Annotated in this window: 203 protein-coding genes, 1 other RNA gene, 1 pseudogene and 2 riboswitches (2 of these 207 only partly in view); of the genes and pseudogenes, 106 read left to right on the top strand and 99 right to left on the bottom strand. The window is 71.3% G+C overall.

Annotation, left to right across the window (positions count from 1 at the left end):
• The 8 genes from ftsW to rsmH all read right to left on the bottom strand — a co-directional run.
• Nucleotides 1–792, bottom strand: the 5' portion of a protein-coding gene (ftsW, locus tag ACOKM3_RS29705; protein ID WP_426904083.1) for a putative lipid II flippase FtsW. Its footprint begins 537 nt before the window's first position; 792 of the gene's 1,329 nt are visible here — the first part of the coding sequence; it begins with the start codon at nt 790–792; its stop codon lies off the left edge, out of view.
• A 91-nt stretch (nt 793–883) separates the two neighbouring features.
• A complete protein-coding gene (gene murD / locus ACOKM3_RS29700) occupies nt 884–2,326 on the bottom strand; it encodes a UDP-N-acetylmuramoyl-L-alanine--D-glutamate ligase (RefSeq protein WP_426904082.1) in 1,443 nt (480 codons plus the stop codon).
• Nucleotides 2,308–3,381 (bottom strand): phospho-N-acetylmuramoyl-pentapeptide-transferase, encoded by a 1,074-nt coding sequence (gene mraY, locus ACOKM3_RS29695; RefSeq protein WP_266720569.1) that lies wholly within the window; start codon nt 3,379–3,381, stop codon nt 2,308–2,310. The genes murD and mraY overlap by 19 nt, the downstream gene beginning before the upstream one ends.
• Nucleotides 3,381–4,781: a UDP-N-acetylmuramoyl-tripeptide--D-alanyl-D-alanine ligase gene (locus ACOKM3_RS29690; protein ID WP_426904081.1), complete on the bottom strand. Its 1,401-nt coding sequence runs from the start codon at nt 4,779–4,781 to the stop codon at nt 3,381–3,383. The genes mraY and ACOKM3_RS29690 overlap by 1 nt, the downstream gene beginning before the upstream one ends.
• Before the next feature lie 4 nt (nt 4,782–4,785).
• Nucleotides 4,786–6,333 (bottom strand): UDP-N-acetylmuramoyl-L-alanyl-D-glutamate--2,6-diaminopimelate ligase, encoded by a 1,548-nt coding sequence (locus tag ACOKM3_RS29685; protein ID WP_426904080.1) that lies wholly within the window; start codon nt 6,331–6,333, stop codon nt 4,786–4,788.
• A gap of 190 nt (nt 6,334–6,523) precedes the next feature.
• Nucleotides 6,524–8,560 (bottom strand): peptidoglycan D,D-transpeptidase FtsI family protein, encoded by a 2,037-nt coding sequence (locus ACOKM3_RS29680; protein WP_426904079.1) that lies wholly within the window; start codon nt 8,558–8,560, stop codon nt 6,524–6,526.
• A 4-nt stretch (nt 8,561–8,564) separates the two neighbouring features.
• The gene (locus tag ACOKM3_RS29675; RefSeq protein ID WP_426904078.1) at nt 8,565–9,125 is read right to left on the bottom strand and encodes a cell division protein FtsL; all 561 of its coding nucleotides are present in this window, start codon (nt 9,123–9,125) and stop codon (nt 8,565–8,567) included.
• A 36-nt stretch (nt 9,126–9,161) separates the two neighbouring features.
• Nucleotides 9,162–10,118: a 16S rRNA (cytosine(1402)-N(4))-methyltransferase RsmH gene (rsmH, locus tag ACOKM3_RS29670; RefSeq protein WP_426904077.1), complete on the bottom strand. Its 957-nt coding sequence runs from the start codon at nt 10,116–10,118 to the stop codon at nt 9,162–9,164.
• A gap of 404 nt (nt 10,119–10,522) precedes the next feature.
• On the opposite strand from rsmH, the gene ACOKM3_RS29665 reads away from it, so the two are divergent.
• The 4 genes from ACOKM3_RS29665 (at nt 10,523) to ACOKM3_RS29650 (ending at nt 16,235) form a co-directional block, all read left to right on the top strand.
• Nucleotides 10,523–11,140 carry a beta-class carbonic anhydrase gene (locus ACOKM3_RS29665; protein WP_426904076.1) on the top strand — a complete coding sequence of 206 codons (618 nt, stop codon included), beginning with the start codon at nt 10,523–10,525 and terminating at the stop codon, nt 11,138–11,140.
• 225 nt (nt 11,141–11,365) lie between these two features.
• Nucleotides 11,366–12,409: an AAA family ATPase gene (locus tag ACOKM3_RS29660; RefSeq protein ID WP_426904075.1), complete on the top strand. Its 1,044-nt coding sequence runs from the start codon at nt 11,366–11,368 to the stop codon at nt 12,407–12,409.
• The gene (locus ACOKM3_RS29655; protein WP_426904074.1) at nt 12,409–13,830 is read left to right on the top strand and encodes a DUF58 domain-containing protein; all 1,422 of its coding nucleotides are present in this window, start codon (nt 12,409–12,411) and stop codon (nt 13,828–13,830) included. The genes ACOKM3_RS29660 and ACOKM3_RS29655 overlap by 1 nt, the downstream gene beginning before the upstream one ends.
• Nucleotides 13,827–16,235, top strand: a complete 2,409-nt coding sequence (locus tag ACOKM3_RS29650) for a transglutaminase TgpA family protein (RefSeq protein ID WP_426904073.1) — start codon at nt 13,827–13,829, stop codon at nt 16,233–16,235. The genes ACOKM3_RS29655 and ACOKM3_RS29650 overlap by 4 nt, the downstream gene beginning before the upstream one ends.
• A gap of 166 nt (nt 16,236–16,401) precedes the next feature.
• On the opposite strand, the gene ACOKM3_RS29645 is transcribed toward ACOKM3_RS29650, so the two are convergent.
• The 3 genes from ACOKM3_RS29645 to ACOKM3_RS29635 form a co-directional block, all read right to left on the bottom strand.
• Entirely contained in the window at nt 16,402–16,824 is a 423-nt protein-coding gene (locus ACOKM3_RS29645) for a DUF3040 domain-containing protein (protein WP_426904072.1), read from the bottom strand.
• 283 nt (nt 16,825–17,107) lie between these two features.
• Nucleotides 17,108–17,911: a methyltransferase gene (locus ACOKM3_RS29640; protein WP_426904071.1), complete on the bottom strand. Its 804-nt coding sequence runs from the start codon at nt 17,909–17,911 to the stop codon at nt 17,108–17,110.
• Between the two features lie 115 nt (nt 17,912–18,026).
• The gene (locus ACOKM3_RS29635) at nt 18,027–18,590 is read right to left on the bottom strand and encodes an SAV_6107 family HEPN domain-containing protein (protein ID WP_426904070.1); all 564 of its coding nucleotides are present in this window, start codon (nt 18,588–18,590) and stop codon (nt 18,027–18,029) included.
• Nucleotides 18,591–18,752: 162 nt separating this feature from the next.
• On the opposite strand from ACOKM3_RS29635, the gene ACOKM3_RS29630 reads away from it, so the two are divergent.
• The 4 genes from ACOKM3_RS29630 (at nt 18,753) to ACOKM3_RS29615 (ending at nt 24,439) form a co-directional block, all read left to right on the top strand.
• Nucleotides 18,753–19,571, top strand: a complete 819-nt coding sequence (locus ACOKM3_RS29630) for an ATP-binding cassette domain-containing protein (RefSeq protein WP_426904069.1) — start codon at nt 18,753–18,755, stop codon at nt 19,569–19,571.
• Nucleotides 19,543–21,627: a YhgE/Pip family protein gene (locus ACOKM3_RS29625; RefSeq protein ID WP_426904068.1), complete on the top strand. Its 2,085-nt coding sequence runs from the start codon at nt 19,543–19,545 to the stop codon at nt 21,625–21,627. Before ACOKM3_RS29630 ends, ACOKM3_RS29625 begins: the two co-directional genes overlap by 29 nt.
• Nucleotides 21,628–21,662: 35 nt before the next feature.
• Nucleotides 21,663–22,289 (top strand): TetR/AcrR family transcriptional regulator, encoded by a 627-nt coding sequence (locus ACOKM3_RS29620; RefSeq protein WP_426904067.1) that lies wholly within the window; start codon nt 21,663–21,665, stop codon nt 22,287–22,289.
• 653 nt (nt 22,290–22,942) lie between these two features.
• Complete coding sequence (locus ACOKM3_RS29615) at nt 22,943–24,439, top strand: phytoene desaturase family protein (RefSeq protein ID WP_426904066.1); 1,497 nt, start codon at nt 22,943–22,945, stop codon at nt 24,437–24,439.
• A gap of 131 nt (nt 24,440–24,570) precedes the next feature.
• On the opposite strand, the gene ACOKM3_RS29610 is transcribed toward ACOKM3_RS29615, so the two are convergent.
• The 6 genes from ACOKM3_RS29610 to ACOKM3_RS29585 all read right to left on the bottom strand — a co-directional run bounded on the left by ACOKM3_RS29610 (nt 24,571) and on the right by ACOKM3_RS29585 (nt 29,404).
• Nucleotides 24,571–25,455, bottom strand: a complete 885-nt coding sequence (locus ACOKM3_RS29610; RefSeq protein ID WP_426904065.1) for a hypothetical protein — start codon at nt 25,453–25,455, stop codon at nt 24,571–24,573.
• Between the two features lie 45 nt (nt 25,456–25,500).
• On the bottom strand, nt 25,501–26,421 hold the full coding sequence (metF, locus tag ACOKM3_RS29605; protein ID WP_422406825.1) for a methylenetetrahydrofolate reductase [NAD(P)H]: 921 nt from the start codon (nt 26,419–26,421) through the stop codon (nt 25,501–25,503).
• 94 nt (nt 26,422–26,515) lie between these two features.
• Entirely contained in the window at nt 26,516–27,166 is a 651-nt protein-coding gene (gene thiE / locus ACOKM3_RS29600; protein WP_426904064.1) for a thiamine phosphate synthase, read from the bottom strand.
• A gap of 79 nt (nt 27,167–27,245) precedes the next feature.
• On the bottom strand, nt 27,246–27,611 hold the full coding sequence (locus ACOKM3_RS29595; RefSeq protein WP_426904063.1) for an Rv2175c family DNA-binding protein: 366 nt from the start codon (nt 27,609–27,611) through the stop codon (nt 27,246–27,248).
• An 84-nt stretch (nt 27,612–27,695) separates the two neighbouring features.
• Nucleotides 27,696–28,868, bottom strand: a complete 1,173-nt coding sequence (locus tag ACOKM3_RS29590) for an NAD(P)/FAD-dependent oxidoreductase (protein ID WP_426906927.1) — start codon at nt 28,866–28,868, stop codon at nt 27,696–27,698.
• 188 nt (nt 28,869–29,056) lie between these two features.
• Nucleotides 29,057–29,404: a hypothetical protein gene (locus tag ACOKM3_RS29585; RefSeq protein ID WP_426904062.1), complete on the bottom strand. Its 348-nt coding sequence runs from the start codon at nt 29,402–29,404 to the stop codon at nt 29,057–29,059.
• Between the two features lie 52 nt (nt 29,405–29,456).
• A riboswitch (TPP riboswitch) is annotated at nt 29,457–29,570 on the top strand.
• On the opposite strand from ACOKM3_RS29585, the gene thiO reads away from it, so the two are divergent.
• The 6 genes from thiO (at nt 29,568) to ACOKM3_RS29555 (ending at nt 35,337) form a co-directional block, all read left to right on the top strand.
• A complete protein-coding gene (gene thiO / locus ACOKM3_RS29580) occupies nt 29,568–30,746 on the top strand; it encodes a glycine oxidase ThiO (RefSeq protein ID WP_426904061.1) in 1,179 nt (392 codons plus the stop codon). (Overlaps the previous riboswitch by 3 nt.)
• Complete coding sequence (thiS, locus tag ACOKM3_RS29575) at nt 30,743–30,943, top strand: sulfur carrier protein ThiS (RefSeq protein WP_426904060.1); 201 nt, start codon at nt 30,743–30,745, stop codon at nt 30,941–30,943. Before thiO ends, thiS begins: the two co-directional genes overlap by 4 nt.
• A gap of 7 nt (nt 30,944–30,950) precedes the next feature.
• Nucleotides 30,951–31,745: a thiazole synthase gene (locus ACOKM3_RS29570; RefSeq protein ID WP_426904059.1), complete on the top strand. Its 795-nt coding sequence runs from the start codon at nt 30,951–30,953 to the stop codon at nt 31,743–31,745.
• A 100-nt stretch (nt 31,746–31,845) separates the two neighbouring features.
• The gene (pknB, locus tag ACOKM3_RS29565; protein WP_426904058.1) at nt 31,846–33,798 is read left to right on the top strand and encodes a Stk1 family PASTA domain-containing Ser/Thr kinase; all 1,953 of its coding nucleotides are present in this window, start codon (nt 31,846–31,848) and stop codon (nt 33,796–33,798) included.
• 48 nt (nt 33,799–33,846) lie between these two features.
• Nucleotides 33,847–34,710 carry a deoxyribonuclease IV gene (locus ACOKM3_RS29560; protein WP_426904057.1) on the top strand — a complete coding sequence of 288 codons (864 nt, stop codon included), beginning with the start codon at nt 33,847–33,849 and terminating at the stop codon, nt 34,708–34,710.
• Nucleotides 34,711–34,836: 126 nt separating this feature from the next.
• Entirely contained in the window at nt 34,837–35,337 is a 501-nt protein-coding gene (locus ACOKM3_RS29555; RefSeq protein ID WP_426906926.1) for a DUF4396 domain-containing protein, read from the top strand.
• A 34-nt stretch (nt 35,338–35,371) separates the two neighbouring features.
• Here the strand turns inward: ACOKM3_RS29555 and ACOKM3_RS29550 are convergent, their stop codons facing one another.
• On the bottom strand, nt 35,372–36,004 hold the full coding sequence (locus tag ACOKM3_RS29550; RefSeq protein WP_426904056.1) for a sulfite oxidase-like oxidoreductase: 633 nt from the start codon (nt 36,002–36,004) through the stop codon (nt 35,372–35,374).
• Between the two features lie 175 nt (nt 36,005–36,179).
• Between ACOKM3_RS29550 and bfr the strand changes: the two genes are divergently transcribed.
• Nucleotides 36,180–36,659, top strand: a complete 480-nt coding sequence (gene bfr, locus ACOKM3_RS29545) for a bacterioferritin (protein WP_399234629.1) — start codon at nt 36,180–36,182, stop codon at nt 36,657–36,659.
• Nucleotides 36,660–36,674: 15 nt separating this feature from the next.
• On the opposite strand, the gene ACOKM3_RS29540 is transcribed toward bfr, so the two are convergent.
• Both ACOKM3_RS29540 and ACOKM3_RS29535 read right to left on the bottom strand, forming a co-directional pair.
• The gene (locus tag ACOKM3_RS29540) at nt 36,675–36,950 is read right to left on the bottom strand and encodes a (2Fe-2S)-binding protein (RefSeq protein WP_426904055.1); all 276 of its coding nucleotides are present in this window, start codon (nt 36,948–36,950) and stop codon (nt 36,675–36,677) included.
• A 158-nt stretch (nt 36,951–37,108) separates the two neighbouring features.
• Nucleotides 37,109–38,461, bottom strand: coding sequence for a class II 3-deoxy-7-phosphoheptulonate synthase (locus ACOKM3_RS29535; protein ID WP_426904054.1), 1,353 nt, complete (start codon nt 38,459–38,461; stop codon nt 37,109–37,111).
• Between the two features lie 109 nt (nt 38,462–38,570).
• On the opposite strand from ACOKM3_RS29535, the gene ACOKM3_RS29530 reads away from it, so the two are divergent.
• Nucleotides 38,571–38,630 carry a trp operon leader peptide gene (locus ACOKM3_RS29530; RefSeq protein ID WP_351338815.1) on the top strand — a complete coding sequence of 20 codons (60 nt, stop codon included), beginning with the start codon at nt 38,571–38,573 and terminating at the stop codon, nt 38,628–38,630.
• 122 nt (nt 38,631–38,752) lie between these two features.
• On the top strand, nt 38,753–40,642 hold the full coding sequence (locus tag ACOKM3_RS29525; protein WP_426904053.1) for an anthranilate synthase family protein: 1,890 nt from the start codon (nt 38,753–38,755) through the stop codon (nt 40,640–40,642).
• Here ACOKM3_RS29525 and ACOKM3_RS29520 read toward each other — a convergent pair.
• From ACOKM3_RS29520 to ACOKM3_RS29500, 5 genes are all read right to left on the bottom strand, one after another.
• Nucleotides 40,582–41,592, bottom strand: a complete 1,011-nt coding sequence (locus tag ACOKM3_RS29520; protein ID WP_426904052.1) for a 2-hydroxyacid dehydrogenase — start codon at nt 41,590–41,592, stop codon at nt 40,582–40,584. The two genes, ACOKM3_RS29525 and ACOKM3_RS29520, sit on opposite strands and share 61 nt — an antisense overlap.
• A 106-nt stretch (nt 41,593–41,698) precedes the next feature.
• Nucleotides 41,699–42,727, bottom strand: coding sequence for a 6-phosphofructokinase (locus ACOKM3_RS29515; protein WP_426904051.1), 1,029 nt, complete (start codon nt 42,725–42,727; stop codon nt 41,699–41,701).
• A 53-nt stretch (nt 42,728–42,780) separates the two neighbouring features.
• Complete coding sequence (locus tag ACOKM3_RS29510) at nt 42,781–43,461, bottom strand: response regulator (protein ID WP_426904050.1); 681 nt, start codon at nt 43,459–43,461, stop codon at nt 42,781–42,783.
• Between the two features lie 67 nt (nt 43,462–43,528).
• The gene (gene macS / locus ACOKM3_RS29505) at nt 43,529–44,743 is read right to left on the bottom strand and encodes a MacS family sensor histidine kinase (protein WP_426904049.1); all 1,215 of its coding nucleotides are present in this window, start codon (nt 44,741–44,743) and stop codon (nt 43,529–43,531) included.
• A 70-nt stretch (nt 44,744–44,813) separates the two neighbouring features.
• Nucleotides 44,814–45,563 (bottom strand): lysophospholipid acyltransferase family protein, encoded by a 750-nt coding sequence (locus ACOKM3_RS29500; protein WP_426906925.1) that lies wholly within the window; start codon nt 45,561–45,563, stop codon nt 44,814–44,816.
• Nucleotides 45,564–45,771: 208 nt separating this feature from the next.
• On the opposite strand from ACOKM3_RS29500, the gene ACOKM3_RS29495 reads away from it, so the two are divergent.
• Nucleotides 45,772–46,569, top strand: coding sequence for an alpha/beta hydrolase (locus ACOKM3_RS29495; RefSeq protein WP_426904048.1), 798 nt, complete (start codon nt 45,772–45,774; stop codon nt 46,567–46,569).
• Complete coding sequence (locus ACOKM3_RS29490) at nt 46,460–47,218, top strand: hypothetical protein (RefSeq protein WP_426904047.1); 759 nt, start codon at nt 46,460–46,462, stop codon at nt 47,216–47,218. Before ACOKM3_RS29495 ends, ACOKM3_RS29490 begins: the two co-directional genes overlap by 110 nt.
• Before the next feature lie 2 nt (nt 47,219–47,220).
• On the opposite strand, the gene ACOKM3_RS29485 is transcribed toward ACOKM3_RS29490, so the two are convergent.
• The 6 genes from ACOKM3_RS29485 to ACOKM3_RS29460 form a co-directional block, all read right to left on the bottom strand.
• Nucleotides 47,221–47,985: an endonuclease/exonuclease/phosphatase family protein gene (locus ACOKM3_RS29485; RefSeq protein ID WP_426904046.1), complete on the bottom strand. Its 765-nt coding sequence runs from the start codon at nt 47,983–47,985 to the stop codon at nt 47,221–47,223.
• A 71-nt stretch (nt 47,986–48,056) separates the two neighbouring features.
• Complete coding sequence (locus ACOKM3_RS29480; RefSeq protein ID WP_327663733.1) at nt 48,057–49,010, bottom strand: ROK family glucokinase; 954 nt, start codon at nt 49,008–49,010, stop codon at nt 48,057–48,059.
• A 66-nt stretch (nt 49,011–49,076) separates the two neighbouring features.
• Nucleotides 49,077–49,550, bottom strand: coding sequence for a DUF5304 domain-containing protein (locus ACOKM3_RS29475; RefSeq protein WP_426904045.1), 474 nt, complete (start codon nt 49,548–49,550; stop codon nt 49,077–49,079).
• Nucleotides 49,551–49,618: 68 nt separating this feature from the next.
• Nucleotides 49,619–50,719 carry an ArsA family ATPase gene (locus tag ACOKM3_RS29470; protein WP_426904044.1) on the bottom strand — a complete coding sequence of 367 codons (1,101 nt, stop codon included), beginning with the start codon at nt 50,717–50,719 and terminating at the stop codon, nt 49,619–49,621.
• Between the two features lie 113 nt (nt 50,720–50,832).
• Nucleotides 50,833–51,270 carry an SRPBCC family protein gene (locus ACOKM3_RS29465; protein WP_426904043.1) on the bottom strand — a complete coding sequence of 146 codons (438 nt, stop codon included), beginning with the start codon at nt 51,268–51,270 and terminating at the stop codon, nt 50,833–50,835.
• A gap of 91 nt (nt 51,271–51,361) precedes the next feature.
• Entirely contained in the window at nt 51,362–52,123 is a 762-nt protein-coding gene (locus ACOKM3_RS29460; RefSeq protein WP_266725529.1) for a metallophosphoesterase family protein, read from the bottom strand.
• 322 nt (nt 52,124–52,445) lie between these two features.
• On the opposite strand from ACOKM3_RS29460, the gene ACOKM3_RS29455 reads away from it, so the two are divergent.
• Nucleotides 52,446–54,242, top strand: coding sequence for an AMP-dependent synthetase/ligase (locus ACOKM3_RS29455; RefSeq protein WP_426904042.1), 1,797 nt, complete (start codon nt 52,446–52,448; stop codon nt 54,240–54,242).
• Nucleotides 54,243–54,401: 159 nt separating this feature from the next.
• Here the strand turns inward: ACOKM3_RS29455 and ACOKM3_RS29450 are convergent, their stop codons facing one another.
• The gene (locus ACOKM3_RS29450; protein ID WP_426904041.1) at nt 54,402–55,553 is read right to left on the bottom strand and encodes a glycosyltransferase family 4 protein; all 1,152 of its coding nucleotides are present in this window, start codon (nt 55,551–55,553) and stop codon (nt 54,402–54,404) included.
• Between the two features lie 92 nt (nt 55,554–55,645).
• Between ACOKM3_RS29450 and ACOKM3_RS29445 the strand changes: the two genes are divergently transcribed.
• Nucleotides 55,646–56,890, top strand: coding sequence for a glycosyltransferase 87 family protein (locus ACOKM3_RS29445; RefSeq protein WP_426904040.1), 1,245 nt, complete (start codon nt 55,646–55,648; stop codon nt 56,888–56,890).
• A gap of 14 nt (nt 56,891–56,904) precedes the next feature.
• On the opposite strand, the gene ACOKM3_RS29440 is transcribed toward ACOKM3_RS29445, so the two are convergent.
• From ACOKM3_RS29440 to ACOKM3_RS29420, 5 genes are all read right to left on the bottom strand, one after another.
• Nucleotides 56,905–58,116 (bottom strand): hypothetical protein, encoded by a 1,212-nt coding sequence (locus ACOKM3_RS29440; protein ID WP_426904039.1) that lies wholly within the window; start codon nt 58,114–58,116, stop codon nt 56,905–56,907.
• A gap of 234 nt (nt 58,117–58,350) precedes the next feature.
• Complete coding sequence (locus tag ACOKM3_RS29435; RefSeq protein ID WP_426904038.1) at nt 58,351–59,382, bottom strand: C40 family peptidase; 1,032 nt, start codon at nt 59,380–59,382, stop codon at nt 58,351–58,353.
• Between the two features lie 254 nt (nt 59,383–59,636).
• Nucleotides 59,637–60,662 (bottom strand): C40 family peptidase, encoded by a 1,026-nt coding sequence (locus ACOKM3_RS29430; protein WP_426904037.1) that lies wholly within the window; start codon nt 60,660–60,662, stop codon nt 59,637–59,639.
• Between the two features lie 301 nt (nt 60,663–60,963).
• A complete protein-coding gene (locus ACOKM3_RS29425) occupies nt 60,964–62,316 on the bottom strand; it encodes an NYN domain-containing protein (protein ID WP_426904036.1) in 1,353 nt (450 codons plus the stop codon).
• Nucleotides 62,317–62,348: 32 nt separating this feature from the next.
• Nucleotides 62,349–62,588, bottom strand: coding sequence for a hypothetical protein (locus ACOKM3_RS29420; protein WP_009309707.1), 240 nt, complete (start codon nt 62,586–62,588; stop codon nt 62,349–62,351).
• Nucleotides 62,589–62,700: 112 nt separating this feature from the next.
• On the opposite strand from ACOKM3_RS29420, the gene ACOKM3_RS29415 reads away from it, so the two are divergent.
• The 7 genes from ACOKM3_RS29415 (at nt 62,701) to ACOKM3_RS29385 (ending at nt 69,000) form a co-directional block, all read left to right on the top strand.
• Nucleotides 62,701–63,444, top strand: a complete 744-nt coding sequence (locus ACOKM3_RS29415; RefSeq protein ID WP_426904035.1) for a rhomboid family intramembrane serine protease — start codon at nt 62,701–62,703, stop codon at nt 63,442–63,444.
• Complete coding sequence (locus ACOKM3_RS29410; protein WP_266720470.1) at nt 63,441–63,722, top strand: Lrp/AsnC family transcriptional regulator; 282 nt, start codon at nt 63,441–63,443, stop codon at nt 63,720–63,722. The genes ACOKM3_RS29415 and ACOKM3_RS29410 overlap by 4 nt, the downstream gene beginning before the upstream one ends.
• 81 nt (nt 63,723–63,803) lie before the next feature.
• Nucleotides 63,804–64,133 (top strand): small secreted hydrophilic protein, encoded by a 330-nt coding sequence (locus tag ACOKM3_RS29405; RefSeq protein ID WP_426904034.1) that lies wholly within the window; start codon nt 63,804–63,806, stop codon nt 64,131–64,133.
• Nucleotides 64,054–65,601, top strand: coding sequence for a sensor histidine kinase (locus ACOKM3_RS29400; RefSeq protein ID WP_426904033.1), 1,548 nt, complete (start codon nt 64,054–64,056; stop codon nt 65,599–65,601). Before ACOKM3_RS29405 ends, ACOKM3_RS29400 begins: the two co-directional genes overlap by 80 nt.
• Nucleotides 65,598–66,260 (top strand): response regulator transcription factor, encoded by a 663-nt coding sequence (locus tag ACOKM3_RS29395; RefSeq protein WP_327663722.1) that lies wholly within the window; start codon nt 65,598–65,600, stop codon nt 66,258–66,260. The genes ACOKM3_RS29400 and ACOKM3_RS29395 overlap by 4 nt, the downstream gene beginning before the upstream one ends.
• 75 nt (nt 66,261–66,335) lie before the next feature.
• Nucleotides 66,336–67,748: an SLC13 family permease gene (locus ACOKM3_RS29390; protein WP_426904032.1), complete on the top strand. Its 1,413-nt coding sequence runs from the start codon at nt 66,336–66,338 to the stop codon at nt 67,746–67,748.
• A gap of 19 nt (nt 67,749–67,767) precedes the next feature.
• Nucleotides 67,768–69,000 carry a glycerate kinase family protein gene (locus tag ACOKM3_RS29385; RefSeq protein WP_426904031.1) on the top strand — a complete coding sequence of 411 codons (1,233 nt, stop codon included), beginning with the start codon at nt 67,768–67,770 and terminating at the stop codon, nt 68,998–69,000.
• Here ACOKM3_RS29385 and ACOKM3_RS29380 read toward each other — a convergent pair.
• The 6 genes from ACOKM3_RS29380 to ctaE all read right to left on the bottom strand — a co-directional run bounded on the left by ACOKM3_RS29380 (nt 68,952) and on the right by ctaE (nt 76,148).
• The gene (locus ACOKM3_RS29380) at nt 68,952–70,325 is read right to left on the bottom strand and encodes an aminotransferase class V-fold PLP-dependent enzyme (protein ID WP_426904030.1); all 1,374 of its coding nucleotides are present in this window, start codon (nt 70,323–70,325) and stop codon (nt 68,952–68,954) included. The genes ACOKM3_RS29385 and ACOKM3_RS29380 overlap by 49 nt on opposite strands.
• 202 nt (nt 70,326–70,527) lie before the next feature.
• Nucleotides 70,528–70,662, bottom strand: a riboswitch (SAM riboswitch).
• A gap of 87 nt (nt 70,663–70,749) precedes the next feature.
• Complete coding sequence (gene trpD / locus ACOKM3_RS29375; RefSeq protein ID WP_426904029.1) at nt 70,750–71,814, bottom strand: anthranilate phosphoribosyltransferase; 1,065 nt, start codon at nt 71,812–71,814, stop codon at nt 70,750–70,752.
• 133 nt (nt 71,815–71,947) lie between these two features.
• Complete coding sequence (qcrB, locus tag ACOKM3_RS29370) at nt 71,948–73,588, bottom strand: cytochrome bc1 complex cytochrome b subunit (RefSeq protein ID WP_426904028.1); 1,641 nt, start codon at nt 73,586–73,588, stop codon at nt 71,948–71,950.
• The gene (qcrA, locus tag ACOKM3_RS29365) at nt 73,585–74,640 is read right to left on the bottom strand and encodes a cytochrome bc1 complex Rieske iron-sulfur subunit (protein ID WP_426904027.1); all 1,056 of its coding nucleotides are present in this window, start codon (nt 74,638–74,640) and stop codon (nt 73,585–73,587) included. The genes qcrB and qcrA overlap by 4 nt, the downstream gene beginning before the upstream one ends.
• A complete protein-coding gene (gene qcrC / locus ACOKM3_RS29360) occupies nt 74,637–75,446 on the bottom strand; it encodes a cytochrome bc1 complex diheme cytochrome c subunit (protein WP_426904026.1) in 810 nt (269 codons plus the stop codon). The genes qcrA and qcrC overlap by 4 nt, the downstream gene beginning before the upstream one ends.
• An 81-nt stretch (nt 75,447–75,527) precedes the next feature.
• On the bottom strand, nt 75,528–76,148 hold the full coding sequence (gene ctaE / locus ACOKM3_RS29355; protein WP_326014682.1) for an aa3-type cytochrome oxidase subunit III: 621 nt from the start codon (nt 76,146–76,148) through the stop codon (nt 75,528–75,530).
• A gap of 186 nt (nt 76,149–76,334) precedes the next feature.
• Between ctaE and ACOKM3_RS29350 the strand changes: the two genes are divergently transcribed.
• Nucleotides 76,335–76,736, top strand: coding sequence for a DNA-binding transcriptional response regulator (locus ACOKM3_RS29350; RefSeq protein WP_327663715.1), 402 nt, complete (start codon nt 76,335–76,337; stop codon nt 76,734–76,736).
• Between the two features lie 94 nt (nt 76,737–76,830).
• On the opposite strand, the gene ACOKM3_RS29345 is transcribed toward ACOKM3_RS29350, so the two are convergent.
• From ACOKM3_RS29345 to ctaC, 4 genes are all read right to left on the bottom strand, one after another.
• On the bottom strand, nt 76,831–78,087 hold the full coding sequence (locus ACOKM3_RS29345; RefSeq protein WP_426904025.1) for a L,D-transpeptidase: 1,257 nt from the start codon (nt 78,085–78,087) through the stop codon (nt 76,831–76,833).
• Between the two features lie 144 nt (nt 78,088–78,231).
• On the bottom strand, nt 78,232–78,630 hold the full coding sequence (locus ACOKM3_RS29340) for a cytochrome c oxidase subunit 4 (RefSeq protein ID WP_266720452.1): 399 nt from the start codon (nt 78,628–78,630) through the stop codon (nt 78,232–78,234).
• Nucleotides 78,627–80,357: an aa3-type cytochrome oxidase subunit I gene (ctaD, locus tag ACOKM3_RS29335; protein WP_327663713.1), complete on the bottom strand. Its 1,731-nt coding sequence runs from the start codon at nt 80,355–80,357 to the stop codon at nt 78,627–78,629. The genes ACOKM3_RS29340 and ctaD overlap by 4 nt, the downstream gene beginning before the upstream one ends.
• Complete coding sequence (ctaC, locus tag ACOKM3_RS29330) at nt 80,354–81,313, bottom strand: aa3-type cytochrome oxidase subunit II (RefSeq protein ID WP_266720448.1); 960 nt, start codon at nt 81,311–81,313, stop codon at nt 80,354–80,356. Before ctaC ends, ctaD begins: the two co-directional genes overlap by 4 nt.
• A 521-nt stretch (nt 81,314–81,834) precedes the next feature.
• Between ctaC and ACOKM3_RS29325 the strand changes: the two genes are divergently transcribed.
• Nucleotides 81,835–83,214 carry a cysteine desulfurase/sulfurtransferase TusA family protein gene (locus ACOKM3_RS29325; RefSeq protein ID WP_426904024.1) on the top strand — a complete coding sequence of 460 codons (1,380 nt, stop codon included), beginning with the start codon at nt 81,835–81,837 and terminating at the stop codon, nt 83,212–83,214.
• A 102-nt stretch (nt 83,215–83,316) separates the two neighbouring features.
• Here the strand turns inward: ACOKM3_RS29325 and ACOKM3_RS29320 are convergent, their stop codons facing one another.
• Nucleotides 83,317–84,291 carry a carbohydrate kinase family protein gene (locus ACOKM3_RS29320; RefSeq protein WP_426904023.1) on the bottom strand — a complete coding sequence of 325 codons (975 nt, stop codon included), beginning with the start codon at nt 84,289–84,291 and terminating at the stop codon, nt 83,317–83,319.
• A 135-nt stretch (nt 84,292–84,426) separates the two neighbouring features.
• On the opposite strand from ACOKM3_RS29320, the gene ACOKM3_RS29315 reads away from it, so the two are divergent.
• Nucleotides 84,427–84,636 (top strand): hypothetical protein, encoded by a 210-nt coding sequence (locus ACOKM3_RS29315; protein WP_426904022.1) that lies wholly within the window; start codon nt 84,427–84,429, stop codon nt 84,634–84,636.
• Nucleotides 84,637–84,719: 83 nt separating this feature from the next.
• Nucleotides 84,720–86,267 (top strand): hypothetical protein, encoded by a 1,548-nt coding sequence (locus tag ACOKM3_RS29310; protein WP_426904021.1) that lies wholly within the window; start codon nt 84,720–84,722, stop codon nt 86,265–86,267.
• Nucleotides 86,268–86,360: 93 nt separating this feature from the next.
• Here ACOKM3_RS29310 and ACOKM3_RS29305 read toward each other — a convergent pair whose 3' ends face one another.
• A complete protein-coding gene (locus tag ACOKM3_RS29305; protein WP_111661853.1) occupies nt 86,361–86,717 on the bottom strand; it encodes a HesB/IscA family protein in 357 nt (118 codons plus the stop codon).
• A gap of 238 nt (nt 86,718–86,955) precedes the next feature.
• Between ACOKM3_RS29305 and nadA the strand changes: the two genes are divergently transcribed.
• Nucleotides 86,956–88,161 (top strand): quinolinate synthase NadA, encoded by a 1,206-nt coding sequence (gene nadA / locus ACOKM3_RS29300; protein WP_426904020.1) that lies wholly within the window; start codon nt 86,956–86,958, stop codon nt 88,159–88,161.
• A 120-nt stretch (nt 88,162–88,281) separates the two neighbouring features.
• Here the strand turns inward: nadA and ACOKM3_RS29295 are convergent, their stop codons facing one another.
• The 5 genes from ACOKM3_RS29295 to ACOKM3_RS29275 all read right to left on the bottom strand — a co-directional run bounded on the left by ACOKM3_RS29295 (nt 88,282) and on the right by ACOKM3_RS29275 (nt 94,740).
• Nucleotides 88,282–91,416 carry an efflux RND transporter permease subunit gene (locus tag ACOKM3_RS29295; RefSeq protein WP_426904019.1) on the bottom strand — a complete coding sequence of 1,045 codons (3,135 nt, stop codon included), beginning with the start codon at nt 91,414–91,416 and terminating at the stop codon, nt 88,282–88,284.
• Between the two features lie 176 nt (nt 91,417–91,592).
• Nucleotides 91,593–92,291, bottom strand: coding sequence for a response regulator (locus ACOKM3_RS29290; protein ID WP_426904018.1), 699 nt, complete (start codon nt 92,289–92,291; stop codon nt 91,593–91,595).
• The gene (locus tag ACOKM3_RS29285) at nt 92,288–93,562 is read right to left on the bottom strand and encodes a sensor histidine kinase (protein WP_426904017.1); all 1,275 of its coding nucleotides are present in this window, start codon (nt 93,560–93,562) and stop codon (nt 92,288–92,290) included. Before ACOKM3_RS29285 ends, ACOKM3_RS29290 begins: the two co-directional genes overlap by 4 nt.
• Before the next feature lie 46 nt (nt 93,563–93,608).
• Nucleotides 93,609–93,887, bottom strand: a complete 279-nt coding sequence (pspAA, locus tag ACOKM3_RS29280; protein ID WP_426904016.1) for a PspA-associated protein PspAA — start codon at nt 93,885–93,887, stop codon at nt 93,609–93,611.
• Nucleotides 93,888–93,939: 52 nt separating this feature from the next.
• Complete coding sequence (locus ACOKM3_RS29275; RefSeq protein WP_426904015.1) at nt 93,940–94,740, bottom strand: PspA/IM30 family protein; 801 nt, start codon at nt 94,738–94,740, stop codon at nt 93,940–93,942.
• A gap of 252 nt (nt 94,741–94,992) precedes the next feature.
• Between ACOKM3_RS29275 and ACOKM3_RS29270 the strand changes: the two genes are divergently transcribed.
• Both ACOKM3_RS29270 and ACOKM3_RS29265 read left to right on the top strand, forming a co-directional pair.
• The gene (locus ACOKM3_RS29270) at nt 94,993–95,589 is read left to right on the top strand and encodes a DUF3043 domain-containing protein (protein ID WP_426904014.1); all 597 of its coding nucleotides are present in this window, start codon (nt 94,993–94,995) and stop codon (nt 95,587–95,589) included.
• A gap of 92 nt (nt 95,590–95,681) precedes the next feature.
• Entirely contained in the window at nt 95,682–96,389 is a 708-nt protein-coding gene (locus ACOKM3_RS29265) for a class I SAM-dependent methyltransferase (protein ID WP_426906924.1), read from the top strand.
• A 192-nt stretch (nt 96,390–96,581) separates the two neighbouring features.
• On the opposite strand, the gene ACOKM3_RS29260 is transcribed toward ACOKM3_RS29265, so the two are convergent.
• Complete coding sequence (locus ACOKM3_RS29260; RefSeq protein ID WP_426904013.1) at nt 96,582–96,815, bottom strand: hypothetical protein; 234 nt, start codon at nt 96,813–96,815, stop codon at nt 96,582–96,584.
• Nucleotides 96,816–96,900: 85 nt separating this feature from the next.
• On the opposite strand from ACOKM3_RS29260, the gene ACOKM3_RS29255 reads away from it, so the two are divergent.
• Entirely contained in the window at nt 96,901–98,106 is a 1,206-nt protein-coding gene (locus ACOKM3_RS29255; RefSeq protein WP_426904012.1) for a bifunctional adenosylcobinamide kinase/adenosylcobinamide-phosphate guanylyltransferase, read from the top strand.
• A gap of 15 nt (nt 98,107–98,121) precedes the next feature.
• Here the strand turns inward: ACOKM3_RS29255 and ACOKM3_RS29250 are convergent, their stop codons facing one another.
• A complete protein-coding gene (locus tag ACOKM3_RS29250) occupies nt 98,122–99,195 on the bottom strand; it encodes a class I SAM-dependent methyltransferase (RefSeq protein ID WP_426904011.1) in 1,074 nt (357 codons plus the stop codon).
• 234 nt (nt 99,196–99,429) lie between these two features.
• On the opposite strand from ACOKM3_RS29250, the gene cobT reads away from it, so the two are divergent.
• The 10 genes from cobT (at nt 99,430) to ACOKM3_RS29200 (ending at nt 113,071) form a co-directional block, all read left to right on the top strand.
• A complete protein-coding gene (cobT, locus tag ACOKM3_RS29245) occupies nt 99,430–100,500 on the top strand; it encodes a nicotinate-nucleotide--dimethylbenzimidazole phosphoribosyltransferase (RefSeq protein WP_426904010.1) in 1,071 nt (356 codons plus the stop codon).
• 214 nt (nt 100,501–100,714) lie between these two features.
• A complete protein-coding gene (locus ACOKM3_RS29240) occupies nt 100,715–101,485 on the top strand; it encodes an adenosylcobinamide-GDP ribazoletransferase (RefSeq protein ID WP_426904009.1) in 771 nt (256 codons plus the stop codon).
• Nucleotides 101,486–101,617: 132 nt separating this feature from the next.
• The gene (locus ACOKM3_RS29235; protein ID WP_426904008.1) at nt 101,618–103,156 is read left to right on the top strand and encodes a leucyl aminopeptidase; all 1,539 of its coding nucleotides are present in this window, start codon (nt 101,618–101,620) and stop codon (nt 103,154–103,156) included.
• Between the two features lie 294 nt (nt 103,157–103,450).
• The gene (gene lpdA, locus ACOKM3_RS29230; RefSeq protein WP_426904007.1) at nt 103,451–104,839 is read left to right on the top strand and encodes a dihydrolipoyl dehydrogenase; all 1,389 of its coding nucleotides are present in this window, start codon (nt 103,451–103,453) and stop codon (nt 104,837–104,839) included.
• 97 nt (nt 104,840–104,936) lie between these two features.
• On the top strand, nt 104,937–106,712 hold the full coding sequence (sucB, locus tag ACOKM3_RS29225; RefSeq protein ID WP_426904006.1) for a 2-oxoglutarate dehydrogenase, E2 component, dihydrolipoamide succinyltransferase: 1,776 nt from the start codon (nt 104,937–104,939) through the stop codon (nt 106,710–106,712).
• Between the two features lie 243 nt (nt 106,713–106,955).
• On the top strand, nt 106,956–107,579 hold the full coding sequence (locus tag ACOKM3_RS29220; protein WP_426904005.1) for a GntR family transcriptional regulator: 624 nt from the start codon (nt 106,956–106,958) through the stop codon (nt 107,577–107,579).
• 235 nt (nt 107,580–107,814) lie between these two features.
• A complete protein-coding gene (gene aceE / locus ACOKM3_RS29215) occupies nt 107,815–110,517 on the top strand; it encodes a pyruvate dehydrogenase (acetyl-transferring), homodimeric type (protein ID WP_426904004.1) in 2,703 nt (900 codons plus the stop codon).
• A 72-nt stretch (nt 110,518–110,589) separates the two neighbouring features.
• Nucleotides 110,590–111,402: a VOC family protein gene (locus ACOKM3_RS29210; protein WP_426904003.1), complete on the top strand. Its 813-nt coding sequence runs from the start codon at nt 110,590–110,592 to the stop codon at nt 111,400–111,402.
• 39 nt (nt 111,403–111,441) lie between these two features.
• Nucleotides 111,442–112,434 carry a helix-turn-helix transcriptional regulator gene (locus ACOKM3_RS29205; protein ID WP_426904002.1) on the top strand — a complete coding sequence of 331 codons (993 nt, stop codon included), beginning with the start codon at nt 111,442–111,444 and terminating at the stop codon, nt 112,432–112,434.
• A gap of 121 nt (nt 112,435–112,555) precedes the next feature.
• Nucleotides 112,556–113,071, top strand: a complete 516-nt coding sequence (locus ACOKM3_RS29200; RefSeq protein ID WP_426906923.1) for a DUF4240 domain-containing protein — start codon at nt 112,556–112,558, stop codon at nt 113,069–113,071.
• Between the two features lie 523 nt (nt 113,072–113,594).
• Here ACOKM3_RS29200 and ACOKM3_RS29195 read toward each other — a convergent pair.
• Complete coding sequence (locus tag ACOKM3_RS29195) at nt 113,595–114,482, bottom strand: TIGR01777 family oxidoreductase (protein ID WP_426904001.1); 888 nt, start codon at nt 114,480–114,482, stop codon at nt 113,595–113,597.
• A gap of 33 nt (nt 114,483–114,515) precedes the next feature.
• On the opposite strand from ACOKM3_RS29195, the gene ACOKM3_RS29190 reads away from it, so the two are divergent.
• The 3 genes from ACOKM3_RS29190 to ACOKM3_RS29180 all read left to right on the top strand — a co-directional run bounded on the left by ACOKM3_RS29190 (nt 114,516) and on the right by ACOKM3_RS29180 (nt 117,622).
• Complete coding sequence (locus tag ACOKM3_RS29190; RefSeq protein ID WP_426904000.1) at nt 114,516–115,016, top strand: GNAT family N-acetyltransferase; 501 nt, start codon at nt 114,516–114,518, stop codon at nt 115,014–115,016.
• A gap of 93 nt (nt 115,017–115,109) precedes the next feature.
• Nucleotides 115,110–116,258, top strand: a complete 1,149-nt coding sequence (locus ACOKM3_RS29185; RefSeq protein WP_426903999.1) for a PP2C family protein-serine/threonine phosphatase — start codon at nt 115,110–115,112, stop codon at nt 116,256–116,258.
• Between the two features lie 17 nt (nt 116,259–116,275).
• The gene (locus ACOKM3_RS29180; protein WP_426903998.1) at nt 116,276–117,622 is read left to right on the top strand and encodes a hypothetical protein; all 1,347 of its coding nucleotides are present in this window, start codon (nt 116,276–116,278) and stop codon (nt 117,620–117,622) included.
• A 7-nt stretch (nt 117,623–117,629) separates the two neighbouring features.
• Here ACOKM3_RS29180 and ACOKM3_RS29175 read toward each other — a convergent pair whose 3' ends face one another.
• Nucleotides 117,630–118,463 carry a peptidoglycan recognition protein family protein gene (locus ACOKM3_RS29175; protein ID WP_426903997.1) on the bottom strand — a complete coding sequence of 278 codons (834 nt, stop codon included), beginning with the start codon at nt 118,461–118,463 and terminating at the stop codon, nt 117,630–117,632.
• Nucleotides 118,464–118,556: 93 nt separating this feature from the next.
• Between ACOKM3_RS29175 and ACOKM3_RS29170 the strand changes: the two genes are divergently transcribed.
• A complete protein-coding gene (locus tag ACOKM3_RS29170; protein WP_426903996.1) occupies nt 118,557–119,753 on the top strand; it encodes a MarP family serine protease in 1,197 nt (398 codons plus the stop codon).
• A gap of 25 nt (nt 119,754–119,778) precedes the next feature.
• Here the strand turns inward: ACOKM3_RS29170 and ACOKM3_RS29165 are convergent, their stop codons facing one another.
• Nucleotides 119,779–120,372 carry a cysteine hydrolase family protein gene (locus ACOKM3_RS29165; protein ID WP_426903995.1) on the bottom strand — a complete coding sequence of 198 codons (594 nt, stop codon included), beginning with the start codon at nt 120,370–120,372 and terminating at the stop codon, nt 119,779–119,781.
• A 97-nt stretch (nt 120,373–120,469) separates the two neighbouring features.
• Between ACOKM3_RS29165 and ACOKM3_RS29160 the strand changes: the two genes are divergently transcribed.
• The gene (locus tag ACOKM3_RS29160; RefSeq protein ID WP_426903994.1) at nt 120,470–121,468 is read left to right on the top strand and encodes a GlxA family transcriptional regulator; all 999 of its coding nucleotides are present in this window, start codon (nt 120,470–120,472) and stop codon (nt 121,466–121,468) included.
• On the opposite strand, the gene ACOKM3_RS29155 is transcribed toward ACOKM3_RS29160, so the two are convergent.
• Nucleotides 121,462–122,265, bottom strand: coding sequence for an SDR family NAD(P)-dependent oxidoreductase (locus tag ACOKM3_RS29155; protein ID WP_426903993.1), 804 nt, complete (start codon nt 122,263–122,265; stop codon nt 121,462–121,464). The genes ACOKM3_RS29160 and ACOKM3_RS29155 overlap by 7 nt on opposite strands.
• Before the next feature lie 120 nt (nt 122,266–122,385).
• Between ACOKM3_RS29155 and ACOKM3_RS29150 the strand changes: the two genes are divergently transcribed.
• Nucleotides 122,386–123,039 (top strand): TetR/AcrR family transcriptional regulator, encoded by a 654-nt coding sequence (locus tag ACOKM3_RS29150; protein WP_426903992.1) that lies wholly within the window; start codon nt 122,386–122,388, stop codon nt 123,037–123,039.
• A 267-nt stretch (nt 123,040–123,306) separates the two neighbouring features.
• Nucleotides 123,307–124,635 carry an FAD-dependent oxidoreductase gene (locus ACOKM3_RS29145; RefSeq protein WP_426903991.1) on the top strand — a complete coding sequence of 443 codons (1,329 nt, stop codon included), beginning with the start codon at nt 123,307–123,309 and terminating at the stop codon, nt 124,633–124,635.
• A 1,257-nt stretch (nt 124,636–125,892) separates the two neighbouring features.
• Here the strand turns inward: ACOKM3_RS29145 and ACOKM3_RS29140 are convergent.
• Nucleotides 125,893–127,356, bottom strand: coding sequence for a regulator (locus ACOKM3_RS29140; RefSeq protein WP_426903990.1), 1,464 nt, complete (start codon nt 127,354–127,356; stop codon nt 125,893–125,895).
• A 298-nt stretch (nt 127,357–127,654) separates the two neighbouring features.
• On the opposite strand from ACOKM3_RS29140, the gene lipB reads away from it, so the two are divergent.
• The 4 genes from lipB (at nt 127,655) to ACOKM3_RS29120 (ending at nt 130,806) form a co-directional block, all read left to right on the top strand.
• A complete protein-coding gene (lipB, locus tag ACOKM3_RS29135) occupies nt 127,655–128,458 on the top strand; it encodes a lipoyl(octanoyl) transferase LipB (RefSeq protein ID WP_426903989.1) in 804 nt (267 codons plus the stop codon).
• 178 nt (nt 128,459–128,636) lie between these two features.
• Nucleotides 128,637–129,602 (top strand): lipoyl synthase, encoded by a 966-nt coding sequence (lipA, locus tag ACOKM3_RS29130; protein WP_426903988.1) that lies wholly within the window; start codon nt 128,637–128,639, stop codon nt 129,600–129,602.
• 234 nt (nt 129,603–129,836) lie between these two features.
• Nucleotides 129,837–130,034 carry an SCO2195 family GlnR-regulated protein gene (locus ACOKM3_RS29125; protein ID WP_426903987.1) on the top strand — a complete coding sequence of 66 codons (198 nt, stop codon included), beginning with the start codon at nt 129,837–129,839 and terminating at the stop codon, nt 130,032–130,034.
• A gap of 58 nt (nt 130,035–130,092) precedes the next feature.
• The gene (locus tag ACOKM3_RS29120; protein ID WP_426903986.1) at nt 130,093–130,806 is read left to right on the top strand and encodes a DUF4191 domain-containing protein; all 714 of its coding nucleotides are present in this window, start codon (nt 130,093–130,095) and stop codon (nt 130,804–130,806) included.
• Between the two features lie 171 nt (nt 130,807–130,977).
• Here the strand turns inward: ACOKM3_RS29120 and ACOKM3_RS29115 are convergent, their stop codons facing one another.
• Nucleotides 130,978–131,445, bottom strand: a complete 468-nt coding sequence (locus ACOKM3_RS29115) for an RDD family protein (protein WP_426903985.1) — start codon at nt 131,443–131,445, stop codon at nt 130,978–130,980.
• Between the two features lie 199 nt (nt 131,446–131,644).
• Here ACOKM3_RS29115 and glnA point away from each other — a divergent pair, with 199 nt between their 5' ends.
• Nucleotides 131,645–133,054: a type I glutamate--ammonia ligase gene (gene glnA, locus ACOKM3_RS29110; protein WP_426903984.1), complete on the top strand. Its 1,410-nt coding sequence runs from the start codon at nt 131,645–131,647 to the stop codon at nt 133,052–133,054.
• 191 nt (nt 133,055–133,245) lie between these two features.
• Nucleotides 133,246–133,758 (top strand): DUF1269 domain-containing protein, encoded by a 513-nt coding sequence (locus ACOKM3_RS29105; protein ID WP_426903983.1) that lies wholly within the window; start codon nt 133,246–133,248, stop codon nt 133,756–133,758.
• Between the two features lie 7 nt (nt 133,759–133,765).
• Here ACOKM3_RS29105 and ACOKM3_RS29100 read toward each other — a convergent pair whose 3' ends face one another.
• The 6 genes from ACOKM3_RS29100 to ACOKM3_RS29075 are packed head-to-tail and all read right to left on the bottom strand — an operon-like array spanning nt 133,766 to nt 139,803.
• Nucleotides 133,766–134,494, bottom strand: a complete 729-nt coding sequence (locus ACOKM3_RS29100; RefSeq protein ID WP_426903982.1) for an ANTAR domain-containing response regulator — start codon at nt 134,492–134,494, stop codon at nt 133,766–133,768.
• Nucleotides 134,495–134,506: 12 nt separating this feature from the next.
• Nucleotides 134,507–135,355 (bottom strand): GAF and ANTAR domain-containing protein, encoded by an 849-nt coding sequence (locus ACOKM3_RS29095; RefSeq protein ID WP_426903981.1) that lies wholly within the window; start codon nt 135,353–135,355, stop codon nt 134,507–134,509.
• Nucleotides 135,356–135,382: 27 nt separating this feature from the next.
• Entirely contained in the window at nt 135,383–137,254 is a 1,872-nt protein-coding gene (locus ACOKM3_RS29090) for a CheR family methyltransferase (protein WP_426903980.1), read from the bottom strand.
• Nucleotides 137,255–137,262: 8 nt separating this feature from the next.
• Nucleotides 137,263–137,874, bottom strand: coding sequence for a chemotaxis protein CheB (locus ACOKM3_RS29085; RefSeq protein WP_426903979.1), 612 nt, complete (start codon nt 137,872–137,874; stop codon nt 137,263–137,265).
• A 58-nt stretch (nt 137,875–137,932) separates the two neighbouring features.
• Complete coding sequence (locus ACOKM3_RS29080) at nt 137,933–139,279, bottom strand: DUF2252 domain-containing protein (RefSeq protein ID WP_426903978.1); 1,347 nt, start codon at nt 139,277–139,279, stop codon at nt 137,933–137,935.
• A 17-nt stretch (nt 139,280–139,296) separates the two neighbouring features.
• Complete coding sequence (locus ACOKM3_RS29075; RefSeq protein WP_426903977.1) at nt 139,297–139,803, bottom strand: hypothetical protein; 507 nt, start codon at nt 139,801–139,803, stop codon at nt 139,297–139,299.
• Nucleotides 139,804–139,919: 116 nt separating this feature from the next.
• On the opposite strand from ACOKM3_RS29075, the gene ACOKM3_RS29070 reads away from it, so the two are divergent.
• Entirely contained in the window at nt 139,920–141,134 is a 1,215-nt protein-coding gene (locus ACOKM3_RS29070) for a winged helix DNA-binding domain-containing protein (RefSeq protein WP_426903976.1), read from the top strand.
• 79 nt (nt 141,135–141,213) lie between these two features.
• Here the strand turns inward: ACOKM3_RS29070 and ACOKM3_RS29065 are convergent, their stop codons facing one another.
• The gene (locus ACOKM3_RS29065) at nt 141,214–141,495 is read right to left on the bottom strand and encodes a hypothetical protein (protein WP_426903975.1); all 282 of its coding nucleotides are present in this window, start codon (nt 141,493–141,495) and stop codon (nt 141,214–141,216) included.
• Nucleotides 141,496–141,632: 137 nt separating this feature from the next.
• On the opposite strand from ACOKM3_RS29065, the gene ACOKM3_RS29060 reads away from it, so the two are divergent.
• The 5 genes from ACOKM3_RS29060 to ACOKM3_RS29040 all read left to right on the top strand — a co-directional run bounded on the left by ACOKM3_RS29060 (nt 141,633) and on the right by ACOKM3_RS29040 (nt 146,191).
• Complete coding sequence (locus ACOKM3_RS29060; RefSeq protein ID WP_327663669.1) at nt 141,633–141,995, top strand: arsenate reductase family protein; 363 nt, start codon at nt 141,633–141,635, stop codon at nt 141,993–141,995.
• A 94-nt stretch (nt 141,996–142,089) separates the two neighbouring features.
• A complete protein-coding gene (locus ACOKM3_RS29055; RefSeq protein ID WP_426903974.1) occupies nt 142,090–142,758 on the top strand; it encodes an RlpA-like double-psi beta-barrel domain-containing protein in 669 nt (222 codons plus the stop codon).
• Nucleotides 142,759–142,916: 158 nt separating this feature from the next.
• On the top strand, nt 142,917–143,948 hold the full coding sequence (gene glnII, locus ACOKM3_RS29050; protein ID WP_426903973.1) for a glutamine synthetase: 1,032 nt from the start codon (nt 142,917–142,919) through the stop codon (nt 143,946–143,948).
• 139 nt (nt 143,949–144,087) lie between these two features.
• Complete coding sequence (locus ACOKM3_RS29045) at nt 144,088–144,591, top strand: winged helix-turn-helix domain-containing protein (RefSeq protein ID WP_426903972.1); 504 nt, start codon at nt 144,088–144,090, stop codon at nt 144,589–144,591.
• Between the two features lie 55 nt (nt 144,592–144,646).
• Entirely contained in the window at nt 144,647–146,191 is a 1,545-nt protein-coding gene (locus ACOKM3_RS29040; protein WP_426903971.1) for a DUF1996 domain-containing protein, read from the top strand.
• A gap of 61 nt (nt 146,192–146,252) precedes the next feature.
• On the opposite strand, the gene ACOKM3_RS29035 is transcribed toward ACOKM3_RS29040, so the two are convergent.
• On the bottom strand, nt 146,253–146,687 hold the full coding sequence (locus tag ACOKM3_RS29035; RefSeq protein WP_426903970.1) for a hypothetical protein: 435 nt from the start codon (nt 146,685–146,687) through the stop codon (nt 146,253–146,255).
• A 72-nt stretch (nt 146,688–146,759) separates the two neighbouring features.
• Between ACOKM3_RS29035 and ACOKM3_RS29030 the strand changes: the two genes are divergently transcribed.
• The 6 genes from ACOKM3_RS29030 to ACOKM3_RS29005 all read left to right on the top strand — a co-directional run bounded on the left by ACOKM3_RS29030 (nt 146,760) and on the right by ACOKM3_RS29005 (nt 155,262).
• Nucleotides 146,760–149,888, top strand: a complete 3,129-nt coding sequence (locus ACOKM3_RS29030; protein ID WP_426903969.1) for an alpha-N-acetylglucosaminidase — start codon at nt 146,760–146,762, stop codon at nt 149,886–149,888.
• A gap of 54 nt (nt 149,889–149,942) precedes the next feature.
• A complete protein-coding gene (locus ACOKM3_RS29025) occupies nt 149,943–150,449 on the top strand; it encodes a tetratricopeptide repeat protein (protein WP_426903968.1) in 507 nt (168 codons plus the stop codon).
• Between the two features lie 68 nt (nt 150,450–150,517).
• Nucleotides 150,518–152,437 (top strand): hypothetical protein, encoded by a 1,920-nt coding sequence (locus ACOKM3_RS29020; RefSeq protein ID WP_426903967.1) that lies wholly within the window; start codon nt 150,518–150,520, stop codon nt 152,435–152,437.
• A gap of 73 nt (nt 152,438–152,510) precedes the next feature.
• Entirely contained in the window at nt 152,511–153,404 is an 894-nt protein-coding gene (locus tag ACOKM3_RS29015) for a metal-dependent hydrolase (RefSeq protein WP_426903966.1), read from the top strand.
• Nucleotides 153,401–154,480, top strand: a complete 1,080-nt coding sequence (locus tag ACOKM3_RS29010; protein WP_426903965.1) for a PDR/VanB family oxidoreductase — start codon at nt 153,401–153,403, stop codon at nt 154,478–154,480. The genes ACOKM3_RS29015 and ACOKM3_RS29010 overlap by 4 nt, the downstream gene beginning before the upstream one ends.
• 68 nt (nt 154,481–154,548) lie before the next feature.
• Nucleotides 154,549–155,262: a TetR/AcrR family transcriptional regulator gene (locus ACOKM3_RS29005; protein ID WP_426903964.1), complete on the top strand. Its 714-nt coding sequence runs from the start codon at nt 154,549–154,551 to the stop codon at nt 155,260–155,262.
• A gap of 1,559 nt (nt 155,263–156,821) precedes the next feature.
• On the opposite strand, the gene ACOKM3_RS29000 is transcribed toward ACOKM3_RS29005, so the two are convergent.
• Entirely contained in the window at nt 156,822–157,169 is a 348-nt protein-coding gene (locus ACOKM3_RS29000) for a 5-carboxymethyl-2-hydroxymuconate Delta-isomerase (protein ID WP_426903963.1), read from the bottom strand.
• Nucleotides 157,170–157,621: 452 nt separating this feature from the next.
• Complete coding sequence (locus ACOKM3_RS28995; RefSeq protein WP_426903962.1) at nt 157,622–159,238, bottom strand: SpoIIE family protein phosphatase; 1,617 nt, start codon at nt 159,236–159,238, stop codon at nt 157,622–157,624.
• Between the two features lie 326 nt (nt 159,239–159,564).
• Between ACOKM3_RS28995 and ACOKM3_RS28990 the strand changes: the two genes are divergently transcribed.
• Together ACOKM3_RS28990 and ACOKM3_RS28985 are read left to right on the top strand one after the other, a co-directional pair.
• Nucleotides 159,565–160,611, top strand: a complete 1,047-nt coding sequence (locus ACOKM3_RS28990) for a LacI family DNA-binding transcriptional regulator (RefSeq protein WP_426903961.1) — start codon at nt 159,565–159,567, stop codon at nt 160,609–160,611.
• A 75-nt stretch (nt 160,612–160,686) separates the two neighbouring features.
• The gene (locus ACOKM3_RS28985; protein ID WP_426903960.1) at nt 160,687–161,523 is read left to right on the top strand and encodes a phosphatase PAP2 family protein; all 837 of its coding nucleotides are present in this window, start codon (nt 160,687–160,689) and stop codon (nt 161,521–161,523) included.
• Nucleotides 161,524–161,563: 40 nt separating this feature from the next.
• Here the strand turns inward: ACOKM3_RS28985 and ACOKM3_RS28980 are convergent, their stop codons facing one another.
• Both ACOKM3_RS28980 and ACOKM3_RS28975 read right to left on the bottom strand, forming a co-directional pair.
• Nucleotides 161,564–163,138 carry an amidohydrolase gene (locus ACOKM3_RS28980; RefSeq protein ID WP_426903959.1) on the bottom strand — a complete coding sequence of 525 codons (1,575 nt, stop codon included), beginning with the start codon at nt 163,136–163,138 and terminating at the stop codon, nt 161,564–161,566.
• Between the two features lie 388 nt (nt 163,139–163,526).
• Nucleotides 163,527–164,990 (bottom strand): APC family permease, encoded by a 1,464-nt coding sequence (locus ACOKM3_RS28975; protein WP_426903958.1) that lies wholly within the window; start codon nt 164,988–164,990, stop codon nt 163,527–163,529.
• A gap of 140 nt (nt 164,991–165,130) precedes the next feature.
• Between ACOKM3_RS28975 and ACOKM3_RS28970 the strand changes: the two genes are divergently transcribed.
• Both ACOKM3_RS28970 and ACOKM3_RS28965 read left to right on the top strand, forming a co-directional pair.
• The gene (locus ACOKM3_RS28970; RefSeq protein WP_426903957.1) at nt 165,131–165,739 is read left to right on the top strand and encodes a TetR/AcrR family transcriptional regulator; all 609 of its coding nucleotides are present in this window, start codon (nt 165,131–165,133) and stop codon (nt 165,737–165,739) included.
• A gap of 136 nt (nt 165,740–165,875) precedes the next feature.
• Complete coding sequence (locus tag ACOKM3_RS28965; RefSeq protein WP_426903956.1) at nt 165,876–166,076, top strand: hypothetical protein; 201 nt, start codon at nt 165,876–165,878, stop codon at nt 166,074–166,076.
• Between the two features lie 87 nt (nt 166,077–166,163).
• On the opposite strand, the gene ACOKM3_RS28960 is transcribed toward ACOKM3_RS28965, so the two are convergent.
• A complete protein-coding gene (locus tag ACOKM3_RS28960) occupies nt 166,164–169,184 on the bottom strand; it encodes a bifunctional [glutamine synthetase] adenylyltransferase/[glutamine synthetase]-adenylyl-L-tyrosine phosphorylase (protein WP_426903955.1) in 3,021 nt (1,006 codons plus the stop codon).
• A gap of 131 nt (nt 169,185–169,315) precedes the next feature.
• On the opposite strand from ACOKM3_RS28960, the gene ACOKM3_RS28955 reads away from it, so the two are divergent.
• Together ACOKM3_RS28955 and ACOKM3_RS28950 are read left to right on the top strand one after the other, a co-directional pair.
• The gene (locus ACOKM3_RS28955; RefSeq protein WP_426903954.1) at nt 169,316–169,843 is read left to right on the top strand and encodes a pyridoxamine 5'-phosphate oxidase family protein; all 528 of its coding nucleotides are present in this window, start codon (nt 169,316–169,318) and stop codon (nt 169,841–169,843) included.
• Nucleotides 169,844–169,895: 52 nt separating this feature from the next.
• A complete protein-coding gene (locus tag ACOKM3_RS28950) occupies nt 169,896–170,312 on the top strand; it encodes a VOC family protein (protein ID WP_426903953.1) in 417 nt (138 codons plus the stop codon).
• A gap of 42 nt (nt 170,313–170,354) precedes the next feature.
• On the opposite strand, the gene ACOKM3_RS28945 is transcribed toward ACOKM3_RS28950, so the two are convergent.
• On the bottom strand, nt 170,355–171,716 hold the full coding sequence (locus ACOKM3_RS28945) for a glutamine synthetase family protein (RefSeq protein ID WP_403857271.1): 1,362 nt from the start codon (nt 171,714–171,716) through the stop codon (nt 170,355–170,357).
• Between the two features lie 402 nt (nt 171,717–172,118).
• On the opposite strand from ACOKM3_RS28945, the gene ACOKM3_RS28940 reads away from it, so the two are divergent.
• Nucleotides 172,119–174,050, top strand: coding sequence for a S53 family peptidase (locus tag ACOKM3_RS28940; protein WP_426903952.1), 1,932 nt, complete (start codon nt 172,119–172,121; stop codon nt 174,048–174,050).
• Between the two features lie 47 nt (nt 174,051–174,097).
• On the opposite strand, the gene ACOKM3_RS28935 is transcribed toward ACOKM3_RS28940, so the two are convergent.
• The gene (locus ACOKM3_RS28935; protein WP_426903951.1) at nt 174,098–175,570 is read right to left on the bottom strand and encodes an APC family permease; all 1,473 of its coding nucleotides are present in this window, start codon (nt 175,568–175,570) and stop codon (nt 174,098–174,100) included.
• 71 nt (nt 175,571–175,641) lie between these two features.
• On the opposite strand from ACOKM3_RS28935, the gene ACOKM3_RS28930 reads away from it, so the two are divergent.
• Both ACOKM3_RS28930 and ACOKM3_RS28925 read left to right on the top strand, forming a co-directional pair.
• Nucleotides 175,642–176,064: a DUF6153 family protein gene (locus ACOKM3_RS28930; RefSeq protein ID WP_426903950.1), complete on the top strand. Its 423-nt coding sequence runs from the start codon at nt 175,642–175,644 to the stop codon at nt 176,062–176,064.
• Nucleotides 176,065–176,122: 58 nt separating this feature from the next.
• The gene (locus tag ACOKM3_RS28925; protein ID WP_426903949.1) at nt 176,123–177,763 is read left to right on the top strand and encodes a multicopper oxidase family protein; all 1,641 of its coding nucleotides are present in this window, start codon (nt 176,123–176,125) and stop codon (nt 177,761–177,763) included.
• 61 nt (nt 177,764–177,824) lie between these two features.
• Here ACOKM3_RS28925 and ACOKM3_RS28920 read toward each other — a convergent pair whose 3' ends face one another.
• The 5 genes from ACOKM3_RS28920 to ACOKM3_RS28900 form a co-directional block, all read right to left on the bottom strand.
• Complete coding sequence (locus ACOKM3_RS28920; RefSeq protein WP_426903948.1) at nt 177,825–178,355, bottom strand: FxLYD domain-containing protein; 531 nt, start codon at nt 178,353–178,355, stop codon at nt 177,825–177,827.
• Nucleotides 178,356–178,465: 110 nt separating this feature from the next.
• Nucleotides 178,466–179,683 carry an MFS transporter gene (locus tag ACOKM3_RS28915; RefSeq protein ID WP_426903947.1) on the bottom strand — a complete coding sequence of 406 codons (1,218 nt, stop codon included), beginning with the start codon at nt 179,681–179,683 and terminating at the stop codon, nt 178,466–178,468.
• 143 nt (nt 179,684–179,826) lie between these two features.
• Nucleotides 179,827–180,849 (bottom strand): endonuclease/exonuclease/phosphatase family protein, encoded by a 1,023-nt coding sequence (locus ACOKM3_RS28910; protein ID WP_426903946.1) that lies wholly within the window; start codon nt 180,847–180,849, stop codon nt 179,827–179,829.
• A 208-nt stretch (nt 180,850–181,057) separates the two neighbouring features.
• Nucleotides 181,058–181,723 (bottom strand): TetR/AcrR family transcriptional regulator C-terminal ligand-binding domain-containing protein, encoded by a 666-nt coding sequence (locus tag ACOKM3_RS28905; protein ID WP_426903945.1) that lies wholly within the window; start codon nt 181,721–181,723, stop codon nt 181,058–181,060.
• 84 nt (nt 181,724–181,807) lie between these two features.
• Nucleotides 181,808–183,325, bottom strand: coding sequence for an MFS transporter (locus ACOKM3_RS28900; RefSeq protein WP_426906922.1), 1,518 nt, complete (start codon nt 183,323–183,325; stop codon nt 181,808–181,810).
• 391 nt (nt 183,326–183,716) lie between these two features.
• On the opposite strand from ACOKM3_RS28900, the gene panB reads away from it, so the two are divergent.
• The 3 genes from panB (at nt 183,717) to ACOKM3_RS28885 (ending at nt 188,260) form a co-directional block, all read left to right on the top strand.
• Entirely contained in the window at nt 183,717–184,640 is a 924-nt protein-coding gene (panB, locus tag ACOKM3_RS28895) for a 3-methyl-2-oxobutanoate hydroxymethyltransferase (RefSeq protein WP_426903944.1), read from the top strand.
• Between the two features lie 1,764 nt (nt 184,641–186,404).
• A complete protein-coding gene (locus ACOKM3_RS28890) occupies nt 186,405–187,427 on the top strand; it encodes an ATP-binding cassette domain-containing protein (RefSeq protein WP_426903943.1) in 1,023 nt (340 codons plus the stop codon).
• Nucleotides 187,424–188,260, top strand: a complete 837-nt coding sequence (locus ACOKM3_RS28885) for an ABC transporter permease (RefSeq protein ID WP_426903942.1) — start codon at nt 187,424–187,426, stop codon at nt 188,258–188,260. The genes ACOKM3_RS28890 and ACOKM3_RS28885 overlap by 4 nt, the downstream gene beginning before the upstream one ends.
• A gap of 47 nt (nt 188,261–188,307) precedes the next feature.
• Here ACOKM3_RS28885 and ACOKM3_RS28880 read toward each other — a convergent pair whose 3' ends face one another.
• Nucleotides 188,308–191,721, bottom strand: coding sequence for an AfsR/SARP family transcriptional regulator (locus ACOKM3_RS28880; RefSeq protein WP_426903941.1), 3,414 nt, complete (start codon nt 191,719–191,721; stop codon nt 188,308–188,310).
• Nucleotides 191,722–191,887: 166 nt separating this feature from the next.
• Here ACOKM3_RS28880 and ACOKM3_RS28875 point away from each other — a divergent pair, with 166 nt between their 5' ends.
• Nucleotides 191,888–192,688 (top strand): site-2 protease family protein, encoded by an 801-nt coding sequence (locus ACOKM3_RS28875; protein WP_426903940.1) that lies wholly within the window; start codon nt 191,888–191,890, stop codon nt 192,686–192,688.
• Here the strand turns inward: ACOKM3_RS28875 and ACOKM3_RS28870 are convergent.
• Both ACOKM3_RS28870 and npdG read right to left on the bottom strand, forming a co-directional pair.
• Nucleotides 192,678–192,866, bottom strand: a complete 189-nt coding sequence (locus ACOKM3_RS28870; RefSeq protein ID WP_426903939.1) for a hypothetical protein — start codon at nt 192,864–192,866, stop codon at nt 192,678–192,680. The two genes, ACOKM3_RS28875 and ACOKM3_RS28870, sit on opposite strands and share 11 nt — an antisense overlap.
• Nucleotides 192,867–192,956: 90 nt before the next feature.
• Complete coding sequence (gene npdG / locus ACOKM3_RS28865) at nt 192,957–193,688, bottom strand: NADPH-dependent F420 reductase (RefSeq protein ID WP_426903938.1); 732 nt, start codon at nt 193,686–193,688, stop codon at nt 192,957–192,959.
• 93 nt (nt 193,689–193,781) lie between these two features.
• Between npdG and ACOKM3_RS28860 the strand changes: the two genes are divergently transcribed.
• Nucleotides 193,782–194,393 (top strand): hypothetical protein, encoded by a 612-nt coding sequence (locus ACOKM3_RS28860; protein ID WP_426903937.1) that lies wholly within the window; start codon nt 193,782–193,784, stop codon nt 194,391–194,393.
• A gap of 147 nt (nt 194,394–194,540) precedes the next feature.
• Here ACOKM3_RS28860 and ACOKM3_RS28855 read toward each other — a convergent pair whose 3' ends face one another.
• Entirely contained in the window at nt 194,541–194,774 is a 234-nt protein-coding gene (locus ACOKM3_RS28855; RefSeq protein WP_426903936.1) for a hypothetical protein, read from the bottom strand.
• A 57-nt stretch (nt 194,775–194,831) separates the two neighbouring features.
• Between ACOKM3_RS28855 and map the strand changes: the two genes are divergently transcribed.
• Together map and ACOKM3_RS28845 are read left to right on the top strand one after the other, a co-directional pair.
• Nucleotides 194,832–195,704, top strand: a complete 873-nt coding sequence (gene map, locus ACOKM3_RS28850; protein WP_426903935.1) for a type I methionyl aminopeptidase — start codon at nt 194,832–194,834, stop codon at nt 195,702–195,704.
• Nucleotides 195,705–195,868: 164 nt separating this feature from the next.
• Nucleotides 195,869–196,519, top strand: a complete 651-nt coding sequence (locus ACOKM3_RS28845) for a biliverdin-producing heme oxygenase (RefSeq protein WP_426903934.1) — start codon at nt 195,869–195,871, stop codon at nt 196,517–196,519.
• Nucleotides 196,520–196,618: 99 nt separating this feature from the next.
• Here ACOKM3_RS28845 and ACOKM3_RS28840 read toward each other — a convergent pair whose 3' ends face one another.
• The gene (locus ACOKM3_RS28840; protein WP_426903933.1) at nt 196,619–197,275 is read right to left on the bottom strand and encodes a PhzF family phenazine biosynthesis protein; all 657 of its coding nucleotides are present in this window, start codon (nt 197,273–197,275) and stop codon (nt 196,619–196,621) included.
• A gap of 163 nt (nt 197,276–197,438) precedes the next feature.
• Between ACOKM3_RS28840 and efeO the strand changes: the two genes are divergently transcribed.
• Genes efeO through ACOKM3_RS28820 form a run of 4 tightly spaced genes read left to right on the top strand, consistent with a single transcriptional unit; the run spans nt 197,439 to nt 201,812 of the window.
• Nucleotides 197,439–198,584 (top strand): iron uptake system protein EfeO, encoded by a 1,146-nt coding sequence (efeO, locus tag ACOKM3_RS28835; protein ID WP_426903932.1) that lies wholly within the window; start codon nt 197,439–197,441, stop codon nt 198,582–198,584.
• A gap of 39 nt (nt 198,585–198,623) precedes the next feature.
• Nucleotides 198,624–199,931 (top strand): iron uptake transporter deferrochelatase/peroxidase subunit, encoded by a 1,308-nt coding sequence (efeB, locus tag ACOKM3_RS28830; protein WP_426903931.1) that lies wholly within the window; start codon nt 198,624–198,626, stop codon nt 199,929–199,931.
• Between the two features lie 6 nt (nt 199,932–199,937).
• A complete protein-coding gene (efeU, locus tag ACOKM3_RS28825) occupies nt 199,938–200,783 on the top strand; it encodes an iron uptake transporter permease EfeU (RefSeq protein ID WP_426903930.1) in 846 nt (281 codons plus the stop codon).
• A 48-nt stretch (nt 200,784–200,831) separates the two neighbouring features.
• Complete coding sequence (locus ACOKM3_RS28820; RefSeq protein ID WP_426903929.1) at nt 200,832–201,812, top strand: SCO2278 family lipoprotein; 981 nt, start codon at nt 200,832–200,834, stop codon at nt 201,810–201,812.
• Between the two features lie 21 nt (nt 201,813–201,833).
• Here the strand turns inward: ACOKM3_RS28820 and ACOKM3_RS28815 are convergent, their stop codons facing one another.
• Both ACOKM3_RS28815 and ACOKM3_RS28810 read right to left on the bottom strand, forming a co-directional pair.
• The gene (locus tag ACOKM3_RS28815) at nt 201,834–202,586 is read right to left on the bottom strand and encodes a bifunctional DNA primase/polymerase (protein WP_426903928.1); all 753 of its coding nucleotides are present in this window, start codon (nt 202,584–202,586) and stop codon (nt 201,834–201,836) included.
• A 139-nt stretch (nt 202,587–202,725) separates the two neighbouring features.
• Complete coding sequence (locus ACOKM3_RS28810) at nt 202,726–203,388, bottom strand: TetR/AcrR family transcriptional regulator (protein ID WP_426903927.1); 663 nt, start codon at nt 203,386–203,388, stop codon at nt 202,726–202,728.
• A 152-nt stretch (nt 203,389–203,540) separates the two neighbouring features.
• Between ACOKM3_RS28810 and ACOKM3_RS28805 the strand changes: the two genes are divergently transcribed.
• Together ACOKM3_RS28805 and ddaH are read left to right on the top strand one after the other, a co-directional pair.
• A complete protein-coding gene (locus ACOKM3_RS28805) occupies nt 203,541–203,726 on the top strand; it encodes a DUF6243 family protein (protein WP_426903926.1) in 186 nt (61 codons plus the stop codon).
• A gap of 61 nt (nt 203,727–203,787) precedes the next feature.
• Nucleotides 203,788–204,660 (top strand): dimethylargininase, encoded by an 873-nt coding sequence (gene ddaH / locus ACOKM3_RS28800; RefSeq protein WP_426903925.1) that lies wholly within the window; start codon nt 203,788–203,790, stop codon nt 204,658–204,660.
• A gap of 109 nt (nt 204,661–204,769) precedes the next feature.
• On the opposite strand, the gene ACOKM3_RS28795 is transcribed toward ddaH, so the two are convergent.
• From ACOKM3_RS28795 to ACOKM3_RS28785, 3 genes are read right to left on the bottom strand one after another with little or no spacing between them, the layout of a single operon-like run.
• Nucleotides 204,770–205,753 (bottom strand): small ribosomal subunit Rsm22 family protein, encoded by a 984-nt coding sequence (locus ACOKM3_RS28795; RefSeq protein WP_426903924.1) that lies wholly within the window; start codon nt 205,751–205,753, stop codon nt 204,770–204,772.
• A 42-nt stretch (nt 205,754–205,795) separates the two neighbouring features.
• Nucleotides 205,796–206,920, bottom strand: a complete 1,125-nt coding sequence (locus tag ACOKM3_RS28790; RefSeq protein ID WP_426906921.1) for a serine hydrolase domain-containing protein — start codon at nt 206,918–206,920, stop codon at nt 205,796–205,798.
• Nucleotides 206,917–208,239, bottom strand: coding sequence for a multidrug effflux MFS transporter (locus tag ACOKM3_RS28785; protein ID WP_426903923.1), 1,323 nt, complete (start codon nt 208,237–208,239; stop codon nt 206,917–206,919). Before ACOKM3_RS28785 ends, ACOKM3_RS28790 begins: the two co-directional genes overlap by 4 nt.
• Nucleotides 208,240–208,345: 106 nt before the next feature.
• Between ACOKM3_RS28785 and ACOKM3_RS28780 the strand changes: the two genes are divergently transcribed.
• Entirely contained in the window at nt 208,346–209,338 is a 993-nt protein-coding gene (locus tag ACOKM3_RS28780) for a Gfo/Idh/MocA family protein (protein ID WP_426903922.1), read from the top strand.
• 9 nt (nt 209,339–209,347) lie between these two features.
• On the opposite strand, the gene ACOKM3_RS28775 is transcribed toward ACOKM3_RS28780, so the two are convergent.
• Complete coding sequence (locus ACOKM3_RS28775) at nt 209,348–210,979, bottom strand: alkaline phosphatase D family protein (protein WP_426903921.1); 1,632 nt, start codon at nt 210,977–210,979, stop codon at nt 209,348–209,350.
• Between the two features lie 109 nt (nt 210,980–211,088).
• Here ACOKM3_RS28775 and ACOKM3_RS28770 point away from each other — a divergent pair, with 109 nt between their 5' ends.
• The 3 genes from ACOKM3_RS28770 to ACOKM3_RS28760 all read left to right on the top strand — a co-directional run bounded on the left by ACOKM3_RS28770 (nt 211,089) and on the right by ACOKM3_RS28760 (nt 212,886).
• Nucleotides 211,089–211,880, top strand: coding sequence for an SDR family oxidoreductase (locus ACOKM3_RS28770; protein ID WP_426903920.1), 792 nt, complete (start codon nt 211,089–211,091; stop codon nt 211,878–211,880).
• A 101-nt stretch (nt 211,881–211,981) separates the two neighbouring features.
• The gene (locus tag ACOKM3_RS28765; RefSeq protein ID WP_426903919.1) at nt 211,982–212,545 is read left to right on the top strand and encodes a DoxX family protein; all 564 of its coding nucleotides are present in this window, start codon (nt 211,982–211,984) and stop codon (nt 212,543–212,545) included.
• Nucleotides 212,546–212,556: 11 nt separating this feature from the next.
• Entirely contained in the window at nt 212,557–212,886 is a 330-nt protein-coding gene (locus ACOKM3_RS28760; RefSeq protein WP_426903918.1) for a MazG-like family protein, read from the top strand.
• A gap of 120 nt (nt 212,887–213,006) precedes the next feature.
• Here ACOKM3_RS28760 and ACOKM3_RS28755 read toward each other — a convergent pair whose 3' ends face one another.
• Complete coding sequence (locus ACOKM3_RS28755; protein WP_426903917.1) at nt 213,007–213,411, bottom strand: NUDIX hydrolase; 405 nt, start codon at nt 213,409–213,411, stop codon at nt 213,007–213,009.
• Between ACOKM3_RS28755 and ACOKM3_RS28750 the strand changes: the two are divergent.
• Both ACOKM3_RS28750 and ACOKM3_RS28745 read left to right on the top strand, forming a co-directional pair.
• Nucleotides 213,410–213,848: pseudogene (locus ACOKM3_RS28750) on the top strand (MOSC domain-containing protein). The gene ACOKM3_RS28755 and the pseudogene ACOKM3_RS28750 overlap by 2 nt on opposite strands.
• 56 nt (nt 213,849–213,904) lie before the next feature.
• A complete protein-coding gene (locus tag ACOKM3_RS28745; RefSeq protein ID WP_426903916.1) occupies nt 213,905–214,810 on the top strand; it encodes a glycosyltransferase family 2 protein in 906 nt (301 codons plus the stop codon).
• 28 nt (nt 214,811–214,838) lie between these two features.
• Here the strand turns inward: ACOKM3_RS28745 and ACOKM3_RS28740 are convergent, their stop codons facing one another.
• Together ACOKM3_RS28740 and ACOKM3_RS28735 are read right to left on the bottom strand one after the other, a co-directional pair.
• The gene (locus ACOKM3_RS28740) at nt 214,839–216,404 is read right to left on the bottom strand and encodes an HtaA domain-containing protein (protein WP_426903915.1); all 1,566 of its coding nucleotides are present in this window, start codon (nt 216,402–216,404) and stop codon (nt 214,839–214,841) included.
• A 38-nt stretch (nt 216,405–216,442) separates the two neighbouring features.
• The gene (locus ACOKM3_RS28735; RefSeq protein WP_426903914.1) at nt 216,443–217,816 is read right to left on the bottom strand and encodes an HtaA domain-containing protein; all 1,374 of its coding nucleotides are present in this window, start codon (nt 217,814–217,816) and stop codon (nt 216,443–216,445) included.
• A 133-nt stretch (nt 217,817–217,949) separates the two neighbouring features.
• On the opposite strand from ACOKM3_RS28735, the gene ACOKM3_RS28730 reads away from it, so the two are divergent.
• From ACOKM3_RS28730 to ACOKM3_RS28715, 4 genes are read left to right on the top strand one after another with little or no spacing between them, the layout of a single operon-like run.
• Nucleotides 217,950–219,011 carry a heme/hemin ABC transporter substrate-binding protein gene (locus tag ACOKM3_RS28730; protein WP_426903913.1) on the top strand — a complete coding sequence of 354 codons (1,062 nt, stop codon included), beginning with the start codon at nt 217,950–217,952 and terminating at the stop codon, nt 219,009–219,011.
• A 1-nt stretch (nt 219,012) separates the two neighbouring features.
• Complete coding sequence (locus ACOKM3_RS28725; RefSeq protein ID WP_426903912.1) at nt 219,013–220,107, top strand: FecCD family ABC transporter permease; 1,095 nt, start codon at nt 219,013–219,015, stop codon at nt 220,105–220,107.
• Nucleotides 220,104–220,946, top strand: coding sequence for a heme ABC transporter ATP-binding protein (locus tag ACOKM3_RS28720; protein WP_426903911.1), 843 nt, complete (start codon nt 220,104–220,106; stop codon nt 220,944–220,946). The genes ACOKM3_RS28725 and ACOKM3_RS28720 overlap by 4 nt, the downstream gene beginning before the upstream one ends.
• A 16-nt stretch (nt 220,947–220,962) precedes the next feature.
• Nucleotides 220,963–221,445: a hypothetical protein gene (locus tag ACOKM3_RS28715; RefSeq protein ID WP_426903910.1), complete on the top strand. Its 483-nt coding sequence runs from the start codon at nt 220,963–220,965 to the stop codon at nt 221,443–221,445.
• A 9-nt stretch (nt 221,446–221,454) separates the two neighbouring features.
• Here ACOKM3_RS28715 and ACOKM3_RS28710 read toward each other — a convergent pair whose 3' ends face one another.
• The gene (locus ACOKM3_RS28710; RefSeq protein ID WP_426903909.1) at nt 221,455–222,864 is read right to left on the bottom strand and encodes an MFS transporter; all 1,410 of its coding nucleotides are present in this window, start codon (nt 222,862–222,864) and stop codon (nt 221,455–221,457) included.
• A gap of 150 nt (nt 222,865–223,014) precedes the next feature.
• Here ACOKM3_RS28710 and ACOKM3_RS28705 point away from each other — a divergent pair, with 150 nt between their 5' ends.
• Entirely contained in the window at nt 223,015–223,779 is a 765-nt protein-coding gene (locus tag ACOKM3_RS28705; protein WP_426903908.1) for a hypothetical protein, read from the top strand.
• Between the two features lie 22 nt (nt 223,780–223,801).
• Here ACOKM3_RS28705 and rnpB read toward each other — a convergent pair.
• Nucleotides 223,802–224,210: RNase P RNA component class A (gene rnpB / locus ACOKM3_RS28700), an RNA gene on the bottom strand.
• Nucleotides 224,211–224,294: 84 nt separating this feature from the next.
• Between rnpB and ACOKM3_RS28695 the strand changes: the two genes are divergently transcribed.
• Both ACOKM3_RS28695 and ACOKM3_RS28690 read left to right on the top strand, forming a co-directional pair.
• On the top strand, nt 224,295–225,059 hold the full coding sequence (locus tag ACOKM3_RS28695; protein ID WP_426903907.1) for a MerR family transcriptional regulator: 765 nt from the start codon (nt 224,295–224,297) through the stop codon (nt 225,057–225,059).
• On the top strand, nt 225,056–225,667 hold the full coding sequence (locus ACOKM3_RS28690; RefSeq protein ID WP_426903906.1) for a hypothetical protein: 612 nt from the start codon (nt 225,056–225,058) through the stop codon (nt 225,665–225,667). Before ACOKM3_RS28695 ends, ACOKM3_RS28690 begins: the two co-directional genes overlap by 4 nt.
• Here ACOKM3_RS28690 and ACOKM3_RS28685 read toward each other — a convergent pair.
• Nucleotides 225,654–226,932: the 3' portion of an RNB domain-containing ribonuclease gene (locus tag ACOKM3_RS28685; protein ID WP_426903905.1), read on the bottom strand. Its footprint extends 164 nt past the window's final position; the window shows 1,279 of its 1,443 coding nt (coding positions 165–1,443); its start codon lies off the right edge, out of view — the gene reads right to left on this strand; it ends in the stop codon at nt 225,654–225,656. The genes ACOKM3_RS28690 and ACOKM3_RS28685 overlap by 14 nt on opposite strands.

Below are 226,932 nucleotides of genomic sequence, written 5' to 3'. Positions count from 1 at the left end.
CGCGTCCGCGCTGCCCAGGCAGGCGAGGCGCGCCATGCGGTTCGGGCTGGTCTTGATCAGGAGCAGGCCGATCACGGCGGCCACCGAGAGCACGCCCACGAAGAGCCGCGTCGGCGCCCCGGCCGTCCACAACAGGCCGAAAAGGATCGCGGTCAGCAGGATCGCGGTGCCCATGTCGCCGCCGAGCATGATCAGCCCGAGCAGCATGAAGGCCACCGGAACGAGCGGCACCAGCATGTGCTTCCACTGGGTGAGGAGGCGCTTGTCGTGTTTGCGCGCCAGCAGATCGGCGCCCCACAGGATCAGCGCCAGCTTCCCGAACTCGCTGGGCTGCAGCATGAAGGGGCCACCGAGCGAGATCCAGTTCTGGTTGCCGTTGATCGACACCCCTATCCCCGGCACCTGCACGAGGACCATGAGGAAGACGCTGACGGCGAGGATCGGATAGGCGAGCGCCCGGTGCAGCTTCACCGGCATCCGCATCGCGATCAGCAGCAGGACGCCGCCGATGACGGCCGCGACGAACTGCTTGCGGAAGAAGTACGAGCTGGACAGGCCCATCTGCAGGGCCGTGATCATCGAGGCCGAGTAGACCATGACCAGGCCGAGGACCGTGAGCAGCAGCGCGGCCCCGATGATCAGGTAGTACGCCGTGAGCGGCCGGTCCCAGGCGCGCTTGGCCTGGGCGTACAGGCGCTGTATCGGGTTGACCCGGGCCCGGTAGACCTTGCTGGTCCTCCGCGGCGGTGCGGCGGGGCGCCCGGTCGTGCGGGGAGGACTGCTACCGGCCATGACCGTCCCCCACCGATGAGCCGTACGTCTGCGCTGCCACGTTCCCCTCCCGAAGGGTGCCCGGCGTCACCGGGCGCCCTCTCGAGTCCCGTCAGCCGCTGGTGGCGCCCAGTTCGCGGACCGCTTCCGCGAACGCCTCGCCACGCTTGTTGTAGTTGGTGAACATGTCCATCGACGCGCAGGCCGGGGCCATCAGCACGGTGTCCCCTTCGCGGGCGAGCCGCGCGGCCTCCTGGACCGCCGCCGACATCGCCCCAGTGTCGGTCCGGTCGAGGTCGACGACCGGTACTTCCGGGGCGTGTCGCTGCAGGGCTTCCCGGATCAGGGCCCGGTCCGCGCCGATCAGGACGACGCCGCGCAGCCGCTTCGCCGCGCCCGTCACCAGCTCGTCGAAGGTCGCGCCCTTGGCGAGCCCGCCGGCGATCCACACGATGGACTCGTACGAGGCCAACGACGCCTGGGTGGCATGGGTGTTGGTCGCCTTGGAGTCGTCCACGTACGCGACGCCGTCCACGTCGGCGACGTGCTCGATGCGGTGGGCGTCGGGGCGGAAGTTCCGCAGCCCCTCGCGTACGGCCTGGGGCTCGACGCCGAAGGCGCGGGCGAGGGCCGCCGCGGCGAGCGCGTTGGCGATGTTGTGCGGGGCCGGCGGATTGACGTCCGCGACCTCGGCGAGTTCCTGGGCGTTCTTCTGCCGGTTCTCGACGAAGGCGCGGTCGACCAGGATGCCGTCCACGACGCCGAGTTCGGAGGGGCCCGGGGTGCCGAGGGTGAAGCCGATGGCGCGGCAGCCCTCCTCGACGTCGGCCTCTACGACGAGGTCCTCGGTCGCCTTGTCCGCGACGTTGTAGACGCAGGCGACCTGGTTGCCCTCGTAGATGCGGCCCTTGTCGGCGGCGTACGCCTCCATGGAGCCGTGCCAGTCGAGGTGGTCGGGCGCGAGGTTCAGGACGGCGCCGGAGTGGGCGCGCAGCGAGGGCGCCCAGTGCAACTGGTACGAGGAGAGCTCGACGGCGAACACGTCGTAGGCGTCGTCGCCTTCGAGTACGACGTCGATGATCGGCGTACCGATGTTGCCGACGGCGGCCGTGCGCAGGCCCGCCGCGTCCAGGATCGACGCGAGCATCTGCGTCGTCGTGGTCTTGCCGTTGGTGCCCGTGATCGCGAGCCAGGGCGCGGCGTTCGGGCCGCGCAGCCGCCAGGCGATCTCGACGTCGCCGACGACGTCGACGCCGGCCGCCGCGGCCTCCGCGAACAGCGGCGAGGAGGGCTTCCAGCCCGGCGAGGTGACGACGAGTTCGGTGCCCTCGGGCAGCGTCGTCGAGTCCCCGAGCTGTACGGAAATCCCCGCTTCTTTAAGAAGAGCGGCCTTTTCCCGGTGCCCCTCGCTGTCGCCACCGTCCACGACGGTCACCGACGCGCCGAAGCCGGCCAGGGCGCGGGCGGCGCTGATGCCGCTCACGCCGAGACCGGCGACGGTGATGTTCTTGCCGTGCCAGGTGTCCTGGGACGTGGTCACTTCTTGGCTGCCCATCCTGCGTAGAAGAGGCCGAGTCCGACGATCACGCACATGCCCTGGATGATCCAGAACCGGACCACGACAAGGACTTCGGACCACCCCTTGAGTTCGAAGTGGTGCTGGAGCGGCGCCATCTTGAAGACCCGCTTGCCGGTCATCTTGAAGGAGCCGACCTGGATCACGACGGACATGGTGATCAGGACGAACAGGCCGCCCAGGAGCGCGATCAGGAGCTCCGTGCGGGAGCAGATGGCGAGGCCCGCGAGGGCACCGCCGAGGGCCAGCGAGCCCGTGTCACCCATGAAGATCTTGGCGGGCGAGGTGTTCCACCACAGGAAGCCGAAACAGGCGCCCATCAAGGCCGATGCGACCACCGCCAGGTCGAGTGGGTCTCTGACCTCGAAACACGCACCTGGGTTGGTGAGGGTCTGCGCGTTGGCGCAGGACTCCTGGAACTGCCAGACGCCGATGAAGGTGTACGCGCCGAAGACCATCACGGAGGCGCCGGTGGCGAGGCCGTCGAGGCCGTCCGTCAGGTTCACGCCGTTCGACATCGCGAGGATCATGAACAGCGCCCAGACCACGAACAGGACCGGGCCGATCGACCAGCCGAAGTCCTCCACGAAGGAGAGCTTGGTGGATGCGGGCGTATTGCCGCGCACATCCGCGAACTGCAGGGAGATCACCGCGAAGGCGATACCGACGATCAGCTGTCCGGCCATCTTGGCCTTGGCTCTCAGGCCGAGCGAACGCCGCTTGACGATCTTGATGTAGTCGTCGAGGAAGCCGACGAGACCCATGCCCGCCATCAGGCCGAGCACGAGCAGACCCGACAGGGTCGGCGCGGCGCCGGTGATCAGCTTGCTGAGGAAGTACGCGATGAGGGTCGCCAGGATGAAGGCGATACCACCCATGGTCGGCGTGCCGCGCTTGCTGTGGTGCTCGCGCGGGCCGTCGTCACGGATGAACTGGCCGTAGCCCTTGCGCGCAAGGAGCTTGATCAGCAGCGGCGTTCCGGCGAGCGTCAGGAAGAGGCCGATGACGCCGGCGAACAGGATCTGCTTCATCATCAGGCATCAACCCCACCCTGCACGTCCGCGAGCAGCGCCTGTGCCACGCTCTCCAGGCCCACCGACCTGGATGCCTTCACGAGCACGACGTCTCCCGGGCGCAGCTCGCTGCGCAGCAGGTCGATCGCCGCCTGTGCGTCGGACACGTGCACCGACTCCTCACCCCACGAACCCTCGTTATAGGCGCCCAGTTGCATCCAGGACGCTTCCCTGCCCCCGACTGCAACGAGCTTGCTGACGTTGAGCCGGACGGCGAGCCGTCCGACGGCGTCGTGCTCGGTCAGCGACTCGTCGCCGAGCTCGGCCATCTGCCCGAGCACCGCCCACGTCCTGCGTCCCTTGCCCATGGCCACCAGCGCGCGCAGCGCCGCTCGCATGGACTCGGGGTTCGCGTTGTAGGCGTCGTTGACGATCGTGACGCCGTCCGAGCGCTCGGTGACCTCCATCCGCCAGCGGGACAGGTTGCCCGCCTCGGAGAGCGCGAGGGCGATCTCCTCCACGGACATGCCAAGGTCATGGGCGACGGCGGCCGCGGCGAGCGCGTTCGACACGTGGTGCTCACCGTACAGGCGCAAGGTCACGTCGCTGCACCCGGAGGGTGTGTGCAGGCTGAAGGCGGGCTGTCCGGTCTCCGTGAGCCGGACATTCTCGGCACGAATGTCGGCGCTGTCGGCCTCTCCGAAGAACAGCACCTTCGCCTTCGTGCGCGAGGCCATGGCGCGCACCAGCGGGTCGTCCGCGTTGAGGATCGCGGTGCCGTCGGCGGGGAGGGACTCCACCAGTTCGCCCTTGGCCACCGCGATCTGCTCGCGGCCGCCGAACTCGCCGATGTGCGCGGTCCCGACGTTCAGGACGACTCCGACCTTCGGGGGCGTAAGGCCCGTCAGGTACGTGATGTGGCCGATGCCGCGGGCGCCCATCTCCAGGACGAGGAACTGCGTCTCGTCGGTGGCGGTCAGCGCGGTCAGCGGCAGGCCGATCTCGTTGTTGAACGAGCCGGGCGTGAAGACCGTGTCGGCCTTGCGGCGCAGCACCTGGGCGATCAGGTCCTTGGTGCTGGTCTTGCCGGCCGAGCCGGTGAGGCCCACGAGGGTGGCGCCGAGGCGGGCGACCACGTGCCGGGCGAGCGCGCCGAGCGCCGCCTGGACGTCGTCGACGACGATGGCGGGGGCCCCGACCGGGCGCGACGCCAGCACGGCGACGGCTCCCTTGTCGACGACCTCGCGCGCGTAGTCGTGGCCGTCGACCCGCTCGCCCACGAATGCGGCGAACAGGCTTCCCGGCTCGACCTTGCGCGAGTCGATGACGACCGGCCCGGTGACCCGGACCTCCGGGTCCGGTATGTCGTACGTCTGCCCGCCGACGGCTGAGGCGATCTCGGCGAGGGAGAGGGCGATCACAACTTCATCCCTGGGTTTTCTGGTGGTCGACGGTGGCCGCGGCCGCCTCGATGGACGCGCGGAGCACCTGGCGGTCGTCGAACGGGCGGATCACACCGGCGATGTCCTGGCCCTGCTCGTGGCCCTTGCCCGCGATGAGCACCGTGTCGCCGGGCTCGGCGCGCGCCACGGCGGCGGCGATGGCGGCGGCCCGGTCCTCGAACACGGCGACGTCGCCCCGCTCGTGGGCCGGCACGTCGGCGGCGCCCGCGAGCATCGTGGCGAGGATCGCGAGGGGGTCCTCGGAGCGCGGGTTGTCGGAGGTGAGGATGGCCGTGTCGGCGAATCGCGCCGCGGCCGCGCCCATCGGCATCCGCTTGGTCCTGTCGCGGTCGCCGCCGCAGCCGAGCACGATGTGCAGCTTGTTCTCGGTGACCTTGCGCAGCGCCCGCAGGACGGACTCCACGGCGTCGGTCTTGTGCGCGTAGTCGACGACGGCGAGGTACTTCTGGCCGGCCTCCACGCGCTCCAGGCGGCCCGGCACGCCGGGTACGGCGGCGACGCCGTCGGCCGCGGTCTGCGGGTCGATCCCGGCGACGGCGAGGGTGACGATCGCCGCGAGGGTGTTCGCGACGTTGAAGGGGCCCGGCAGCGGCGCCTTGGCGCTGATCCGCTCGCCCTTGGGGCCGATGACCGTCAACGTCGAGCCCAGCTGGCCGACTTCGACGTCCTCGGCGCGCCAGTCGGCGTCCGGGTGGCCCTCGGCGGAGAAGGAGACGACCGGGACCTCGGACTCGTCGATGAGCCGGCGCCCGTACTCGTCGTCGTAGTTCACGACGCCCTGTTTGCTGCGGGCCCGCTTGAACAGCCGCGCCTTCGCCTGGAAGTAGTCCTCCATGTCGGAGTGGAACTCCATGTGCTCCGGGCTCAGGTTGTTGAAGACCGCCACGTCGAAGACGCAGCCGTCGACCCGGCCCAGCACGAGGGCGTGGCTGGAGACCTCCATGGCGACGGCATCGGTGCCGCGCTCGCGCATGACCGCGAACAGCGCCTGGAGATCGGTGGCTTCCGGAGTCGTGCGCTCGGACTTGATCCGCTCGTCGCCGATCCGCATCTCGACCGTGCCGATGAGGCCGGTGCTGCGGACCGTCCTGAGACCGCCCTCGATGAGGTACGCGGTGGTGGTCTTGCCCGAAGTACCGGTGATGCCGATCTGGAGCAGGTCCTTGCCGGGGTGGCCGTAGATCGTGGCCGCCAGCTCGCCCATCTTGCCGCGCGGGTTCTCCACGACGAGCGGCACCAGGCCGGCCTCGGAGACGCGCTCCCAGCCCGCCGGGTCGGTCAGCGCGGCGACGGCGCCGAGCGAGGCTGCCTGCGCGGCGAAGTCGGCGCCGTGCGCGCGGGCTCCGGGCAGCGCGGCGTACAGATCGCCCGGCCGCACCGCACGGGAGTCATGGGTGATGCCGGTGACCTCTGCTACGGCCTTGGGCGTCGAGACACCCAGTTGATCGGCGAGTTCCGCGAGGGGGGTGGCGGAGACCTCAGCCGGTCGCGGCGGCCCGGGGTATGTCACGGGTGCGCCCTTCTGGGTGGTTTGGGACTGATCAGCGTGTGGCACGGCGTGAGCGTACCGGGCCCACCCCCTGCCGGGCGAAGCGAGGGGCGTGGCGCGGGGCGGTTCCCCGGATCGGAGGTGATGGCAGTCACGGCGCCCTCACGGCTAGTAAGTGATCATGGTCACGGCCCGTACCGGCCGGAATGCGTCACGGCTCGAACGTCACGGGCAGCCGGGCCGGCTTGTTGCCCGTGGGCGGGGCCTGAAGCGTCTTCAGGGCGAACTCCATGACCTTCTTGTAGATCGGTCCGCAGATCTGGCCGCCGAAGTAGCCGCCCTTGGTGGCGTTCTGGATCGCGCAGTAGACCGTGACGCGCGGCTTGTCGGCGGGCGCGAAGCCGGCGAAGGACGACGTGTAGCCCTTGTAGCGGCCGGTGGCCGGATCCACACGGTTGGCCGTGCCCGTCTTGCCCGCGACGCGGTAGCCCGGGATGCGGGCCTTCGTACCCGTGCCCTCTTCGTCGTCGACCACGGACTCCAGCATCTGCGCGACGGTCTTCGCGGTCTTCTTGCTGACGACGCGGGTCTCCTTGGGCTTCGCCGCGGGCCTGAACCGCCCGTCGGGGCCCTTGGTGCCGCGGACGAGGCTCGGCTCGACCCGTACGCCGCCGTTGGCAATGGTCGAGTACACGGAGGCGGCCTGCATCGCGTTGATGGAGAAGCCCTGGCCGAACGGGATCGTGTACTGCTGCGAGGTCGACCACTTGTCGGCGGGCGCGAGGATGCCGGACGTCTCACCGGGGGTGCCGAGGCCGCTCTCCCTGCCGATGCCGAACTTGCGCAGGTACGAGTAGAGCTTCTTGTTGGCCGCCGGCTGCGTCTTGCCGAGCTGGCCCGTCGCCAGGATGGTGCCGATGTTGCTGGACTTGGCGAGCACGCCGTTGAGCGTGAGGTGCCAGGTCGGGTGGTCGACGTCGTCCTGGAAGAGCCGGTCGCCGCGGTGCAGCCGGTTGGGCACGGTGACATGGGTCCCGGGCGTGGCCGCGTTCTCCTCGAGGACGGCCGCCATCGACATGACCTTGGCGGTGGAGCCCGGCTCGTACGCGTCCTGGAGCGCGGCGTTGCCGAGGGCGGAGGCCTTCGCGTCCGCCAGGTCGTTCGGGTCGAAGCCGGGCGCGTTCGCCATGGCCAGGACCTCGCCGGTCTTGGTGTCCTGCACTATCACGTAGCCGCGGTCCGCCTTCGACTCCTTGACCTGCTCGTCGATGGCGTTCTGCGCGGCCCACTGGATGTCGCGGTCGATGGTCAGCTCGACGTCCGAGCCGGGGACCGCGGGCTGTTCGGTGCTGCCGGCGGTCGGCACCTGCTGGCCGCCGGACTGGGCGTAGCGGATCTTTCCGGCCTTGCCCGCGAGCTCCTTGTCGAGCTGCTGCTCCACACCGCCGCCGCCCTTGCCGTCGGCGTTGACCCAGCCGAGGACGCCCGCGGCGAGATCGCCGTTCGGGTAGACGCGCTTGCTGCTGGGGTCGGCGACCACGCCGGAGAGCACGCTCGCCTCGCGGCCCGCGGCGTTCGCCTTCTCGTTCAGCGTGGTCCTGAGGTCCTTGATCTGCTTCCAGACCTGCGGAGTCTGCCGCGCGGCGAGCCGCACGTACCGCGTGTTCTTCGTCTTCAGCTTCTTGGTCAGCTCGGCCGCGTCGACCCCGATGATCGGCGACAGGAGCGCCGCCGCCTGCTCCGGCGCGTCGCCGACCTTGGTGGCCTTCTTCGTGAAGAGCGTCGGGTCGGCGGTGATGTCGTACGCGTCCACGCTCGCGGCGAGCTCGACGCCGCTGCGGTCCGTGATGCCACCGCGCTCGGCGGCGATGGAATGGCTGACGTACCGGTTCAGCGAGGCCTTCGCCGCATACGCGCTGGCGTCGACGCCCTGCACCTGGAAGAGACGGACGACGAAGACCAGCAGGACCAGCGTGAGGCCCAGGCTCACCATGCGCAGGCGCGGCCGGGGGCTGCCCAGGCGGAGCCGGGAGGGCGCCTTCGGCTTCGGCGGGGCGGGGCGCGGGCGGCGGGCGGCCGGGCGCTGTGCCGGGCGGCCCTTCTGCCCGGACTTCGGCGCGGCCTTCGGGGCGGGCCTGGGCGCGGACTTGGACCCCGCCTTCGGCGTCGCCCGAGGCGCGGGCCGTCCGGTGCGCGGCGGGCGCGCGGGTCCTGGCACGCGGCGGCGCGGCGGTTCCCTGTCGGTCATGGCGTCACCTGCCGGTGCTCGAAGGGGAAGGCTCGACCGAGGAGTTCGGGCTCGCCGACTCGGACGGTGTGGCGGAAGGAGAGGTGCTGACCGACGGGGACGGGCTCGTGGAGGGCGAGGCACTCGCGCTCGCGGCCTCCGGCGCCTTCGTCGGCTCGACGCGGGGCGGGGCGGGCGGCCCGGCCGCCGGGCTCGGCCTGCCCTTGACGGTGCCGTTCGGCTCCAGGAACGCCGGGTCGCCACCGGGCACCATGCCGAGCCCGCGGGCGCGCCGCAGCAGTGCGTCGGGCGCCGAGTAGGAGTCGACGTCGCGCTGGAGTTCCTGCTCGTCGTCGGTGAGCTCGGTGGTCTGCTTCTTGAGCTTGGTGAGCTGGAACGAGCCCTCGTTGAGCGAGGAGTTCAGCATCAGGAGCGTGATCAGCCCGCCGCCGAGGAGCAGCACGACGAGGAGGACGAACGGGGTGCGTGCGGCCTGCGTGCCGCCGGACGGGCCGAGCGGGAGCAGCCGCGCAAGGCGGGCGGCCCTGCCGCGCAGCGAACCTTTCGAGCCACTGCTGGCGCTCATGACCACCCCTCCACGCGCGCGTACGTCACTCGGCCGTCACCCCTCGACATCCTCACGGATGCGCTGCGCACCCCGCAGCCGCGCCGGAGCGGCCCGGCGGTTCTCCGCGACCTCTTCCTCCGTAGGAAGTTCGGCGCCGCGCGTGAGCAGCGTGAGCCGGGGCTGGTACTGCTCGGGGACGACGGGCAGTCCGGCCGGCGCCGTATTGCTGGCTCCGGCCGCGAACACCTGCTTGACCAGGCGGTCCTCGAGCGAGTGGTACGACAGGACGGCGATCCGGCCGCCGACCGCGAGCGACTTCACGGCTCCCGGGATCGCCCGCTCCAGCACGCTCAGTTCGCCGTTGACCTCGATGCGCAGGGCCTGGAAGGTGCGCTTGGCCGGGTTGCCGCCGGTGCGCTTGGCGGCCTGCGGCAACGAGTCGCGGATCAGCTCGACGAGCCGGGCGCTGTTGCTGAACGGCTCCTTCTCGCGCTCGCGCACAATGGCCGAAACAATGCGCTTGGCCTGCTTCTCCTCGCCGTACTGGCGGAGAATCCGCACCAGTTCACCCGGCGGGTACGTGTTGAGCACCTCGGCGGCGCTCATGCCCGTCGTCTGGTCCATGCGCATGTCGAGCGGCGCGTCCTGCGCGTACGCGAAACCGCGGTCGGCCTCGTCGAGCTGCATGGAGGAGACGCCGAGGTCGAACAGGACGCCCTGCACCTTCGGGATGCCCAACCGGTCGAGGACCTCGGGCAGTTCGTCGTAGACGGCGTGCACAAGGGTGGCCCGGTCTCCGAAGGGCGCGAGCCGCTCGCCGGACAGCCGCAGCGCTTCCTTGTCACGGTCGAGCGCGACGAGGCGGCAGGACGGGAACGTGGAGAGCAGCGCCTCGCTGTGCCCGCCGAGGCCGAGCGTGCAGTCGACGACGACCGCCCCCGGCTGGGCGAGCGCCGGAGCCAACACGTCCAAGCAGCGTTGGAGCATGACCGGAACGTGTCGCTGGCTCAAGGGTCCCTCTCAGGTCCGGCGTGGAGGACGTACGCACTGCCGGGTCCCCGCCCGCTCGTGAAGGGGAAGTGGTCCGTCGGCGCCGGGGAAGTGACGCCGGCCGACCGGAGCGGGAGGAGGCCGAGCCGTACGTACGCGCCGCGCACGCGGGGAGCGTTCCGACAGGTGCCGGGGCGGCAGTGCCGGGATCTCCGTGTTGCATCGTTGCGTGGTTATCTGGGGTCGGCGTCACTTTAGTCCACGGTGCCCCCCGGTCAATCAACCGGTCGCCCGAGCCGACTGCGCGTCGCGGCCACCACACCCCGAAGCCGCGAATCAGGCGAATTCACCCGAGCGGCCGAGGCCGCACCTCTCTGTGGGCTCGCTGGTGTGCTCGTTTGTGGACTCGCTCACAACAAGGCTCAATGACGTTCTTTGTCCGCTCTCACAGCGGGCCCGGACCAGGCGTGACGGCTACCGTCATAGTCATGACGACTTCTGCTCACCTCCCCTCTGGAGCCCCCTCCGAAGGCGCCATACCCGCCGACGGCAGCGTGACCGACCGCCTCGTCGACGCGAACGGGCGGTACGCCGCCGCGTTCTCCGACCCCGGCATGGACGCGCGTCCGGTGTTGCAGGTCGCGATCGTCGCGTGCATGGACGCCCGCCTCGACCTGCACGCCGCCCTCGGCCTCGAACTCGGCGACTGCCACACGATCCGCAACGCGGGCGGCGTCGTCACGGACGACGTGATCCGCTCCCTCACCGTCAGCCAGCGCGCGCTCGGCACCCGCAGCGTGGTCCTCATCCACCACAGCGGCTGCGGCCTCGAAGGCCTGACCGAGGACTTCAGGACCGACCTGGAGATGGAGGTCGGCCAGCGCCCCACCTGGGCGGTCGAGGGCTTCCGCGATGTCGACCAGGACGTGCGCCAGTCCATCCAGAAGGTGCGCACCTCCCCGTTCCTGCTCCACACCGACGACGTGCGCGGCTTTGTCTTCGACGTGAAGACGGGCCTGCTGCGGGAGATCGAACCGGCCTGACGCCCCGCCAGGTCGCGGTCGACCTTCCTCCCAAAAGGCTCCAAGCCCTGACATATCGCGGCCAGTTGTCCACAGGCGAGTGACACGAACCGGTAACGCCAACAAGAATGCGTGTGTGACATCCGCACGAGCGGCGAACATCTCGTGCGCGCTGTCCGTGTATCGGGGTGGGCCGGTTCGCGTCATAGCGCGTCGGCCCGGAAAGTACGGGCCGAGGAGGGCTGGGTGACGACCTATGACGATCGAGCGAGCCTCACTGATCTGACCACCACCGCAGAGCGTGTGCGGGGGTCGGTGGAAGCTGTGATCGAGGGCAAGCCGGAGGTCGTACGGCTCTCGCTGACCGTGCTGCTCGCCGAGGGGCACCTGCTCATCGAGGATGTGCCGGGCGTCGGGAAGACGATGCTGGCGAAGGCGCTCGCGCGGTCCATCGACTGCTCGGTGCGCCGCATCCAGTTCACGCCCGACCTGCTGCCGTCGGACATCACCGGGGTGTCGATCTGGGACCAGCAGCGGCGGGACTTCGAGTTCAAGCCGGGCGCGATCTTCGCGCAGATCGTGATCGGGGACGAGATCAACCGCGCGTCCCCGAAGACGCAGTCCGCGCTCCTGGAGTCCCTGGAGGAGCGCCAGGTCACCATCGACGGCACGACCTACGAACTGCCCAGCCCATTCATGGTGGTGGCCACCCAGAACCCGGTCGAGATGGAGGGCACCTATCCGCTGCCCGAGGCCCAGCGCGACCGCTTCATGGCCCGCGTCTCCATCGGCTATCCGAGCCCGGAGGCCGAGCTGCAGATGCTGGACGTGCACGGCGGCGTGAACCCGCTGGACGACCTGCAGCCGGTGGCGCACGCGCACGAGATCGTGAAGCTCATCGACGCCGTGCGCACGGTCCATGTCGCCGACGCCGTACGGCGCTACGCGGTGGACCTGGTCACCGCCACGCGCACCCACCCCGACCTCAGACTCGGCGCATCCCCGCGCGCGACGCTGCACCTGCTGCGCGCGGCCAAGGCCGCCGCGGCCCTCGCGGGCCGTGAGTACGCGCTGCCCGACGACGTGCAGACGCTGGCCGTCGCGGTCCTGGCGCACCGTCTGCTGCCCACCGCCCAGGCCCAGTTGAACCGGCGCACCGCCGAACAGGTCGTCCTCGACATCCTGCAGCGCACCCCGGTCCCGGCCGCGGAACCTCGCGCCGCGCAGACCTACGACTCGACGACGCCCCCGCTGTACGGCCAGCAGCCGCCCGGTCCGCGGAGGCTGTGATGACGTCGGGGGGACAGGCCGGGAGCTACGCGCCGGATCCGGGGGGCGGATTCACGGACGGCGACGCGGGCAAGAACGTCGGCGACAAGAGCGGTCTGCGCACCGCCCTCGCCGGACTCACCACGCGGGGCCGTTCGTTCCTGGCCGCCGGCATCGCGGCGGGGATCTGCGCGTACGTCCTCGGGCAGAGTGATCTGCTCCGGGTCGGCCTGCTGCTCGCGGTGCTGCCGCTGGTGTGCGCGGGCGTCCTGTACCGCACCCGCTACCGGGTCGCGGGCAGCCGCAAGCTCTCCCCCGCGCGCGTACCGGCGGGTTCCGAGGCACGCGTGCACCTGCGCATGGACAACATCTCCCGGCTGCCGACCGGCCTGCTGATGCTTCAGGACCGAGTGCCGTACGTGCTCGGGCCGCGGCCCCGGTTCGTCCTCGACCGGGTCGAGGCGGGCGGCCGCCGCGAGGTGTCCTACCGGGTCCGCTCCGACCTGCGCGGCCGCTATCCGCTCGGCCCGCTGCAGCTGCGCCTGACCGACCCCTTCGGCATGTGCGAACTGACCCGGTCCTTCTCGACGTACGACAGCCTGACGGTGATCCCGCGCGTGACGGCGCTGCCTCCGGTGCGGCTCACCGGTGAGGCCAAGGGGTACGGGGACGGGCGGCAGCGCTCCCTCGCCCTTGCCGGCGAGGACGACGTGATCCCGCGCGGCTACCGGTACGGGGACGATCTGCGCCGCGTCCACTGGCGGTTGACCGCGCGCTACGGCGAGCTGATGGTGCGCCGCGAGGAGCAGCCGCAGCGGGCCCGCTGCACCGTGCTGCTCGACACCCGCGCGCCCGCCTTCCAGGGCGCCGGGCCCGACTCGGCCTTCGAGTGGGCGGTGTCCGCCACGGCCTCCGCCCTGGTGCACATGCTCGAACGCGGCTTCTCCGTCCGCCTGTTGACGGACACGGGCAACGCGGTGCCGGGCGAGGGCACCGACGGCTTCGCGGGCGCCAGCCAGGAGTCGGCCGACGCGGCGGGCCTGATGATGGACACGCTCGCCGTCGTCGACCACTCCGACAGCGGCACGCTCTCCGCCGCGTACGACGTGCTGCGCGGCGGCAACGAAGGACTTCTGGTGGCCTTCTTCGGCGATCTGGACGAGGAGCAGGCCTCCGTCGTCGCCAAGATGCGCCGCCGCAGCGGTGGCGCCCTCGCCTTCCTCCTGGACAGCGGCTCATGGACCCAGGGGCCCGGGGCGCCGGTCTCGGAGCGCTGCACCGAGCGGGTGCGGATGCTGCAGGAAGCGGGCTGGGCCGCGGTGGCCGTGCCGCACGGCGCCTCCCTCGAGGAGCTGTGGCGGCAGGCGGACCGGGAGCGTACGGGACTGTCCGAGCCGGCCGGTCCCCCGCGTTCCCCGAACACTTCAGGGGGTTGGTCATGAGCGGCGGCGCCCGTCTGTCGATCTGCGCCACGCTGGCCACGTTCCTGGCCTCGTGCGCGCTGCTCCCGCTGGTCGACCGGTCCACCTGGCTCTTGCAGACCGCGATCCTGCTGGTGATCCAGGCCGCGGTGGGCGCGCTCGCCCGCCGGGTACCGCTCGCCCGCGCGCTGACGGTGGCGGCGCAGGCCCTGGTGTCGCTGCTGCTGCTCACCGTCCTGTTCGCCCGCGACCAGGCGATCGCCGCGTTCCTGCCGGGCCCCGAGGCCTTCCGGCACTTCGGCCAACTGCTCCAGGCGGGCGGCGAGGACGTGGGGCAGTACGCCATACCGGCGCCGCTGACCGACGGCATCCGGCTGATGCTGGTGGGCGGCGCGCTGGTGATCGGTCTGTTCGTGGACGCCCTCGCGGTGACGTTCCGCAGCGCGGCCCCGGCCGGGCTGCCGCTGCTCGCCCTGTACTCGGTCGCCGCCGGGCTCTCCGAGGGCGGCGCCGACTGGCTGTGGTTCCTGCTCGCTGCCGCCGGCTATCTCCTGCTGCTGCTCGCGGAGGGGCGCGACCGGCTCTCCCAGTGGGGCCGCGTGTTCGGCGGCTCCGGGCGGGCGCCCGGCGCGTCCACGCCCGTGCAGGAGGGCGGCGGGGGCGGCGCCCTCGCCCCGGTCCGCACCGGCCGCCGGATCGGCGCCGTCGCCCTGGGGCTCGCCCTGGTGGTGCCGCTCGCCCTGCCCGCCCTGGACGGCGGGATCCTCGGCCCGTCCGGCAAGGGTGTGCGCGGCGGGGCCGGGGGCGGCGGCACGATCTCCGCGGTCAACCCGCTGGTCTCGCTGCAGAACAGCCTGAACCAGCCGGAGGACCGGGAGGTGATGACGTACCGGACGAACACGGACGAGACGTCCGACATGTATCTGCGGATCGTGGCGCTCGACGAGTTCGACGGCACGACCTGGCGCCCCTCGGTGCGCAGCATCGACGACGTGCCGTCCCCCCTGCCGGATCCGCCGGGTCTGGGCGCCGACGTGCGCAGGACCGAGGTGCGGACGTCGATCTCGGCGGCCGACTGGTACGCGCAGGACTGGCTGCCGATGCCCTATCCGGCGACGCAGGTGGGGATCGACGGGCGCTGGCGGTTCGAGCGGGTCGGCCGGACCCTGGTGGGCGACCACGGGCAGACCACGCGCGGGAAGACGTACACCGTCGACAGCCTGATCGTGCGGCCGACCCCGCAGCAGCTCGCCGCGGCGGGAGCGCCGCCCGGCGACATGGTCCGCGAGTTCACCAAGGTGCCCGCCTCGCTGCCGGACGTGGTGCGCACGACCGCGCTCAAGATCACCGAGGGCGCGTCGAACAACTACGAGCGTGCGGTGAAGCTGCAGGACTACTTCGCGGTCAGCGGCGGCTTCACGTACAACACGGAGGTACGCGCGGGTAGCGGTTCCGCCGCGATCGCCCGGTTCCTGAGGCAGAAGGAGGGCTTCTGCGTCCACTTCTCCTTCTCGATGGCCGCCATGGCGCGCACGCTGGGCATCCCGGCCCGCGTCGCGGTCGGCTTCACGCCGGGCGTGCCCGCGGGTGAGGGGAAGTACTCGGTGGGCCTGCGCGACGCGCACGCCTGGCCCGAGCTGTACTTCGAGGGCGTCGGCTGGACCCGCTTCGAGCCCACGCCCAACCGGGGCACGGCCCCGGACTACACGGTCGAGAACAACCCGGCGGGCAGCCCCAGCAATCCGGCGGCGCCCAGCGCGTCCGCCTCCGCCACGCCCTCGGCCCCGGAGCCCTCGACGTCCGAGAGCTGCTCGGTGGCCCAGCGCAAGGAGGGCAGCTGCGGCAGCACCGCGCCCGCGGCAGTGGGCGGCTCACCGGGCGACGGGCCGCCGATCGGCACGATCGCCGTGGTGGCCCTGATCGCGCTGCTGGTCGTCGCGGTCCCGCTGCTGCCGATGCTGTGGCGCAGGCGGGTCCGGGCACTGCGGCTCGGTTCGGCGGGCCGCACGGACGCGGATGCCGCCGGGCGCACGCTGGCCGCCTGGCGCGAGGTCACGGACACGGCGTGGGACCACGGCATCGCGCCGGACGAATCGCAGACCCCGCGGACGGCGGCGGCCCGCATCGTGCGGATCGGCGAGCTCGAGCCCGACGCGGCCGACAGCGTGCACCGGGTGGCCGCGGCGGTCGAGCAGGTCCTGTACGCGCCGAGGCCCCAGCCCGCGTCGGGTCTGGGCGAGGACGTGCGCCGCCTGCACGACGATCTGCACGCCAAATCGAGCCGGTCGACGCGGCTCCGGGCGACGTTCGCGCCCCGCTCGACCGTCCGGGTGGCGTGGGCGGCGGGGCGGCGCTGGGAGGCGTTCACACTGAGCGTGCGGGGCCGGTTCACCCGGCCGACGCGACCGACCCGCCAGGAGGGCTGAGCGGGCCGGTCCGCCCAGGGCCGGTCCGGTTCACCACAGCCGGGCCGGTCCCCACAGCCAGAAGGCTCGTGACAGCCAGGGCGTTACAGCCAAGGAGGCTCGTTACGCAGAAAGGGTGACCGCGCGACGCGGTCACCCTTCACACTCGTATGCCGACGGCCTGCTCCTAGCGGCCGCCGCCGCTCTGCTCGTCCCGGCGGCGCTGCCAGCGCTGCTCGATGCGGTCCATCATGGAACGCTTCTGTTTGCCCTGCCGTCGGGTCGTCGGCGCGCCCGGCACGGCTCCGGCGGCCCCGGCCGCAGGCTGCTCCCCTGGTTTGGGGGCCTTGCGCCAGCCGGTGACGGCGAGCACCGCACACCCCAGCATGACGAGGAACCCCACCACGCTGATCCAGATCTGCTGCGCGACCATTCCTGCCATGAGGAGCGCGATACCCACCAGGAAGCCCACGACTGCCTGGTAGACCCGACGTCGGGTGTATGTACGCAGCCCGCTTCCCTCAAGCGCTGTCGCGAACTTGGGATCTTCGGCGTACAGCGCTCGCTCCATCTGCTCGAGCATGCGCTGCTCGTGCTCCGAGAGCGGCACGGAGTCCTCCTCATCGTGCAGTCGCCGGGGCGACCGGGGGTCCCCTTCAGGATAGGCAGGGAATCGCCCCCGTGAAACCCGCCCCTCTACGCCAACTTCGCCATTGCCGACCGCGGCACGGCGTCCCGGCTCACAGGGCGACATGCCCCGGAGGCCGACCCGTCATGCCGGACCGTCACCTCAGATCATACGGCGCCGAGCGCCCGATCGGGGGGCCTGTGGCGTACTCCATCAAACGCTGCGCCGCTGATCAGCGGCAGCTCCCGGCCACCGGTCGGCGCGGTCAGCCCTCTTCGGCCACTCGCTTCTCACCGAGCACGTGCAGTTGCGTGGCCACGGCATGGAAGGCGGGCAGCTCGGCGGCGGCCGCCTCGAGCTTCAGCAGCTCGCGCTGCGCGCTCGGCTCCGTGTCCACGAGGACGCCCGGGACGAGGTCCGCGAAGACCCGCACACCGTGCACCGCGCCGACGTCCACTCCGGCCCCGACGAGAAGCTCCGTGAGCTGCTCGGCCGTGAAGCGGCGCGGCACCGGGTCGCCCTCGCCCCAGCGGCCCGCCGGGTCGTCGAGCGCCTGCCTGGCCTCCTTGAAGTGCCCCGCGAGGGCCCGCGCGATGACGGCGCCGCCGAGGCCCGCGGCGAGCAGGCTGAGCACGCCGCCGGAGCGCAGCGCACCCACGGCGTTGCGCACGCCCTCCGCGGGCTCCTCCACGTACTCGAGGACGCCGTGGCACAGGACCGCGTCGTATCCGTCGCGCTCGACCACGTCGAACAGGCCCGAGACATCGCCCTGGACGCCGCGCACCCGGTCGGCGACGCCGGCCTCCGCCGCCCTGCGCTCCAGGGCGAACAGCGCGTTCGGACTCGGGTCGACGACGGTGACGCGGTGGCCCAGCTGGGCGACCGGCACCGCGAAGTTGCCGCTGCCGCCCCCGGTGTCGAGTACATCGAGGGCCTCACTCCCCGCCGACTTGGCGCGCCGGTCGAGGGCGTCCTGGAGGACGTCCCAGACCACGGCGGTACGGAGGGAGGCGCGGGGCCGCGAGGAGTCGGAGCGCGGTGACGTGGTTCGAGGGTGGTGATCCGACACGGCAGGTGACTCCTCGGGGCGGCTCCGACCGGCGGCGGAGCAAGTACTGGTTCGGGCGCCTCCACCCTAATGGGCGCCGCCCCGCGGCCATGCCATCCGTGCGCGAGCCCTTGCTCTACCCGGCGTCCTGCACGTTCCCCCGGCCCGTGCGCTCGTCCCCCTCCCGCCGGGGCTGGGGCAGCACCGGCTGCAGCACGAGCGTGCGCTCGACCAGACGCAGGAACATCGCCACGTCACGCAGCAGGTCGTCGGCGTCGCGGGCGGTGGCCGCGTCGCGGATGCCCGCCTCCGCGCGCGCCCGCTTGGTGGCGCCCGAGGCGAACAGGGCGCCCCACTCCGCCAGTTCGGGGGCTATCTCGGGGAGCACTTCCCACGCGCTGCGTATCTTGGCGCGGCGCCTCGGCGTGGACTCGGGCCTGCCGCGGGCCGCGAGCACGGCGGCCGCGGTGCGCAGCGCGGCGAGGTGGGCCGTCGCGTACCGCTCGTTCGCCGTCTCCAGCACGGACGCCTCGTCGAGTCCGGCGCGGGCCTGGGCGAGCAGATCGAGGGCGGCGGGCGGGGCGCCGGCCCGGCGGAGCACCGGGTGGATGTCGCTCGCCGGTCCGGTGGGTGAGGGGGCAGGGCCGGTGGCGCCGCGGCGGCGGGTGGCAGCTGCGGTGGGTGCCTTGTGTCCAGCCATGACGAACCTCCTGTCGTCTGTGTGACGGCACTGTGGCCGTATGTGTCCATCGTGGGGTACGCCACTGACAATCGGCCCTGACCAGGCATTTTGCTTCGATCGGAAGTTCGGGCTAGCTTTTGCACTGACCAGTCAGTTCAAAGAGGTGCCCAGGGGGGAACCATGGACGGCCCGGTAAACGGGGCGACGAGCGCGGACGAGCACGGGGCGACGGCCGGAGCCTCGGTGGCCGCCACGGAGTTCGGCCTGAAGGGGCCGCGGGGCTGGGCCTTCCGGGGCATCGACCTCGACGCGGCGGCGGGCTCGCTCGTCGCGATCGAGGGCCCCTCCGGCAGCGGGCGCACGTGCCTGCTGCTCGCGCTGACCGGGCGGATGAAGCCGAGCGAGGGCACGGCGCGGGTCGGCGGGATGCGGCTGCCGAAGCAGATGACCGCCGTACGCAGGATGAGCGCGCTCGCGCACGTGCCCGGCGTCACCGAGCTCGACCCCGCCCTGACCGTGGCCGAGCACCTGCGGGAACAGGCGCTGCTGCAGCGGAGGTTCGACGGAACCCTCCGCGGGCTGCTGCGTACACCCGCCGAGCGGCGGGCCGAGGCGAGCCTGCGCATCGACGCCGCGCTCGCCGCCGCGGGGCTCGACACCGAGACGCTGCCGAAGGGCTCCCGCACCTCCGTGCGCGACCTGGAGCGCCTCGAAGCGCTGCGCCTGTCCCTGGCGCTCGCGCTGATCGCCCGGCCGCGCCTGATCGGCGTCGACGACACCGACCTGAAGCTCGCGGACGCCGAACGAGCCGAGATCTGGACCCAGTTGCGCTCCGTCGCCGACGCGGGCACGACGGTCGTCGCCGTGTGCAGCGAGGCCCCCGAAGGGGCGGTCGTCGTATCGACCGCCCCGGTGAACACCACGAACGACACCACGGACACCGCGAACGACACCGCGAAGGAGACGGCCGATGCGCTCGCCGAAGCTCGCCGCGCTTGAACTCAGGCGCTTCGGCAGGGGAAAGCTGCCGCGTGCCGCACTCGTCGCGCTCCTGCTGCTGCCGCTGCTCTACGGGGCGCTGTACCTGTGGTCCTTCTGGGACCCGTACGGCAAGCTCGACAAGATCCCCGTGGCGCTCGTCAACGACGACCAGGGGGCGACGGCCGCGGGCAAGAAGGTCACCGCGGGCGACGACATCACCAAGGGGCTGTACGACAGCGACACCTTCCAGTGGCACGAGGTCGACTCCGCGCAGGCCAAGAAGGGCCTGGAGGACGGCACGTACTACCTGTCGCTGACCATGCCGAAGGACTTCAGCAAGCGCATCGCGTCCAGTTCGGGCGACTCCCCCGAGACCGGCGCCCTCCAGGTGCGCACGAACGACGCGAACAACTACATCGTCGGGCAGATCTCCCGGACGGTCTTCTCCGAGGTGCGCTCCGCGGCGTCCAGCAACGCGTCGCGCTCGTTCCTCGACAAGATCTTCGTGTCCTTCTCGGACATCCATGACGCGACGCAGAAGGCGGCCAAGGGCGCGGACCAGCTCGAGGGCGGCATCGGCAAGGCCAAGAAGGGCTCGAAGGACCTGGCCGACGGCCTGAAGGACGCCAAGCAGGGCAGCGGCGACCTGGAGAGCGGCCTGACCAAGCTCACCACCGGAGCCGGCGACCTGGAGTCGGGCTCCCGGCAGGTCTCCGACGGCACGCAACAGCTCGCCGACAAGGTGAACGGCGCCGCCGACCAGGTACGCCCCTTCCTGAAGAACAACAAGAAGGCGATCGCCGACACGGCGCGGCTCGTCGCCGACTCCGCGGCGGGTGTCCGGCACAACCTGGACGACCTGGTGAGGATCGCCCCCACCGCGCGCACGGGCGCGCACGCGGGTTCCGACGCCCTGGACGCCGTCTACGAAAGGCGCTGCGAGAAGTCGGTCATCGACGACCCGGCCTGCCCGGACCTGAAGAAGGCCAAGACGGCGGCGAACGACGTCGCCAAGATCTCCGACGACCTGAACACACTCATCCAGGACGAGCACGGGAACCTCGCCCAGATGGACAGCCACCTGGCGACCCTCCAGGAACAGTCCGAGGCCCTGGCCGAGCACGCCCCGACCCTCGACCAGGATCTCGACAACGCGGTCGCCCGGATCAACAAGCTCAACGACGGGGCCGGCCAGGTCGCCGCGGGCGCCCAGAAGCTGCACACGGGGCTCGGCACGGCGCAGTCCGGATCGGCCGAACTCAACTCCGGGGTCGGCGAGTTGAAGACCGGCGCGAACGACCTGAACGGCGGCATGTTCCAGCTGGCCGACGGCTCGGGCAAGCTCGCCGGCGGACTGCACGACGGCGTACAGAAGATCCCCGACTACGACAAGAAGGACCGCGATCAGCGCACCGGGGTGATGTCCGACCCCGTCAAGCTGGCCTCCCAGTCGCTGCACAAGGCGCCCAACTACGGGACGGGCTTCGCCCCGTACTTCATTCCGCTCTCCCTGTGGGTGGGCGCGATGGTCGCCTACATGTTGATCCAGCCGATGAACCGGCGCGCCCTCGCGGCCGGCTCCTCGTCCTGGCGGGTGGCGTTCGCGGGCTGGCTGCCCGTGGCCGCTCTCGGGTTCCTCCAGGTGGCGGCCCTGATGTCCGTACTGCACTGGGCACTTGGCCTTGAGATGCTGCACGCGGCGGGAACCGTCGGCTTCCTGTTCCTGGTCACGGCGTGCTTCGCGGCGATCGTGCAGTGGCTCAACGCGCGCTTCGGGGCGGCGGGCCGCATCCTTGTGCTCGCCTTCCTGATGCTGCAGCTGACGTCGGCGGGCGGCACCTATCCGGTGCAGACGAGCCCCGGCTTCTTCAACGCGCTGCACCCGTTCCTGCCGATGAGTTACGTGGTCGAGGCCCTGCGGCGGCTGATCTCCGGCGGCGGGCTCGGGCCGGTGTGGCAGGCCTGCGTGGTGCTCACGGCGTTCACGGTGGGCGCGCTCGCCCTCACCGCGTGGACGGCCCGGCGCAAGCAGGTGTGGACGCTGGACCGGCTGCACCCGGAGCTGAGCCTGTGAGCGCGCCCACATCGGCTCCTGTGAGAATCAGGGGCATGGAAAGCAGCACACGGCGCCAGGCCACCCGGCAGAAGCTCTACGAGGCCGCGGTCACGCTCATCGCGGAACAGGGCTTCTCCGCGACCACGGTCGACGAGATCGCCGAGCGGGCCGGGGTCGCGAAGGGCACGGTCTACTACAACTTCGCCAGCAAGTCGGTCCTCTTCGAGGAGCTGCTGCGGCACGGCGTCGGACTCCTCTCCGCCTCCCTCCGGGAGGCGGCGCAGAAGTCGGACGAGAACGGCGGCAGCAAGGTCGACGCCCTGGACGCGATGATCCGTGCGGGTCTCGAGTTCATCGACCAGTACCCGGCCTTCACCCAGCTCTACGTAGCCGAGCTGTGGCGCACCAACCGTGCCTGGCAGTCCACGCTCGCCGTGGTCCGCAACGAGACGGTGGCCGTGGTCGAGGACGTTCTGCGGGCCGCGGTGGCGAGCGGTGAGCTGAGCGAGGAGATCGATGTGCCGCTCACGGCGGCGGCCCTCGTGGGCATGGTCCTCGTGGCCGCCCTGGACTGGCAGGCGTTCCAGCCGGAGCGCTCGCTGGACGATGTGCACGGCGCGCTCTCGCTGCTGCTCCAGGGGCGGGTCGGCGGCGGTCAGCCACTGACGGGCAAGGCCTGAGGCACGGGTGCCGGGTCCTAGGGTCCTTCTGACGGATCTTGCTGGAGTCGTGGGGGCTGGCACGCGCATCTGCGGCGTTGTCGTCGGTTGCCAACGCTCCGCGTTGACGCCCTCCTCCGCCTTGCAGCTGCACGCACCAGCCCCCACTCACCGGAACCGAACATTCACGGCCGCCCGCATCCAGCCTGACCCGTCAGAAGGACCCTGGCCCGGCACAAATGAAGCGCCGGTCCGGCAGGGCCTGTGGTCGTTCTCAGGCCTCACCGGACCGGCGCATCCCCCGTGGATCCCCCGTTTCCCCCGTGGGATCCCCCGTTCCCCCGTATCCCCCGTTGGACCCCCGTCAGGTCTCCCCCAGGGTGGTCCCCCGTGCTCACTCCCGCCCTTGCGGGCGAGAGGAGCGGCAAGAGGCACTCGATCCGTTCCGCCGCCCCGTGTCGGCGGTGCCGCATCCGTGCCCCTCTCCGTGGCCTCCACTCTTCCGTCTGCGCAGGTCCGGCCCCATCCGCGTACCTACTCATCTCCCCGACTAGGTACGGATACTCAGGCGTGTGTGCTCAGGCCCAGGGGCACTGCGTGCCCGCACTCAGCGGGCCGCCGGCCGGTGCGACCTGGCGGCGGTGTTGTCAGTGGTGGCGGATAAGGTCCCTGGCATGGCACGAATTGCGGTGATCGGCGCGGGGATGGGCGCCATGGCGGCCGCCGCTCGGCTGGCCGTCGCGGGCCACCGACCGGTGGTCTTCGAGCGCGCGTCGACGTACGGCGGGTCACTGGGCCGCATCGAGCGCGACGGCTTCGCGTTCGACACGGGACCGGGGCTGCTCCATCTGCCCGCGGTCCACCGGGACTTGTTCATCAAGACCGGCAAGGAGCCGCTGGAGGACCTCGTCGGCCTCACCCAGATCGAGCCTGCCGTGCGACACGTCTTCGCGGACGGCACGACGACAGACCTGCCGAACGCGCGGCGGGCGGGCGTCGCCGAGGCGCTGGACGCGGCGGTCGGACCGGGCGCGGGCGGGCGCTGGTCGGCGTTCATGAACCGCGCGCGGGAGGCCTGGGACCGCTCGCGGCGCCCGCTGCTCGAAGAGCCGCTGTGGCCGAACTGGCAGGTGCTGGCCGACCGCGAGCCGTACCCCGCGGTCGTGCACAAGCGGGTCCTGCGCAAGGACCGCGCGGCGACGACGCTCGCCGAGGTCGGCGCGCTCGAACTGGGCGGGGAGCCGCGCCTCGTGGCACTCCTGGAGCAGTACGCGCTGGCGAGCGGCCTCGATCCCCGTACGGCCCCGGCGAGCGCGGCCGTGCTGCCCTACATGGAGCAGACGTTCGGGACCTGGGCGGTGACCGGCGGAATGCGCGCCCTCGCGGACGCCGTGCACGCGCGCTGCCTGAAGCGGAAGGTCGAGTTCAGATTCGGCTCGGCCGTCACCCGGATCGTGGAGAAGGACGGACGCGCGGCCGGCGTGGAGCTGGCCGACGGCACGGTGGAGGAAGCCGAGTTCGTGGTGGCGGGCGTCGCCCCGGGCGTGCTCGGCGGGCTGCTTCCGGGGCGGCCCGTGCGCGCCGAGGAACCGGCCCAGCGCGAGTCGGCGTGGCCGAGCCGGCTGACGGTGCACCTCGCGCTGCGCGGGGCCCGGCCGGAGGCCACCCCGCACCGCACGGTGGTGCACGCGGCGGACCGGGACGCCGAGTTGGCCTGGCTCTTCGAAGGCGGCGCGGCGCCTTCGAGACCGACGGTGGCGGTACTGCGCACCGGTGAGCCGACAGCGGTGCCGGACGCCGAGCACGAGGCGGTGACGCTCACGGTGACCGTGCCGTCGCACGCGCGCGTGGACGGGGCCGACGTGGAGCGGGTCCTCGCGGCGGCCGAGCGTGCGGTGCCCGACCTGCGCGAGCGGCTGCTGTGGCACGAGGTGCGGATCCCGCAGGACATCGCCGAGGCCACCGGAGCCGAGGGCGGCGCCGTGCCCGCCCCCGCGCTCGCGGCGGCGGGCGGCAGGCTGCTGCACGCGTCGAACACCACGGCCCTGCCCGGTCTGACGACCGTGGGCGGCTGGTCCCACCCGGGCGGCGGCCTGCCGCACGCGGGCATGTCCGGCGCGCTGGTGGCGGGCCTGATCGTGGAGGGGCCGGACTTCCAGGGCTCGCAGTGAGCCATGGGCGCACGCGTGCGCTCCATCGGCGCCTGCGTGAACTGCGGTAGCCCGCAAAGAGCCCCGAGCGCCTCAGGCCGCTCGGGGCTCCGCGTTCAGTACCTGGTGCGGTACCGGGTCAAGTACTCGGCTCAGTACCTGTACTGCTGCTCGTTGTACCCGTTGTTGTCGTACCCGGTGTTCGGGTCGTGCTGCGGGTACGTCGGGTACTGCTGCTCGGGCGGCAGTTCACCGCCGTAGTCCTGCTGCCCGTCGCCGTTGCGCTGCTGCGGCACCCAGACGCCGCCCGGAGGCGTCTCCCCGCCGTAGCCCGCGGCCGTCGCGTACGGGTCGGCGTAGCCCTGCCCGGTGGCGTACGGGTCGCCGTACTGGGGCTGCGCCGGGTAGGTCTGCGTTCCGATGTACGGGTCCGAGTACGGGGCGGCGTACGGCTGCTGAGCCGGGTCGTAGCCGTAGCTCTGCTGGTCGTAACCGTAGGACCCGGCGTCGTAGCCGTAGTCCTGCATCCCGTGCGCCGCCTGGGCGGTCTGGGCGTACGCCGAGTCCTGGTAGACGCCGTACTGGCTGGTGTCGTCGGGCATCGGCTCGGGGGCGTACACCGCCGTGCTCTCGGCCGCCGACTCCGGGACCTGCGCGTACTCGGGGACCGGCGCGTACTCCTGCGGCGCCTGCTCGTACTCCAGGTCCGAGACCTGGAGCGTCGGGTCCTGGTGCAGCTCCTTCTCGGAGCGCCGCCCCCGGTCCATGCCGGGCACACCCGGCACGCCCTTGAGCGACCAGCCCGCGGCGAACCCGCGGCGGAACGACAGCGTGACGTACGTCTGCCCGATCGCGAACGCGATGGCCCCGACCCCGATGACGTACACCGAAGGGATGAGGACACCGATCACGACTCCGAGGAAGCCGCCGAAGGCCAGCAGCCGCCAGCGCAGCCGCGCCTTGTACTGCAGCAGGACCTCACCGAGGAGCCACAGTGCCACCAGTCCGAACGCGACATAGAGGACCGCCCAGCCCATGTACGCCCCTCTCGTACGGCCGTAGCCCTGGTGGGTACGGCGAAGTCAGCCCCGCTCTTGGTGCAGGCCCAGGTTCTCGTAGATCTCCAACGTAGCCGTGGAGTTGTTGAGCGTAATGAAGTGCAGACCCGGCACTCCCTCGTCAAGCAGCTTGGCGCAAAACTCCGTAGCGAACTCGATGCCAATGGAGCGTACAGCGGCTGGATCGTCTTTTGCTGTGAGGATTCGCTCTTTCAACTCCGGAGGGAAGTCCGCGTTGCTCAACTTGGGCAGGCGTTCGAGCATGCGCACGCTCGTCACCGGCATGCATTCCGGGATGATCGGCGTCTCGCAGCCGGCCGCCGCGACCTTGTCGCGCAGCCGCAGATACTCCTCCGGGTAGAAGAACATCTGCGTGATCGCGTAATCGGCGCCCGCACGGCACTTGTCGACGAAGTGCCGCACGTCGGAGTCCCAGTCCGCGGAGCGCGGGTGCATCGCCGGAAATGCGGCGACGCCGACGCAGAAGTCCCCCGACTCCTTGATCAATTCAACGAGTTCGGCCGCGTACGTGAGGCCTTCGGGGTGCGAGATCCAGTCGCCCATGGGGTCGCCGGGCGGGTCGCCGCGGACCGCGAGCATGTTCCGGATCCCGGCGTCGGCGTACTGGCCGATGATGTTGCGCAGTTCGGCGACCGAGTGTTCGACGGCGGTGATGTGGGCCACCGGCGTCAGCGTCGTGTCGGCGACGATCTGCTGGGTCTCCTTGACGGTGCCCGCGCGCGTGGAGCCGCCCGCGCCGTACGTCACGGAGACGAAGTCGGGCGAGACCGCCTCTACCCTGCGCAGGGCGTTCCACAGGTTGCGCTCGCCCTTCGGGGTCTTCGGCGCGGAGAACTCGAACGAGAAAGCCGTCTTGCCGGGCGCGAGCATGTCGCTCACGCGGCGGGCGCGATCAGTCCTGGTGGAAGCGGTACCTAGGGCCATACGGGCAGGTTACTGACCGATATCCAAAGCCCCTAATCCCCGTCCACCTTGCGGACAGGGGCACGGAACCGCCGTGCCGGAGGGATCGAGCAGGTCAGGCGCCGCGCAGGCGCTTCGCGAACTCGGCTGCCGCGGCCCCCGGATCGTCGGCCTCCGTGATGGCCCGGACGACGACGGCTCTGCGGGCGCCGGCCTCCAGCACCTCGTCCAGGTTCGTGAGGTCGATGCCGCCGATCGCGAACCAGGGGCGGTCCGTGCCCAGGCCCGCCGTGTAGCGCACCAGGTCCAGGCCGGGGGCGTACCGCCCGGGCTTGGTCGGGGTCGGCCAGCAGGGGCCCGTGCAGAAGTAGTCCACGCCTTCCTGGACGGCGGCCGCCGCGGCCTCGTCCTCGGCGTGCGTGGAGCGGCCGATGAGCACGTCCTCGCCGAGGACGGCGCGGGCCGCGGGGACCGGCAGGTCGCCCTGGCCCAGGTGCAGCACATCCGAGCCGATCGCGTGGGCGACGTCCGCGCGGTCGTTTACCGCGAAGAGCTTGCCATGGCGGCGGGCCGCCTCCGCGAACACCTGGAGGTGCTCCAGCTCCTCGCCGGCCTCCATGCCCTTGTCGCGCAGCTGCACGATGTCGACGCCGCCGGCCAGCACGGCGTCGAGGAACTCCGGCAGATCACCCTGGCGCCTGCGCGCGTCGGTGCACAGGTACAGCCGCGCATCGGCGAGCTGTGCGCGCTTGGACGATTCCGCCATGAAGTCCCCCCGTGGGTCGTGCGATGTCGGTGGCGTGCGCACCACAGGGTCGTGGTGCGCACGCCGGACGGTTGTCAGGTCAGACGGCGAGCGCCTGGGCGCGGCGCTTCACCTCCGTGCCGCGATTCTCGCTCAAGGCCTGCGCGGGCGTGCCCGGCAGGCTCGGGTCGGGGGTGAAGAGCCACTCCAGCATCTCTTCGTCGCTGAAGCCGTCGTCCCTCAGAACCGTCAGGAGGCCGACGAGCCCCTTGACGATCTTGTCGCCGTCGATGAAGGCGGCGGGCACGTACAGTGCCCTGTTCTCACCGCGGCGCACGGCGATCAGCTGGCCTTCCTTGACCAGCTGTCGCACACGCGTCACCTCGACATCGAGCTGTTCCGCGATGTCGGGGAGGGCGAGCCAGGCAGGGACAAGAGCATCGATCTTTGCGTCAATCTCGGTCACAGGACAAGCGTGCCATCCCGGACTGACACTCGGAAGCCGAGCCGGTGCGGATGGGCCACGGCTCCTCCCGTTTCGCCCCTTCTGTCACGCCTTGGAGGCCGCCGCGGACTTCAGCGGCCGGGCCGGATCCGCGAGGAGCTCCGGGTCGAGCGCGGTCCCCGCCTGGATGAGCTTGCGCCCCTGGGCCAGGTCACGCGGCTTGCCGACGGCGAGAACCGCCACCAGGGCGCCGTCACGCAGCCAGCACACCGACCAGGCGGCGCCGGCGGGGTCGCCGCGCCACACCGTCGTGTCGGCGCCCGCGTGGTGCCCGGCGTACTGCACGAACCGGCCGAACTGCTCGGACCAGAAGTAGGGCACCGGGTCGTACACCGCCGGGGTCTGGCCCACGATGTTCGCCGCCACCGTGCGCGGCCCCTGCAGCGCGTTGTCCCAGTGGTGGACCATGAGGCGCTCTCCGTAGCGCCCCGAGGGGAACGAGGAGCAGTCCCCCACCGCGTACACGTCGGGCACGGACGTGCGCAGCCCGTCGTCCGCGAGGACCTCGCGGTGGGCGCCGAGCTCGATGCCGGAGCCGGCCAGCCAGCGGGTGGCGGGGCGGGCGCCGATGCCGACGACGACGGCTCCCGCGGGCAGCCGCGTGCCGTCGTCGAGGACCACGACGCCGGGCTCGACGCTCTCCACGCGCGCGTTGGTACGCAGCTGCGCTCCGGCGTCGGCGTACCAGGCCGCCATGGGGGCGGCGATCTCGGCGGGCAGCGCCCCGGTCAGCGGCCGTTCCGCGGCCTCCACCACCGTGACCCGGCAGCCGGCCTCACGGGCCGCGGTGGCGAACTCGGCGCCGATCCAGCCGGCACCCACGACCACCACGTCGTGCTGCTCGGCGAGGACGGGCCGCAGCCGCTCCGCGTCGTCGAGCGTGCGCAGCAGGTGCACGCCGGGGGCGGACCGCGCGCCCGGCAGCTGGACGGGCTCGGCGCCGGTCGCCACGACCAGCACGTCGTACGGGACCGGGCCCTCGGCCGTGTCGAGCTCGTGGTCGCCGGGCCGCAGCCCGGTCACCTCGCGGCCCAGCTCCAGGGAGACGCCGAGCGCCTCGAAGTCCACGTCGAAGGCCGAGCCCTCGGCCTTGCCGAGCAGCACCGCCTTGGACAGCGGAGGCCGGTCGTACGGCTGGTGGGGTTCGGCGCCGAGCAGCGTGACCGCGCCGGTGAAGCCGTGCTCGCGCAGCGCCACCGCCGTCTGCACACCGGCCATGCCCGCGCCCACGATGACGACGTTCCGCTGCCCCGAAGGCGCTCCGCTCCCACTCCGCTGCTCGCTCACGGGATCAACCTTAGGCACCCGATCTTGCGTCGGTCAGCGGTGCGGGCCACTCCCGCGCCGTGACGTCCTGCACATGTGCCGGCGGTTTAGCGATCAAGAGAGGGGCGGCGCCGCGGCGTTCACACCCGGCCGGGGAGCTCCTCGACGACGCTGGTGCCGCTGCCCTCCTGCGACTCCCACTCCCAGGTCTCGTCGAGGCGCACCCGGCCGTCCGGGAGCTCGGACACGGTCGAGACGCAGTGCCCGGAGGAGGTGGTCCCGTCGGTCTTCAGCTGTACGTAGCGGAAGTCGATCCGGTCCCCGGAGCGCGTACCCACAAGGTGCCCCTCCACGACATCGCCGCCTACGTAGGCGGCCGAAATCCGGCCGTCCTTCTCCCGGTACGTGAAGCGGGTCCGCGTGCCCACCTGCCCCGGGGCCTGGTCGACAACGGGGGACAGGACAAGACCGTCAAGAGAACGGGCCACGAGCTGAGACTCCCTTACTGGAGGCCATGGTGAACGGCTAGGGTGGCCAACGTAGAGCACTCGCGGGAGCCCGTACGCAGCGGGCTGAGAGGGAGGCTGGAGCGGCCTTCGACCGTACGAACCTGATCCGGGTCATACCGGCGAAGGGAGGGGCTTGACGCCCATGTCGTCGACGCCATCCGTTCATTCGCACACCTGCGACGTCCTCGTCGTCGGTGGCGGCATCATCGGTCTCGTCACCGCTTGGCGGGCCGCGCAGCGCGGTCTCTCCGTCGCGGTCGCGGACCCCGAGCCCGGCGGCGGGGCCGCCCAGGTGGCGGCCGGAATGCTGGCCGCCGTCACCGAACTTCACCACGGCGAGCAGACGTTGCTCGGCCTGAACCTCGCCTCCGCGCGCCGCTACCCGGACTTCGCGGCCGAGCTGTCGGAGGCCACCGGGCAGGACCTCGGCTACCGCGCGTGCGGCACGCTCGCGGTCGCGCTCGACGCCGACGACCGCGCGCACCTGCGCGAACTGCACGCGCTGCAAACGAAGTCGGGGCTCGAGTCCGAGTGGCTCTCGGGCCGCGACTGCCGCCGCCTCGAACCGATGCTCGCGCCGGGCGTGCGCGGCGGACTGCGGGTCGACGGGGACCACCAGATCGACCCGAGAAGGCTCGCGGGCGCCCTCGTGACGGCCTGCGAGCGCTCCGGCGTGACCTTCCACCGGTCGTGGACCGAAAGGCTCCGTGTCGTCCGCGACCGGGCGTGCGGCGCGGTCCTCGCCGACGGCACCGAACTCGCCGCGGACCAGGTCGTCCTGGCGGCGGGAAGCCGCAGCGGACAGCTCGCGGGGGTGCCCGACGCGGTGCTGCCGCCGGTCCGCCCCGTGAAGGGCGAGGTGCTGCGCCTGACGGTGCCGAAGCGGTACGCGCCCTTCCTCAGCCGCACGGTCCGGGCGGTCGTGCGCGGCGGCCACATCTACCTGGTGCCGCGCGTCAACGGCGAACTCGTCGTGGGCGCCACCAGCAACGAACTCGGCTGGGACACCACGGTCACCGCGGGAGGCGTCTACGAACTCCTGCGGGACGCCCACGAACTCGTCCCCGGTATCACCGAACTCCCGCTCACCGAGACCCGCGCGGGCCTGCGCCCCGGCTCCCCCGACAACGCCCCGCTGCTGGGGCCGACCGCCCTGCCCGGCCTCCTCCTTGCGACCGGCCACTACCGCAACGGCGTGCTCCTGACGCCGGTCACCGGCGACGCCATGGCGCACGTCCTGACCACCGGGGAACTCCCGGAGGAAGCCCGTCCGTTCACACCGCAACGCTTCGGCACAGCCCTCCTGGAGCAGCCCGCATGAAGGTCCACCTCAACGGCGAGCCGCGCACGGTGGTCGCGGGCACCACGCTCGACCTCCTGGTCACCACGCTCACCACCGCTCCCAAGGGTGTCGCCGCCGCCCTCAACGAAATCGTCGTCCCCCGCACCCAGTGGCCCGCCACGGCGCTCTCCGAAGGAGACCGCGTCGAGGTCCTCACGGCCGTACAAGGAGGCTGAACCGTCCATGGCCGACGACACTTTCGTCCTCGGGGGCGACTCGTACTCCTCGCGCCTGATCATGGGCACGGGCGGGGCGCCCAGCCTCGACGTCCTGGAGCGCTCCCTGCTGGCCTCCGGAACCGAACTCACCACCGTGGCGATGCGCCGTGTGGACGCGAGCGTGCACGGCTCGGTGCTCTCCGTCCTGGAGAAGCTGAACATCCGGGTGCTGCCGAACACGGCCGGCTGCTTCACCGCGGGAGAGGCCGTCCTGACGGCCCGCCTCGCGCGCGAGGCGCTCGGCACGGACCTGGTGAAGCTCGAGGTCATCGCCGACGAGCGCACCCTGCTGCCCGATCCGATCGAGCTGCTCGACGCGGCCGAGACGCTGGTGGACGACGGCTTCACGGTCCTGCCGTACACGAACGACGACCCGGTCCTGGCCCGCAAGCTGGAGGACGTGGGCTGCGCGGCGATCATGCCGCTCGGCTCCCCCATCGGCTCCGGGCTCGGCATCCGCAACCCGCACAACTTCCAGCTGATCACCGAGCACGCGCGCGTGCCGGTGATCCTGGACGCGGGCGCGGGCACGGCCTCCGATGTGACACTCGCCATGGAGCTCGGCTGCGCTGGTGTGATGCTCGCCTCGGCGGTGACCCGCGCGCAGGAGCCGGTGCTCATGGCCGAGGGCATGCGGCACGCGGTCGAGGCGGGCCGGCTCGCGTATCGCGCCGGGCGCATCCCCAAGCGCCATTTCGCGGAGGCGTCCTCGCCCATGGAGGGGCGCGCGCGGCTGGATCCGGAGCGCCCCGCCTTCTGACGCGGGCGCACGGCGGCGCCGGTCACAGCTGTGCTTCAGGACGGGCCCAGTCCTGCGGCACGCGGTCTGCCTGTCGGTCACTCCTCGTACACTCGCCTGCGTGGACACGACCCTTCAGGACCCGTTGCTCGGGCACGTGCTCGACGGCCGGTACCGCGTCGACGCACGCATCGCGGTCGGCGGGATGGCCACGGTCTACCGGGCCGTGGACACCCGCCTCGACCGCGTGCTCGCGCTCAAGGTGATGCACCCCTCGCTGGCCGCCGACGCCTCGTTCGTGGACCGTTTCATCCGCGAGGCCAAGTCGGTGGCCCGCCTCTCGCACCCGAACGTCGTGGGGGTGTTCGACCAGGGCACCGACGGTCCGTACGTGTATCTGGCGATGGAGTACGTCGCCGGCTGCACCCTGCGCGACGTGCTGCGCGACCGGGGAGCGCTGCGGCCCCGCGCCGCCCTCGACATCCTGGAGCCGGTCCTCGCCGCGCTGGGAGCGGCCCACCGCGCGGGCTTCGTGCACCGCGACATGAAGCCGGAGAACGTCCTGATAGGGGACGACGGCCGGGTCAAGGTGGCGGACTTCGGCCTGGTCCGCGCGGTGGACACGGTCACGAACACGACGGGCGCGGTCCTCGGCACAGTCTCGTACCTGGCGCCCGAGCAGATCGAGAACGGCACGGCGACGCCGAGCGTCGACGTCTACGCGTGCGGTGTCGTCCTCTACGAGATGCTCACCGGCGGCAAGCCGCACGCGGGCGAGTCCCCCGCCCAGATCCTCTACAAGCACCTCCACGAGGACGTGCCCCCGCCCTCGGCCGCGGTCCCCGGCCTCCCCTTCGAGCTCGACGAGCTGGTCGCGTCGGCGACGGCACGCACCCCCGAGGTGCGTCCGCACGACGCCGTGGCGCTCCTCGGGCAGGCCAGGGGCGCCCGGTCGGCGCTCACCGACGCCCAGTTGGACGCGGTGCCGCCGCAGGCGCTCGACACGGAGCACCTGGGGGCCGACGACCGTACGAGCGTGATCCCGCGCGCGCTGGGCACGCCCGTACAGCTGCCGCTGCCCACGGACTCCGCGGACCAGGCGCAGCTCAACCGGACGAGCCGCCTGGAGATGCCGCCGCCCGCACCGCCCATGGCCCCCGGCCCTGCGCACGGCAGCGGTCGCGGTCGCGGCCCGCAGCGCCGCACCCTCGCGATCCTCGCGGCGGTCCTGCTGGTCCTCGGCCTCGGCACCGGCGTCTGGTACATCAACTCCGGCCAGTTCACGAAGGTCCCGTCCGTCCTCAACCAGACGCAGACGCAGGCCGAGAAGCGCCTGGCCGACGCGGGCCTGGAGCGGGGCACGGTCACGCGCGCGTACAGCGACACGTTCAAGCGCGGCACCGTCATGGACAGCGACCCGGGTTCCGGCGACCGCATCCGCAACGGCGGGACGGTGGATCTGACCGTGTCCAGGGGCTCGAAGACCGTGAAGGTCCCCGACCTCAGCGGCACCCCGCTGGACGAGGCGAAGAGCAACCTCAAGAAGCGCGATCTCGAACCGGGCATGACCACCAAGAAGTTCAGCGACCAGATCACCAAGGGCTCGGTGATCAGCACGGATCCCGGCGCGGGCGCGACCCGCAAGGCCGGTTCCGCCGTCGCCCTGGTCGTCTCCAAGGGCTCCCCCATCGACGTCCCCGATGTCACGGGCGAGTCCGAGCAGGACGCCATCGCCGACCTCGAGGACGCGGGCCTGAAGGCCGAGATCTCCACGAAGCGGGTCAACTCCGAGGAGGACAAGGGCAGTGTCGCCCGGCAGTCCCCGGCCGAGGGCAAGCTCGCCGAGGGCGACACGGTGACCCTGACGATCTCCAAGGGCCCCGTCATGGTCGAGGTCCCCGATGTCACGGGCATGAAGGTCGACGAGGCGAAGTCGCGGCTCAGCGCGGCGGGCTTCGAGGTGGAGGAGAACCGCGGGCTGCTCGGCCTGTTCGGTGACACCGTCAAGAGCCAGTCGGTGGAGGGCGGCGACGAGGCCCCGAAGGGGTCCAGCATCACGATCACCATCCGGTAGCGGCGGCCCGGCCCCGGGCGTTCGAACACCCATGACACCCTGGGCCGGGTGAACAGCAGCATCCGCAACCCGATCGGCGGTCACGTCCCCGTGGCCGGCGGCCTCGCGAGCGTAGGCCTCTCCTACGCCCGTGACCTCAAGGCCGAAACCGTCCAGGTCTTCGTGGCCAACCCCCGCGGCTGGGCCACCCCGCCCGGCAACCCCAAGCAGGACGAGGACTTCCGCGCCCAGTGCGCCGCCGAGAACATCCCGGCGTACGTCCACGCCCCGTACCTGATCAACTTCGGCTCGCACACCGAGGCGACCGTGGAGAAGTCGGTGGAGTCCCTGCGGCACTCCCTGCGCCGCGCCCGCGCCATCGGCGCCCTCGGCGTCGTCGTGCACACCGGCTCCGCGACCGGCGGCCGGGAGCGTGAGGTCGCCCTCGCGCAGGTCCGCGAGCGCATGCTGCCGCTGCTCGACGAGCTGACCCACGAGGACGACCCGTTCCTGCTCCTGGAGTCGACCGCGGGCCAGGGCGCCTCGCTGTGCTCGCGCACCTGGGACTTCGGCCCGTACTTCGACGTCCTGGACCGCCACCCCAAGCTGGGCGTCTGCCTCGACACCTGCCACATCTTCGCGGCGGGCCACGACCTCACGGGCCCGGCCGGCATGAAGCAGACCCTCGACCTGCTCGTCGACACGGTCGGCGAGGGCCGCCTCAAGCTGATCCACGCCAACGACTCCAAGGACGTCGTGGGCGCCCACAAGGACCGGCACGAGAACATCGGTTCCGGCCACATCGGCGAGGACCCGTTCCGCGAACTGCTGGCCCACCCCGCGACCGAGAACGTTCCCCTGGTCATCGAGACGCCCGGCGGCAAGGAGGGGCACGCGGCCGACGTCGCACGCCTCAAGGAGCTTCGGATCTGAGAACTTCGAAGCTGAGAACCTCGGATCCGGGAACTTCGGATCCGGGGATTTCACAACCTGCGGAATACCCCTAGGGGGTATATGGTTCCCTCAGTGACAGCATCCGCAGTGACCACTGGGGGAACCATGCAGCACGAGACGCACACCGGGCACGAACACCACGGCACGCACGGCGCACCCGGCACCGGCGGCAAGGTCAGCTGGTCCATGGCCGCCCAGGCCACCCTGCACTGCCTCACCGGCTGTGCCATCGGCGAGGTCCTCGGCATGGTGATCGGCACCGCGCTCGGCTGGGGCAACGTGCCGACGATGATCCTGGCGATCGTGCTCGCCTTCTTCTTCGGCTACTCGCTCACGATGCGCGGCGTCCTGCGCGCGGGCGTCGACTTCAAGTCCGCCCTCCGCGTCGCACTGGCCGCGGACACCGTGTCCATCGCGGTCATGGAGCTGATCGACAACGGCGTGATCGCCCTCTGGCCGAGCGCCATGGACGCCCACCTCTCGGACGCCCTGTTCTGGATCACGCTGGCCCTGTCACTGGCGATCGCCTTCGTGGTGACGACCCCGGTCAACCGCTGGATGATCGGCCGCGGCAAGGGCCACGCGGTGGTGCACCAGTACCACTGACCCCCAGGGGGCACCCCCGAGCCCGGTGAGAGGCCTAGAACTCGGGCCCTTCGCCGGGCCCCTCCTGGTACGAGTACCGCTGCTCACGCCACGGGTCGCCCACGTTGTGGTACCCGCGCTCCTCCCAGAACCCGCGCCGGTCCGCCGTCATGTACTCGACGCCGCGCACCCACTTCGGGCCCTTCCAGGCGTACAGATGGGGCACCACGAGGCGCAGCGGGAAACCGTGCTCCGCGGTGAGCAGCTCGCCGTCCTTGTGCGTGGCGAAAATGGTCCGCTCGGACACGAAGTCGGACAGCCGCAGGTTGGACGAGAATCCGTACTCGGCCCACACCATCACATGGGTGACATCGGGCCCGGGAGGGGCGAGCTCCAGGATCGTGGAGGCGCGTACGCCGCCCCATTCGGCGGCGAGCATGCTGAACTTCGTGACGCAGTGCAGATCGCCGACCACGGTCCCGTACGGCAGCGCCGAGAACTCCTCGTGGTTCCAGCAGTGCTTGTCACCGTCGGCGGTCGCGCCGAAGACCCTGAACTCCCAGCGCTCGGGCCGGAACTTGGGCACCGGGCCGTAGTGCGTGACGGGCCAGCCGCGCTGCAGACGCTGCCCCGGTGGAAGCTCCGGCTGCACTGCTCCCCCAGACTCGCGACCCACCGGATGACCCATGCCTCCATCCTGACAGACCTGGAGCAGTGGACGTGACCACGCCCACCCCGCCCGGACCTGCCACGAGCGTTGATTCGGGCAACTCCTACTAAGCATGCACTTACTGGACGCACTCGTGTGCCGGTGCAAGGATGCGCGAAACCTGCCCAGTAACCGCTTGGAAGGAGCCTCTGCGATGCAGGGCGACCCCGAGGTCATCGAGTTTCTCAACGAGCAGCTGACGGCCGAGCTCACGGCCATCAATCAGTACTTCCTGCACGCGAAGATGCAGGACAACTTCGGCTGGACGAAGCTCGCGAAGTACACACGCTCCGAGTCGTTCGACGAGATGAAGCACGCGGAGGTGCTGACCGACAGGATCCTGTTCCTGGACGGTCTGCCGAACTATCAGCGGCTCTTCCACGTCCGGGTCGGCCAGACGGTCACCGAGATGTTCCAGGCGGACCGGCAGATCGAGGTCGAGGCGATCGACCGTCTGAAGCGGGGCATCGAGCTGATGCGCGGCAAGGGCGACATCACGTCTGCGAACATTTTCGAGTCGATCCTCGAGGACGAGGAGCACCACATCGACTACCTGGACACGCAGCTGGAGCTGGTGGAGAAGCTGGGTGAGGCGCTGTACATCGCGCAGCTCATCGAGCAGCCGGAGAGCTAGGTCCCGTCGCTCGGATCAGGCCGCTTCCGGCAGCTCAGCCGGTTCCGGCAGTCCCGCCGATTCCGCTTGCGGCGCGAGGGCCACGGCCGACTCGCCCTGCTCGACGAGCTCCCTGCGGGGGCACGCGCTCCGGCCGAGCAGCGCCTGGATCCGGCGGACGCAGGAGCCGCAGTCGGTGCCAGCCTTGCAGGCCGACGCTATCTGGCGGGGGGTGCAGGCACCGTCCTCCGCGTGCTTCTTGACCTGTGCCTCGGTGACACCGAAGCAGTTGCAGACGAACACGCGGTTCACCTCCCGGTCGGACTGTCGTCGGGACTCACAGGCAACGCCGTCCCGATTGATCGGTGAGGCTAACCTAACCTTACCCGCCGGGCCGGTTGTACAAAAGTGCCGTGGGGCGCGGATCCCTGTGATCCGCGCCCCACGGCATTTGTTCGAAGACCCGGAGGTCACTGGTCGCGGTACATCTCCGCCACCAGGAACGCCAGGTCGAGCGACTGGCTGCGGTTCAGGCGCGGGTCGCAGGCCGTCTCGTAGCGCTGGTGCAGATCGTCGACGAAGATCTCGTCGCCGCCGCCCACGCACTCGGTGACGTCGTCACCGGTGAGCTCGACGTGGATGCCGCCCGGGTGCGTGCCGAGCGCCTTGTGGACCTCGAAGAAGCCCTTGACCTCGTCGAGCACGTCGTCGAAGCGCCGGGTCTTGTGACCGGAGGCCGCCTCGTACGTGTTGCCGTGCATCGGGTCGGTGATCCAGGCGACCTGCGCGCCGGACGCCGTGACCTTCTCGACCAGCTCGGGCAGCTTGTCGCGGACCTTGTCGGCGCCCATGCGGACGATGAAGGTCAGCCGGCCGGGCTCGCGGTCGGGGTCGAGGCGCTCGATGTACTGCAGCGCCTCCTCGGCCGTCGTCGTCGGGCCGAGCTTGATCCCGATCGGGTTGCGGATCTTCGAGGCGAACTCGACGTGCGCGTGGTCGAGCTGACGCGTGCGCTCGCCGATCCAGACCATGTGGCCCGAGACGTCGTACAGATCGCCCGTACGCGAGTCCACGCGGGTCAGCGCCGACTCGTAGTCGAGCAGCAGCGCCTCGTGGGAGGCGTAGAACTCGACCGTCTGGAACTCGGCCGGGTCCGTGCCGCAGGCGCGCATGAAGTTCAGCGCGTTGTCGATCTCGCGGGCGAGCTTCTCGTAGCGCTGGCCCGACGGGGACGACTTCACGAAGTCCTGGTTCCAGGCGTGCACCTGGCGCAGGTCCGCGTAGCCGCCCGTGGTGAAGGCGCGCACGAGGTTCAGCGTCGAAGCGGACGCGTGGTACATCTGCTTCAGGCGCTCGGGGTCCGGGATCCGGGCGGCCTCGTTGAACTCGAAGCCGTTGACGGAGTCTCCGCGGTAGGTCGGCAGCGTGACGCCGTCGCGGGTCTCGGTGCTCTTGGAGCGCGGCTTGGAGTACTGACCGGCGATCCGGCCGACCTTCACCACCGGCACCGAGGCGGCGTACGTCAGCACGGCGCCCATCTGGAGCAGGGTCTTCAGCTTGTTCCGGATGTGATCAGCGGAGACGGCGTCGAAGGCCTCGGCGCAGTCGCCGCCCTGGAGCAGGAACGCCTCTCCCTTGGCGACGGCCGCCAGGCGGTTGCGCAGCTGGTCGCACTCGCCGGCGAAGACGAGCGGCGGATACGACTCGAGGTCCGCGATCACATCGCGCAGAGCCTCGGCATCGGGGTACTCGGGCTGCTGCGCCGCGGGCAGGTTTCGCCAGGTGTTGCCAGCGCTCGCGCTGGTCTTAGCGTTCACGGTCACCTCGTAAACATTACGGGGTCATGTCGCCCGTCCATCCCCCCGCTCATCTTTTGAGACGGACGCGACACGTCTGAGCCACACGGCGCGGGCATCGGGTACGGTGACGCTCATGTTCGCGCAACAGCTGCACCGCACCTGGTGGTGGACCGCACATCCGGCGGCCCACTGACTGCGCGTTTCCGAAACCGCGAAGGCCGCCCGAGGGGCGGCCTTCAGTGTTTTCACGGGCTGTTCCTCCCTGACGACTCCCGAAGTCGACGACTGTCGAAGTCACCGGAAGGAACACTCCTCATGCTGGACGCACTGCTCACCGACGACCGCCCCTTCGCGCTGCTGCGCCGCCGCACCCCCGGCCGCGAGCACGACACGGTCGAGGTCCTGATCGGCCAGGTCGGCGCGTACGAACGCCTCGCCGACATCCCCGAAGGGCTCGCCCTCGTCCCCTTCCGGCAGATCCGGGAGCGCGGCTTCGACGTCCGCGACGACGGCACCCCGCTCACGGTCCTCACCCCCGAGGAGTCGTACGAGCTCCCGTTCGCCGAGGCCCTGGAGCAGCTTCCGCGGCACGACGTCCAGGTCCAAGGCGGCGGCTTCGACGTCGACGACGACACGTACGCGGGCATCGTGGGCCGGGTGCTGCGCGAGGAGATCGGGCAGGGCGAGGGCGCGAACTTCGTGATCCGCAGGACGTACGAGGGTGAGATCGCGGGATTCTCGCGGGCCGACGCCCTCGCGCTGTTCCGGCGGCTGCTCGACGGGGAGCGGGGCGCGTACTGGACGTTCGTCGTGCACACCGGGGACCGGACGCTGGTGGGGGCGAGCCCCGAGGTGCACGTCCGGATGTCCGGCGGCACCGTCGTCATGAACCCGATCAGCGGCACGTACCGCTACCCGGCCGAGGGCCCGACGCCCGCGCACCTGCTGGACTTCCTCGCCGACGGCAAGGAGATCGAGGAGCTGTCGATGGTCGTCGACGAGGAGCTCAAGATGATGTGCACCGTCGGCGACATGGGCGGTGTCGTGGTCGGTCCGCGACTCAAGGAGATGGCGCACCTCGCGCACACCGAGTACGAGCTGCGCGGCAAGTCGACCCTCGATGTGCGGGACGTGCTCAAGGAGACGATGTTCGCGGCCACCGTCACCGGCTCGCCCGTGCAGAACGCCTGCCGGGTCATCGAGCGGCACGAGGTCGGCGGCCGCGGCTACTACGCGGGGGCGCTCGCGCTCGTCGGCCGGGACGCGGGCGGGGCGCAGACGCTCGACTCCCCCATTCTGATCCGCACCGCCGACATCGACGCCGCAGGGCAGCTCCGCGTCCCGGTCGGCGCGACCCTCGTGCGCGGCTCCGACCCGGCGAGCGAGGTCGCGGAGACGCACGCGAAGGCGGCGGGCGTGCTGGCCGCGCTGGGCGTGCGCCCCGGGCGCCCGCGCGCCGAGAGCACGCGGCCCGCGCTCGCCGACGACCCGCGGGTGCGGGCGGCGCTCGACGGGCGCAGGTCGGCGCTCGCGCCGTTCTGGCTGCGGATGCAGAAGCGCGAGAACGAGCTTTCCGGGCACGCGCTCGTCGTCGACGGCGAGGACACCTTCACCGCGATGCTGGCGCACGTGCTGCGCTCGACGGGGCTCGACGTGACGGTGCGGCGCTATGACGAGGAGGGCCTGCGGGAGGCAGTCCTCGCGCACGAGGGCCCGGTCGTGCTCGGCCCCGGCCCGGGCAACCCCTCCGACCTCACCGACCCGAAGATGCGCTTCCTGCGCTCCCTGACCGCCGACGTGATCCGCACGCACGAACACGGTGTGCTCGGCGTCTGCCTGGGCCACGAGCTGATCGCGGCGGAGCTGGGCCTGGAGATCGTCCGCAAGGAGGTGCCGTACCAGGGCGCGCAGACCGACGTCGAGGTGTTCGGGCGGACCGAGAAGGTCGGGTTCTACAACAGCTTCGTGGCGTCCTGCGACGACGCGGCGGCGACCGAGCTGGCGGCGCACGGCGTGGAGGTCAGCCGGGACCGGGCGACGGACGAGGTGCACGCGCTGCGCGGGCCTTCGTTCGCGGGCGTGCAGTTCCACCCGGAGTCGGTCCTGTCGCTGCGCGGCGCAGGGATCGTACGGGAGCTGCTGGCTCAGCTGGTCGACGGCGCCTCGGCGGGGACCAGCACGTTCTCGGAGCGGCGCCCCGCCTGATAGTCCAGGACGTTCTGCACCGTGGTCTCGATGATCTGTCCGACCGCGTCCACGGTGTAGTACGCCTGGTGGGACGTGACCAGGACGTTCGGGAACGTGACGAGGCGGGCCAGGGTGTCGTCCTCGACGACGTCGAGCGACTTGTCGAGGAAGAACAGGCCCGCCTCCGCCTCGTAGACGTCGAGGCCGACGCCCGCGAAGCGGCCCTCGCGGAGCTCGGTGACCAGGGCCTTGGTGTCGATGAGGCCGCCGCGGCTGGAGTTGATCAGGATCGCGTCGTCCTTCATGGCGCGCAGCGCGGCGGCGTCGACGATGTGCTCGGTGGCGGGCAGCAGTGGCACGTGCAGGCTGATGACGTCGGCCTCGGCGAACAGCTGCTCCTTGTCGACGTACTTCATGCCGAGGGCCGTGCAGTTCGGGTTCTCGGTGACGTCCCAGCCGAGCAGGTTCATGCCGAAGCCGTGCGCGATCCGGGTAAAGGCCTCGCCGATCTTGCCGGTGCCGAGCACGCCGACGGTGCGCCCGTGCATGTCCCGGCCCAGCAGCCCGTCGAGCCGGAAGTCGAAGTCGCGGGTGCGGGTGGAGGCGCGCACGATGCGCCGGTTGACGGCCATGGCCAGCGCCCAGGCGAACTCGGCGACCGAGTACGGCGAGTAGTACGAGACGCGGGCCACGGTCAGGCCGAGTCGCTCGGCGACGTCCAGGTCGATGTTGTTGAAGCCGGTGGAACGCTGGGCGATCAGTTGCGTGCCGCCGGCCGCGAGGGTCTGGAGCACGCGGTGGTTGAGGGTGGCGTTGACGCTCGTGGAGATGATCTCGTAGCCGGCCGCGATCGGGGCGGTGTCCTCGTTGAGGAAGACGTCGAGGCAGCGGACGTCGTGGTGACCCTCGAAGGCCTTCTCGATGAGGGGCTTTTCGTCCGATTGCACACCGAATGCGAGAATCTCCATGAGGGGAGTGTATGTATCGCCTTCCCGTACGGCACATGGAGCCGTGGAACGGTTGCGCACACGCGGCGGAGCCGCATATCGACACAGCCCCGCGCCCCCAAGATGGCTACCCGAAGAAGACGCCCACTTCCTTGTACAGGGCGGGGTCCACTGTCTTGAGGCGGGCTGTCGCCTCGGCGATCGGGACCCGCACGATGTCCGTCCCCCGCAGCGCCACCATCTTCCCGAAGTCCCCGTCCCGCACCGCCTCGATCGCGTGCAGCCCGAAGCGCGTGGCCAGCCACCGGTCGAACGCGGACGGGGTGCCGCCGCGCTGCACATGGCCGAGGACCGTCGTCCGCGCCTCCTTGCCCGTCCGCTTCTCGATCTGTTTCGCCAGCCACTCCCCCACGCCGGACAGGCGCACGTGCCCGAAGGAGTCCAGCGACTCGTCCTTCAGCACCATGTCGCCGTCGCGCGGCATCGCCCCCTCGGCGACGACCACGATCGGGGCGTACGAGGAGCGGAAGCGGGAGGTGACCCAGGAGCAGACCTGCTCGACGTCGAAGCGCTGCTCGGGGATGAGGATGACGTTGGCCCCGCCTGCCAGGCCCGAGTGCAGCGCGATCCAGCCCGCGTGCCGGCCCATGACCTCGACGACGAGGACCCGCATATGGGACTCGGCGGTGGTGTGCAGCCGGTCGATGGCCTCCGTGGCGATGCCGACGGCCGTGTTGAAACCGAAGGTGTAGTCCGTGCCGGAGAGGTCGTTGTCGATGGTCTTCGGTACGCCGACGACCTTGATGCCGTACTCGTCCGCGAGCCGGGCCGCGACGCCGAGGGTGTCCTCGCCGCCGATCACGATGAGGGCCCCGACCTCCTGCTTGGCGAGGTTCTCCTTGACGCGGCGGATGCCGTCCTCCGCCTGGAGGGGGTTGGTCCGCGAGGAGCCGAGCACGGTGCCGCCGCGGGGCAGGATGCCGCGCACCGCGGGGATGTCGAGAGGGACGGTGTCGTTCTCCAGGGGACCGCGCCAGCCGTCCCGGAACCCTACGAAGTCGTAGTCGTACTCCTGCACGCCCTTGCGCACGATGCCCCGGATGACAGCGTTCAGTCCGGGGCAGTCACCGCCTCCGGTCAGCACTCCGACCCTCATGGCGTAACTCCCTTGTCACGGCGAGTGGTTGGGAGCCACTGTCCCGCGCGGGGTCAGTCGTCGTCCAGACCTCGCTCGATCGCGTACCGGACGAGTTCCACGCGGTTGTGCAGCTGGAGTTTGCCGAGGGTGTTCTGCACGTGGTTCTGGACCGTACGGTGCGAGATGACCAGGCGTTCGGCGATCTGCTTGTAGCTCAGGCCCTTCGCGACGAGGCGCAGCACCTCGGTCTCCCGGTCCGTGAGCTGCGGGGCCGCGCCCGACTCGTCGGCGTCACCGGCCGGGGACGGGTCCGAGGCGAGCCGCCGGTACTCACCGAGGACGAGGCCCGCGAGGCCGGGCGTGAACACGGGGTCGCCGACGGCGGTGCGCCTCACCGCGTCGATCAGCTCGTCCGTGGAGGCCGACTTGAGCAGATAGCCGGTGGCACCGGACTTCACCGCCTCCAGTACGTCGGCGTGCTCACCGCTCGCGGACAGCACGAGGACGCGCAGGCGGGGGTCGGCGGCGACGAGTTCCTTGCAGACCTGGACGCCGGGCTTGGCCGGCAGGTTCAGGTCGAGGACGAGGACGTCGGGCCCCGCGGCCTGCGCGCGGCGCACCGCCTGCTCGCCGTCGCCCGCCGTGGCGACGACCTCGAAGCCGGCCGCGCCCAGGTCGCGGGCGACGGCGTCGCGCCACATCGGGTGGTCGTCGACCACCATGACCTTGATGGATCCGTTCGATTCGCTCATCTCTCCGGTCCTGCCTTCCCCCGTGGCCCGTACGGGCTCTTTCTCCACTACTTCTTCGATACGCGAACTACTTCTTCGGTACGCGCAGTTCGACCTCGGTGCCCTGGCCGGGAACCGAGATCAGCTCGGCGGTGCCGCCGATGTCGCGCAGCCGGCCGCGGATCGACAGGGCGACGCCGAGCCGGCCCTCGCCCTCGGCCTGCGCGAGGCGGCCCTCCGGGATGCCGGGGCCGTCGTCCCGCACCGTCACGATCACCGCGTCCGGCTCGTCCTCGACGAGGATCCACGCGCTGGCCTCCGCGCCCGCGTGCAGCCGCACATTGTCCAGGGCGGCACTGACGGCGGCGGCCAGTTCGCGAGCCGCGGCGGGCCGCATCGGCACCGGGGCGCCCGGCTCCGAGAAAGTGATGCGTCCACCGGCGTGCCCGGCAAGGAGGGGGCGCAGATCGCGCGGGCCCGCGCCCTCGTCCTCCGCCGGTTCCGCCGGCTCCACCACCGTGCGTACGACGGCGCCGTCCTCCGCGTCCTCGGACGCACGGGACGCGGGTACGAGGCCCCCGGCGACCAGCGTGCGCAGCGCGACCTCCTGCTCGCCCGCCATCCGGCCGAGCTCCGCCGCCTCCCCGCCGAGGGCGGTGCCGCGGCGCTGCACCATCGCGAGGACCTGGAGCACGCTGTCGTGGATGTCGCGGGCGAGGCGCTCCCGCTCGCGCGTCGCCGCCTCGATCTCCAGGGCGCGGGCGAGGGTGCGCTCGGAGGCGCGGGCCACCTCCACGACGTAGCCGATCGCGATGGAGGCGATGCAGACCAGAAGGACGCTGTGGACGAGGCCGCGGGTGATGTCGCCGCGCTGCAGCACATTGGCGACCCCGACGAGCAGGGACGCCCCGGCCGCCCACCGCCAGCCGCCCTTGAGCGCGAAGGCGAGGACCGCGCCGGCCGTCCAGATCGACGGCAGCGTGGAGCCTCCGGTGACGGCCCGCTCGTGCCCGGCGACCGGCGAGAGCAGGATGCCGGCGACGGCGATCGTCAGGTCGGCGGTGAGGAACCGCTTGGTGCAGCGTCCGGCGCCCGACACCTGCGGCAGCGTCGCCAGCGTCCACACCGCGAGGACCGCGAAGTAGCCGGCGCCGACCCACGGGCGCTCGTACACCTCGTACGAGGAGGCGAACAGCCCGATCGCGTACACGAGGGTCAGCAGGCGGTACCCGGTGAGAGCGCGCCACAGCGGCTGCTCGACCGACATCCGCACGACCCGCTCGCGCCCGACCGTGTTCCCCATGTCCCCTGTCCCCACCCTTTGGCACTTCCGGGTACTGCCGGCTCCCGCACCCTCCGTGGGAACGACGCGGCTAGGAGCCGCCCCGTTCCTTCTCCAACGCCTTCTTCGCCGCTTCCTTCTCGGCCTTGGCCGCCTTCTCCGCGTCCGCGATCTGCCGCTTGGCGGCTGTCGCGTACATGTCGACGTACTCCTGGCCGGAAAGCTTCATGATCTCGTACATGACCTCGTCGGTGACAGCCCTCAGGACGAAGCGGTCGCTCTCCATGCCGTGATAGCGGCTGAAGTCGAGGGGCTTGCCGATGCGGATGCCCGGGCGCATCAGCTTGGGCATCACCTTGCCGGGAGGCTGGATCTTCTCCGTGTCGATCATGGCGACGGGGATGACGGGGGCGCCGGTGGAGAGCGCCACGCGCGCGAGGCCGCCCGGCTTGCCCCTGTAGAGGCGGCCGTCGGGGGAACGCGTCCCCTCCGGGTAGATGCCGAACAGCTCGCCGCGCTCCAGGACCTCGATGCCGCTCTTGATGGCGGCCTCGCCCGCGCCCCGCGAACCGGAGCGGTCCACGGGCAGCTGGCCGACGCCCTTGAAGAAGGCGGCCGTCATCTTCCCCTTGACCCCGGGGGTGGTGAAGTACTCGGCCTTCGCGATGAAGGTGACCTTGCGGTCGAGGACGGCGGGGAGGAAGAACGAGTCGGAGAACGAGAGGTGATTGCTGGCGAGAATCGCGGGGCCCTCGGCGGGGATGTTCTCGAGGCCCTCCACCCACGGCCGGAAACCGAGCTTCAGCGGCCCTCCGATGGCCACCTTCATTGCGCCGTAGATCAACCCACTGCCTTCCCTCGTGCCCGGACCTCGTACCGGGACCAGTCCGAGGCTTTGACCTTAACCCGCGGGGCCGCCCTGGGGCCCGACGACCCTGGCCGACGGGCCGCCCTGGGGCCCGACGACCCTGGTCGGTGTCAGTCCGGTCGCGTACCGTGAGGTCCACGTCCTGAAGCCCCCGCCGTTTCTGATGAACAGGAGACCGAAGGTGCCGGTCCTTCCTGGAGCCGAGCCGTACCGCCACGACGGTGGCGAGGTCGGCGTCCTCCTCTGTCACGGATTCACCGGATCGCCCCAGTCGCTGCGGCCCTGGGCCGAGTACCTGGCCGCGCGCGGTCTGACCGTCTCGCTCCCGCTGCTGCCGGGCCACGGCACGCGCTGGGAGGACCTGTCCGTCACCGCCTGGCAGGACTGGTACGCGGAGGTGGACCGCGCCCTGCGCGAGCTCACCGACCGCTGTTCCCACGTCTTCGTGTGCGGTCTGTCGATGGGCGGCGCGCTCGCCCTGCGCCTCGCGGCCAAGCACGGGGACCGGATCGCGGGCCTCGTCCTGGTGAACCCGGGCAACAAGGTGCACGGCCTGTCCGCGTACGCGCTCCCGGTCGCCCGGCACTTCGTGCGCACGGTCAAGGGCATCACCAGCGACATCGCCAAGGAGGGCGTGGACGAGGTCGGCTACCCCCGGGTCCCGCTGCACGCGGCGCACCAGCTGCGCATCTTCTTCCGGACCGTGGACCGTGAGCTGCCGCAGGTGACGCAGCCCCTGGTGGTGCTGCACAGCGTGAACGACCATGTGGTGCCGCCCGCCGACTCGGCGCGGGTGCTCGGCCGCGTCTCGTCCACGGACGTCACGGAGATCCTGCTGGAACAGAGCTACCACGTGGCGACGTTGGACCATGACGCGGACCGGATCTTCGCGGAGAGCTACGCGTTCTTCGACCGGCTCGCCCCCGAAGTCGGCAAGATCCCCAGCGAGGGCGTGGAAGGGACGAGCACCGGTGACTGAGCAGGAGCGGGGCGGGTCCGAGCGGCCGGACAGCTCGGAGCCGCACGGCCAGGAGGAGACCGGCGGGCAGTCCCGCGATCCCCTCCTGCCGAGCGACGAGGACGCGGCGTGGGCGGCGATCGTCGCGGGTTACGGGGAGGAGCCGCCGGACCCGCCGGGCGCCAAGCCGTTCAAGTCGGTGGAGGACCTGGCGCTGCTCGAACCGGAGACCAACGACGCGCCGGAGCCGTCCGGCACGGACCGGAGCGCCGCGAAGAAGGACGAGCCGGACGAGGACCAGGGAAAGCAGCGCCCCCTCGGCTCCTCGGTCTCCTTCGCGCCGGGCATCGCCGCCACTCCCGGCCCGCGCGACCACACGGCGCCCGAGCCCTCGGACGACGACTTCGACGCCGCCGACGAGGGCCACTTCGTCCCGCCCGAGCCGCCCCCGCTGCCGGAGGGGGACGTCACGGCCAGGTTCGCCTGGATCGCGGTGGTCGGCGGCCCGATCCTGCTGCTCCTCGCGGTGCTGCTGGGCTGGGACATGACGTGGTGGCTGGCGACGCTGTGCATCGGCGGCTTCCTCGGTGGCTTCGGCACACTCGTCGCCCGGATGTCCCCGGGCGACGACGAGGACGGCGACGATCCGGGGCGCGGCGCGGTCGTCTGAGGCTACGAGGCAGGCACCCTGAGGGCGGCCAGGACCGGGAGATGGTCCGTGGCCGCCCTCAGTTCGTCCGCGTCGAGGAAGTCGGGGACGCCGCAGCCGAGCACCTCGATGCCCTTGGTGGCGAGGATCGCGTCGATACGTTGATGGGGATCGGCCGGGGTCGAGGTGTACTCGCCGCCCCAGGGGCTGGTGGCCCAGGCGTCGTTGAGGGTGCGCGCGAGGCGGCGGAAGGTGCGTCCGCCGGGCCGTTCGTTGAGGTCCCCGCCCACGACGGCGTGCTCCACCCCCATGGCGGCGATCCGGTCGAGGAGCATCCCGCCCTGCGCGTACCGCTCGTCCTTCTGCAGGCTCAGATGGCAGCTCACGACACCGAGCCGCGCGCCCCCGAACCGTACGACCGCGGTCGCGAAGCCGCGCCGGTGCAGCCCCGGCGTGAGCGGCAGCAGCACGTCCTCGGTGCGCTCGACGGTGGCCCGCAGCGAGCAGAGCAGCGCGGGGCCCGCGGCGCTGCCGCCCCCGGAGAGGATCACCAGGTCGGCCGCGCGGGCGAGCCGGGCGAGGTGCTTGCGCCAGCGGAAGAACCGGGGCGCCTCCTGGATCAGTACGAGGTCCGGGGCGCAGGCCTTCATCACGCGGGCGAGGGCGACGGGGCTGTCGCGCATCGAGCGGATGTTGTAGCTGAGGACGCGAATGACGGCCGAACCGTCCGCTTCCGTACGGGACTTGGGAAGTTCGGTGCGTTCTTCGGGGAGCGAGCCGGAGTCCATGAAGATCAAGATACGCCGGTGCCCGCCGCCCCCACGGGGAACGACGGGCACCAGGTGCGTATGTACGTACGTCACATGACGGGGTCGGGCTCCCGCGCCAGGTCGGCGGCGCCGACCATGCCCGCCTTGTTGCCCAGCTCGGCCGCGATCACGTCGGCCACGGGCCGCCAGTTGCCGCCGACCAGCCACCGCTTGTACGACTTGCGGATCGGGTCGAGGACCAGCTCGCCCTCGTCCGAGAGGCCACCGCCGACGATGAACGCCGACGGGTCGAACAGCGAGGCGAGGTCGGCCAGGCCCGCGCCGGCCCAGCGGGCCAGCTCGCGGTACGAGTCGACGGCCACCGGGTCGCCCTCGCGGGCGGCCGAGGAGATGTGCTTGCCCTCGATGCCCTCGGGGCTGCCGTCGCCGAGCGAGAGCAGGTACGAGGCGTTCTCCGGCGTCGCGTTCGCCCGCTGCTTCGCGTAGCGGACGAGCGCGCGGCCCGAGGCGTACTGCTCCCAGCAGCCCTGCGAGCCGCAGCCGCACAACAGGCCGTCCGGCACCATGCGGATGTGGCCGAACTCGGCGGCCACACCGAAGTGGCCGCGGCGCAGCTTGTTGCCGATGATGACGCCGCCGCCGAGGCCGGTGCCGAGGGTGATGCAGATGACGTTGCGGTGGCCCTTGCCCGCGCCGAACTTGTACTCGCCCCAGGCGGCCGCGTTCGCGTCGTTCTCGACGACCACGGGCAGCTTGACGCGCGCCTCGACCTTCTCCTTCAGCGGTTCCTGGCGCCAGTCGATGTTCGGCGCGAAGTACACGGTGGAGCGCTGACGGTTGACGTAGCCGGCCGCACCGATGCCCACGCCCACGATCTCGTGCCCGGCCCTGGCACCTTCCACGGCCGAGGCGATCGCGTCGACGATCCCGTCAGGCGTGGAAGGCGTCGGCACCTTGAACGTGGAGAGGATGTTGCCCTCCTCGTCGACCACGCCGGCCGCAATCTTCGTGCCGCCGATATCGACGCCGATGGTGAGTCCCATGAATCCCTCAGTTCGGTCGAGCCCCGCTAGGGCCCACCCTAACCGAGCAGGGGCCCGGTCCCCGGCTCAGTCCAGGTCGATGTGCTCTCCACCGGGGCCGTCGTCCTTGGGGTCCTCGGTGTCCTCGGCGGCCTTCGGCGGGGCGGGCTCCTGGGTGCGCTGGGTCCAGCGGCGCTCCTGGCCCTCGACCGCGGAGCGGTAGGCGGCGAGCAGCTCGTTGCCCGCGGCGGCCAGGTGGTCGAACACGTCGGCGTTGCGGTCGATGACCGGCTCGATGACGGAGCGGGCCTGCCGTACGGCCTGCTTGGCGACCTGCTCGGCGGTGCCCTGGGCGACCGCGCCGAGGAACGGGGCCTGCACGGACGAGAGCTTGTCGGTGACGGCGTCGACGAGCTTCTTCAGCTCCTCGGCCGCGGACCCGGGCGGCGGCCCGTACTCGGCCCTGCGGCGGGCCCGCTCCTCCTCGAGATCCTCGGCGCACGCCTTCTCCCAGGCGTCGGCGTCGACCTGCTGGGCGGGGTGCTCGGTGGCGTCGCTCATGACGGCTGACTCCTGCGGAGAGCTGGACCGGTTACCCCTTCGACGTTACCCGAACGGGTGCGCCGCCTTCACCGGGTCTGCGGCCACAGATCCGGGTCGGGGGCGAAGCGGACCCGCAGCTCGCCGTCGACGAGTCCCGCGCCGGCCACGGTGCAGCGGCGGGGCGCGGAGGGCAGCGGGACGATACGCCGGAACGGGCCCGCGCCGACGACCAGTTCGTCGCCGCGCCGCATCAGGCTCAGCTCCTCGCGGACGGCGCCGGGCAGCGGTATCCGCCACACCAGGACGCCGTCCTCACCGAGCCGGTCCTCCACGGGCCAGGGGGTACGGGGACCGGGCAGGGTCGCGGGCACCGGTACGTCCAGGTCCCCGGGGCGCGGGTCGCGGCCCAGGTGCGGCAGCTCGTGCGCGCCGGGCCACTCGGCGACGACCTTGCGCTGGCGGGCGGCGGCGTCGGCGAGCCACGGGTCGGTGGAGCCGTCGGGGAGCACGCGGTTGGCGACGACCGTCTCGACGTCGAGCCCGTGCAGGGCAAGGCCGGTGCGGGTGGTGCGCAGGGTCTCGGCGGCGGCCCGGGTGGGCTCCGCGACGAGTCGTACGCGGGTGGAGGCGGCCTCGATCACGGCCTGCGCGGCGGCGAGTTCGGCGTCCCAGCGGGCGGCGGACTCGTACAGCCACTGGGCGGGCATCGGCACCCCGGCGAGCCGGCCGAGCACGGGGCGCAGGGCACGCGCGGCCTGCCGCTCCGCGGGGAGCAGGCGGCGCAGATAGCGGCGGAGCTGCTCGGGCAGGGCGAGCGTGTCGATGGCACGGGGCGCGGGCGGCAGATCGACGACGAGCAGGTCGTACGGGCCTTCGGCGCTGTCCCGCAGGGCGCGCAGCAGCGCGAGCTCCTCGCTGCCGGGAAGCGGTGTGATCTCGTCCGCGTCGAGCCGGGCGGCGCCGAGGAGTTCGAGGCCGGAGGCGGCGCGGTCCTGGAGGGCGAGGAGGTCGCGGCGGAAGTCGTCGGCCGGGGTGAGCCGGACGACGTCGACGCCGTCGAGCCCGGCGACCGGGTCCGCGGTGATCAACCTCGTACGCAACCCTTCGCCGGCGGCCTTCTGGGCGGTGGCGGCGGCGACCGTGGTGCGGCCGGCGCCGCCGGGGCCGGTGACGAGGAGGGTGCGCATGGAGTGTGAGGCTACCTGTGGTTCCGGCCACCGTTGTCTGCGCCCGGCACCGGGGGCGAGGTCTCGGGGCTCTGCCCCGGACCCCGCGCCTCAATCGCCGGCGGGGCTCGAAATCACTCGCCCGACTCGACCCGCTTCTTCAGGCCCGCCAGCGCGCGGTCGATGATGACCTTCTCCGCCTTGCGCTTGATCATGCCGAGCATGGGGATCTTCACGTCGACCGTGAGGGAGTACGTGACCTCGGTCCCCTCGCCCGCCGGCTTCAGCACGTACGAGCCGTCGAGGGAACGCAGCATCTGGGACTTCACGAGGGTCCAGGAGACCTCGTTCGCACCGGCCCAGGTGTACTTGAGCGTCTGGTCGTCCTTGATCGCCCCGGCGTCCATGACGAGCCGGACCTGCTCCGCGCGGCCGGCCCCGTCCTCGGCGATGACCTCCGCCTCCTTCACCTCACCCGTCCAGTCCGGGTAGCGGGCGAAGTCGGCGATCACCCCCATGACATCGGCAGGGGCCGCCTCGATCGTGATGCTCGAGCTGGTGTGTTCCGCCATCGCCGTGGCTCCTCCGGATACGGTCATGGGTGCGCCGTGCCTGCCTGCGTGTGTGTCCCGTGAAGGCTATCGCGCGCATGCGCCGTCGCTGTCACCACTCCAGTGCCCAGGGCCTGCCCGACCCCGCGAAGTGGCCGACATTCACGCATTCCGTGGACCCGATCCGCATCCGGCGCGCGAGCGGCTGGTGGACGTGGCCGAAGAGCGAGTACCGCGGCCGGGTCCGGCGAATCGCCTCGAGGAGGGCGCGGCTGCCGCGCTCGAACCGCCGCGCCACGGTGTCGTAGACGAGGTCGGGGACCTCCGGCGGGATGTGCGTGCACAGCACGTCGACCTCGCCCACGGCCTCGATCTTCGCGGCGTACTCCTCGTCGTCGATCTCGTACGGCGTGCGCATCGGCGTGCGGAGCCCGCCCCCGACGAAGCCGAAGACCCAGCCGCCGATCTCGACGCGCTCCCCGTCGAGCACGGTCGTGCCGGGGGCGGCGTACTCACTCCAGAGTTTCGGCATATCGACATTGCCGTAGGTCGCATACGTCGGTGTGGGGAACGCCGCGAACATCTCCGCGTACTGCTTGCGCACCGCTTTTTCGATGGCCGGCACACGGTCTATGCCCGCCCAGAGCTCCGCCCCGAAGGCGCGCGCCTCCTCGAAGCGACGGGCGGTGCGCAGTTCAACGATGCGGTCCGCGTTCTCGACTCCGAACAATTCGGGGAAAATGCCGCGCGCATGATTTGCGTAATCAAGGAACAACACCAGGTCACCAAGGCAGATGACGGCATCGGCGCCGTCTCCCGCTCGTGCGAGGTCGGTGGAGTTTCCGTGCACATCGCTGACCACATGTACGCGCATGCCGATCACCCTAGGACGATGGGTCCCGGAATGGGTAGAGGCCGCCGGACCTGCGGTTACTTCCGAGTCGCTCGACTCCTGGACTAGGGTGCGAGAACAGTCGCGGCGGCGTGTGACGCAGCGAACATCTGGTCCGACCCCCCTATCGAAGAAGCAGTACCGATGGGTAACGTCCGGGCAGTCCAGTCGTGTTCAGTTCAAACAATGAACGCCGCCGAGTTGGGGCGGACAATTCATTGATGCACTGTGCACCTGCCCGATCTTGGACCGCACCGACGCATCACAGAAGAGTGGCGCCGGCGCCCTACGAGGAGCAGCAGTCTTGCGCGAGTTCAGCCTTCCCGCTTTGTACGAGGTCCCCGCGGACGGCAATCTGACCGACATCGTTCGCAGAAACGCCGCGCAGCACCCGGACGTCGCTGTGATCGGCCGCAAGGTCAACGGCACGTGGCAGGACGTCACGGCCGTCCAGTTCCTCGCCGAGGTGCGCGCGGCCGCCAAGGGTCTGATCGCTTCCGGCGTGCAGGCCGGTGACCGCATCGGGCTCATGTCGCGCACGCGCTACGAGTGGACACTGCTCGACTTCGCGATCTGGAGCGCGGGCGCGATCACCGTCCCGGTCTACGAGACCAGCTCGCCCGAGCAGATCCAGTGGATCCTCGGCGACTCGGGCGCGGTCGGCATCCTCGTCGAGCTGGACGCGCACGCCGCGGCCGTCGCCTCCGTGCGCGACCGGCTGCCCGAGCTGCAGCACGTCTGGCAGATCGAGGGCGGGGGCATCGACGAGCTGTACCGCGTCGGCGCCGAGCTCTCCGACGGGATGGTCGACGACCGCAGCGCCATCGCGAAGGCCGACGACCCGGCGACCATCGTCTACACGTCGGGCACCACCGGCCGCCCCAAGGGCTGTGTCCTCACGCACCGCAGCTTCTTCGCGGAGTGCGGCAACATCGTGGCGCGCCTCGGCCCGCTTTTCCGTACGGGCGAGTGCTCCGTGCTGCTCTTCCTGCCGGTGGCGCACGTCTTCGGCCGCCTGGTCGAGGTCGCCTCGCTGATGGCCCCGATCAAGCTGGGCCACGCCCCCGACATCAAGCACCTCACCGATGAACTGGCCGCGTTCAGGCCTACGTTGATCCTGGGCGTGCCGCGCGTCTTCGAGAAGGTCTACAACTCGGCGCGGGCCAAGGCGCAGGCCGACGGCAAGGGCAAGATCTTCGACAAGGCCGCCGACACGGCGATCGAGTACAGCCGCGCGCTCGACACCCCGAGCGGCCCTTCGCTGGCTCTGAAGCTCAAGTACAAGACGTTCGACAAGCTCGTCTACGGGAAGCTGCGCGCGGTCCTCGGCGGGCGCGGCGAGTACGCGATCTCGGGCGGCGCGCCGCTCGGCGAGCGGCTCGGCCACTTCTTCCGCGGCATCGGCTTCACGGTCCTGGAGGGCTACGGCCTCACCGAGTCCTGCGCGGCCACGGCGTTCAACCCGTGGGACCGCCAGAAGATCGGCACGGTCGGCCAGCCGCTGCCCGGCTCGGTCGTCCGCATCGCCGACGACGGCGAGGTGCTGCTGCACGGCGAGCACCTCTTCACCGGCTACTGGAACAACCAGGGCGCGACCGAGGAGGCGCTGGCCGACGGCTGGTTCCACACGGGCGACATCGGCACCCTCGACGAGGACGGCTACCTCCGCATCACCGGCCGCAAGAAGGAGATCATCGTCACGGCGGGCGGCAAGAACGTCGCCCCGGCGGTGATCGAGGACCGCATCCGCGCGCACGCGCTCGTCGCCGAGTGCATGGTCGTCGGCGACGGCCGCCCGTTCGTCGGCGCGCTCGTCACCATCGACGAGGAGTTCCTCGACAAGTGGGCCGCGGACCACGACAAGCCGGCCGGGTCCACGGTGGCCTCGCTGCAGCACGACCCCGACCTCCTTGCCACGGTCCAGGCGGCCGTTGACGACGGCAACGCGGCGGTGTCAAAGGCGGAGTCGGTCCGCAAGTTCCGCATCCTCGGCGCCCAGTTCACCGAGGACTCGGGCCACCTGACGCCTTCGCTGAAACTGAAGCGGAATGTCGTGGCGAAGGATTACGCGGACGAGATCGAGGCGATTTACCGCGCGTAGCGGTACCGGGTGGCATCCGCCGGGCGCGTTCCTTGTGCGTTGCGGCGGATGTTGCCCACGCCTCGGGGCTCCGCCCCGGGCCCCGCGCCTCAATCGCCGGCGGGGCTTGATTTGCGCACGCACGCGCACCCCGCCGGCGGGGCTTGATTTGCGGACCCGCTACAGCAAGCCCCGCAGCCGCTCCGCCAGCAGGTCCCAGCGCCACTTCTCTTCCACCCACTCACGGCCCCGCTCGCCCATCCGGCGGCGCAGTTCCGGGTCCTGGAGAAGCGTGATGATGCGGTCCGCCGACTCGGATTCCGAGCCGCCGCGGACGACCCAGCCCGTCTCACCGTCGAGGACCGCGTCCGGCGCGCCGCCGGAGTCGCCCGACACCACGGGCAGCCCGGTCGCGGAGGCCTCCAGGTAGACGATGCCGAGGCCCTCGACGTCCAGCCCGCCGCGCCGCGTACGGCACGGCATCGCGAACACGTCCCCCGCCCCGTAGTGCGCGGGCAACTCCTCCCACGGCACGGAACCCGTAAAGCGCACGGAGTCCGCGACCCCGGTCTCGGCGGCCAGCTTGCGCAGGTCCTTCTCGTACGGCCCACCGCCCACGATCAGCAGCACCGCGTCCGGCACGGCCGCAAGGATCTTCGGCATGGCGAGGATCAAGGTGTCCTGGCCCTTGCGGGGGACCAGACGCGAGACGCACACCACCACCGGGCGGTCCGTCAGGCCCAGCCGGGCCCGGACCACGTCCCCACCCGAACCCGGGTGGAACGTCTTCTCGTCGACCCCCGGCGGGAGCTGCTCCATCCGCCCCGCCGCCGCGGGCGTGAGCGCCGCCGCGATGCGCGAGCGCGTGTACTCACCGAGATACGTGATCGTGTCCGTGCCCTCGCCGATCCGACGCAACAGCTGCCGGGACGCGGGGAGTTGGGCCCAGCCCGCCTCGTGCCCGTGCGTCGTCGCGACGATGCGTGTGGCTCCCGCCCTGCGCAGCGCCGGCGCCATCAGACCGAGCGGCGCCGCCGCCCCGAACCACACCGACGTACAGCCGTGCGCCCGCAGCAGTCCCGCCGCGCGCTTGGTCACCCGCGGCGTCGGCAGCAGCATCGTCGTGTTGTCGCGCACCACGGTGAACGGCTGCTCGGCGTCGAAGGCCGCCGTGGCCTCGATGCCCTCACGGCTGCGCTTCCACGTCGAGGCGTAGACGACGAGCCGCTCCGGATCCAGGCGCAGCGCCATGTTGTGCAGGAACGCCTGGATCCCACCGGGGCGCGGCGGGAAGTCGTTGGTCACGAGCAGAGTCTTCGGTGTCTGGCGCATCACCGCCGACAGTACCGAACGCGCCCGGCGCCGGCCGCCGCGCCGCGGGGGTCCATGGCCAGGCCACAGGGCTTCCCGGCATCATGTCTCGAATGAAGACGCGAACGCCCGCCGGGCTCCTGGTCACCTGGGTACTGACCCGCGCGCTGCTTCTGCTGTGCGTCTTCAAGGTGATCGTGGTTCCGGGTCCCGACGTCACCAGCGACGTCCACGTGATCTACCAGGGCTGGTTCGACGTGCTGCGCACCGGAACGTTCCCTCTGGACGACGTCACGTGGCAGTACCCGCCGGCCGCCGCCATGGCGATCCTCTCCCCCGCGCTGCTGCCCTTCCTGGAGTACGCCTCCGCCTTCTTCCTGCTCGCGTTCCTGGCGGACGCCGTCGTCCTGCTGATGCTCCTCTACGTCTCCGAACGGCGGGGCGGCTCGCGGCGCGGCACCTGGGTGTGGGTCATCGGGCTGCCGCTGCTCGGACAGACCGTCTACGCGCGCTACGACGTGATGGTGACGGCCGTCGCGATCGCGGCGCTGCTCGCGGCGGCCCGGCATCCCCGGGCCGCGGGCGTCTTCGCGGCGATCGGCGCGATGATCAAGGTGTGGCCGGCGTTGCTGCTGCTCGGCACGCGGCGCGGCCGGGCCACCCGGCAGACGTGGGGCACGGCGGTCCTGACGGCGGCCGGGCTGCTCGTCGCGTTCACGGTCGCGATGCCGGGCGCGCTCGCCTTCCTCACGTTCCAGAAGGACCGCGGCACGGAGGTGGAGTCCCTCGGCTCACTCGTCTTCCACGTGGCGCGCCAGTTCGGCTGGAACGGCACGGTGCAGCTGAACTACGGCTCGGTGGAGTTCCTCGGGCCGTACGTGGACGTGGTGAGCACGCTGGCGCAGGTGCTCACGGCGCTCGCGTTCGGCTGGCTGCTGCTGTGGCGGTTCAAGGCGCGCGCCTGGCAGCCCGCGACGCTCGCCGACGCGGGCCTGACGGCGGTGCTGCTGTTCACGACGACGAGCCGCGTGATCAGCCCGCAGTACATGGTGTGGCTGGTGGGCGTCGCCGCCGTCTGTCTCCTCTTCCGGGACAGCCGGATGACGCTGCCGGTGTGGCTGGTGCTCGCGGCGACCTTCGTGACGTTCCTGGAGTTCCCGCTCTACTTCGGCAACGTGGTGGCCAGCGACCCGATCGGCGTCACGCTCCTCTTCGTACGCAACGGCCTGCTGGTCGTGGCCTCCCTCAGCGCCTGCCGCCGGCTGTGGCGCGCCACGGTGACCGAACCCCGGCGCGCCGAACACGCCGCCGGGCCGCCCACCCCGACCTCACGCGACAACGCGGTGCCGACGCCCTAGCGCCGCCCCAGGCCTCAGCCCAGCTCGGACCGGACGTACTCCCGCCACTGCGCGACGAACTCCTGCTCGTCGATGCCGAGGGCCTGCCGCAGCGCGCCGTCGACGGCCCCTTCCCGCTGCTTGTGGCCGCCGACCGCCTTGTAGAAGGCGTTGAGCTTCGCCTCGCCCCAGCGGTCCGCGATCATCCGGCAGGCCAGCCAGCCGCTCTCGTACGCGCGGGCGAGCTTGGCGGAGTCGCCGGAGAAGCCAAAGTCCTCGTCGTCGGGGAGTTGCGCGGGCGCCGCGCCCTGCTGGACCGCGCGGCGCAGTTCGGGCGCGGCCTGGCCCGGTGTGCGGTCGCTCTCGCGGTAGCCCGCCCAGTCCGCGTACCCCTCGGAGAGCCACAGCGGGGTCGCGGCGGACGTCGCACGGCGGGTGGCGACGTGGGCGGTCTCGTGGGTGAGGACGACCTGCTTGCCGACCTCGCCGAGCACGCCGTACGCCTCGGGGTTGAGGATCACCCGGTCCGCGGGCGCCGTGCTGGGGCCGCCCGCCTCGCCCGTCGTGACGGCCGCGATCCCCTGGTAGCCGGCGGCGGGCGAGCCCAGCAGCTCGCCCATCTCGTCGAGGGACTCGGGCACCAGAACGACGACCCGGCGCGCCCAGTCGCCGCCCCAGGCCCGCTGCACCGAGGGCACCGCCTCGTCGGCGAGCTTCGCGTACGAGCGCAGTTCGGAGCGCGGTTTGCCGACCCCGAGCACCAGGCTGTGCGCGCCCTTCACCGCGGCCACCTGCCCCTGCTCCCACAGCTGCTCGCCCGCCTTCTTCCCGGGCCGGTCCCCTGTGACGTACCAGCCGTCGTCGCCGTGGCCGAGCGTCAGCCTGCGCTCGGCGACGACGGGCGCCTTGTCGTAGCCGTCGATGCGGTAGCGCAGTTCGGCGGTGGCGGTGGCGCGGGACCCGGAGCGCTCCAGGTGGGTGAGCTTGTACTGCCAGGAGTCGAGCGGGACTTCGGAGAGGTCGTCGAGCAGTCCGGGCTCCGCGCTGCCCGTCGACCGGTACGCGGGCCCGTCCCGGGTGACGACGGCGTGCGCCCGCTGGTCGAGCACCCGCTGCACGGCGGACGCGTCCGCGCCCTTCGGCCTCTCGTCCTTGCCGCACCCGGAGAGCGCGGAAAGCCCGACGAGCAGGGCGCCCAGTGCCACCGCACTCCCCGCCCTGCCCACCGCACGCCCTCGACCAGCCATCTTGTCGATCGTACGGCTAGGGTCCTTCTGACGGATCAGGCTGGACGCGGGAGGCCGTGAATGTTCGGCTCCGGCGAGCGGGGTAATGGGGCCTCCCCTGCTCGAGCGAAGCCGAGAGCTTGGGGAAGCGTGCAGCTGCAAGGCGGAGGAGGGCGACAACGCCGCAGATGTGCGTGCCAGGGCCCGCGACTCCAGCAGGATCCGTCAGAAGGGCCCTAAGTCCCGCGGGAGGCGTCAGACGCGGGTCACGGACGAGACGGGCATCATGCCGACCGGGTCGTAGCGCACCGGGGCGCCCGGGTGCGGCGCGTGGATCACCTGGCCGTTGCCCGCGTAGATGCCGATGTGGTGGGCGTCGGAGCCGTACGCCACGAGGTCGCCGGGCTGTGCCTGGGAGACGGGGACCTGGCGGCCCGCGTACCGCTGCGCCTGCGAGGTGCGCGGCAGGCCGACGCCCGCCTGCCCGTACGACCACTGCGTCAGGCCCGAGCAGTCGAACTGTGAGGGCCCTGTCGCGCCCCAGACGTACGGTTTGCCGAGCGCCGATTTGGCGGCGGCGAGCGCGGCGGCCGCGCGGGCGGAGGAGGCGGGCCCCGCACCGGCCAGATCGGGGCGGGCGCCGCCGCGCGAGGCCCGGTCGTACGCGGCCCGCTCCCCGCTCGGCATCGCGTTGAGCAGCTGCCGCGCCTTGGCCAGCTTCTTCTCCACGGTCCGCTTGTGCTGCCGGACGGCCTTGCGGGCGGCCTCGAGCTCGGCGAGCTCGGACCGCGCCTCGGCCCTGCGCTGGTCCAGATCGCGCTGGGCGCCCCGCAGTTCGACCAGTTCGCCCGCGTGCCGCGCGCCGATCCGGTCGAGCGTGCCCGCCTTGTCGAGGTAGCCGTCCGGGTCGGAGGAGAGCATCAGGGCGAGCGAGGGGTCCATGCCGCCGGACCGGTACTGGGCGCCGGCCACCAGACCGAGCGCGCGCCGCATCGCGTTGATCCGCTCCTGCCCGCGGGCCACCTGGTCCTGGGTGTCGGCGAGTTCCTTGCGGAGCCTGTCCGTCCGCTCGTCGGCCCGGTTGAACGCCTCGGTGGCCTTCTCGGCCTGCTCGTACAGGCGGTCCACGGCGGCCTTGCCCGCGGGCCTGTCCTGCGGCGCCGCGCCCGCGGGGGCCGCGCCGAGGGCCGCCGCCGCGGAGGCCGCGGCCACGCCCAGAACGGTCGCGCGCGTACTCCGGTCGAGGCCCGAGTGCCGAGAGTGCGAGATACGGCGATGAGAACCCACGGGTTGCCGCTCCCCCTTCCGCTGACGGACCCCCGTGATCGGGGGAATGCGCGCCGACAGTAGTCGGGCGACTACCGCCTGACCAAAGACCGTTCAGGGGGCACGCAGCGCGGCGCCCCGCCTCTGACGCAGGTCATGGGCGGGGCGCGGGGGTCAGTGCGGGTCCGTGGAATTCGCCCGAACGGGCGCGTTTCCAGGGCATGTTGGGAAGCGGAAGCGGGACCGCTCAAAGGGCCCGCTGCGGCAGCAACGAGTCAGATGCGGCGGGCGGTCTGGTAGGGGCCGACCGTGTCCATCGACTCGTAGCGCACGCTGGCACCGGGGTGCGGGGCGTGCAGCACCTGCCCGTTGCCCGCGTACAGGCCCACGTGCTCGGTGTTGTTGAAGAAGACCAGGTCACCGGGCTTGAGCTGGCTCCTGGCCACCTCGGTGCCCTCACCGATCTGCGTGTACGTGGTCCGGGTTATGGAGACACCGGCCTGGTTGTACGCCCACTGGGTCAGGCCCGAGCAGTCGTAGGAGTTGGGGCCCGAGCCGCCGGAGACGTACGGCTTGCCGATCTGGGTGGCGGCCGCGGACAGGGCGGCGGAGGCGCGGCCCGAGGCGGGCAGCGCGTTGCCGAGGTCGACGCGGCTGGCGGAGTCGCGGCTGGCGCGCTCCTGCTCGGCGGCCATCTTGGCCCGCTGCTCGGCGGACAGCGTGTTGAGCAGCTTGCGGGCCTCCGCGAGCTTGCTCTGGACCTGATCCTTCTTCTTGCCGAGCTCGGCGCGCGTGTCGGCGAGGTCCTTGAGCTTCTGGGAGGCCTCGGCGCGCTCCTGGGCGAGCGTGCGCTGCTTCTCCTGGACCTTCTTGAGCGACTCGAGCTGCTGGGCGCTGAGCGAGTCCAGCGTCGAGGCCTTGTCGAGGTAGCTGTCCGGGTCGGACGAGAGGAAGAGCTGGACCGAGGGGTCGATGCCACCGGAGCGGTACTGCTGCCCCGCGAGCGTGCCGAGGCCGGAGCGCAGCTCGTTGAGGTCGTCCTGGCCGCGGGCGACCTTGTCCTGGAGATCGCCGATCTCCGACTCGAGCTTCTTCTGCTTCTCCTTGGCCCCGTTGTAGTGGTCGGTCGCCAGACCGGCCTCTTCGTAGAGCTTGTCGACCTTGGCCTTGACTTCGCTCTTGCTGGGCTTCGGTGCGGCGTTGGCGGCCTGAGAAGTAAGGGCCACGGCAGCGGCGGCGGTCGCGGTGAGCACGGTCACGCGGGTGCGGCTCGGCTGCTTGGGTCGACGGTGGGACGCCACGAAGGCGAGCTCCTTCTTCCTCCAGCCGCCTACCGATGCGCCGGCGGGCGGTGTCCCTCCACCGTCACCCCTTTTAGGTGATCACCCGAGCGGAGGTTCGAGCCGACCCTAGTGACCTCTTCGTGATCAGTTCAAATCCCTCAGAGAAAAAACTCCGTCACTCGCTGCATTCTTTGCACTCAACTCACATGCAGTGATGTCCGCTTGACGCTACGTTGCGTGAAGGTTTCGCCAATTCGGGCATTCGACACGGATGTTGCGCGTGTGACATAGGTAACTCGGGTTCCCTTTTGGGGGAACGTCAGCCGTGCGAGAGCCGTTTGAGGAGCACCACGGAGGCGACCGGTCGCGCCCCCGCCTTCGCGACGCCGTCCGCGACCTCCCGGTCGGTCGACACGACGATGACGGGGCGCCCCGACGGCTCGGCTCGCACGAGCTGGCGAATCAGCTCGTCCGCCGTGACCCCCGGCTTGGAGAACAGCACCCGCACCCCGCGCGGCGGCGCGAGCAGTACGGGCGCCGCGAGTTCGGCCCCGTCGAAGACACAGGTCACCTCGGCCCCGGTCTGCGCCGCGAGCTGCGAGAGCGAGCCGAGCAGCCGCAGCCGCTGCTTCTCCAGCGGCATCGTCGGATACCCGGTCTTCGTGACGTTGTAGCCGTCGACCACGAGGTGGGCCTGCGGCAGCGCCAGCAACTGGTCGAGGATCGCCGGGTCGTGCTCGTGCAGGGCGCGCGCCGCGATGTCCTTCGGCGTCATTCGACCGGGCTCCACGGCGTCCACGGAGTCGGCGGGCCGCGAGGACACCGGCGGCAGCGCGAGCTCCCTGCGCAGCCCCTGGGCCGCGTCCAGGACCGTGTCGAGCAGCAGCCGTACCCGCATGTCCTCGATGCTGCGGCCCTCGCGGGCCGCCCTGCGGGAGGACTCGAGGGCCGACTCCGCCTCGCCGAGCCGCGATTTGAGCCGGCGCGTCTCGCTCTCCGCGGCGGACACCTGGGCCTGCCCCTCGGCGCGCACCGCGTCGGTCTCGGCCTTCGCCTTGCGCACGGCGGCCTCGCCGCGCTTCACGTCGCTGAGCGCGGCCCGCAGCTTGCGCTCCACGGCGGCGACCTCGCGCTTGGCGGCATCGAGCTCCGAGCGGAGCCGCTCGGTCTCGGTCTTGGTGTGGGCCCGGGCCTCGGACAGCTCGGCGCGCAGCCGCTCGAGTTCGGCGCGGGTCTCGTCGTCGGCCCGCTCGGCGTCGGCCCGCTCCGCGTCCTCGCCCGCGGCGGCGACGAGCTTCACCCAGCCGACGGGCCGCAGCACATAGGCGGCCGCCGCCACGTCGAGCGGATCTGCCGCGGGTGGCGGGGAGCCCGCCTCCAGGGCGGCCGCCAGCTCGGGCTGCGCGTCCCGCAGCCGCTCCCCGATCCGCTGCCGGAACAGCGGGTCGCTCTCCAGGGCCGCGGCCATCGCGTTGCCCGCGAACTTCATCCGCCGGGTCGGGGTGAACCGGGCATACTGCCGCAATTGGGCCGGAAGTTCAGCTACCGTCAGACCGCCGAAGCCGTCCGAAGCGATCTGCACGACCCGTCGTCGTACCCCTTCGGGCAGCGGACGGTCGAGCACCTCGGCGGCGCCGCCCTCCCCGGCCTCCCCGCCTGTGCTCTCCACCATCCGTCACCCCAATGTCGCTGTGGAGCCGCTCCTCAGGAGTCGGCGCCCGGCCTGTCCACCAGTTCCACCTGATCCACCGCGTTGCACCAACGACAGCGCACCGACTCGATGGTCTCACTGACCACCTCGCGCTCCTCCACCTTCGGCTCACCGGCCAGGTCCAGGTGGACGTACTCGACGACCTTCGAGGACCGCGTGACGTCGAAGCGCGTCAGATTGCCGCACAGGGTGCAGCGCCAGCGGGTGGTGGCGGTCGGCAGGGGAACCGTCATCGAGTGGTGCCTTCTTCCGGATGCATGCGGATTGCGTGGTGCTGCTTTATTGCCCGTAACCCTACGGCCTGCCGTACGCCGCCCGCTCCCCGCCTTGCGTCATGCTCTGTCCATGATCGGCAATGGGCGCTCCGCGATCGACAGGCTGACCGCATTCCTCAGAGGCCACCCGGCTCCGGTCACGTACAGCATCATCGCGGTCTGTTGCGTGGTCTTCGTCCTGTCCCCGGCCTCGGGTCTCAACCCCGGATACGGCACCGGGGACCAGCTGCTCGCGGCGCAGAGCGCCTACTTCGAGCGCTGGGGCGTGGTCCCCGACGAGCTGTTCAGCGGTTCGCCGGGCGCTCTGCTCACCCCTCTCACGGCCTTGTTCGTGCACGGCAGTTGGCTGCACCTGCTGGGCAACATGCTCTTCCTCTATGTCTTCGGGGCAATGGTCGAGGAACACATGGGCCGCCTGTCGTACGCCCTGTTCTATGGGGTCAGCGGCTATGTGGCGCTTCTCGGGTACGTGCTCGCGCACGCCGATTCCGATCAGAGCCTGGTCGGCGCGTCGGGGGCGATCTCGGCGGTCCTCGGCGCGTTCCTCTTCTTGTTCCCCGAAGCCCGCGTGACGAGCCTGTTCCCCTTCCTCCTGTTCCTGCCGCTGCGGTTCCCTGCGTGGGTGGTGCTGCCGTTCTGGGTGTCGCTGCAGTGGGTGGCGGCGGGGCAGGACAGCCAGGGGCCGGGGGTGGCGTATCTGGCGCACCTCGTGGGGTTCTCCGTCGGGTTCCTCTACGCGTGGGTGAGGTACAGGGGGCGGGCTAGAGTTGAGGCGACCCATGCCACGGCCACCGAGGGAGACAGCCAGCCGTGATCACCGCGATCGTGCTCATCAAGACCAGCGTGGACCGGATCCCCGAGATCGCCGAGTCGATCGCGGCTCTGGACAACGTGAGCGAGGTCTTCTCCGTCACCGGTACCTACGACCTGATCGCCATGGTCCGGGTCGCCCGCCACGACGATCTGGCGGACGTCATCCCCGGGAAGATCAGCAAGATCCAGGGCGTCGAGGGCACGGACACGCACGTCGCGTTCCGTACGTACTCGCAGCACGACCTGGAGGCGGCGTTCGCGATCGGTCTCGACGCGTAACAGCGCCCATGGCAGCTGTATGAAGGTTTCTTCATCCGCCGCTCATCCTGACGACCGGGTACGCCGCCGAGCGTGGCTGTCATGGCCTTCTCCCACCGCATGGCGGCCCTCGCCGCGGTCGTCGCGATCCCGCTCGGCATCGCGGCGACCAGCTACGCCCTGACCGAAAGACCGGATCCCCCGAAGTCGCCGCCGAAGGTGGAGCTGGAGAGCGGCTCGCCCTCGCCGCGCCCGACGCCCAGTGACGAGACGGTGTCCCCGCCACCGGTGAGCGAGAAGCCCTCATCCGATGACAATACGGACAGCACGGCCGGCGCAGACGACTCGGACGATGACGGAAACGACGGAGCCGACGACCGCGGCGGCCGGGACGACGACGGCGCCGACGACGGACCGGGCGACGACGGCTGAGCCCGCGCCCCGGTGGATCTCCGCCCGCGTCCGCATCCTGCTGTGGCTGCTCGTCGTGATGACGGCGGCGCTCACCGCGGTCGCCGCCACCACCCGCTCCGTCCTGCTGCGCGATGTGGACCACCGCGTGGACCGGCTGCTCGCGCAGGAGACCGGCGAGTTCGCCAACTTCGTGCGCAAGGGCGTCGATCCGCGCAGCGGCAAGCGGTTCACCGATCCCGACCCGCTGCTCAAGCTGCACCTGGAACGGCAGTATGCCGACCCGCACGAGGAGCTGCTCGGCCTGATCGACCGCGGCGCGGACCGGGCCCCCGCCAAGAAGGAGCAGTCGCGGGCGCCCGACGTCGACCACGCGCTCGCCCAGGACCCGGCGGGCCTGCGCGCCGTCTTCGGCTCCCCCGACGCGACCGGCACCCTGGACCGCCCCGGCGGCGTGATCCGCTGGTCGAAGGTGGAGATCGGGGCGGACGGCGCGCGGCCCGCGGCGGCGTTCGTCGTCGCCTTCCACCCGGAGCGCGAACAGGCCAAGGCGGAGGGCGTCTTCCACATGCTGCTCGCGATCTCCGGGGTGGCGCTGCTGATGACGACCGGCATCGGCTGGGCGGTCGCGGGCCGCATCCTGCGCCCTGTACGCCTCGTGCGTACGACGGCCGCGCAGCTCACCGAGCAGGACCTCACCCGGCGCATCCCGGTGCAGGGCCGGGACGACATCGCGGCGCTCGCCGAGACGTTCAACGGGATGCTCGACCGCCTGGAGCGGGCGTTCGCGGCGCAGCGCGAGTTCGTCGACGACGCGGGGCACGAGCTGCGTACGCCCATCACCATCGTCCGGGGCCACCTGGAGCTGATGGGGGACGATCCGCGCGAGCGCGAGGAGACGGTGCGGATCGTGATGGAGGAGCTGGACCGGATGAGCCGCATCGTCGAGGACCTGCTGCTGCTCGCGAAGGCGGAGCGCCCGGACTTCGTGACGCCGGAGCCCGTGCAGCTCGCCGAGCTGACCGCCGATGTCTTCGTCAAGGCGCGGGCGCTCGGCGAGCGGGACTGGCAACTGGCCGAAGTGGCCGACGCCGACGCCGAGTTGGACCCGCAGCGGATCACGCAGGCGATGGTCCAGCTCGCGCAGAACGCGGTGCAGCACACCGTGCCCGGCCAGCGCATAGGGATCGGCTCGCGGCTCGTACGCGAGCGGGCCGAGCGTGAACGGGGCGAGCGAGGCGAGCGCGAGCGGATCGAGCTGTACGTCGCCGATGCCGGGCCCGGTGTCACGGACCAGGACGCCGCCGTGATCTTCGAACGGTTCCGGCGCGGCACCGCACGCCGTGGCTCGCGCGGCACGGGCGCCGGGCTCGGCCTCGCGATCGTCCAGGCCATCGCCCAAGGACACGGCGGCCACGCGGAGTTGAGCCGCACGGACGGCGGTGGCGCAACCTTCACCCTCGTACTCGACCGGACGGAGCCGAAGTGAACCGCATCCTGATCGTGGAGGACGAGGAGCGTATCGCCTCCTTCGTCGAGAAGGGACTGCGCGCCGGCGGCTTCACGACGACGGTCGTCGGGGACGGCGACTCCGCCCACGACTACGCCCTGACCGGCGGCTTCGACCTGATCGTCCTCGACATCGGGCTGCCCGGCCGGGACGGTTTCACGGTGCTGCGGCAGCTGCGCGAGGCCCGGGTGACGACGCCCGTGATCGTGCTGACCGCGCGCGACTCGGTGCGGGACACGGTGGCAGGCCTGGAGGGCGGCGCCGACGACTGGATGACGAAGCCGTTCCGCTTCGAGGAACTCCTCGCGCGGGTCCGGCTCCGGCTGCGCACGGCCACCGGCACCCCCGAGGTGACGATGCTCGGCAGCGGCGACCTCACCCTGGACCTGCGCACGCGCCGGGCCCGCGCGGAGGGACGGACCGTGGACCTGACGGCCCGCGAGTTCGTGCTCCTGGAACTGTTCCTGCGCCACCCCGGCCAGGTCCTCTCGCGCGAGCAGATCCTCTCCCACGTGTGGGGATACGACTTCGATCCCGGCTCCAACATCGTGGACGTGTACGTGCGGGCGCTGCGCAAGAAGCTGGGCGCGCGGCACGTGGAGACGGTGCGCGGGATGGGGTACCGACTGCCTGGCTGATCCCCGTACGGCACGTGAATCTCCTTTCATTTACGGCTCATTGGAGGCTCACCGCGCCGCACCACGCTGAACGGCGTGACCCTGAACCTCCGCACCGCCGCGACCCTGTGCATCGCCCTCAGCATCTGCGCGCTGCTCGTGGTCCCCGGCAACTTCCCCGGCCTGACCGGCGACGCCCGGCTCACGCTCGCCGTGTTCGCGCTGGCGACCTGCGCGTGGATCGGCACGTCGATCGACGACACGTACATCGCGCTCGGCGCGGGCCTGGCGCTCACCGCGACGGGCGTGATCAGCAGCGAGACGTTGTTCAGCACGCTGGGCGACGAGACGGTGTGGCTGCTGATCTGCGCGTTCGTGCTCGCGGCTGCCGTGGCGCGCAGCGGGCTCGCAGGCCGGGCGGCGGCGTTCCTGGTCAGCGGGGCGCGCGGCGTGCGGCAGTTGACGCATCTGACGACGGCGGCGCTCGTCGTCACCGCCTTCGCGGTACCGGCCACATCGGGGCGCGCGGCGCTGGCGCTGCCGGTTTTCCTGGCCCTCGCGAAGGTGCTGGCCGACCGGCGCCGCCTGGTCGTGATGCTGGCCCTCCTCTTCCCCACGGTCATCCTGCTCTCCGCCGTCGCGACGCTGATCGGCGCGGGCGCGCACCTGATCACGGTGTCCGTGCTGTGGGAGGCGACGGGCGAGCGGATCGGCTTCACGCAGTGGCTGCTGCTCGGGCTGCCGCTCGCCGTCGTCTCGTCCCATCTGGCGGCGGAGGCCGTGCTGTTGACGACGACGCGGCGCGCGGACCGGGTCGGCCCCATACACATCACGCTCGACGACCTCCAGGAGCACAGCGAGCAGCCGGTCACCGGCCCCTGGGAGCCGGCCGAGACCCGCTGCGCGCTGCTCCTCGCCACGGTCGTCGCCCTGTGGTGCAGTGAGCCGCTGCACCAAGTGCCGCCCGCCGTCGTCGCATTGATCGGCGCGGTGGTCGCGGCCTCCCCCGCGCTGGGCACCGTACGGCTGAAGGACGCGCTCGGCACGGTGCCGTGGTCGCTGCTCCTGTTCATGGCGGCGACGATGGCGATGGGCGTCGCGCTCGCCGAGTCGGGGGCCGCGAAATGGCTGGTCGGCGGGGTGCCGCTCGACGTGCCGCCGTGGCTGTTCCTCGCCGTGGTGATCGCGGTGAGCACGGCCGCCCACCTGATCCTCCAGTCCCGCTCGGCCCGCTCCTCCGTGCTCGTGCCGCTGGTCGTGGCGGCGGCCGTCGGCGCGGGCGTCAACCCGGTCGCAGCCGCCCTCGCCTCCACCGCGGCCGCGGGCTTCTGCCACACGCTGCCCGCCTCCGCGAAGCCGGTGACGCTGTTCGCCCGGATACCCGGCGTACCCACCTACACCCCGCGCGACCTGCTGCGCCTGTCCGCCGTCCTGGCCCCGCTGACGGCCGCCGCCGTCCTGCTGTGCGCGCTCACGCTGTGGCCGCTGCTCGGCGTCCCCGTCCGCTAAACCCACCCTGGAGACCGACGTGTTGACCCATTTCGCCATCGCCCCCAGCGGCTTCAAGGAGTCCCTGTCCGCGGGCGCCGCGGCCGCCGCCATCGCCGCGGGCGTACGCCGCGTGGTGCCGGACGCCGAGACCGACCTCATCCCCCTCGTGGACGGCGGCGAGGGCACGGCCCGCGCGCTGGCCGCCGAGGGCGGTGGACGCCTGGTCGCGCTGCCGGCGACCGGACCGGTCGGCCAGCGGATCGGCACGCACTTCGCGCTGCTCCCCGACGGCACGGCGGTCGTCGAGATGGCGGCCGTCGCCGGGCTCTCCCTCGTCCCGCGCGAGCTGCGCGACCCGGCCGCCACGACGACGTACGGCGTCGGCGAGCTGATCCGCACGGCCCTCGACGCGGGCGCCCGCCGCATCCTGGTGGGCTGCGGCGACTCCGGCACGTCGGACGGCGGCGCGGGCGCGCTCCAGGCGCTCGGCGCCCGGCTGCTCGACGCGTACGACATGGAACTCCCGCTGGGCGGGCGGGAGTTGATGCACCTGGACCGCATCGACCCGTCCGGCCTCGATCCCCGCCTGAAGGAGGCCGAGATCCGGGTGGCGTGCAATCCGTTCAACGTCCTGTGCGGGGAGCGCGGGGTGGCCCGCGTCTTCGGCCCGCAGAAGGGCGCGACGCCCACGCAGGTCGAACAGCTCGCGGCCACCCTGGAGCACTGGGCGCACGTCCTGACGCGGGACCTCCACGTCCGTACGGACCTGTTCACGGGCCCTGGCACCGGCGCATCCGGCGGACTCGGCGCGGGCCTCGCCGCGCTCGGCGCCCGGCTCCTCCCCCGCTTCGACGTCCTCCTCGACCACCTCGACCTGGACGCCCGGCTCGCCCGCGCCGACCTGGTCGTCACCGCCGAGGGCGCCCTCGACCACCAGACGCCGCGCGGCAAGGTCCCCGCCGAAGTCGCCCGCCGCGCCAAGCGGTTCGGCCGCCCGGTGCTCGCCCTGGCGGGCACCATCGGCGACGGCGCGCACACGGTGACGGCCACCGGCGTCGACGCCTACAGCTCGATCCTGCCCGCCCCGGTGACGCTCGCGGAGGCGCTGGGCCGCGGCGGCGAGTTCCTCACGGACGCCACCGAGCGGGCCCTACGCATGATCGTCCTCGGCAGCCGACTCCGTACGGCCCCTCAGCCGGGTCGGGCGACCCCCGAGCCGGATCAGGCGCTCGCCGTGTCCGGCACGCAACGCCCGTCCTCCGTGCGGTAGTTCCACCGCGCGCCGTCCTGCACGAGCTCCTTCACGGCGGACACGAACCGCTCCACGTGCTCGTCCGGCGTACCGGCGCCGAAGCTGACGCGGATGGCGTTGAGCGACTTCTCGCCCGGCGCGGCCTCCGGTGCACCGCACTCTCCCTGCTGCTGCGGGTCGGAGCCGAGCAGCGTGCGCACCAGCGGGTGGGCGCAGAACAGGCCGTCGCGGACCCCGATGCCGTACTCGGCGGAGAGCGCGGCGGCGAAGTGCGAGGAGTTCCAGCCGTCGACGACGAAGGACAGCACGCCCACGCGCGGCGCGTCGTCCCCGAACAGGGACAGCACCTTCACCTCGGGCACCTCGGCGAGGCCCTCCTGCACCTTGCGGATCAGGTACTGCTCGCGGGCGACGAGGTTGTCGAACCCGGCCTCGGTGAGCGCCTTGCAGGCGGAGGCGATGGAGTACACGCCGATGACGTTCGGCGAACCGGCCTCGTGGCGGGCGGCGGTGGCGTGCCACTCGACATCCACGCCGCCGTCCGTGCGGCGCGCGACCTTCTTGGACGCGCCACCGCCGGCGAGGTACGGCTCGGCCTCCGTCAGCCAGTCGGAGCGGCCCGCGAGCACGCCGGAGCCGAACGGGGCGTACAGCTTGTGCCCGGAGAAGGCGACCCAGTCGACGTCCAGGTCCTGGACGGAGACCGGGTGATGGGGCGCGAGCTGCGCGGCGTCGAGCACGATGCGGGCACCGTGCGCGTGAGCGGCCGCCGCGAGCTCGCGCACCGGCCAGAGCTCACCGGTGACGTTGGAGGCACCGGTGACGCAGACGAGGGCCGGGCCGTAGGGGTCGCGGCCGGCGAGGGCGCGCTCCAGGGTGGCGACGGCCTCGTCGGGCGTACGAGGGGCGTTGAGGTACGTGACCCGCGCGTCGCGCCACGGCAGCAGCGAGGCGTGGTGCTCGGTCTCGAAGACGAACACCTCGCAGTCGGCGGGCAGCGCCGCGGCGAGCAGGTTGAGCGAGTCGGTGGTGGACCGGGTGAAGACGACCTGGTCGTCCTCGCGGCAGCCGAGGAACTCGGCGACGGCGACCCGGGAGTTCTCGAACAGGTCGGTGGACAGCTGCGACAGGTACCCGGCGCCGCGGTGCACGCTCCCGTAGTACGGCGCGTAGGCGGCGACGTCGTCCCAGACCCGCTGGAGGGCGGGCGCGCTGGCGGCGTAGTCGAGGGCGGCGTACGTGACCTCCCCACCGGTGACGAGCGGCACGGTGACGTCCCGGCCGAGGACCGGGAGCGGGGTGATGGTCTCGGTGCAGGCGGCGGCGTCGACGGAAACAGACATGGGTGAACTCCCTGGCGCGATAAGCGAATTGACCATGCCGAAGCCACGTTGAGCACTACGGATCAGGGCTCGACGGCATGGAAAGAAAGATGAGACGGGTACGCGGAGGCGGGGCCGTAACGCCCTATCGCATTCGCTTGCTCACGAGACTGCTCCCTTGAGGACCAGGACCCCAGGGCTGTGACATTCACTGATGTCGAGGGGCCCGCGCTTGCCGCACGCCTTGCTGCGCACGGCCTGGTCTTCACCCAGGGCACCCCGCCACGGACGGAGGGTTGCCGGACAGCGGGCTGGGGCCTTCTGCAGTGAAATAATCACAGCGCTGTCACTCATGACCTTGAAAAGCATCCTGCCACACGTCTCGGATACGGCAAGGGCGCAGTCCAAAATCTGGACTGCGCCCTGCGTCACATCCGACGCGTGCTCAGCGGTTGCTGGCCGCCACCCATCGCTCCAGGGCGGCCTTCGCCGCACCGGAGTCGATCGACTCGGCCGCCCGGTCCATGCCGGCCCGGATCTGCTCGACGAGCGTGCCCTCGCCGGGCCGCACGGCCACCAGGGCCGCCGCCGCGTTCAGCAGCACCGCGTCGCGCACCGGCCCCTGCTCGCCGTCGAGGAGACGACGGGCGACCTCCGCGTTGTACGAGGGGTCGCCGCCGCGCAGCGCCTCGATGGGCACGATGTCGATGCCGACGTCGCGCGGGTCGAAGGACTCCTCGCGCACGGCGCCGTCCCGCACCACCCACACCCGCGAGGTGCCGGTGGTGGTCAGCTCGTCGAGCCCGTCGTCGCCGCGGAACACCAGCGAGGAGTTGCCGCGCTCGGCGAAGACCCCGGCCACGATCGGCGCCATCCGGGCATCGGCGACGCCGACGGCCTGCGCCTTCACCTTGGCCGGGTTGGTCAGCGGGCCCAGCAGGTTGAAGACCGTGCGAATGCCGAGCTGGCCGCGCGCGGCGCCCGCGTAGCGCAGCGCGGGGTGGAACTTTATGGCGAAGCAGAACGTGATGCCGGCTTCCTCGGCGACCTCGGGCACCCGCTTCGGCGACAGGTCGAGATTGACGCCGAGCTTCTCCAGTACGTCGGAGGAGCCCGAAGCGGAGGAGGCGGCGCGGTTGCCGTGCTTGACGACCTTGGCGCCGGTGCCCGCGATGACGATCGCCGCCATCGTGGAGATGTTGACGGTCTTCGCGCCGTCGCCGCCGGTGCCGACGATGTCGACGGTCTCGCCGGGCACCTCGATCACGTTGGCGTGCTCGTACATGCCGCGTACGAGACCGGTGATCTCCTGCACCGTCTCGCCCTTGGCGCGCAACGCCACCGCGAACCCGGCGATCTGCGCGTCGGTCGCCTCGCCCCGCATGATCCGGTCCATCGCCCACGCGGTGTCGTCGGCGCTCTGGTCGCGGCCCTCCAGCAGGCCGTTCAGGACGGCGGGCCAGGAACGGCCCGCCGCGGTGTCGCCTCCAGCGGGGTTCAAAGCGCTCATGGCCGCTCCTGTGTGCATCTGTGGGTCGAAGGTGGTGCCGACCCCACCCTATCCAGGTCCCGGGACCGCAAAGAGCCCCCGTCCAGGCACTGGACGAGGGCTCCCGCTGTGGCTTACAGCGACGATTCAGAGATCAGTGGTGGCCGTGGCCGCTGGTGATCTCCTTGTACTCCTCGGCGGTCGGCTTCGGGATCTGGTTGTTCTCCCCGTAGTAACCGCGCGAGAGCTTGCCACGCAGCTTCTGGAGCCGCGTGACCTTGCGCTCGACACCGTTCTCGTCGACCGTCGGGCCGAGCTCGACCGGCGCGTACTGCTCGTGCGCCGTGAGCGTGTGCAGGGCCTCCTGGTCGAGCGGCTCGTGCACCTCGATGAACTCACCGTGCGGCAGGCGCTTGATGATGCCGGACTCGCGTCCGTGCAGCACCTTGTCCTTGTCGCGGCGCTGAAGGCCGAGGCAGATCCGCTTGGTGACGATGAAGGCGATGACCGGTCCGACGAAGAACGCGATCCGGACGAACCAGGTGATCGCATTGATCGACAGGTGGAAGTGCGTCGCCCAGAGGTCGTTACCACCACCGATGAGCAGCACCATGTACCAGGTGATCCACGCGACACCGAAGGCCGTACGCGTCGGAGCGTTGCGCGGGCGGTCCAGGATGTGGTGCTCGCGCTTGTCGCCGGTGACCCAGGACTCGATGAACGGGTAGACCGCGATCGCGACCAGGACCAGCGGGAAGATGACGACCAGCGGGATGGCCACGCCCAGGACGAGCGTGTGACCCCAGAAGTCGATCTCCCAGCCCGGCATCACTCGGATCAGGCCTTCGGAGAAGCCCATGTACCAGTCGGGCTGTGCACCGGTGGACACCTGGTCGGGCCGGTACGGACCGATGGCCCAGATCGGGTTGATCGTGGCGATCGCGGCGATCACCGCGATGACACCGAAGACCAGGAAGAAGAAGCCGCCCGCCTTGGCCATGTAGACCGGGAGCAGCGGCATGCCCACGACGTTCTTGTTGGTCTTTCCGGCACCCGCGAACTGCGTGTGCTTGTGGTAGAAGACCAGGATCAGGTGCGCCGCCATCAGGCCGAGCATGATGCCCGGCAACAGCAGGATGTGGATCGAGTAGAACCGCGCGACGAAGTCGCCGCCGGGGAACTCTCCGCCGAACAGGAAGAACGACATGTACGTGCCGACGATCGGCACGGACAGGATCGCGCCCTCCATGAAGCGGACACCGGTGCCGGAGAGCAGGTCGTCCGGGAGCGAGTAACCGGTGAAGCCGGTGAACATGCCCAGGACGAACAGCAGGAAGCCGAAGACCCAGTTGACCTCACGCGGCTTGCGGAACGCACCCGTGAAGAACACGCGCATCATGTGCACGAACATGCCCGCGAGGAAGATCAGCGCGGCCCAGTGGTGGATCTGACGGATCAGCAGGCCACCGCGCACATCGAAGGAGATGTGCATCGTCGAGTTGAAGGCCTCCGACATCAGCTGCCCCTGGAGCGGGACGTAGCTGCCGTCGTAGGTGACCTCGTTCATCGACGGGTGGAAGAACAGCGTCAGATACACACCCGTGAGGATGATGATGATGAAGCTGTACATGCAGATCTCGCCGAGCATGAAGGACCAGTGGTCCGGAAAGATCTTGCGCATGTTGGACTTGGCCAGGGAGTAGATCCCCAGACGTCCGTCGGCCCAGTCGGCTACACGCTCGCCGGCCGGTGCCTTCTCGCGCGCAGGCGCGTCGTTCGTGGTCGTAGTACTCATCCGCGCTCCCAGAAGGCAGGACCGACGGGCTCAGCGAATTCGCTCAGCGCCTCGAGGTGACCCTCTTCGTTGACGCCGATGCGCAGCTGCGGCAGCGCGTGACCGGCAGGACCGAAGATCACCCGGGCGCCGTCGGAGAGGTCGAAGGTGGACTGGTGGCACGGGCACAGAGCGTGGTGCGTCTGCTGCTCGTACAGCGAGATCGGGCAACCGACGTGGGTGCAGATCTTCGAGTAGGCCACGATGCCCTCGTGGGACCACTCGAGTTCCTGCTTGTCCTTGATGTTCTCCGGCTGGATCCGGACGAGCATCAGGGCGTCCTTGGCGATCTTCGTCTGGAATTCCTCGTCGTGCTCCTCCAGGCCCTCGGGCTTGGCGAAGGTGAGCGAGCCGACCGCGATGTCCGAAGGACGCAGCGGCTCGTTCGTGTTCATGTTGACGAGGGTCAGGCCCTTCTTCCACGACGTGGTGCGCAGCTTCTTCTCGGGCAGCGGCCCGAGGTCACGAAGCAGGACCACACCGGAAAGGGGCACCAGCGCCAGCGCGCCGAACAGGGTGTTGCGGATCAGCTTGCGCCGGCCGAACTGCGACTCGCGGGCACCGTCGGCGAAGTCCTGCAGGACCTTCGCCTTGACCTCGGGCTCCGCCTCGATCGGGTGACGCTCCTGGATGACCTCTTCGTCGGACATCAGGGTGCGGGCCCAGTGGACCGCGCCCGCGCCGATGCAGAACAGCGCCACGCCCAGGGTCAGGCCGAGCGCGAAGTTGAGCGCGCTGATGTGCCCGATCGGGAAGACGTAGATGCTCGTGTCGACGTCGATGGTGACGTACGAGGCGATGAAGCCAATGGTGGCCAGCATCGACACCATGAACAGGAAGGCGACGACGCGCTCGGACCGCTTGGCGGCCCGCTCGTCGAGGTCCTGGATCCGGTGCTCGTGGGGCGGCAGACCCGGGTCGGTGAAGGGCTCGTCCTTCACCGCGACCGAACCGTGCTCCTCGGCTTCCTGCTCAGTGGGCAGGTTCTCTTCTGGAATGTCTTGGCTACTCATGACTTCTTGGCCTTTGCGGTCCGAGCGGCAACCCAGATGGCGACGGCGATCAGACCGCCCAGCCCGAAGATCCAGGCGAACAGGCCCTCACTGACCGGGCCGAGCCCGCCCAGCTTGAGTCCGCCGGGGCTCTCGGTCTTGTCACCGTTGACCGCGTCGAGGTACGCGATGATGTCCTTCTTGTTCTGCTTGGTCATCGTCGTGTCCGGGAACGACGGCATGTTCTGCGGGCCGGTCTGCATGGCCTCGAAGATGTGCTTCGGGGCGACACCCTCGAGACTCGGTGCGAACTTGCCGTGTGTCAGCGCGCCACCCTCACCAGTGAAGTTGTGGCACTGGGCGCAGTTGGTGCGGAACAGCTCGCCACCCTTGGCGATGTCCGCGCCGTCGGCGCTGTAGTCCTTCTCGGTCGGCGCGACCGGACCGGCACCCAGCGACGCGATGTACGCCGCGAGCTGGTCGATCTCGGCCTGCGAGTAGATGACCTTCTTCTTCGGGACCTGGGCGCCCGGCTGCTGGGCCGGCATACGGCCGGTACCGACCTGGAAGTCGACGGCGGCGGAGCCGACGCCCACGAGGCTCGGCCCGTCGGAGGTGCCCTGACCGCCGGTTCCGTGGCAGCTGGCGCAGCCGACGGAGTAGAGCTTCTTGCCCTCGTCGATGGCGAGGGACTGGGCGGTTTCATCGGCCTGCGCCTTGTCCGCGGGTGCGAACGCGGCGTACAGCCCCCCGGTGGCCGCCAGCGCGAGGAGTAGGACGACGACCGCCGCCAGCGGATGGCGTCGTCGTGCGGAGAGCTTTTTCACGGATTACCCCGGTGTCAGGATCTTCTGCGTCGGTGCTGCGGAAATGTGTCGGGTACTACGCCCGATGCTGTGATCGTCGAACTACTTGATCAGGTAGATCGTGGCGAAGAGGCCGATCCAGACGACGTCCACGAAGTGCCAGTAATAGGACACGACGATGGCGGCTGTCGCCTGATGGTGGGTGAACCTCCGGGCCGCGTACGTCCTGCCGAGGACGAACAGGAAGGCGATGAGGCCACCTGTCACGTGCATGCCGTGGAAGCCGGTGGTCAGGTAGAACACCGAGCCGTACGGGTCGGAGGAGAGCGAGAGCCCATCCTTCTTGACCAGCTCGGTGTACTCGTAGACCTGACCGCCGATGAAGATCGCACCCATGATGAAGGTGACGATGAACCACGACCGGAGCTTCTTCACGTCGCCGCGCTCGGCGGCGAACACGCCCATCTGGCACGTGAGTGAGGAGAGCACCAGGATCGTGGTGTTCGTCGCGGAGAACGGAAGATTCAGCGCATGCGCCATTTCCTTCCAGTGATCCGGCCCGGTCACCGATCGCAGGGTGAAGTACATCGCGAAGAGGGCCGCGAAGAACATCAGCTCGGAACTCAGCCAGATGATGGTTCCGACGCTGGTGAGGTTCGGTCGATTGACCGACGGGTGCGCGTGCCCGGTTTCTACTGTCGTTGCTGTCGCCACGACCGACATTATGTCGGTCGCTTATCTCGCCCTCACTCCGGGGGGTGCCGTTCGGAGTGTCTGGGTGGTGTGTCCAGCCCATATGGCCCATCGGAGCCGCGTGCGAACCGGTGTTGACGGGGTGTCGGGAGGAGTAGGCTCCGCGGCAAGGATCACCGTACGACGCCTTAAGACGCCGATGTCTTCGGAGGAACGATGCAGTCGACCGCGACGGTTCTGGTCTACAGCGACGATGCCAACACGCGCGAGCAGGTGCGCCTCGCGACAGGCCGACGGCCCGCGTCCGACGCCCCCGAGGTGCAGTTCATCGAATGCGCGACGCTTCCGGCCGTCATGAAGGAGCTGGACCGCGGCGGGATCGACGTCTGCGTGCTCGACGGCGAGGCCGTTCCCGCGGGCGGCATGGGCGTGTGCCGGCAGATCAAGGACGAGATCTTCCACTGCCCGCCGGTGCTGCTCCTGATCGGCCGCCCGCAGGACGCGTGGCTGGCGACGTGGAGCCGCGCGGAGGCGGCTGTGACGCTCCCTGTGGAGCCCGTGGAGTTCGCCGAGGCGCTGGCCTCCCTGCTGCGCTCCCGGCTCGCTGTCGGCGCCTGAGGCGCTTGCACGGACCGGCTCCTGACACACCGACTCCCGTACGCCGATGGCGTACGAGAGTCGGAAGTCACACCGCTGATCCTGCCGCGCGGCCTCAGACCTGAGGGCTGAGCCGCGCCTGGAGGGCCGGGTCGGGCTTGTCGGCCTTCTTCGTGAGGGCGCTGCCCGCCTTCCACTTCTTCCAGCTGAGGTTCCAGTCGCCGAACCCGTTCCCGAACGGGTCCATCTCGGAGCCGTAGCTGTTGACGACCTTCACGATGTCGCCCTGGCGCACGGTGTCGAAGAACCAGGCGGCGTTGTTGGTGCTCATGCCGGTGCAGCCGTGGCTGACGTTCGCGGAGCCCTGCGAGCCGACGGACCAGGGCGCGGCGTGCACGTACTCGCCGCTCCAGGTGACGCGGGTCGCGTAGTACACGGGCAGGTCGTACGAGTCCGACGAGCCCTCGGAGATGCCGATCGTCTCGCCCCGCATCCGTACGTAGTACTCCTTGCCGAGCACCACCTTGATGCCGTTTCGGGTCTCGTAGCCGGCCTTGCCGGTGGTGACCGGGATGGAGTTGATCTCCTTGCCGTTGCGGTAGACCGTCATGGAGTGCGAGCCGGCGTCGGTGACGGCCACGATGCGGTCGCCCGTGCTGATGGTCAGCGGCTTGGAACTGCCGCCCCACAGCCCGTCCCTGATCTTCACGCCGTCCAGCCTGCTGGTGGCGGTGATCTTCGCCTGTGTGGGCCAGTACCCCTTGGGGCGGTAGTGCAGTTCGGTGCTGTCCACCCAGTACCAGGAGCCGTCCACGGCGGGCTTGGAGTCGACCTGGAGGGAGCGCTCCACCAGTGCGCGGGACTTCTCGTCCCGGACGGGCTTGTTGAGTTCGGCGGTGATCGGCTGTCCGACGCCGTATGTGCCCTTCTGCGGGCCGAACGTGACCTTGAGGGCCTTCTCCTTGCCCGGGCGGCCGGTGTCGAAGCCCAGGACCTTTCGGCCGGGTCCGCCGTCCTCGTCCTCGGTGCTCACCCGGACCGTGTAGTGGGTGTTCGCGGTCAGCGGGGCCGTGGTGTGCCATCTCGTGCCGTCGGCGGAGAGTTCACCCGCGACATAGCGGCCCATGGCGTCCTGGGCGGTGACGTCGGTGATGCGGGACTCGTCGCCCTGGGCGGTGACCTCCAGCGGCTTGTCCGGGTCCGCCTTCTTGGCGCTGCCCACGGGACCGTTGAAGGAGATCTGGCTCGCCGCGTCGTACGGCTTGGCGGAGAGCGGGTGGGAGGAACTGCCGCATGCCGCTGTGCCCGCACCGAGTGCGGCCACCAGCACGGTGCAGCCCAGAACCGTACGGATACGCGGTGAGTGGTTCATGAACTCACCGTAAGAAGGAACTCCCGGTCCAGCGCGGCGAGTGAGCCGCACGGGGCAATTGGCGGAACACCGAAGGGCCCGGACACTCCATCAGGAGTGTCCGGGCCCTTCGGATACGGAAGTTCAGTACCGGTCAGCCGTGGCTCACTGGTTCTGGTTCTCTCCGCGGTAGTACTCGAAGACCCAGCCCCACAGGCCGAACATGATGATCGGGGCCGAGAAGTACAGCAGCCACCAGCCGATCGCCACGGCCAGGAACGCGAGCGCGCCACCGACGCCGAGCGCGAGCGGCTGCCAGGAGTGCGGGCTGAAGAAGCCCACCTCGCCGGCGTCGTCCGCGACGTCGGCCTCCTTGTTGTCCTGGGCACCGGTGTCGACACGCCGGGCCGTGAAGGCCAGGTAGTAGCCGACCATGATGCACAGGCCGAACGCCAGGAAGAGCGCCGTCGTACCGGCCGGCTCCTTCGACCACACGCCGTAGACACCGGCCATGATCAGGACGAAGAGGCTCAGCCAGATGAACATCTTGCCTTGGACCTTCACTTGCCGGCCTCCTTAGCAAGGGCCTTGTCGCCGTGACCGGCGTTCTCAAGCTGGTCCAGAGCAGCGATCTCCGGGTGGTGCAGATCGAACGCCGGGGATTCCGAACGGATGCGCGGCAGCGTGAGGAAGTTGTGCCGCGGCGGCGGGCAGGACGTCGCCCACTCCAGCGAACGGCCGTAGCCCCACGGGTCGTCGACCTCGACCTTCTTGCCGTACTTGGCGGTCTTCCACACGTTGTAGAAGAACGGCAGGATCGACAGGCCGAGCAGGAACGAGGAGATCGTCGAGATCGTGTTCAGCGCGGTGAAGCCGTCGGCCGCGAGGTAGTCCGCGTACCGGCGCGGCATGCCCTCGACGCCCAGCCAGTGCTGCACCAGGAACGTGCCGTGGAAGCCGATGAACAGCGTCCAGAAGGTGATCTTGCCGAGGCGCTCGTCGAGCATCTTGCCGGTCATCTTCGGCCACCAGAAGTGGAAGCCGGCGAACATCGCGAAGACGACGGTGCCGAACACCACGTAGTGGAAGTGCGCCACCACGAAGTACGAGTCCGAGACGTGGAAGTCCAGCGGCGGGGCCGCCAGGATGACGCCGGTCAGACCACCGAAGGTAAAGGTGATCAGGAAGCCGATCGTCCAGAGCATCGGTGTCTCGAAGGACAACGAGCCCTTCCACATCGTTCCGATCCAGTTGAAGAACTTCACGCCTGTTGGCACGGCGATGAGGAACGTCATGAACGAGAAGAACGGAAGCAACACACCGCCGGTGACGTACATGTGGTGCGCCCACACCGTCACGGAGAGGCCGGCGATCGCGATCGTCGCACCGATGAGGCCGGAGTAGCCGAACATCGGCTTGCGCGAGAAGACCGGGATCACTTCGGAAATAATTCCGAAGAATGGTAGGGCGATGATGTACACCTCTGGGTGTCCGAAGAACCAGAAGAGGTGTTGCCACAGCAATGCGCCGCCATTACTGGCGTCGAATACATGGGCACCGAACTTACGGTCCGCCTCCAGGGCGAACAGCGCGGCGGCCAGCACCGGGAAGGCCAGCAGGACCAGCACACCGGTCAGCAGCACGTTCCACACGAAGATCGGCATGCGGAACATCGTCATGCCAGGAGCGCGCATGCAGATGATCGTGGTGATGAAGTTGACCGAGCCGAGGATCGTGCCGAAGCCGGAGAAGGCCAGACCCATGATCCACATGTCGGCGCCGATGCCCGGCGAACGGACCGCGTCCGACAGCGGGCTGTAGGCGAACCAGCCGAAGTCGGCGGCGCCCTGCGGGGTGAGGAAGCCACCCACCGCGATCAGCGAGCCGAACAGGTACAGCCAGTAGGCGAACATGTTCAGCCGCGGGAACGCGACGTCGGGGGCACCGATCTGGAGCGGCATGATCCAGTTCGCGAAGCCGGAGAACAGCGGCGTCGCGAACATCAGCAGCATGATCGTGCCGTGCATCGTGAACGCCTGGTTGAACTGCTCGTTCGACATGATCTGCGTGCCGGGGCGAGCGAGTTCGGCGCGCATGAAGAGCGCCATGACGCCGCCGATGCAGAAGAACGCGAACGACGTGACCAGATACAGCGTGCCGATGGTCTTGTGGTCAGTGGTGGTGAGCCACTTGATCACCGTCGCGCCGGGGCTCTTGGGCCGGGCCGGCAGCTCGTTCTCGTACGAGTCGCTTGCTGCCGCGGCACCCTGGGGTTCGTTGAGGATGCTCACAGGTTCTTCGTCTCCCGGTCCTTCTCGTGGTCCGTCTGGGCGATGCCAGCCGGGACGTAACCGGTCTGCCCCTTCTTGGCGAGGTCCTTGAGGTGCTGCTGGTAACGCTCAGGAGAGACGACCTTCACGTTGAACAGCATCCTGGAGTGGTCGACGCCGCAAAGCTCGGCGCACTTGCCCAGGAAGGTCCCCTCCTTGTTGGGGGTCACCTCGAAGGAGTTGGTGTGGCCCGGGATGACGTCCTGCTTCATGAGGAACGGCACCACCCAGAAGGAGTGGATGACGTCACGCGAAGTCAGAACGAAGCGGACCTTCTCGCCCTTGGGGAGCCAGAGGGTCGGGCCGGGGTTGTTGGTCTGCGGGTTCCGCTCGCCAGGAGTACCGACCTCGTAGACACCACCGGCGTTCGCCGGGAAGTCCTCCTTGAAGCGCTTCGGAATCGCCGAGAGCTCCTTGGAGGTCTTGGCGTCACCGTCGACACCCGGCACGTTCTCGACGTAGTTGAAGCCCCAGCTCCACTGGTAGCCGACCACGTTGACGGTGTGCGCGGGCTTGTCGTCGAGCTTCAGAAGCTTCGACTCGTCGCGCGCGGTGAAGTAGAAGAGGACCGACACGATGATCAGCGGAACAACCGTGTACAGCGCCTCGAGCGGCATGTTGTACCGCGTCTGAGTTGGAACCTCGATCTTGGTGCGGCTGCGCCGGTGGAAGATGACACTCCACAGGATCAGACCCCACACCAGCACGCCCGTGGCGAGCGCTGCCGCCCACGAGCCCTGCCAGAGGGAGAGGATCCTAGGGGCCTCCTCCGTCACCGGGGTGGGCATACCAAGACGAGGGAAGTCCTTGTATGTGCAACCGGTAGCGGTTACCAGGATCAGGCCCGCAGTCAGCACCTGCGGCAGCTTCCGCCGCATCGGGCGCCGCGACGAGCGGTCGGAGCCGTTGGGACTCACGTAGCGCCTTCCCGAGAGTCTCGCCCGCGCTCTTTGGTTGGCTACGGCCGCCATCTCGCTGGTCGCTCGCCGCCCTGGCACACGGGCAGGGGTTTGGATGTTTATGCGGACCAAACCCTACTGGACGCTATTTGGGGTCGCGCGGGGAGGGTGCCTAACGCGCCGCGGGTCACTCCGAAGGGTGGGATCGGGCCGCGTTTGAGGGTTTCTGACGGGGGGTCGGGGGGGGTGACCCTCGGAGGTTGGGCTGGGCTGCTCCGGCGGGTGGGGGTCAGCCGTGGCTGGGGTTGCGCCCCGCGGCGGAGCCGCTGATGTCACAGCCCCGCGCCCCTGGGAGGGAGGCGGGGCTTGGCCGGACCGGCGGGTTGCGGTCCACCGTGGTTGGGGTGCGCAGTTCCCCGCGCCCCTGGGGGAGGCGGGGCTTGGCCCCTCCGGCCAGTGGCGGTCCGCCGTGGCTGGGCGCGCAGTTCCCCGCGCCCCCTGAGGGGCGCCTCTTCCCCGGCTCCCTTTAGCGTTGCGGCGTGGCGTACTTCGATGTTGCTTCGGCTGCTCCTCTCCATTCCGTCGCTCGGCAGGCGTTGCAGGCCTCGCTTGACGAGGGGTGGGCGGATCCGTCCCGTTTGTACCGGGAAGGGCGGCGGGCGCGGCTGCTGCTCGACGCCGCGCGGGAGGCGGCCGCCGAGGCCGTGGGGTGCCGGGTTGACGAGCTGGTGTTCACGTCGTCGGGGACGCGAGCCGTGCACGACGGGATCGCGGGGGCGCTCGCCGGGCGGCGGCGCGCCGGGAAGCACCTGGTCGTGTCAGCTGTCGAACATTCGGCCGTGCTCCATTCGGCGGCAGCGCACGAGAACCTCGGCGGGTCGGTGACGCAGGTCGGGGTGGGGCGCGAAGGGCGCGTCCCCGTCGAGGCGTTCCGGGATGCGCTGCGCGAGGACACCGCGCTGGCCTGTCTGCAGTCCGCCAACCATGAAGTGGGGACCGAGCAGCCGGTCGCCGAGGTGGCCGAGGTGGCGCGGGCTGCTGGAGTTCCGTTGTTCGTGGATGCGGCGCAGTCCTTGGCCTGGGGGCCGGTGGCGGGTGACTGGTCGATGCTCGCCGGGAGCGCCCATAAGTGGGGCGGCCCGGCCGGCGTCGGTCTGCTCGTCGTACGCAAGGGGACGCGGTTCGCCCCTCAAGGGCCCGCCGACGAGCGGGAGTCGGGGCGGGCCCCCGGGTTCGAGAACATTCCGGGCATCGTGGCCGCGGCCGCGTCGCTCCGGGCCGTCCGGGCGGAGGCCGCCGAGGAGGCGGCGCGGCTCAAGGGGCTGACGGAGCGGATCCGGACCCGGGTGCCGGAGCTGCTGTCGGACGTGGAGGTCGTCGGGGATCCGGTGCGACGGCTGCCGCACCTGGTGACGTTCTCCTGTCTGTACGTCGACGGGGAGAGCCTGCTGCACGGGCTCGACCGTGCCGGTTTCTCCGTTTCATCCGGGTCGTCCTGTACGAGCAGCACGCTGACGCCCAGCCATGTGCTGCGCGCGATGGGCGTGGTGAGCGAGGGGAACGTACGGGTGTCGCTGCCGCTGGGCACGGAGGCCGCCGAGGTCGAGCGGTTCCTCGACGTGCTGCCGGGCGTGGTGGGCGAGGTACGGGAGAAGCTGGGCGCGCCGGTCGCGGGCGTGGAGGGCACGGCCGAGTCCGTGACCGTCGACGCGCTGGGGATGACGTGCCCCCAGCCGGTCATCGAACTCGGCAGGGCGATCGGCGGGGTGCGGGTGGGAGGCACGGTGACCGTCCTCGCCGACGACGAGGTGGCCGCGATCGACATCCCCGCATGGTGCTACACCCAAGGCCACGACTACGTAGGCACAGAGCCAAGGCCCGATGGGGGCGCCACATACGTGGTGCGCAGGACCATGTGACCCTAGGGGCACGGGGAACTGCGCAAACGCAACCACAAAAGAAACCGCGGCCGCGCTGCTCGACAAGAGAGCAGCAACGGCCGCGGATCCCCCGCGGGGCGGTCAGCCGAGGTGAGCCTCGACCTCGACCGCCGCCGCCTCGCCGTAGGCCTTGCGGAACCGGTCCATGAACGGCGCCCGCCGCAACTCGTACTCCTGGGTGCCGAGCGTCTCGATGACCAGCGTCGCGAGCATGCACCCGACCTGCGCCGCCCGCTCGTGCGAGACGCCCCAGGCGAGACCGGACAGGAAGCCCGCGCGGAACGCGTCGCCGACGCCCGTCGGGTCGACCTTGGCCTCCTCCTCCGGGACGCCGACCTCGAGCGGGTCCTCGCCGGCCTTCTCGATGCGCACGCCGCGCGCGCCGAGCGTGGTGACCCGGTGGCCGACCTTGCCGAGGATCTCGGCGTCGGTCCAGCCGGTCTTGGACTCGATGAGCCCCTTCTCGTACTCGTTGGAGAAGAGGTACGTGGCGCCCTCGAGGAGCGTTCGGATCTCCTCGCCGTCCATGCGCGCGATCTGCTGCGAGAAGTCGGCGGCGAACGGGATGGAGCGCGAACGGCACTCCTCCGTGTGGCGGAGCATCGCCTCCGGGTCGTCCGCGCCGATGAGGACCAGGTCGAGGCCGTCGACGCGGTCCGCGACGGTCTTCAGCTCGATGAGCCGGGCCTCGCTCATGGCCCCCGTGTAGAAGGAGCCGATCTGGTTGTGGTCGGCGTCCGTGGTGCACACGAAGCGGGCCGTCTGCAGGGTCTCGGAGATCCGGACGGATTCCGTGTCCACACCGTGGCGGTCCAGCCAGGCGCGGTACTCGTCGAAGTCCGAGCCGGCGGCGCCGACCAGGATCGGGTTTGTGCCGAGCTGCCCCATACCGAAGGCGATGTTGGGGCCGACACCTCCACGGCGTACGTCGAGGGCGTCGACGAGGAAGGAGAGGGAGACCGTGTGCAGCTGGTCCGCGACGAGCTGGTCGGCGAAACGGCCGGGGAAGGTCATCAGGTGGTCAGTGGCGATGGAGCCGGTGACTGCGATTCGCACGGCGTGAGCACGCTTCCTGAATAAGGGGAGGAGTTGACGCTTCACGCTACCCGTTCGGGGCGCGCGGGCTGAAGTATGGAAAATGCCTGATAGCGGGTCTTTCTTCGGATGTCACCTCAGGGCTACCGTGCCGTCATGACCTACGACGTGTCAGGCATGGTCCAGGACGATCTCGCGGCGCTGCGCGGCGACTGCGTCCGGATGCTCCCGCACTGGGTGACACCGCCGGCGCCGTGGGAGGTCGAGCGGCCCGGCGCCGCGCCCGGCCCCGTGGGGATCCACGGGGTCGTCGTGCCCGAGTCGTCCGCGCGGCTGATCGACTCCATGGCCGGTTTCGGCGACTGACGGGAGACCGTCGGCTTCCGGAAGGGAACCGTGCGTCCGCCCACCCCGTCCCATCGGTGTCCCCGGTGAGAAGGAGCGATGCGGTGAGCAGCGAAGAGCGGACGCGGGACCGGCACCGGCGACGGCGCACGGCGGCTGTCGTATCGGTCGCGGCGGCCGTCCTGCTGGCCGGTGGCGGCGGCGCGTATCTGGCGGCGAACGCGATGGGCGGCTCCGAGGACGAGGGGTCGGGCCGTCCCGGCGACGCCGGCCCGGGCACTCCCCCGCCGCTCGCCCTGGACGGCTACTCCGACGCCGCTCCCTCCTCCGGCACGGCGCCGCCCGGCATCGCGCCCGGCGAGCCCGACCCGAACGGCACCCGCTACAGGGCGACCGGCGATCTCCCGGCGGGCCCCGGGAAGGCGCCCGTGTACCGGGCGAGCGGCGGGGTGACCGCCGCCGAGGCCGGCACGCTCGCCGAGGCCCTCGACGTACCGGGGAAGATGCAACGGTCGGGTGACGCCTGGAAGGTGGGTCCGGCGAAGGACGGTTCGGGGCCCTCGTTGCAGGTGAGCCGGAAGGCGCCGGGGACCTGGACGTACTCCAGGTACGCGCCGTCCGCCGGCGGCAAGTGCGGTGGCGTGGCGAAGTGTTCGGACCCGACGGGCGGGGGCAGTGCCAAGGACGCGGTGAGCGGGGCCGCCGCGAAGAAGGCCGCCGCGCCGCTCCTGAAGGCCCTCGGCCAGGACGACGCCAAGCTGGATGCCGGGCAACTCATGGGCGCCACCCGGGTGGTGAACGCCGACCCGGCGGTCGGCGGGCTGCCGACGTACGGCTGGTCGACCGGGATCCAGATCGGTTCGGACGGTCAAGTGGTGGGCAGAAGCGGACAGTTGAAGGCTCCGGCCAAGGGCGCCACGTATCCGACGGTGGGGGCGCGCGAGGCCCTTGAGCGGATGAACGGGGCGGCGGCCGGGGGCCGGGTGTCCGTCGGAGGGTGCGCGAGTCCGGTGCCGTTGGACGGGGACGAGGGCGCGGGCGGGAACGCGGACTGCGCTTCGGCGCCGCCCAAGCCGTCCACGGTCGCCGTCACCAAGGCCACGTTCGGGCTCGCCGCGCATACCGTCGCGGGGCGGCAGGCGCTGGTGCCGTCGTGGCTGTTCGAGGTGCGGCCCAGCGGGGCGGACGCCGCGTTCACGGTGACGTATCCGGCGGTGGAGCCCAAGTACCTGGCGGCACCGAAGAGTTCGCAGCCGAGCCCGAAGCCCACGCCGTCGGACCCCTCGAAGCCCTCCGAGCCCTCCGATCCCTCCGAGCCCTCCGAGCCCTCCGGCAAGGCAGGCGGTGACACCCGCACCGTGCACGTCCAGGGCTACAGCGCCAAGGGCAGGACCCTGACCCTGCACTTCACGGGCGGCGTGTGCGCGAAGTACACGGCGTCGGCGGACGAGTCCGGGGGCCGAGTGAGCGTGAAGGTCACCGAGACGAAGAAGAAGGGCACCGTCTGCATCGAGCTGGCGAAGTTCTATACGTTGCCGGTGACGCTGGACGAGCCGCTGGGTGAGCGGAAGGTGGTGTCGGCCGACGGAGCCGCCGTGCGGCCCGCGCAGAAGAACGCGCCCGGCGGGGTCGAGCCCGCGCCCCGCGGCTGAGCGGGCAGAGCAACGCCGAAGGGGCGGCCCCGTGGGGCCGCCCCTTCGCGCGTCACAGCTGTACGGACTGGCCGTACGGCTTAGCCGTACGGCTTAGCTGAACGAGTCGCCGCAGGCGCAGGAGCCCGTGGCGTTCGGGTTGTCGATGGTGAAGCCCTGCTTCTCGATGGTGTCGACGAAGTCGATGGAGGCGCCGCCCAGGTACGGGGCCGACATGCGGTCGGTGACGACCTTCACGCCGCCGAAGTCCTTGACGACATCGCCGTCGAGCGAGCGCTCGTCGAAGAAGAGCTGGTAGCGCAGGCCGGAGCAGCCGCCGGGCTGAACAGCCACACGCAGGGCCAGGTCGTCACGGCCTTCCTGGTCGAGCAGAGCCTTGACCTTGGCGGCGGCTTCGTCGCTGAGGATGATGCCGTCGCTGACGGTGGTGGTCTCGTCCGATACGGACATCTACATCTCTCCCGGGTTGTTCGGAGACTGCTTGCCGACCATTGCAACCGGCAAAGGCCCGGATCCATTCCGGGTTTCGCACTTCTTCTCTTCATGCTCGCACACGCCCGGCGGACGGGGCACGGTGCAGGGGCGGCGGATTGCGTCACATCGACGACATTGCCATCGTCAAACTGACGTGAAGCACGTATGATAGATAGCGTCAAATCGACGAAAAGTCGAGCAGAGCTAAGAAAGGGTGCGTGACGTGACCACGGCCCAGTCCCCCCAGGCCCCCGTTGACCTGGATGTTTCCCCCACGCCTCTGGCGCTCCTGCTGCTCGGCCGCGAGGCCGACCCCAAGAGCGAGCGCGGCGTGGAGTGCCCCGGCGACCTGCCCTCGCCGTCCGACCCGGACCTGGTGGAGCGGGCGCGCGCGGCCAAGGAAAAGCTCGGAGACAAGGTGTTCGTGCTCGGACACCACTACCAGCGCGACGAGGTCATCCAGTTCGCCGACGTCACCGGGGACTCCTTCAAGCTGGCGCGGGACGCGGCGGCCCGGCCCGAGGCCGAGTACATCGTGTTCTGCGGTGTGCACTTCATGGCCGAGTCGGCCGACATCCTCACCGGCGACGACCAGAAGGTGGTCCTCCCCGACCTCGCCGCCGGCTGCTCCATGGCGGACATGGCGACGGCCGAGCAGGTCGCCGAGTGCTGGGACGTGCTGACGGAGGCCGGTATCGCCGAGTCCGTGGTGCCCGTCTCGTACATGAACTCCTCCGCGGACATCAAGGCGTTCACGGGCAAGCACGGCGGCACGATCTGTACGTCCAGCAATGCCGAGCGCGCGCTGAACTGGGCGTTCGAGCAGGGTGAGAAGGTCCTCTTCCTGCCCGACCAGCACCTCGGGCGGAACACCGCGGTGCGCGACCTCGGCATGTCGCTCGACGACTGCGTCGTCTACAACCCGCACAAGCCGAACGGCGGGCTGAGCGTCGAGGAGCTGCGGGCCGCGAAGATGATCCTGTGGCGCGGGCACTGCTCCGTGCACGGGCGCTTCTCGCTGGAGTCGGTGGAGGACGTGCGGGCGCGCATCCCCGGGGTGAACGTCCTCGTGCACCCCGAGTGCAAGAACGAGGTCGTGGCCGCGGCGGACTACGTCGGGTCGACCGAGTACATCATCAAGGCGCTGGAGGCGGCGCCGGCCGGGTCGAAGTGGGCCATCGGCACGGAGCTGAACCTCGTACGCCGTCTCGCGAACCGGTTCGCCGCCGAGGACAAGGAGATCGTCTTCCTCGACAAGACGGTGTGCTTCTGCTCGACCATGAACCGGATCGACCTGCCGCACCTCGTCTGGACCCTTGAGTCCCTGGCGGACGGCCAACTGGTCAACCGCATCGAGGTCGACCGGGAGACTGAGCAGTTCGCGAAGCTGGCGCTCGAGCGGATGCTGGCGCTGCCGTAGGTGTAATCCGCCGCCTTGGGCAATCTGCCGCCAAGGGCGGCAGGGTGGGCAAGGCGGCACCCCGGCGCGGGGCGAGCGCTTCATCAGGCGCCCGCCCCGCTCCCCCGGTCTCGGCGCGAACTACACGTTCGCCGGTTCCGGCTCCGTGGCCGGGGACTGGGGCGGGACACCGCCCCCGTCGCCACGCTTCGCGGCCCGCTTCGCCGCCCGCCGCTCCTTGCGAAGCTCCAGCATCGCGTACAGCGTCGGCACGAGAAGCAGCGTCAGCAGCGTCGACGAGATCAGACCGCCGATCACGACCACCGCCAGCGGCTGCGCGATGAAGCCGCCCTCGCCGGTGACGCCGAGCGCCATCGGGAGCAGGGCGAAGATCGTCGCCAGGGCCGTCATCAGGATCGGCCGCAGCCGGTGCCTGCCGCCCTCGACGACCGCCTCCACCACACCCAGGCCCTGGGCCCGGTACTGGTTGATCAGGTCGATCAGGACGATCGCGTTGGTGACCACGATGCCGATGAGCATCAGCATGCCGATCATCGCCGGGACGCCCATCGCCGTGCCGGTGGCGACCAGCAGACCGATCGCGCCCGTGGCCGCGAACGGGATGGAGACCAGCAGGATCAGCGGCTGGGCCAGCGAACGGAACGTCGCCACCAGGAGCATGAAGACGATCGCGATCGCCGCGAGCATCGCCAGGCCCAGGTTCTTGAACGCGTCGTCCTGGTCCTCGCTGACACCGCCGATGGTCGCCGTGGCGCCCTTCGGCAGGTCCAGCGAAGAGAGCTTCGTCTGAAGGTCGGCGCTGACCGCGCCCGTGTTGTCGCCGTCCGGCTTCGCCGTGATCGTCGCCGCGCGGGCGCCGTCGATCCGGGTCATCGAGACGGGACCGTCGACCGTCTTCACGGTGGCGATGTCGCCGAGGGTGACACCGCCGGGGCCCATCGGCAGCTTCTTCAGCTCGGCCATGGTGGTGGCCGGCTTGGCCGACTTCACGACGATGTCGCGCTCGGTGTCGTCGATCGTCGCCTTGCCGCTGGTGGTGCCGCGCACCGCCTGGGTGACGGCGGCGCCGAGCGTGGTGTCGTTGAACCCGGCGGCGGCCGCCTTCTCGTTGGCCTTCACCGAGATCCGCGGGACGGACTGCGACAGGTCGCTGGAGACGTCGGTGACGTCGTCGAGCGAGGCGACCGCGTCGCGGACCTGCTCGGAGGCCTTGTTCAGCACATCGCCGTCGGCGGCCTTCACGACCACGGACAGGTCCTGGCTGCCGAAGCCGTCACCGGCCGCGATCGTCGTCGTACCCACGCCGGAGAGCTGGCCGAGCTCGCGCTCGATGCGCTTCTGCGTGGCCTCGTACGTCGAGCTGTCCTTCAGCTTCACCTGGTACGACGCCTGGTTGGTGTCGGTGCCGCCGCCGAAGGCCGCCATGAAGCCGGAGGAGCCGATGGTGACCTGGTAGTCCTCGATCTCGTCGATGCCCGAAAGCGTCTTCTCGATCTTCTTCGCGGAGGCGTTCGTCGTCGACAGGCTGGTGCCGGGCTGCAACTCCTGCTTGATGGAGAGGACTTCCTGGTCGCCCTGGTCGAAGAAGTTCGTCTTGAGCATCGGCGCCATGCCGAACGTGCCGACGAGCACGACCACCGCGATCAGCAGCGAGGTGAACCGGCGACGCGTCGCGAAGCGCAGCACGGGAACGTAGATCCGCTGCAGCCAGGAGCGCGCCTCCTTCTCCTCGGCCTTGCGCCTGGCCTCCTCCGGGTCGACGCCGCGGGCCGCCTTGGGCGGGCGCAGGAACCAGTAGGAGAGGACCGGGACGACCGTCAGCGACACGAGGAGCGAGGCGAGCAGCGCCGCCGTCACCGTGATGGAGAACGAGCCGAACAACTCGCCCACCATGCCGCCGACCAGGCCGATCGGCAGGAAGACCGCCACGGTCGTGAGGGTGGAGGACGTCACCGCGCCCGCGACCTCGCGGACCGCCTTGAGGATGGCCTCCCTGCGTTCCTCGCCGTAGCCGAGATGGCGCTTGATGTTCTCCAGGACCACGATCGAGTCGTCGACGACGCGGCCGATCGCGATGGTCAGCGCGCCGAGCGTGAGCATGTTCAGCGACAGGTCGCCGGTCCACAGGACGATCAGTGCGAGGACCACGGACAGCGGGATGGAGACCGCCGTCACGAGCGTCGAGCGCAGCGAGGCCAGGAAGATCAGGATCACGATGACCGCGAAGAGCAGGCCGAGCGCGCCCTCCGTGGTCAGGCCGGAGATGGACTTCGAGACGGCCGGGCCCTGGTCGCTGACGACGGTGACGTCGGCTCCGGAGCCGAGGTCGTCGCGGAGCTGCGGCAGCTTGTCCTTGACGGCCTTGGAGATGGCGACCGCGGAGCCGTCCTGGTCCATGGTGACCGCGAGCGACAGGCTGGGCTCGCCGTCGGTGCGGGTGATCGAGTCGGCCGTGGACGGCTGCTGCTTCACGGTGGCGATGTCACCGAGGCGTACGGGCTTCTTGACGCCCTCACCCGTGATCATCAGGTCCTGGAGCTGCTTCAGGGACGTGAAGCCGCCGCCGACCTGGACCGCCCGGTTCTTGCCCGCCTCGTCGAGCGAGCCCGCGGGCATGGTGGCGCCGCCGGCCTTCAGGGACTCGGCGAGGGCCTGGGTGTTCACCCCGGCCGCGGCCATCTTCCGGTCGCTGGGCGTGATGTCGACCTGAAGGTCGCGGACGCCGTCCACCGTCACCTGGGAGACGCCGTCGATGTCCTTCAGCGTCGGCACGACGGACTTGTCGAGCTGGTCGGCGAGCGCCTGCTGGTCCTTGTCGGAGGTGACGGCGAGGACGACGGTCGGGATGTCGTCGGTCGAGCCGGCCACGACCTGCGGGTCGACGTCCTCGGGCAGCTGGGCGCGGGCCCGGTTGACCGCCTGCTGGACGTCGGCGACGAGCTGCTTGCTGCCGTCCGAGCCGTAGTCGAACTGGGCCATCACCAGGGCGTTGCCCTCGCTGGCCGTCGACGTGACGCCGGTGATTCCGTCGACCGCGTCGATGGAGTTCTCGAGAGGCTCGACGACCTGCTTCTCCACCACGTCCGGGGACGCGCCCTGGTAGGGGGCGATGACGGAGACCATGGGCAGTTCGATCGAGGGCAGCAGCTGCTGCTTGAGTTGAGGGATCGCGATCGCGCCGAAGACGATCGCGATGATCGAAATCAGCCCGATGAGGGCGCGTTGAGCGAGGCTGAATCTCGACAGCCAGGACATGGATCGGGTCTCCGTGGGACGTGAGCGGAAGATGAGGGCCGGGCCATGACAACCAGTGCGGTATGAGGCGTGGGACCCACGGTCCACCCTCGGTCATGCGTGCGACCCGATTCGTCGCTCCCAGGTCCCGTTCTTGTCCGCCGCCTACTGCGCCCGTAGTACGCGGCCCGTAAGGGTCACTCCACCCGTGGACGTACCAGGCCCGATTCGTACGCGATGACGACGAGTTGGGCGCGGTCGCGGGCGCCCAGCTTGGCCATGGCGCGGTTGACGTGGGTCTTCACGGTGAGCGGGCTGACCTCGAGGCGCTCGGCGATCTCGTCGTTGGAGTGGCCGCCCGCGACCTGGACGAGGACCTCGCGCTCGCGCCCGGTGAGCGCGGCGAGCCGCCCGGCGCTGCCGTCCGTGGGGCGTGCCCCCTCCTCGTAGCCGTCCCCCTGCGCGAGGAACTTGGCGATCAGACCCTTGGTCGCGAGGGGCGAGAGCAGGGCGTCGCCGGCGGCCGCGATCCGGACGGCGCCGAGCAGTTCGTCGGGCTCGGCGCCCTTGCCGAGGAAGCCGGAGGCGCCGGCCCGCAGCGACTGCACCACGTACTCGTCGACCTCGAACGTCGTCAGCATCACGACGTGTACGTGGCCGAGGGCCGGGTCCGCGCTGATCTCGCGGGTGGCGGCGAGGCCGTCGGTGCCGGGCATCCGGATGTCCATGAGCACGACGTCGGGGCGCTCGGAGCGGGCGAGCCGGACGGCCTCGGCGCCGTCGGACGCCTCCCCCACCACCTCCATGTCGGGCTCGGAGTCGACGAGCACCCGGAAGGCGCTGCGCAGCAGGGCCTGGTCGTCGGCCAGGAGGACCCGGATCGTTGCGCTGGTCATGTGGTGGCGTCCTCGGAGGTGTCGGGGCCCGCGACGGGGTCGGCGCCGCCGGTGCGGGCCTTGGTCGGAAGGATCGCATGGACGCGGAAACCGCCGCCGTAGCGCGGTCCCGCGGTGAGGGTGCCGCCGAGCGCGGTGACGCGTTCGCGCATGCCGAGCAGGCCGTGGCCGCCGTTCGCGTCGGGCTCGTCCGGTTCGCTGGGATGGTCGCCGTACGAGGCCGTGGCGCCGGGGCCGTTGTCGAGGATGGTGATCTCCACGTTCGGTCCCACGCGCACGACGCTGACCTCGGCCTTGGCCTCGGGGCCCGCGTGCTTCTGTACGTTCGTCAGCGCTTCCTGCACGACGCGGAAGGCGGCGAGGTCGACGGCGGCGGGCAGGGCGGGGGCGTCCTTCGCGCGGGCCACCTCGACGGGCAGGCCCGCGTGCCGGAAGGTGTCGACGAGGTCGTCGAGCCGGTCGAGTCCCGGAGCGGGCTCGGTGGGCGCCTCCGGGTCTCCGGTCTGCCTCAACAGGCCGACGGTGGCGCGGAGTTCGTTGAGCGCGGAGCGGCTGGCCTCGCGGACGTGGCCGAGGGCCTCCTTGGCCTGATCGGGCCGCCGGTCCATGACGTGGGCGGCGACGCCGGCCTGCACGTTGACGAGCGCGATGTGGTGGGCGACGACGTCGTGCAGATCGCGGGCGATCCGCAGCCGCTCCTCGGCGACGCGGCGCCTGGCCTCCTCCTCGCGGGTGCGTTCGGCGCGTTCGGCGCGCTCCCTGATCGCGGTGACGAAGGCGCGGCGGGAGCGGACCGCATCGCCCGCGGCGGCGGCCATCCCGGTCCACGCGAAGATGGCGAGGTTCTCCTGGGAGTACCAGGGCAGCGGGCCCGCGAACATGGCGACGCCGGTCAGCACCGCCATCGAGGCGAGGCCGACGCGCCAGGTGGTGGGGCGGTCCGTGGTGGCGGCGACCGTGAAGAGGGCGACGACCGCGGACATCACGACGGGGGCGCGGGGGTCGCCGGTGACCAGTTCGACGACGGAGACGGCGGAGGTCGCCGCGAGTACGCAGAGGGGGGCGCGGCGGCGGAACACGAGGGCGGCGGCGCCGAGCAGCATCAGGACGAGGCTGAGCACGTTCGGCGTTCTGGCGCCCCAGGCGTACGTACCCTCCGGGCCGTGCGGGTCGACGAAGGAGCCGGCGACCATGCAGAGGAGGACGCCGAGCGCGAGGGTGGCGTCCAGGGCCAGCGGATGCGTCCTGGCCCACCGTACGAAGCGGTTCACCGGGTTCACGGTAGCGCGCCCGCACCCGCCGCCTCCGGCGGAGCCGCTACCCCGGGATCAGGCCGTCGTCGCTGAGCATCTCGCGGACCTCCGCCAACGTGGCATCCGCCGCCGGCAGGATCAGCTCCGACGGTTCCAGGGCGTCGTCCGGCAGCGGAGCGCCCAGGCGGCGGACCGCGTCCAGGAGAGCGGCGAGCGTACGGCGGAAGCCCGCCTCGTCGCCGCTCTCCATCTCCGCGAGGAGTTCGTCGTCGAGCTTGTTGAGTTCGGTGAAGTGGTCGTCCGCCAACTCCACCTGGCCCTCCCCCATGATCCGGACGATCATGTCGGCCTCCTCAAGGCACTACAGCTCTACCGCTCTACAGGCAGTACAGGCACTACTGCTTGTCGAAGCGCGGGGTGTCCTGGGGCTGCGCCTGCGAAGGCTGGGACTGCTCCTGTCCGCCCTCGAGCGCCTGCTGCGACGAGGACGAGCCACCGGACAGCTCCGCCTTCATGCGCTGCAGCTCCAGCTCTACATCCGTACCACCGGAGAGCCGGTCCAGCTCGCTCTGGATGTCGTCCTTGGCGAGGCCGGACGAGTCGTCGAGCGCGCCGGAGGCGAGCAGTTCGTCGATGGCGCCGGCCCGCGCCTGCAGCTGGGCCGTCTTGTCCTCGGCACGCTGGATCGCCATGCCGACGTCGCCCATCTCCTCGGAGATGCCGGAGAACGCCTCCCCGATCCGGGTCTGCGCCTGCGCCGCGGTGTACGTGGCCTTGATCGTTTCCTTCTTGGTGCGGAAGGCGTCGACCTTCGCCTGCAGCCGCTGCGCCGCGAGAGTGAGCTTCTCCTCCTCGCCCTGCAACGTCTGGTGCTGCGTCTCCAGGTCCGTGACCTGCTGCTGGAGCGCGGCACGGCGGGACAGGGCCTCGCGGGCCAGGTCCTCCCGGCCGAGCGCGAGCGCCTTGCGGCCCTGGTCCTCGAGCTTGGACGACTGGGACTGGAGCTGACCGAGCTGCAGTTCCAGGCGCTTGCGGGACGTCGCCACGTCCGCGACCCCCCTGCGTACCTTCTGGAGCAGCTCCAGCTGCTTCTGGTACGAGTAATCGAGGGTCTCGCGCGGGTCCTCGGCCCGGTCAAGGGCCTTGTTCGCCTTCGCGCGGAAGATCATCCCCATACGCTTCATGACACCGCTCATGGGCTTCGCGCGCCCCCTTCTGACAGATCCAGCGTTGGTCCAGCTCCAGCACTGCGACAGAAACCACAGTACGGGTCCTGCCTCTATTACCGCACTGTTCAGGTACGGATGCGCTCATCCCCGAGGACGACTGCTTCCGGCCCCGCTCCGGCGCAAGGAGTAGATGACCCCTGACGACAGGACGCGGGACGTTGCCGGATCGTTCCCCACTGCCCTGTGGTCGATGCATGACCACCACGTACCCTGGCGATTGTGTTCCGTAGCCGATCCAAGGACGACAAGGCCCAGGCCGCGCAGGCCAAGGTGAGCCAGTCCCAGCAGCCCAGAGACCCGCAGGCGCCCAAGGGCCGCCCCACGCCGAAGCGCAGCGAGGCCCAGACGCAGCGCCGCAGCGTGGCCAACACCAAGATGTCGCCGAAGGAGGCCCGCACCCGCTCGCGCGACGAGCGCCGCACCGCGATGCAGCGCCAGCGCGAGGCGCTGGCCAACGGCGACGAGCGTTACCTGCCCGCCCGTGACAAGGGCCCGGTGCGCAAGTACGCGCGCGACTTCGTCGACTCGCGCTTCGCGATCGCCGAGTACTTCCTGCCGATGGCGGTGGTCATTCTCGTCCTGAGCATGATCCGCGTCGGTTCGCTGCAGAACATCGCGCTGCTGCTGTGGCTGTTCGTGATCGTCGCGATCGTCGTCGACTCGGCCGTGACCGGTTTCCGCCTGAAGAAGATCCTCACGGAGAAGTTCCCGAACGAGCGCCGTAAGGGCGCCGTCGCGTACGCGCTCATGCGCACGCTCCAGATGAAGCGGCTGCGCCTGCCGAAGCCGCAGGTCAAGCGCGGAGAGCGGCCCTGAGTACGGACAGCACGGAGGCTTTCGCCGGCGACGCTGTGCACTCCTGGCTGGACAAGCTCGGCGGCCTGCGCAACATCGTGCGGCAGGAGCTCGTGGCCAGGCAGCTCGACGAGCAGCTGGCCGCACGGTTCCCCGTCGGTCAGCGGCTGCGGGTGCTCGACGTGGGGATGGGCCAGGGCACGCAGGCCCTGCGCCTCGCCCGCGCCGGGCACAAGGTGACCGGCGTGGAGCAGGATCCGGAGATGGTCGCCGTGGCGGGCCGGGCGCTCGCCGCGGAGCCCGCGGGGGTGCGTGACCGCGTCCGCCTCGTGCAGGGCAGCGGCATGGAGACCGGCGTGCACTTCCTGCCGGGCAGCTTCGACGTCGTGCTCTGTCACGGCGTGCTGATGTACGTCGACGATCCCGACGCGCTGCTCGCGGGCCTGGCCCGGATGCTGGCGCCGGGCGGCCTGCTCTCCCTCGTCGTGCGCAACGGGGACGCGCTCGCGATGCGGCCGGGGCTCGCCGGTGACTGGATCGGGGCCCTCGGCGCGTTCGAGTCGGTGAAGTACACGAACCGGCTCGGGCTCGATGTCAGGGCCGACCGGCTCGGTGCGCTGACGGAGACGCTTGCCGGGATCGGGGCGCCGTTGCATGCGTGGTACGGGGTGCGGGTCTTCACGGATCAGGCCCCGGACGATGCGGGGGCGCCGGAGCACGGGGAGTTGCAGACGTTGCTCGCCGCGGAGGAGAGGGCGGGTCGGTCCGATCCGTACCGGCGGGTGGCCGCGCTTCTGCATTTGTGCGGGGTGCGTGGCTGAGCCCTGCCACTCAAGCCCCTGCGGCGATTGAGCAGCGGGGTCCGGGGCAGGGCCCCGGGCCGCGACCACGGCGCCGTTGATGACGTCTCGGGGCTCCGCCCCGGACCCCGCGCCTCAAACGCCGGCGGGGCTGAATCTGCTCACCCGCCGCTGGGGCTTGATGTGCTCAATCGTCGCTCGGGCTGGATGTGCTCACCCGTCGGCGGAGCTGGAAGACGTGTCCTCCGCGTGGAGGCTCATCGGGCCGTAGATGACCTTGTCGTCCTCGCGGAGCGTGACCTGGTCGGCGCCGCCGTCCGCGAGCTGCTTCCAGTACTCGCCGACCCAGGACTCGGCGTCCCCTTGCGTGGTGAACTCCTCGGGCTGTACCGCGGGAGCCACCTCCGTCCCGTCGGACTTCTCGAACCGCCACGTCCACGCCGCCATGTCAGCCTCCCGGTTACGGATGTCCGATGTCCCCGGAAGCCTATCCGGGCGAGCGTCGATCAAGGGGGCGCGGGAGGATCTTCCTGTGGAACTGACACTGCTCGGCACCGGCGGCCCCGACGGGCTGCCCCGCCCCGACTGCCCTTGCGCCGCCTGCGCGACCGCGCTCGGCCGCGACGCCCGTGCCGCGACGGCGGTCCTGATCGACGGGACGCTGCTGCTCGACCTGACGCCGGGGGCCGCGTTCGCCGCGGCCCGTTCGGGGCACAGCCTCGGCGGCGTACGGCAGGTGCTGCTCTCGCATCCGCACGACGGGCCCGCGGTCGAGGTGCCCGCGGGGCTTCCGCAGCCCGGCCGGGTGCCGGACGGCCGGGAGCTGGCGCTGCTCACCGGTCACCGGGTGCGGGCGCTCGCCCTGGACGCGCCGGGCACCGGCTACGAGGTGACGGGGCCCGAGGGCGAGCGGCTGCTCTATCTGCCGCCGGGCACGGCGCCCGCGGGCTTCGACGAGGCGCGGGCGCCGTACGAGATGGTCCTCGCCGATGTCGTCGGCCGTCCCGACGCGCTCGCGCGGCTGCGTTCCGCGGGCGCGATCGGCCCGACCACCGATGTCCTCGCCGTCCATCTGGACCACGACGTCTTCCCGGGCCGGGAGCTCGCCCGGCGGCTCGCGGCCGCGGGCGCGCGGGCCGTGCCGGACGGCACGACCCTGGACGTCGGCACGTACGAGGACGTGCCCGATGTGCCGCGCAGGACGCTGGTGCTCGGCGGGGCACGGTCCGGGAAGTCGGTGGAGGCCGAGCGGCGCCTGGAGGCGTTCCCCGATGTGCTGTACGTGGCGACCGGCGGGACGCGCGGCGGGGACACGGAGTGGGCGCAGCGGGTGGCCGCGCACCGGGAGCGGCGGCCGGGGTCCTGGCGGACGGCCGAGACCTGCGATCTCGTGCCGCTGCTCGACGACCCCGAGGATGCCGCTCCGCTGCTGGTCGACTGCCTGTCGCTGTGGCTGACGTACGCGATGGACGAGGTCGGGGCCTGGGACGACGCCGAGTGGGCGGGCGGTGGTGAGAAGGCGCTGCGGGAGCGGGTGGCCGAGCTGGTCGACGCGGTGCGGCGCACGCGGCGGATCGTCGTCGCGGTCTCGAACGAGGTGGGTTCGGGGATCGTGCCCGCGACCGCGTCGGGGCGCCGCTACCGGGACGAACTCGGCCGTCTGAACGCGGCGTTCGCGTCCGAGTGCGAGCATGTGCTGCTCGTCGTCGCGGGTCAGCCGCTCGTGCTGCGCGGCTGACCCGGATCCGCTGTCCTACGCGTCCGGGTCGCGGCGCGCGATCACCCGGTACGCGTTGGAGAAGCGGGTGCGGCGGGCAAGCGGAGCGAGGACCCGGTCGGCCGCGCAGGCGGCGAGGAACGCGGGCGCGACGGCGTACATCAGGATCTTGCGCAGGATGCGCTGGGCCCGGCCGGGGGCCTTGGTGCGCCACGGGTCGTCGGCGTCGGGCAGGTGCCGGCCCGCGAACAGGGCGAGTCCTGCCGCGAGATCCAGCGGGACGTGGGGCTCGCTGCGGTCGACGGCGACGACCGTGTAGCCGAGGGCGCGCAGTTCGGCGCGGAGGTTGGCGAGCGGGATCAGATGCAGGTGCTGCGGCTGGAAGTACGAGATCCACCACTTGCCGAGGAGCTTCGCGAAGCGGCTCTCGGGGTCGGGGAGTTCGATCATCAGATGCCCGCCGGGGCGCAGCACACGGTGCGCGGCCTTCAGTTCCTCGCGCGGATCGCGGGAGCGGCCCAGGTAGTGGAACATGCTCAGCGCGTCGTAGCCGCCCTCGATCCCGGGGGCGAGATCGGTGAACTGGCCCTGGTGGGCCCGCTCGACGCGGCCCGCCCTGCGGCCCTCCTCGACGCCTTCGCCGCTGTCGAGGCCGTCGAAGGCCGTGTACGGCAGCACCTCTTGGGCCACCGCCGGGAAGTGGCCCTGACCGGTGCCGATGTCGAGCCAGCTCTCCGGTTCGGCGAACGCGGCGAGGGCGCGGGCGCGGGACCGGTCGCGGTGGGCGGAGGTGCGCGCGCGGAAGATCCACTCGGCCTGGTCGGCGTAGCGGCCCTTGCGGAAGTCCCGGTAGTAGAAGTCCAGGCCCTCCGGGGTGAGGCGGGGGTTCTGGAACGAGTGGGCGCAGGACCCGCACTGGACGAGGGTGAAGCTGCCGGGCTTGTGCTGGAGGAGGTCGGTGGTGCGCAGGCGGGTGCGCAGCCGGGTGCTGCCGCACCAGGGGCAGTCGGGGCGGCGTGGCTCGTGGAAGCGTTCGGTGCCCTGGGCGAGTTCGGTGAGGTAGGCGGGGCGGCGCTCGGCGACGGCCTGGGGGGTGGCGGGGGCGGTCAAGGGTGAGGCCTCCAGTCATGGCAGTCATGGTCTGCGTTGCCGCAACGAGCGCGCGAGATATGACAATTCGCCGCGAACATGAACGCAACCGATCATCTCCGAGCAGTTCATGACAGCCCGGAGGCGACTCACCGCCCGTCGTCGGCGTCCGCCGGAAGGACGCACCCATCGGTGTCCCGTGACGGACGGTGCAGCTGGGGCCAGACCCTCGCGACGGCCGGTACTGTTCGGCGAATGAGCTCGCTGAACCTCGACGACTTCACCGATCTGATCGAGCGCCCCGACGGCGGCACCCGCCGCGACGCCGAGGAGCGCAGGGCCCGCTTCGCCGTGCCGCCGGGCGCCCTCGGCCGCCTCGACGAACTGGGCGAGTGGCTGAGCGCCGCCCAGGGCGCGGTGCCCGTACGACCGGTCGCGCGGCCGCGCGTGGTCCTCTTCGCAGGCGACCACGGCGTGGCCGGACTCGATGTGTCGAAGCGGCCCGCGGGCAGCGCGGCCGACCTCGTACGGGAGGTCGTCGAGGGCGCCTCCACGGGCGCGGTGCTCGCGCGCCGGCTCGGCGTCGGCGTGCGCGTCGTCGACCTCTCCCTCGACTGCGAGCCCGACGAGCTGCCCAAGTCCGTCGACGACCGGCGCGTGCGGCGCGGCTCTGGGTGCATCGACACCGAGGACGCGCTCACCCTCGAAGAGGCGGAGGCCGCGTTCCGCGCGGGCATGGCGGTCGCCGACGAGGAGGCCGACTCCGGTACGGATCTCGTTGTCCTCGGCGACATCAGCGTCGGCGGTACGACGGCGGCGGCCACGCTGATCGCGGCGCTGTGCGGCACGGACGCGTCCGTGGTGACGGGCCGTGGCGGCGACCCCATCGACGACCTCGCCTGGATGCGCAAGTGCGCGGCGATCCGTGACGCGCTGCGGCGGGCCCGGCCCGTCCTCGGCGACCAGCTCCAGCTCCTCGCCACGGTGGGCGGGGCGGATCTCGCGGCGGCGACGGGGTTCCTGCTCCAGTGCGCGGTGCGGCGTACGCCCGTGCTCCTCGACGGGGTGGTCTCCGCGGCCTGCGCGCTCGTCGGCCAGCGGGTCGCTTTCCGCGCGCCCGACTGGTGGCTGGCCGCGCATGCCAGCGGCGAACCGGCCCAGGCGAAGGCGCTCGACCGGATGGCCATGGACGTCCTCCTCGACCAGGACGTCCGGGTCGGCGGCGGTACGGGGGCGCTTCTTGCGCTTCCGCTGGTGCAGGCGGCGGCTGCGCTGGCAGCGGAGCTGCCGGAGGCGGCGGGTTCCGCGGAGCCGGTCGACCAGTAGGCGTAAGGGGGCGGCCCCCGGTCCACGCCACGGGGCTCCGCCCCGGACCCCGCGGGCTCTCGTCCAAGAGCGGGGCTGGATTTGCCCACCCGCTGCCTGGGCATGCGGGTGGGCGTCGCCACCTTGGGCAATCTGCCGCCTTGGGCGGCAGGGTGGGCAAGGCGGCGCCCCCGGTGGCGCGCAACCAGGACGCGGTGGCGGGTAATCTCCAGCGGTGTCCGAAAACACCTCCCCCGCCACTCTGCCGGACGGCATACGTTTTGCGTTTGGGACGCTCAGCGTTCTTCGGGTGAACGTCACCCGCTGGGACCATGCGGCCGCCCGGAACGGGATGCTCTGCGCGCCGCTCGTCGGGCTGGTCGTCGGGCTCGCCGCGGCCGTGGTCGGCGGGGCGCTGGCGCTGCTCGGGGCGGGCGCGCTGCTCGCCGCGGTCGCCGCCGTCGCCGTGCCCGCCGCCCTCACCCGCGGACTGCACCTCGACGGGCTCGCGGACGTCGCGGACGGCCTGGGCAGCGGGAAGCCCGCCGACGACGCCCTGCGGATCATGAAGCAGTCGGACATCGGGCCCTTCGGCGTGGTCACGCTCGTCCTGGCGCTGTTCGCCCAAGTCGCCGTCCTGGCCGACCAGTTCGGGCAGTCGTGGTGGCGCGGCGCCCTCGCCGCGACCGTCTCCGCGGTGACCGCGCGCCTCGCCCTGACCTTCGCCTCCCGCACCGGCGTACCGGCCGCCCGCCCCGAGGGCCTCGGCGCGGCGGTCGCGGAGACGGTGTCGCGGCGGGCGGCGCTGATCGTGGGCGTGGTGGTGGTCGCGGCGAGCGCCGCCCTCTCCCTCCGGGCCGCCCTCGCCGTCGTCCTGGGCTGCTCCGCCGCCGAACTCCTGTCGCGCCGCTGCGTCTCCCGCTTCGGCGGGGTGACCGGCGACGTCTTCGGCGCACTAGCCGAGACGGCGGCCACGACGGCACTGGTGATCCTGGCCCTCGGCTGATCCCCGCGGCAGGGCGCACCTGGACGAAGCAGCCCAAGAACGACGGGCGTAGGCTCGGCCCGGGCGGGCCAACTACCCCCGGCCCCGGCGAAGAAGCCGGGGTTCACCCGATGAAAGAGGGACCTCACCACCGTGACTGCTCTGACTCTCAGCACCGCCGCGGCGACCGGCCTGCGCGCCGACGCGATCGTCGTCGGCGTCGTGAAGGGCGACAAGGGCCCGGTCGTCGCGCACGGCGCGGAAGCCGTGGACAAGGCGTACGACGGAAAGCTCGGTTCCGTCCTGGAGACCCTCGGCGCCAGTGGCGGCGAGGGCGAGGTGACCAAGCTCCCGGCACCTTCCGGCTTCAAGGCGCCGCTCGTGCTGGCGGTCGGTCTCGGCGGCGAGCCCGAGAAGGACGGCGCGTACGACAGCGAGGCGCTGCGCCGCGCAGCCGGTGTCGCGGCCCGCGCCCTGGCCGGTTCGAAGAAGGCCGCGTTCGCGCTGCCGGTCGACGACGCCGAGGACGCCGGCGCCATCGCGGAGGGCGCGCTGCTCGGCGCGTACTCCTTCGACACGTACAAGGAGGTCTCCGACGACAAGGGGACCCCGAAGAACGGCAAGGCGCCGCTCGCCGAGGTCGCGATCCTCGGCGGCAAGCCCCGCGACAAGGCGTACAAGGCGGCGATCGAGCGCGCCCTAGCCGTGGCCGAGGAGCTGAACCGCGCCCGCGACCTGATCAACACCCCGCCGAACGACCTGAACCCGGAGGCCTTCGCCGCCGTCGCCCAGGCCGCGGCCAAGGAGCACGGCATCAAGGTGCAGGTGCTCGACGAGAAGGCCCTGGAGAAGGGCGGCTACGGCGGCATCCTCGGCGTCGGCGCCGGTTCCGCCTCGGCCCCGCGCCTGGTGAAGCTCTCGTACAAGAGCGCCAAGGCGGGCAAGAACGCGAAGCACCTCGCCTTCGTCGGCAAGGGCATCACGTACGACTCGGGCGGCATCTCGCTGAAGCCGGCCGGTCACAACGAGACGATGAAGTGCGACATGGCCGGCGCCGCCGCCGTGTTCGCCGCCGTCGTCACCGCCGCGCGCCTGGGTCTCGAGGTGAACGTCACCGGCTGGCTTGCGCTCGCCGAGAACATGCCGTCGGGCTCGGCCACCCGCCCCGGCGACGTGCTGCGCATGTACTCGGGCAAGACGGTCGAGGTGCTCAACACCGACGCCGAGGGCCGCCTCGTGCTCGCCGACGCCATCGCCAAGGCCTCCGAGGAGAAGCCCGACGCGATCGTCGACGTCGCGACGCTGACCGGCGCGATCATGCTGGCGCTCGGCTCCCGCACCTTCGGCATCATGGGCAACGACGACGCCTTCCGCGGCTCGATCCACGAGGCCGCCGAAGAGGTCGGCGAGCCGGCCTGGCCGATGCCGCTCCCGACGCACCTGCGCAAGGGCATGGACTCGTCGACCGCCGACATCGCCAACATGGGCGAGCGGATGGGCGGCGGCCTGGTCGCAGGTCTGTTCCTGAAGGAGTTCGTCGGCGAGGGCATCACGTGGGCCCACCTCGACATCGCGGGCCCGGCCTTCAACGAGTCGGCCCCGTTCGGCTACACGCCGAAGGGCGGCACCGGTTCCGCGGTCCGCACGCTGGTCCGTCTCGCGGAGCGGACGGCGGCGGGCGACCTCGGCTGAGGCCCCGCGCACACCGCGCGATCGCCGCATAAGCGCTGAACAGCCCCCGGGTGCACGACCCCGGGGGCTGTTCGCTTTGAACGAAATCCGCGTGTTTGTCCCCGCTCGTCACAGCTGTTTCCGGTGTAACAGCCGTCTCACCCCCCAGCCCGACGTCCCGACTGCCGTCGACAAGTGCGAGGATGGGGTACGGCAGGACAGGGCCCTACCCAGGGCCGAAGAACGAGCGGCCGAACACCCCGCCGCCCGGTCGTCGGAGACCGGCGTACGGCGCACATGCATGGAGGACGTGACGTGGCGAACGACGCCAGCACCGTTTTCGACCTAGTGATCCTCGGCGGTGGCAGTGGCGGTTACGCCGCGGCCCTGCGCGGAGCGCAGCTGGGCCTGGACGTCGCCCTGATCGAGAAGAACAAGCTCGGCGGCACCTGCCTGCACAACGGCTGCATCCCCACGAAGGCTCTGCTGCACGCCGGTGAGATCGCGGACCAGGCGCGCGAGAGCGAGCAGTTCGGTGTCAAGGCCACCTTCGAGGGCATCGACATCAACGCCGTCCACAAGTACAAGGACGACGTGATCTCCGGCCTGTACAAGGGCCTGCAGGGCCTCGTGGCCTCGCGCAAGGTGACGTACATCGAGGGCGAGGGCAAGCTCTCCTCCCCGACGTCCGTCGACGTCAACGGCCAGCGTGTCCAGGGCCGCCACGTCCTCCTCGCGACCGGCTCCGTGCCGAAGTCGCTGCCGGGCCTGGAGATCGACGGCAACCGCATCATCTCCTCGGACCACGCGCTGAAGCTGGACCGCGTCCCGCAGTCCGCGATCGTCCTGGGCGGCGGCGTCATCGGCGTCGAGTTCGCCTCGGCGTGGAAGTCCTTCGGCACCGACGTCACGGTCGTCGAGGGCCTCAAGCACCTCGTCCCGGTCGAGGACGAGAACAGCTCCAAGATCCTGGAGCGCGCCTTCCGCAAGCGCGGCATCAAGTTCAACCTCGGCACCTTCTTCGAGAAGGCCGAGTACACGCAGGACGGCGTCCGCGTGACCCTCGCCGACGGCAAGACCTTCGACGCCGAGGTCCTCCTCGTCGCCATCGGTCGCGGCCCGGTCTCCCAGGGCCTCGGCTACGAGGAGCAGGGCGTCGCCATGGACCGCGGCTTCGTGCTCGTCGACGAGTACATGCAGACCAACGTGCCGACCATCTCGGCCGTCGGTGACCTGGTCCCGACCCTCCAGCTCGCGCACGTCGGCTTCGCGGAGGGCATCCTGGTCGCGGAGCGTCTGGCCGGCCTGAACCCGGTTCCGGTCGACTACGACGGCGTGCCGCGCGTGACCTACTGCCACCCGGAGGTCGCCTCCGTCGGTATCACCGAGGCCAAGGCCAAGGAGATCTACGGTGCGGACAAGGTCGTCGCTCTGAAGTACAACCTCGCGGGCAACGGCAAGTCCAAGATCCTGAAGACCACGGGCGAGATCAAGCTCGTGCAGGTCAAGGACGGTGCCGTGGTCGGCGTCCACATGGTCGGCGACCGCATGGGCGAGCAGGTCGGCGAGGCCCAGCTGATCTACAACTGGGAAGCGCTGCCCGCCGAGGTCGCCCAGCTCGTGCACGCGCACCCGACGCAGAACGAGGCGCTCGGCGAGGCCCACCTGGCCCTCGCGGGCAAGCCGCTGCACTCGCACGACTGAGCCACGCCCCTGTCGCACCTGGGCGCGACGACCGACCACCACAGACTTCCGCACTGCGTTGCCGCGCATTGCACATCGTTAAGGAGCAACCGAAACCATGCCGGTTTCCGTATCCCTTCCGGCGCTCGGTGAGAGCGTCACCGAGGGCACTGTCACCCGCTGGCTGAAGGCCGAGGGCGAGCGCGTCGAGGTCGACGAGCCGCTGCTGGAGGTGTCGACCGACAAGGTCGACACCGAGATCCCCTCGCCCGCCGCCGGCGTGCTCGCCTCCATCAAGGTCGCCGAGGACGAGACCGTCGAGGTCGGCGCCGAGCTGGCCGTCATCGACGACGGTTCCGGTGCCCCGGCCGCCGAGCCCGCCCCGGCCGCCGCCGAGGCCCCGGCCGCCGAGCCCGCCCCGGCGCAGGAGGCTCCGGCCCCCGCCGCCGAGCCGGCCCCCGCCGCTCAGGAAGCCCCCGCCGCCCCGGCCGGTGGCGCCTCCGGTACCGACGTCGTGCTGCCCGCGCTGGGCGAGTCGGTCACCGAGGGCACCGTCACCCGCTGGCTCAAGGAGGTCGGCGAGGAGGTCGCGGAGGACGAGCCGCTGCTCGAGGTCTCGACCGACAAGGTCGACACCGAGATCCCCTCCCCCGTCGCCGGCGTTCTCCTGGAGATCACCGTCGCCGAGGACGAGACCGCCGAGGTCGGCGCCAAGCTCGCCGTCATCGGTGCCCCGGGCGCCGCCCCGGCCGCCGCCGAGACCCCGGCCCCGGCCGCTCCGGCCGCCGCTCCGGCCCCGGCCCCGGCCCCCGAGCCGACTCCGGCCCCGGCCGCCCCCGCGGCTCCCGCCGCCCCGGCCGCGCCCGCCGCCGCCCCGGCTGCTCCGGCCCCCGCGCCGGCCGCCCCGGCCCCGGTCGCCCCGGCCGCTCCGGCCACCCCCGCCGCGCCGGTCACCCCGGCCGACGAGGGCGCCTACGTGACCCCGCTGGTGCGCAAGCTCGCCTCCGAGCACGGCGTCGACCTGTCCACCGTCAAGGGCACCGGCGTCGGCGGCCGCATCCGCAAGCAGGACGTCACCGCCGCCGCCGAGGCCGCCAAGGCGCAGGCTCCGGCCGCTGCCGCCCCGGCCGCCGCTGCCTCCAAGTCCGCCCCGACCCTGGAGGCCTCTCCCCTCCGCGGTCAGACGGTCAAGCTGCCGCGCATCCGCAAGGCCATCGCGGACAACATGCACAAGGCGCTGCAGGAGCAGGCTCAGCTGTCCTCGGTCATCGAGGTCGACATCACCAAGCTGATGAAGCTGCGCAACAAGGCCAAGAACGGCTTCGCCGCCCGCGAGGGCGTCAAGCTCTCCCCGATGCCGTTCTTCGTCAAGGCCGCCGTCCAGGCGCTGAAGGCCCACCCGGTCATCAACGCCCGCCTGAACTACGACGAGGGCACCATCACCTACTTCGACTCCGAGAACGTCGGCATCGCCGTCGACTCGGAGAAGGGCCTGATGACCCCGGTCATCAAGGGCGCGGGTGACCTCAACATCGCGGGCATCGCCAAGAAGACCGCCGAGCTGGCCGACAAGGTCCGCACCAACAAGATCGCCCCGGACGACCTGTCCGGCGCGACCTTCACGATCTCCAACACGGGATCGCGCGGCGCCCTCTTCGACACCGTCATCGTCCCGCCGAACCAGGTCGCCATCCTGGGCATCGGCGCCACGGTCAAGCGCCCCGTCGTCATCTCCGACCCGGAGCTCGGCGACACCATCGCCGTCCGTGACATGACCTACGTGACGCTCTCCTACGACCACCGTCTGGTGGACGGCGCGGACGCCGCCCGCTACCTGACCACGGTCAAGCAGATCCTCGAGGCCGGCGAGTTCACCGCCGAGCTCGGTCTGTAAAGACAGCAGGTCCACGACGGCGCCCCCGACCGGAACCCTCCGGTCGGGGGCGCCGTCGTACGCGCGCGTGCGTAGCCGCACGCCCGGGCGGGCACCCCCTTCTGTAGCCCGCCCCCGACAAACGCTCTCTGTAACCGGCATCACCCGTCGCATGCGCGGCCGTACCCCGTCCGGCCAGGGCAGCGGCCGTATTGTCTAAGGGTCCCCGCCGACCCACCGGGTCCACCCTGCCAAGGAGCCCCCATGACCGCGCCCGTCGTCCACTCGCTTCGCGATCAGATCCGCGAGCACATCGTCGAGGGGATCGTCAGCGGCCGCTGGAAGCCGGGCGAGCGCATCGTGGAGCGCCGCATCGCGACCGAGCTGGAGGTCTCCCAGACCCCGGTGCGGGAGGCGCTGCGGGAGCTGGAGTCGCTGCGGCTCATCGAGTCGGCGCCGAACAAGGGCGTGCGGGTACGGAACCTCTCCGCGGCCGACCTGGAGGAGTCCTACCCCGTCAGGGCGGGCCTGGAGGCCATCGCGGCGGAGCTGGCGGCCGACCGGCTCGCCGGCGACTGCTCGGCCCTGGAACCCCACGTGGAGGCGCTCTACAGGGCCGACCAGGAGGCCGACGGGACCGCCCAGGTGCGGCACACGGTCGCCTTCCACCGCGAGCTGGTGCGGGCCGCGGACAACTCCGTGCTGTTCCACACCTGGGAAGGGCTCGGCATCGAGGTCTTCACCGCGCTGTCCATCCGCTGGCTGGGCACGGTGCAGCAGTCGTACGCGGAGGAGCACGCCGATCTGGTCGCCGCGTTCCGGCGCCGTGACCCGGAGATCGCGGCCTTGGTCAAGGCCCACGTACTGGGATGTGCACCCCGCGCATGAGGGGTCACCGTCCGCTTCTCTGACCAGGCACTCCGTGCCCTGATCAAGAAAAACAGGCGACACCCTGTGCCGACTTTCTTGATCTGAAGAGATTTTGCGGGTGAATCCTTTGATCGATCATCGATCAGGGAGTTACAGTCACCGACGGGTCCCCACCGGGACCTCGCCCTGTCCTGCCAAAGACAAAGGGCACCCCCACCCCACCCCCTTCGACTCAGGAAGGCGTGCGGCGACTATGACCGACCCCATGCGCATCCAGCCGAGCGAGCTCGACCAGCTCCCGGACCGTGACCCCGAGGAGACCGCCGAATGGCGGGCCTCCCTGGACGCCGTCACCAAGGCGGCCGGGCCACACCGTGCCGCATACCTGATGCGGCGCACCCTGGAAGGCGCCGAGGCGGGCGGCCTGGCGCTGCCGAAGCTTCTTGAGACGGACTACGTCAACTCCATCCCCACCCCCGCCGAGCCGGAGTTCCCCGGCGACGAGGAGATGGAAGCCAGGATCACCGCGTACAACCGCTGGAACGCGGCCGCGATGGTGACCCGTGGCTCGAAGCACGGCGTCGGCGGCCACATCGCCACCTTCGCCTCGGCCGCCTGGCTGTACGAGACCGGCTTCAACCACTTCTTCCGCGGCAAGGAGGGCGACGGCTCGGGCGACCAGCTCTACATCCAGGGCCACGCCTCGCCCGGCATCTACGCCCGCGCGTTCCTCGACGGCCGCCTCTCCGAGCAGCAGCTCGACAACTTCCGCCGCGAGGCGGGTGGCAACGGCCTGCCGTCGTACCCGCACCCGCGCCGCCTTCCCTGGCTGTGGGAGTTCCCGACGGTGTCCATGGGCCTCGGCCCGCTGTCCGCGATCTACCAGGCGCGGTTCAACCGCTACCTGTCGGCGCGGAACATCAAGGACACGTCGAACTCGCACGTCTGGGCGTTCCTCGGCGACGGCGAGATGGACGAGCCCGAGTCGACCTCGGCGCTCACGCTCGCCGCCCGCGAGGGTCTGGACAACCTGACCTTCGTCATCAACTGCAACCTGCAGCGCCTGGACGGCCCGGTCCGCCCGAACTTCCGCGTGGTGCAGGAGCTCGAGGCCCAGTTCCTCGGCTCCGGCTGGAACGTCATCAAGTCCATGTGGGGCAACGCCTGGGACGAGCTCTTCCAGCTCGACACCACCGGCGCCCTGCTTCGCCGCCTGCGCGAGGTCCCGGACGCCCAGTTCCAGACGTACCAGACCCGCGACGTCGCCTACATCCGCGAGAACTTCTTCGGCACCGACCCGGCGCTCATCGAGCTCGCCAAGGTCCTGTCCGACGACAAGATCTCCGAGTGCTTCCACACCTCCCGCGGCGGCCACGAGCCCCGCAAGGTGTACGCGGCGTACAAGGCGGCCGTCGAGCACAAGGGCAAGCCGACCGTGATCCTCACCCAGACGGTGAAGGGCTTCACGCTCGGCAAGGGCTTCGAGTCCAAGAACGCCAACCACCAGATGAAGAAGCTGACGATCGACGAGTTCAAGGGGATGCGTGACCTCCTTGACCTGCCGATCCCGGACAGCAAATTCGAGGACGGCGTCGTCCCGTACGCCCGTCCCGAGGAGGGCTCCCCCGAGCTGCGCTACCTCGCCGAGCGTCGCGCCGCCCTGGGCGGTCCCGCCCCGGCCCGCCGTACGCAGCCGCTCGCGCCGCTGCCCGCGCCCGCGGACAAGGCGTTCGCCTCGTTCGACAAGGGCTCCGGCTCGCAGTCCGTCGCCTCGACGATGGCACTCGTACGGCTGCTGAAGGACCTCGTACGGGACAAGACGTCCGGCAAGCGCTGGGTGCCGATCATCCCCGACGAGGCGCGCACCTTCGGCATGGAGTCGCTGTTCCCGTCGCTCGGTCTGTACTCGCCCAAGGGCCAGACGTACGACCCGGTCGACCGCGACCAGCTCATGTACTACAAGGAGTCCGAGTCCGGCCAGATCCTCAACGAGGGGATCAACGAGGCCGGTTCGCTCGCCGACTTCATCGCCGCCGCCACGTCGTACTCGACGCACGGCGAGCAGATGATCCCGCTGTACATCTTCTACTCGATGTTCGGCTGGCAGCGCACCGGCGACCAGTTCTGGCAGCTCGCCGACCAGATGGGCCGCGGCTTCGTCGTCGGCGCCACGGCCGGCCGCACGACGCTCACCGGTGAGGGCCTGCAGCACGCGGACGGCCACTCGCCGATGATCGCGGCCACCAACCCGGCGGCTCTCTCCTACGACCCGGCGTTCGCCTACGAGATCGCGGTCATCATGAAGGAGGGCCTGCGCCGCATGTACGGCGAGGCCAAGCCGGGCGAGGACCAGGACGTCTTCTACTACCTGACGGTCTACAACGAGCCGATGCCGCAGCCCGCGAAGCCGGCCGTGGACGGTCTCGACGAGGCCATCATCAAGGGCCTCTACCGCTTCAACACGGCGGAGACGGCCGGACTTTCCGCGGCCGCCAACGCCCCGCGCACCAACCTCATCGGTTCCGGTACGGCGATCCACTGGGCGCTCAAGGCCCAGCAGCTGCTCGCCGAGGACTGGGGCGTGGCCGCCGACGTGTGGTCCGCGACGTCCTGGACCGAGCTGCGCCGTGAGGCCCTGGAGGCCGACGAGGCGCTGCTGAACGGCGAGGAGCGGGTGCCGTTCGTCCGCCAGGCGCTCGCCGGCGCCGAGGGCCCGGTGCTGGCCGTGTCCGACTACATGCGCCAGGTCCCCGACCAGATCGCGCAGTGGGTCGAGCAGGACTACACCTCGCTCGGTGCGGACGGCTTCGGCCTCTCCGACACCCGTGAGGACGCCCGCCGCCACTTCGGCGTCGACGCCGAGTCGATCGTCGTCGCGGCCCTCGCCCAGCTCGCCCGCCGCGGCGAGGTCAAGGCGACGGCCGTGAAGGAGGCGCGCGAGCGCTACGGCCTGTAGTTCTCCGCCTGCTTCTTCGAAGCACGGGCTTGTGCGTGCCCCGTCCCGATTGCCGGGACGGGGCACGCGTGCGTGAATGGACGCGTCGTCGCGCAGGCCGTCCGCGAAAGGCACAGTGCCGTGAAGATCTCCAACTCCCCCTCCGCTCCCTGCTGGGCCGATCTGTCGACCACAGAACCGGAGGCGGCCCGGTACTTCTACGAGGCCCTGTTCGGCTGGCGCACCCGGTCGTCCGACGACCCGACGGTCGGCGGCCACGGCACGTTCTCGCTCGACAGCCCGGACGGGCCGAAGGTGGCCGGGGTCGGCCCGGTGCTGCGCCCCGGACAGCCCGCCGCCTGGCTTCCGTACTTCCAGTCCAGCGGCATCGACGCGGTCACCGCGCGCGTGAGCGGCAACGGCGGCCGTGTCGTCTCCGGCCCGATCGGCGTCCCCGATGAGGGCAGGCTCGCGGTCTGCCAGGACCCGGCGGGCGCCGTGTTCGGCCTGTGGGAGCCGCAGGAGCACGCGGGCTTCCAGGCGGTGAACGTGCCGAGCAGCTTCTGCTGGTTCGAGCTGCTCACCCGGGACGGCGCGGGCTCCGTCGACTTCTACCAGTCGGTGCTCGGCTGGGGCACCGAGCGCAACGGCGCCTACACGAACTGGACGGTCGCCGACGAGGCGTTCGGCGGCATGGTCGACATGTCGACCGGCGAGTTCCCGCCCGAGGTGCCCTCGTACTGGAATCTGTACGTGGCCGTGGACGATCCGGACGCGGTGGCGGAGCGCTGCGTGGAGCTGTCGGGGCAGGTCCTGGTGCAGCCGACGGCGATCGAGCCGGGGCGGTTCGCGATGCTCGCGGACCCGCAGGGCGCGGCGTTCTCGGTGATGCGCTTCGCCGCTTGAGCGGGGTCCGTTGTCAGTGCGGCGGTTCATGATGGCCGCATGCGTGCTGCCCGCCTGATCAAGATGGTGCTGTTGCTCCAGTCCCGGCCGTCCATGACCGCGGCCGAGCTGGCGCGCGAGCTCGAGGTGTCCGAGCGGACGGTGACACGGGACGCGCAGGCGTTGTCGGAGGCCGGGGTTCCGGTGTACGCGGACCGGGGGCGGGCCGGTGGGTACAGGCTGATCGGCGGGTACCGGACGCGGCTCACGGGGCTCGCGCGGGGCGAGGCGGAGGCGCTGTTCCTGTCGGGGGTGCCGGGGGCGCTGCGCGAGATGGGCCTTCAGGACGCGGCCTCGGCGGCGCATCTGAAGGTGTCGGCGGCCCTGCTGCCCTCCTTGCGGGACGCGCCGCGGGCGGCGGCGCAGCGCTTCCATCTGGACGCGCCGGGCTGGTTCCAGGAGCCGCAGACGCCCGAGCTGCTGCCCGCGATCGCGGAGGCGGTGTGGGAGGACCGGGTGCTGCTGGTCCGCTATCGCCGCACTTCGCTGGGGCAGTCGGAGGACGTGGAGCGGGAGTTGGAGCCGTACGGGCTCGTGCTCAAGGCGGGCGTCTGGTACCTGGCGGCGGCGGTGCGCGGGGCGGACGACTTCCGGGTGTACCGGGTCGACCGGTTCACGGCGGTGGAGCCGGGCGAGGAGCGGTTCGCGCGGGTCGAGGGGGAGGACGCGTTCGACCTGCCCGCGTTCTGGGAGGAGCGGGCGGCGCAGTTCGCGCGGGCACTGCTGCGGTCGGAGGTCGTCGTCCGGCTCACGCCCTCCGGGGTACGTCAACTGCCGTACGCCACCGATGCGGCGTCCGCGCGCGAGGCCGTGGAGTCGGCGGGGGACGCGGACGCGGAGGGGCGGGTGACGGTGACCCTGCCGGTCGAGTCGGAGGACGTGGCGTACACGCAGCTCATGGCGCTCGGGCCGGAGGCGGAGGTGGTGGCTCCGGCGGCGCTGCGGGAGCGGTTCGCGCTGGCCGCGCGGCGGATGCGGGAGTGGTACGGCTGACGGGTGCCTCGCCGCGCGGGGCGTCCCGGGCGTGCCGTGGGCATGTGCATGCATAACGAAGTGGAGCAGCTCCCGCGCTCGGCGTGCGCCCCATCGGTACAGGGCCGATGCTGGTCCCGTGATGGACGAGACCGAGTTCTGGGAGATCGTGGACAGTACGCGTGAGGCCGCGGGCGGCGACCCCGAGGACCACGCCGAGCTGCTCGTCGAGCGGCTGCTGCGGTCCGATCCGGATTTCGTGCTCGACTTCGCCCGGCACTTCGAGTCCCGGTACAACCGGGCGTACCGGTGGGATCTTTGGGGCGCGGCGTGGGTCCTGCTGGACGGGGCGAGCGACGACGCGTTCGACTACTTCCGGTGCTGGTTGATCGGCCAGGGCCGGGAGGTGTTCGAGGGGGCGTTGCACGATCCGGACTCGCTCGCGGAGCTCCTGGACGACTTCGACGAGGAGGTCGACGGGGACGGTGAGGAGATCGGCTACGCGGCGGACGAGGCGTACGAGCAGTTGACGGGTGTGGTGGCCCCGGACCTGGGCCTCGCCCCCGCGCCCCCGGAGCCGGAGGGCACGCCTCTGGACTTCGAGGACGACGGGGTGATGGCCCGCACGTATCCCCGCCTGACGTCCCGCTTCGGCTAGCCACGGCCCAGCGGCCGCGCCCCGCCGTGACGGGTAGGTACGCGGCACCGGGGCCGGGCCTCATCGCGATGGGCGCGCGGCACCGGGCGCCGCCTTGCCCACCCTGCCGCCCCAGGCGGCAGATTGCCCAAGGCGGTGGCGGCCGACCGCAGCGGGTGGGGAGCCGTGGTGGGCGGAGGTTGCCCAGGCGGGGGCGGCGTCGACCGCAGCGGGTGGGGAGCCGTGGCTGACGCCAGATCGCCTATGGCGGGGGCAGCGTCGACCGTGACGGGTGGGGAGCCGTGGCCGGTGGCGGATTGCCCAAGGCGGCTGGCGGCACCCCGTCGGCCCGACGCCCCCGGAGGGGGCGGGTGGGTGGGAGATGGGCGGGAGCCGGGCGATCGCCTGCGGGGCAGGACGACAATTCGAGCCCTGCGGGCGGGTCGACAATTCGAGCCTCGCGGCGGGTGGGCATTTTGAGCCCCTGCGGCGATTGAGCAGCGGGGTCCGGGGCGGAGCCCCGTGGCGTAGGGATCCGTCCGGCTCACGCTACGCGGAGCGCCTGGTCCACTCCGGGGTGGGTGAACTCGAAGCCGGATTCCAGCAGCCGCGTGGGCACGGCCCGGGTCGACCCAAGAACGTCCCCCGACATCTCGCCAAGCACCACCCGCAACACCGCCGCCGGAACCGCCAGCACCGCAGGCCTCCGCAGCACCCGCCCCATCGCCTCCGTCACCTCCCGGTTCGTCACCGGCTGCGGCGCCGTCAGGTTCACAGGACCGGCCACGTCACCCGCGTCCAAAAGGTGCCGCAACGCCGCCACATGGTCGTCGAGCGCGATGTACGACCAGTACTGCCGCCCGTCCCCCATCCGCCCACCGAGCCCCGCCTTGAACAGCGGAAAGAGCTTGCCCCAGGCCCCACCGCCCCGCGCGACCACAAGACCGGTGCGGGCGAACACCGTACGGATGCCCGCCTGGTGCGCGGGCGCCGCCGCGGCCTCCCACTCGACGCACAGCGAGGGCAGGAAACCGTCGCCCGCCGGAGCCGTCTCATCGACGGTGCGGCTGCCCGTGTCGCCGTAGTAGCCGACCGCGCTGCCGTTGAGGAAGACCCGCGGCGGCGTGTCCAGCCCCGCCGCCGCCCGAGCGAGCGTCTGCGTACCGAGGACCCGGCTGTCCCGCATCTCCCGCTTGTACGCGTCCGTCCACCGGTGGTCACCGACCCCCGCCCCCGCGAGGTTGACGATCGCCTCGCAGCCGGCGAGCCGGGACGAGTCGACGTACCCCTCCTTCGGATCCCAGCGGGCCTCGTCCGCCGCCCGTGGCGCGCGCCGCACCAGGCGCACCACGTCGTGCCCGTCGTCCGTCAGGGACCGCACCAGGGCCGAGCCGATGAGTCCGGAGGCGCCCGCCACCGCGAAACGTGTCATGGGACCCATCCTGCCCGTCGTACAGTCGGCCGCATGTCAGCCCCCGAGGGCTCCGTGGCCCACATACGTTCCGCCGTCCCCGAGGACGCGCCCGCGCTCGACCGCCTCGACCGGGAGACCTGGTCGTATCTGCACGCGGTGAAGGCGCTCGACCCGGCGCCTTCGCCGTTCTTCAACGAGCGTTTCGGCCCCCGCGACCACCTCGTCGCCGAGCTCGACGGCGTACTCGTCGGCTACGTCCGCCTCGGCCGCCCCACTCCCCTGGAGTCGAACGCGCACGTACGGCAGATCATGGGGCTCGCGGTCGCCGACGCGGCCCGCGGGCGCGGCGCGGGCCGGGCCCTGGTGCGGGGCGCGATCGAGCTGGCACGGCGGCAGGGCGCACGCCGGATCACGCTGCGCGTCCTCGGCCACAACACCCCGGCACGGAAGCTGTACGAGGCGGAGGGCTTCGCCATCGAGGGCGTACTGCCCGGGGAGTTCCTGCTCGACGGGGCGTACGTGGACGACGTGCTGATGGGACAGCCCCTGTAGCCCGTCCGGCGCCGCGCGGTCACGGCGTGCGACGGGCCGCGACTCGTAGCAGGGTGAGGTGGTACGTCCGTCGCGAAGGGAGCCGAAGCCGGCATGACCTGGCCCACGGCGCGCCGCAGAGACGAGGCGGAGCGCGCCTGGCTGCGCGGTGCGCCGCCGCCGCGCTGGGTGCGGTGGCTGCCGATCGCCCTGCTCGTGGTCCTGTACGCGTTGCAGGCTCCCACGGGATACCGGTTCGAACTCGCGTTCCCGCTCGCGGCCATCCCGCCGCTCGCCGCGCTGTCGTACGGTCCCGTGGCCACGGCCCTGTACGGCGGCTTCGTCCTCCTGCTCCTCGAACTGCCCCGCACCGGCTTCGGCCGCCCCGGCGACAGTGACGTACTGACGGTGGGTCTCGTCGCCGTGCTCAGCACGGCGATCGCCCTGGTCCGCAGGCGCAGGGACGAGCAGCTGGTCACGGTGCGCACGGTCGCGGAGGCCGCCCAGTTCGCGGTGCTGCCGCCGCTGCCCGAGCGGGTCGGCGCCGTGCGCTGCGCGGGCCTGTACCGGGCGGCGCACCGCGGCGCCCTGGTCGGCGGCGACCTCTTCGACGTGCGCCGGGGCCCGACCGGCGTGCGCGCCGTCGTCGGCGACGTACAGGGGCACGGTCTGTCGGCGGTGGGCACGGTCGCGGGGCTGCTCGGCGCGTTCCGCGAGGCCGTGCTCGACCAGCCGGACCTGGAGGGCGTGGCGGCACGGCTCGACCGGCGGCTCGTGGTGGACACGGCGGAGGACGAGCACGCGGAGCTGTTCGCGACGGCGGTGCTGCTCGAATTCCCCGACCCCTCCCCCGGCGAGGCACCCGTCGTGCACGTCATCAGTTGCGGCCACCCGCACCCGCTGCTGCTGCGCGGCGGGCGGGTGACCGAGCTGGACGTGCCGGCGGGGGCGCCGCTCGGCCTCGGTCTCGCGGAGCTCGCGCCGCCCGAGCGCCTCACGGTCGAACTGCGGCCCGGGGACCGGCTGATCGCGCCGACGGACGGTGTGACGGAGGCGCGCAACCGGGACGGGGAGTTCTATCCGCTCGCCGACCGGCTTCCGCAGTTCGCGGGCGAGGACCCGGCCGGGCTCACGGACGCGGTGTGGCGGGACGTCATCCGGTTCGCGGGATCGGTCAGGGACGACCTGACGCTGCTGGTCTTCGCCCCTCTCGTGTCCGCTCCCGGCGCCACGCGGACCCCGGACGTGCCTCGCGAGGCGTGAGGTGTGAACGTAGGCGCATGAAGAACCCGGGACTCCCGCGCCGCCAGGGACACCGCCGAACCGCGGTCACCGCCTCCGTACTGCTGCTGCCGCTCGCCGTCTCCACCTTGTCCGCCTGCTCCGACGACGACGGGGCGACCAATCCGCCGCCCACGGCCTCACCTGCCGCGACGGCGAGCGGCGCCCGCTGTGTGACGGACCGGCCGGCCGACGACAAGGGCCCGGACGCGAAGCCGCGCGCGAAGGCCGCGTACACGGTCGACGACAAGACCGTGAAGGCGAAGGCGCACAAGGAGTTCAAGACGACGAAGCGCGACGAGTCCGCGCTGCTCGTGTCCGGTTCCGGGAAGCTGACGACGCGCGACGCGAAGATCATCAAGCATGGCGGCACCTCGTCCCTCACCGCGTCCGACGGGCACGGCCTCAACGCGGCGGCGCTCGCCCGCGACGGGGGCACGCTCACGTTGTCCGGCGGCCGGATGTCCACCCAGGACAAGGGCTCGATCGGCGTGTTCGCCGCGGGCAAGGACACGAAGGCCACGCTCAGCTCGGGCGGCATCAGGACGCACGGCGCCTCCGCGCACGGCGTGGCGGCCGCGCACGGCGGCACGCTCGACCTGACGTACGTGGAGATCGACACGGCGGCCGCGCAGGCGGCGCCGGTGGCCGTGGGGCCCGGCGGCGGGAAGGTCACGGTGTCCGGCGGCACGATGACCTCGGCGGGCTGCGGGTCGCCGGGCGTGCAGACGGCGGGCGACGTCTCCTTGTCGCAGACGCTGTTCGACCTGGCCAACTCGGAGGCGTTCACGGTGGAGGCCGGGGGTGCGCTGTCCCTGAAGGACGTCCGGGCGTCCGCGGCGGCGGGCGGTGTGGTGCTGCGCGGCGACGGTGCGACCTCGTACCGGATGACGGGCGGGGCGGTCCAGGCCTCCGACGGTGACATCTTCGCGGTCCAACAGGCCGACGCCGACATCGAGTTGAGTGGCGGAGCCGATGTGAAGACGAAGGACGGCAAGCTGCTGCGGGTCACGGACAAGGGCACGGCGACGTTCCGCGCGAACGGCGAGAAGCTGAAGGGCAGCGTGGCCGTGACGAAGGGCTCCTCCGCCACCCTCGACCTGACCGGCTCCACCGACCTGGACGGAAAGATCGTCGGGGCGGCGTCGCTGACGCTCGGCCCCAGGACGCAGTGGTCCGTGTCCGGGGACTCGGCGCTGAAGGGCCTGAAGCTGGCGGACGGGGCGAAGGTCTCCGACGTGATCGTGGGCAACGGTCACACGGTGACGTACGACAAGGCGTCGAGCCCGGACCTGCACGGGAAGAAGTTCCAGCTGGAGGGCGGCGGCACGCTCAAGCCCGCGTAGGGCCGCCCTAGCGCCGTTTTTGCAGCGCCGCGGCCCGCTCCCTGATCTCGGGCAGCTTCCCCATCAGCGCGAGGCCGGGGCAGAACGTCTCGTAGCCGTCGCGGTGCCCTGAGACCGCGAAGAAGTTGTGGGCCGTGCCCGTCCTGAAGCGGGCCAGGTCGTTGCTGGACACCAGGCGCACGTGCGAGCGCGGGTCGATCCCGGAGAGGCCGAGCTTCCAGGCGGAGACGGCGGCGATCGCGTCGGTCATCGCCTTCGGCACCGGGGTGCCCTCGGTGAACGTGCCGATCGCGGCGATCCCCGCCGTGTCCCGGTTGAAGCCCTGCGTATGGGCGCCGACGACAGGACGGTCGGTGCCGCCCGCACGCCCCTCGAAGACGGTCCCGCAGCGGTCGACGAGGAAGTTGTAGCCGATGTCGTCCCACTCCTTGCCGCCCGAGGCGCCGTTGCCCGCCTGCCCCGCGTACAGGTAGCGGACGATGCGCGGCGAGTCCGCGCAGTCGTAGTCGTTCGGCGAGTCGGTGTGGTGCAGGAAGACGGCCTTGACGCGGTCGCCGTAGCGGACCGGGTCGCGGTGGTACGTCTCGGCTCCCGCGAGCCAGCGCGAGCGCGGCACGATCCGGGGCCGCTCCGCCCGTACGCGGCCGCCCATGCGGCTGCCCACCCGGCCGCCCACGGCCTCGGCCCGCTCCGCCGGCACCGCGGAGGCCGGCAGCTCCCCGCGGGCCGTGGCCGCGAAGCGCTCGGGCCCGGGCCGGTCGACCGCCGCGGCACACAGCACAAGGAGCCCGATGGCCAGGGCCCCGGGCAGCCAACGCAACCTTCTCCGTACGACGTGCACGCCTCCCACCCTGGGCCCGGCCGGGCCTGTGCGGTCAGCCACAGTGGGCCAGGTGGTGGAACCATCGGGGGCACCTGGGCGTTTCTTACCGGTATGGACCTCCACATACTCGACGTGCTGCTGCTCGTGGTGGCCCTCGCCTACGCCGTGTCCGGCTACCGGCGCGGACTGCTCGCGGGCTGCGTCTCACTGGCCGGGTTCGTGGGCGGTGCGGCCATCGGCGTCTGGCTGCTGCCGTTCCTGATGGAGACGGTCACGCCGGGTACCACGTCGGCCACGGTCGTCGCCGTCCTCACGGTGCTCGTGCCGGCCGTCGCCGGGCACGGGCTCGCCGGACTGCTCGCGGCGCGGGTGCGCGGCGGCATGTCGCACGCGCCGGGCCCGCTGCGCGTGGCCGACGGGGTGGGCGGAGGCGCGGCGACCGCGGTGGCCGCCCTGGTGGTGGCGTGGGTGGCGGGCAGCGTCCTCGTCGCCTCCTCCTCCACGGTCCTCAACCAGGCGATCCGGAACTCCTCGGTGCTCGGCGCGGTGCAGCACGCCATGCCGTCGACGACGCCTTCCTGGTTCTCGCAGGCCACGGGGGCGCTCACCTCGGCGGGCTTCCCGCAGGTCTTCGACCCGTTCGCGAGCGAGCCGCCCGCCAAGGTGGCCAAGCCGTCCGGGGACAACGTGACGGCGAAGGCGACGAGCGCGGCCCAGCGCAGCAGCGTCAAGGTGCAGGGCGCGTCCGGCACCCAGGGCCGCGAGGGCAGCGGTTTCGTGTACAGCTCCGAGCACGTCATGACGAACGCGCACGTGGTCGCGGGCATCGACGACCCGACGGTGCGAGTGGGCGGCACGGGCCGCGCGTACGAGGCGAAGGTCGTCCTCTTCGACCCGGACAAGGACGTGGCGGTCCTCTACGTCCCCGGGCTCGACGCCCCGTCCCTGCGCTTCGACGACTCGGCCGGGCGCGGCGACGCCGCCGTGGTCGCGGGCTATCCGCAGGACGGCGGCCTCGACCTCCAGGCCGCCACCGTCGACGACACGATCAAGGCGGCGGGCCAGGACATCTACGGCTCGGGCAACGTCACGCGCGACATCTACTCGATCCGCTCCACGGTCCTGCCCGGCAACTCCGGCGGCCCGCTCCTCGACACGGACGGCGAGGTGTACGGAGTGGTGTTCGCCCGGTCCACGACGGACGACGGGACGGGTTACGTGCTGACGGCGGACGAGGTGGCGCCGGACGCCCAGCGGGCTGCGTCGGCGACGACGGCGGTGGACACGGGGGCGCTCGTCTCCTCCTAGGGCCTGCCCCCTGGTCGTCCGGAGGTCAGCTCAGGGACTTCCCGGTCGGGACGACGACTCCGTACAGGTCGGTGATCGTCGCCATCGCCCCGAGGTGCAGCTGCTCGGCGGGCAGCTCGACGCCGCCGACCGAGGTCAGGGGCCGCGTCGCGCAGGCGTCGGCGACGACGGTGGGCCGGTTGCCGCGCAGGAACGCGCCCTGCGCGGTGAACTGCACGCACATGTGCGACATGAACCCGATCACGATGACGTCCTTGTGACCCGCGGCGTCGACGATCCCGCCCAGGTCGGTGCCGACGAAGGAGTCCGGGGCCGGCTTGACCACGACGGCCTCGCCCTCGACGGGCGCGACGTCCGGGTGGATCTCCCCGATCTCGGCGCGGACGTCGTACGCGGAGCCCTCGCCGCCGTCGTGCTGGACGTGGACGATCGTCGAGCCGGCCGCGCGGGCCCGGGCGAGGAGCTCGGCGGCGTTGTCGAGGGCGGTCCGCCAGCCCTCCAGCTCCATCACGCCGCGGGTGTAGGTGTTCTGGTAGTCGACCAGGATCAGCGTCGCGTCGGCGAGCGAGGCGGGCGTCTCGTCGAGGCCGTTGAGGGTGCGCAGAGTCGTTGTAGGCATGCCTGAAACGCTACGAGCGGCGCTGCCGTGTCGGCAATGACGGCTAACATGCAGATTCGGACATCGACCGGGGGACATCGCAAGGAGCGGAGCCATCGTGAGCAGCGGGAGCACCACCGAACGACTCGTCGTCATCGTGCTCTTCGAGGGCGTCGACACGCTCGACGTCACGGGCCCGCCCGAGGTGTTCGCGCTGGTCAGGCGCGAGGGTGACGCCTCCTACCAAGTGCTTCTCGCCGCCGAGACCCTGGACCCGGTCACCACGTCCGCGGGCGTACGCGTCCTGCCCGATGTCACCTTCGACGACGTCGCCGGCCGGAGCATCGACACGCTCCTGGTGCCCGGCTCGGTCGAGGCCGACCCGGAGCGCGGGGTGCGCGCCCTGGCCGAACCTCAAGTGGTCGACCGGGTCAGGATGTTGGCGGCGCGGGCCCGCCGCGTCGCGTCCGTCTGCGTCGGGGCGCATCTGCTCGCGGCGGCCGGGCTGCTCGACGGCAGGCGCGCCACCACCCACTGGTCGACCGCGCGCCAACTCGCCGATGAGCACCCGGAGATCGACGTCGACCCCGACCCGATCTTCATCCGCGAGGGAGACATCTGGACCGGGGCCGGCATCAGCTCCTGCCTCGACCTGTCCCTCGCCCTGGTCGCCGACGACCTCGGCGAGCCGACGGCGCTGCGGGTGGCGCGGCAGCTGGTGATGTACCTGAAGCGGCCGAGCGGCCAGAGCCAGTTCAGCGTGCCGCTGGCGCAGGCCTCCACGACGCGGCGCGTGGAGGACCTGCGCCAGCACATCACCCGGCACCTCGGCGAGCCGCTCACCGTCGCGGACCTGGCTGAGCACGCCCACGTCAGCGAGCGCCAGCTCACCCGGATCTTCAAGTCCGAACTGGGCACGACACCGAGCGCGTACGTCGAGTCGGCGCGCGTCGAACGGGCCCGCCAGCGGCTCGAATCGTCCGACGACACGCTCGACCGCATCGCCTCGACCTGCGGTTTCGGCACGACGGACACGCTGGTGCGGGCGTTCCGCCGACAACTCGACACGACACCGACGGCGTACCGGCACCGCTTCCGGGTCGTCGTGCCTCAGTAGTGGGTGCCGCCGTCGATACGGATCTCCGTGCCGGTGATGAACTTCCCGTCCTCGGAGGCGAGCATCGCGACGACGCCTGCCACGGACTCGGGCCCGGCGAAGCCCGCACCCAGTGACGGCGACAGCTTCGCGAACAGGCTCCAGTCGGTGTCCTCGGGCAGGCCGGGGCCCTGGCTCTGCTTGCTCTCACCGGAGCCGTCGGTCATGCCGGACGCGATGGAGCCGGGCTGCACGGCGGTGAACCGGATGCCCTGCTTGCTGTACTCGGCGGCCAGCGCGTGCGTCATGGACTGGATGCCGCCCTTGCTCGCCGCGTACGCCGCCATGTACGGGTGGGCGAACATCGCGGACGTGGAGCTGAAGTTGACGACGGCGGGGCCCTCGCCCGCCAGCAGCGCCGGTATCGCCTCGCGGATCATCAGGAAGGTGCCGGTGAGGTTGACCGCGAGCACCTGGTTGAACTCGGCGAGCGTCGTCTTCTCGGTGTGCGAGGAGCGCAGGATGCCTGCGGCGTTGACGAGTACGTCGAGGCCGCCCAGCGCCTGCACGGCCCCGGCGACGGCGTCGCGCACGGACGCCTCGTCGGCGATGTTCACGACGACGGTGGTGAGGCGCTCGGCGTCGGCGCCGGCCTTGGTGACGGTGTCCCGGAGTCCGGCCTCACTGACATCGGCCGCGACGACCCGGCCACCCTCCGCCAGCATCCGCAGCGCGGTGGCCTGGCCGATGCCGGATCCGGCACCGGTGACCAGTGCGCGGCGTCCTTCGTAGCGGTTCAGGCTGCTCAGGCGGTTCATGACGTCTCCTTACGTTCCCGTGTGCGTCCTCGCACGCTGTGCACCGTACGCTTCGGTGGCACGTTTTGCCACAACGACATCTCATGCCACTTCATTCCCGGTGCGACTACGCTTCGTCGGGTGAACGAGCCCAGAACGCCCTCTTCGTCGCCTGCACAGCCCTCACTGACCGAACGCCGCAAGGCGGCGACGCAGCTCGACATCGCCCGCGCGGCGATGGAGCTGTTCACCGAGAAGGGCCCCGACGCCACCACGGCCGAGGAGATCGCGCGCGGCGCCGGGGTCGCGCTGCGCACCTTCTACCGCTACTTCCGCAACAAGCAGGACGCGGTGGGCCCGCTGCTCGCGTCCGGCGGCGACCGCTGGCGCGAGCTGCTGGCCGCGACGGAGCCGGGCACGCCGCTGCCGCAGGCCCTCGAATCGGCCGCGGCGGCGACGCTCTCGCCTCCGGACGCGGCGGCGGAGGAGGCGTTGCAGGGCACCCGGACGCTGCTGCGCGCGGCCCAGGACGACCCGGCGCTGCGCGCCGTCTGGTACCGGGTCAACCAGGAGTCGGAGGAGAAGCTCCTCACGGTGGTGACCCACCTCGCGGGCCCCGATTCGGACCCCCTGGAAACCCGCCTGACCGCGGCCGCGGCGACCGACGCGATCCGGGTGGCCCTGGAACTCTGGTCCACGACGAACGCCCCCACCTCGGGCCCCGACTCCCCGGCATCTTTGGCGATCCGCGGGTTGCGTCGGTTGGCGGCGGGGGTGGCGGGGACCGGCGGGTAGGTGGTGGCGGGGGCGCCCGGTGACCTACGGCGGAGACCGCCCGTCAACCGGCTCGCGGGAGCCGTGTCGTACGACCGCGCGACGCGGTCCGCACGGAAGTGCGTGGTCGTGCGACCGTCGTGCCCCCGTGCCGCCCCCACGCGCGACTGCCCGGTGTGCGCGCCGCGCCTACTCTCGAGTTCCCCGCTCCCGAACTCAGGTATCCCGAGGGCGCGTTGAGGGCATGAGCCCCCGGACGCCAGCCACCCGACCCGCCGGAGGCACGCCGTGCTCGATCCCGCAGACGAAAGCTCGGGAGCCATCGTCGTCGTGGGCGCCGGGGTCGCGGGACTCGCGGCGGCCCGGCACCTGGCCAGGGCGGGCCTGCGCCCCCTGGTCCTGGAGGCCGCCACGGGCATCGGCGGCCGCATGTCCACCGAGAAGGTCGACGGGTTCCGCCTCGACCGGACCGGCCGGCCGCTGTGCACCTCGTACCCCGAACTGCGCCGCAACCCCGCCCTCGCTCCCCTCGCCCTGCGCCGCTTCTCCCCCGGCACGCTCGTGCACAGCGGCGGGCTGCGCCACCGGGCGGGCGAACCCACGGACCCCCGGCGCACAAGGGGCGCACTCAGCGCGGCACGCGCCTTGGCGAGCGCCCCCAGAAGTCCGCGCGGCACACGCCCCACCCTCGGCAGCCCGCTCGACCACGCACGCCTGGGCGCATCCCTGTCCCGGCTCGCGTCGACGGAGCCGTCCCGCCTCCTCACCCGCCCCGAACTCCCCGTCGCCCAGGCCCTCTTGACCCGAGGCCTGCCACCCTCGACCCTCCACGGCTTCGTACGCCCCCTGCTCTCGGCCCTGCTCTGCGACCCGGACCTCGGCACCTCAAGCCGGTGCGCCGATCTCGCCCTGCGCGCGTACGCGGCGGGCCGGCTCGCCGTGCCGGAGGGCGGCGCGGACGCGCTGCCGGAGCTGCTCGCGGCGGGGCTGCCGCCCGGCACGGTGCACACCGGCGTACGGGCCACGGCGGTCGCCACGACCTCGGTCACGACGGCCGAACTCGGCCAACTCCCGTGCCGCGCCGTGGTGTTGGCAACCGGCGCGCACGACGCCGCCGAACTCCTCCCCGGCCTGCGCGTCCCCGCCTTCCACGAGGTCACGGTCGTGCACCACGCCATGCCCGAGCCACCACTCGCCGAACCCGCGCTGCTGCTCGACGCGGACCGGCTCGGCCCGGTCGCACACACGTCGGTGATCAGCCAGGTGGACCCCACGAGAGCCCCGGCGGGCCGCGCCCTCGTCTCCTCGACGGTCCTCGGCCCACCCCCCACGGACCGCGAACTCCGCAGGCAACTCGGCGCCATCTACGGCACGTCGACCGCCGACTGGGAAACCCTGGCCGTGCACCACGACCGCCACGCCGTACCGGCGATGCCGCCCCCGCACGACCCGCGCCGCCCGGTCCGCCTCCTCGACGGCCTGTACGTGTGCGGGGACCACCGGGACGCCGGCACGGTGCAGGGCGCCCTCCGCTCGGCCCGTCGGGCGACCCACGCGCTCCTGACGGACCTCGGCATCCCCACGCCTGCGGCACCCCCGATCACCAACGCCGCGTAGGGCCCCTCCGACCGCGCCCGCCTCCGTGGCCCAACTCCGGGGGCGGGCGCCCCACCCTCCGGGCACACCCGGGCCACGCCCTCCGCCCAAAACGGACTCCCGGGCCCACGACGGTTTCCCGCCTCATCTCCCACCCACCCGCCCCCCTCCGGGGGCTCCCGGTCGAGAGCCCCCGGGCCCGCCCCCCCCATACCCCGCACCGGGATCGACCCCCGGAGCTGCGCCCGGGCCCGCGATCACCCTCCGGGCCCATGCCTCTCGCCCACGAACGAGCTTGATTACACCCCACCCCACCCAGGACAACTACCCCGAGACCCCGCTCCAGGTGATCCACCACCAAGCCCGATTGCCGCCCGTCGTGACCCGCCCCACCCCATCGACCAAACCGCTACCGCCCCTGCCGGTCGACCGCCCCTCACCATGAGCCACGCCTCGCCACCAAGCACCGCTCCCCACCCAAGACAACAACGCCGACCCCACCTCCATCTCTGCCACGCCACCCCGGCCCCACCCGTTCCTGACCGGCGTCCACCCCGCCCCCGTGCGTGACCGGCCCCCACCCCCACCTGGGGCTCCGCCGACACCCACCGGACTCCCCGCCCATTGCGGCCGAGCCCGCCCCACCTTGGGCGCTCCGCGCCCCGGCCCGACTCCCCACCCGTGACGGTCGACCGCCACCACCTTGGGCAACCCGCCCCCAGCCACAGCTCCCCACCCAAGACGGCAAGGGCCGCCACCGCAGTGGGCAACCCGCCACAAGCACGGCTCCCCACCCATGACGGTCGACGCCACCCCGCCTTGGGCAATCTGCCGCCTGGGGCGGCAGGGTGGGCAAGGCGGCACCCCGGTGCAGCGCAACCAGGACGGGAGGCGCCGACCACGGCACCCGGTGCCGCGTAATGGCGGGGACGGCGTCGGCCACGGCGTGGCGGGGGCCCGGTGCCGCGCACCCCTCACCACGGGCGCCGGCCCCGGCACGACCCGGACTCCGCCGCCGGGCAACAGACACCACCCCGCCCCGGCGGGGCTAGCGGTGGGAGATGACCGGGCACCGGCACAGCCGACAAGGCACGGCGCCGCGCAACGAACCCCGAACCCACCTAGCCCCTGGCTCCCAGCGCCCGGCCCCCCGCAACACCCGGGCAGGCGCCACCCCACCCAAACCCCGGCCCCCGCAACACCCCGGGCAGGCGCCACCCCGCCCAGACCCAGACCCCGGTCCCCGGACCACCCCCACCAGACGGCGCCCCGCCAACCTCACCCCAACGCCGCAACCCTCTCCCGATACCCCCGGACGGGCCCCGCATCGCGGTACGGCTCCAACCGCCGCTCAAACTCCCGCACATACTCATGCGCCCGCACCGACCGCATCTCCGCCGCGGCCGACGCCGCCTCCGCCCCGAGCGCGCACGCCGAGTCCAGCTCACCCAGACCCAGCCGCGCCGACGCCAGCACGACCCGGCAGAACAGCCGACTGCGCGCGAACCCCGGCGCCCGCAACTGCAACGACCGCTCCGCATGCTGCGCCGCCGCCCGGTACTGCTGCAGGTCCCGGTGACAGTGCCCGAACTCGTCCGCCAACTGCGCCTCGTCGAAGAACCGCGCCCACGGCGGCACCTCGTCCCCCGGCCGCACCGCCCCGAGCGCCCGCTCGGCCCGCACCAGCGACGCCGTGCACGCCCGCACCTCACCGAGCACCCCGTGCCCACGCGCCTCCACGGCGTGCAGCAGCGCCTGCACCGCGGGCGGCGCCGAAGCCCCCACGCCCTGCTGCGCGACCCGCGCGAGCTGCACCGCCTCCCGCCCGTGCCCGAGATAGACGGCCTGCCGGCTCATGGTGACCAGCACGTACGACCCGTACATCCGGTCCCCCGCCGCCTGCGACAGCCGCAGCGCCTGCACGAAGTACCGCTGGGCGAGCCCGTGCGCCGCGATGTCGTACGAGGTCCAGCCCGCGAGCCGGGTCAGATCGGCGACGGCGCTGAACAGCCGCCTCCCGTGCTGCTCCCCGTACGCCCCGCGCAGCATCGGCTCCGCCTCGTGCTCCAGGTACCGCACGAGGGCCTGCCGCGCGTGCCCGCCCCCGTACGCGTGGTCGAGCGCGCGGAACAGCTCGCCCACGGAGCGCAGCGCCGCGATGTCCCCGGTGGTCACCCGGTGCCCGGGCCCGCGATCCGTCTGCCCCCGCTGCCGCGGCACCGCGGCGCCCACCGCCTCCAGCGCCACACCGGGCCGCCCCTGCACCGGCACCCGCTGCAACTGCTCGCCGTGGGCCACCCGGTCGTCGGCCCGCCCGATCAGCCAGTCGCGGCTGGGCACGACGAGCCCGGCCGGGGTGAACGCGATCTTGCGGAGTTCGGCATGGCTGCCGGAGTCCTTGCGCCACAGCCCGCTGACGATGTCGACGGCCTCCTCCGGCGATGCCGCGAACTCCAGACCCGCGTACACGGGCGCACACGCGTCGAGCCCGAGGTCCTGCGCGGAGAGGCGGCGGCCGAGGCGGCGTGTGAACACCTCGGCGATGAGCGCCGGCGTCGTCCCTCTGGGCTGCTGCCCGCGCAGCCACCGGGTCACGGATGTCTTGTCGTAGCGCAGGTCGAGCCCGTGTTCGAGCCCCAGCTGGTCCACGCGGCGCGCGAGGCCCGCGTTGGAGAAACCTGCCTCCGCGATGAGCGCGGCGAGCTGGCGGTTCGGGGTGCGCTGCGGAGGTCGTTCCGTCATGCTGTGCGTTTGCCTTCCGGGCCCTTGGAAGCGGTAAAGGGGGGCCAATGAGTGCCCCCCTTTAGTCGCTGCTCCCTCATGGAACGGCGTGCGCCGTGACCGGCTCCCGCTCACGGACGGCGCTGAAATTATCACGGAGCGCACACGGCGTCCCCCAATCAGCCCAGCCGAACCCCTCCTTCATCCGATCGTGTGACAAACCGCGCGAGGGGTGGACGGCTGGGCCGTAATCCGGGAGCCGTACAGTTGCTCCGGGCGCGTTATATGCACGGTGAAGGTTCTTAGGGAGGCACTTGCCGTGAGTGAGTTCCGGTTCGTCCGCATGGGATTCGGTGCGGACATGGTCGATTACCAGGTCGCCTGGGACGAGCAGCGCCGTGTGCACGCCGCTCGCTTCGCCGACGAGGTGCCCGACACCTGTCTGATGCTCGAGCATCCGCCCGTCTACACGGCCGGTCGGCGCACCGCCCCGGAGGAGCGCCCGCTCGACGGCACCCCGGTCATCGACGTGGACCGCGGCGGCAAGATCACCTGGCACGGCCCGGGCCAGCTCGTCGGCTACCCGATCCAGAAGCTCCCGCGCCCCGTGGACGTGGTCGCGCACCTGCGCCGCCTGGAGGACGCGATGATCGCGGTCTGCGCCGAGTTCGGCATCGAGGCCGCGCGCGTGGAGGGCCGTGCGGGCGTCTGGGTGCTGGGCGACCCGATCGAGGAGCGCACGCAGCTCGGCGGGCTGTCCCTGGACTTCAACCCCCGCCTCAGCAGCGAGGACGAGGAGTTCGACCACCGCCTCGTCGGCCCCGAGTACGCGCCGTCGAACGCGGGCCAGCGGCACGAGGACCGCAAGATCTGCGCCATGGGCATCCGCGTCGCCAAGGGCGTCACGATGCACGGCTTCGCGCTGAACGTGAATCCGGACACGTCGAACTTCGACAAGATCATCCCCTGCGGTATCCGCGACGCGGGCGTCACCTCCCTCTCGTACGAGCTCGGGCGCGAGGTCACGATGGAAGAGGTGCTGCCGACCGCCGAGAGGCATCTGCAGGCCGTCCTCGGGAACGCGGGCCTCAAGCCGCGCGCCATCGAGAAGGCCTCGGTCTAGTCCGCACAAGGCCTCGGTCCAGTCCATACAAGGCCCCGGCCCGGCCCGCACAAGGCCTCGGTCTGGTCCATATGGGGAATGCACCCCGCAGGCCGCCGGTTGGCCACCCGTGAGGGCCATGAACATCACGGGCGTACCCTGATGTACGCCGAGGAATCAAAGCTTTAGGGAGCCGGTCGTGTCCGCAGTCGCACCCGACGGACGCAAGATGCTGCGCCTGGAGGTCCGTAACGCTCAGACCCCCATCGAGCGCAAGCCCGAGTGGATCAAGACCCGGGCGAAAATGGGTCCCGAATACACGAAGATGCAGAACCTCGTGAAGTCCGAGGGCCTGCACACGGTCTGCCAGGAGGCGGGCTGCCCCAACATCTACGAGTGCTGGGAGGACCGCGAGGCCACCTTCCTCATCGGCGGTGACCAGTGCACCCGGCGTTGCGACTTCTGTCAGATCGACACCGGCAAGCCCGAGCCGCTCGACCGTGACGAGCCGCGCCGCGTCGGCGAGTCCGTCGTCACGATGGACCTGAACTACGCCACGATCACCGGCGTCGCCCGCGACGACCTGGAGGACGGCGGCGCCTGGCTGTACGCGGAAACGGTCCGGCAGATCCACCGCCAGACCACCAACCGCGCCGACGGCCGCACCAAGGTCGAGCTCCTCGCCCCCGACTTCAACGCGAACCCGGATCAGCTGGCCGAGGTCTTCTCCTCCCGCCCCGAGGTCTTCGCGCACAACGTCGAGACGGTCCCGCGGATCTTCAAGCGGATCCGACCGGGCTTCCGCTACGAGCGCTCGCTGAAGGTCATCACCGAGGCCCGCGACTTCGGCCTGGTCACCAAGTCGAACCTGATCCTCGGCATGGGCGAGACCCGCGAGGAGATCAGCGAGGCGCTGCGCCAGCTGCACGACGCGGGCTGCGAGCTGGTCACCATCACGCAGTACCTGCGCCCCTCCGTGCGGCACCACCCCGTGGAGCGCTGGGTCAAGCCGCAGGAGTTCGTGGAGCTGAAGGACGAGGCCGAGCAGATCGGCTTCTCCGGCGTCATGTCGGGCCCGCTGGTCCGTTCCTCGTACCGCGCGGGCCGCCTCTTCCAGATGGCCAAGGAGAAGCGGGGATCCTTCACCGCCTCGCAAGCCGTGTGAATTCACGCACAAGAGGCTACTGATCGGTAGTGGCCGGTATGACGCGGTCCTGACGATCCCCGCAGCTAGGGGGCACCGTCAGGGCCGCGTCTGTGTTTGCGGCGCGAGCGTCAAGGCTTCATTGGTGTTTGACCGTCCGGTCACGCCCTGGTAACACCAATCAGTGACTCTGGAATCACGCCCCGTACACCCCGTGCCACAGCCGTGATCACCCTTCGAGGGGGGACCTCAACCATGCAGGCCGCGCCCGTCCGCGCCACCGCCATCCCGACCGTCACCGACGCACTGCGCGCCGTCGAGTCGCTGCTCATGAGCAGCGGCCAGCGCACCGCCCGCCGCAATGCCTGGACCTCGGTCCTGGAGGACCGCCGCCGCGCCAAGGACCGTGTCGAGGCGCAGCGCGTCCTGGAGGCCGCCGCGGCCCGCGGCTGAGAGATCTCGGGGCCGACGCGGGTTCTACCCGCTTCACCGGCCACGTAGACTTCAAGACATGGCGAGGAAGGAAACTGCAGCGGACGCTGCTAACACCGGGCGGCTCAAGCAGATCGCCCAGACCTACAAGATGACCCGCAGGGTCGACACCAAGATCGGTCTCGTTCTCGCGGCTGTGGGAATCGTCACCTTCGGTGTCCTCCTCGCGATCGGCTTCTTGATCGGTCACCCCATCTACCTCGGAATTCTCGGCCTCCTGCTCGCTTTCCTCGCGATGGCGATCATCTTCGGGCGCCGGGCCGAGAAGGCCGCCTTCGGGCAGATGGAGGGACAGCCCGGCGCGGCCGCGGCCGTGCTCGACAACATCGGCCGCGGCTGGACGACGACCCCCGCGGTCGCCATGAACCGCAGCCAGGACGTGGTGCACCGCGCGGTCGGCAAGGCCGGCATCGTGCTCGTCGCGGAGGGCAACCCGAACCGGGTGAAGTCGCTCCTCGCGGCCGAGAAGAAGAAGATGGCCCGCATCGTCTCCGACGTCCCGGTCCACGACTTCGTGGTGGGCACGAGCCAGGGCCCCGAGGGAACGGTTCCGCTGAAGAAGCTCCGTACGACGATGCTCAAGCTGCCGCGCGTGCTGACCGGCCCCCAGGTGACCGCGACCAACGACCGGCTGAAGGCCATGGGCGATCTCATGTCGAACATGCCGCTGCCGAAGGGTCCGATGCCCAAGGGGATGAAGATGCCCAAGGGCGGCGGCGGCCGGGCCCGCTGACACGCTCCGCTGCTTCTACGTGAACGAGGCGGGCCGGAACCTGATGGTTCCGGCCCGCCTCTCCTACGTTCTGCGTTCTGCGTTCTGCGTTCCCGCGTGGGCTGGTGCCCGTGCTGCTCGCGGTGCGGCTCGCGTGTCGCTGTGGTGCCGTTCGCGCAGTTCCCCGCGCCCCTAGATGCGGACCTCGACCGACTTCGCCACCCGGTCGTGCAGGCCGCGGCCGTCGCGGTCCCAGATCAGCGCCGGGATGGCGACGCACAGCAGCACCGAGCGGGCCAGCACCCGGCCGATTCCGACGCGCCCGCCGGCCTCCGAGACGACCCGCAGGCGGAAGAGGCGCTTCCCGGGCGTGCACCCGATGGTGCCGACCGTGAGCACGCTCATGGCGAAGAAGATGAGCAGCGCCCAGTTCCCCGTCGCCTGGTTGTAGCCGTGTGTGACCAGGCCGTATGCGATCAGCATGCACAGCGCCCAGTCGACGACGAGGGCTCCGATGCGGCGGCCGGGGCGCGCGATGGAGCCGGGTCCGTGCTCGGGCAGACCGAGCTGTTCACCGCGGTAACCGAAGTCGGCGCCCGCCTGTTCCATGGCCTCACGAGGCCCGGACAGCCACGATCCCATTGCTTCCCTGTTGTCCACGCGTCAACGGTACTGCGCCTCGCTCCTGATGCGGTCCCGGCCCCCGCTCCGGTTAACTTGGGCGAAACAAATGGGTCATGCTTGAGAAATCACGCCTGCATATCGTCGGGTCCCAGCGTGTGCCACCGCACTGGTCGCGCGATCGAGCTGCCAAGAGCTGCAACCCCGCCCCTCCCCGGGTGGGAGTAGGAGGAGTTGGATGTTCCAGAACGCCGATGACGCCAAGAAATTCCTCGCGGACGAGGACGTCAAGTTCGTCGACGTTCGCTTCTGCGACCTGCCGGGTGTGATGCAGCACTTCACGGTGCCGGCCGAGGCGTTCGACCCGACCGAGGAGCTGGCCTTCGACGGCTCGTCGATCCGTGGCTTCCAGGCCATCCACGAGTCCGACATGGCGCTGCGCGCGGACCTCTCCACCGCCCGCGTGGACCCCTTCCGCCGTGACAAGACGCTGAACGTCAACTTCTTCATCCACGACCCGATCACGGGCGAGCAGTACTCCCGTGACCCGCGCAACGTGGCGAAGAAGGCCGAGGCGTACCTGGCCTCCACCGGCATCGCCGACACCGCGTTCTTCGGCCCCGAGGCCGAGTTCTACGTCTTCGACTCGGTGCGCTTCGAGACCTCCGCGAACCGCTCGCTGTACGAGATCGACTCCGAGGCGGGCGCCTGGAACACCGGCGCCGTCGAGAACAACCGCGGTTACAAGGTCCGCTACAAGGGCGGTTACTTCCCGGCCCCGCCGGTCGACCACTTCGCCGACCTGCGCGCCGAGATCTCCCTCGAGCTGGACAAGCAGGGCCTCAAGGTCGAGCGCCAGCACCACGAGGTCGGCACGGCCGGCCAGGCGGAGATCAACTACAAGTTCAACACGCTGCTCGCCGCGGCCGACGACCTGATGCTCTTCAAGTACATCGTGAAGAACGTCGCCTGGCGCAACGGCAAGACCGCGACCTTCATGCCGAAGCCGATCTTCGGTGACAACGGCTCGGGCATGCACGTCCACCAGTCGCTGTGGAACGGTGGCGAGCCCCTCTTCTACGACGAGCAGGGCTACGCGGGCCTCTCGGACATCGCCCGCTACTACATCGGCGGCATCCTCAAGCACGCCCCGTCGCTGCTCGCCTTCACCAACCCGACGGTGAACTCGTACCACCGCCTGGTGCCCGGCTTCGAGGCCCCGGTCAACATGGTCTACTCGCAGCGCAACCGCTCCGCGGCCATGCGTATCCCGATCACGGGCTCGAACCCGAAGGCCAAGCGCGTCGAGTTCCGCGCGCCGGACCCGTCCTCGAACCCGTACCTCGCCTTCTCGGCGCTCCTGATGGCCGGCCTCGACGGCGTCAAGAACAAGATCGAGCCGGCCGAGCCGATCGACAAGGACCTGTACGAGCTGGCTCCCGAGGAGCACGCCAACGTCCAGCAGGTCCCGACCTCGCTCCCCGCGGTCCTCGACGCCCTGGAGGCGGACAACGAGTACCTGCAGGCCGGCGGCGTCTTCACGTCCGACCTGATCGAGACGTGGATCGACTACAAGCGCACGAACGAGATCGCCCCGATCCAGCTGCGCCCGCACCCGCACGAGTTCGAGCTGTACTTCGACATCTAAGCCGTCCCGCATCCCCGGACACGCTCGTCGCCGAGGGCCCGGTCTCCCCGTCAGGGAGGCCGGGCCCTCGGGCGTTTCCGTGAGGCCTCGGGATGTGTCGGGGGTGGATGGAGCCCACCGGGCGGGAAGCGGCGAAACGCCTTAAACTCGGGCAAGTCGCACACGCTGACAAGCCTCGGAGGAGTGCCGTCATGAGCAATCTGTTCGTCGTCGCCTATAACGACCTCGCCACCGCCGACCAGGTCCGCAACCGGCTTCTGGAGATGTCCAAGGAGCACCTCGTCGAGCTCGAGGACATCGTCGTCGTCGAGCGTCGGGAGTCCGACGGGAAGATCAAGCTGCACCAGGCCGTGAACCACACCACGATGGGCGCCACGGGCGGCGCGCTGTGGGGTGGCGTCATCGGCATGCTGTTCCTCGTGCCGTTCCTCGGGGCCGCCGTGGGCGCCGCGGCGGGAGCCGCCGGCGGGGCCGTCACGGACACCGGGATCAACGACAACTTCATGAAGGAACTCAGCCAGAACCTGCGGCCCGGCGCCGCCGCGCTGTTCGTCCTCGTCAAGCAGGCCGCCAAGGACAAGGTCGTGCCCGAGATCGCCACGTACGGCGGTCAGCTGGTGCAGACCTCGCTGAGCAACGACGACGAGGAGGCGCTGCGCGAGATGCTGCAGCAGGGCCGGCCCAAGACCGAGGCGCCGGCGTAGGCGTCGGTCACTGGGCGAGGAGTTCGGGCAGCCGGCCCTCGGTGACCTCGCGGGCCACCTCGGCCAGCTTGCGCCGGTGGGAACGCGCGTAGCCGCGCAGGCCGGCGAACGCCTCGTCCAGTGACAGTCCGTGCCGGGCGGCGAGGATGCCCTTGGCCTGCTCCACGACGACCCGGCTGGACAGCGCGTGCTCCAACTGGCCCGCGAGGAGCTGCGTCTCGCTCAGTTCACGCTGCAGCGTGAGCGTGTGCCCCGCGACCTCGGCGAAGCGCCGCACCAGAGCGAGGTCCTCCTCGTCCAGCGGCTTGTCCGGCGCGGTGAACAGCACCAGCGCGCCGATCTCCGCTTCCCTGCCGTGCAGCGGAAGCGCGGTGGCCCGGCCGAAGCCGAGCGCCTGGGCCCGGGCGGACCAGCGCGGCCAGCGCAGCTGGGCGGAGCGCGTGGTCACATCGACGTCCACGAGGGCACAGCCCGTCGTACGGGCGTCGTAGCCCGCCCCCTCCTCCCAGCGGGCGGCATCGGCCGCGAGGGCGCCGAGCGAGGGATCCGTGCCGTCGGTGAGGAGGGGCGCGCGGCCGCCGGGCACATACGCCACCTTCGCCCCGCGCGCGTGGAACAGCCGCCTGCCCCCTTCGGCGAGGGTGGCCAGCAGGGTCTGCGTGTCCAAGGGATCGCGAGCGGCTCCGCCCGTCAACTCGGCGAATACCGCGGCGACTTCCTGCTCTCGCAGTGTCACGGTGGAGACCTCTCAGCCGAGTTGGAGTCGTCCCTGAACGATATCCTGAGCGACGTCGCCGATGGGACGGCTGTCCACGAAGGCGCGTGCTTTGACCAGTTCCAGCGCGTCCGGTATACGACAGCCGAGCTGGACGGCCACCATGCCCGCGGCCTGGTGGACCTCGGCGCGGTAGTCGATTCCTCCGAACAGGCCGGGTACCGCGTCCGCGCCCAGGAAAACGTTACGGGTCAGGGAATCGGCGACCTGGGTGACGGTCTCCGTGGACGTGGCGTCCGCGCGCACGCCGAAGGCGGCCAGAGCTCCGATGCAGCTGTCGGCGGACCGCAGGGGAACCGCGAGGACATGGCCGATTCCGAGCCCCTCCGCCGCGGGACCGTAGCCCGGCCAGCGGTCCGTCAGCCCGGTCCCCGAGGCGGCGATCGGACAGCGGTCCCGCACCGCGTCCCGCGCCGGCCCCTCCCCGAGGATGTACTCCAGGTCCTGCGCGCCGCGCGAGGGCTCGTCCGACGAGGCGGTCGCGATCTGGTTCCGGTCGAGGTCGACGAGGGTGACGGCGGCGCTGGCGGTCCCGCAGGCCTCCGCGACCCCCGTCATGAACAGCGGGGGCCGCCCTCCGGTGGCCGCCCAGCTGGCGGCGCGCCGGGCATGGGATTCGAGGAGCTCCGCGGTCACCTCGTGCCGCTTCGCGCTCGTCCGGTGGATCTGCGCCAGACGGTCGTGCAGGTCGCCGCCGCTCTCCCGGGTCAAGTTCTCGTACTTGCGGACAAGGCCCAGCTCGCGGTCCGCGCGTTCGCGAGCGCGGGCCGCCCGCTGCCAGACGGCCGCCGCCTGTTCCGCCGAACTCCCCCCGAGGGTCATGCCCTCAGCGTACGCCCGGAGAGCGGATCACGAGGCTCCGTTGCTCCGGCCGCCCTCTTCCATCAGCAGCACGACGCCGCCGTGGTGCCCGCCGAACGGGCTGCAGTTGATGGTGCAGTTGATGCTGCGGCCGAGGCGGTTGACGGCGGCGATCATCACCGGCTCGCTGCGGCTGCGGGTCCTGAGGCACTCCTCCACGGCCTCCCGCAGCGGCCGGGTGGGCAGCCCGAAGTCGAGGTCGAAGAAGGCCTCGTCGACCGCCTCGTCCTGGCGCAGCCCCCACAGGTCGCTCGCGCCCCGGTTCCAGCTCTTGACCCTGAGGCTCTTGTCGAGGACGACGACGGCGGCCGCGATGGAGGTGAGGACGCCCTCCAGGAAGGCGCGGGTCTCGTCGAGCTCGTCGCTGCGGATCCGCATTTCCTCGTTCATCGTCTCCAGTTCCTCGTTGCCGGACTGGAGTTCCTCGTTCGTGGTCTCCAACTCCTCGTTCGTGGACTGGAGTTCCTCGTTCGTCGTCTCCAACTCCTCGATGGACGACTGCAGTTCTTCGTTGGTCGTCTCCAACTCCTCGTTCGTGGACTGGAGTTCCTCGTAGGCCGTCTCCAGGTCCTCACGAACGCGCTTGACCTCCGCCTTGAGCTGGGTGGCCACGGTCACGTCGGTGAACGAGATGTGGGTGGCCGCAGGCGCTCCCCCGACGCCGATCAGCGGCTGGACGACGATGTCGAAGTACTGGATGTCCTCGCCGACCCGGCGCTGCGCCCCGTTGACCCGCAGCGTGCGGCGCTCGTGCGTGGCCTGGTCGATCAGTGAGCGCAGCTCGACGGGCCGGTAGGAGATCTCGAGGTCCCTGAAGGGGCGGCCGATGTCGTTCGTGGTGAGGGAGAACTGCAGGCGTGCCTGGTTGTTGATGAGGACGACGATGCCCTCGGGGTCCACGGCGAGAGCGGCGCCGGGCGAGGCGTCGAGGACCAGGTCGCGCAGCTGGCGGTTGCGGGCCAGGCTCTGCGACTCCCCGCTCTGGCCGCCGCGCAGCTTCACCGGGGCCGGCTGGTAGGTCGTCGTCGCGCCGCCCGGGCGGCGGCGGAAGATGCGCTGGCGCATGCTGATGACGTCGAACCGGTCCGCGTCGTTGAGCAGCATCTCGGCCTTGCCGAGGAAGAGAAAGCCGCCCTCGCGCAGCGCGAAGTGGAACCGGTCGACGATCTGGGTCTGCGCCTCGACGTTGAAGTACATCAGGGCGTTGCGGCAGACCAGCAGGTCGAGGCGGGAGATGGGGGCGTCGCGGGTGATGTCGTGGCGGCCGAAGATGACGCGGCGGCGCAGGTCGGAGCGGAAGCTGAACTGCGAGCCGTTCTGCTCGAAGTACTTCTCGCGCAGTTCGGCGCTGAGCGGCTCCAAGGTCTTGGCCGGGTAGAGGCCGGAGCGGGCGTCGCGCAGCGCCTCGTCGTCGACGTCGGTGCCGTAGATCTTGACGCGGTTGAGGGCCTCCTCGAGGCCGAGCGCCTCCGCGAACATGATCGCGAGGGAGTACGCCTCCTCGCCGCTGGAGCAGCCCGCGCTCCACACCCGGACCTCCTCCTCCGGGCCGAGCTGGGCCAGGAGCTCGGGGACCACCTCGTGCTGGAGATACGTCCAGGCGTCCGCGTCCCGGAAGATGGAGGTGACGTTGATCAGGATGGTGTTGAAGAGGGCGCTGAATTCGTCGGCGTTCGTCTCCAACTGGTCGCGGTAGTCGGCGTACGAGTCGATGCCCACGTCGCTCATGCGTTTGCGGATGCGGCGCCCCAGGGAGGTGCGCTTGTATCCGGTGAAGTCGAAGCCGCGGGCGTCCCGCAGGAACCGGAGCAGTTCCTCCAGTTCCTCGTCGGTCTCCGCGTCGCGCGGCGCCTCGCTCATCGTCTGTCCTACCTACTGCCTCTTGTGTCGACGAGTCCGCGGATCGCCGCGGAGATTTCCTCCAGAGGTAGCACGAAGTCCACCGCCCCCGTACCCACCGCGGCCTCCGGCATCCCCGTGAACTCCGCGGTCTCCGGGTCCTGCGCGATCACGGTACCGCCCTGTGCCTTGACGGCGTCGACACCCTTGGCGCCGTCGCTGCCCGTGCCGCTCAGGACGACGGCGACGGCACGGGCCCCGTAGGCGTCGGCGACGGATTCGAAGAGCGGGTCGGCGGACGGCCGCAGGAAGTGCACCCGGTCCCCCAGGGAGAGGCCGAGGGTGCCGTCCCGGCCGGCGAGGAGGTGGCGGTCGGGCGGCGCGATGTGGACGGTGCCGGGCCGGGCCCGCTCGCCTGCTTCGGCGAGTTTGACGTGCAGGGCGGTGCGGCGGTCGAGGATGTCCGCGAGGACGGTGCGGTGGTGCGGGTCCAGGTGCTGGACGACGAGGACGGGCACGGGCAGGTCGGCACCGAGCCCGCCGAGAACGGTGACAAGGGCATGGATGCCGCCCGCGGACGCGGCGACGGCGACGACGCCGAAACTGTCGTCCGTACGGTCGGCACTGATCGGTGACGGCACAGCATTGACCCTAAACGCCCGGCAGGCCTGCGGCTATGGATACAGAGCGGGTCGGCGGTCACGCGCCGGGCGCCGCCGTCAGGACTCCCGCCGATATCGCGGACAGCAGCGTCGCGTGATCCCGGTCGGTCTGCTCCGCGTAGTGCATCGCGAACGCGGCGACCGCCCGGTCGAAGACGTCCTTGCCGCCGAGGTAGGCCGCGAGGGCGATGCGGTCGCCGGAGCGGGCGTGCGCGCGGGCGAGGGCGGCGCCGCACAGCCGGGCGTAGGCGAGGAGTTCGTCGGGCGGCATGGCGGTGACGTCGGCGGAGCCCTTCATGTCGCGCAGCTGGCGCCAGTAGAAGGAGCGGCCCTGCGGTCCCGTCATCCAGCCGAGGAAGATGTCGCCCGCCGCCTGGAGGAGGCGCTGTCCCGACACGACGCGGTGGCCGGGGTGGATGTACGGGCCGTGGTTCGGGATGTGGTCCTCGACGACGGACCTGGTGGCCTCCTTGATCTGGAGGAACAGCGGGTCGTCCGCGTCGCGCCCGGCGAGCAGCACGATGAAGCAGCGGGTGCCGACGCTGCCGACGCCGACGACCTTGCGGGCCGCGTCGACGAAGCGGTAGCGGTCGAGGAGCCGGCGGCGTTCCTCGGCGAGCGTGGAGCGGTAGTCGCCGAACATCTTGCGGACGGCGGCGGCGTCGGAGATCCCGGCCGGTTCGAGGAGCGGCGGGTCGTACGCGATGCGGCGGCGGCCGTCGGGGGTGGTCTCGGTGAGCTTGCCGAGGGCGTGCAGGCTGGTACGGCGGGTGGCCTGGGCGAGGGTGTGCTCGACGCGGCGGCGGTGGCGTCCTGAGCGGATGAGCGGGAGCAGCGCGTGGGCGTCGATCCGCTCGTACCAGACGGCGAGTTCGCCGAGCCCCGCCAGCCGGCGCATGTTGTCGCGGTACGCGGTGACGGAGGTGAGGGCGGCGAGGTGGGCCTGCTTGTCGGAGTGGCCGTTGTCGCGGGCCGCGACGGCTATGGAGGCGGCGAGGCGTTTGACGTCCCACTCGAAGGGGCCTGGGTACGTCTCGTCGAAGTCGTTGAGGTCGAAGAGCAGGGCGCGGTCCGGCGCGGCGAACAGGCCGAAGTTCAACAGGTGGGCGTCGCCGCAGAGTTGGACGGTGAGGCCCGTGTGGGGTGTCGCCGCGAGGTCACCGGTCATCACGGCGGCGGAGCCGCGCAGGAAGGCGAACGGGCTCGCCGCCATCCGCCCGTAGCGGATGGGCAGCAGGTCGCGGAGCCGGTCGGCGCCCTGCCGTTCCAGGGTCACGACGGGGTCGGGGCGGTCGGCGGAGGGGATCCACGGGCCGTGCGAGGAGCGGGGGCTGTGCTTGCGGGCCCGTCTGCCCTGGTCGGCGCGTTCGGCGGGGCTGCTCATGGCGGGCGCCCCTTCGGTCAATGACGCAGGGCGCGGGAGACCTCGGCGGTGATGTCACCGTCGAGGGAGTGGGTGCTGCGGGCGGTCGCGTCCTTGGAGTCGCCGCCCCGCACATCGTTCACGTTGAGCACGACGGTGTCCACCAGCTTGTCGTCGCCGTTCCTGAAGCCGACCTGGACGACGTACGACTTGGTGTCCGAGGCTCCGTTGTCGACGGTGACCGGGACCGTGGTGCGGTCGCCGTCTGATTTCACGTCGCCGAGCTTCACGTCGCCCTTGGCGTCGACGCCGTCCTTGAAGTCGTTGAACTTCTGCTGCGCCTCCGCGGTCGCCGACGCCACCACGTCCGCGCCCCTGGACGCGGCCGAGGACGCGGCGGAGGCGGCCTTCGACGCGGCGCTGGAGGGGCCGTCGCCGTCGTCGGAGCAGCCGGCCGCGGCCACGGCCAGGGCCGCCGCGCACAGGGCCGCGCCCACCGCCCGTACGCCTCGTGAACCTCGTGCGCCTCGCCGTACGTCCGCCATCGCCGACACCTCCGCTGGACCACCACTGCAGGTCGCCTCAGTCAACGGTGGGGCAGGGGCGGGGCGCATGCCAAGGGGGGCAAACAGGTGACCTTCGCGGCGCTGCGGCGGGCAGGATGTGCCGCATGAACACGAAGAGCACAGGGACCGTGCGGCACATCGGTGACGAGGAGCGGCGCGCCCGGCTCGCCCGCGCGCACCGCCTCGCCCCCGCGGCACGCGCGGACCGCGCCGAGGACGTCGCGCGCTCGCTCGTGGCGCTGCACGGCACGGATCCGGCGACCGTGTATCTGGCGGTGGGGGCGCGGCTCGCGGAGCCTTCCGGGACGGTCGCGGACGTCGAGCGGGCGCTGTACGAGGACCGCAGCCTGGTGCGGATGCACGGGATGCGGCACACGGTGTTCACGTTCCCGGCGGAGCTGGCGGCGACGGTGCACGCGTCGACCGGGCTCGCGGTGGCGGCGAAGGCGCGGGCCGGGCTGCTCAAGGACCTCGCGGGCGGCAGCGACGGGCGCCTCACGCCCGAGTGGCTGGCGGAGGTGGAGGCGTCGGCGCTGGCCGCGCTCGAGCGGCGCGGGGAGGCGACGGTGACCGAACTCGTGGCGGACGAACCGCGGTTGAGGGAGCAGTTCACGTACGGCAGGGGCAAGAGTTACGAGGCGGAGCAGACCGTGTCGTCGCGGCTCATGCGGGTGCTCGGGGTGGAGGGGCGGGTCGTACGGGGCCGGCCGCTCGGCTCGTGGACCTCGACGCAGTTCCGGTGGGCGGTCGCGCCGCCGCATCCGGAGCTGCCGGTCGCCGAGGCGCAGGCGGAGCTGCTCGGGCTGTGGCTGGGGGCGTGCGGGCCCGCCACGGAGGGGGACCTCAAGTGGTGGACGGGGTGGAAGGTCACGGACGTACGCAAGGCGCTGGCCGCGGTGGGGGCGGTGGCGGTGTCCCTGGACGGCGGCGGCACGGGGTACGTGATGGCCGATCAAGTGGACGCGCCCGAGGGTGACTTGGAGCCGTGGGCGGCGCTGCTTCCGGGCCTCGACCCTACGTCGATGGGCTGGCAGGAGCGGGACTGGTACTGCCCGCCGGAGCTGCGCCCCGCGCTCTTCGACGGCAGCGGCAACATCGGGCCCACGGTGTGGTGGGGCGGGCGGATCGTGGGTGGGTGGGGGCAGGGTGCGGGGGGTGAGGTGGTGTGGCGGTTGTTGGACTCGTCGGGTGGGCGGGCCGCGGAACGGGCGGTTGCCGCGGAGGCGCAGCGCCTTGCGGCGTGGCTGGGTGGGACCCGGGTCACGCCGCGGTTTCGGACGCCGTTGGAGAAGGAGTTGGCGTCGTCCTGATCTCGGGCCGCGACGGGGCGGGGGTCGCGGGGCTCTGCCCCGGACCCCGCGCCTCAATCGCCGGCGGGGCTTGATTGAGTTACCGGCTGTAACGCATCAGCGCCCGCACCATGTGACACGTCGTGTCCGACGGCGGGTGGATACCTACGCGTTCGGCCGTGGCGCGGATCTTGCGGTTGTGGGCCTGGTTGGGGAGGTAGACGCCGGAGTCGAGCAGGGCTATCGCCAGGCGCATGGCCTTCAGGCGGCGGTTGTGGGTGATGTACCAGTCGCGGGGGCGCCCCGGCGGGAGCGGCCTCTTCGCGAGTGGCGTGTACGGCAGATCGAACAGCAGCGGAGCGGCGGCAGCGGGCACAGGCATCCTCCTGTCGCGGACGTCCGAGAGCCCCCGTAGCCCTCGAACACTGCTTCTATTCTACTGCCACCCACTGACAAAAGCCGCTGGCCAGAGCCCAGTTGAGGGGCGCCGCACGACTTCACTCGCGTACCGTTGTCCCCATGGAGATCTGGATCAACCCGGCCTGCTCGAAGTGCCGCAGCGCACTCACCCTGCTCGACGCGGAGGGCGCCGACTACACGGTGCGCCGCTACCTGGAGGACGTGCCGACGCCCGACGAGATCCGCGCCGTGCTCGGCCGGCTCGGCCTGGAGCCGTGGGACATCACCCGCACCCAGGAGGCCGACGCGAAGGAGCTCGGCCTGAAGGGCTGGGCGCGCGACGCGGACAGTCGTGAGCAGTGGATCGAGGCGCTGGCCGCCCACCCGAAGCTGATCCAGCGCCCGATCATCACGGCCGAGGACGGCACGGCGGTCGTGGGCCGCAGCGAGGAGTCGGTGCGCGAGGCGATGTCGCGGCGCTGAGCCGAGCGACAGACCCCGGCTTTGAGTGTTCGGGTTCGACTGCTCGTACGTAACGGCGTGCGCAACAACGTGCATCTCACGACAGGAGGCGCGCATGTCACGCAGGAGAACTCTCGGCCCGAAGAAGCGGCTCGCCCTCACGACGGCCGCGGCGGTGGTCGCGGGCGGCGGGGCGTTCGCCCTCGCGGCCACCAGCAACGCGTCGCAGGTGGACCAGGGGGCCCAGGGCGGTGCGCAGAGCTCGGTCGCGTGCGACGGGCTGACCACCGCGCTCGCCAACAACCAGAAGTTCATCGACGGGCAGAAGGCGAACCCCGACGCCCAGTCCGAGGCCCGGATCGCCAACCGTGAAGCGGTGATCGCGGAGATCAAACGGAAACAGGAGGCCTCCGGATGCGATACGGGGGCGGAGGCATCCGCCCCCGCTTCCGCCTCCGCCTCCGCCTCCGCTTCCGCCCCCGCTTCCGCACCGGATGCCTCGGCCCCGGCCGCCTCCGACCAGGCCGCCGCCTCCGGTGAGCAAGTGTGTGCCGGGCAGCAGGTGACGCTTTCCGGGGAGGGCGGGGCCCCGGCCGCGTCCAGCGATCAGTTCCCGGCGGGCACACAGCTGAAGGTGACCAACCTCGACAACGACAAGTCCACGACCGTCGAGGTCACCTCCACATCGGGGTCCTGCGCCCTGCTCAACAACGCCGCGTTCGAGCAGGTACGGGAGCCCGGCAAGTTCCTGATCCGCAACGCCCGCATCGAGAAGGTGGGGTAACGGCGCCGGCGCAGGGCGTATCGCATACAAGCCCACGGGCCACTTCCCGCCCCGCACCGCTCAGGTAACACGGGGTTCACAAACGAGCAACGGCCGAGAAACCCCCTGGTGACAGAGTTCCCGGCAGTTCGAGACCCGCGTGAATGAGGAAGTGGCCCGTGACCTTCAAGGCTGAGTACATCTGGATCGACGGCACCCAGCCGACGGCCAAGCTCCGTTCGAAGACCAAGATAATCGCGGGTCAGCCGCAGGGCCTGGACACGCTTCCGGTCTGGGGCTTCGACGGCTCCTCCACCAACCAGGCCGAGGGCCACGCCTCCGACCTCGTGCTCCGCCCCGTCGCCCAGTACCCGGACCCGATCCGCGGCGGCGACGACATCCTCGTCATGTGCGAGGTCCTGAACATCGACATGACGCCGCACCACTCCAACACGCGTGCCGCGCTCGCCGAGGTCGAGGAGAAGTTCGGCTCGCAGGAGCCGATCTTCGGCATCGAGCAGGAGTACACCTTCTTCGAGGGCGACCGCCCGCTCGGCTTCCCGGTCGGCGGCTTCCCCGCCGCGCAGGGCGGCTACTACTGCGGCGTCGGCACCGACGAGATCCACGGCCGTGACGTCGTCGAGGCCCACCTCGAGAACTGCCTGAAGGCGGGTCTCGCCATCTCCGGCATCAACGCCGAGGTCATGCCCGGCCAGTGGGAGTTCCAGGTCGGCCCCGTGGGGCCGCTGGACGTCTCCGACCAGCTGTGGATCGCCCGCTGGCTGCTCTACCGCACCGCCGAGGACTTCAAGGTCTCCGCGACCCTCGACCCGAAGCCGGTCAAGGGCGACTGGAACGGCGCGGGTGCGCACACCAACTTCTCCACGAAGGCGATGCGCGAGGGCTACGACGCGATCATCACCGCGTGCGAGTCGCTCGGCGAGGGCTCCAAGCCGCTCGACCACGTGAAGAACTACGGCGCCGGCATCGACGACCGCCTCACCGGTCTGCACGAGACCGCCCCGTGGGACGAGTACAAGTACGGCGTCTCGGACCGCGGCGCCTCGGTCCGCATCCCCTGGCAGGTCGAGCGCGACCGCAAGGGCTACATCGAGGACCGCCGCCCGAACGCCAACGTCGACCCGTACGTCGTGACGCGGCTGCTCGTCGACACCTGCTGCACCGCGCTCGACAAGGCCGGCCAGGTCTGACGGCGCCGGCCGGGTCCGAATCCGGCCGCATCCGGCCATTCGCTTCGGGAGGGTGTCCACATTGTGTGGGCGCCCTCTCGTTTGCGTGACGCATCTGTTTCAATGAGGGCATGGCCAGTCTTTACCGGAACAGCAGCTCGTGGGGTCGTCGGCACGACCTCGAGCCGTTCTGGCCGTCCCGCCAGCACCACGATTTCGACCGTGTGTGTCGCCGCGTGAGGAACGCGCGGGCCCTCTAAAGCCGTTGCCCCGGCCGCCACGGCCTTCGGCCCGCGCGCATGACGTACGTCCTGCTCCCCGACGTCCTCTCGCGCGAAAAGAGTTCATCATGGCTCCTGCCCTTCTGACCGACCCGCTCATCTCCGTCGACACCGCCTGCCGCACGGTGCACGTCGCGGGCCGCCAACTCGACCTCACCTACCTGGAGTTCGAGCTGCTCGCCCACCTCGTCGGGCATCCGCACCGCGTGCACACCCGCGACACCCTCGTCCACACCGTGTGGGGATACGGGCATGTGGGCGACGGCCGCACCGTCGACGTCCATGTCGCCCGGCTGCGCCGCAAGCTCGGCGCCGAGTACCGGGACACCATCCGTACGGTGCGCCGCGTCGGCTACAAGTACACGCCACCCACCGGCAGTTGAGGTGAATTCCGGGGGCCGATTGAACAGGGTCGGCCCCCGTTGCGTACGTAGTCCCATGGGACGCACCTCACGCAAACGGCGCTCATCGCTGACGACGCGCATGACCATCGCGTCGGCCGCACTGCTCCTGGGCGGAGGTGGGCTGGTCGCGGTCAACGTGTACGCGTCGGCCCACGAGGACTCGGCCGACGGGCAGGACGCGGGCAGCGGGACGCAACAGACACAGCAGACGCAACAAGTGGCCACCATCGACTGTCCGGACGTCGGCACCGAACTGTCCGACGTTCCGGACGGCGCCCGAGACGAGGTCGACGGTGAACTCGCCACTCTGGACAGCCAGATCACGCAGGCGTACAAGCGGCTCGCCTCGACGCGGGACGCGGCCGCGCGGGACCCGCAGTTCGTGCGGAACAGCATCATGGATCCGCTGAAGAAGAACCGGGGCGCCATTCTCGAGCGCATCCGCCTGGAGATGGAGCGCCGCGGCGGGCAGGCCCCCGACGGCATGAACGACATGGCCGAGTGCACGGCCCAGCCCCAGGAGGGCGAGCAACAGCCCCCGGACGGGCAGGGCGACGGCTCGGACCAGGGCGGCGGCGACCAGGGCGGCGACCAGGCAGGTGGCGACGGCCAGGCCGGCGGGGACCAGGGCGGCGGCGACCAGCAGCAGGGCAACGGCGGACAGGCCGGCAACGGCCCCGTGGCCGCCGACTTCGCCGACATCACCAAGGTCCAGCCCAATGTCCAGAAGCCGCAGAATGGCGACAACGCCTCCACCGGCACCTTCACCACCCGCTGCGGCGTCAACGACAACAAGAAGTTCAACACCGACAACCTCATCGTGGCGCCCGGCGTGACCAACGGCGCGCACCACCTGCACGACTACGTGGGCAACCAGGACAACGACGCCTTCTCCAGCAACGACGACCTGGCGAACGCCGACACCAGCTGTCAGAACCAGGGCGACAAGTCGACGTACTACTGGCCGGTGCTGCGCCTCCAGGACGGCACGAAGGACTTCGACGCCGACAAGGACGGCGGCGGCAAGGAAGGCAACGTCGGCAAGGTCCTCCAGGCCCAGAAGGCGAGCATCAAGTTCGTCGGGAGCCCGCAGAGCGACGTCGTCGCGATGCCGAAGTTCCTGCGCATCATCACCGGTGACGCCAAGGCCTTCACCAACGGCACGGCGAACGCGAACGCGCACTGGAGCTGCACCGGCTTCGAGGACCGTCAGCTGACGGACAAGTACCCGCTGTGCCCCGACGGTTCGAAGGTGGTGCGCAGCTTCGCGTTCCAGAGCTGCTGGGACGGGCAGAACATCGACAGTGCCAACCATCGCACTCACGTGGCATTCGCCGACCAGGCCGGTAACTGCCCGCAGAATTTCAAGGCCATCCCGCAGCTGAAGATGCGCCTGGTGTACGACGTGCAGACGCCGACCATCGAGAACGGGCAGGTGAAGAACCCGTTCGCCGTGGACGGCTTCCCCGAGCAGCTGCACAAGCCGATCACGGATCATGACGACTTCATCAACGTCTTCGACGACCAGACCATGCAGAAGGTCGTGGACTGCATCAACAAGGGCGATCGCTGCACCTGAGCGATCGCCCCACCCCGGCCGCTGCGCGGCCGGCTCAGCGGCGACCCTCGTACCCGGAGAGCTACCCCTCCTCGTGACCCCCACCACCACTACTCCCCGTGTGGTGCGAGGCGGGCCTCTCCAGGGTCCCGCCGAGCCGGCCGCGCAGCTTCGTGAGCTGTGCGGCGCCACCGACCGCGATCCACTTGGGTCCGACGAGGTAGACGCCGCCGTAGTCGTTGGCCTGGTCGAACCACTGGGCCTGGCCCTTGTCGGTGGTGAAGGTGGCGAGAATGTAACGTCCGTCTCCCGCACCGCAGTTGGCCTGCCGGATGTCGGCCGCGTCGGTCTGGATGTCGGGGCGGCAGCCCGCCTCCTTCGCGAGGTGTTCCAGGCTCCCGGAGGCCGTACGGGGGATCTTCGGCGTGTCGTCCTTCGGGGCCCCGCCGGAGCCGCCCGAGCCGCATCCGGTCGCGGCCGCGAGCAGTACGGCCGCCGCCGCCAGCATCTTCCTCATTGCGTTCTCCTGTCCCGTACGTTCCGTTGCTACCGTGCGCCGCACCAACCGCGACGCAAGGGGGGTACACGTATGTCCGCACCATCGCGACGCACTGTTCTCGGCACGACGGCCGCCATCGGCCTCGGCACGGCCCTGGGGGCCGGTGCTCCGGCCGCCCAGGCGGCTCCGCGGCCGATTGCCGCGGGCCGGGCGCCCGTTCTTGATACGGCTGAGGCGCGCGCGGCACTCAACCGTCAACTGCCGCACCACGCGGACCAGTTCCGTCTCAGACTGCTGGCCGCGAGCGGCACGGAGGACCGTTTCCGGGTGACCGGGACGCAGGGCCGCATCACGGTGTACGCGACGACCCCGGCGACGCTGCTCGCCGGGGTCCACTGGTTTCTGAAGTACGAGTGCGGGGCGCACATCGCCTGGAACGGCTCCCAGCTGGACCTGCCGGACCGCCTCCCGGCGCCCTCGAAGACGCTGGAGCGCAGCACCCGGCTCCCCCACCGCTTCGCGCTGAACGACACCAACGACGGCTATACGGCGCCCTTCGCCGACTGGTCGTACTGGGAGCGCGAGATCGACATCCTCGCGCTGCACGGCTGCAACGAGGTGCTGGTCATCGCGGGCATGGAGGCCGTCTACCACCGCGTGCTGAAGGACTTCGGCTACAGCGACGAGGAGGCGCGGTCCTGGCTGCCCGCCCCCTCCCACCAGCCGTGGTGGCTGCTCCAGAACCTCTCCTCGTACGGGGGTCCGCTCTCGCCCGAACTCATCGAGAGACGCGCGGAGTTGGGGCGAAGAATCGTCGACCGGCTGCGTGCGCTCGGCATGAAGCCGGTGATGCCCGGCTACTACGGGCACGTGCCGAAGGAGTTCGTTGCGCGGGGCGGCGGGGACGCGCACGTGGTGCCGCAGGGCACGTGGCACGGCTTCGAGCGGCCGGACTGGCTCGACCCGCGCACCACGGCCTTCGCGCGGGTGGCGGAGTCGTTCTACAGGCACCAGAAGGACCTGTTCGGCGGGATCGGCGCCTTCAAGATGGATCTGCTGCACGAGGGCGGCACGGCCGGTGACGTGCCGGTCCCGGACGCGGCGCGCGGGGTCGAGGCGGCGCTCCAGAAGAACCGGCCGGGCGCGACGTGGGTGATCCTCGGCTGGGAGGCGAACCCGCTGCCCGAGCTGATCGACGCGATCGACAAGAAGAAGATGCTGATCGTGGACGGGGTGTCCGACCGGTTCACCTCGGTCACGGACCGCGAGAAGGACTGGGGCGGCACCCCGTACGCGTTCGGCACGATCCCCAACTTCGGTGGCCGTACGACGATCGGGGCCCGCGCGCACATCTGGGAGCAGAAGTTCTTCGCGTGGCGCGACAAGGCGAACAGCGCGCTGGCCGGTACGGCGTACATGCCGGAGGGCACCGACCGGGACCCGGCGGCGTTCGAGCTGTGGTCCGAACTTGCCTGGATGGACGGCAAGTTGGACCGGGCGGCCTGGTTCGCCTCGTATGCCGACTTCCGCTACGGGCGCCGCGACAAGGACGCCCGCGCCGCCTGGCAGGCGCTGCACGAGACGGCGTACCAGCACAAGGCCGTCGAGCGCTCGGACCCGCACGACTCGCTCTTCGCGGCCCGCCCCGACCTCGCAGCCGACCGCGCCTCCTACTACGGGCCGCGCGCCCTCGCCTACGACCCGGGCCGCTTCGACGCGGCGCTCGCCGGACTCCTCGGCGTGAGCGGGAAGTCGAGGGGCAGCGCGGCGTACAAATACGACCTCGTGGACGTGACGCGGCAGGCCCTCGCGCACCGCAGCCGCCAGCTCCTGCCGCAGCTGAAGGCGGCCTACGCCGACAAGGACCGTGCCACCTTCACGGCGCTGTCGACGCTGTGGCTGAAGCTGATGCGGCTCTCGGACGACGTGACGGGCACCAACTCGGCGTTCCTGCTGGGCCCTTGGATCCAGGACGCCCGGAACCTCGCCACGAACGACGCCGAGCGCGCCGAGTTCGAGCGCTGCGCGAAGGCGCTCATCACAGTGTGGGGCGACCGGGCCACGTCCGATCCGGGCAATCTCCACGAGTACGCCAACCGCGACTGGCAGGGCCTGATCGCCGACTTCTATCTGCCGCGCTGGCAGAAGTGGCTCGACGAACTGTCCGACGCGCTGGCCGCGGGCCGGGAGCCCGCGAAGGTCGACTGGTTCGCGTTCGAGGAACCGTGGACGCGCGAGCGCAAGGACTATCCGCTGCGGGCGTACGGGGACCCGTACCGGACGGCGTCACGGGCCCGCGACGTCCTCGCGCGCGCCCCGTACCAGGGCTCCGTGACGGTCACCGCCGAGCCGCCCGCCTTCCCGCCGGGCGGGCACGCGCGCGTGGTGGCCACGTTCCGCAATGTCAACGGGCTGCGCGCGACCGGCCGCGTCGACTTCGAGCTCAAGGGCATCGACGCCGAGCCCACGGGCGCCACCTCGCTGCCGGGCGTGGCTCCGGCCGGTGAAGGCACGGTGACCTGGGAGGCGAGCGCGCCCGGCACCCCGCTCGACAAGCCGCTGCGCCCGCTCCGGTACACGATCGACGTCCGGTACGGCCCGGCCGGCGAGGAGCGGGTCACCCACGTCCACAAGGGCACGCTGTTCGAGGCCGGGCCACTGGCCGACAGCTGGCGTACGTACAGCAACAACGCGGCGGTCTTCGGGCAGCTCGACGAGCGGTTCGCGATCGACGGCGGCGGCGCCGACCTGTGGAAGGGCACCGCGGAGTTCGGCGCGCTGTACCGCGCGAACGCGTTCCGCGACGGTTCGGTGGCGGTGGTGCGCGTGGACGCGCAAGCGGTGACGGGGCCGTGGGCGCGCGCCGGGATCATGGTGAGCAACTCGATCGGCGGCTCGGGGTCCCTGGGCTTCGCGAATCTGTCGGTCACGCCCGCCAACGGCGTCGTCCTCTCCTACGACAGCAACGGGGACGGCACCCTCGACACGTACAAGCGGATCACCGGGATCAAGGCGCCGGTGCTGCTGCGGCTGTCCCGGGCGGGCGACTCGTACACCGGGGAGTGCTCGACGGACGACGGCGCCACGTGGCGGACGGTCGCGACCGTGCCCTCGCCCAGGCTCGCCTCCGCGCAGGGCGTGGGCATGTTCATGAGCGCGACGAACGGCGGGAACGGGACGCGGGGCACGGTGGAGTTCAGCGGCTGGAAGCTGAGCTGATCCGGTTCTCGTAACTCCGGTGACACCGGGGCGCCGCTGTGTGAGAGTGCCCCGGTGAGCACCGAGAGCAGTGACTGGGAAGAGCGGATCGCGGCCGCGTGGGCGACGATCGACGCCTACGACGAGGCCGGCGCGGGCGAGTTCCGCGCGCTCATCGACGGGCTCGCCGCGGAGCTGCCCGCAGGCAGCCCCGTCGCCCCGTTCGAGCGGGCCTCGGCCTTCGACTCGACCGGCCACTCCGACAAGGCGGTCCCGCTGTACCAGGAGGCGCTGCGCCTCGGCCTGAGCGGCTACCGGGCCCGCCGTACGAAGATTCAACTGGCCAGCTCACTGCGGAACATGGGGCGCCCGGAAGAGGGCGTCGCGCTGCTCGAACCGGAATTGACCGCTCCTGGCGACGAGTTGGACGACGCGGTGCGGGCCTGCCTCGCCCTGTGTCTGTCGAGTCTCGGCCGTGACAGGGAGGGCCTCGCCCTGGTGCTCGGCGCGCTGGCGCCCCATCTGCCCCGGTACCAGCGGTCGATGGCGAACTATGCGAAGGCGCTGGCCGTGTCCGAATAGGCCCGTGCGGGGAGTGACGGCTGTGACCATCCCACGATTCGCTCGTTCAGCTGAACGTGCAGTCAAAGGTGCAGCAGCAATCAACGCCCCCGTCCGCAGCGCCGGCCGCCGTCATCGACGTCGAGCAGGCCGAGGCCGCCCTGGTCGAGCACTACCCACGACTGGTACGGCTCGCGTACCTCGTGCTGCCGCCGGGCCTCGGCCGCAACCGCCGCGTGCTGACCGCCCACTCGGTCGTCCAGCGGGCCCTCCCCCGCGGCCGCACCGCGGACGCGCCCGCGCCGATCCCGGCCCAGCGCGACTCCGCGGGCCGCACCGGCGACCCCGGCTTCGCCTACGTACGCCTGAAGGTGCTGCGCAGCGCCCTGGACGCGGGGCTGCCGCTGCGCCGCATGGCCTGGCCCAAGCGGGCGCAGCTGCCGCCGCTGCTGCCGCAGGTGTGGGGCCTGCGGCTGTTCCCGAAGTCGGGCGGCGCCGATGAACTGGCCCTGGATCAGCAGCTTTCCGCGCTGAGCGGCCCCGCCCGCGCGGCCTACGTGCTGCGCGGCCTGGAGCGCCTCGACGACGCCGCCGCCCGCGCGGTCCTCATCGAGGCGGGCTGCACGCAGGAGGACGCGGCCGCGGCGCTCGCCGAGGCGCGCGGCCTCGCGGCCGACGCCGGGTCCTGCACGGAGCTCCTGGAGTCCCCCGAGTTCGACCCGTGCTCCCTGCACGCGCGGCCCACCGATCTGATGCGCCGCCGCCAGCACCTGAAGGCGGCGATCGCGGCGGTCGCGGCGACCCTCGTGTGCGGCGCGCTGCTCGGGCTGCCGGGCGAGGGCTGGGCCCCGGACGGCGCGGCGGCCCCGCCGTACGCGAAGAACCCTGCGGGTCAGGCGGCCCTGAATCCGGCGAAGCTGCGGAAGGTGTCGCCGTCCGCGTGGAAGACATCGGCCCGCACCGACTTCTCGGTGTGGCCCGCGCGCGGCTCGCTCACCGGGGACAAGGAGCTGCTTCGCAGGGCGCTCGCCGTGTGGGCGCGGCCCGGCGGCTCCGTGAAGGTCTCGGCGACACCGGGCACCCCGGCGGGCGCGCCGCCCGGACCGCCGCAGCTGCTGTACGCGGGCGAGCTCGACCAGGCCCGGGTCGTGCTGCTCTACGACGGGCTGCGCATCGTGCGCTACGCCGAGCCGAAGAGCGGCACGAGCGGCGCCGCGCTCGACTTCGCGCGGGTCGACGGGGCGGCGGACGCGCAGTCGAGCGCCGTGGTCATGGACCGGGCCGACGGCAACGTCCGCTATCTGACCGCCCCTTGGGTGGCCAGGGCCGCCACCCGCGACCTCCTGAAGCCGTCCGCGGGGGCGCGGGCGCTCTCACGTACGAAGGACGGCGTGACGGCGCCGTTCCCGAGCCCGGCGCTCGCGACGTCCTGCACGTCGTGGAACGCGCTCGCGCTGACCGACTCGACCGGCACCCGGCTCACCACCGACCTCGGCGAACTCGTGCCCGCGCACCTCACGTCCGGCAGCCCGGCCGAGCCCCGCGAGGCGCGGCCCGCGGACTGGGCGACGACCGCGTGCTCGCTCGCTGCGGCGCGTTCGCACGGGGTGCGCTCCGTCAACTCCTGGGCGTACGCGCGCCAGGCGCTGCCGGCGGCGAACGGGACGGCCGAGTGGTGGTGCACGCGGGCCGACACGTGGCGGGGCGGCGGTCCGCGCACCCTCGCGCTGTTCCGGGCGCCGGGGGCGGACTCGGCCGTCGTCGCGGCGAAGTCGCAGTCGTCGCCCGCGTGCGGGTCACGTGATCCGCAGGTGCTCGCCGGTGTGCGGTGGAAGTCGCGGGAGGGGGCGTGGTACCTGGTTGCCGCGGGCAGCCAGGGGGTGAACTCGGTGACCGCGGCGGGGCGGTCGTCCTCCGGGCGGATGCTTGCGGTGCGGGTGGCGCGGGGCGCGGATGTGTCGTTGTCGGGGCGGACGGCCCAGGGAGCGAAGGTTCAGCCCCTGAAGTAGCTCAGATCACAGGCGTGAAGAAAGTCGCGCACGAGGGGTGTCCACTCGTCCTACCCGTCAGTACATTGACGCCATGTCTAATACGCGCGTCCCGTTGAAGGCACGCCAGGTGTCGTTCGCCTGGGACAAGACGCCCCTGCACTGGCTGCCGGACGACCCGTTCAGCACGCACACCATCAACGTCCTGCACCTCCTGCTGCCGGCCGGCGAACGCTGGTTCGTGCACGTCTACAAGCAGGTGCTGCCGTACATCACGGACGAGCGGCTGCGCGAGGACGTCATCGGGTTCATCGGCCAGGAGGCCATGCACTCGCAGGCGCACGACGAGGTGCTGCCGCACCTGCGGGAGCAGGGGCTCGACCCGACGCCGTACACCGCCCAAGTCGACTGGTTCTTCGAGAAGTTGCTCGCCGACCGGACGCTGCCGCCGGGCAAGGCGCGGCAGTGGTGGCTGATGGAGCGGGTCGCGCTGATCGCGGCGATCGAGCACTACACGGCTTTCCTCGGCAACTGGGTGCTGAACGCCGAGGAGCTGGACAGGCGCGGCGCCGACCCCACGATGCTGGACCTGCTGCGCTGGCACGGCGCGGAGGAGGTCGAGCACCGGGCGGTGGCCTTCGAGCTGTTCGAGCACCTCGACGGCAGCTACCGGCGCCGGGTGCGTACCTGGGCCACGGCCTTCACCGCGCTCGTCTTCCTGTGGCAGCGCGGCGCGCGGTTCTTCATGGAGAACGATCCGACGCTGCTCGACGGCAAGGCCTCCTTCAAGCAGTTCTACCAGGGCGGGAAGCGGGGCGTGCTGCCGACGCCCGGCGCCATGGCGCGCTCCATCCCCCGCTATCTGAGCCGGAGTTACCACCCCGACCAGGAGGGCGACACCGAGCAGGCCGTCGCCTATCTCGCCTCGTCGCCCGCCGCGACCGCGGCCGAGGCCCGGGAGGCCGCACGGCAGGGAGCCGCCCGATGAACGGACGTACGCTGCGCAAGGCCGTGGTCGTCGCCGGCGCCGCTTACGTCGTGCGGCGGGCCATGCGGCGGCGCGTGCAGCGCTCACCCCTGTGGCCGCTGCCCGCGCTGGAGGAGCCGACGTCGGGGCGGCCGCGGGCCCGCGCGCTGAACCTGCTCGTCACGCGACACGAGCAGGTCGCCGAGGGCGTCGCACAACTCCGCCTGGAAGGCCGGGACTTGCCGCCATGGCGACCGGGCGCACACCTCGATCTCGTACTCCCCTCCGGACTCGTACGGCAGTACTCGCTGTGCGGCGACCCCGAGGACACGTCGTCGTACACCGTCGCCACGCGGCTGATCCCGGCGGACGAGGGCGGGCGCGGCGGGTCGCGCGAGGTGCACGAGCAGGTGCGGGAGGGCATCGAGGTCGAGGTGCGCGGTCCGCGCAATCGCTTCCCCCTCGACGCGGCGGCACCCGCGTACGTGTTCGTCGCGGGTGGCATCGGCATCACCCCGATCCTGCCGATGCTGCGGGAGGCCGCGGCACGGGGAGCCGACTGGAAGCTGCTGTACGGGGGCAGGTCGCGGGCCTCGATGCCGTTCGTGGAGGACGTGGAGAAGCTGGGTGGCGGGGCCGCGGGCCGGGTCACGGTCGTGGCGGAGGACGAGGACGGGCGGCCCGACCTCGCCGCCGCGCTCGCAGACACCGCACCCGGCACGGCCGTGTACTGCTGCGGCCCCGAGGGCCTGTTGGCCGCGGTGGAAGTGGCCCTCCCCGAGCACTGCACGCTGCACAACGAACGGTTCACGCCACGCAATTCGACCGAGGGTAACGGCCCGTTCGAGGTCGAGCTGCGGCGCAGCGGCAAAGTGGTGGACGTGTCCGCCGGCACGACGGTGCTCGCCGCGGTCCGCTCGGCCGTGCCCGCGACCCCGTACTCCTGCGAGCAGGGCTTCTGCGGAACGTGCCAACAGCGCGTCCTGGAAGGGGAGATCGAGCACCGCGACGAGTTGCTCACGGATGCCGAGCGCGCCGACTCGATGCTGATCTGCGTTTCGCGGGCGCGTGGCGAGCGCCTGGTTCTCGACCTGTAGTGCGAGCGGGCGGGGACGGTGCGCGGGGGGCGGTTGGCAGGCCGGAATCGCTCGGTAGAGTGTTCGGCATGACTACCGGGGTGCGGCGCAGGATGGGAGTCGAGGAGCGGCGGCAACAGTTGATCGGGGTCGCACTCGAACTGTTCAGCAACCGCTCCCCCGATGACGTCTCCATCGACGAGATAGCGGCCGCCGCGGGCATCTCGCGGCCGCTGGTCTACCACTACTTCCCGGGCAAACTCAGCCTGTACGAGGCCGCGTTGAGGCGGGCGGCGCAGGATCTCGCCGAGCGGTTCGAGGAACCGCAGGAGGGGCCGCTCGGGGCGCGGCTGCTGCGCGTGATGGGCCGCTACTTCGACTTCGTGGACCAGCACGGGCCGGGGTTCTCCGCGCTGATGCGGGGTGGGCCCGCGGTCGGCTCTTCGGCGACGAACGCGCTGATCGACTCCGTCCGACAGGCGGCGTACGTGCAGATCCTCGCGCATCTGCGGGTGGCGGCGCCCTCCGCCCGCCTCGAACTCGTCGTCCGCTCCTGGATATCGCTCGCCGAGTCGACGGCGCTGATCTGGTTGGACGGCCGCCGCATTCCCCGCTCGGAGCTCCAACTCCAGCTCGTCCACGACTTCGCGGCGCTTGCGGCGGTGAGTGCGGCGTACGACGAGGAGATGGCGGGGCTCCTCCGGCACATCCTCGCGGACGAGCCGGTGGACGGTCCCTTCGCGGCCCTCATCACCCGCCTCGCGGCGCTGGCGCCGTCCCCCGGGGTCCCGGCGGCGGGCTGAGGCGCAGCGTCAGGCGGCACCGGGGGCTGACCGTGCCGTGGTGGACGTGGTCCGCGCTGTTGGGCGGCACCAGGGTCTCACCGTGCCGTGGTCGACGCCTCCCGCCCTGGGTGCGCCGCACCGGGGCTTGGGGCTTTGCCGGGGTGGCCACCCCGGCGTTCGGCGCGTGGCACCGGTCCTTGTCCGGCTGCGCCGAGGTGGGCTCAGTGCACGGCACCGACCCCTGTCCGGCTGCACCGGTGCCCGGTCATCTCCCACCGCCCGCCCCCTCCGGGGGCTTCGGCCCGTCCCGGGGCCCGGATTGCTGCGCCGGAGCGGGGCCCGTCGTAAGGGGTGCGCGGCACCGGGGTCCCGCCGTGCCGCAGTCGGCGCCTCCCATCCTGGGTGCGCGGCACCGGGTCTTGGGGCTTAGCCGGGGTAGGCGCCCCTGCGCTCGGCACACGGCACCGGTCCTTGTCCGGCTGCGCCGAGGTGGGCGCCCTTGCGCTCAGCGCCCGGCACCGGTGCCTGTCCGGCTGCACCGGTACCCGCTCATCCCCCCTCCGGGGGCTTCGGCCCGCCCCGGGTCCAGGTCGCGGCGCCGGGGCGGAGCCCGTCGTAAGGGGAGCGCGGCACCGGGTCTTGGGGCTTAGCCCGGGTAGGCGCCCCTGCGCTCGGCACACGGCACCGCCCCCTGTCCGGCTGCGCCGGTGCCCGGTCATCTCCCACCGCCCGCCCCCTCCGAGGGCTTCGGCCCGTCCCGGGGCCCGGTTCGCCGTGCCGGGGCCGGCGCCTGTCGTGATGGTTGCGCGGCACCGGGGTGCCGCCTTGCCCACCCTGCCGCCCCAGGCGGCAGATTGCCCAAGGCGGGGCAGTACCGACCGCGATGAGGAGGAGCCGGGGGGGCGCCCGCTGATTAACCGAGGCGGGGCAGTACCGACCGCCACAGGTGGGGGCCGTGCTGGCGGCGGATTGCCCGAGGCAGTGACGGTCGACCGCAACCGGGGGAACCGTGCCGGGCGGCAGATTGCCCAAGGCGCGTGCGGCCGAACGCAACGGGTCGGAAGCCGGGGTGGGCGTTACCCCAGGCGGGCCGGCGTCGACCACAGCGGGCGGGGTGTCGCGGCTGGCGGAGTTGCCCACGGCGGGGCGGCATCGGTCACGGCAGGGCGGGGGGCCGTGGCCGACGGCGGATCGCCCAAGTCGGGTGCGGCACCCCGTCGGGCCGACGCCCCCGGAGGGGGCGGGCGGGTGGGAGATGGGCGGTGGATGGCAGATGGGCCAGAGCCGGGCGATCGCCTGCGGGTGGGCAGGACAACCCCCGCGGCGGGTGGGCAAATCAAGCCCCGCTCCGGGTGGGTAAATCATGCCCCGCTCCGGGTGGGTAAATCATGCCCCGCTCCGGGACGAGACTCGCGGAGCCCCGTGTCCGTAACGCCGGTTCGGCGAAATCAGCCCGCCCGGGGCGCGGCACCGGACCGTAACGCCGGTTCGGCACAATCAGCCCCGCTCTTGGACGGGAGCCCGCGAGGTCCGGGGCGGAGCCCCGTGGCGTGGGAACGGGTAGCCCGCTCCCGACGTCAGGCGCCGACCGCGGAGCGGTACGTCGGATCCAAGTCCCGCACCTCGGCAGAGAAATGCACGCCCGCCGGCTCCTTGACGTGCACCGGAAGCGCCACCAGAACCGCCTCGGCGAGCGCCGTCTTCGCCTCCGCCGTACGCCCCGCCAGCAACGCGATCTCCACGTGCACGAGGGAGGCGGGCCCCTCCCCGACCACCGTGGTCCCGACCTCGCGGAACCGCGTCTTGCACGCGGGGATGCGCGCGGCCACGGTGTCGACGGCCGCCTGGTGCACGGCCGCGGCGAGCCCGGCCCGGTCGAGGCGGTCGTCGAGGTCCGCGGAGTGGTCGACGGTGATCTGCGGCATGGGGCCCTCCGAGGTGTCGTGGTGCGTGCGCGCACGCGTGTCGGCGCCAACCTTCACCCGGAAGCCCCCGCCCGCACAATCACGTCCCGCCCAGCGGACGCACCACCGAACACCACGAAGCGCACCGCACCACCGGGCCCCCGGAACGCACCGCACCACCGGACACCCGACACCCGACACCGCAAAGCACCCCACACCGCCGAACACCGGCACCACAAAGCACACAGCACCGCCAGACACCCAGCACCCCGACACCGCAAAGCACGCCCCACCGCCAAACACCCGCACCGCGAAGCACGCCCCACCACCGAACACCCGGCACCGCGGACCACGCCACACCACCGCACACCCGGCGTTCGCCGCACCACCAAACACCCAACCCCCGAACACCGCAAAGCGCCCCGCACCACCAAACACCCGGCCCCCGGCCCCCGCCCCAACACCCCCTCACCTCACCGCAAAGCCCGCCGCACCGCCAACAGCGCGATGTCGTCCGCCCGGTCGCGGCCGAATCTCGCGAGGAGCGCATCGCACAGGTCGTCGGGTGCGGCAGGCGCACCCGCGGCGGCGTGGCGCAGTTCCTCCATGGATACGGACAGATCGGTGCCGCGGGTCTCGATGAGGCCGTCGGTGACCATGAGGAGGCGGGCACCGGGGGCGAGGTCGAGCACGGTGGGTTCGGGGTGCGGCAGGCCGAGCCCGAGCAGCGGCCCCGCCGCGTCCGCGTACCGCGCCGCGCCGCCGACCGGCACGATCAGCGGCGGGATGTGCCCCGCGTTGGCCACCCGCGTACGGCCCGTCGCGGGGTCGACGAGGGCGAGGCAGAGCGTGGCGGTGAGCTGTGGGTGGTAGTGCTGGAGCAGCCGGTCGAGGCGGGTCGCCAGGTGGGCGGGGCGCGGGTCCTCCAGGCAGTAGGCGCGCAGCGCGTGCCGGAGCTCGACCATCACCGTGGCCGCGTCGAGCGAGTGCCCCACGACGTCGCCGACGCCGACGAGCACGCCCTCGGGGGTGGGCAGCGCCGCGTAGAAGTCGCCGCCCATCTCGGCCTCCTGGGAGGCGGGTTCGTAGCGGAAGCCGATGTCCAGGCCGGTAAAGGCGGGCAACACGGAGGGCAGGAAGTTGTGTTGCAGCGTGTGGGCGACATGCCGCTCCTGCTCGTACAGGACGAGGGGTTCCGCGGCGAGCGCGATGGCGCGGGCGAGTTGGGCGACGAGCGGCCCCGTCCTGCCCTCCGGGTCGGCGAAGTCGGGCGTGGCCAGACAGACGGGGAGCCGGCCGTCGCGGGTGCGGGAGAGGGTGAGCCGTGCGCCGCCGGGCCCGAAGTACGCCTGCGGCCACGCGGTCCCGGGCCGCAGCGTGGTGCGCACGCCGCCGGGCCCGCAGCTGATCCGCCGCACCAGCTCGACGGCCCGCTCGCGCGCGGCGGCGTCGGGCCCCGCGGGCGCCGCCGCGCTCCGGGACAGGCCCGTGTGCACCGCGCCGTGGTCCCCGAGGACGAAAACGGCGGCGTCGCCCCCGGTGAGCCGGGCCGTCGCTGCGGCCGCCGTCCGGGCGAGCTCGGCGAGATCGCGGGCGCCCTGCACGTCGAGGACGACCCGGGAGAGCAGCGTGAGATGGTCGAACTGGGCCTGGGTGTCGGTGAGTTCGCGGGCCCCGCGGATCGCGGCACGTACGACGGCGCGGATCTCCTCCGGTTCGGCGGGCACCGTCAGATAGGCCTCACCGCCCGCGTCGAGCGCCCGGCAGCGGTCCGCCGGCGCGGAGGGGCGGGCCGAGAAGTGCACGACGGGAATCCCGGCGAGCGAGGGTAGCGCCTTGACCCTGCGGCACAGCTCGAAGCCGCTGAGGTCGGGAAGTCCCACGTCCACGAGCGCCACATCGGGCAACTCCCCTGCCCGCAGCCGCACATCGAGCTCGACGAGGGCCTCGCCCGCGGAGCCGACCGGGACGACGACATGGCCCGCCCGGCTCAGGACGGCGCCCAGCGCGTACCGGCTTGCTGCACTGTCGTCGACCACCAGGACGGTGCAACCGACGTCGGTCCCAGGTCTCTGAACCTTGGCGTTCACGAGCAGGCCCCTCGCTGAGCCGGAGCGGCGCGGGCCCCCCTAGGGTCCTTCGGACGGGTCCTGCCGAAGTCGCGGGGACCGGCACGCACCGGATCCCGCTCGCCGGCACCGAACATGTGCGGCCACCCACGCGCTGCCACCGCAACCGGCCCGACCCGTCAGAAGGACCCTCGGCTCGCCGGACCAAACTACCGCCGGACACCCCCTCGGCGACCTGCCGTTCGTCCGGTTCACCGTTCCGGGTGGCGGTGGCCCAACCCGGCTTGCCCGCCCGGTACTTCCCGTTCGGTGGGCAATGCGGCGAGTGACGGGTAAGGTCGCGTCCCGTGACCGCACGCCTTGCCGACATCGCAGCACAAGCGGGGGTCAGCGAAGCGACCGTCAGCCGTGTGCTCAACGGAAAGGCGGGGGTCGCCGCGGCCACCCGCCAGTCCGTCCTCGCCGCCCTCGACGTGCTCGGCTACGAGCGCCCCGTGCGCCTCAAGCAGCGCAGCGCGGGACTGGTCGGCCTCATCACCCCGGAACTCGAGAATCCGATCTTCCCGGCGCTCGCCCAGGTCGTGGTGCAGGCCCTGACCAGGCAGGGTTACACCCCGGTCCTGGCCACCCAGACCCCCGGCGGCTCCACCGAGGACGAGCTCACGGAGATGCTCGTCGACCGCGATGTCAGCGGCATCATCTACGTCTCCGGGCTGCACGCCGACACCACCGCCGACCCGCAGCGCTACGAACGCCTTCGCGGCCAGGGCGTCCCCTTCGTACTCGTCGACGGGTACGCGCCGGCGGTCGCGGCGCCCTTCATCTCGCCGGACGACCGGGCCGCGTCCCGGCTCGCCGTGACGCATCTGCTCTCGCTCGGCCACACCCGGATCGGCCTGGCCGTGGGTCCGCGCCGCTTCGTGCCCGTACAGCGGAAGATCGAGGGCTTCGTACGCACGATGGCGGAGCGGCTGGACCTGCCCGAGGACGAGATCGAGCACGACTTCGTGCAGCACTCGCTCTACACCTTGGAGGGCGGGCAGGCCGCGACCTCCGCGCTGCTCGACCGGGGCTGCACCGCGGTGGTCTGCGCGAGCGACATGATGGCGCTCGGCGCGATCAGGGCGGTCCGGGAGCGCGGCATGGACGTGCCGAAGGACGTCTCCGTGGTCGGTTTCGACGACTCTCCGCTGATCGCGTTCACCGATCCACCGCTGACCACGATCCGCAAGCCGGTGCACGCGATGGGTCAGGCGGCGGTGCACACGCTGCTCGAAGAGGTCGGCGGCACGCCCGCGCCCCGAAGCGAATTCGTGTTCATGCCGGAGCTGGTGGTTCGGGGGTCCACGGCCGCGTCAGCAGCGGTGTCCGTAGGGGTTCGGCCTCGTCCGTAGGGCGTAGCGGGTGCGCCCGTGACCCGCCCAAGGGATGATCGGTCGGGGGGTCGGAATCTGGCAGACTCTGTGCCTATGGGTGAAACGACCGTGACGACACGTGAAGGCCGAAAAGAGGCCACACCGTCACCCATCGCGGAAGACCGCGCCGGGCGTCGCCTTCGGGTGCCGCGGCGTCCGCGGCTCTGGTTCGAGATCCTGCTGATCGCGGTGAGTTACTACACGTACTCGCTGATCCGCAACGCGGTCCCGGAGCAGAAGGCACAGGCGCTGCGCAATGCCGACTGGATCTGGCGGGCGGAACACAGCCTCGGGATCGCGGTCGAGCAGACCATCAACCACGCCGCCAATTCGGTGAGTTGGCTCATCGTGGGCATGAACTACTACTACGCGACACTGCACTTCGTCATCACGCTGGGCGTCCTGGTGTGGCTGTTCCGCTGCCATCCCGGCCGCTACGCGGCGACCCGTCTCGCGCTGTTCGCGACGACGGCGGTCGCCCTCGTCGGTTATTACTTCTATCCGCTGGCGCCGCCGCGGCTGATGGGCGGCGGCCACTTCGTCGACACCGTCGCGGTGCACCAGACCTGGGGCTCGATGGCCTCGGGCAACCTGAAGAACATGTCGAACCAGTACGCGGCGATGCCGTCGATGCACATCGGCTGGTCGCTGTGGTGCGGCATGACGATCTTCGCGCTGGCGTCGGTGCCGTGGGTGCGGGTCCTCGGGCTCGTGTACCCGACGCTGACCCTGGTGGTCATCGTGGCGACCGCGAACCACTTCTGGCTGGACGCGGTGGGCGGCGTGCTGTGCCTGGCGTTCGGGTTCGCGGTGGCGCGGGCCTGGTACGGGGCGCTGCCGTACGCGCTGCCCCGGCTCGTGGCGCCACCACTGGTGCCGGTCAAGGCGTAGGTGGGGAACGGGGGCGTCGGGCGCCCCCGTTCCTTTGGGCTCAGGCGCCCCGGTGCGTGATCCGGCCGTCCGTCACGGTGAGGACGACGGGGGCCTCGGCGACCTCGTCCGCGGGGGCCGTGACCGGGTCGAGGCCGAGCACGGTGAGGTCCGCGCGCAGGCCGACCGCGATACGTCCGCCTTCCGCCGCCTGACCCGCGGCGATCGCCGCGTGCGAGGTGACGCCCTCCAGCGCTTCGAGGCCGGTGAGCCCCTGCGCGGGCCCGGCCGCGCCCTCCGGCACCCGTGCCATGGCGAGCACCTTCCGGGCGTCGTAGTGCGCGATCGGCCAGTCCGAGCCGAGCGCGAGCACGGCGCCCGCGTCCCGCAGGTCATGGGTGCGCCAGGCGCGGGCGGCGCGGGCGTCACCGAGCCGCTTGGACCACTCGTCGCTGTGGTCGCCCTTCGTGTACGCGGTGTGCGGCGGCTGCATCGACGCGGCGACGCCGAGCGCGGCGAACCGCGGGATCGTGTCGTCGGGCACGGACTCGATGTGCTCGATGCGGTGCGCGTTCCGGCCGCTCTCCCCCAGCGCCTCGATGGTGTCGAGGGCGTGCCGGACGGCGGCGTCACCGATGGCGTGCGTGGCGGTGCGCACCCCGGCGGCGTGCAGGTGTCGTACGGCGGCGCTGTACGCGGCCGGGTCCGGCCAGAAGGCGTCCGTCCCCTGCCCGTGGCAGTCGGCGTGCTCCAGCCAGGCGGTGCCGCCCTCGACGGTGCCGTCCATGAAGAACTTGACGCCTCCGACCGTCCAGCGCCTCCCGCCCCGCTTCTGCAGCGCGACGAGCTCGTCGAGCCCGGCCCGGTCCACGCCCGGCATGCACCAGGGCGAGACGGTGAGGCGCAGCGGCAGGTCCGTCTCCTCCTCGACGGCGGCGAGCAGGTCGAGCCCCGACCCGTCCATGACGTGGGCCCCGGTGAGCCCGGTGGCGGCCATGGTGCTCAGCAGCTCGACGAGTCCGGCTCGGCGGTCCTGGTCCGAGGCCCGGGGCGCGACCTCGTAGACCAGGTCCATGGCGGCGTGCTCGACGAGGTACCCGGTGGGCCGCCCCTCGCCGTCGCAGACGACCTCGGCCCGCTGGGCGAAGGACCGCGGCCCGGTGATCCCGGCGGCGTCCAGGGCGGCGCCGCTGACCAGCGCGGAGTGGCCGTCGTACAGGCGCAGGAAGGCGGGCGCGCCGCCGAGTACGTCCTCGATCAGCTCGCGGTGGATGGGCCGGCCCTCGAAGGCGTTGTGGTCGAGCCCCCAGCCGACGACCCACCCGCCGAGCCGGTCCGCTGTGCGCAGGGCGGCGCGGAGGGCGTCGAGGTCCTGTACGCCGCTGAGGTCGACGCCGGTCGCCATCTCCAGACCCCAGACGGGGTGGCTGTGGGAGTCGACGAGGCCGGGCACCACGTGGGCGCCGGCGAGGTCGAGCCGTTCCGTGCCCGGTCCTGCCCAGTCCCGTACGAGGTCGTCCGTGTCACCGACCGCCGCGATACGGCCTCCGGCCACGGCCAGGGCGGTTGCCTCCGGCTGGGTGGGGTCGAGGGTGCGGATGTGGGTGTTGGTGAGGAGGAGGTCGGCGGATGGCATGGGTGCGGGTGACTCCGTTCCGTTTCGGGGTTCGCGGGGGTGGGTGGCTGGTGCGGTTCGCGTCGGCGGGTGCGGTTTTGGCTGTGGCCGGGTTCTTTGCGCCGTTCCCCGCGCCCCTGTCGGGGCACTCTTCGCGTCGGAGGGTGCGGTTCTGTATGTGGCCGGGTTTTTTGCGCAGTTCCCCGCGCCCCTGAAAAGCAGATCCCTGCGGCCAGGTGGACTTCAAGTCCCGCTCTTGGACGAGAGCCGCGGGGCCCGGGGCGGAGTCCCGTTTTCCAGCCCCGCCGGCGATTGAGGCGCGGGGGGGCTGGGGCAGAGCCCCGGTCTTTCAAGCCCCGCCGGCGTTTGAGGCGCGGGGGCCGGGGCGGAGCCCCGTGGCGGAGGAGCGTCACTGGCCGAACCGGGCGTAGACCTCCGGGCGGGAGCGGCGTAGGCGCCAGGCCAGGGCCAGGCCCAGGACGAAGACTGCTGGGGCCACCGCCAGGAGGATCCAGTTGACCAGGGGGGACGCGCCCGTGAAGAGGTCGATGTGGGTGGCGACCAGGGCGATCGCCACCCCCAGGAGGAGCGTCGCGGCGACCGGCGCGACGATCGTCCGCAGCGCGCCCTCCTGGTGCGTGATCCGGCGGAAGAAGAACGGGACCGCGAGCGCCGCGAGGAGTTGGAGGGCCATCAGGCCCAGCATTCCTGGGGTGTTGACCCACAGTAGGAGCTGGTCGTACGGGTCCGCCCCGGCCGCCCAGAACCCGAGCACGACGACCGCGCCGAGAACGGTCTGGGCCAGCCCGGCGACGTACGGCGAGCGGTGCTTGGGGTGGATGCGGGCGACGGCGCGCGGCAGGACCCCCTCGTCGGCGAGAGCGAGCGCGTACCGGTTGATCGCGTTGTGGAAGGCGAGGAGCGAGGCGATGACGCTGGTGACGATGAAGACGTGCATCAGGTCCGCCGCCCAGCCCCCGACGAACGTGGTGATCGCGGTGAAGAAGAGGTTCGCCGGGTCGCTGCCCGCCGCCTCGACCACCTCCGCGTCGCCGAAGGACTGGATGGCGATCCACACGGTGAACGCGTAGAAGAGGCCGAGGAACGCCACCGCGATGTACGTGGCGCGGGGCACGGTGCGGTCCGGGTCGCGGGCCTCGCGCCGGTAGATGACGGTCGACTCGAACCCGGTGAACGCGGCGAACGCGAAGGCGAGGACCGCGGCCGTGCCGGGCACGAGGACGTTGCCGGGCGCGAAGGAGGCCAGGGAGAGGCCGTGCGCGCCGCCCTTGAGGAGCACGCCGCCCGCGAGGAGCACCAGGATCCCGGTCTCCGCGACCAGCAGCACGCCCAGCACCTTCGCGCCGAAGTCGATCGAGCGGAAGCCGCCGTACCAGATCAGGACCAGGCCCACGAGGGAGACCGGCAGCCAGGGCACGTCCGCGCCGAACAGGGAGTGCACGGTGTCCTGGGTCGCCGAGCCGAGGAGCCCGTAGACGCCGATCTCCATGCCGTTGTAGCCGACCATCGCGAGCAGCGCCGCACCGATTCCGGCGGGCCGGCCGAGGCCCTGCGTGATGTACGAGTAGAAGGCGCCGCCGCCGGTGACATGGCGGCTCATCGCGGTGAAGCCGATGGCGAAGACGGCGAGGGTGATGCCGGCGAGCAGGTATCCGGCGGGCGCTCCGACGCCGCCGAGCGCGATGGCGATGGGCGCGACGCCCGCCATGACGGTGAGCGGGGCGGCGGCGGAGATCACGAAGAACGCGATGTCGGACGTGCCGAGGGTGCCGGTGCGAAGGCCGGTCGACGCGCTCGGCGGTGCTGCCTTCGTCTGCGTCTTCGTCTTCGTCTTCGGGGAGGTCACGGGCATGCGGCAGGAAGCCCCTCTGGAGGACGGCCCGCACTGCGGCGGACGGGCGTAAATCTAAAGGCTTTTGGTTTTCGCAATGTAACCTCCCGTTGGGCATACGGGAAGACCCGATTTTGTGGAGCCACTGAGGAGGGACCTGGATGGGGCGGCCGCGCACACCCCTCCTCGACCGGGAGCGGATCGCCACGGCGGCGCTCGGCATCGTCGACGAGAACGGCGAGTTCAGCGTCCCGCAGGTGGCGCGCAGGCTCGGCGTACAGGCGGGCTCGCTCTACCACCACGTGGAGGGCCGCGACGGCATCGTGGAGCTACTGCGCGAGCGGATCTGCTCCGCGATCGACGAGACGCCGCTGACCTCGGGCCTCCCTTGGGACGAGGCGATCGCCGGGTGGGCCCGCTCGTACCGTGCCGCGTTCGCCGCGCACCCCAAGGCGATCCCGCTCCTGACGACGCACCCGGTGCGGGCGCCGAGGGTCCTCGCGCAGTACGAGCTGGCGGTGGCGCTGCTGCTCGACGCGGGGTTCGCGCTGCCGGACGTGATGCCGGTGATCATCGCCCTGGACAACATGGTGCTCGGCTCGGCGCTGGACATGGCGGCGCCCGACACGATGTGGGAGCCGTCGGAGGAGGGGCGCACTCCGCTGCTGGAGCGGGCTTTGGGCGCCGGGCCCGAGGGGCGCACGGACGCGGCGTTCGAGCTGGCGCTCACCGGGTTCGTGGCGCGGTGCCGGGTGCTGCTGGACGCGTAGGCCGCGTGTAGGGATCGCGTAGGGCGCCGGGACCTTCGTCCCGCGCGTTCACGACCGATGGCATCTGCCGTCGCGGCCCGTCCGAGGGGATCGTCGGAGGTCCAGACCTCGACGGTACGGACGGAGGGCCGGTTTCATGGCACTGGCAACGGCAACGGCAGCGGTACGTAAGGGCGCGAGGGTGGCGGCTCCGGGCGATGAGTCCCACCCCTTCGGCGCGCTCCAGCGCAAGCACGCGTCCGCCGACGAGCGGACGGCCGCGGAGACGGCCCTGGCCCACCGGGGGCCTTCCGGCCTGCCGTGGTTGTCCGGCACGGTCTCCGCGAAGTTGATGTAACACCGTCCCCCGGCCACGGGGCTCCGCCCCGGACCCCGCGCCTCAATCGCCGGCGGGGCTGGATTTGCCCTCCCGCCGCGCGCCCCGTCACCCGCCGTAGAACCACTCCTCCATCACGGCCCGCGCACGCCGCGTCGTACGCCGGTAGTCGTCCAGCATGTCCCCCACGTGCCCGGGGTCGTACCCCAAGTACCGCCCCACGGCCCCGAGTTCACGCCCGTCCGAGGGAAACGTGTCGCCGGGCCTGCCGCGCACCAGCATCACCGCGTTGCGCACGCGCGCGGCGAGGACCCACGCCTCGTCGAGGATCGCCGCGTCCTCGGCGGGGATCAGCTGGGCGGCGCACGCGGCGGCGAGGGCCTCGCGGGTGCGCGTGGTGCGCAGCCCCGGCTCCGCCCACCCGTGCCTCAGCTGAAGCAGCTGCACCGTCCATTCGACGTCGGAAAGACCCCCGCGGCCCAGTTTCGTGTGGAGCGTGGGGTCGGCGCCGCGCGGCATCCGCTCCGACTCCATGCGGGCCTTGAGGCGGCGGATCTCCAGTACGGCGTCGTCGCCGAGGCCTTCGGCGGGGTAGCGCAGCGGGTCGATCAGCTCGATGAACGACCGGCCCAACTCCTCGTCCCCGGCCACGTATTGCGCCCGCAGCAGCGCCTGCGACTCCCAGACCAGGGACCAGCGGCGGTAGTACGCCTCGTAGGACTTGAGCGTGCGCACCAGCGGGCCCGACTTGCCCTCGGGACGCAGGTCCGCGTCGATGAGCAGCGGCGGATCGGCGCTCGGCAGGGCGAGGAGCCTGCGCATCTCGGAGACGACCTTGTTGGCGGCCTGCGCGGCCTCGTGGTCGTCGACGCCCTCACGGGGTTCGTGCACGAACAGCACGTCGGCGTCGGAGCCGTAGCTCAGCTCGTGCCCGCCGAAGCGGCCCATGGCGATGACGGCGAAGCGGGTGGGCAGGGTGTCGCCCCAGCCGTCGCGGACCACGGCGCGCAGCGTCCCGGCGAGCGTGGCGGCCGTCAAGTCCGAGACTGCGGAGCCCACTTGGTCCACCAGGGCGCCCTGGTCGGCGACCGCGGGGGTGTCCTCGGTGCCGTACGAGGCGATGATGTCGGCGGCCGCCGTGCGCAGCAGCTCGCGGCGGCGCACCGCGCGCGCCGAGGTGACCGCCTGTTCGCCGGTGTCCGCGCGCCGCACCGCCGCGAGCGCCTCCTGCTCCAACTGGGCGTGTCCGCGCGGCTCCAGGCCCCGCTCGTCGCCGAGCAGCGCCACCGCTTCGGGGGCGCGCATGAGGAGGTCGGGGGCGAGACGCCCCGCGGACAGGATCCGCGCCAGGTTCTCGGCGGCCGCGCCCTCGTCGCGCAGCAGCCGCAGATACCAGGGCGTCTTGCCCAACGCGTCCGACACGTTGCGGAAGTTGAGGAGTCCCGCGTCGGGGTTGGCCGAATCCGCGAACCAGCCGAGCAGCACCGGGAGCAGCGTGCGCTGGATGGCGGCCTTGCGGCTGACCCCGGAGGCCAGCGCCTCCAGGTGCCGCATCGCGGCGCTCGGGTCGGCATAGCCGAGCGCGACGAGGCGCTCGCGGGCCGCGTCGGCGCGCAACCTGGTCTCGCCGGGGGCGAGTTGGGCGACGGCGTCGAGCAGCGGCCGGTAGAACAGCTTCTCGTGCAGCCGGCGGACGACGGAGGTGTGCCGCCGCCAGGCCCGCTTGAGGTCCGTGATGGGTTCCGTGCGCATGCCCATCGAGCGGCCGATGCGGCGCAGGTCGGCATCGTCCTCCGGGACCAGGTGGGTGCGCCGCAACTTGTAGAGCTGGATGCGGTGTTCGAGGGTGCGCAGGAAACGGTAGGCGTCGTCGAGCTGCACGGCGTCGACCCGGCCCACGTATCCGCCGTCGGCGAGTGCGGCGAGCGCCTTCAGGGTCGTACCGCTGCGCAGCGCGGAGTCCGAGCGGCCGTGCACCAACTGCAGTAGCTGGACGGCGAATTCGACGTCGCGCAGGCCGCCGGGACCGAGCTTCAGCTCACGGTCCACGTCGCCGACGGGGATGTTGGCCACGACCCGCTTGCGCATCTTCTGCACGTCGGGCACGAAGTTCTCCCGCTCGGACACCTGCCACACCATCGGCGACACGGCCGCGACGTACTCCTCGCCGAGGTCCGGGTCGCCCGCGACCGGGCGGGCCTTGAGCAGCGCCTGGAACTCCCAGGTCTTGGCCCAGCGCTGGTAATAGGCGAGGTGCGAGGACAGGGTGCGCACCAGCGGACCGTTGCGCCCTTCCGGCCGCAGATTGGCGTCGACGGGCCAGATGGTGCCCTCGACGGTCGTGTCGGAGCAGATCCGCATCATGTGCGAGGCGAGCCGGGTCGCGGCCTGGATCGCCTTCCCCTCGTCGGCGGACCCGTCGGCGGGCTCCCCGACGAAGATGACGTCGACATCGGACACGTAATTCAGCTCGTGGCCGCCGCACTTGCCCATCGCGATCACGGAGAGCCGACACAGCGCGGCGTCGGCGGGGGACGCCGTGCGGGCGATGGCGAGGGCCGCGCGCAGCGTCGCCGTGGCCAGGTCGGCGAGTTCGGCGGCGGTCTCGGTGATGTCGGTCGTGCCGCACACGTCGCGGGCGGCGATGGACAGCAGGCAGCGCCGGTAGGCGACGCGCAGCGACACCTCGTCGGTGGCCTCGGCGAGCCCCTGCTCGAACTCCTCCACGCCGGGGTGCAGATCGCCCGACTCGTACGTGACCAGGGCCCGCCAGTCCTTGGAGTGCCGGGCGAGGTGGTCGGCGAGCGCCTCGGAGGAGCCGAGCACGCCGAGCAGCCGGTCGCGCAGCGGCTTCGCCGCGACGAGCGTGTCGAGCAGCTCGCGCCGCGCCGTCTCGTCCTCCTGCGCCTCGACCAGCCGGACGAGGCCGAGGAGCGCCAGGTCAGGGTCGGCGGCGCCGCCGAGCGCGTCCAGGAGCAGCGGGTCGGCGCGCACGGCGGACAGGGCGGGGGCGTCGAGCAGCCGTTCGGCGGTGGACGGATCGGTGAAGCCGAGTCGCAGCAGCCGGGTGAAGGTGCTGCTTCTGCGGCCGCCCGTCCACCCTCCCCCTTCGTGCGGCACCGACGTCATTGCCCGGCCTCCTGTTCGATCAACGGTGGCCTTGAGCCTACTGCGCTCCGGGCTGCACCGATGAGTTGTGCGGCCGCGACAGGTCTCCACTCGTGTACGAGTGGCCACGTACACGGAGAGGACCGCCCACGATGCCGTACGACGCCCACACCGGTACTCCGCACACGTCGATCGACCCGCGCTACAGCTCGCCCGGCGCCGAACCCACCTCGTGGGCGGCGGCCGAACGGCTACTGACCGGCGCCGAACTCTTCTGGATCTCCACGGTGCGCCCCGACGGCCGCCCCCACGTCACACCCCTCCTCGCCCTCTGGCAGGACGGATCCCTCCACTTCACCTCCGGCGCACACGAACGCAAGTCACTCAACCTCGCGGAGAACCCAGAGGTCGTCCTCACCACCGGCACGAACACCTGGGCGGCGGGCTTCGACGTGGTGGTGGAGGGCCCGGCGACACGGGTCACGGAGCCGGAACGCCTGCACGCCCTCGCCAAGGCCTGGGAGGAGAAGTACGGCCCGGCCTGGCACTTCGAGGTCCGCCCCGACGGCGCGTTCCAGGGCCGAGAAGGCCCCTCCCTGGTCTTCTCCGTCACCCCGACCACGGTCTTCGGCTTCGGCAAGGGCGAGGAGTTCACCCAGACCCGCTGGCAATTCGGGTGACCACCCGCCGCCGCCGGGCCGGAACCGACAATTCGCCCCTACCTTTGCCTCCATGGACATGACCCTGGAAGTGATCACCATCCCGGTCTCGGACATCGACCGGGCCAAGGCCTTCTACGTCGACAAGGTCGGCTTCCACTGCGACATCGACACCGAAGTGATGCCGGGCGCCCGCGTCGTCCAGCTCACGCCCCCGGGTTCCGGCTGCTCGATCGCCCTCGCCTCCGGCATCCCGAGCCCCACAGGCACGGCGGCCCCCGGCACGTACCACGGCATGCAACTCGTCGTCACCGACATCAAGGCGGCCCACGAGGAACTTCGCGCCCGCGGCCTCGACGTCTCCGAACCGATCCAGTACGCCCCCGACGACGGCGGCACCTTCATGCACTTCACGGACCCCGACGGCAACGGCTGGGCCATCCAGGAATACCGCAAACGCTCCACGGTCCCCTTGCGGGACACGCTGTGACCAAAGGGGCGCGCCACACCAATGCGCGCCCCTGACCTGCCCCTACAGCACCGGCAGGTTCTTCCTCAGCTCGAACGCCGTGACCTCCGAGCGGTACTCCTCCCACTCCTGCTTCTTGTTGCGCAGGAAGAAGTCGTAGACGTGCTCCCCCAGCGTCTCGGCGACGAGTTCGCTGCGTTCCATCAGGGTGATCGCCTCGCCGAGGTTCTGGGGGAGCGGTTCGATGCCCATGGCGCGGCGTTCCGCGTCGGAGAGGGCCCAGACGTCGTCGTCGGCGCCCGGAGGGAGTTCGTAGCCCTCTTCGATGCCCTTGAGGCCGGCCGCCAGGAGGACCGCGTAGGTGAGGTACGGGTTGGCGCCGGAGTCGATGGAGCGGACCTCGACGCGGGCCGAGCCCGTCTTGCCGGGCTTGTACATCGGGACGCGGATGAGGGCCGAGCGGTTGTTGTGGCCCCAGCAGATGTAGGACGGGGCCTCGCCGCCGGCGCCCGCCGTGCGCTCCGAGCCGCCCCAGATGCGCTTGTAGGAGTTCACCCACTGGTTGGTGACCGCCGAGATCTCCGCCGCGTGGCGCAGCAGGCCCGCGATGAAGGAGCGGCCGACCTTGGACAGCTGGTACTCGGCGCCCGACTCGTAGAACGCGTTCCGGTCGCCCTCGAAGAGCGAGAGGTGCGTGTGCATACCGCTGCCGGGGTGCTCGGAGAACGGCTTGGGCATGAAGGTGGCCTGGACGCCCTGTTCCAGTGCCACCTGCTTCATGACCAGGCGGAACGTCATGATGTTGTCCGCCGTGGAGAGCGCATCGGCGTAGCGGAGGTCGATCTCCTGCTGGCCCGGCGCGCCCTCGTGGTGGCTGAACTCGACCGAGATGCCCATCGACTCGAGCATGGTGATCGCCTGGCGGCGGAAGTCCATGCCCACGTTCTGCGGGGTGTGGTCGAAGTAGCCGGAGGTGTCCGCGGGCACCGGGCGGGTGCCGTCCAGCGGCTTGTCCTTGAGCAGGAAGAACTCGATCTCGGGGTGGGTGTAGAAGGTGAAGCCGAGGTCCGAGGTCTTGGCCAGGGCCCGCTTCAGGACGTAGCGCGGGTCGGCGAAGGACGGCGAGCCGTCGGGCATCAGGATGTCGCAGAACATGCGCGCCGTGCCGGGGGCCTCCGCCCGCCACGGCAGGACCTGGAAGGTGCCCGGGTCCGGCTTGGCGATCATGTCGGACTCGTAGACCCGGGCGAAGCCCTCGATCGCCGAGCCGTCGAAGCCGATGCCCTCGTCGAACGCCTGTTCCAGCTCGGCCGGAGCCACGGCCACCGACTTGAGGAAGCCCAGCACGTCCGTGAACCACAGACGTACGAACCGGATGTCGCGCTCCTCAAGGGTACGGAGCACGAATTCCTGCTGCTTGTCCATCTCTCGCTTCCACCCATCCTTGCTGGTCAGGCCTGCTGCTCCCATGCCGCCCAGAGGGCCTGGTCACATCCCACCACACGACCGTTTCCGACGCGTTGCCGACCTTGATCGCCACTGATCGGCCGGTGATGTGTTCATAGTGCCTGTCGAACGCCCCTGGGTCATAGTGCCCGCCCTGCGAGCCGTGCCGCCGGGCGGCCGGCGCGGCACCGCACGACGGGCGGCGGGCCGACCCCTGATGCCCCCAAATCGGCCTATCGCGACCGTAGTTGAGCCGACTTGACGTCTTCTTGATCGTCCCATTTCCCCCGCGTGAACGGTTGTTGGCAAGAGTGGGCCTTTCTGCGTGTGCATTACACATGCACCCCAGCGTCTCCAGCACCTCTATCCAGGGGGGACCACATGAGATCCAACCGCGGCGCACGCCGCACCCGGGCAGGCCTGAGCATCGCGGCCACCCTTCCGCTGCTCGCCGGCGCCCTCGCACTCGCCGCGCCGGCCCACGCCCAGCCGGCCCGCGACACCCTCTCCGGCACCAAGCCGCTGTGGGCCACCGGGTCCGCCGACAAGGGCGCCACCGCGGACGGCGGCAAGGTCACCGCGCGCGTCTACCTCGCCGGCCGGGACGCCAAGGGCCTCGCCTCGTACGCGAAGTCCGTGGCCGACCCGTCGTCCGCGCAGTACCAGAAGTATCTGAGCGCCAAGGAGGCGCGCAGCCGCTTCGGGGCGACGAAAGAGCAGATATCCGAGGTCACGGCCTGGCTGAAGTCCGCGGGCCTGACCGTGACCGGATCCACCACGCACTACCTCTCCGTTTCGGGCGACGTCGCCGCCACCGAGAAGGCCTTCGGCACCCAGCTGCACGACTACACCAAGGGCGGCCACACCTACCGCGCCCCGTCCGGCGCCGCCTCCGTGCCCGCATCCCTCGACGGCGCCGTGCTCACCGTGACCGGCCTGGACAGCGCCCCGCACAAGGCGACGAAGCAGGACCAGCTGCCGCCGCCGAGCGCCGTGTTCCGCAACGCGGGCCCGTTCTCCACGTACTACGGCTCCAAGACCGCGACCACGCTCCCGGACGCGTACGGCACCAAGGTCCCGTACGCCCCGAAGGGCTACACCGGCAAGCAGCTGCGCGCCGCGTACGGCGCCGGCAAGGCGACCGGCAAGGGTGTGAAGGTCGCGATCACCGACGCGTACGCCTCGCCGACCATCGCCAAGGACGCGGCGACGTACGCGAAGAAGCACGGTGACGCGCCGTACAGCACACGGCAGTTGAAGCAGGTGCTGCCGAAGAAGTACACGAGGACCAAGGAGTGCGACGCGGCCGGCTGGTACGGCGAGGAGACCCTCGACGTCGAGGCCGTGCACGCGATGGCTCCGGCCGCCGACATCACGTACGTGGGCGCCGCCTCCTGCTACGACGACGATCTGCTCGACTCGCTCGGCAAGGTCGTCGACGACCACCTCGCCGACATCGTCTCCAACTCCTGGGGCGACATCGAGGCCAACCAGACGCCCGAACTGGCCGCCGCCTACGACCAGGTGTTCCAGCTCGGCGCCGTCGAGGGCATCGGCTTCTACTTCTCGTCCGGCGACAACGGCGACAACGTCGCGTCGACGGGTACGAAGCAGGTCGACACGCCCGCCAACTCGGCGTGGGTGACGGCGGTCGGCGGCACCTCGCTCGCCGTCGGCAAGGGCGACACGTACCAGTGGGAGACCGGCTGGGGCACGCTGAAGTCCAACTTGGCCGCGGACGGCAAGAGTTGGACGGACTTCCCGGGCGCGTACAACTCGGGCGCGGGCGGCGGCACCAGCAAGACGGTCGCACAGCCCGACTACCAGAAGGGCGTCGTGCCGGACGCGCTGGCGAAGGCGAACGGCGGCACGCACCGCGTCGTCCCGGACATCTCCGCCATCGCCGACCCCAACACCGGCTTCCTGGTGGGCCAGACGCAGACGCTGCCCGACGGCACGCAGGGCTACGACGAGTACCGCATCGGCGGCACCTCGCTGGCCGCGCCCGTGGTCGCCGGTGTGCAGGCGCTGGCGCAGCAGACCGGCGGCGGCAAGCCGCTCGGCTTCGCGAACCCGGCGATCTACGACCGGTACGGTTCGGCCAAGTACCACGACGTGGTCGACAAGCCGACCGGCAAGGACCTCGCCGTGGCGCGCGTCGACTTCGCGAACAGCTACGACGCGTCACAGGGCCTGCTCACCTCGGTGCGCAGCCTCGGCAAGGACGCCTCGCTGAAGGCCGTCAGGGGCTACGACGACGTGACGGGGGTCGGCTCGCCGGCTCCGGGTTACGTGAACTCGTACCGCCGCTGACCGAAGGCGCCTCGGCGGCGGGTGGGCGCTCACCTCGCCGCCGGGGCTCAGCCCTGTTCGCCGATGACCGGGTCCCTGTGGTCCGGGTGGATCCAGCTCGGCTTGCGGAACTTGAGGAACGCGACCGGCGCCGCGATGCCGAGGACGAGCAGACCGCCGCCGACGATCAGCAGATAGCGCCACAGCGGCCCGGTGTCGTACTGGTCCGGCGGTACGAAGCCGATGACGAGCGCGAGCACCGAGGCCACGAACCCGACGCCCGCGACGGCGGTGACCGCCGGGACGACGAAGCCGCGCGGCACGTCCGGCTGCGAGCGCCGCAGTCGCACCACGGCCACGAACATCAGCAGATACGCGACCAGATAGATCTGGATCGTGATGACGGAGAACATCCAGTACTGACTGGAGACGTTGTCACTGAACGCGTAAAGCACGCCGATGAGGGTCGTCAGCACACCCTGAGCGATCATCACGTTCTGCGGAACGCCGTACTTGTTGAACTTCTGCAGGAACGGCGGCAGATACCCCTCCTGGCGGGACAGCAGCACGAGCCCCTTCGCCGGTCCGGCCAGCCACGTGAGCATGCCGCCGAGCGCCGCGCACACCAGCATCACGCCGACGATCCGCGTCATCCAGCCGACCCCGAAGTGGTCGAAGAACGCCTGGAACGCCTGCATCAGACCTGCGGTCAGGCTGAGTTGCTTCGCGGGCATGACCCAGCTGATGGCGAGGGCGGGCAGGATGAAGATCAGGAGTACGAGTCCCGTGGCGAGGAAGATCGAGCGCGGATACTCGGCGCGCGGATGCCGTAGGGAGGAGACATGCACACCGTTCATCTCCATGCCCGCGTAGGACAGGAAGTTGTTGACGATGAGCACGAGGCTGGCGAGGCCGGTCCACGGCGGCAGCCAGTGACTTCCGTCCATGGGGGCGGCGGACGGGTTGCCCTGCCCGAGGAAGACGATCCCGAGCACGACGAGTACGACGCCGGGGACGAGCGTGCCGATGATGAGCCCGAGGGACGACAGGCCCGCGATGGTCTTCGTCCCGCGTGAACTCACGTACACACCCGCCCAGTACAGGACGACGATGCAGATCGCGACGTACAGGCCGTTCTCGGCGAGGCTCGGGTGGATGACGTACGCGAAGGTGGACGCCACGTAGGCGAGCAGGCTCGGGTAGTACGCGATGGTCATGGCGAACTGGCACCACACCGCGATGAACCCGAGCGGCTTGCCGAGCGCCTCGCTGACCCAGCGGTAGATGCCGCCGGTCCAGCCGGAGGCCAGTTCGGCGCCGACGAGGGCGGTGGGCAGCAGGAAGACGACGGCCGGGAGCAGATAGAGGAAGATCGCGGCGAGTCCGTAGAGCGCCATGGAGGGCGAGGGCCGCAGGCTGGCGACGGAGGCCGTGGTCATCAGGCCGAGGGTGACCCAGGAGATGAACTGTTTGCGGGTGCCGTCGTCCGACGCGACCGGTTCCACCGATTGCCCGTGCCCCGAATTGTCCGTTGTCGTCATGGGCTCATGATCGGCTCGGGACGAGGAGGGCGCACCTTCGTCGGATACCGGTAGGGGGTAAGGTGCCGGACATGGCGAGGACGAGGAGCGGCACGGGGCGGTGGCAGCGGTTGCTGCTGTTCGCGGCGTTGCTCTTCGGGATCGTGGTGATGCATACGTTGGGGCATCCGGCGGGGCATCCGGCGGGGCACGACGGGGCGATGCCGATGGGGAGCGCGCAGGTCGCGATGGCCGAGCACGGCTCCCCGCACGGTTCCGCCGCCACGATTCACGAGCGCCCCGACTCCCCCGGTCACGGCGGTATGGACCCGCTGAACGTATGCCTGGCGGTGCTCGGCTCGTTCACGCTGCTGTTGCTGACGGCGGCGGTGCTGCGCCCGCTGCTCGTGGCGGCGGCTCCGGGGCCGCGCGCCCGTGGGCTGTCCTTCGCCCAGCGGCCCAACCCGCCCCCTCCCCGAAGTCTCCTGTCCCTGCTGTCGGTGCTGCGCATTTAGGCCTGCGCCCGGTTTCGCGCGCCTGAATTCACCTTCACCGACAGCGAGGTACACACGCATGCGCAAGGAGACTCCGCGCACCCCCACCCGACGCACCCTGCTCGGCGCGGCGGTCGCCGTGGCCGGGGCGGGCACCCTGGCGGCCTGTTCCGGCTCGTCCGCCGGCCACGACGGCCACGGAACGGCCGACGCCGCACCGCGGGGCTACGTCGATCCCGCGGGCAAGGAGGTCGCCGCCGCCGAGAAGGAGCGTGGCTCCGACGGCCGGGTCCGCGAGGTCCGGCTCACGGCCGCCGCGACCCGGCTCGACCTGGGCGACCGCACCGTCAAGTCCTGGTCGTACGGCGGCGACCTGCCCGGCGAGGAGGTCCGGGTCACGGCCGGCGACACGCTCGCCCTCACCCTCGCCAACCACCTCCCCGAGCCCACGTCGATGCACTGGCACGGCATCGCGCTGCGCAACGACATGGACGGGGTACCGGGCCTGACCCAGAAGTCCGTGGCACCCGGCGCCGACTTCACGTACCGCTTCAAGGTCGCGCACCCCGGCACGTACTGGTTCCACCCGCACTCGGGCACGCAGCAGGACCGCGGTCTGTACGCGCCGCTGATCGTGGAGGACCCGAAGGAGCCGCTCTCCTACGACAAGGAGTGGGTGGTCGTCCTCGACGACTGGGTCGACGGGGTGGCCGGTTCGACGCCGGACGCGGTGCTGAAGGAGCTGCGCTCGGGGATGGACCACGGGAGCGGTTCCGGCGGTTCGAACGGCGGCCACTCCGGCCACTCCGGCCACGACATGCCGGGGATGGAGGGCATGTCGATGCGCTCGACCCGGACGGAGGAGTCCCCCGCACCCTCCGGATCCTCCTCCGGCCCCTCCCGCATGATGATGGGCGCGAAGAGCGACCTCCTGGGCGGGGACGCGGGTGACGTGAAGTACCCGCACTATCTGGTCAACGGCCGTACGCCCGAGGCCCCTTCATCGTTCAAGGCCCGCCCCGGCGACCGCATCCGGATCCGGTTCATCAACGCGGGCGGCGACACGGCGTTCCGCGTCGCGCTCGGCGGCCACGAGATGACGGTGACGCACACGGACGGCTTCCCGGTGCGGCACGCGAAGACGGAGGCGCTGCTGCTGGGGATGGGCGAGCGGTACGACGTGCTGGTGACGGCGGGCGACGGGGTGTTCCCACTGACGGCGCTTGCGGAGGGCAAGAAGGCGTCGGGGATGGCGGTACTGCGCACGGGCTCGGGTTCGACACCGCCCCCGTCCGTACGCCCCAAGGAGTTGGACGGCCGCCTGCTCACGGCGGACAAGCTCCGCTCGGCCGACTCGGTGACCCTGCCCTCCCGCAAGCCGGACCGCACGATCAAGCTGCGGCTGACCGGCGGGATGGCCAAGTACGACTGGGCGTTCAACAAGAAGCCGTACGACCCGGACGAGCGCTACCCGGTGCGCGCGGGCGAGCGGATCCGCCTCGTCTTCGCCAACGCGACGTCGATGTGGCACCCGGTCCACCTGCACGGCCACACGTTCGCCCTGCCGAACGGCCCCCGCAAGGACACCGCGATCGTCCTCCCGAACCGCACCCTGACCGCCGACTTCGACGCGGACAACCCCGGCCTGTGGATGCTCCACTGCCACAACGTGTACCACTCGGAGGCGGGCATGATGACGGTTCTGGGCTACCGCGGCTGACCACCGCAAACGACTAAGGGGCGGGACACACGCGTGTGTCCCGCCCCTTGCCGGACGCGCCTCAGGAACCGGCCGTGGCGAACCGGTCGACGGTGAGGACCTTGGCGGTGATGGTCCCGTCGGGGACCTGCTCGATGCCTACAGCCTGGGTGTCCACTTCCTGTCCGGCCGCCACGGCGTTCTCAGACGCCACGCCCGTGTCGATGCGCTTGCCATTGGCGTCGAGGAACTCCACCTCGACCCAGTAGTCCGAGGTCTTGGACGAGTTGTTCGTGATGGTCACGTCCACCTGCGCGCTACCGAGCGAGTCCGTCGTGACCGAGCCCAGATCGATGTCGTTCTTGGGCTTGTTCGTCTTGTTCGACGACACCGACAGCGGGTCGTCCTTCTTGGCGTCGCTCTCCGAGCTCTTGGCGGCCGAGGAGGAGGCCTTCGACTCCGCCTCGGCCGGCTCCCCACCGCTCGCGGCGGCAATCGTGCCGCCGACGATGGCGAGACCGGCCACGCCGGTCACGAACTTGTGGCGCCGGACCCAGGGCTTCTTCTTGGGCTCCTGCGGGGAGGGGGCGGCGGCGTACTCAGGCGTGGTCATGGTGAGCTGGCTTTCTACGGCTTCGCAAGGGACACGTAACCGTAATCCCGAAAAACCCCACAGAAAGCGGGCAGAAGGGCCTTACGTGTAAGGCCCAATTTCCCCTCCTGTCAGCGCCGCACCGTCTCCTGCTCCGTCGGGACGTGGGAGGCCACCAAGCGGCCCGGGGTCGCTGTGGCGCGGCCGCGGTCCACCGCGTACGCGACCGAGGCGACGCCCACGCCGAGGACGGCGAGGGCGGCGCCTGCGAGGGCCGGGGAGGTTACGGCGAAGCCCGCGGCGAGGGTGAGGCCGCCGATCCAGGCGCCGCCGGCGTTGGCCAGGTTGAAGGCGGCCTGGTTGGCGGACGAGGCGAGGGAGGGGGCCGCGGAGGCCTTCTCCATCACGATCAGCTGGAGCGGGGAGCCCGTCGTGAACGCCGCCATGCCGAGGAGGAAGACCGCGAGCGCCGCGCTCCACTCCGTACGCATGAGGAGCGGGAAGAGGGCGAGGACCACGGCCAGTGAGGTCAGGCCGCCGAAGAGCGTGCGGCGCAGGGAGTGGTCCGCGAGGCGGCCGCCCATCAGGTTGCCGATCGTGGCGCCGATGCCGAAGAGCGCGAGCAGCAGCGTCACGGACGCGTCCGCGAAGCCCGCCGCGTCCGTGAGCATCGGCGTGATGTAGCTGTACGCGGCGAAGAGCGCGCCGAAGCCGGCGACCGTCGTGCCGAGCGCGAGCCAGACCGGGAGGGACTTCAGGGCGCGCAGCTCGCCCCGCAGACCCGCCGCCGTCTCGCCGTGGCCGTGGTCCGCCGGGACCAGCGCGAGGAGCGCGGCGATCGCGACGAGCCCGATCGCGCTGACCGCGAGGAACGTGGCGCGCCAGCCCAGCTGCTGCCCCATCGCCGTCGCGGCGGGCACGCCGACGACGTTGGCGATGGTCAGGCCGAGGAACATGAGCGAGACCGAACGGGCCTTGCGCTCCGGCGCGACGAGCGACGTCGCCACCACCGCGCCGACGCCGAAGAACGCTCCGTGCGGCAGCCCGCTCACGAAGCGGGCGAGCATGAGCGAGTGGTAGTCGGGGGCCGCCGCCGAGACCGCGTTGCCGACGACGAACAGCGCCATCAGGCCGATGAGGACGCGACGGCGCGGCATCCGCGCGGTGACCGCGGCGAGCAGCGGCGCGCCGATGACCACACCGAGCGCGTACGCGGAGACAAGGTGTCCGGCGGACGGGATCGATATGTCCAGGTCGCCTGCGACATTGGGCAGCAGGCCCATGATGACGAACTCGGTCGTGCCGATGCCGAAGGCGCCCACGGCGAGCGCGAGCAGGGCGAGGGGCATGAAGGAACTTTCGTGTGGCGATGGGCGTGAGACGTGGGTGTGCAAGGCGTAAGTTTACTTGCGGAACAAAGTCTCGCCCGTCGACTATTCCGCGAGTATTCCGCGAGGTTAAGACGCCGTGACAGGCGGTGGACCAGTGAACGTCACAGATCGACGCGCGCCGCGATCGGCAGGTGGTCGCTCCCGGTCGCCGGCAGCGTCCACGACGTGACCGGCTCCACACCCTTGACCATGATCTGGTCGATCCGCGCCATCGGGAACGCGGCCGGCCAGCTGAACCCGAAGCCGCTGCCCGCCGCGCCCTGCGTCGACCGCATCTGCGCGGTGACCCCGTTCAGCGCGCGGTCGTTCATGGTGCCGTTCAGATCGCCGAGGAGGACGACCTTCTCGATCGGCTCGTCGGCGATCGCCTCACCGAGCGCGTCCGCGCTCTTGTCGCGCTGGCTCGCGGTGAAGCCGGAGTTGAGCTTCACACGCACCGACGGCAGATGCGCGACGTACACCGCGACCTTGCCCTGCGGCGTCGCGACGGTCGCGCGCAGCGCCCGCTTCCAGCCCAGCTTGATGTCGACGGCCTTGGTGTCCGAGAGCGGGTACTTGCTCCACAGCCCGACCGTGCCCTGGACCGTGTGGTACGGGTAGGCCTTCGCGAGCGCGTCCCGGTACGACGGCAGCGCCTGCGCCGTCACCTCCTCCAGCGCGACGACCTGCGCGCCGGACGCGGCGACGTCCTTCGCGGTGCCGGCCGGGTCGGAGTTCTCCGCGTTCACGTTGTGCGTGACGACGGTCAGATCGCCGCCGCTGCCCGTCTTGTCGGTGAGCAGCCCGCCGAACAGGTTGAACCAGACGATCGCCGGAGCCAGCACCGCGATCACCGCGGTCGCCGACTTCCGTACGAGACCCAGGACGAGCAGCACCGGAATGAAGACGCCGAGCCACGGCAGGAACGTCTCGGTCAGGGAGCCGAGGTTGCCGACGGTGTTGGGGATCTGCGCGTGCAGCAGCATGACGAGCGCGAGCAGGATCGCGAGCACCGCGAGGACGATGCCGCGCCGCCAGTGACCGCGGCCGCTCAGCGGACGGCCGCCCTGGGGTCGCAGCCGGGCCGCCCCCGGTCCGGTGGACCCGGTTCCGCTGCCGTCGCCGCCCTTGTACGCCTGCGCCATGCCGTCGTCGCCTCACTGCCTGCCGTGCCCGCTGCCCCCGCCAAACAGTAGGCGATGAGCAGCGGCTTTCCGTTCCGTCACGTCCGCGCTGCCGAGCACGGACGTCAACGTCTCTACGACCACGGGGACGTACGCGGTGGTGTGCCGAGTTCCGTACGACCGGCCCGGAAGGGACGCTGTGACGAAACCCGCACATCAAACACGCCGGTCAAGCCCCCGCGTCGCGCAACCCCGCCAGCACCGTATCGACGATCCGCTCCGCCAGATCCTCCGCCAGCGGCGCGTCGGACCGCATCACCGTGCGCAACAGCATCGGCCCGGTGAACAGATCCGCCGCGAACTCGACGTCCGTACCGGCCGGCAGCTCCCCGTCCGCGACCCCGCGCCGCACCACCTCGTGCGTCGCGCGCCGCCGCGGGTCCACGACGAGCTCGTGGTACGCGTCCCACAGCCTCGGCAGGGTCTTCATCTGCGCGAGGACGTTGTGCAGCAGAGCGGAGGTGCGCATGCTGAGGCCGCGTCTGCGCATGTGCTCCAGGATCCGGACGAGGTCGTCACGCATCGAGGTGCCGGGCAGCTCGGAGTCCGGTTCCTCGATGGAGGCGACGACGTCGACGAAGAGGGCCTCCTTGCCGCTCCAGCGCCGGTAGATGGTGGCCTTGCCGACCCCGGCGGTGCGGGCGATCCGCTCGATGGACAGCTCGGTGAGCGGCACGCCCTGCTCGAGGAGTCCGATGACGCCCTCGATGATCGCCTGCTCGACGGCCTCGCTGCGCGGCCGGCCACGCGCGGGGGCGGACGGTGACGGTGTCGGGGCCCCGGGGATCCTTCGCCGCCGCGTCTGCCCCTCGGCCCGTTCCGTGCCCGCGTCCACCGCGCTCCGCCTTTCACCACGCCCCGGGCCCCGCCGCTGTGGCGGGCCCCGGCGCATTCTCTCAACCAGCAGCCCAGTGGCGGATCAGTGGCCCGCGCCCACCTTCTCCGGCCGCCCGCCGCTCTGCTCGGCCGGCGGATCCTTGGGCTTGCGCGGCAGGAACAGGCCGGTGAGGACGGCGCTGAGCACGGCGACGCCCGCACCGCACAGCGCGGTGATGTGCATGGCGTGCACGAAGGACTCATTGGCGGCCCCCACCAGCGCCTCGCCGCGCGGCCCGAGCTTCTCGGCGACGCCGAGCGTGGCCTCGATGGAAGCGCCCGCCGCGTCCCGGAGCCCGGCGGGCAGCGGCAGCAGCTGGTCCTCGATCCCGTTCTTGTACGCGGTGGCCAGCACCGAGCCGAGCACGGCGATGCCGAGCGCGCCGCCGACCTGCCGGAACGTATTGCTGAGCGCGGAGGCCGAACCCGCCTTCTCGCGCGGCAGCGACTGCATGATGACGACGCTGGTCGGCGTCATGACGTGGGCCATGCCCGTGCCCATGAAGAAGAAGATGACCTCCATGACCCACATCGGGCTGTCCTCGTCGAGCAGGGTGAACGCGGCGAGCATGGCCGCGAGCAGCACCAGACCCCCGGTCGTGGTGACACGCACGCCCAGCCTGTCGACGACGAGCCGGGCACGCGGCGCGAAGATCAACTGGGCGGCGGCGAGCGGCAGCAGGAACGCGCCGGTCTGCAACGGCGAGTAGCCGCGCACGCTCTGGATGTAGAAGGACGCGAAGAACGTGACGCCCATCATCGCGAAGAAGACGAGCGCGATGCCGGCCATGGCGGCCGAGAACACCTTGTCCTTGAAGTAGTTGATGTCGAACGACGGGTGGTCGCTGCGCTTCTCGTACAGCACGAAGGCGACCAGGACGACGAGGCCCGCGGCGATGGTGGCGAGCACCTGGGGGCTGGTGAAGTCGCCCTCGTCGCCGCCCTTGATGATCCCGTAGACGAGCAGCACGAGACCGACGATGGACAGCACGACGCCGACGAGGTCGACCCGGCCCGGCTTCGGGTCCCTGGAGTCCGGCACGAGCGCGAGCATCAGCGCGATGGCGATGATCACGATCGGCACGTTCACGAGGAAGACCGAGCCCCACCAGAAGTGGTCGAGGAGCAGTCCGCCGGTGATCGGCCCGATCGCGATGGCGAGACCGACGCCGCCGGCCCAGATGCCGATGGCCTTCGGCTGCTCGTCCCGCTCGAAGACGTTCATCAGGACGGCGAGCGTGGCCGGCATGACGAAGGCAGCGCCGAGCCCCATCACCGCGCGGAAGGCGATGAGTTGGACCGGCGTACCGGACTCGGCGGCGAGCGCGGAGCCGAGGCCGAAGACGACGAGGCCGCCGATGAGGACCTTCTTGCGCCCGACGCGGTCGCCGAGCAGCCCGGCGGTGAACAACAGCCCCGCGAAGACGAGCGTGTACGCGTTGATGGCCCACTCGAGCTCGCTCTGCGAGGCACCGATGCCGATGGGTTCGGGGGTCGAGATCGTCTTGATCGCGACGTTCAGGATCGAGTTGTCGAGGACGACGATCAGCAGGCTCAGCATGAGCACGCCGAGGATCACCCAGCGACGGCGGTGCACGGACTCGGGCACGCGGGAACCTTCGGAGCCCGGGGGACCCTGGGATCCCCGGGGGCCCTGGGAGTCCCGAGGGGCGTCAGGAGTGGTCATGCGACCGACCCTAGCCCCATTCCGATACGGAACCGTCTCGTATTTAAAGTCTCACGTAAAGCCTTGCCGAGGCTTTACGTGGACGGGGCACGGGTTCGGAAGGGGGTCCGGCGCGGGATCGGGACGGGGCCTGGCGCGGGATCGGGACGGGGCCTGGCGCGGGATCGGGATGGGGCCTGGCGCGGGGGCGGCACGCGGTGCCACCATGGAGGCGATCCGGGGACGCCGTCAGGGCGCCTCGAGACGACATGAAGGAGCCGTTGCGATGACGCAACCCACAGAGCTTTCGGCTGCCCAGAACACCCAGAATCAGCGGACCCCGCAGAACGATCAGAACGCCCAGAGCGATCGGAACGCCCAGAAGTCCACCGTGCTGTACGGGGGCAAGGGCTCGCGGCGGGTCACGGCCCGGGACCTCGGCCTCGCCAAGGAGCGGGGCGAGAAGTGGCCCATGCTCACCGCGTACGACGCGATGACGGCGTCGGTCTTCGACGAGGCGGGCATCCCCGTGATGCTGGTCGGCGACTCGGCGGGCAACTGCCACCTCGGTTACGAGACGACGGTGCCGGTGACGCTGGACCAGATGGTCATGCTGTCGGCGGCGGTGGTACGTGGCACGTCCCGCGCGCTGATCGTCGGCGACCTGCCCTTCGGGTCCTACCAGGAAGGGCCTACGCAGGCGCTGCGCTCGGCGATGCGGCTGGTGAAGGAAGCGGGGGTGGGCGCCGTCAAGCTGGAGGGCGGCGAGCGCTCGCACGACCAGATCAAGCTGCTCGTCGACGCCGGGATCCCGGTCATGGCGCACATCGGGCTTACCCCGCAGTCGGTCAACACCCAGGGCTACCGGGTCCAGGGGCGCGGCGAGGAGGCGGCGCAGCAGTTGCTGCGCGATGCCAAGGCCGTGCAGGACGCGGGGGCGTTCGCGGTCGTCCTGGAGCTGGTTCCCGCGGAGCTGGCGGCCGAGGTGACGCGCACCCTGCACATCCCGACCGTGGGCATCGGGGCCGGGGCCGGTACGGACGCGCAGGTCCTGGTCTGGACGGACGCGCTCGGCCTCACCGGCGGGAAGATGCCGCGCTTCGTGAAGCAGTACGCGGATCTGTGGGGCGTGATGTCCGACGCGGCGAAGGCGTTTGCGGAGGACGTCATCGGCGGAACGTTCCCTCAGGAGGAACACTCCGTCCACTGAGCCAACCCGGTACGACCGCGGCCCGCCGAACTTCCCCCGTCGGCGGGCCGCGCCATTCGCTCCGCGGGTGGGCGGGGGCCGCGGGGTTTACGGGGGCCGTCTGGGGTGGGGCGCCCGGCGGGGCGGGGCTGGGGTCGGCCGGGGGCCTACGGGGACGCGATCCGGGATGGGGCGGTGCTGGGGGCGACCGGGGGCCTACGGGGACGCGATCCGAGGTGGGGCGGTGCTGGGGGCGACCGGGGGCCTACGGGGCCGTGAAAGGTGACGGGGTCCCGGGGCGCCGGGCGGTTACTTGCCGCTGGACGACTCTTCGTTCCCGCCTCCCCTCTGGGCCTGCCTCCTCTCCTCCGCCTATCTCCTCCCCTCCGCCTATCTCCTCTCCTCCACCCATCTCCTCTCCTCCGCCCATCTCCCACCCACCCGCCCCCTCCAGGGGCGTCGGCCACGCGGTGCCCGGCCTGCACCGGAACCGCTCCCCCGGCCCCGACGGAGTTGCGCCCACGGGGCTCCGCCCCGGACCCCGTGAGTCTCATCCCAAAGCGGGGCTTGATTTGCCCGCCCTTCGGGACGCCGGCCTCACAGGGCACCACCACCCCGCCTCGGCAACTCGGCTTACCCCGCGCCACCGAAACACCGGCCTCGCGGGGCGCCGCCACCCCACCTCGGGCACTCGACTTACCCCACCCCACCCAAACGCCGGCCTCACGGGGCGCCGCCACCCGCCTTGGGCAATCTGCCGCCTGGGGCGGCAGGGTGGGCAAGGCGGCCCACGGTGCCGCGCGCCCATGCCGGAAGGCGCCGACCCCGGCGGTACCACCCCGGACCCCGGATGGGCCGAAGCCCCCGGAGGGGGCGGGCGGTGGGAAACGACCGGGCACCGGCACAGCCGGACAACAGACGGTGCCGCACCACCTCTCCGGGACGTCCGCCCCACAGGGTGCCGCCCCCGCCTTGGGCAATCTGCCGCCTGGGGCGGCAAGGTGGGCAAGGCGGCCCACGGTGCCGCGCGCCCATGCCGGAAGGCGCCGACCCCGGCGGTACCACCCCGGACCCCGGATGGGCCGAAGCCCCCGGAGGGGGCGGGCGGTGGGAAACGACCGGGCACCGGCACAGCCGGAGGAGAGGCGGTACCGCGGGACAGTGCCGCAGACACCCACCCCGGCAACGGCCCGAGCCCAAACACCACCCCACCTCGACAAACCACCACCCCCGGACCCCGGACAGGCCCAAGCCCCCCGGAGGGGGCGAGCGGCGGGAGACGACCGGGCACCGGCACAGCCGGAGGAGAGGCGGTACCGCGGGACAGTGCCGCAGACACCCACCCCGGCAACGGCCCGAGCCCAAACACCACCCCACCTCGACAAACCACCACCCCCGGACCCCGGACAGGCCCAAGCCCCCCGGAGGGGGCGGGCGGCGGGAGACGACCGGGCACCGGCACAGCCGGACACGGGGCGGTACCGCGCGCCAGGGCCGCAGGCGTCCACCCCGGCGGCCGGGCCCGAACCCAAGCACCATCCCACCTCGACAAACCACCACCCCAGGCCCCGGACAGGCCGAAGCCCCCGGAGGGGGCGGACGGTGGGAGATGGGCGGGGACCGGCGCAGCCGGAGGAGGGACGGTGCCGCCCGCCAAGGCCGTAGGCGTCCACCCCGACCCCGCCCAAGCCCCCGGCACGGGCCTGTCGGCGCCGTATCGGCAGCGGCCGCCCGCTGTCGGTCCGGTGTCGGTGGGTTGTCGGTGGGGGCTGGCACCTTGAGGGCATGACGCGAATCGACAAGAACTCCGTGAGCGACCGACCGGTCGCCGTATCCGTGAGGGGACTGGTCAAGCACTACGGCGCGACCAAGGCCCTGGACGGCGTGGACCTGGACGTGCACGAGGGCACCGTCATGGGTGTCCTCGGTCCGAACGGCGCCGGCAAGACCACCCTCGTCCGCTGCCTCTCCACCCTCATCACCCCCGACGCCGGCACGGCGATCGTGGCGGGCTACGACGCGGTGCGCCAGCCCCGCCAGCTGCGCCGCGTGATCGGCCTCACCGGCCAGTACGCCTCGGTCGACGAGAAGATCTCCGGCCGCGAGAACCTGTACATGATCGGGCGGCTGCTCGACCTGTCCAGGAAGGATGCGAAGGCCCGTGCCGACGCCCTCCTGGAGCGGTTCTCGCTGACCGACGCCGCGACCCGCCCCGCGAAGACGTACTCCGGCGGTATGCGCCGCCGCCTCGACCTCGCGGCGTCGATGATCGGCCGCCCGCACGTCCTCTACCTGGACGAGCCGACGACCGGCCTCGACCCCCGTACCCGTAACGAAGTGTGGGACGAGGTGCAGAGCATGGTGCGCGACGGCGTCACCGTCCTGCTCACCACCCAGTACATGGAGGAGGCCGAGCAGTTGGCCTCCGAGCTCACCGTCGTCGACCACGGCAAGGTCATCGCGCGTGGCGGCATCGAGGAGCTCAAGGCGAAGGTCGGCGGCCGCACCCTGCGGATCCGCCCGGCCGACGAGCTGGAACTCCACCCGCTGGCGCACGCGATAGACGACATGGGGCTCACGGGCCTCGCCACGACCACCGTGGACACCCAGTCCGGGTCCGTCCTGGTCCCCGTACTCAGTGACGAGCAGCTCACCGCCGTGGTGGGCGCGGTCACCTCGCGGGGCATCACGATCGGCTCCATCACCACCGAACTGCCCAGCCTGGACGAGGTGTTCCTGTCCATCACCGGCCACAAGGCCTCCGCCCCGCAGGACGCCAGGCCCGAACTCGAGGAGGCCGCCGTATGAGTGCCACCACCCTTACTCCCCCCGCGGCCCCCACGATCACCGTCGAGGCCGACCCCAAGATCGGCCTGAGTGGCCATCTGCGTCACACGGGCGCGCTGATCCGCCGCAACCTGCTGTGGATCCGCAACGACCCGGAGTCGATGTTCGACGCGATCCTGATGCCGATCGTCTTCACGCTCCTGTTCGTGTTCGTCTTCGGCGGCTCGATCGGCTCCGCGATGGGCGGCGGCCAGGACGCGTACGTCCAGTACGTGATCCCCGGCATGGTCGCGATGATGAGCATGAACATCGCGCAGGGCGTCGGCACCGGCTTCAACGAGGACTTCCAGAAGGGCATCATGGACCGCTTCCGGTCCCTGCCCATCGGACGCGGCTCGGTGCTCATGGCCAAGGTGGTCGTCGAGATGCTGCGACTCCTCGTCGCCACCACGGTCCTGATGATCGTCGCGCTGCTCGTCGGCTTCGACATCACCAGCTGGGCCGGACTGCTCGGCGCCATCGGCCTGACCGCGCTGTTCGGCTCCGCCCTCATGTGGATCTTCCTGACGCTCGGCGTGACCATGAAGAGCGCGCAGGCCGTGCAGGCCATGGGCTTCCTGGTGATGATGCCGCTGCAGTTCGGCTCGTCGATCTTCGCGCCGACCGAGTCGATGCCGGGCTGGCTGCAGGCCTTCACCGACTGGAACCCGATCTCGTCCCTCGCGGACGCCTGCCGCGGAATGATGGTCGGCGGCCCGGTCACCCACGACCTGTGGGTGACCCTCGGGTGGACGGCAGTGATCACGGCCGTCATGGCCCCGATCGCGATCCGTAAGTTCACCACCAAGAGCTGACCCGAAGCGGAACGGGTCCGGGCGACCGGGTCGATTCGCGTCGGTCGTCAGTCGTCCAACAGGGCGGTGGCCTCCTCCAAGGAGAGGCCGCCGCCCTCTGCGTGCGCCCGTTCGTACGTCGCCTCGTCGAGCAGCGCGCGGACCGCCGCCTCGGCGTCCGAGCGCCAATTGCGTTCCAGGAGCGCCGGCTTGTGGCCCTCCGGCATCGCCGCGTCGGCCGCGCCCATGAGCCGCGCGGCGGCCACCGCGTCGCCCTCCCCGCCCCGCTGGGCGACGGCCCGGGCCGCCGTGCACAGATGGATCCCCACCAGTTGCGGCATGACGAGCGCGGACAGCGGGTCCCCCGCGATGTCGAGGCAGCGCCGCACGAGTGCGACGGCGTTCTCGGTGGTCCCGTCGACCGTGTCGATCATCGCTTCCATGCCGACGGTCATGCCGTGGAAGAACCCGATCTGCGCCACCTTGAACTCGCTGCGCAGCAAAGCGAGTTGCTCACGGGCCTCGACGGTGCGGCCGGTGTACGCGAGATGGGAGACGAGGAAGAGACGGGCGGCGGGCCGGGACTCGTTGGTGTGCCGGCGGCCGTCCGCGAGCGACTCCCACAGCAGCGCCTCGCCCTCCTCGACGTCCCCCTGCTCGATGCGCGCCTGGCCGAGCCTGACCTGGAGGATCGCGGCCTGCGAGTGGGCGCCCATGCTCTGCGCGACCTCACGGGCGCGCGTGTAGTCGGCGGCGGCGCCCTCGAAGTCGCCGAGCTTCTCGCGCGCCTCGCCGCGCGCGGACAGCGCCTCGGCCGTCCCCCACTCGTCGCCGAGCCGGCTGAACAGCTCCAGCGACTCGTCGGCGTACGCGAGCCCTTCCTCGGCCCAGTCGCTGCGGTTGGCGAAGATGTTGGCCCGCATCTGGAGGACGAGCGCCAGCTCCCAGTCGTAGCCGAGTTCGCGGCAGGTCCGCGTGGACACGGCGGCGAGCTCCTGGAGGCGGTCCATGTCGCCGGTCATCAGGACGGCGAAGTACCAGATGTTGCCGGGCGGGCGGCAGGCCTGCGGGAGGTCGGGGCGGTAGGTGTCGATGACGGCACGGAGCCGGGCCTGGCCCTCGTCCGTCTGCCAGTGGTCCATCTCCATGTCCATGTAGCCGAGCCGGCACAGGTGGACCTGGCGGCGCGCCTCTTCGAAGAGCTCGCCGGTCAGCGGGGGCGGGATGTCGGTGCAGCGCTGGTGCAGCGGCGGGGCGGGGCTGCCGGGCCCGGCGAACGGGTCGGGGCCGAGCGCCGCCGCCTCCCCCGTCCACGTACGGGCGTCGACGCGCAGGTCCCGCATCTGCCAGAACCAGGCCAGGGAGAGGACGAGGCTGAACGCCTCCTGCTCGTCACGGGCCGCGACCGCGTGCCGCAGTGCCGTGCGCAGATTCTCGTAGTCCCGCTCGATCCGGGCGATGGCGGCGCGCTGGCCGCCGCCGCGGAGCAACGGGTCGGTGGTGCGGGCGAGTTCGCGGTAGTACGTGAGGTGGGCGCGCTCGGCGGCGGCGCGCTCACCGGACTCGTCGAGGCGGTCGCCCGCGTACTCGGAGACGGTTTCCAGGAGGCGGTAGCGCATGTCGCCGCTGTCCTCCTCCGGGGCGGCGACCACGAGCGACTTGTCGACGAGGGAGGCCAGGGTGTCGAGCGCGTCCGGGCCGCAGACCGCCTCGGCGGCGGGCAGGTCGCAGCCGCCGCTGAACACGGAGAGGCGGGCAAGCGTGGCGCGCTCGGGCTCGTCGAGCAGCTCCCACGACCAGTCGACGACCGCGCGCAGTGTCTGCTGGCGGGGCAGGGCGGTGCGGGCGCCGGAGGTGAGGAGCCGGAAGCGGTCGTCGAGGCGGTCGGCGATCTGGCGGGGCGTGAGCATACGCAGGCGCGCCGCGGCGAGTTCGATGGCGAGCGGGAGGCCGTCGAGGCGGCGGCAGATCTCGCCCACCGCGTCCGGGGCCTCGTCCACCGTGAAGCCGGGGCGCACGGCGGCGGCGCGCTCACCGAACAGCCGCAGCGCGTACGGCTCCGGGAGCGGTTCCACCGGGTACAGCAACTCGCCCGGTACGCCGAGGGGTTCGCGGCTCGTCGCCAGGATCGTGACGCCGGGGCAGTGGGCGAGGAGGTCGTCGGCGAGGGCGGCGGCCGCGTCGATGACGTGCTCGCAGTTGTCGAGGATCAGCAGGAGCCGGCGGTCCTCGCAGTGCTCCACGAGCCGTACGAGGGGGTCGTCGCCCTGCCGCTCGCCCGCGACGCGAAGCTCTTCGGCGCCGGCGCCGCGCAGCACGGTCTCCCGGGCCCCGAGCGCGCCGACGACCGCCTCCGGCACGGCGGCCGGATCGCTGACCGGCGCGAGTTCCGCGAGCCACACCCCGTCCGGGACGGTCCCGAGCCCCTCGGCGGCCTCCTGCGAAAGCCGCGTCTTGCCCGCGCCGCCGGGCCCGAGGAGGGTGACCAGCCGTACGCGCCCCAGATCGGCCCGGATGGCATCGATGTCGCCCGCCCGCCCGACGAAGGAGGTGAGCCGCGCGCGGAGGTTACCCGGGGCGGGGGCCGTAGCGGGTGCGGCCTGCACCGGGGGCCGCCTTGCCCACCCTGCCGCGCCAGGCGGCGGATTGCCCAAGGCGGCGGACTCGTCCGCACCATCCAGCCCCCGTGGCGGGTGAGCCGAATCCAGCCCCTGCGGCGATTGAGCAGCGGGGTCCGGGGCGGAGCCCCGTGGCGCAGGAGCGGCCGGCGCCAACAACTCCTCGTGCAGCGCCCGGAGTTCCGGCCCGGGGTCGGCCCCCAGCACATCCGCCAGCTCCCGCCGCACCCCGTCGTACGCGGCCAGCGCCTCCGCCCCGCGCCCCGCGGAGCGCAACGCCCGCAACCGCAGCACCTGCAACGGCTCGTCCAACGGATGCGCGTCACAGAGCGAGGTCAACTCCGGCAGCGCCTCGTCCGCCCGGCCGAGGGCCAGGTACGCGGCGAGCCGGGTGCGCCGGGCGTCGAGGTGCCGGGTGTCCCACCGCGTGACCTCGGTCGACCGGTCCGGAAGATCGGCGAGCGCGGGCCCCCGCCACAACGCGAGCGCGTCGTCGAGCAGGTCGAGCGCCTTGGCCGGGTCACCGTCCGCGAACGCCCGCACCCCGTCCCCGGTCAGCCGCTCGAACCGGAACAGATCGACGTCGTCCGCGGCGGCGACGAGCCGATAGCCGCCCTCGGACGAGGTGATCGCCCCGGCCCCCAGGGCCCTGCGCAGCCGCCCGACCAGCGCCTGCAACGCGCCCGCCGCGTCCGCGGGCGGCTCCTCGCCCCACACCTCGTCGACGAGGAACGCGACGGGTACGGCACGGCCGGGCCGCAGCGCGAGCACCGTGAGCAGGGCACGCAACCGCGCCCCACCGACCGGGACGGCCGTGCCGTCGTCGCGGAGTGCCTGGGCGGTGCCGAGGATGCGGTAGCGCACGGACCTATTCTCCCCGCTGCCGTTCGACCACCGCGCCCGGTACCTGCCTCGACCTCGTCATGCCCCTACCTTGTCCGGAACTCCCGCCGTACCGCGACACGTTTCCCGCATACAGCGAGTACGTTCGGTGAGCCAGCCGACCAGTCTGCCCCGGGAGTTCCACCCCATGACCACCGCCACCGCACGCCGCGGCGACAACAGGATCAGCCCCGTCTTCCTCGGCATCGCCGCGATCACGGCGGTGGCCGGCTGGGCGGTGTGGACGGACTTCGCGTCCCAGCCGGGCTTCGCGGTGTTCCTGTTCGTGACGGGCGCCTGGGTCGTCTCGCTCTGTCTGCACGAGTACGCGCACGCGCGCACGGCGCTGCACAGTGGTGACATCTCGATCGGTGCGAAGGGCTATTTGACCCTGAACCCGCTCAAATACACCCACGCCCTGCTCAGCATCGTGCTCCCGGTCATCTTCGTGATCATGGGCGGGATCGGTCTGCCCGGCGGGGCCGTGTTCATCGAGCGGGGGCGGATCCGGGGGCGCTGGCGGCACAGCCTGATCTCGGCGGCGGGGCCGCTGACGAACGTGCTGTTCGCGATCGTGTGCACGGCGCCGTTCTGGCTGGACGCGCTGGACGGGGTGCCGGACACCTTCCGTTACGCGCTCGGGTTCCTCGCCCTGCTCCAGGTGACCGCGGCGATCCTGAACTTCCTGCCCGTACCGGGTCTCGACGGGTACGGGGTGATCGAGCCGTGGCTGTCGCAGAAGATCCGGCGGCAGGTGGAGCCGTTCGCGCCGTTCGGTCTGCTCGCCGTGTTCGCCGTGCTGTGGATCCCGGAGGTCAACCAGTGGTTCTTCGACGCGGTCGACTGGGTCCTTGCCGCGCTCGGCGTGCACGAGTGGGACACGTACTGGGGGCTGCAGTTCTACCGGTTCTGGCAGGGCACCCCGGAGATCCCGACGTTCACGCAGTAGGCGCGGCCTGAGCCTTCTCGGCCTTCGCCCTGCGCAGGTAGAACCACGTCATGTTCGACGTGACACCCGCGATCAGCACCCACACGATCCCGAGGAAGCTGCCCTCGACGAAGGAGACCACGGCCGCCACGACGGCCAGGGCGCAGACGACCAGGGAGAACAGTGCGATGCGGGGCATGGGGGTCGGCTCCAGACGGCGGCGCGGCGGGTAGTACGCCGACCAGTGTCCCCCATGCCCCGTGAGCGCCGGAAGGCACCCCGTACGTGCCTATACGTCGGTTACGCGCAGCCCCGCGTGCGCCTTGTAGCGGCGGTTCACCGAGATGAGGTTCGCGACCAGGGACTCGACCTGGTGAGCGTTCCTGAGGCGGCCCGAGAAGATGCCGCGCATACCGGGGACGCGGCCGGCCAGCGCCTGGACCGTCTCCACGTCGGCCCGCTCCTCACCGAGGACCATCACGTCGGTGTCGATCTCGTCGACCTCCGGGTCGATGAGCAGCACGGCCGACAGGTGGTGGAAGGCGGCGGTGACCCGCGAGTCCGGGAGGAGGGCCGCGGCCTGTTCGGCGGCGCTGCCCTCCTCCGGCTTCAGGGCGTACGCGCCCTTCTTGTCGAAGCCGAGCGGGTTGACGCAGTCGACGACGAGCTTGCCCGCGAGGTCCTCGCGCAGGGCTTCGAGGGTGGCGCCGTGGCCGTCCCACGGCACGGCGACGATCACGATGTCGCTGCGGCGGGCGCACTCGGCGTTGTCGGCACCCTCGATGCCGAGGCCGTGCTCATTGAGTTCCTCGGCGGCGGACTGCGCGCGCTCGGCGGCGCGGGAGCCGAGGATCACCTTCTGGCCCGCACGGGCGAAGCGGTAGGCGAGGCCCTTGCCCTGGGGGCCGGTCCCGCCGAGGACGCCGACGACGAGTCCGGAGACGTCGGGCAGGTCCCAGGGGTCCTTGGCCGGGGCCTTCTGGCTGCTCTGGCCGCTCGGGCTGCTTTCGGTAGAGGTCATGCAGCGACCCTACTCAAGGGTATGTGTCTCGTACGGGCGGACTTCCCTCGAACGAGGCGAACGGGCCGACCACTTGAGGCACCATGCGACCCCATGGACGCCGTACGAGTAGCACTGCTGCGCGAGGTACTCGCCGGAACGGAATGGCCCTCCGCCACCCGCCGCTTCGCCGGGGCGCTGCGCTCCTCGGTCGCCGCGCACGGTGGCGGGCTCCTCCTCGTGGGCTCCCCGACGTACGAGCCCTGGCATCTGGCGGCCCATCTGGTCGACGAGGCGGCCTGGTCGGGGACGCCCGAGCTGGCCCCCACCCTCGTTCGGCACGCGGCGCGCCCGGACGACCCCGCGCACCTGGCCGTCGGCCTCGGGCGGCTGGAAGCGGCGCGGCGCGGCGAGACGCTCCTCGTGGTCACGCCGACCGAGCCGGGTGCTCCGCTGTTGGAGCGGGTGCACGATGCGCGCCGCGCGGGGGCGACGGTCCTGGCGCTCGACGCGGAGGCCGCCGGCGGTGGGGATCTGCACGCCATGGCCCATGACGGGCTGAGCGTTCCCGGCGACACCGACCTCGATCTCGACACGGTGCAGCATCTGGTCAGTGCGGCGGCCGGCGAGAACGCGGTGGCCGCTCCGCGGGGGCGGCGGGGGTTTCGGGATCGGTTGTCGCGGCTTGCGGATCACTTGACGGCCCCGCCGCCGGCCCGGTGGTGAGGTTGCGGTCACCCGCGCGGGGCTCCACCCCGGACCCCGCGCCTCAAACGCCGGCGGGGCTTTAAATGCTCAATCGCCGCCGGTGCTTGAAATGCTCAGGTGGCGCTGGGGCTTGACCTGCTCAAACCCCGCAGGGGCTCCGGAAGCTCACTGGCCCGGCGGGTCCGTGTCCTCCGGCTTGTCGTGCCAGCGGGGGTCGGATTCCCACTCCAGGTTTCGTTCCCTCGCGGTGTCCATCGCGTGCTGGGCCTCCTCGCGGGAGGCGTAGGGGCCGAAACGGTCCTTGTTGGGGCACTCGGGCCCCTCCTCGACCTTCTTGTGTTCCAGGCAGTAGTACCACTCGCCCGGCTTTCCGACGGTTCGCTTCTTGAACAGCGCCACGGCGGCTCCTCTCGTCCCCGCCATGCTCCCCCACGCGCGCTCGTTACACTCGCTGGCATGTCTGGTCAGTCGGGGGCGTCGTCCGCCCTGCTCGTTCCGGGAGAGATCTCCCCCACCCGCTCCGTGCCCGGGAACATCCGGCGCCCCGAGTACGTCGGCAAGCCCGCGCCGACTCCGTACACGGGCCCCGAGGTGCAGACCCCGGAGACGATCGAGGCGATGCGGATCGCCGGCCGGATCGCGGCGCGGGCCATGGCGGAGGCGGCGAAGGCGATCGCTCCGGGTGTCACCACGGACGAGTTGGACCGGATCGCGCACGAGTACATGTGCGACCACGGCGCGTACCCGTCCACGCTCGGCTACCGCGGCTTCCAGAAGTCGCTGTGCACGAGCGTCAACGAGGTCATCTGCCACGGCATCCCGGACTCGACCGTCCTCAAGGACGGCGACATCATCAACCTCGACGTCACCGCGTACATCGGCGGCGTGCACGGCGACAACAACGCGACGTACCTGGTGGGTGACGTCGACGAGGAGTCGAGGCTGCTCGTCGAGCGGACCCGTGAGTCGCTGAACCGGGCCATCAAGGCCGTGAAGCCCGGTCGCCAGATCAACATCATCGGCCGGGTCATCGAGTCGTACGCGAAGAGGTTCGGGTACGGCGTCGTGCGCGACTTCACGGGGCACGGCATCAACTCGTCGTTCCACAGCGGCCTGATCATCCCGCATTACGACTCCCCGCAGGCCACGACCGTGATCCAGCCCGGCATGACGTTCACGATCGAGCCGATGCTCACGCTCGGCACGTACGAGTACGACATGTGGGAGGACGGCTGGACGGTCGTCACGAAGGACCGCAAGCGGACCGCCCAGTTCGAGCACACGCTCGTCGTCACGGAGACCGGCACGGAGATCCTCACGCTGCCGTAGCCGACGCCGCTCCTGCGCATCGAGCCCGCCCCTTCCGTGGGGCGGGCTCTGCTGTTTACGTTCCCTTGATCGGAGAACCGGGTAGGTTTTTACCGACAGCGTGTCGGGAAGGCTGTAATCTTAGGCAAGCCTAACCTAATTAATACCCATCGGCGGAGGCCCCCATGGACACCCCGTTCTCCACTCTGATCCGCACCGCTTCGCACGAGCAGCACACGGAGGCGGAGACGTCGACGTTCATGGGTGATCTGCTCGGCGGGCGGCTCGGCGTGGACGCGTACGCGCGGTACACGGAGCAACTGTGGTTCGTGTACCGGGCACTTGAGGACGGCGCCCAGCGCCTTGCCGACGATCCGGTGGCCGGGCCCTTCATTCAGCCGGAGCTGCTGCGCGTACCCGAGCTGGAGCGCGACCTCGCGCATCTGCGGGGTCCTGACTGGCGGGAGACCGCGTCCGCGCTGCCGCAGACGCGGGCGTACGCGGAGCGGGTCGCGGAGTGTGCGGCGTCCTGGCCGGGTGGGTATGTGGCGCACCACTACACGCGCTACCTGGGCGACCTCTCGGGTGGGCAGATCATTCGCGACAAGGCGGAGAAGACGTGGGGGTTCGCACGCAAGGGGGACGGTGTGCGGTTCTACGTTTTCGAGGGGGTCGGCAACCCCGCGGCGTTCAAGCGGCACTACCGGGAGCTGCTGGACGGCATCGCCGTGGATGAGCTGGAGAAGCAGCGGGTGGTGGCCGAGTGCAAGGCGGCGTTCGCCTTGAATACGGGGGTGTTTCGCGGGCTGGGCGAGGAGTTTCGGTCGGCCGCGTAACCGCTCCGCGGCACCGGCGTTACGGCCTCGGGGCTCTGCCCCGGACCCCGCTGCTCAATCGCCGCAGGGGCTTAAATTTGATCACCCGCCGCCGAACCTTCAGACCGCCAAGCGGACCCGGCCGCCCACCTCCACCGAGCCGTCCGGTTGGGGGGCCGTCAGGATTTGGGAGCCGTGGCCCTGGCGGATGTTGAGGGCCCGGCCGAGGCGGCCGGTCAGTGCCAGCGCCGCCGCTCCCGTGGCCTCGTCCTCCACGATGCCGTCGCCGCGGCCGGGGAAGCCGCGGGCCCTGACCCGGCCCGCCGCCTCGTCCTCCCAGGCCCACGCGTAGATCCACTCCCCCTCCGGAGGAACCGGCAGCGCGTCCACCTCGGCGACGGAGCCGTACTGCCGCAACGTACGCCCGGTCACCCACTCCGCGCGCGCCTCGACCCAGCTGAACTCGCCGTCCTGGCGCGCTCCGACGACACCCGCGGGCACGACGAGTTCCGGTACGTCGAGCAGCCAGGCCGTACCGACGCAGGGGTGCCCGGCGAACGGCAGGCGCGCGGTCGGCGTGTAGATGTCGATGACGCCGCGCTCGGGATCGTCGACGAAGACCGTCTCACTGAAGCCCAACTTGGTCGCGAACGCCTGCCGTTCGTCCTGCTCGGGCAGGCGGGAGCCGTCGCGGACGACGCCCAGCGCGTTGCCCTCCCCGCCGTCGGGGGCGCAGAAGACGCGCACCACGTCGTACTCGATGCCGTACTCGTTCATGCCGGAAGTCAACCACGCGACATCCGACGCTTGACCGGCCCTTGACCCTTCCCTGACTTGCCCATGGGCGGTACTGAGGTAAGCCTCATATAAGTTAGGTCGGCCTTAGTTACCCCTGCTTCTGTGCGTCCCCTGTACAGCCGCTGTATGCCTTGGAGCCCGCATGCGAGCCGCCCGACTCACCGTTTCCACTGCCGTCGCCGCGGTGGCCGCCCTGACCGCCGTCACCGGCTGCACCCAGAAAAGCGACGCCAAGAGCGCCGGTTCCGGTGCGGTCAAGGTGACCGCCGACGACGACAGCTGCGAGGTCTCGAAGAAGCAGTTCCCGGCGGGGCACGTGGAGTTGGCGGTCGAGAACAAGGGCTCCCGGGTCACCGAGGTGGAGATCCTCTTCCCGGACGACCGGATCGTCTCCGAGCGCGAGAACATCGGCCCCGGCACCCGGCACAGCCTCACCGCCGAGGTGAAGAGCGGCGACTACCGCATCGCCTGCATCCCCGGAATGAAGGGCAAGGGCCACCGCCAGGACATCAAGGTGACCGGCGGGAAGAGCACCGCGAAGCGGGACCCCCGGCTCGACGACGCCGTCGCCGCCTACCGCCAGTACACCCAGGCGCAGGCCGACGAGACGCTGCCGAAGGTGAAGACGTTCACCGACGCCGTCCGCGACGGCGACCTGGCGGCCGCCAAGAAGGCGTACGCCCCCTCCCGTATCGGCTGGGAGCGCACCGAGCCGGTCGCCGAGTCCTTCGGTGACATCGACCCGAAGGTCGACGTGCGGGCCGACGGCCTCGAAGAGGGCCAGAAGTGGACCGGCTGGCACCGCCTGGAGAAGGCGCTGTGGAAGGACAAGAAGATCGGCAAGGCGGAGAAGGGGCTGGCCGACCGGCTCGACAAGGACCTGAAGGACTGGCAGCAGCGCGTCGGCAAGGCGGAGATCACCCCCACCTCCATGGCCAACGGCGCCAAGGAGCTGCTCGACGAGGTCGCCACCGGCAAGGTCACCGGCGAGGAGGAGCGCTACTCGCACACCGACCTCGTCGACTTCAAGGCCAACGTCGAGGGCGCGGAGAAGGCGTACGAGCTGCTCAAGCCGGTCGCGTCGAAGAACGACGCCGCGCTGACCAAGGAGCTGGACAAGCAGTTCGCCGCGCTCGACACGCTGCTCGACAAGTACCGCGAGGACAAGAGCGGTTACGAGTTCACGTCCTACGACAAGGTCGGCAAGGCGGAGCAGAAGGAGCTGTCCGACGCGGTCAACGCGCTGGCGGAGCCGCTGTCGCAGCTGGCCGCCGCGGTCGTCAAGTAGCCATCGTCAAGTAGTCGAGAACGCCAAGTAGCCGAGAACATGCACACGCACCACGAGGAGAGGGCCGCCATGGCGGACGACGAGACCTCCAACTCCCCAGCCCCGTCCCGGCGTTCCCTGCTCACCGTCGGCGGCGCCGGGCTCGCGCTCGGCGCCGCGGCCGCGGGCGGCGCGATCGCCCTGGCCCGGTCCGACGACGGCTCGGACATGCAGCCGGCCGGCGAGGCGGGCGGCGCGGTGCCGTTCCACGGCGCGCACCAGGCCGGGATCGCCACGGCGGTCCAGGACCGGCTGCACTTCGCGGCGTTCGACGTGAAAACGGCCGACCGCGAGGAGTTCGTGCAGCTCCTGAAGGACTGGACGAAGGCCGCCGCGCGGATGACCGAGGGCCGCACCGTCGGCGAGGGCGCGTACGGCGGGCTCGTCGAGGCGCCGCCGGACGACACGGGCGAGGCGCTGGGGCTGCAGCCGTCCCGGCTCACGCTGACGATCGGCTTCGGCCCCTCCCTCTTCGAGAAGCACGGGAAGGCCCTCGGCATCGCCGACAGGCGGCCGGAGGCGCTCGTCGACCTGCCGAAGTTCCCCGGTGAGAACCTGGAGAGGACCCGCAGCGGCGGCGATCTGTGCGTACAGGCCTGCGCCGACGACCCGCAGGTCGCCGTGCACGCCATCCGCAACCTCGCCCGGATCGGCATGGGCAAGGTCGCCATCCGCTGGTCGCAGCTCGGCTTCGGCAAGACGTCGTCGACGACGCCGGACGCGCAGACCCCTCGTAACCTGCTGGGCTTCAAGGACGGCACCCGCAATATCGCGGGCACCGAGAAGGACCGCCTCGCCGAGCACGTGTGGGTGGACTCCCCGGGCGAAGGCGCCGGCTGGATGAAGGGCGGCTCGTATCTGGTCGCCCGCCGGATCCGGATGAACATCGAGACCTGGGACCGTACGTCGCTCCAGGAGCAGGAGGACGTGTTCGGCCGGGACAAGGGCGAGGGCGCTCCGGTAGGCAAGGCGAAGGAGCGCGACGAGCCGTTCCTCAAGGCGATGAAGCCGGACGCGCACGTGCGGCTCGCGCACCCGGACTCCAACCACGGGGCGACGCTGCTGCGCCGCGGCTACTCGTTCACCGACGGCACGGACGGCCTCGGCCGGCTCGACGCGGGCCTGTTCTTCCTCGCGTACCAGAAGGACATGCGCAAGGGGTTCATCCCGGTGCAGCGCAGCCTCGCGACCGACGCGCTCAACGAGTACATCCAGCACGTGGGTTCGGCGGTGTTCGCGGTGCCGCCGGGAGTGCGGGACGGCAGTGACTGGTGGGGCCGCGGCCTCTTCGAACAGACGGAGGCGTGAGAAGCGATGTTCGCGAACTACCTGATCGGACTGCGTGAGGGGCTGGAAGCCAGCCTCATCGTGTGCATCCTCGTCGCGTACCTGGTGAAGACGGAGCGCAGGGACGCCCTGAAGCCGGTGTGGGCGGGCATCGGCGTCGCCGTCCTCGTGTCGCTCGCCTTCGGCGCGGGCCTGGAGTTCGGCTCGCAGGAGCTGACGTTCCAGGCGCAGGAGGCGCTCGGCGGTTCGCTGTCGATCATCGCCGTGGGCCTGGTGACGTGGATGGTGTTCTGGATGCGGCGCACGGCCCGCCACCTGAAGACGGAACTGCACGGAAAGCTCGACAGCGCCCTGCAGATGGGCACGGTGGCGCTGGTGGTGACGGCGTTCCTCGCGGTGGGCCGTGAGGGCCTGGAGACGTCGCTCTTCGTGTGGACGGCGGTGCACGCCACCAGCAACGGCACGACGGACCCGGTGATCGGCGCGCTGCTCGGGCTTGCCACTGCGGTGTTCCTCGGCTGGCTGTTCTACCGGGGCGCGCTCCGTATCAACCTGGCGAAGTTCTTCACGTGGACCGGCGCGATGCTGGTCGTCGTGGCGGCGGGCGTCCTCGCGTACGGCTTCCACGATCTCCAGGAGGCCGATTTCGTCGGCGGCCTGAACAACCTGGCGTTCGACATCAGTTCCACGATCTCCCCGGACGGCTGGCTCGGCACGCTCCTGAAGGGCGTCTTCAACTTCCAGCCCGACCCGACGGTTCTGCAGGTGACCGTCTGGTTCGTCTACCTTGTCCCCACTCTCGCCCTGTTCTTCGCGCCTCCCGGACTGTTTTCCCGCAGGGTCGCGGCAGTGCGGGCCTCCTCTTCCCGGTAGGGTTCGGGCCCGTGGCAGGGGCTGGGAGCGGAAGGTGAATCGAACGTCATGAGCGAGGCCAGGAACAGGATCGGCCGACCGGTCGCGGCGGCTGCGGCCGCGGTCGTGCTGTCCCTCACGGCGAGCGGCTGTGTGACCGTGCACGGCGAGCTGGAGATCGTCCCGACGACCACGAAGGGGCAGGCGGCGCGCGCCGTCGACACGTTCGTGGACGCGTACAACGAGGCGGACAAGACGTACGACGCCGACGCCGACGCGAAGCACGTCACCGGGGCGCTCGGCGCGATCGACGCCGCGAAGCTGAAGGCGGGCCGTGCGCTCAACCCGAACGGCAACCCGAAGCACTCGCCGCTGGAGCTCACCGACACGCGGATCACGGTGCCGAAGAAGGCGGGCTGGCCGCGCTGGTTCGTGACGAACTCGGACAACAACCGGGTCAACGGCTACCGCTGGGTGATGGTCTTCACCCGCAACGCCCAGAACGCGCCGTGGGCGGTCTCGTACCTGTCGCTGTTCCGCGACGGCACGGTCCCCAAGTTCAAGCAGGACAAGGACGGTTGGGGTGAGTCCGTCGACCCCGACGAGTCCGGTCTCGCGCAGCGCCCGAAGGACATGGGCAAGCAGTACATCCAGTACCTCAAGAAGGGCGGGGACGGCTACGTCCCGGGCCCGCACACGACGCGCTGGCGACAGACCCGCGACAAGATCGGCACGCGTCCCGGCCTCACCACGCAGTTCATCGACGAGTCCCTCACCGAGGGCAACTTCGCGCCCGTGGCCCTGCGCACCGAGAACGGCGGGGCACTCGTCTTCTTCACGACCCGCCGCTACGAGAAGCTGACCGCGTTCCCCGGCAGCAATCTTCCCGCGATCGGGGCGGACGTGAAGGCGCTGATGAAGGGCGAGCCCAAGCAGTCGGCGATGTACGGCTACGTCTCCGGCCAGGCGGCCATCGACCCGCCGAAGTCCTCGGGGAAGGTGAACGTGGTGTCCCGGGTGGAGGGCATCACGACGGCGGAGGGCAACTGAAGCTTTTCAAGCCCGGACGGCCTACGGCCACGCCGACGTGTAGTCCGGCTCCTCCGCCCCCACATACCGCGCACACGCGTCCGTCAACGATTCCAGCAGCGTCAACGGATCGGGCAGCGGATGCTCAGGCCCCCGCACCCAGAACACCTCCCGCTCCCCGGGCAGCCTCGCCGGCGGCACGAGGACGTACGACCCACGGCAGTGCCACCGCATCCCGGGGTGCTCGTCCATGGTCTCGGGGTGACAGTCCAGCTCACAGGGCCACCACTCGTCCTCCTCGTCCGGCGTCCCCCGCGTCGCCGTGAAGAAGAGCATCCGGTCACCGCCGGACTCGGCTACGGGCCCGACCTCGATCCCGGCGGCGAGGAGCCGCTCCAGCGCCTCGCGCCCGGCCTCGAGCGGTACGTCGAGGACGTCGTGGACCATGCCCGTGGCGGTGATGAAGTTGGCCTGCGGCTGATGTCTCGCCCAGCGCTCGATCTGTGCGCGGTCCGTCGTGGACTGGGTCTGCCAGGCGAAGGAGACGGGGTGTCTGCCGGGGGTCGGACAGCCGACGCGGTTGCAGGAACATCGGTAGTCGGAGGGGTACGCGGCCGGGGCCAGCGGCAGTCCGGCGGCGGCAGCGGCGAAGAGCAGTTCCTCACGGGCCGCATCGGCGGCCGCGGTGTCCTTCGGGGCGCGCGCGCCCCGCAGCCACCGTGAGATCAGGCCGCCCGTCGTACGCCCCTCCGTACCGCTCCGCCCGCCGAATCGGCGACCCTGCTCCGCGCCCATCAATCCCCTCACCATCGCCGTCGAGCCACTGCTGTCGTGCCGAGTCCGGATGAACCTTGGACCAAAAGTGTCCCACCATCCTGCGCCTCGGGTGGCCACAGTCCACATCCGGGGTATGTGAGGGGGCTCCGACCGGCTGCTACTGGCCGCGGGGGGCGATCCCGTAGAGGGCGTACTCGACGATCGTGTCCGCGTACGCGTGGTCGAGCGGTCCGGTGTTCTGAAGCCAGCGCTGGGCGAGCGGCCCGGAGAAGAGGTCGCGGGCGATGGTCGGGTCGACCCCTTCGCGGACCTGGCCGGCCTCCTGCGCGGCGCGCAGCCTGGCCGCGTACAGGTCGAGGCCGGGCATGAGGAGCTTGGCGACGAAATCCTCGGCGAAGTCGCGGTTGGCGAGCCCCTCGGCGGCGAGCGCGCGGGCCGGGGCCTCGAAGCGGGGGTCCTTGAGCTCGTCCACGGTGGCGCGCAGCACCAGCTTGAGGTCGGCCTCGATGTCGCCGGTGTCGGGCAGGGAGTCGAAGTCCAGCGGGTAGTCCGGGTGCTTCTCGGCGGCGGCCTCCTGGTTGCGCTCGCCGAGGTCGATGAAGGCCTCCATCAGGACCTCGGCCTTCGAGCCCCACCACCGGTAGATCGTCTGCTTGCCGACACCGGCGCGGGCGGCGATGCCCTCGATGGTGGTGCGCGGGTAGCCGATCTCTCCTACGAGGGTGAGGGCGGCGTCGTAGATCGCGCGGCGGGAACGTTCGCTGCGGCGGGTGGCGTCGGGGACGGCCTTCTTCGCCGACTGGCTCTTCGTGGCTGACATGGTTCGAATGTAGCAGCGCGCGAGCCGAGACGTTCCGTCTCGTGAGGCCTTGACAAGACGCGGCGTCTCGTTCAAAGTGGAGCACGTCCGGGCGGCGAGACGATACGTATCGTCGCATCGAGGTGGCTCAAGGACTCAAAGGAGATACGACCATGACCCGAGGTGGAGCAGGCGGCATGCTGGGCGTCGGTGGCGCCCGCAGCAACATGTCCCGCAAGGCGATGCGCGGCGGCGGCCGGGGTGGCCGGGTCGGCGGCGGGGGCCCCGATCCCGTGGCGCAGAAGCGTGAGCTCCTGCGCAAATTGCAGGAGAAGCGCGGCACGCACGACGCGTCGTGATCAGAGCCGGCCGTGAACCACCCGTTCGGTTCACAGCCCCGAGGGCTCCTCCGACCGCACCATGGGCTTCCACCCAGCCCTGCGGTCGGAGGAGCCCTCATTGCGTAATCCGCGCCTTGTCGAACGCCGCGCCACACCCCGGCGCTATCTCATGTGCCCACCGGCACACTTCAAGGTCACCTACTCGATCAACCCGTGGATGGACCCGGCGAAACCCGTCGACGTCCCGCTCGCGGTCGCCCAGTGGGAGGTCCTGCGGGACCGCTACCGAGGGCTCGGCCACACGGTGGAACTGCTCGACCCGCGCCCCGGCCTCCCGGACATGGTGTTCGCGGCGAACGGCGCGACGGTGGTGGACGGGCGGGTCCTCGGGGCCCGGTTCGCCCACCCCGAGCGGGAATTGGAGGCTGCCGCGCACCTGGAGTGGTTCCGGGCGCACCGCTACGCCGAGGTCCACGAGCCCGTCCACGTCAACGAGGGCGAGGGCGACTTCGCCGTCACCGCCTCGTACGTGCTCGCGGGGCGCGGCTTCCGGGCCTCACCCCTGTCCCACGGGGAGGCGCAGGAGGTGTTCGGGCGGCCGGTGATCGGTCTCGACCTGGTCGACCCGCGCTTCTACCACCTGGATACGGCGCTGGCCGTCCTCGACGACGCGGACGACTCCGTCATGTACTACCCGGCGGCGTTCTCGCCCGGGAGCCGGGCGGTGCTGCGGCGGATGTTCCCCGACGCGCTGATCGCCTCCGAGGAGGACGCGGTGGCCTTCGGCCTCAACGCGGTGTCGGACGGCCGCAACGTGGTGCTGCCGCAGGGGGCGGTGGGGTTGTTCGGGCCGCTGCGGGAGCGGGGGTTTGTGCCGGTGGGGGTTGATCTCGGCGAGTTGTTGAAGGGGGGCGGGTCGGTGAAGTGCTGCACGCTTGAGCTCCGCCCTTAGTTTCGGCGCCGATCGACCCCATCAAGCCCCTGCGGCGATTGAGCAGCGGGGTCCGGGGCGGAGCCCCGGGGTTCGGCCCGGGAGCCGCCTGCTCAATCGCCGCAGGGGCTTAATTGGCCCACCCGTCCCCCCAGTCCACGTTCCGGGCCTCGCGGTAAGCCGCCCCATGCTTCTTGGTCACCGTCGTACGGGTCAGCGTCCCCTCCGCCTCGCAGAGGTCGAGGAGGACCTGGCCCTTGCGGATCTGGGGCTTGCGGATGACGCGGGCCGAGGCGGGGGTCGGCTCGAAGCGGGTCGCGGCGACGTAGGCGAATTTCTCGTCCTCGTACGCGAGGGAGCCGCCCTTGACCTGGCGGTGGAGGGAGGAGCGGGCGACGCGGGCCGAGAAGTGGCACCAGTCCGTGCCGGGCACGATGGGGCACGCGGCGCTGTGCGGGCAGGGCGCGGCCACGTGGAATCCGGCGGCGATGAGCCGGTCGCGGGCCTCGATGACGCGGGCGTAGCCGTCCGGGGTGCCGGGTTCGATGATGACCACGGCGCCGGTGGCGGCCCGCGCGGCGGCGTCGACGACGACCGCCCGGTCGGCCTCGGTCAGCTCCTTGAGCACGTACGAGACGGTGACGAGGTCGGCCTCGGGGGTGTCGTGCGCACCGATCCGCCCCCGTTCCCAGCGTACCGAGTCCGCCAACTCGCCCTGGGTGGCAGCCAGTTCGCGGCCGAGGTCGAGGGCGGGCTGTGACCAGTCGACGACCGTCGTGGTCCGCTCCCCCGGCCACACGTCCTGCGCCGCCCACACGGCCGCGCCCGTGCCGCCCCCGATGTCCAGGTGTCCGGCGGGCCGCCAGTCGGCCGCGGTGTCCAGCGCGTCGAGCGCGGAGCGCACCGCCTCGAACGTGGCCGGCATCCGGTACGCCGCGTACGCCACGACGTCGGCCCGCTCGCGCAGGATCGGGGCGTCGGTCGGGGTGGTCCCCCGGTAGTTCGCGATGAGCCGCTCGACGGCCTTCGCCGCCTGCGTGGGCGGGAGGCCGTCGAGGAGCGCGGCGAGGGTGGACCGGAGGGTGTCGGAGGTCGACTGGAGCGGGGCGTTCACCCCGCGATTCTACGGAGCGGTGGCGGTGGTCACCGGCCCGCGTCAGACCACGGCCCGCGCCACCCGGTTCGCCGCCGCCACCCGCGGGCCGTTGGCGGGGCCGCGGCGGCGGGGGTGCACGGTGTTGGCGAGGAGGACCAGGAACGTGTCGGTCGCCGGGTCGATCACCAGGGACGTGCCCGTGAAACCGGTGTGGCCCGCCGCGCCGCGCCCCGCCAGTTCGCCCATGAACCACGACTGGTCGAGACGGAAGCCGAGGCCGGGCGGTGTCAGCATCAGGTCGACGAAGTCGGGGCCGAGGATGCGGGCCGTGCCGTAGGAGCCGCCGGTCAGGAGGGTGCGGCACAGGACGGCCAGGTCGTACGCCGTGGCGAAGAGGCCCGCATGACCGGCCACGCCGCCGAGCGCCCACGCGTTCTCGTCGTGCACCTCGCCGCGCACCATGCCCCGGTCCGCCTTCGCCCAGGGGCGGCGCTGGTCCTCGGTGGCCGCGGCGCCCGGGCACGGCCCGTACGACGTGGCGGTCATGCCGAGGGGGCGGGTGATGCCCTCGCGGATCAGGACGTCGAGGGGGCGGTCCGTGACGCGTTCGAGGACGTGCTGGAGGAGCAGCATGTTCAGGTCGGAGTAGAGGTAGTCGCCCGGTGGTGAGGACGGTGCCTCCGCGCGCAGCAGCGCCAGCCGCGCGGCGGCGTCCGGGGCGTCGTACAGCGGGAGTTCGGGGCGCAGGCCCGAGGTGTGGGTGAGGAGCTGGCGGACGGTGATGGCGCCCCGGGCCGCGGCCTTGAACTCGGGGACGTACGCGCCGACCTTCGCGTCGATGCCGAGTCTGCCGCGCTCGATCTGCTGCACGGCGGCGATCGAGGTGAAGAGCTTGGTGAGCGAGGCCAGGTCGAAGGGGGTGTCCACCGTCATCGGGACGCGGGCCCCGGGCGGCAGCTCGACGCCCGTGTCCGTCGCCTCGTCGTACGACGCGTAGCGCGCCGCCCAGCCGTGCGCCGCCTCCGCCGCGATCACCGGGCCGCGGCCTGCGAGCACGACGACCCCGGCGCACCAGGGCCGCGCACCCTCGGGCAGCCGGCGCACGTCGGAGAGGAGCCCGGCGAGCTGCTCCCCGTCGAGCCCCGCCCGCTCGGGCGTCCCGTGGCGCAGTCTCGGCGCGTTCAGCGCTGCTCACCCGCCGCGCGCTGTTGCCAGGGGCGGCACAGGGTCACGAAGGCGAGCGCCGCGACCAGCCCGCTGACGAGCTGGACGAGCGCCATCGGCACCGCTGTGTGCTCGCCCGCGATGCCGACGAGCGGCGAGGCGATCGCGCCGATCAGGAACGAGGACGTGCCGAGCAGCGCGGAGGCGGAGCCCGCCGCGTGCGGGGTGCGCATGAGGGCGAGGGCGTTGGTGTTGGGCGTGGTCAGGGCCATGCAGGCCATGAGGACGAAGAGGCCTGCTGCGATGGGGGCGAGGCCGAGTTCCTCGGGCGTTCCGAAGACGCCGCTCGCGGCCAGGAGGAGGAAGGCGGCGGCGAGGACGACCAGGGTGAGGCCGATGCCGAGCACCTTGTCGAGGTTGACCCGGCCGACGAGCACCTTGCCGTTGAGCTGGCCGACGGCGATCAGGCCGATCGAGTTGAGTCCGAAGAGGAGGCTGAACGTCTGCGGGGACGCCCCGTAGATCTCCTGGATCACGAACGGGGAGGCCGACACGTAGGCGAAGAGCGCCGCGAACGCGAAGCCGCCGACGAGCGTGTAGCCGAGGAAGACGCGGTCGGCGAGCAGTCCGCGCATCGTGCGCAGCGCCTCCATGGTGCCGCCGCCGTGCCGCCGCTCCGGCGCGAGGGTCTCCGGCAGGAACTTCCACACGACGGCGGTGAGCGCGATGCCGATGCCGGTGAGCACGACGAAGACGCCGCGCCAGTCGGTGAACCGCAGCACCTGGCCGCCGATCAGCGGGGCGACGATCGGGGCGATGCCGGAGATCAGCATCAGGGAGGAGAAGAACCGGGCCATCGCGACGCCGTCGTAGAGGTCGCGGACCACGGCGCGGGCGATCACGATGCCCGCCGAGCCCGCGAGCCCCTGGAGCAGCCGGAAGGCGATGAGCAGGGCGGCGTTCGGCGCGAAGGCGCAGATGGCGGTGGCCACGATGTAGATCAGCAGACTGACGATGAGCGGCCTGCGCCGGCCCCACTTGTCGCTCATCGGGCCGACCACGAGCTGCCCGAGCGCCATGCCGGTCAGGCACGCGGTGAGGGTGAGCTGGGCGGTGGCGGCCGAGGTGTGCAGGACGCCCGTGACCTCCGGCAGGGCCGGGAGGTACATGTCCATGGAGAGCGGCGGTACGGCGGTCAGGCCGCCGAGGATGAAGGTGACGAGGAGGCTCGCGCCGGCCCCGACCACCACCTTGGGAACGGGCGTTGGGGTCGCGTCACGGACCTCACCGGTCGCGTTCTCCCCCGTGGTGCTCCCGGTGGAACATCCGCTGTCCTTCATCCCGCTGCCCCTCGTTTCCCTTCGTCTCTCCCGGCCATCTGTGCGATTCCCTATGCTCTCAGCTCGGCGGTGCGGTCGAGACCAATATCTGGAGTGGGTGGGCACGATGACAGAGCGGGTGCGCTGGGGAATCCTCGCGACGGGCGGGATCGCCGCGTCGTTCACGGCCGATCTGCTGGATCTGCCCGATGCCGAGGTGGTGGCGGTGGCCTCGCGCAAGGAGGCCTCCGCGAAGGCGTTCGCGGAGCGCTTCGGCATCGAGCGGGCGTACGGCGACTGGGCCTCGCTCGCCGCGGACGGGGACGTCGATGTCGTGTACGTCGCGACGCCGCACGCCGCGCACCGGGAGGCGGCCGGGCTCTGCCTGGAGGCGGGGCGCGCGGTGCTGTGCGAGAAGGCGTTCGCGCTGAACGCGCGGGAGGCGGCGGAGCTGGTGACGCTGGCGCGCTCGCGGGGCGTGTTCCTGATGGAGGCCATGTGGATGTACTGCAATCCGCTGGTGCGGCGGATGAAGGCGCTCGTCGACGACGGGGCGATCGGTGAAGTCCGCACGGTGCAGGCCGACTTCGGGCTCGCCGGCCCCTTCCCGCCCGCGCACCGGCTGCGTGATCCGGCGCAGGGCGGCGGCGCGCTGCTCGACCTCGGGGTGTACCCGGTGTCGTTCGCGCAACTGCTGCTCGGGGAGCCCGCCGCCGTGACGGCGTCCGCGCAGCTCTCCGAGGAGGGCGTCGACCTCCAGACCGGGATGCTGCTCTCGTGGGACGACGGCGCCCACGCGCTGCTGCACTGTGCGCTCAACGCCGGTACGGGCGTGACCGCTTCGGTCACCGGCTCGGCCGGGCGGATCGACGTGCCGGGCGGGTTCTTCGCCCCGGAGCGGTTCGTGCTGCACCGGGACGGGCGGGACCCTGAGGAGTTCGTGGCGGCGCCACAGGACGGGCCGCACGATTCGATGCGGCACGAGGCGATCGAGGTGATGCGGCGGATCCGGGCGGGCGACACGGAGTCGCCGCTGGTGCCGCTGGAGGGTTCGCTCGCCGTGATGCGGACGCTCGACACCGTCAGGGAACGGGTCGGCGTCCGCTATCCGGGCGAGTGACAGCGGCGGTTACGCGGGCTTGAGGCCCGGCTCCCCGGCGGCCGTCACGAACGAGGCCGCCGTGGTGAGCGCCGCTCCCGGCGTGGTCACGGCGGGCACCGTCTTGAAGTCGGCCCGCGCCGCCTCCTGCCCCAACTCCACGGTCACGTAGCCGCGTTGACCGTTGTAGTGCTTCATGTGCGGGTTGCGGGCGAGGTACCCGGCCCAGTTGGCGGGCTTGGCGGAGCCGTCCTTGCCGCTGGTGATCGACGTCGTGACGATCTCGGTGCCGACCGTGCGCGAGCCCTGGTCGTCGGCGTCCCGCTTGATGTCCATGGCGTACGAGACGTGGACGTCGCCGGTGAGGACCATCAGGTTCTCGACGCGGGCGGCCTCGGCGCCCTTGAGGATCCGCTCGCGGGAGGCCGGGTAGCCGTCCCACGAGTCCATGGAGAGCGTGGTGTTGCCCGCGGCCGCGTTGTTCCTGCGCGCGAACGTGACCTGCTGCGGCACCACGTTCCACAGCGCCTTCGAGTTCCGCCAGCCGTCGGTCAGCCAGCGCTCCTGCGTGAAGCCGGGCAGCGTCTGCGAGGCGGCCTCGGACTCGGGCGTCGGGGACTTCCAGCCGTCGCCGTTGGCCTGGTCGGTGCGGTACTGGCGGGTGTCGAGGATGTCGAACTGGGCGAGCCTGCCCCAGTGCAGGCGCCGGTAGAGCCGCATGTCGGGTCCTGACGGCACCTGGGGGCGGCGCAGCGGCTGGTTCTCCCAGTACGCGCGGTACGCGGAGGCGCGGCGCAGCAGGAACTCCTCGGGCGGGTTGCCGTTCTCGTCGGTGTCGCCCGCGTAGTTGTTCTCGGTCTCGTGGTCGTCCCAGGTGACGACGAAGGGGTGCGCGGCGTGCGCGGCGCGCAGGTCCTCGTCGCTCTTGTAGAGGGCGTACCGCAGCCGGTAGTCCTCCAGCGTCACGGTCTCCCGGTTGAAGACGTCGGGCAGCACGCGGTCGGTGTAGTTGCGGGCGCCGCCGACGGACGTGACGGCGTACTCGTAGAGGTAGTCGCCGAGATGGAAGACGATGTCGACATCGTCCTGGGCCAGGTGCTTGTACGCGGTGTAGTACCCGTCGTGGTACGCCTGGCAGGACACGGCGGCGAGGGTGAGCGCGGAGGTCTTCGCGCCGGTGGCGGGCGCGGTGCGGGTGCGGCCCGTGGCACTCACCCAACTCCCCACGCGGAAGCGGTAGTAGTACACGCGCCCCGCGCTCAGCTTGTCGACCTCGACGTGCACGGTGTGGTTGTACTCGGGGTGCGCGGTGGCGGTGCCGCGCCGCACGATGCGCCGGAAGCGCTCGTCGTGCGCCAGCTCCCATGCCACATCGACGCGGGCGGCGGGCAGGCCGCCGCCGGTCTCGTACGGGGACGGGGCGAGGCGCGTCCACAGCAGCACGGAGTCGGGCAGCGGGTCGCCGGAGGCGATGCCGAGCGTGAAGGGGTCGCTCTTGATCTTCCGGGCGTCGAGCTCGGCGGCGGCCGCGGTGCCCGCGGCCGGAAGGTTGGTCGCGAAGGCGAGCGCGGCGGCGGCGCCGGTGACGGTGAGGAATCTTCTGCGGCCCAAGTGCTGGGCAGCGACACGGAGTTCGGCTGCGTGCTGCGGTATGTGAGGCATGAAGCGTTATTGCAGTGGCCGGGGACGACCGTGGACTGTCACGTACACAACAGCCACATGGCGGATCGATGATCTCCGTGTGGCCGCGCGACCCGTACGCTGCGGCCCCATGAACGCTTCGCAAACAGGCCGGGCCGACACCGGCACGGACACCGCTTCGCGCACCGCCGTCGTCACCGGCGCGGGCTCCGGCATCGGCCGGTCCGTCGCCCTCGAACTGCTGCGCGCGGGCTGGCGTGTGGCCCTCGCCGGCCGCCGCACCGAGACCCTGGAGGCGACCGCGGCCCTCGCCCCGGACGCCGACTCCCTCGTGGTCCGCGCGGACGTGTCGGACGCCGATGCCGTGGCGGCCCTCTTCGCCACCGTCCGGGACCGCTTCGGCCGCCTCGACCTGCTCTTCAACAACGCGGGCACGTTCGGCCCCGGCGGCGTGGGCATCGAGGACCTCGACTACGACGTGTGGCGGCAGGTCGTCGACGTGAACCTCAACGGGGCGTTCCTGTGCGCGCAGGCCGCGTTCCGGCAGATGAAGGAGCAGGACCCGCAGGGCGGCCGGATCATCAACAACGGCTCCATCTCGGCGCACGCGCCGCGCCCGCGTTCGATCGCGTACACGACGACGAAGCACGCGCTGACCGGACTGACGAAGTCGCTCTCCCTGGACGGCCGCCCCTACCGGATCGCCTGCGGCCAGATCGATATCGGCAACGCGGCGACCGACATGACCGAGGCCATGCAGCGCGGCATCCCGCAGGCGAACGGGGAGCTGGCGGCGGAGCCGGTGATGGACGTCGCGGACGTGGGCCGCACGGTGCGGCACATGGCGGAGCTGCCGCTGGAGGCGAACGTCCAGTTCGCGACGGTTCTTGCGACGAACATGCCGTACATCGGGCGCGGCTGACGTCCCACGGCCCCGTTTGCGGGCTTGATCGACTGGACTAGGGTCACTCGAACGGGCCTGCGCACCGCGTGCGGGCCGGACGAGTGCCGGACGGTGAAGTCATGACTTGCTCACGTTTTCGTACGTCTCGTAAATCCTGCTCCGGGCGGATCGACCTGGGGCTGCTCGCGCTGCGCGTCGGCACCGGCGGGGTGCTCGCCGTGCACGGCGCGCAGAAGCTCCTCGGCTGGTTCGGCGGCGGCGGGGTGTCCGGCACGGCCGCCGGCATGGAGGCCATGGGGTACCACCCGCCCAAGGCGAGCGCCATCGCCGCCGGGCTCGGGGAAGCGGGCGGCGGAGTGCTGCTCGCGCTCGGGCTCGCGACGCCGGTGGGCGGGGCGGCCGCCGCAGGGACCATGGCGGGCGCGGCCGCGGTGCACGCGCCGAACGGGTTTTTCGCGCAGGGCGGCGGCTACGAGTACCCGGCGTTCCTCGGCTTCGCCGCGGCGGGCCTCGCGGTGACCGGGCCGGGCCGCTACTCCCTGGACCACGCGCTCGGCCACGCCCTGAACCGGCACTGGATGGTGCCGGCGGCGCTCGTCGGGGCGGGCGCGGCGGCGGTGGCCGTGGTGGCGACCCGCAACAAGCAGGTGGCCGCGCAGCAGGAGGAGAAGCCGGAGGAATAGCCTCGTCGCCCGTGACGACGAACGATGACGACAACGACCTGTGGGCGACGGTCGACCGGCTGCGCGCCTGGCTCGACGACAACAACGCGCGCCCGCCCCAAGAGGCCCTTCTCCTACGGGTGCTGAAGCTCTCGGAGGAGGTCGGCGAGGTCTCCCAGGCGGTGATCGGCGCGGTCGGCCAGAACCCACGCAAGGGCGTCAGCCACTCTTGGGGGGACGTGGAGTCGGAGCTGTGCGACGTGGTGGTGACGGCCCTGGTCGCCCTCGGCACGCTCACGCCGGACCCGAGGGGTGCGTTGCGCGCGCACGTGGCGGCCGTAGCGGAACGCTCCCTGGGTTAATTCAAGCCCCTGCGGCGATTGAGCAGGCGGCTCCCCGGGCCGACCCCCGGGGCTCTGCCCCGGACCCCGCTGCCTCTCGTCCAAAGGCGGGGCTGGATGGGCCGAAGCGGCTTGAACTACCTAGAGCCGACCCAGCTTCCGCAGGAGCGGCACCACCTGCCCACCGACTGCCGGCGCGAGCCTTACGTCGCCGCGCCCGTCGGTCCACCTCATCGCGGCCAGCTCCGCCGCAGGCGACGGCTCACCGGACAACGTGGCCGCGAAAACCACCATCCGCATCGGCACGCCCTCGAGCGCCGCCACGTCCTCCACCACGGCGAGCCGCTCGACGCCGCCCGGCACGACCCCGAGCTCCTCGTCCAGCTCGCGCGCCAGCGTCTCCTCGGGGCGCTCCCCCGGCTCCGGCTTGCCGCCCGGCAGATAGAAGACGTCCGGCGCCGCCTGCTTGCTGACGACGAGCAGCCGCCCGTCCGCCACGACGGCCGCGGCGACCACGTCCATGACTGTTCCCTGCTGCATCTGCATGCGGCAATTCTCTCCCGGCTACGCTGACACCGTGGACAACGGCATCGTCACGGCGGTCAGCAGCAACGGCACGTACTCGTTCACCAAGCCGAACCGCGAGAGCATCACGCTGCTCGCCGGACTCGGTGTCGACGGAGACGTGCACGCGGGCGTCACCGTCAAGCACCGCTCACGCGTCGCCAAGGACCCGACGCAGCCGAACCTCCGCCAAGTGCACCTGATGCACGAGGAGTTGTTCGAGGAGGTCGCCGGGGCCGGGCACGCGGTGCGGCCCGGTGACCTTCAAGCGGGTCGTGGGCCGGGACCCGGAGACCGGTGAGCTGGTCCGGAAGGCCGGGGTCATGAGTGTCGTACGGGAGGGTGGCGAGGTCAGGCCCGGTGACGCGATCCGGGTGGAGCTGCCGGCCGAGCCGTTCCGGCCGCTCGAAAGGGTCTGAAGGGTCTGAACCCCGCACGGGTAGGGGGCGTCAGGTGAACGGCTACCATCGCCGCCATGACTGACAGGCACCGAAGCACCGAACTCCCGCGCCTGGGTGTGGCCATCGTCACCATGGGCAACCGCCCCAAGGACGTGGACGCCCTCCTGGAATCGGTGGCCAAGCAGGATGCGGTGCCGACCCGCGTCGTCATGATCGGCAACGGGACGCCGCTGCCCGCGTATCCCGGCTACCCGTTCGAGGTCACGACGGTCGAGCTGGACGAGAACCTCGGCTGCCCCGGCGGTCGCAACGTCGCCCTCGCCCGGCTGCGCGAGTTCGGTGACGTGGACGTGGCCGTGGAGCTGGACGACGACGGGCTGCTCGTCGACGCCGACGTGTTCTCGACCATTCAGCGCCTGTACGCGGAGGACCCGAAGCTCGGGATCGTCGGCTTCCGCATCGCCGACGAGCTCGGCGAGACCCAGCGCCGCCACGTGCCGCGCCTGCGCGCCAAGGACCCGATGAAGCGGGGTCTCGTGACCGCGTTCCTCGGTGGCGCGCACGGTTTCTCGATGAAGATGCTCGACGAGACAGGCGACTGGCCCGCCGACTTCTTCTTCACGCACGAGGAGACCGACCTCGCCTGGCGGGCGCTGGATGCGGGCTGGAAGGTGCTGTACGAGCCGTCGCTGCTGCTCCAGCACCCGAAGACGTCCCCGGCCCGGCACGCCGTCTACCACCGGATGACCGCCCGGAACCGGGTGTGGCTGGCCCGCCGCCGCCTCCCCCTCCCGCTGATCCCGCTGTACCTGGCGGTGTGGACGGGCATCACGCTGCTGCGTACGAGGTCGCTCGGCGGCCTGCGCGCCTGGGCCGGCGGCTTCGCGGAAGGGCTGCGCGCCTCCGCCGGGGAGCGCCGTCCGATGCGCTGGCGGACGGTGTGGCGGATGACGCGGCTCGGCCGCCCGCCGCTGATCTGACGGGCGACGGACGGCCGGGCGCGGGCGGTCAGGACCGCGTGCGCCGCTTGCGCGTGGCGTACACCGTGCCCGCACCGGCCGCGGCGATCAGCGCGGCGGCCGCGGCGAGCGGTCCGGCCGGGACGTCGGCGCCGGTCGAGGCGAGCGAACCGCCGGTGGTGGAACCGGTGCCGCCGGTGGTCGAGCCGGTGCCGCCAGTCGTCCCTGAAGTGCCGCCGCTCGTAACGCCGTTGGAGGAACCACTCGCGGGAAGCTCGGCGTTCTCGTCGAGGGAGACGGCCGCGGTGACCGGGGCGAGCGCGGCGCCCGCCTCGTAGAAGCCGCCGAAGGCCTTGGCCCCGCCGGCGGTGAGGGTGGCGGCGGCGCCGTCCACCTCGACGACGTCGTTCTTCGCGGTCAGGGCGCCGGAACCCAGCTTCAGGGTGGCCACGGTCAGACCGTCGTACGTGGAGACCTTCCCGGTCTCCTGGTCCTTGCTGGAGACGTCGGCGACGAGCTTGCCGCTGCTGCCCTCCGCCGTCACGCGCAGCTCGCTGAACTGCAGGTCGAGGGCGTACTCGCCGCCCTCCTCGTGGCCGAGGAAGCGGACCTTGCCCGCGAACTTCGCGTCCAGCGACCTGGCGTCGGCGTCGTAGCTGCCGCTCGCGTCGCCGAACCGGTAGCCCGAGCCGTTCCTGCCCGCGCCGCCGGAGAGTTCGACCTTGCCCTTGGCGATCGGCCCGGTGATGTACGTACGGAAGGACTCCTTGACGCCCCAGTCGAGGTTGCCGTCGACGATCTCGCCGGAGACGGCCGCCGCGGGGGCCTTCGACGTGGACGCGCTCGGCTTGCCGGTCGGGGTGGTCGCGGTCTTCGTGGGCTTCGGCTCCGTGGTGGCCGTGTCGGTCGGGGACGGCGACTTCGTGGGGGACTTGGTCGGTGCGGGCGAGGTCGGGGCGGAGGCCGCGGTGACCGTCAGTGTCGCCGGGTCGAGGGCGGTGCCCTCCTCGTACATCCCGTTGAAGGCCTTCGCGCCGTCGGCGGTCAGCGTCGCCGGGATGTCCTTGAAGGTCATGGCGCCGCCCGCGCCCTGGCCCGGCTTCACGGCGGACAGGTCGAGCGTGGCGAACTCGATGTCGTTCTGGGTGCTGCCGTTGAGGGTGACGTCGGCGTCGATGTGACCGGTCGTGCCGGAGGTCACCACCTTCACGTCGGCGACCTTGATGTCGAAGCCGTGGGCGGTGGAGGCGAACCGGACGGCACCCTTGAACTTCGTGTCCGTGCCGTGCGTCGCCGTGTCGTACGTGCCCGTGCCGCCGCCGAAGGTGAAGGCGCCGTTGCCGGCGGCCTGCGTGGCCCCGTCGGTGGCCTCGATCTTCCCGAGGGCGATGCCGGTGACGTACTTGCGGAAGGACTCCTTGATGCCCCAGTCGAGGGTGCCGTCCTTCAACTCCACGCTCGGCGCGGCCTTTTCGGCGGCGGGGGCGACCCTGTCGGCGGCGAAGGCGGGCAGGCTCAGCGCGCCACTGCCGAGCGCTACGGCGGTCGCGGCGGCGAGGGCTATCGGGTGTCTGGTGATCGGGTTTCCGGCGGTCGGGCTTCCGGTGCGGGACATCTGCTTGTTTCCTCAACTCTTCGAGTGGGGGCGCCCGTTCAGGGGCGCGGGGAACGGCGCGAGCGAAGGACCAGGAATCCGGCGGCGGCGAGCACGAGGGCCACGACGGCGACGATCCCGGAGACCGCGCCGGCGGAGAGCCCCGAACTGTCGGCCACCGAAGCGGACTTGGTCTTCAGGGCGGCGGGGCTGGGCGAGGCGGAGCTGCCGAGGTCCGGCAGCGCGGGCAGTGCGGCGTCGGCGTCGAGCGCGACCGCGAGGGAGACCGGGTCCATCGCGGCACCCTTGCGGTACATGCCGCCGAAGGCCTTCGCCCCGGCGGCGGTGAGCTTCGCCGGAGCCTCGTCGACCCGCACGAGCCCGTCCTTCGCGGTGAGTTCGTCGACGTCGAACGTCACGAGCGCGGCGTCCTTACGGGTGCGCCCCTCGCCGGTGACGTCCGCCCGCAGCGTGCCCTTGCCGTCGGCCACGTCGACGGACACGTCCGCGAACTTCAGGTCGAGCCCGTGTTTCCCGGTGAACCGCACGGACCCGGTGAACTCGGCGTCCAGGGTCCGCTTCTTCCTGTCGTACGACCCTTCGCCCTCGGGGAAGCGGAACAGCGCGCCGCCGTCCCGCGCCCCGTCGGCGAGCTTCCATTCCCCCTGGGCGATGTCGCCGGTGACGTACTCGCGGAAGGTGCGGCGCACACCCCAGTCGACGGCTCCGTCCCGGACGGTGCCGGTGTCGTCCCTCTTCGCCCGCTTGGCATCCTTGGTGGCGGAGGGGGACGGCTCGGCCTTCTTCTTCGGCTCGACGTCGGCGGACAGGCTGACCGGGTCGAGCGCGGTGCCCGCCGTGTAGTAGCCGGCGAAGGACTTGGCGCCCTGCGAAGTGAGCGTGGCGGGAACGTTGTCGAGGGTCACGGCGTCGCCGTCGCCCTTCATGTCGATCCCGCCCAGGGAGAGGGAGGCGAAGGGCACCTGGCGGGACGACGTGACCGTCCCGGTGCCCTTCGCCTTGCTCACGACATCGACGTAGAGCGTCCCGCCGCCGCCCGCGATGCGGACGGACGGGTTGCTGATCGTCATGTCGAGTTCGTGCGAACCGTCGTCCTTCTTGTGCCCGACGAAGTGCACACCGCCGGAGAACGAGGAGCTGAAGGCGCCGGTCGAACCGTCGTAGCCGCCGCTGGCCGAGTGGAAGCGGAACCCGCTCGCGCCGACGGTCGCCGCGCCCCCGGTCAGGGTGTAACTCCCCTTCGCAATGGGGCCTGTGATGTAGCTCTGGAAGGACGACTTCACGCCCCAGTCGAGCCGGCCGCCCTGCACGGTGCGGGTCGCGGCGTGCGCTCCGGGGGCCGGCAACAGGGCGGCGAGCAGACCCGCGAACAGGGCGAGAGCAAAGACGCGTAGGGGTGCGCGTCGGATCATGACGGTTCCTCCGGGACTCCAGCACCAGACGCCACAGGGTCCCGACACAGACCCTGGCGACTTAGGTAAGGCTAACCTAAACTATGATCGCTTCTGCCAACAGCCCCTCCGCTTACGACAGGACGGAACCCGCGTGCCGACGCCAGCCGCTCCCGCCCCGCCCGCCACCCGACGGACCGGCGCGCTGATCTGCGTACTCGTCGCCGTCCTCGCCCTGTTCGCCACGGCCTGCGGCGGCGGCTCCACGAAGACGAACACGGGGACGGACGCGACCGGTTCCGGCGGCGGAGCCAAGGCGGCCGCGACCTCGAACCGCCTCGAACCGCTCACCCCTTCGCCGAAACCGCAGCTCCCGGCCACGGTCACCTCGGCCGACGGCAAGAAGGTCACGGTGCAGCGGGCCGACCGGATCGTTCCGCTGTCGGGCAGCCTCAGCGAGATCGCCTTCACCCTCGGGCTCGGGAAGCGGGTCGTGGCGCGGGACATCACGGCCACGTTCGACCAGGCGAAGAAGCTGCCGGTGGTCACCCGCAACCACGACGTCTCCGCGGAGAACGTGCTCTCGCTGGGGCCGGACCTGGTCCTCGCCGAGACGACCTCGGGCCCCGCCGAGGCGATGCAGCAGATCCGCGACGCGGGCGTCCCGGTGGTCGTGATCGACCCGGCGAAGGGCCTCGACGACGTCGGCACCCGTATCAAGGCGGTCGCGAAAACACTCGGAGTCCCGCCCGCCGGGCGGGAGTTGACGCAGCGGTCGCAGGACCGGATCGCGGCCGTGCAGAAGGACATCCCGGCGCGGCACGGCGACAAGCCGCGCGTCGCCTTCCTCTACCTCCGCGGCTCGGCCTCCGTGTACCTCATCGGCGGCAAGGAGTCGGGCGCGACCTCACTGCTCCAAGCGGCGGGCGCGGTCGACGCGGGCGCGGACTCGGGGCTGGAGAAGGACTTCACCGCGATCACCAGCGAGGCCCTCGCGAAGGCCGCTCCGGACGCGATTCTCGTCATGACCAAGGGACTCGACTCCGTCGGCGGCACGGACGGCCTGGTGAAGATCCCCGGCGTCGCCGAGACCCCGGCGGGCGTCGACCGCAGGGTCGTCTCCGTCGACGACGGCGTGCTGCTCAACTACGGCCCGCGCACGGACCAGGTGCTGCGGTCGATCGTGGACCAGCTGTACGGGAAGGACGGCGCGTGACATGGCGGCGACGGTGACGAAGCCCACGGCTCCCGGAGTGCCACCCGACGGACCGCCACGTCCCCAACCACGCGGTCGCACATGGCTTCTGACGCTCTTTCTGGCCATGGCTCTGGTCGTCCTGGCCCTGGTCTCCGCCGGGATCGGGGCGTACGGCATCGCGCCGGGGGACATCCTCGGGTCCGTGCAGCACCGGCTCGGCCTGGGAGGCGCCGCGCCCGACCGGGTCGGCGAGTCCGTCCTGTGGAACGTACGGCTGCCCCGCGTCGTCCTCGCCCTCCTCGTCGGCGCCTCGCTCGGCTGCGCGGGCGCGCTCATGCAGGGCGTGTTCGGCAACCCGCTCGCCGAGCCCGGCGTCATCGGCATCTCCTCGGGCGCGGCGGTCGGCGCGGTGGCCTGCATCGCGCTCGGCCTGAACTTCTTCGGTACGTGGACCATCACGGCCTGCGCGTTCGCGTCGGGCCTCGCGACGGTCCTGATCGTGTACGTGATGTCCCGCTCGGGCGGCCGCACGGAGGTCGTCACACTCATCCTCACGGGCATCGCAGTGAACGCCTTCGCGGGCGCCCTGATCGGCCTGTTCCTCTCCTACGCCGATGCCGCCGCCGTCAACCAGATCACGTTCTGGCAGCTCGGCTCGCTGGCGCAGGCGACCTGGCCGAAGGTGCTCGCGGTGCTGCCCTGCGCGGCCGTCGGCCTGCTCCTCGCGCCGCTCCACTCCCGCAAGTTGGACCTGCTGTCGCTCGGCGAACGCCCGGCGCGGCACCTGGGCGTGGACGTCGAGAGGCTCCGGGTCACGCTGATCCTCGTCATCGCGCTGCTCACGGCGGCGGCCGTGGCGGTCTCCGGTGTGATCGGCTTCGTCGGCCTGGTCGTCCCGCACCTGCTGCGCATGCTCGCGGGGCCGGGCCACCGCTTCCTGGTCCCGGGCAGCACCCTCGGCGGCGCCGCCGTCCTGGTCGCGGCCGACCTCGCCGCCCGCACGGTGGCGGCCCCCGCCGAACTCCCCATCGGGGTGCTCACCGCGCTGACCGGCAGCCCGTTCTTCTTCTGGCTGCTGCGCCGCACCCGCCGTAAGCAAGGAGGCTGGGCATGAAGGGCCGTCGGAGCACGCTGCCGCGGGGCCCGCGCCACCGCGCGCTGCCCGAGCGGTACGCCGCCGGGGACACGGTCGCCGAGGCCCGCGCCCTGCACGTGAACCTGGGCGGCAGGCCGGTCCTGTCCGGCGTCGACCTGGACGTGCGGGCGGGCGAGGTGCTGGCTCTGGTCGGGCCCAACGGGGCGGGGAAATCAACCCTGTTGGCGGCCCTGGCGGCGGACCTCCCGGCCGCATCCGGTGAGCTGCGCGTCCACGGACGCCCGGCCGCCGCCTGGCCCCCGGCCGAACTGGCGCTGCGCCGCTCCCTGTTGCCCCAGTCGGCGACGCTGTCCTTCCCGTTCCCCGTGGCGGACGTCGTCCGGATGGGCCGGGCGCCGTGGGCGGGCACGGAACGCGAGGACGAGGACGACGCGGCGGTCGCGGCGGCCCTCGCGGCGACGGAGACCGCGGCCTTCACGGCCCGCCCCTTCTCCGCACTGTCGGGCGGCGAGCGCGCCCGGGTCGCCCTGGCCCGGATCCTCGCCCAGTGCGCCCAGCTCCTCCTCCTGGACGAGCCGACGGCCGCGCTCGACCTGCGCCACCAGGAACTGGTCCTGCGGGTGTGCCGGGAACGGGCCGCCGCGGGCGACGCCGTGGTCGTCGTCCTGCACGACCTGAGCCTGGCCGCCTCACACGCCGACCGGGTGGCGGTGCTGCACGAGGGGCGCATCACGGCGCTCGGCCCGCCGACGGAGGTGCTCGAAGGATCGCTGCTCAGCGACGTGTACCAGCACCCGGTCGAGGTGCTGCCGCACCCGCGGACCGGGACACCTCTGGTGGTGCCGGTACGGCCGTGACTGGTTGGGTGTCCCCATGGTCGTCGTCATCACCAGCGTCATAGCGGTCCTCGGCACCCTCATGGGCGCGGGCCTCAGCCACGTACTGCAGAGCCGCACGGCCGCACGCGGCCAGGACTTCACGCGCACGGAACGGCTCCGCCAGGAACGCATCGACGCGTACTGCGCGTTCGGCGGGGCGCTCGCCAACTACCGGCGGGGGCAGCTGGATCGCTGGTTCCCCGAGCACGTCGACCGGCCGGGCGAGACGGCCGATGTCCACGAACTGCGGCGCGAGGCCTTCCGGTTGAGGGCGGTGGCGATGGAGGCGATGTTCCGCGTCGAGCTGCTCACCGAGGCCCCGTCGCTGGCCGCGCTCGCCCAGAAGGCGATGGCGTCCGTCGACCGCATCCCCACGGCCGACGACCGCGAGGAACTCAGGGTCGTACGCGACGAGTCGCGCGGCCTCATCCACCGGTTCATCGCGGCGTCCCGCCCCCACGTGAACCCGGCCACCTAGGCACTGCCGTCAGATCGACTCCAGGCTCCGCCCCGTCGTCCGCGGCCCCAGGATCCGTACGTTCAGGCACAGGATCAGCATCAGCACACCGGACCCGATGAACACCGCGTCCGCGCCCAGGTCCTCGAGCACGTCGATCGCGATGAACGGCAGCACGACCGAGGTGAGCCGGGACAGCGAGTAGGCGATGCCGATGGCGCTGGAGCGCATGCCCGTCGGGAAGATCTCCGTCTGGTAGACGTGGAAGGCGTTCGAGAAGACGTTGCTGCTGACGGTGAGCAGGAAGCCCGCGCCGACGATCAGCCAGGACGCCTCCGCGAACCCGAAGACCAGGCCGAACGCGGCGATCCCGAGCGCCGACAGGATGATGAGCGTACGCCGCTCGATCCGGTCGATCAGCGGCACGGACAGCGCCGAGCCCACCGGGTAGCCGAGGTAGCTGAGGGCCGCGTACGAGAGCGACTCCGTGACGGTGTGCCCCTTGGCCTGGAGGACGACGGGGGCCAGCGACCCGAAGCCGTAGTAGCCGACGGTCTGCAGGATCTGGAAGATCCACCACATGACGGTGCGGCGCGCGTACGGGGCCTTGAACATCTGGCCCAGCGGGACCTTCTGGCCGGCCGGTTCCTGAGCCTCGGCGCGCGGGGCCGGCACAGCAGGGTCAGCCGCCTCCGCGGTGACACCCACCCGCTCCTCGATGTCCCGCACGACCGCGTCCGCCTCGGCCGTCCGCCCCCGCGAGGCCAGCCAGCGTGGCGACTCCGGCAGCCGGGTCCGCAGGAGCTGGATGAACGCGGCGCCGAGCGCGCCCGCGACGAGCAGCCAGCGCCAGCCGTCGATGCCGAACAGCTCGTGCTTGGCGACGAGCCGCGCACCGAGCAGCGCGGCGACGGGCACGCCGACGAAGCCGAGGGTGTAGGCCCAGGCGATGTAGCGCCCGCGCACCTTGCGCGGCAGGAATTCCGCCAAGTACGTGTCGACGAGGACCAGTTCGGCGCCGAGGCCGAGCCCGGCGAGGAAGCGGAGCACGGAGAGCTGGGTGGCGTCCTGCGCGAAGGCGCACGCCAGCGAGAACAGCGAGTACATCCCCAGGTTGACCAGGAACATCTTGCGCCGCCCGAACCGGTCGGCGAGCACGGACAGCACGTTCGCGCCGACGAACATGCCGAGGAACCCGGAGGCGATCAGCCACGACTTCTCGGTGCCGGACAGCTGCCAGGACTCGGCGAGCGCGGCGGCGAGCACGCCACCGAGGAACACCTCGTAGAGGTCGAAGAAGGCACCGATGCCGACGATCGCGGTCAGTCGGCGGTGCCAGGGCCCTACGGGCAGCCGGTCGAGCCTGCCGACCGGGTCCGTGCTGTCGATGTCGTTCGTGTCCGGGGTTGCGGCAGCACCCGTGACGCCCTGCTCACTCATGCTCACAGACGCTAGCTGTAAGCGGCACGTAAATGAAGAGGCAATTCCGCCTCTCCGCACCTTCCTCACCTGCGCATACGCCCCGCATCTCTTTACACAGCCATTACTCGCATACTGGATATAACCCCTATCCACTTGAAAGGCGGACTCATGCCCACGGACGCCGACACGGCCGAACCGGACACAGCCCTGGAAGTGGGCGAGTGGACCACGCTCGACAGCGGCCTCGCCGTGACGATCGACGAGATAGAAACCTTCGCGCCCACCTATCTGGACCGGGACCACGAGGACGGCGACACGTACGTCCGCTTCACGGTCCGCGTGAAGAACATGGCCCCTGGTGTGCGCCGCGCCATGCGTGCGCACCACGCCGAGCACCCGCGCCGCGCGCCGCGCAGGGGCTACTCCAGCGAGGCCGCGCACACGAGGGCGGTCGAGCAGCACACCAAGGAGCACTCCGACGCGCTGCGCCGCGCGAAGGGCGGCGTGCGGATGCGGCTCACCGCCCGCGTCCAGGTGTGGGCGGGCGACACCCGGGCCGTCCGCACGTACGACGCCGACCAGGACATCCTCGCCGGCCTGCACACCGAGCTGCGCCGACGCCGCACCGGCACCACGACCTACGCCTTCCGCGTCCCGGCGGCGGACCTGGACGACCTGCGCATCCGCCTGAGCCCCGCGGTGAACGGTGTGACCCGCGAGTCCGCCGAGTGGACGGCGTCCCTCACGGCCCCGCCGGAGGACCTCCTCGACGACTCCCTGATACGGGAGCCCGTGGAACAGACGCCCACCGAGTCCGCCACGGACGAGGACCACGAGGCGGAGCACGCCCCGAAGAAGCGCAAGCAGCGCCGCCAGGAGAAGCGGGACCACCGCCGTCAGCAGATCCGCTCCACGCACGGCGCGGCGCTCTGACCATGGCCGGAGGTGTGAGCGGCAGACGAGTCGGGCTGTACGCCGGGTTCTGTCACCCGAGGTCCTCGCGGGCCTCGGGGCGACGGCCATCCATCTAGGACCGGCGTTGCCACCGGCCTCCTGCGGTCCACCCGCGAACATCGGGCGGGCAGCCCTCGATCGTCCGCGCAGAACCGTCTCCGAAGAGGCGGTCCCTCTTGACCTTGCTCCAGGTGGGGTTTACCTAGCCGCCTGAGTCACCTCAGGCGCTGGTGGTCTCTTACACCACCGTTTCACCCTTACCGAGGGCCTTGCGGTCCCCGGCGGTCTGTTTTCTGTGGCACTGTCCCGCGGGTCACCCCGGGTGGCCGTTAGCCACCACCTTGCCCTGTGGAGCCCGGACGTTCCTCGGGAGGTTCCGAAGAACCCCACGCGGCCGTCCGCCCGGCTCGTCTGCCGTGCGGCCATCCTACCCGGCGGCGCGGAGGGCCCCGTCCGCTTGACCCTGCCGTAGCGTCAACGTTTCTACTGAGGTCATGCGGATCGGAGAGCTGGCCCGGATCGTCGGTGTCACCACACGCGCCATCAGGCACTATCACCACCTCGGACTGCTGCCCGAACCCGAACGGCTCGGCAATGGGTACCGGGAGTACGGGCTGCGGCACGCCATCGAGCTCGCCCGGATCCGGCGGCTGACCGAGCTGGGGCTCGGGCTGCCCGAGGTGCGGGACGTGCTCGCGGAGGACGCGGGGCGCGACCTCGTCGAGGTGCTGGCCGAGCTGGACGCCGATCTGGCCCGGCAGGAGGCCGCCATCCATGCGCGGCGGGAGCGGTTGCGGGCCCTGTTGTCCGACGCCGAGCGGGGGCGGCTGCCCGCCGATGGGCCGCTGTCCCCCGAACTGAGCGCCTTCTTCGGCGAGTTGGAGGGCGATCTGCTCGACTCGCCGATGGCCGCGAAGGACCGCGAGGTACTCGCCCTCATCGACACGGCGGCGCCGCCCGAGGACCGCGAGCGGCTGATGTCGGTGCTGCTGCCCGCCCTCTCCGGCCCCGACGCCCTCGCGGCCGCCCGGGACGTGTACGCGCGGCTCGACGCGCTCGCCGACGCCCCGGCGGACGGCCCCCGGGTGGCCGAGGCGGCGCGGGCGCTGGCCGCGTGCGTGCCGCCGGACCTGCCGGCCGGCGAGGCCCTCGGGGACGGGAAGGCGCTGCTCGACACCTTCCTCGCCGACTTCTCCCCCGCCCAGGCCGAGGCCGTCCGGAGTGCGCTGCGGATGGCCGCAGAGGGCGGTGCGCCGTGACAGCGCCCCGGACGCCGCTGCTCGTCCTCGCCACGGTCCGCCGGATCGCCGGGCACGAACTGCGGGTGTTCGCCGGCCTCGGGCGGTGGGTGGCGCGGCGGCAGCACGGGGTTCCGGACGGGGCGAGCGCCTTTCCGTACGCGCGTGGCCAGGCCGTGATGATGTACGGCATCACGTTCGTGTGCGTCGTCGAGTCCGTCGGGATGTGGGCGCTGCTGCGCGACTGGCCCACGCTCCACCACGTCGTCCTGGTCCTCGACGTCTACACGGTGCTGATGGTCCTCGGACTGCACGCGGCGTCCGTGACCCGGCCGCACGTGGTCACCGATGACGCGATACGGGTGCGTCGCGCCGTCCACGTGGATCTGCGGATACCGCTGGAGCGGATCGCCTCGGTGCGCCGCGAGAACAAGTACACGCACACGCCGCGCGAGGGCGAGCTGAATCTGGATGTCGGCGCGCAGACCAGTGTCATTATTGAACTCGCCTCCCCGGTACGGCATTTCACGTTTCTCGGGCGGCCGCGGGACATCCATCTGGTGCGGTTGCACGCGGAGGATCCCGACCGGCTCGCGCGCACCCTGGAGCAGCGGCTCACGCCGGCGTGAACAGCACCTTCGCCGAGCCCGGGTCCGCCTGCGTGAGCCGGACCCGCAGCCGCTCCCCCAGCGGCAGCGCGGCCGTGCCGCCCTCGACCCGGGCGACGACGGCCGGCTCGGTCAACTGCACGGTCCCGGCGGCCGGTTCACGGTCCTTCACGTCCACCACCACCGCGTCGAAGAGCTCGCCGACCCGGTGCCGCAGGAGCGCCGCCTCGACGATGTCGACGCACTCGCGCTCCACGGTGTTCGCTCGCCGGGTACCGTCCGCCATCTCCTTCGGGAGCGCGTCCAGAGCCGTCAACACCCATTCGGGAACGCCCCGTTCGGCGCACGCGGCCAGGCACAGCTCCGACGCGTAGCGGTCGACGAGGCGGCGCAGCGGGGCCGTGCAGTGGGTGTAGGGCGCGGCGACGGCGGCGTGCGTGCTGAGTTCGGGTACGTCGCCGCCGCGGAAGGCCGTGTAGCCCGCACCGCGCAGCAGCGTCGTGCACTCCTGGAGGAACGCGGCGTGGTGCGGGACCCGCGGGTCGAGGGAGCGGACGAGGTCGGAGTAGGGGACGTGGTGCGGCCACTCGATGTGCAGCGCGTGCGCGGTGCGGCGCAGCCGGCCCACCGCGCCGTCGGGGGCGGCGGGCAGGGTGCGCAGGATGCCGGTACCGGCCGCGAGCATCAGATCGGCGGCGGCCATGCCGGTGAGCAGGGAGATCTGGGCGTTCCACGAGTCGGCTGGCAGCGGGGCCCGGTAGGCGAGTTCGTACGCGGTGTCGCTCGCGACGATCTCCTGCTCGGGAACGTCGAGCGAGATGCCGCCGCGCTCGACCTCCAGCTGTTCGCGCAGCGACCCGATGTCCTTGAGCAGGGCGACCGGCTCCTCGGCGGTCCCGTCGTCGATGGCCTTCTGTACGCCCGCGTAGTCGAGCTTTGCGCGGCTGCGGACGAGGGCGCGGACGACGTCGGTGGACTCGGCGCGCCCGTCGGCGTCCAGGTCGATGGTCCACAGGACGGCCGGGCAGGTCTGGTCGGGCAGCAGGCTGGCGGCGCCCTCGCTGAGCACGGTGGGGTGCAGCGGGACCTTCTCGTCGGGGAAGTAGAGGGTGGTGACGCGGCGGTGCGCCTCGGCGTCGAGCGCGCCGCCGGGTGCGACGTAGGCGGCGACGTCGGCGATCGCGTACCGCACGCGGTAGCCGCCGGGGCGCCGGGACAGGTGCATGGCCTGGTCGAGATCGGTGGACGTCGGCGGGTCGATGGTGAAGAACGGGATCGCCGTCTCG

The organism is Streptomyces nidicola (genome assembly GCF_050106155.1).
GTDB lineage: Bacteria > Actinomycetota > Actinomycetes > Streptomycetales > Streptomycetaceae > Streptomyces.
Note: the sequence above shows the minus strand (reverse complement) of the source record. Positions and strands in the feature narration are given on the sequence as shown.

Coding starts and splice junctions, on each gene's coding strand:
- murD (WP_426904082.1), bottom strand. CDS start 2,326: ATGGGCAGCCAAGAAGTGACCACGTCCCAGGACACCTGGCACGGCAAG.
- mraY (WP_266720569.1), bottom strand. CDS start 3,381: ATGATGAAGCAGATCCTGTTCGCCGGCGTCATCGGCCTCTTCCTGACG.
- ACOKM3_RS29680 (WP_426904079.1), bottom strand. CDS start 8,560: ATGACCGACAGGGAACCGCCGCGCCGCCGCGTGCCAGGACCCGCGCGC.
- ACOKM3_RS29675 (WP_426904078.1), bottom strand. CDS start 9,125: ATGAGCGCCAGCAGTGGCTCGAAAGGTTCGCTGCGCGGCAGGGCCGCC.
- ACOKM3_RS29665 (WP_426904076.1), top strand. CDS start 10,523: ATGACGTTCTTTGTCCGCTCTCACAGCGGGCCCGGACCAGGCGTGACG.
- ACOKM3_RS29655 (WP_426904074.1), top strand. CDS start 12,409: ATGACGTCGGGGGGACAGGCCGGGAGCTACGCGCCGGATCCGGGGGGC.
- ACOKM3_RS29650 (WP_426904073.1), top strand. CDS start 13,827: ATGAGCGGCGGCGCCCGTCTGTCGATCTGCGCCACGCTGGCCACGTTC.
- ACOKM3_RS29635 (WP_426904070.1), bottom strand. CDS start 18,590: ATGGCTGGACACAAGGCACCCACCGCAGCTGCCACCCGCCGCCGCGGC.
- ACOKM3_RS29630 (WP_426904069.1), top strand. CDS start 18,753: ATGGACGGCCCGGTAAACGGGGCGACGAGCGCGGACGAGCACGGGGCG.
- ACOKM3_RS29625 (WP_426904068.1), top strand. CDS start 19,543: ATGCGCTCGCCGAAGCTCGCCGCGCTTGAACTCAGGCGCTTCGGCAGG.
- ACOKM3_RS29620 (WP_426904067.1), top strand. CDS start 21,663: ATGGAAAGCAGCACACGGCGCCAGGCCACCCGGCAGAAGCTCTACGAG.
- ACOKM3_RS29615 (WP_426904066.1), top strand. CDS start 22,943: ATGGCACGAATTGCGGTGATCGGCGCGGGGATGGGCGCCATGGCGGCC.
- ACOKM3_RS29610 (WP_426904065.1), bottom strand. CDS start 25,455: ATGGGCTGGGCGGTCCTCTATGTCGCGTTCGGACTGGTGGCACTGTGG.
- metF (WP_422406825.1), bottom strand. CDS start 26,421: ATGGCCCTAGGTACCGCTTCCACCAGGACTGATCGCGCCCGCCGCGTG.
- thiE (WP_426904064.1), bottom strand. CDS start 27,166: ATGGCGGAATCGTCCAAGCGCGCACAGCTCGCCGATGCGCGGCTGTAC.
- ACOKM3_RS29590 (WP_426906927.1), bottom strand. CDS start 28,868: ATGGCCGGTGTGCAGACGGCGGTGGCGCTGCGCGAGCACGGCTTCACC.
- thiO (WP_426904061.1), top strand. CDS start 29,568: ATGTCGTCGACGCCATCCGTTCATTCGCACACCTGCGACGTCCTCGTC.
- thiS (WP_426904060.1), top strand. CDS start 30,743: ATGAAGGTCCACCTCAACGGCGAGCCGCGCACGGTGGTCGCGGGCACC.
- ACOKM3_RS29570 (WP_426904059.1), top strand. CDS start 30,951: ATGGCCGACGACACTTTCGTCCTCGGGGGCGACTCGTACTCCTCGCGC.
- ACOKM3_RS29555 (WP_426906926.1), top strand. CDS start 34,837: ATGCAGCACGAGACGCACACCGGGCACGAACACCACGGCACGCACGGC.
- ACOKM3_RS29550 (WP_426904056.1), bottom strand. CDS start 36,004: ATGGGTCATCCGGTGGGTCGCGAGTCTGGGGGAGCAGTGCAGCCGGAG.
- bfr (WP_399234629.1), top strand. CDS start 36,180: ATGCAGGGCGACCCCGAGGTCATCGAGTTTCTCAACGAGCAGCTGACG.
- ACOKM3_RS29525 (WP_426904053.1), top strand. CDS start 38,753: ATGCTGGACGCACTGCTCACCGACGACCGCCCCTTCGCGCTGCTGCGC.
- ACOKM3_RS29520 (WP_426904052.1), bottom strand. CDS start 41,592: ATGGAGATTCTCGCATTCGGTGTGCAATCGGACGAAAAGCCCCTCATC.
- ACOKM3_RS29515 (WP_426904051.1), bottom strand. CDS start 42,727: ATGAGGGTCGGAGTGCTGACCGGAGGCGGTGACTGCCCCGGACTGAAC.
- ACOKM3_RS29510 (WP_426904050.1), bottom strand. CDS start 43,461: ATGAGCGAATCGAACGGATCCATCAAGGTCATGGTGGTCGACGACCAC.
- macS (WP_426904049.1), bottom strand. CDS start 44,743: ATGGGGAACACGGTCGGGCGCGAGCGGGTCGTGCGGATGTCGGTCGAG.
- ACOKM3_RS29490 (WP_426904047.1), top strand. CDS start 46,460: ATGACGCGGACCGGATCTTCGCGGAGAGCTACGCGTTCTTCGACCGGC.
- ACOKM3_RS29485 (WP_426904046.1), bottom strand. CDS start 47,985: ATGGACTCCGGCTCGCTCCCCGAAGAACGCACCGAACTTCCCAAGTCC.
- ACOKM3_RS29480 (WP_327663733.1), bottom strand. CDS start 49,010: ATGGGACTCACCATCGGCGTCGATATCGGCGGCACGAAGATTGCGGCC.
- ACOKM3_RS29475 (WP_426904045.1), bottom strand. CDS start 49,550: ATGAGCGACGCCACCGAGCACCCCGCCCAGCAGGTCGACGCCGACGCC.
- ACOKM3_RS29470 (WP_426904044.1), bottom strand. CDS start 50,719: ATGCGCACCCTCCTCGTCACCGGCCCCGGCGGCGCCGGCCGCACCACG.
- ACOKM3_RS29465 (WP_426904043.1), bottom strand. CDS start 51,270: ATGGCGGAACACACCAGCTCGAGCATCACGATCGAGGCGGCCCCTGCC.
- ACOKM3_RS29460 (WP_266725529.1), bottom strand. CDS start 52,123: ATGCGCGTACATGTGGTCAGCGATGTGCACGGAAACTCCACCGACCTC.
- ACOKM3_RS29450 (WP_426904041.1), bottom strand. CDS start 55,553: ATGCGCCAGACACCGAAGACTCTGCTCGTGACCAACGACTTCCCGCCG.
- ACOKM3_RS29445 (WP_426904040.1), top strand. CDS start 55,646: ATGAAGACGCGAACGCCCGCCGGGCTCCTGGTCACCTGGGTACTGACC.
- ACOKM3_RS29440 (WP_426904039.1), bottom strand. CDS start 58,116: ATGGCTGGTCGAGGGCGTGCGGTGGGCAGGGCGGGGAGTGCGGTGGCA.
- ACOKM3_RS29425 (WP_426904036.1), bottom strand. CDS start 62,316: ATGGTGGAGAGCACAGGCGGGGAGGCCGGGGAGGGCGGCGCCGCCGAG.
- ACOKM3_RS29420 (WP_009309707.1), bottom strand. CDS start 62,588: ATGACGGTTCCCCTGCCGACCGCCACCACCCGCTGGCGCTGCACCCTG.
- ACOKM3_RS29415 (WP_426904035.1), top strand. CDS start 62,701: ATGATCGGCAATGGGCGCTCCGCGATCGACAGGCTGACCGCATTCCTC.
- ACOKM3_RS29405 (WP_426904034.1), top strand. CDS start 63,804: ATGGCCTTCTCCCACCGCATGGCGGCCCTCGCCGCGGTCGTCGCGATC.
- ACOKM3_RS29400 (WP_426904033.1), top strand. CDS start 64,054: ATGACGGAAACGACGGAGCCGACGACCGCGGCGGCCGGGACGACGACG.
- ACOKM3_RS29380 (WP_426904030.1), bottom strand. CDS start 70,325: ATGTCTGTTTCCGTCGACGCCGCCGCCTGCACCGAGACCATCACCCCG.
- trpD (WP_426904029.1), bottom strand. CDS start 71,814: ATGAGCGCTTTGAACCCCGCTGGAGGCGACACCGCGGCGGGCCGTTCC.
- qcrB (WP_426904028.1), bottom strand. CDS start 73,588: ATGAGTACTACGACCACGAACGACGCGCCTGCGCGCGAGAAGGCACCG.
- qcrA (WP_426904027.1), bottom strand. CDS start 74,640: ATGAGTAGCCAAGACATTCCAGAAGAGAACCTGCCCACTGAGCAGGAA.
- ctaE (WP_326014682.1), bottom strand. CDS start 76,148: ATGTCGGTCGTGGCGACAGCAACGACAGTAGAAACCGGGCACGCGCAC.
- ACOKM3_RS29350 (WP_327663715.1), top strand. CDS start 76,335: ATGCAGTCGACCGCGACGGTTCTGGTCTACAGCGACGATGCCAACACG.
- ACOKM3_RS29345 (WP_426904025.1), bottom strand. CDS start 78,087: ATGAACCACTCACCGCGTATCCGTACGGTTCTGGGCTGCACCGTGCTG.
- ACOKM3_RS29315 (WP_426904022.1), top strand. CDS start 84,427: ATGACCTACGACGTGTCAGGCATGGTCCAGGACGATCTCGCGGCGCTG.
- ACOKM3_RS29305 (WP_111661853.1), bottom strand. CDS start 86,717: ATGTCCGTATCGGACGAGACCACCACCGTCAGCGACGGCATCATCCTC.
- ACOKM3_RS29295 (WP_426904019.1), bottom strand. CDS start 91,416: ATGTCCTGGCTGTCGAGATTCAGCCTCGCTCAACGCGCCCTCATCGGG.
- ACOKM3_RS29290 (WP_426904018.1), bottom strand. CDS start 92,291: ATGACCAGCGCAACGATCCGGGTCCTCCTGGCCGACGACCAGGCCCTG.
- pspAA (WP_426904016.1), bottom strand. CDS start 93,887: ATGATCGTCCGGATCATGGGGGAGGGCCAGGTGGAGTTGGCGGACGAC.
- ACOKM3_RS29275 (WP_426904015.1), bottom strand. CDS start 94,740: ATGAGCGGTGTCATGAAGCGTATGGGGATGATCTTCCGCGCGAAGGCG.
- ACOKM3_RS29260 (WP_426904013.1), bottom strand. CDS start 96,815: ATGGCGGCGTGGACGTGGCGGTTCGAGAAGTCCGACGGGACGGAGGTG.
- cobT (WP_426904010.1), top strand. CDS start 99,430: ATGAGCTCGCTGAACCTCGACGACTTCACCGATCTGATCGAGCGCCCC.
- sucB (WP_426904006.1), top strand. CDS start 104,937: ATGCCGGTTTCCGTATCCCTTCCGGCGCTCGGTGAGAGCGTCACCGAG.
- ACOKM3_RS29220 (WP_426904005.1), top strand. CDS start 106,956: ATGACCGCGCCCGTCGTCCACTCGCTTCGCGATCAGATCCGCGAGCAC.
- aceE (WP_426904004.1), top strand. CDS start 107,815: ATGACCGACCCCATGCGCATCCAGCCGAGCGAGCTCGACCAGCTCCCG.
- ACOKM3_RS29205 (WP_426904002.1), top strand. CDS start 111,442: ATGCGTGCTGCCCGCCTGATCAAGATGGTGCTGTTGCTCCAGTCCCGG.
- ACOKM3_RS29200 (WP_426906923.1), top strand. CDS start 112,556: ATGGACGAGACCGAGTTCTGGGAGATCGTGGACAGTACGCGTGAGGCC.
- ACOKM3_RS29195 (WP_426904001.1), bottom strand. CDS start 114,482: ATGACACGTTTCGCGGTGGCGGGCGCCTCCGGACTCATCGGCTCGGCC.
- ACOKM3_RS29190 (WP_426904000.1), top strand. CDS start 114,516: ATGTCAGCCCCCGAGGGCTCCGTGGCCCACATACGTTCCGCCGTCCCC.
- ACOKM3_RS29185 (WP_426903999.1), top strand. CDS start 115,110: ATGACCTGGCCCACGGCGCGCCGCAGAGACGAGGCGGAGCGCGCCTGG.
- ACOKM3_RS29180 (WP_426903998.1), top strand. CDS start 116,276: ATGAAGAACCCGGGACTCCCGCGCCGCCAGGGACACCGCCGAACCGCG.
- ACOKM3_RS29170 (WP_426903996.1), top strand. CDS start 118,557: ATGGACCTCCACATACTCGACGTGCTGCTGCTCGTGGTGGCCCTCGCC.
- ACOKM3_RS29165 (WP_426903995.1), bottom strand. CDS start 120,372: ATGCCTACAACGACTCTGCGCACCCTCAACGGCCTCGACGAGACGCCC.
- ACOKM3_RS29155 (WP_426903993.1), bottom strand. CDS start 122,265: ATGAACCGCCTGAGCAGCCTGAACCGCTACGAAGGACGCCGCGCACTG.
- ACOKM3_RS29140 (WP_426903990.1), bottom strand. CDS start 127,356: ATGACGGAACGACCTCCGCAGCGCACCCCGAACCGCCAGCTCGCCGCG.
- ACOKM3_RS29125 (WP_426903987.1), top strand. CDS start 129,837: ATGCAGGCCGCGCCCGTCCGCGCCACCGCCATCCCGACCGTCACCGAC.
- ACOKM3_RS29120 (WP_426903986.1), top strand. CDS start 130,093: ATGGCGAGGAAGGAAACTGCAGCGGACGCTGCTAACACCGGGCGGCTC.
- glnA (WP_426903984.1), top strand. CDS start 131,645: ATGTTCCAGAACGCCGATGACGCCAAGAAATTCCTCGCGGACGAGGAC.
- ACOKM3_RS29105 (WP_426903983.1), top strand. CDS start 133,246: ATGAGCAATCTGTTCGTCGTCGCCTATAACGACCTCGCCACCGCCGAC.
- ACOKM3_RS29095 (WP_426903981.1), bottom strand. CDS start 135,355: ATGACCCTCGGGGGGAGTTCGGCGGAACAGGCGGCGGCCGTCTGGCAG.
- ACOKM3_RS29090 (WP_426903980.1), bottom strand. CDS start 137,254: ATGAGCGAGGCGCCGCGCGACGCGGAGACCGACGAGGAACTGGAGGAA.
- ACOKM3_RS29080 (WP_426903978.1), bottom strand. CDS start 139,279: ATGAGCAGCCCCGCCGAACGCGCCGACCAGGGCAGACGGGCCCGCAAG.
- ACOKM3_RS29075 (WP_426903977.1), bottom strand. CDS start 139,803: ATGGCGGACGTACGGCGAGGCGCACGAGGTTCACGAGGCGTACGGGCG.
- ACOKM3_RS29070 (WP_426903976.1), top strand. CDS start 139,920: ATGTGCCGCATGAACACGAAGAGCACAGGGACCGTGCGGCACATCGGT.
- ACOKM3_RS29065 (WP_426903975.1), bottom strand. CDS start 141,495: ATGCCTGTGCCCGCTGCCGCCGCTCCGCTGCTGTTCGATCTGCCGTAC.
- ACOKM3_RS29060 (WP_327663669.1), top strand. CDS start 141,633: ATGGAGATCTGGATCAACCCGGCCTGCTCGAAGTGCCGCAGCGCACTC.
- ACOKM3_RS29055 (WP_426903974.1), top strand. CDS start 142,090: ATGTCACGCAGGAGAACTCTCGGCCCGAAGAAGCGGCTCGCCCTCACG.
- ACOKM3_RS29040 (WP_426903971.1), top strand. CDS start 144,647: ATGGGACGCACCTCACGCAAACGGCGCTCATCGCTGACGACGCGCATG.
- ACOKM3_RS29035 (WP_426903970.1), bottom strand. CDS start 146,687: ATGAGGAAGATGCTGGCGGCGGCGGCCGTACTGCTCGCGGCCGCGACC.
- ACOKM3_RS29030 (WP_426903969.1), top strand. CDS start 146,760: ATGTCCGCACCATCGCGACGCACTGTTCTCGGCACGACGGCCGCCATC.
- ACOKM3_RS29015 (WP_426903966.1), top strand. CDS start 152,511: ATGTCTAATACGCGCGTCCCGTTGAAGGCACGCCAGGTGTCGTTCGCC.
- ACOKM3_RS29010 (WP_426903965.1), top strand. CDS start 153,401: ATGAACGGACGTACGCTGCGCAAGGCCGTGGTCGTCGCCGGCGCCGCT.
- ACOKM3_RS29005 (WP_426903964.1), top strand. CDS start 154,549: ATGACTACCGGGGTGCGGCGCAGGATGGGAGTCGAGGAGCGGCGGCAA.
- ACOKM3_RS29000 (WP_426903963.1), bottom strand. CDS start 157,169: ATGCCGCAGATCACCGTCGACCACTCCGCGGACCTCGACGACCGCCTC.
- ACOKM3_RS28985 (WP_426903960.1), top strand. CDS start 160,687: ATGGGTGAAACGACCGTGACGACACGTGAAGGCCGAAAAGAGGCCACA.
- ACOKM3_RS28980 (WP_426903959.1), bottom strand. CDS start 163,138: ATGCCATCCGCCGACCTCCTCCTCACCAACACCCACATCCGCACCCTC.
- ACOKM3_RS28975 (WP_426903958.1), bottom strand. CDS start 164,990: ATGCCCGTGACCTCCCCGAAGACGAAGACGAAGACGCAGACGAAGGCA.
- ACOKM3_RS28970 (WP_426903957.1), top strand. CDS start 165,131: ATGGGGCGGCCGCGCACACCCCTCCTCGACCGGGAGCGGATCGCCACG.
- ACOKM3_RS28965 (WP_426903956.1), top strand. CDS start 165,876: ATGGCACTGGCAACGGCAACGGCAGCGGTACGTAAGGGCGCGAGGGTG.
- ACOKM3_RS28960 (WP_426903955.1), bottom strand. CDS start 169,184: ATGACGTCGGTGCCGCACGAAGGGGGAGGGTGGACGGGCGGCCGCAGA.
- ACOKM3_RS28955 (WP_426903954.1), top strand. CDS start 169,316: ATGCCGTACGACGCCCACACCGGTACTCCGCACACGTCGATCGACCCG.
- ACOKM3_RS28950 (WP_426903953.1), top strand. CDS start 169,896: ATGGACATGACCCTGGAAGTGATCACCATCCCGGTCTCGGACATCGAC.
- ACOKM3_RS28945 (WP_403857271.1), bottom strand. CDS start 171,716: ATGGACAAGCAGCAGGAATTCGTGCTCCGTACCCTTGAGGAGCGCGAC.
- ACOKM3_RS28940 (WP_426903952.1), top strand. CDS start 172,119: ATGAGATCCAACCGCGGCGCACGCCGCACCCGGGCAGGCCTGAGCATC.
- ACOKM3_RS28935 (WP_426903951.1), bottom strand. CDS start 175,570: ATGACGACAACGGACAATTCGGGGCACGGGCAATCGGTGGAACCGGTC.
- ACOKM3_RS28930 (WP_426903950.1), top strand. CDS start 175,642: ATGGCGAGGACGAGGAGCGGCACGGGGCGGTGGCAGCGGTTGCTGCTG.
- ACOKM3_RS28925 (WP_426903949.1), top strand. CDS start 176,123: ATGCGCAAGGAGACTCCGCGCACCCCCACCCGACGCACCCTGCTCGGC.
- ACOKM3_RS28920 (WP_426903948.1), bottom strand. CDS start 178,355: ATGACCACGCCTGAGTACGCCGCCGCCCCCTCCCCGCAGGAGCCCAAG.
- ACOKM3_RS28915 (WP_426903947.1), bottom strand. CDS start 179,683: ATGCCCCTCGCCCTGCTCGCGCTCGCCGTGGGCGCCTTCGGCATCGGC.
- ACOKM3_RS28910 (WP_426903946.1), bottom strand. CDS start 180,849: ATGGCGCAGGCGTACAAGGGCGGCGACGGCAGCGGAACCGGGTCCACC.
- ACOKM3_RS28900 (WP_426906922.1), bottom strand. CDS start 183,325: ATGCTGAGCCTGCTGATCGTCGTCCTCGACAACTCGATCCTGAACGTC.
- panB (WP_426903944.1), top strand. CDS start 183,717: ATGACGCAACCCACAGAGCTTTCGGCTGCCCAGAACACCCAGAATCAG.
- ACOKM3_RS28890 (WP_426903943.1), top strand. CDS start 186,405: ATGACGCGAATCGACAAGAACTCCGTGAGCGACCGACCGGTCGCCGTA.
- ACOKM3_RS28885 (WP_426903942.1), top strand. CDS start 187,424: ATGAGTGCCACCACCCTTACTCCCCCCGCGGCCCCCACGATCACCGTC.
- ACOKM3_RS28875 (WP_426903940.1), top strand. CDS start 191,888: ATGACCACCGCCACCGCACGCCGCGGCGACAACAGGATCAGCCCCGTC.
- ACOKM3_RS28870 (WP_426903939.1), bottom strand. CDS start 192,866: ATGCCCCGCATCGCACTGTTCTCCCTGGTCGTCTGCGCCCTGGCCGTC.
- npdG (WP_426903938.1), bottom strand. CDS start 193,688: ATGACCTCTACCGAAAGCAGCCCGAGCGGCCAGAGCAGCCAGAAGGCC.
- ACOKM3_RS28860 (WP_426903937.1), top strand. CDS start 193,782: ATGGACGCCGTACGAGTAGCACTGCTGCGCGAGGTACTCGCCGGAACG.
- map (WP_426903935.1), top strand. CDS start 194,832: ATGTCTGGTCAGTCGGGGGCGTCGTCCGCCCTGCTCGTTCCGGGAGAG.
- ACOKM3_RS28845 (WP_426903934.1), top strand. CDS start 195,869: ATGGACACCCCGTTCTCCACTCTGATCCGCACCGCTTCGCACGAGCAG.
- ACOKM3_RS28840 (WP_426903933.1), bottom strand. CDS start 197,275: ATGAACGAGTACGGCATCGAGTACGACGTGGTGCGCGTCTTCTGCGCC.
- efeO (WP_426903932.1), top strand. CDS start 197,439: ATGCGAGCCGCCCGACTCACCGTTTCCACTGCCGTCGCCGCGGTGGCC.
- efeB (WP_426903931.1), top strand. CDS start 198,624: ATGCACACGCACCACGAGGAGAGGGCCGCCATGGCGGACGACGAGACC.
- efeU (WP_426903930.1), top strand. CDS start 199,938: ATGTTCGCGAACTACCTGATCGGACTGCGTGAGGGGCTGGAAGCCAGC.
- ACOKM3_RS28820 (WP_426903929.1), top strand. CDS start 200,832: ATGAGCGAGGCCAGGAACAGGATCGGCCGACCGGTCGCGGCGGCTGCG.
- ACOKM3_RS28815 (WP_426903928.1), bottom strand. CDS start 202,586: ATGGGCGCGGAGCAGGGTCGCCGATTCGGCGGGCGGAGCGGTACGGAG.
- ACOKM3_RS28810 (WP_426903927.1), bottom strand. CDS start 203,388: ATGTCAGCCACGAAGAGCCAGTCGGCGAAGAAGGCCGTCCCCGACGCC.
- ACOKM3_RS28805 (WP_426903926.1), top strand. CDS start 203,541: ATGACCCGAGGTGGAGCAGGCGGCATGCTGGGCGTCGGTGGCGCCCGC.
- ddaH (WP_426903925.1), top strand. CDS start 203,788: ATGGGCTTCCACCCAGCCCTGCGGTCGGAGGAGCCCTCATTGCGTAAT.
- ACOKM3_RS28785 (WP_426903923.1), bottom strand. CDS start 208,239: ATGAAGGACAGCGGATGTTCCACCGGGAGCACCACGGGGGAGAACGCG.
- ACOKM3_RS28780 (WP_426903922.1), top strand. CDS start 208,346: ATGACAGAGCGGGTGCGCTGGGGAATCCTCGCGACGGGCGGGATCGCC.
- ACOKM3_RS28775 (WP_426903921.1), bottom strand. CDS start 210,979: ATGCCTCACATACCGCAGCACGCAGCCGAACTCCGTGTCGCTGCCCAG.
- ACOKM3_RS28770 (WP_426903920.1), top strand. CDS start 211,089: ATGAACGCTTCGCAAACAGGCCGGGCCGACACCGGCACGGACACCGCT.
- ACOKM3_RS28765 (WP_426903919.1), top strand. CDS start 211,982: ATGACTTGCTCACGTTTTCGTACGTCTCGTAAATCCTGCTCCGGGCGG.
- ACOKM3_RS28755 (WP_426903917.1), bottom strand. CDS start 213,411: ATGCAGATGCAGCAGGGAACAGTCATGGACGTGGTCGCCGCGGCCGTC.
- ACOKM3_RS28745 (WP_426903916.1), top strand. CDS start 213,905: ATGACTGACAGGCACCGAAGCACCGAACTCCCGCGCCTGGGTGTGGCC.
- ACOKM3_RS28740 (WP_426903915.1), bottom strand. CDS start 216,404: ATGTCCCGCACCGGAAGCCCGACCGCCGGAAACCCGATCACCAGACAC.
- ACOKM3_RS28735 (WP_426903914.1), bottom strand. CDS start 217,816: ATGATCCGACGCGCACCCCTACGCGTCTTTGCTCTCGCCCTGTTCGCG.
- ACOKM3_RS28725 (WP_426903912.1), top strand. CDS start 219,013: ATGGCGGCGACGGTGACGAAGCCCACGGCTCCCGGAGTGCCACCCGAC.
- ACOKM3_RS28720 (WP_426903911.1), top strand. CDS start 220,104: ATGAAGGGCCGTCGGAGCACGCTGCCGCGGGGCCCGCGCCACCGCGCG.
- ACOKM3_RS28715 (WP_426903910.1), top strand. CDS start 220,963: ATGGTCGTCGTCATCACCAGCGTCATAGCGGTCCTCGGCACCCTCATG.
- ACOKM3_RS28710 (WP_426903909.1), bottom strand. CDS start 222,864: ATGAGTGAGCAGGGCGTCACGGGTGCTGCCGCAACCCCGGACACGAAC.
- ACOKM3_RS28705 (WP_426903908.1), top strand. CDS start 223,015: ATGCCCACGGACGCCGACACGGCCGAACCGGACACAGCCCTGGAAGTG.
- ACOKM3_RS28695 (WP_426903907.1), top strand. CDS start 224,295: ATGCGGATCGGAGAGCTGGCCCGGATCGTCGGTGTCACCACACGCGCC.